186 protein-coding genes, 1 tRNA gene and 1 pseudogene are annotated in these 192,137 nt (G+C 56.4%); 98 read left to right on the top strand and 90 right to left on the bottom strand.

Features of this window, described 5'->3' with window-relative positions; all coding sequences use genetic code 11:
- Together ACEWL3_RS09210 and trpB are read left to right on the top strand one after the other, a co-directional pair.
- Positions 1–1,845 (top strand): AsmA family protein (locus ACEWL3_RS09210; RefSeq protein WP_435000775.1); only part of this gene is annotated, 1,845 nt, incomplete at its 5' end.
- A 106-nt stretch (positions 1,846–1,951) separates the two neighbouring features.
- Positions 1,952–3,184 (top strand): tryptophan synthase subunit beta, encoded by a 1,233-nt coding sequence (trpB, locus tag ACEWL3_RS09205; protein ID WP_386180864.1) that lies wholly within the window; start codon positions 1,952–1,954, stop codon positions 3,182–3,184.
- Positions 3,185–3,193: 9 nt separating this feature from the next.
- Here trpB and ACEWL3_RS09200 read toward each other — a convergent pair whose 3' ends face one another.
- The 8 genes from ACEWL3_RS09200 to ACEWL3_RS09165 all read right to left on the bottom strand — a co-directional run bounded on the left by ACEWL3_RS09200 (position 3,194) and on the right by ACEWL3_RS09165 (position 10,977).
- Positions 3,194–3,775, bottom strand: a complete 582-nt coding sequence (locus ACEWL3_RS09200) for a DUF4893 domain-containing protein (RefSeq protein ID WP_386180867.1) — start codon at positions 3,773–3,775, stop codon at positions 3,194–3,196.
- Positions 3,776–3,823: 48 nt separating this feature from the next.
- Entirely contained in the window at positions 3,824–4,030 is a 207-nt protein-coding gene (locus tag ACEWL3_RS09195; RefSeq protein WP_386180870.1) for a hypothetical protein, read from the bottom strand.
- Positions 4,031–4,041: 11 nt separating this feature from the next.
- Positions 4,042–4,428 (bottom strand): DUF2237 family protein, encoded by a 387-nt coding sequence (locus ACEWL3_RS09190; RefSeq protein WP_386180873.1) that lies wholly within the window; start codon positions 4,426–4,428, stop codon positions 4,042–4,044.
- Between the two features lie 7 nt (positions 4,429–4,435).
- Positions 4,436–5,599 (bottom strand): serine hydrolase domain-containing protein, encoded by a 1,164-nt coding sequence (locus ACEWL3_RS09185; protein ID WP_386180876.1) that lies wholly within the window; start codon positions 5,597–5,599, stop codon positions 4,436–4,438.
- Positions 5,600–5,713: 114 nt separating this feature from the next.
- Positions 5,714–6,754, bottom strand: a complete 1,041-nt coding sequence (locus ACEWL3_RS09180; RefSeq protein WP_386180879.1) for a DUF2332 domain-containing protein — start codon at positions 6,752–6,754, stop codon at positions 5,714–5,716.
- Complete coding sequence (pth, locus tag ACEWL3_RS09175) at positions 6,751–7,425, bottom strand: aminoacyl-tRNA hydrolase (protein ID WP_386180882.1); 675 nt, start codon at positions 7,423–7,425, stop codon at positions 6,751–6,753. The genes ACEWL3_RS09180 and pth overlap by 4 nt, the downstream gene beginning before the upstream one ends.
- 164 nt (positions 7,426–7,589) lie before the next feature.
- Positions 7,590–8,864 (bottom strand): L-rhamnose catabolism isomerase, encoded by a 1,275-nt coding sequence (rhaI, locus tag ACEWL3_RS09170; protein WP_386180886.1) that lies wholly within the window; start codon positions 8,862–8,864, stop codon positions 7,590–7,592.
- A gap of 10 nt (positions 8,865–8,874) precedes the next feature.
- Positions 8,875–10,977 (bottom strand): bifunctional rhamnulose-1-phosphate aldolase/short-chain dehydrogenase, encoded by a 2,103-nt coding sequence (locus ACEWL3_RS09165; protein WP_386180889.1) that lies wholly within the window; start codon positions 10,975–10,977, stop codon positions 8,875–8,877.
- A gap of 188 nt (positions 10,978–11,165) precedes the next feature.
- On the opposite strand from ACEWL3_RS09165, the gene ACEWL3_RS09160 reads away from it, so the two are divergent.
- The 8 genes from ACEWL3_RS09160 to ACEWL3_RS09125 all read left to right on the top strand — a co-directional run bounded on the left by ACEWL3_RS09160 (position 11,166) and on the right by ACEWL3_RS09125 (position 19,039).
- Positions 11,166–11,969: a DeoR/GlpR family DNA-binding transcription regulator gene (locus ACEWL3_RS09160; RefSeq protein ID WP_386180892.1), complete on the top strand. Its 804-nt coding sequence runs from the start codon at positions 11,166–11,168 to the stop codon at positions 11,967–11,969.
- Between the two features lie 34 nt (positions 11,970–12,003).
- Positions 12,004–12,999, top strand: coding sequence for a rhamnose ABC transporter substrate-binding protein (gene rhaS / locus ACEWL3_RS09155; RefSeq protein WP_386180895.1), 996 nt, complete (start codon positions 12,004–12,006; stop codon positions 12,997–12,999).
- Between the two features lie 88 nt (positions 13,000–13,087).
- Positions 13,088–14,623 (top strand): sugar ABC transporter ATP-binding protein, encoded by a 1,536-nt coding sequence (locus ACEWL3_RS09150; RefSeq protein WP_386180899.1) that lies wholly within the window; start codon positions 13,088–13,090, stop codon positions 14,621–14,623.
- Positions 14,624–14,626: 3 nt separating this feature from the next.
- On the top strand, positions 14,627–15,607 hold the full coding sequence (locus ACEWL3_RS09145; protein ID WP_386180902.1) for an ABC transporter permease: 981 nt from the start codon (positions 14,627–14,629) through the stop codon (positions 15,605–15,607).
- A complete protein-coding gene (locus ACEWL3_RS09140; protein WP_386180905.1) occupies positions 15,604–16,608 on the top strand; it encodes an ABC transporter permease in 1,005 nt (334 codons plus the stop codon). Before ACEWL3_RS09145 ends, ACEWL3_RS09140 begins: the two co-directional genes overlap by 4 nt.
- Positions 16,605–16,922, top strand: coding sequence for an L-rhamnose mutarotase (locus tag ACEWL3_RS09135; protein WP_386180908.1), 318 nt, complete (start codon positions 16,605–16,607; stop codon positions 16,920–16,922). Before ACEWL3_RS09140 ends, ACEWL3_RS09135 begins: the two co-directional genes overlap by 4 nt.
- The gene (locus ACEWL3_RS09130) at positions 16,919–18,295 is read left to right on the top strand and encodes an FGGY-family carbohydrate kinase (protein WP_386180911.1); all 1,377 of its coding nucleotides are present in this window, start codon (positions 16,919–16,921) and stop codon (positions 18,293–18,295) included. The genes ACEWL3_RS09135 and ACEWL3_RS09130 overlap by 4 nt, the downstream gene beginning before the upstream one ends.
- Before the next feature lie 207 nt (positions 18,296–18,502).
- Complete coding sequence (locus ACEWL3_RS09125; RefSeq protein ID WP_386180914.1) at positions 18,503–19,039, top strand: putative glycolipid-binding domain-containing protein; 537 nt, start codon at positions 18,503–18,505, stop codon at positions 19,037–19,039.
- Between the two features lie 63 nt (positions 19,040–19,102).
- Here ACEWL3_RS09125 and ACEWL3_RS09120 read toward each other — a convergent pair whose 3' ends face one another.
- Entirely contained in the window at positions 19,103–19,531 is a 429-nt protein-coding gene (locus tag ACEWL3_RS09120) for a YqaA family protein (RefSeq protein WP_386180917.1), read from the bottom strand.
- Between the two features lie 517 nt (positions 19,532–20,048).
- Here ACEWL3_RS09120 and ACEWL3_RS09115 point away from each other — a divergent pair.
- The 6 genes from ACEWL3_RS09115 to ACEWL3_RS09090 all read left to right on the top strand — a co-directional run bounded on the left by ACEWL3_RS09115 (position 20,049) and on the right by ACEWL3_RS09090 (position 28,055).
- Positions 20,049–20,567 (top strand): hypothetical protein, encoded by a 519-nt coding sequence (locus ACEWL3_RS09115; protein WP_435000772.1) that lies wholly within the window; start codon positions 20,049–20,051, stop codon positions 20,565–20,567.
- Between the two features lie 284 nt (positions 20,568–20,851).
- Positions 20,852–21,784 (top strand): sulfotransferase family protein, encoded by a 933-nt coding sequence (locus tag ACEWL3_RS09110; RefSeq protein WP_386180923.1) that lies wholly within the window; start codon positions 20,852–20,854, stop codon positions 21,782–21,784.
- 199 nt (positions 21,785–21,983) lie between these two features.
- Positions 21,984–22,739 (top strand): family 16 glycosylhydrolase, encoded by a 756-nt coding sequence (locus ACEWL3_RS09105; RefSeq protein WP_435000771.1) that lies wholly within the window; start codon positions 21,984–21,986, stop codon positions 22,737–22,739.
- A 370-nt stretch (positions 22,740–23,109) separates the two neighbouring features.
- Positions 23,110–24,411: an O-antigen ligase family protein gene (locus ACEWL3_RS09100; RefSeq protein ID WP_386180929.1), complete on the top strand. Its 1,302-nt coding sequence runs from the start codon at positions 23,110–23,112 to the stop codon at positions 24,409–24,411.
- 28 nt (positions 24,412–24,439) lie between these two features.
- Complete coding sequence (locus tag ACEWL3_RS09095) at positions 24,440–26,650, top strand: GumC family protein (protein ID WP_386180932.1); 2,211 nt, start codon at positions 24,440–24,442, stop codon at positions 26,648–26,650.
- Positions 26,651–26,678: 28 nt separating this feature from the next.
- Complete coding sequence (locus ACEWL3_RS09090) at positions 26,679–28,055, top strand: polysaccharide biosynthesis/export family protein (protein ID WP_386180935.1); 1,377 nt, start codon at positions 26,679–26,681, stop codon at positions 28,053–28,055.
- Between the two features lie 13 nt (positions 28,056–28,068).
- Here ACEWL3_RS09090 and ACEWL3_RS09085 read toward each other — a convergent pair whose 3' ends face one another.
- Entirely contained in the window at positions 28,069–29,184 is a 1,116-nt protein-coding gene (locus tag ACEWL3_RS09085) for a glycosyltransferase (RefSeq protein WP_386180938.1), read from the bottom strand.
- A 578-nt stretch (positions 29,185–29,762) separates the two neighbouring features.
- On the opposite strand from ACEWL3_RS09085, the gene ACEWL3_RS09080 reads away from it, so the two are divergent.
- Together ACEWL3_RS09080 and ACEWL3_RS09075 are read left to right on the top strand one after the other, a co-directional pair.
- On the top strand, positions 29,763–30,479 hold the full coding sequence (locus tag ACEWL3_RS09080; protein ID WP_386180941.1) for a sugar transferase: 717 nt from the start codon (positions 29,763–29,765) through the stop codon (positions 30,477–30,479).
- Between the two features lie 72 nt (positions 30,480–30,551).
- Positions 30,552–31,874: a glycosyltransferase family 2 protein gene (locus tag ACEWL3_RS09075; RefSeq protein ID WP_386180944.1), complete on the top strand. Its 1,323-nt coding sequence runs from the start codon at positions 30,552–30,554 to the stop codon at positions 31,872–31,874.
- Here the strand turns inward: ACEWL3_RS09075 and ACEWL3_RS09070 are convergent, their stop codons facing one another.
- The 3 genes from ACEWL3_RS09070 to ACEWL3_RS09060 all read right to left on the bottom strand — a co-directional run bounded on the left by ACEWL3_RS09070 (position 31,875) and on the right by ACEWL3_RS09060 (position 36,697).
- Entirely contained in the window at positions 31,875–32,972 is a 1,098-nt protein-coding gene (locus ACEWL3_RS09070) for a glycosyltransferase family 2 protein (RefSeq protein ID WP_386180946.1), read from the bottom strand. It lies immediately after the preceding gene.
- Positions 32,973–33,082: 110 nt separating this feature from the next.
- A complete protein-coding gene (locus ACEWL3_RS09065) occupies positions 33,083–33,331 on the bottom strand; it encodes a hypothetical protein (RefSeq protein WP_386180949.1) in 249 nt (82 codons plus the stop codon).
- A gap of 231 nt (positions 33,332–33,562) precedes the next feature.
- On the bottom strand, positions 33,563–36,697 hold the full coding sequence (locus tag ACEWL3_RS09060) for a glycosyltransferase (protein WP_386180952.1): 3,135 nt from the start codon (positions 36,695–36,697) through the stop codon (positions 33,563–33,565).
- Positions 36,698–37,116: 419 nt separating this feature from the next.
- On the opposite strand from ACEWL3_RS09060, the gene ACEWL3_RS09055 reads away from it, so the two are divergent.
- Positions 37,117–38,637, top strand: a complete 1,521-nt coding sequence (locus tag ACEWL3_RS09055; protein ID WP_386180955.1) for a lipopolysaccharide biosynthesis protein — start codon at positions 37,117–37,119, stop codon at positions 38,635–38,637.
- A gap of 76 nt (positions 38,638–38,713) precedes the next feature.
- Positions 38,714–39,445 carry a sulfotransferase family 2 domain-containing protein gene (locus tag ACEWL3_RS09050; protein ID WP_386180958.1) on the top strand — a complete coding sequence of 244 codons (732 nt, stop codon included), beginning with the start codon at positions 38,714–38,716 and terminating at the stop codon, positions 39,443–39,445.
- 73 nt (positions 39,446–39,518) lie between these two features.
- Here ACEWL3_RS09050 and ACEWL3_RS09045 read toward each other — a convergent pair whose 3' ends face one another.
- Positions 39,519–39,734 (bottom strand): hypothetical protein, encoded by a 216-nt coding sequence (locus ACEWL3_RS09045; protein ID WP_386180960.1) that lies wholly within the window; start codon positions 39,732–39,734, stop codon positions 39,519–39,521.
- A 91-nt stretch (positions 39,735–39,825) separates the two neighbouring features.
- On the opposite strand from ACEWL3_RS09045, the gene ACEWL3_RS09040 reads away from it, so the two are divergent.
- The 5 genes from ACEWL3_RS09040 to ACEWL3_RS09020 all read left to right on the top strand — a co-directional run bounded on the left by ACEWL3_RS09040 (position 39,826) and on the right by ACEWL3_RS09020 (position 42,561).
- A tRNA-Arg gene (locus ACEWL3_RS09040) sits at positions 39,826–39,953 on the top strand.
- A gap of 60 nt (positions 39,954–40,013) precedes the next feature.
- Positions 40,014–40,613, top strand: coding sequence for a glycosyltransferase (locus tag ACEWL3_RS09035; RefSeq protein ID WP_386180963.1), 600 nt, complete (start codon positions 40,014–40,016; stop codon positions 40,611–40,613).
- 33 nt (positions 40,614–40,646) lie between these two features.
- Positions 40,647–41,807 (top strand): glycosyltransferase, encoded by a 1,161-nt coding sequence (locus ACEWL3_RS09030; protein ID WP_386180966.1) that lies wholly within the window; start codon positions 40,647–40,649, stop codon positions 41,805–41,807.
- 272 nt (positions 41,808–42,079) lie between these two features.
- Positions 42,080–42,319: a DUF1127 domain-containing protein gene (locus ACEWL3_RS09025; protein WP_386180969.1), complete on the top strand. Its 240-nt coding sequence runs from the start codon at positions 42,080–42,082 to the stop codon at positions 42,317–42,319.
- Complete coding sequence (locus tag ACEWL3_RS09020; RefSeq protein WP_386180971.1) at positions 42,316–42,561, top strand: hypothetical protein; 246 nt, start codon at positions 42,316–42,318, stop codon at positions 42,559–42,561. The genes ACEWL3_RS09025 and ACEWL3_RS09020 overlap by 4 nt, the downstream gene beginning before the upstream one ends.
- A gap of 246 nt (positions 42,562–42,807) precedes the next feature.
- Here the strand turns inward: ACEWL3_RS09020 and ACEWL3_RS09015 are convergent, their stop codons facing one another.
- Genes ACEWL3_RS09015 through ACEWL3_RS09005 form a run of 3 tightly spaced genes read right to left on the bottom strand, consistent with a single transcriptional unit; the run spans position 42,808 to position 45,920 of the window.
- Positions 42,808–43,971 (bottom strand): Gfo/Idh/MocA family protein, encoded by a 1,164-nt coding sequence (locus tag ACEWL3_RS09015; RefSeq protein ID WP_386180974.1) that lies wholly within the window; start codon positions 43,969–43,971, stop codon positions 42,808–42,810.
- Entirely contained in the window at positions 43,971–45,026 is a 1,056-nt protein-coding gene (locus tag ACEWL3_RS09010) for a sugar phosphate isomerase/epimerase family protein (RefSeq protein ID WP_386180977.1), read from the bottom strand. Before ACEWL3_RS09010 ends, ACEWL3_RS09015 begins: the two co-directional genes overlap by 1 nt.
- A gap of 51 nt (positions 45,027–45,077) precedes the next feature.
- Positions 45,078–45,920, bottom strand: coding sequence for a sugar phosphate isomerase/epimerase family protein (locus tag ACEWL3_RS09005; RefSeq protein ID WP_386180980.1), 843 nt, complete (start codon positions 45,918–45,920; stop codon positions 45,078–45,080).
- 301 nt (positions 45,921–46,221) lie between these two features.
- Here ACEWL3_RS09005 and ACEWL3_RS09000 point away from each other — a divergent pair, with 301 nt between their 5' ends.
- The 4 genes from ACEWL3_RS09000 to ACEWL3_RS08985 are packed head-to-tail and all read left to right on the top strand — an operon-like array spanning position 46,222 to position 50,036.
- Positions 46,222–47,109 carry a sugar phosphate isomerase/epimerase family protein gene (locus tag ACEWL3_RS09000; RefSeq protein WP_386180983.1) on the top strand — a complete coding sequence of 296 codons (888 nt, stop codon included), beginning with the start codon at positions 46,222–46,224 and terminating at the stop codon, positions 47,107–47,109.
- A 60-nt stretch (positions 47,110–47,169) separates the two neighbouring features.
- On the top strand, positions 47,170–48,339 hold the full coding sequence (locus ACEWL3_RS08995; RefSeq protein ID WP_386180986.1) for a mandelate racemase/muconate lactonizing enzyme family protein: 1,170 nt from the start codon (positions 47,170–47,172) through the stop codon (positions 48,337–48,339).
- A gap of 1 nt (position 48,340) precedes the next feature.
- Complete coding sequence (locus ACEWL3_RS08990; RefSeq protein ID WP_386180989.1) at positions 48,341–49,039, top strand: FadR/GntR family transcriptional regulator; 699 nt, start codon at positions 48,341–48,343, stop codon at positions 49,037–49,039.
- Positions 49,040–49,049: 10 nt separating this feature from the next.
- Positions 49,050–50,036: a hydroxyacid dehydrogenase gene (locus tag ACEWL3_RS08985; protein WP_386180992.1), complete on the top strand. Its 987-nt coding sequence runs from the start codon at positions 49,050–49,052 to the stop codon at positions 50,034–50,036.
- Here ACEWL3_RS08985 and ACEWL3_RS08980 read toward each other — a convergent pair.
- The 6 genes from ACEWL3_RS08980 to ACEWL3_RS08955 form a co-directional block, all read right to left on the bottom strand.
- Positions 50,033–51,103, bottom strand: a complete 1,071-nt coding sequence (locus tag ACEWL3_RS08980; RefSeq protein ID WP_386180995.1) for an ABC transporter ATP-binding protein — start codon at positions 51,101–51,103, stop codon at positions 50,033–50,035. The genes ACEWL3_RS08985 and ACEWL3_RS08980 overlap by 4 nt on opposite strands.
- On the bottom strand, positions 51,103–52,191 hold the full coding sequence (locus tag ACEWL3_RS08975; RefSeq protein ID WP_386180998.1) for an ABC transporter ATP-binding protein: 1,089 nt from the start codon (positions 52,189–52,191) through the stop codon (positions 51,103–51,105). Before ACEWL3_RS08975 ends, ACEWL3_RS08980 begins: the two co-directional genes overlap by 1 nt.
- Entirely contained in the window at positions 52,191–52,478 is a 288-nt protein-coding gene (locus tag ACEWL3_RS08970) for a hypothetical protein (RefSeq protein WP_386181000.1), read from the bottom strand. Before ACEWL3_RS08970 ends, ACEWL3_RS08975 begins: the two co-directional genes overlap by 1 nt.
- Positions 52,475–53,437, bottom strand: a complete 963-nt coding sequence (locus ACEWL3_RS08965; protein ID WP_386181003.1) for a carbohydrate ABC transporter permease — start codon at positions 53,435–53,437, stop codon at positions 52,475–52,477. The genes ACEWL3_RS08970 and ACEWL3_RS08965 overlap by 4 nt, the downstream gene beginning before the upstream one ends.
- 1 nt (position 53,438) lies before the next feature.
- Complete coding sequence (locus ACEWL3_RS08960) at positions 53,439–54,344, bottom strand: carbohydrate ABC transporter permease (protein ID WP_386181006.1); 906 nt, start codon at positions 54,342–54,344, stop codon at positions 53,439–53,441.
- An 84-nt stretch (positions 54,345–54,428) separates the two neighbouring features.
- Positions 54,429–55,739 (bottom strand): ABC transporter substrate-binding protein, encoded by a 1,311-nt coding sequence (locus ACEWL3_RS08955; protein WP_386181009.1) that lies wholly within the window; start codon positions 55,737–55,739, stop codon positions 54,429–54,431.
- Positions 55,740–56,071: 332 nt separating this feature from the next.
- On the opposite strand from ACEWL3_RS08955, the gene ACEWL3_RS08950 reads away from it, so the two are divergent.
- The 5 genes from ACEWL3_RS08950 (at position 56,072) to ACEWL3_RS08930 (ending at position 61,228) form a co-directional block, all read left to right on the top strand.
- Positions 56,072–57,262 (top strand): Tm-1-like ATP-binding domain-containing protein, encoded by a 1,191-nt coding sequence (locus ACEWL3_RS08950; RefSeq protein ID WP_386181012.1) that lies wholly within the window; start codon positions 56,072–56,074, stop codon positions 57,260–57,262.
- Positions 57,263–57,270: 8 nt separating this feature from the next.
- Positions 57,271–58,131, top strand: a complete 861-nt coding sequence (locus tag ACEWL3_RS08945; protein ID WP_386181015.1) for a phosphoenolpyruvate hydrolase family protein — start codon at positions 57,271–57,273, stop codon at positions 58,129–58,131.
- Positions 58,124–58,552, top strand: a complete 429-nt coding sequence (locus ACEWL3_RS08940; protein WP_386181018.1) for a cupin domain-containing protein — start codon at positions 58,124–58,126, stop codon at positions 58,550–58,552. The genes ACEWL3_RS08945 and ACEWL3_RS08940 overlap by 8 nt, the downstream gene beginning before the upstream one ends.
- Position 58,553: 1 nt before the next feature.
- Entirely contained in the window at positions 58,554–59,717 is a 1,164-nt protein-coding gene (locus ACEWL3_RS08935) for a M24 family metallopeptidase (RefSeq protein WP_386181021.1), read from the top strand.
- A gap of 230 nt (positions 59,718–59,947) precedes the next feature.
- A complete protein-coding gene (locus tag ACEWL3_RS08930; RefSeq protein ID WP_386181024.1) occupies positions 59,948–61,228 on the top strand; it encodes a glycerate kinase type-2 family protein in 1,281 nt (426 codons plus the stop codon).
- A 27-nt stretch (positions 61,229–61,255) separates the two neighbouring features.
- Here ACEWL3_RS08930 and ACEWL3_RS08925 read toward each other — a convergent pair whose 3' ends face one another.
- From ACEWL3_RS08925 to ACEWL3_RS08905, 5 genes are all read right to left on the bottom strand, one after another.
- Entirely contained in the window at positions 61,256–62,098 is an 843-nt protein-coding gene (locus ACEWL3_RS08925) for an NAD-dependent epimerase/dehydratase family protein (protein ID WP_386181027.1), read from the bottom strand.
- 24 nt (positions 62,099–62,122) lie between these two features.
- Positions 62,123–62,896 carry an HpcH/HpaI aldolase family protein gene (locus ACEWL3_RS08920; protein ID WP_386181029.1) on the bottom strand — a complete coding sequence of 258 codons (774 nt, stop codon included), beginning with the start codon at positions 62,894–62,896 and terminating at the stop codon, positions 62,123–62,125.
- Positions 62,893–64,095, bottom strand: a complete 1,203-nt coding sequence (locus tag ACEWL3_RS08915; RefSeq protein ID WP_386181032.1) for an NAD(P)/FAD-dependent oxidoreductase — start codon at positions 64,093–64,095, stop codon at positions 62,893–62,895. Before ACEWL3_RS08915 ends, ACEWL3_RS08920 begins: the two co-directional genes overlap by 4 nt.
- Positions 64,096–64,157: 62 nt before the next feature.
- Positions 64,158–64,769: a 2-hydroxychromene-2-carboxylate isomerase gene (locus ACEWL3_RS08910; protein ID WP_386181035.1), complete on the bottom strand. Its 612-nt coding sequence runs from the start codon at positions 64,767–64,769 to the stop codon at positions 64,158–64,160.
- Positions 64,762–65,778, bottom strand: a complete 1,017-nt coding sequence (locus tag ACEWL3_RS08905) for a phosphotransferase family protein (RefSeq protein ID WP_386181038.1) — start codon at positions 65,776–65,778, stop codon at positions 64,762–64,764. Before ACEWL3_RS08905 ends, ACEWL3_RS08910 begins: the two co-directional genes overlap by 8 nt.
- A 101-nt stretch (positions 65,779–65,879) precedes the next feature.
- Between ACEWL3_RS08905 and ACEWL3_RS08900 the strand changes: the two genes are divergently transcribed.
- The 4 genes from ACEWL3_RS08900 to ACEWL3_RS08885 all read left to right on the top strand — a co-directional run bounded on the left by ACEWL3_RS08900 (position 65,880) and on the right by ACEWL3_RS08885 (position 70,380).
- Positions 65,880–67,109 carry an acyl-CoA dehydrogenase family protein gene (locus ACEWL3_RS08900; protein WP_386181041.1) on the top strand — a complete coding sequence of 410 codons (1,230 nt, stop codon included), beginning with the start codon at positions 65,880–65,882 and terminating at the stop codon, positions 67,107–67,109.
- Positions 67,110–67,195: 86 nt separating this feature from the next.
- The gene (locus ACEWL3_RS08895) at positions 67,196–68,179 is read left to right on the top strand and encodes a membrane dipeptidase (protein ID WP_386181044.1); all 984 of its coding nucleotides are present in this window, start codon (positions 67,196–67,198) and stop codon (positions 68,177–68,179) included.
- A gap of 54 nt (positions 68,180–68,233) precedes the next feature.
- Positions 68,234–69,886: a hypothetical protein gene (locus ACEWL3_RS08890; protein ID WP_386181047.1), complete on the top strand. Its 1,653-nt coding sequence runs from the start codon at positions 68,234–68,236 to the stop codon at positions 69,884–69,886.
- Positions 69,883–70,380: a hypothetical protein gene (locus ACEWL3_RS08885; protein WP_386181050.1), complete on the top strand. Its 498-nt coding sequence runs from the start codon at positions 69,883–69,885 to the stop codon at positions 70,378–70,380. Before ACEWL3_RS08890 ends, ACEWL3_RS08885 begins: the two co-directional genes overlap by 4 nt.
- 35 nt (positions 70,381–70,415) lie before the next feature.
- Here ACEWL3_RS08885 and hrpB read toward each other — a convergent pair whose 3' ends face one another.
- A complete protein-coding gene (gene hrpB / locus ACEWL3_RS08880) occupies positions 70,416–72,830 on the bottom strand; it encodes an ATP-dependent helicase HrpB (protein ID WP_386181053.1) in 2,415 nt (804 codons plus the stop codon).
- A gap of 81 nt (positions 72,831–72,911) precedes the next feature.
- Between hrpB and meaB the strand changes: the two genes are divergently transcribed.
- Positions 72,912–73,883, top strand: a complete 972-nt coding sequence (gene meaB / locus ACEWL3_RS08875) for a methylmalonyl Co-A mutase-associated GTPase MeaB (protein WP_386181056.1) — start codon at positions 72,912–72,914, stop codon at positions 73,881–73,883.
- A 44-nt stretch (positions 73,884–73,927) separates the two neighbouring features.
- Here the strand turns inward: meaB and ACEWL3_RS08870 are convergent, their stop codons facing one another.
- The 3 genes from ACEWL3_RS08870 to fsa all read right to left on the bottom strand — a co-directional run bounded on the left by ACEWL3_RS08870 (position 73,928) and on the right by fsa (position 76,428).
- Positions 73,928–74,881: a tyrosine recombinase XerC gene (locus tag ACEWL3_RS08870; RefSeq protein WP_386181059.1), complete on the bottom strand. Its 954-nt coding sequence runs from the start codon at positions 74,879–74,881 to the stop codon at positions 73,928–73,930.
- Entirely contained in the window at positions 74,878–75,585 is a 708-nt protein-coding gene (locus ACEWL3_RS08865; protein ID WP_386181062.1) for a DUF484 family protein, read from the bottom strand. Before ACEWL3_RS08865 ends, ACEWL3_RS08870 begins: the two co-directional genes overlap by 4 nt.
- Before the next feature lie 189 nt (positions 75,586–75,774).
- On the bottom strand, positions 75,775–76,428 hold the full coding sequence (gene fsa, locus ACEWL3_RS08860; RefSeq protein WP_386181065.1) for a fructose-6-phosphate aldolase: 654 nt from the start codon (positions 76,426–76,428) through the stop codon (positions 75,775–75,777).
- Between the two features lie 104 nt (positions 76,429–76,532).
- Here fsa and ACEWL3_RS08855 point away from each other — a divergent pair, with 104 nt between their 5' ends.
- From ACEWL3_RS08855 to ACEWL3_RS08825, 7 genes are all read left to right on the top strand, one after another.
- Positions 76,533–78,728, top strand: coding sequence for a primosomal protein N' (locus ACEWL3_RS08855; RefSeq protein WP_386181068.1), 2,196 nt, complete (start codon positions 76,533–76,535; stop codon positions 78,726–78,728).
- A 118-nt stretch (positions 78,729–78,846) separates the two neighbouring features.
- On the top strand, positions 78,847–80,079 hold the full coding sequence (locus ACEWL3_RS08850; protein WP_386181071.1) for an MFS transporter: 1,233 nt from the start codon (positions 78,847–78,849) through the stop codon (positions 80,077–80,079).
- 104 nt (positions 80,080–80,183) lie between these two features.
- Entirely contained in the window at positions 80,184–80,741 is a 558-nt protein-coding gene (locus tag ACEWL3_RS08845) for an MATE family efflux transporter (protein ID WP_435000763.1), read from the top strand.
- Positions 80,662–81,117, top strand: coding sequence for an MATE family efflux transporter (locus ACEWL3_RS08840; protein ID WP_435000762.1), 456 nt, complete (start codon positions 80,662–80,664; stop codon positions 81,115–81,117). The genes ACEWL3_RS08845 and ACEWL3_RS08840 overlap by 80 nt, the downstream gene beginning before the upstream one ends.
- A gap of 21 nt (positions 81,118–81,138) precedes the next feature.
- Positions 81,139–81,480: a hypothetical protein gene (locus ACEWL3_RS08835; RefSeq protein ID WP_386181080.1), complete on the top strand. Its 342-nt coding sequence runs from the start codon at positions 81,139–81,141 to the stop codon at positions 81,478–81,480.
- On the top strand, positions 81,480–82,352 hold the full coding sequence (locus tag ACEWL3_RS08830; protein WP_386181083.1) for a 50S ribosomal protein L11 methyltransferase: 873 nt from the start codon (positions 81,480–81,482) through the stop codon (positions 82,350–82,352). Before ACEWL3_RS08835 ends, ACEWL3_RS08830 begins: the two co-directional genes overlap by 1 nt.
- A gap of 115 nt (positions 82,353–82,467) precedes the next feature.
- The gene (locus ACEWL3_RS08825) at positions 82,468–82,812 is read left to right on the top strand and encodes a hypothetical protein (protein WP_386181086.1); all 345 of its coding nucleotides are present in this window, start codon (positions 82,468–82,470) and stop codon (positions 82,810–82,812) included.
- Positions 82,813–82,979: 167 nt separating this feature from the next.
- Here the strand turns inward: ACEWL3_RS08825 and ACEWL3_RS08820 are convergent, their stop codons facing one another.
- On the bottom strand, positions 82,980–83,198 hold the full coding sequence (locus ACEWL3_RS08820) for a DUF1127 domain-containing protein (RefSeq protein ID WP_386181089.1): 219 nt from the start codon (positions 83,196–83,198) through the stop codon (positions 82,980–82,982).
- 333 nt (positions 83,199–83,531) lie between these two features.
- On the opposite strand from ACEWL3_RS08820, the gene ruvC reads away from it, so the two are divergent.
- From ruvC to folD, 16 genes are all read left to right on the top strand, one after another.
- A complete protein-coding gene (gene ruvC, locus ACEWL3_RS08815) occupies positions 83,532–84,038 on the top strand; it encodes a crossover junction endodeoxyribonuclease RuvC (protein WP_386181091.1) in 507 nt (168 codons plus the stop codon).
- On the top strand, positions 84,035–84,697 hold the full coding sequence (ruvA, locus tag ACEWL3_RS08810) for a Holliday junction branch migration protein RuvA (RefSeq protein WP_386181094.1): 663 nt from the start codon (positions 84,035–84,037) through the stop codon (positions 84,695–84,697). Before ruvC ends, ruvA begins: the two co-directional genes overlap by 4 nt.
- A gap of 46 nt (positions 84,698–84,743) precedes the next feature.
- The gene (gene ruvB, locus ACEWL3_RS08805; RefSeq protein ID WP_386181097.1) at positions 84,744–85,763 is read left to right on the top strand and encodes a Holliday junction branch migration DNA helicase RuvB; all 1,020 of its coding nucleotides are present in this window, start codon (positions 84,744–84,746) and stop codon (positions 85,761–85,763) included.
- A gap of 10 nt (positions 85,764–85,773) precedes the next feature.
- Positions 85,774–86,421 carry a hypothetical protein gene (locus ACEWL3_RS08800; RefSeq protein WP_386181100.1) on the top strand — a complete coding sequence of 216 codons (648 nt, stop codon included), beginning with the start codon at positions 85,774–85,776 and terminating at the stop codon, positions 86,419–86,421.
- Positions 86,418–86,804, top strand: a complete 387-nt coding sequence (gene ybgC, locus ACEWL3_RS08795; protein ID WP_386181102.1) for a tol-pal system-associated acyl-CoA thioesterase — start codon at positions 86,418–86,420, stop codon at positions 86,802–86,804. Before ACEWL3_RS08800 ends, ybgC begins: the two co-directional genes overlap by 4 nt.
- A 129-nt stretch (positions 86,805–86,933) precedes the next feature.
- A complete protein-coding gene (gene tolQ, locus ACEWL3_RS08790) occupies positions 86,934–87,629 on the top strand; it encodes a protein TolQ (protein WP_386181105.1) in 696 nt (231 codons plus the stop codon).
- A gap of 3 nt (positions 87,630–87,632) precedes the next feature.
- Complete coding sequence (gene tolR, locus ACEWL3_RS08785) at positions 87,633–88,109, top strand: protein TolR (protein WP_386181108.1); 477 nt, start codon at positions 87,633–87,635, stop codon at positions 88,107–88,109.
- A 2-nt stretch (positions 88,110–88,111) separates the two neighbouring features.
- Positions 88,112–89,245 (top strand): energy transducer TonB, encoded by a 1,134-nt coding sequence (locus ACEWL3_RS08780; protein ID WP_386181111.1) that lies wholly within the window; start codon positions 88,112–88,114, stop codon positions 89,243–89,245.
- A 163-nt stretch (positions 89,246–89,408) separates the two neighbouring features.
- Positions 89,409–90,734 carry a Tol-Pal system beta propeller repeat protein TolB gene (gene tolB, locus ACEWL3_RS08775; protein WP_386181113.1) on the top strand — a complete coding sequence of 442 codons (1,326 nt, stop codon included), beginning with the start codon at positions 89,409–89,411 and terminating at the stop codon, positions 90,732–90,734.
- Between the two features lie 93 nt (positions 90,735–90,827).
- Positions 90,828–91,349, top strand: a complete 522-nt coding sequence (pal, locus tag ACEWL3_RS08770; protein ID WP_114877798.1) for a peptidoglycan-associated lipoprotein Pal — start codon at positions 90,828–90,830, stop codon at positions 91,347–91,349.
- A 16-nt stretch (positions 91,350–91,365) separates the two neighbouring features.
- The gene (gene ybgF, locus ACEWL3_RS08765; RefSeq protein ID WP_386181405.1) at positions 91,366–92,190 is read left to right on the top strand and encodes a tol-pal system protein YbgF; all 825 of its coding nucleotides are present in this window, start codon (positions 91,366–91,368) and stop codon (positions 92,188–92,190) included.
- Between the two features lie 4 nt (positions 92,191–92,194).
- Complete coding sequence (gene tilS / locus ACEWL3_RS08760) at positions 92,195–93,451, top strand: tRNA lysidine(34) synthetase TilS (protein WP_386181117.1); 1,257 nt, start codon at positions 92,195–92,197, stop codon at positions 93,449–93,451.
- Positions 93,452–93,556: 105 nt separating this feature from the next.
- Positions 93,557–95,485, top strand: coding sequence for an ATP-dependent zinc metalloprotease FtsH (gene ftsH, locus ACEWL3_RS08755; RefSeq protein ID WP_386181120.1), 1,929 nt, complete (start codon positions 93,557–93,559; stop codon positions 95,483–95,485).
- Between the two features lie 118 nt (positions 95,486–95,603).
- Positions 95,604–96,185 (top strand): MOSC domain-containing protein, encoded by a 582-nt coding sequence (locus ACEWL3_RS08750; RefSeq protein ID WP_386181123.1) that lies wholly within the window; start codon positions 95,604–95,606, stop codon positions 96,183–96,185.
- 145 nt (positions 96,186–96,330) lie between these two features.
- A complete protein-coding gene (locus ACEWL3_RS08745) occupies positions 96,331–98,007 on the top strand; it encodes a formate--tetrahydrofolate ligase (protein ID WP_386181126.1) in 1,677 nt (558 codons plus the stop codon).
- Positions 98,008–98,092: 85 nt separating this feature from the next.
- Positions 98,093–98,995 carry a bifunctional methylenetetrahydrofolate dehydrogenase/methenyltetrahydrofolate cyclohydrolase FolD gene (gene folD, locus ACEWL3_RS08740; RefSeq protein ID WP_386181129.1) on the top strand — a complete coding sequence of 301 codons (903 nt, stop codon included), beginning with the start codon at positions 98,093–98,095 and terminating at the stop codon, positions 98,993–98,995.
- Here the strand turns inward: folD and ACEWL3_RS08735 are convergent.
- The 16 genes from ACEWL3_RS08735 to ACEWL3_RS08660 form a co-directional block, all read right to left on the bottom strand.
- Positions 98,992–99,360 (bottom strand): PaaI family thioesterase, encoded by a 369-nt coding sequence (locus tag ACEWL3_RS08735; protein ID WP_386181408.1) that lies wholly within the window; start codon positions 99,358–99,360, stop codon positions 98,992–98,994. The two genes, folD and ACEWL3_RS08735, sit on opposite strands and share 4 nt — an antisense overlap.
- Before the next feature lie 57 nt (positions 99,361–99,417).
- Complete coding sequence (gene pdeM, locus ACEWL3_RS08730) at positions 99,418–100,080, bottom strand: ligase-associated DNA damage response endonuclease PdeM (RefSeq protein ID WP_386181132.1); 663 nt, start codon at positions 100,078–100,080, stop codon at positions 99,418–99,420.
- 293 nt (positions 100,081–100,373) lie between these two features.
- On the bottom strand, positions 100,374–102,827 hold the full coding sequence (locus ACEWL3_RS08725) for a ligase-associated DNA damage response DEXH box helicase (RefSeq protein ID WP_386181135.1): 2,454 nt from the start codon (positions 102,825–102,827) through the stop codon (positions 100,374–100,376).
- Between the two features lie 37 nt (positions 102,828–102,864).
- Positions 102,865–104,172, bottom strand: coding sequence for a DUF8689 domain-containing protein (locus tag ACEWL3_RS08720; protein ID WP_386181140.1), 1,308 nt, complete (start codon positions 104,170–104,172; stop codon positions 102,865–102,867).
- Between the two features lie 69 nt (positions 104,173–104,241).
- Positions 104,242–104,736, bottom strand: a complete 495-nt coding sequence (locus tag ACEWL3_RS08715; RefSeq protein ID WP_386181143.1) for a prepilin peptidase — start codon at positions 104,734–104,736, stop codon at positions 104,242–104,244.
- A gap of 4 nt (positions 104,737–104,740) precedes the next feature.
- Positions 104,741–105,595, bottom strand: a complete 855-nt coding sequence (locus ACEWL3_RS08710; protein WP_386181146.1) for a tetratricopeptide repeat protein — start codon at positions 105,593–105,595, stop codon at positions 104,741–104,743.
- Between the two features lie 42 nt (positions 105,596–105,637).
- Positions 105,638–106,195 carry a tetratricopeptide repeat protein gene (locus ACEWL3_RS08705; RefSeq protein ID WP_386181149.1) on the bottom strand — a complete coding sequence of 186 codons (558 nt, stop codon included), beginning with the start codon at positions 106,193–106,195 and terminating at the stop codon, positions 105,638–105,640.
- 38 nt (positions 106,196–106,233) lie between these two features.
- Positions 106,234–107,208 carry a type II secretion system F family protein gene (locus tag ACEWL3_RS08700; protein ID WP_386181152.1) on the bottom strand — a complete coding sequence of 325 codons (975 nt, stop codon included), beginning with the start codon at positions 107,206–107,208 and terminating at the stop codon, positions 106,234–106,236.
- 12 nt (positions 107,209–107,220) lie between these two features.
- Positions 107,221–108,183, bottom strand: a complete 963-nt coding sequence (locus ACEWL3_RS08695) for a type II secretion system F family protein (RefSeq protein ID WP_386181155.1) — start codon at positions 108,181–108,183, stop codon at positions 107,221–107,223.
- A 12-nt stretch (positions 108,184–108,195) separates the two neighbouring features.
- A complete protein-coding gene (locus tag ACEWL3_RS08690) occupies positions 108,196–109,626 on the bottom strand; it encodes a TadA family conjugal transfer-associated ATPase (RefSeq protein ID WP_386181156.1) in 1,431 nt (476 codons plus the stop codon).
- Between the two features lie 23 nt (positions 109,627–109,649).
- Positions 109,650–110,885, bottom strand: coding sequence for a CpaE/TadZ family protein (locus ACEWL3_RS08685; protein ID WP_386181159.1), 1,236 nt, complete (start codon positions 110,883–110,885; stop codon positions 109,650–109,652).
- A 285-nt stretch (positions 110,886–111,170) separates the two neighbouring features.
- Positions 111,171–111,851: an OmpA family protein gene (locus ACEWL3_RS08680; protein ID WP_386181162.1), complete on the bottom strand. Its 681-nt coding sequence runs from the start codon at positions 111,849–111,851 to the stop codon at positions 111,171–111,173.
- 4 nt (positions 111,852–111,855) lie between these two features.
- Positions 111,856–113,280: a type II and III secretion system protein family protein gene (locus ACEWL3_RS08675; RefSeq protein WP_386181164.1), complete on the bottom strand. Its 1,425-nt coding sequence runs from the start codon at positions 113,278–113,280 to the stop codon at positions 111,856–111,858.
- 205 nt (positions 113,281–113,485) lie between these two features.
- Positions 113,486–114,343: a Flp pilus assembly protein CpaB gene (cpaB, locus tag ACEWL3_RS08670; RefSeq protein WP_386181167.1), complete on the bottom strand. Its 858-nt coding sequence runs from the start codon at positions 114,341–114,343 to the stop codon at positions 113,486–113,488.
- Positions 114,344–114,824: 481 nt separating this feature from the next.
- Positions 114,825–115,004, bottom strand: a complete 180-nt coding sequence (locus ACEWL3_RS08665; RefSeq protein ID WP_386181169.1) for a hypothetical protein — start codon at positions 115,002–115,004, stop codon at positions 114,825–114,827.
- Between the two features lie 118 nt (positions 115,005–115,122).
- A complete protein-coding gene (locus ACEWL3_RS08660; protein WP_386181171.1) occupies positions 115,123–115,308 on the bottom strand; it encodes a Flp family type IVb pilin in 186 nt (61 codons plus the stop codon).
- A 363-nt stretch (positions 115,309–115,671) separates the two neighbouring features.
- Between ACEWL3_RS08660 and ACEWL3_RS08655 the strand changes: the two genes are divergently transcribed.
- Entirely contained in the window at positions 115,672–116,481 is an 810-nt protein-coding gene (locus tag ACEWL3_RS08655; RefSeq protein WP_386181174.1) for a lytic transglycosylase domain-containing protein, read from the top strand.
- 157 nt (positions 116,482–116,638) lie between these two features.
- On the opposite strand, the gene ACEWL3_RS08650 is transcribed toward ACEWL3_RS08655, so the two are convergent.
- From ACEWL3_RS08650 to tldD, 6 genes are all read right to left on the bottom strand, one after another.
- Complete coding sequence (locus ACEWL3_RS08650) at positions 116,639–117,262, bottom strand: 3-oxoacid CoA-transferase subunit B (protein WP_386181177.1); 624 nt, start codon at positions 117,260–117,262, stop codon at positions 116,639–116,641.
- Position 117,263: 1 nt separating this feature from the next.
- Positions 117,264–117,959: a CoA transferase subunit A gene (locus ACEWL3_RS08645; protein WP_386181180.1), complete on the bottom strand. Its 696-nt coding sequence runs from the start codon at positions 117,957–117,959 to the stop codon at positions 117,264–117,266.
- A 98-nt stretch (positions 117,960–118,057) separates the two neighbouring features.
- Entirely contained in the window at positions 118,058–118,621 is a 564-nt protein-coding gene (locus tag ACEWL3_RS08640) for a L,D-transpeptidase (protein ID WP_386181183.1), read from the bottom strand.
- A gap of 107 nt (positions 118,622–118,728) precedes the next feature.
- Entirely contained in the window at positions 118,729–121,344 is a 2,616-nt protein-coding gene (gene topA / locus ACEWL3_RS08635) for a type I DNA topoisomerase (RefSeq protein ID WP_386181186.1), read from the bottom strand.
- 210 nt (positions 121,345–121,554) lie between these two features.
- The gene (gene dprA / locus ACEWL3_RS08630; protein WP_386181189.1) at positions 121,555–122,706 is read right to left on the bottom strand and encodes a DNA-processing protein DprA; all 1,152 of its coding nucleotides are present in this window, start codon (positions 122,704–122,706) and stop codon (positions 121,555–121,557) included.
- Positions 122,707–122,867: 161 nt separating this feature from the next.
- Positions 122,868–124,289 carry a metalloprotease TldD gene (tldD, locus tag ACEWL3_RS08625; protein WP_386181192.1) on the bottom strand — a complete coding sequence of 474 codons (1,422 nt, stop codon included), beginning with the start codon at positions 124,287–124,289 and terminating at the stop codon, positions 122,868–122,870.
- Between the two features lie 178 nt (positions 124,290–124,467).
- On the opposite strand from tldD, the gene coxB reads away from it, so the two are divergent.
- The 9 genes from coxB to ACEWL3_RS08580 all read left to right on the top strand — a co-directional run bounded on the left by coxB (position 124,468) and on the right by ACEWL3_RS08580 (position 132,019).
- Entirely contained in the window at positions 124,468–125,391 is a 924-nt protein-coding gene (gene coxB, locus ACEWL3_RS08620) for a cytochrome c oxidase subunit II (RefSeq protein WP_386181195.1), read from the top strand.
- A gap of 90 nt (positions 125,392–125,481) precedes the next feature.
- Entirely contained in the window at positions 125,482–126,420 is a 939-nt protein-coding gene (gene cyoE / locus ACEWL3_RS08615; protein WP_386181198.1) for a heme o synthase, read from the top strand.
- Positions 126,417–126,599: a cytochrome c oxidase system small membrane protein gene (locus ACEWL3_RS08610; RefSeq protein ID WP_386181201.1), complete on the top strand. Its 183-nt coding sequence runs from the start codon at positions 126,417–126,419 to the stop codon at positions 126,597–126,599. The genes cyoE and ACEWL3_RS08610 overlap by 4 nt, the downstream gene beginning before the upstream one ends.
- Positions 126,599–127,174, top strand: coding sequence for a cytochrome c oxidase assembly protein (locus ACEWL3_RS08605; RefSeq protein WP_386181203.1), 576 nt, complete (start codon positions 126,599–126,601; stop codon positions 127,172–127,174). The genes ACEWL3_RS08610 and ACEWL3_RS08605 overlap by 1 nt, the downstream gene beginning before the upstream one ends.
- 22 nt (positions 127,175–127,196) lie before the next feature.
- The gene (locus ACEWL3_RS08600; RefSeq protein ID WP_386181206.1) at positions 127,197–128,009 is read left to right on the top strand and encodes a cytochrome c oxidase subunit 3; all 813 of its coding nucleotides are present in this window, start codon (positions 127,197–127,199) and stop codon (positions 128,007–128,009) included.
- A 100-nt stretch (positions 128,010–128,109) separates the two neighbouring features.
- Complete coding sequence (locus tag ACEWL3_RS08595) at positions 128,110–128,784, top strand: SURF1 family protein (protein ID WP_386181209.1); 675 nt, start codon at positions 128,110–128,112, stop codon at positions 128,782–128,784.
- A gap of 3 nt (positions 128,785–128,787) precedes the next feature.
- Complete coding sequence (thrC, locus tag ACEWL3_RS08590; RefSeq protein WP_386181212.1) at positions 128,788–130,176, top strand: threonine synthase; 1,389 nt, start codon at positions 128,788–128,790, stop codon at positions 130,174–130,176.
- Positions 130,173–131,435, top strand: a complete 1,263-nt coding sequence (locus ACEWL3_RS08585; RefSeq protein ID WP_386181215.1) for a M16 family metallopeptidase — start codon at positions 130,173–130,175, stop codon at positions 131,433–131,435. The genes thrC and ACEWL3_RS08585 overlap by 4 nt, the downstream gene beginning before the upstream one ends.
- A complete protein-coding gene (locus ACEWL3_RS08580) occupies positions 131,435–132,019 on the top strand; it encodes a GNAT family N-acetyltransferase (protein WP_386181218.1) in 585 nt (194 codons plus the stop codon). Before ACEWL3_RS08585 ends, ACEWL3_RS08580 begins: the two co-directional genes overlap by 1 nt.
- Before the next feature lie 261 nt (positions 132,020–132,280).
- Here the strand turns inward: ACEWL3_RS08580 and ACEWL3_RS08575 are convergent, their stop codons facing one another.
- The gene (locus ACEWL3_RS08575) at positions 132,281–132,472 is read right to left on the bottom strand and encodes a YMGG-like glycine zipper-containing protein (protein ID WP_386181221.1); all 192 of its coding nucleotides are present in this window, start codon (positions 132,470–132,472) and stop codon (positions 132,281–132,283) included.
- A gap of 178 nt (positions 132,473–132,650) precedes the next feature.
- On the bottom strand, positions 132,651–133,964 hold the full coding sequence (gene glyA, locus ACEWL3_RS08570; protein WP_386181224.1) for a serine hydroxymethyltransferase: 1,314 nt from the start codon (positions 133,962–133,964) through the stop codon (positions 132,651–132,653).
- Positions 133,965–134,101: 137 nt separating this feature from the next.
- Here glyA and ACEWL3_RS08565 point away from each other — a divergent pair, with 137 nt between their 5' ends.
- Together ACEWL3_RS08565 and ACEWL3_RS08560 are read left to right on the top strand one after the other, a co-directional pair.
- The gene (locus tag ACEWL3_RS08565) at positions 134,102–134,923 is read left to right on the top strand and encodes an MBL fold metallo-hydrolase (protein ID WP_386181227.1); all 822 of its coding nucleotides are present in this window, start codon (positions 134,102–134,104) and stop codon (positions 134,921–134,923) included.
- A 39-nt stretch (positions 134,924–134,962) separates the two neighbouring features.
- Complete coding sequence (locus tag ACEWL3_RS08560; protein WP_386181230.1) at positions 134,963–136,402, top strand: FAD-binding oxidoreductase; 1,440 nt, start codon at positions 134,963–134,965, stop codon at positions 136,400–136,402.
- A 242-nt stretch (positions 136,403–136,644) separates the two neighbouring features.
- On the opposite strand, the gene ACEWL3_RS08555 is transcribed toward ACEWL3_RS08560, so the two are convergent.
- The 7 genes from ACEWL3_RS08555 to ACEWL3_RS08525 form a co-directional block, all read right to left on the bottom strand.
- On the bottom strand, positions 136,645–138,126 hold the full coding sequence (locus ACEWL3_RS08555) for a M81 family metallopeptidase (RefSeq protein ID WP_386181233.1): 1,482 nt from the start codon (positions 138,124–138,126) through the stop codon (positions 136,645–136,647).
- 10 nt (positions 138,127–138,136) lie between these two features.
- The gene (locus tag ACEWL3_RS08550; RefSeq protein WP_386181236.1) at positions 138,137–139,090 is read right to left on the bottom strand and encodes an ABC transporter ATP-binding protein; all 954 of its coding nucleotides are present in this window, start codon (positions 139,088–139,090) and stop codon (positions 138,137–138,139) included.
- Positions 139,087–140,037 (bottom strand): ABC transporter ATP-binding protein, encoded by a 951-nt coding sequence (locus tag ACEWL3_RS08545; RefSeq protein WP_386181239.1) that lies wholly within the window; start codon positions 140,035–140,037, stop codon positions 139,087–139,089. Before ACEWL3_RS08545 ends, ACEWL3_RS08550 begins: the two co-directional genes overlap by 4 nt.
- Positions 140,038–140,039: 2 nt before the next feature.
- Positions 140,040–140,924, bottom strand: a complete 885-nt coding sequence (locus ACEWL3_RS08540; protein WP_386181242.1) for an ABC transporter permease — start codon at positions 140,922–140,924, stop codon at positions 140,040–140,042.
- A complete protein-coding gene (locus tag ACEWL3_RS08535) occupies positions 140,921–141,850 on the bottom strand; it encodes an ABC transporter permease (RefSeq protein WP_386181245.1) in 930 nt (309 codons plus the stop codon). Before ACEWL3_RS08535 ends, ACEWL3_RS08540 begins: the two co-directional genes overlap by 4 nt.
- Before the next feature lie 68 nt (positions 141,851–141,918).
- Positions 141,919–143,496, bottom strand: a complete 1,578-nt coding sequence (locus tag ACEWL3_RS08530) for an ABC transporter substrate-binding protein (protein ID WP_386181248.1) — start codon at positions 143,494–143,496, stop codon at positions 141,919–141,921.
- A 33-nt stretch (positions 143,497–143,529) separates the two neighbouring features.
- Positions 143,530–144,426 carry a MurR/RpiR family transcriptional regulator gene (locus ACEWL3_RS08525; RefSeq protein WP_386181251.1) on the bottom strand — a complete coding sequence of 299 codons (897 nt, stop codon included), beginning with the start codon at positions 144,424–144,426 and terminating at the stop codon, positions 143,530–143,532.
- A 151-nt stretch (positions 144,427–144,577) separates the two neighbouring features.
- On the opposite strand from ACEWL3_RS08525, the gene ACEWL3_RS08520 reads away from it, so the two are divergent.
- The 7 genes from ACEWL3_RS08520 to ACEWL3_RS08490 all read left to right on the top strand — a co-directional run bounded on the left by ACEWL3_RS08520 (position 144,578) and on the right by ACEWL3_RS08490 (position 151,169).
- Entirely contained in the window at positions 144,578–145,717 is a 1,140-nt protein-coding gene (locus tag ACEWL3_RS08520) for an NAD(P)/FAD-dependent oxidoreductase (RefSeq protein WP_386181254.1), read from the top strand.
- 526 nt (positions 145,718–146,243) lie between these two features.
- Complete coding sequence (locus ACEWL3_RS08515) at positions 146,244–147,161, top strand: DMT family transporter (RefSeq protein WP_386181257.1); 918 nt, start codon at positions 146,244–146,246, stop codon at positions 147,159–147,161.
- Positions 147,162–147,726: 565 nt separating this feature from the next.
- On the top strand, positions 147,727–148,908 hold the full coding sequence (locus ACEWL3_RS08510; RefSeq protein ID WP_386181260.1) for a pyridoxal-phosphate-dependent aminotransferase family protein: 1,182 nt from the start codon (positions 147,727–147,729) through the stop codon (positions 148,906–148,908).
- Positions 148,905–149,672: a CDP-alcohol phosphatidyltransferase family protein gene (locus ACEWL3_RS08505; protein WP_386181263.1), complete on the top strand. Its 768-nt coding sequence runs from the start codon at positions 148,905–148,907 to the stop codon at positions 149,670–149,672. Before ACEWL3_RS08510 ends, ACEWL3_RS08505 begins: the two co-directional genes overlap by 4 nt.
- 36 nt (positions 149,673–149,708) lie before the next feature.
- Entirely contained in the window at positions 149,709–150,536 is an 828-nt protein-coding gene (locus ACEWL3_RS08500; RefSeq protein ID WP_386181266.1) for a phosphocholine cytidylyltransferase family protein, read from the top strand.
- A 100-nt stretch (positions 150,537–150,636) separates the two neighbouring features.
- Positions 150,637–150,774 (top strand): hypothetical protein, encoded by a 138-nt coding sequence (locus ACEWL3_RS08495; RefSeq protein WP_386181269.1) that lies wholly within the window; start codon positions 150,637–150,639, stop codon positions 150,772–150,774.
- A gap of 119 nt (positions 150,775–150,893) precedes the next feature.
- Complete coding sequence (locus tag ACEWL3_RS08490; protein WP_386181273.1) at positions 150,894–151,169, top strand: hypothetical protein; 276 nt, start codon at positions 150,894–150,896, stop codon at positions 151,167–151,169.
- 444 nt (positions 151,170–151,613) lie between these two features.
- Here ACEWL3_RS08490 and ACEWL3_RS08485 read toward each other — a convergent pair whose 3' ends face one another.
- From ACEWL3_RS08485 to ACEWL3_RS08425, 13 genes and pseudogenes are all read right to left on the bottom strand, one after another.
- Positions 151,614–151,808, bottom strand: a complete 195-nt coding sequence (locus ACEWL3_RS08485) for a hypothetical protein (protein WP_435000737.1) — start codon at positions 151,806–151,808, stop codon at positions 151,614–151,616.
- A 180-nt stretch (positions 151,809–151,988) separates the two neighbouring features.
- A pseudogene (gene rpsU / locus ACEWL3_RS08480) lies at positions 151,989–152,209 on the bottom strand (30S ribosomal protein S21).
- A gap of 93 nt (positions 152,210–152,302) precedes the next feature.
- Entirely contained in the window at positions 152,303–153,403 is a 1,101-nt protein-coding gene (locus ACEWL3_RS08475; RefSeq protein ID WP_386181279.1) for an MFS transporter, read from the bottom strand.
- A 27-nt stretch (positions 153,404–153,430) separates the two neighbouring features.
- Positions 153,431–153,715 carry a hypothetical protein gene (locus ACEWL3_RS08470; protein ID WP_435000735.1) on the bottom strand — a complete coding sequence of 95 codons (285 nt, stop codon included), beginning with the start codon at positions 153,713–153,715 and terminating at the stop codon, positions 153,431–153,433.
- 918 nt (positions 153,716–154,633) lie between these two features.
- Entirely contained in the window at positions 154,634–155,620 is a 987-nt protein-coding gene (locus ACEWL3_RS08465; protein WP_386181282.1) for a type II secretion system F family protein, read from the bottom strand.
- A 15-nt stretch (positions 155,621–155,635) separates the two neighbouring features.
- The gene (locus tag ACEWL3_RS08460) at positions 155,636–156,604 is read right to left on the bottom strand and encodes a type II secretion system F family protein (protein ID WP_386181285.1); all 969 of its coding nucleotides are present in this window, start codon (positions 156,602–156,604) and stop codon (positions 155,636–155,638) included.
- The gene (locus tag ACEWL3_RS08455; protein WP_386181288.1) at positions 156,601–157,998 is read right to left on the bottom strand and encodes a TadA family conjugal transfer-associated ATPase; all 1,398 of its coding nucleotides are present in this window, start codon (positions 157,996–157,998) and stop codon (positions 156,601–156,603) included. The genes ACEWL3_RS08460 and ACEWL3_RS08455 overlap by 4 nt, the downstream gene beginning before the upstream one ends.
- The gene (locus tag ACEWL3_RS08450; RefSeq protein ID WP_386181291.1) at positions 157,991–159,070 is read right to left on the bottom strand and encodes a CpaE/TadZ family protein; all 1,080 of its coding nucleotides are present in this window, start codon (positions 159,068–159,070) and stop codon (positions 157,991–157,993) included. Before ACEWL3_RS08450 ends, ACEWL3_RS08455 begins: the two co-directional genes overlap by 8 nt.
- A 164-nt stretch (positions 159,071–159,234) precedes the next feature.
- Complete coding sequence (locus tag ACEWL3_RS08445) at positions 159,235–159,858, bottom strand: TadE/TadG family type IV pilus assembly protein (protein ID WP_386181294.1); 624 nt, start codon at positions 159,856–159,858, stop codon at positions 159,235–159,237.
- Positions 159,859–159,875: 17 nt separating this feature from the next.
- Positions 159,876–160,373 carry a TadE/TadG family type IV pilus assembly protein gene (locus ACEWL3_RS08440; RefSeq protein ID WP_386181297.1) on the bottom strand — a complete coding sequence of 166 codons (498 nt, stop codon included), beginning with the start codon at positions 160,371–160,373 and terminating at the stop codon, positions 159,876–159,878.
- 14 nt (positions 160,374–160,387) lie between these two features.
- On the bottom strand, positions 160,388–161,923 hold the full coding sequence (locus ACEWL3_RS08435) for a pilus assembly protein TadG-related protein (RefSeq protein WP_386181300.1): 1,536 nt from the start codon (positions 161,921–161,923) through the stop codon (positions 160,388–160,390).
- Between the two features lie 8 nt (positions 161,924–161,931).
- Entirely contained in the window at positions 161,932–162,957 is a 1,026-nt protein-coding gene (gene cpaB, locus ACEWL3_RS08430; protein WP_386181303.1) for a Flp pilus assembly protein CpaB, read from the bottom strand.
- A 155-nt stretch (positions 162,958–163,112) separates the two neighbouring features.
- Positions 163,113–163,289: a Flp family type IVb pilin gene (locus ACEWL3_RS08425; RefSeq protein ID WP_114879629.1), complete on the bottom strand. Its 177-nt coding sequence runs from the start codon at positions 163,287–163,289 to the stop codon at positions 163,113–163,115.
- A gap of 531 nt (positions 163,290–163,820) precedes the next feature.
- On the opposite strand from ACEWL3_RS08425, the gene ACEWL3_RS08420 reads away from it, so the two are divergent.
- Positions 163,821–164,633: a helix-turn-helix transcriptional regulator gene (locus ACEWL3_RS08420; protein ID WP_386181306.1), complete on the top strand. Its 813-nt coding sequence runs from the start codon at positions 163,821–163,823 to the stop codon at positions 164,631–164,633.
- Between the two features lie 255 nt (positions 164,634–164,888).
- Here the strand turns inward: ACEWL3_RS08420 and ACEWL3_RS08415 are convergent, their stop codons facing one another.
- From ACEWL3_RS08415 to ACEWL3_RS08405, 3 genes are all read right to left on the bottom strand, one after another.
- On the bottom strand, positions 164,889–165,419 hold the full coding sequence (locus ACEWL3_RS08415; RefSeq protein ID WP_386181309.1) for an adenine phosphoribosyltransferase: 531 nt from the start codon (positions 165,417–165,419) through the stop codon (positions 164,889–164,891).
- Entirely contained in the window at positions 165,416–166,045 is a 630-nt protein-coding gene (locus ACEWL3_RS08410) for a LysE family translocator (protein ID WP_386181311.1), read from the bottom strand. The genes ACEWL3_RS08415 and ACEWL3_RS08410 overlap by 4 nt, the downstream gene beginning before the upstream one ends.
- Positions 166,046–166,177: 132 nt before the next feature.
- Positions 166,178–167,050 (bottom strand): S-methyl-5'-thioadenosine phosphorylase, encoded by an 873-nt coding sequence (locus ACEWL3_RS08405; RefSeq protein WP_386181314.1) that lies wholly within the window; start codon positions 167,048–167,050, stop codon positions 166,178–166,180.
- A 315-nt stretch (positions 167,051–167,365) separates the two neighbouring features.
- Between ACEWL3_RS08405 and ACEWL3_RS08400 the strand changes: the two genes are divergently transcribed.
- Entirely contained in the window at positions 167,366–169,033 is a 1,668-nt protein-coding gene (locus ACEWL3_RS08400) for a SulP family inorganic anion transporter (protein ID WP_386181317.1), read from the top strand.
- Positions 169,034–169,148: 115 nt separating this feature from the next.
- Here ACEWL3_RS08400 and ACEWL3_RS08395 read toward each other — a convergent pair whose 3' ends face one another.
- Together ACEWL3_RS08395 and ACEWL3_RS08390 are read right to left on the bottom strand one after the other, a co-directional pair.
- On the bottom strand, positions 169,149–169,595 hold the full coding sequence (locus tag ACEWL3_RS08395) for a group III truncated hemoglobin (RefSeq protein ID WP_386181320.1): 447 nt from the start codon (positions 169,593–169,595) through the stop codon (positions 169,149–169,151).
- Positions 169,592–169,747 carry a hypothetical protein gene (locus ACEWL3_RS08390; RefSeq protein ID WP_386181322.1) on the bottom strand — a complete coding sequence of 52 codons (156 nt, stop codon included), beginning with the start codon at positions 169,745–169,747 and terminating at the stop codon, positions 169,592–169,594. The genes ACEWL3_RS08395 and ACEWL3_RS08390 overlap by 4 nt, the downstream gene beginning before the upstream one ends.
- Before the next feature lie 79 nt (positions 169,748–169,826).
- Here ACEWL3_RS08390 and ACEWL3_RS08385 point away from each other — a divergent pair, with 79 nt between their 5' ends.
- Positions 169,827–170,255 carry an RrF2 family transcriptional regulator gene (locus ACEWL3_RS08385; RefSeq protein ID WP_386181325.1) on the top strand — a complete coding sequence of 143 codons (429 nt, stop codon included), beginning with the start codon at positions 169,827–169,829 and terminating at the stop codon, positions 170,253–170,255.
- Positions 170,256–170,303: 48 nt separating this feature from the next.
- Here ACEWL3_RS08385 and ACEWL3_RS08380 read toward each other — a convergent pair whose 3' ends face one another.
- Positions 170,304–170,909 (bottom strand): flavin reductase family protein, encoded by a 606-nt coding sequence (locus tag ACEWL3_RS08380; protein ID WP_386181328.1) that lies wholly within the window; start codon positions 170,907–170,909, stop codon positions 170,304–170,306.
- A gap of 74 nt (positions 170,910–170,983) precedes the next feature.
- On the opposite strand from ACEWL3_RS08380, the gene ACEWL3_RS08375 reads away from it, so the two are divergent.
- Positions 170,984–171,508 (top strand): GNAT family N-acetyltransferase, encoded by a 525-nt coding sequence (locus ACEWL3_RS08375; RefSeq protein WP_386181411.1) that lies wholly within the window; start codon positions 170,984–170,986, stop codon positions 171,506–171,508.
- 43 nt (positions 171,509–171,551) lie between these two features.
- Entirely contained in the window at positions 171,552–172,319 is a 768-nt protein-coding gene (locus ACEWL3_RS08370; RefSeq protein WP_386181331.1) for an EcsC family protein, read from the top strand.
- A 6-nt stretch (positions 172,320–172,325) separates the two neighbouring features.
- On the opposite strand, the gene modC is transcribed toward ACEWL3_RS08370, so the two are convergent.
- The 3 genes from modC to modA are packed head-to-tail and all read right to left on the bottom strand — an operon-like array spanning position 172,326 to position 174,825.
- Complete coding sequence (gene modC / locus ACEWL3_RS08365) at positions 172,326–173,414, bottom strand: molybdenum ABC transporter ATP-binding protein (RefSeq protein ID WP_386181334.1); 1,089 nt, start codon at positions 173,412–173,414, stop codon at positions 172,326–172,328.
- Positions 173,411–174,100 (bottom strand): molybdate ABC transporter permease subunit, encoded by a 690-nt coding sequence (gene modB, locus ACEWL3_RS08360; RefSeq protein ID WP_386181337.1) that lies wholly within the window; start codon positions 174,098–174,100, stop codon positions 173,411–173,413. The genes modC and modB overlap by 4 nt, the downstream gene beginning before the upstream one ends.
- Positions 174,097–174,825 (bottom strand): molybdate ABC transporter substrate-binding protein, encoded by a 729-nt coding sequence (gene modA / locus ACEWL3_RS08355; protein ID WP_386181340.1) that lies wholly within the window; start codon positions 174,823–174,825, stop codon positions 174,097–174,099. Before modA ends, modB begins: the two co-directional genes overlap by 4 nt.
- A gap of 109 nt (positions 174,826–174,934) precedes the next feature.
- Between modA and ACEWL3_RS08350 the strand changes: the two genes are divergently transcribed.
- The 5 genes from ACEWL3_RS08350 to ptsP all read left to right on the top strand — a co-directional run bounded on the left by ACEWL3_RS08350 (position 174,935) and on the right by ptsP (position 180,366).
- On the top strand, positions 174,935–175,429 hold the full coding sequence (locus ACEWL3_RS08350) for an NUDIX hydrolase (protein WP_435000727.1): 495 nt from the start codon (positions 174,935–174,937) through the stop codon (positions 175,427–175,429).
- A gap of 60 nt (positions 175,430–175,489) precedes the next feature.
- Complete coding sequence (locus tag ACEWL3_RS08345) at positions 175,490–175,942, top strand: DUF1178 family protein (protein WP_386181414.1); 453 nt, start codon at positions 175,490–175,492, stop codon at positions 175,940–175,942.
- A gap of 19 nt (positions 175,943–175,961) precedes the next feature.
- Complete coding sequence (locus ACEWL3_RS08340; RefSeq protein ID WP_386181346.1) at positions 175,962–176,606, top strand: SDR family oxidoreductase; 645 nt, start codon at positions 175,962–175,964, stop codon at positions 176,604–176,606.
- Between the two features lie 170 nt (positions 176,607–176,776).
- Positions 176,777–178,015 (top strand): aspartate kinase, encoded by a 1,239-nt coding sequence (locus tag ACEWL3_RS08335; protein ID WP_386181349.1) that lies wholly within the window; start codon positions 176,777–176,779, stop codon positions 178,013–178,015.
- Positions 178,016–178,116: 101 nt separating this feature from the next.
- The gene (ptsP, locus tag ACEWL3_RS08330) at positions 178,117–180,366 is read left to right on the top strand and encodes a phosphoenolpyruvate--protein phosphotransferase (RefSeq protein ID WP_386181352.1); all 2,250 of its coding nucleotides are present in this window, start codon (positions 178,117–178,119) and stop codon (positions 180,364–180,366) included.
- Positions 180,367–180,375: 9 nt separating this feature from the next.
- On the opposite strand, the gene ACEWL3_RS08325 is transcribed toward ptsP, so the two are convergent.
- The gene (locus tag ACEWL3_RS08325; protein ID WP_386181355.1) at positions 180,376–181,017 is read right to left on the bottom strand and encodes a GntR family transcriptional regulator; all 642 of its coding nucleotides are present in this window, start codon (positions 181,015–181,017) and stop codon (positions 180,376–180,378) included.
- Between the two features lie 4 nt (positions 181,018–181,021).
- Positions 181,022–182,371, bottom strand: a complete 1,350-nt coding sequence (locus ACEWL3_RS08320; RefSeq protein WP_386181358.1) for a formimidoylglutamate deiminase — start codon at positions 182,369–182,371, stop codon at positions 181,022–181,024.
- Between the two features lie 82 nt (positions 182,372–182,453).
- On the opposite strand from ACEWL3_RS08320, the gene hutI reads away from it, so the two are divergent.
- From hutI to ACEWL3_RS08290, 6 genes are all read left to right on the top strand, one after another.
- Positions 182,454–183,644, top strand: a complete 1,191-nt coding sequence (hutI, locus tag ACEWL3_RS08315) for an imidazolonepropionase (protein ID WP_386181361.1) — start codon at positions 182,454–182,456, stop codon at positions 183,642–183,644.
- A complete protein-coding gene (gene hutH, locus ACEWL3_RS08310) occupies positions 183,641–185,146 on the top strand; it encodes a histidine ammonia-lyase (RefSeq protein ID WP_386181364.1) in 1,506 nt (501 codons plus the stop codon). The genes hutI and hutH overlap by 4 nt, the downstream gene beginning before the upstream one ends.
- Positions 185,143–185,937: an N-formylglutamate deformylase gene (gene hutG, locus ACEWL3_RS08305; protein WP_386181367.1), complete on the top strand. Its 795-nt coding sequence runs from the start codon at positions 185,143–185,145 to the stop codon at positions 185,935–185,937. The genes hutH and hutG overlap by 4 nt, the downstream gene beginning before the upstream one ends.
- Positions 185,934–187,616: a urocanate hydratase gene (gene hutU, locus ACEWL3_RS08300; protein ID WP_386181370.1), complete on the top strand. Its 1,683-nt coding sequence runs from the start codon at positions 185,934–185,936 to the stop codon at positions 187,614–187,616. Before hutG ends, hutU begins: the two co-directional genes overlap by 4 nt.
- A gap of 4 nt (positions 187,617–187,620) precedes the next feature.
- Positions 187,621–188,658 carry an aromatic ring-hydroxylating dioxygenase subunit alpha gene (locus ACEWL3_RS08295; RefSeq protein WP_386181373.1) on the top strand — a complete coding sequence of 346 codons (1,038 nt, stop codon included), beginning with the start codon at positions 187,621–187,623 and terminating at the stop codon, positions 188,656–188,658.
- Positions 188,659–189,207: 549 nt separating this feature from the next.
- Positions 189,208–189,948, top strand: a complete 741-nt coding sequence (locus ACEWL3_RS08290; protein ID WP_386181376.1) for a transglutaminase-like cysteine peptidase — start codon at positions 189,208–189,210, stop codon at positions 189,946–189,948.
- A gap of 212 nt (positions 189,949–190,160) precedes the next feature.
- Here the strand turns inward: ACEWL3_RS08290 and ACEWL3_RS08285 are convergent, their stop codons facing one another.
- Positions 190,161–190,658, bottom strand: a complete 498-nt coding sequence (locus ACEWL3_RS08285; protein ID WP_386181379.1) for a hypothetical protein — start codon at positions 190,656–190,658, stop codon at positions 190,161–190,163.
- 698 nt (positions 190,659–191,356) lie between these two features.
- On the bottom strand, positions 191,357–191,770 hold the full coding sequence (locus ACEWL3_RS08280) for a hypothetical protein (RefSeq protein WP_386181382.1): 414 nt from the start codon (positions 191,768–191,770) through the stop codon (positions 191,357–191,359).
- A 163-nt stretch (positions 191,771–191,933) separates the two neighbouring features.
- Here ACEWL3_RS08280 and ACEWL3_RS08275 point away from each other — a divergent pair.
- On the top strand, positions 191,934–192,137 hold a 204-nt coding region (locus ACEWL3_RS08275), incomplete at its 3' end, for a transposase (RefSeq protein WP_386181417.1).

Below are 192,137 nucleotides of genomic sequence, written 5' to 3'. Positions count from 1 at the left end.
CGCAAGGTGACCGGGCGCGAGGTGTCGATCAGTGGCGATGTGTCGATGACGTTCTGGCCTGTGTTGGGCGTGACCGCCGGGCAATTGGAAGTTGGCAACGCCGATTGGGCCAAAGACGGAGCGATGCTCAGCACCTCGAATGCGTCGATTGGGGTGGATGCCTGGTCTTTGCTGGGGGGCGAGATCAAGATCACCAATATTGAAGCGCAAAGCCCGACAATCCGGCTGGAGCAGCGCCGCGACGGTCGTGCCTCATGGCAGTTTACAGATGGCACGGGTGAGGCGCAGATTGAGACCGAGACATCGCCCGCCCGCAAGGCCAAGGCCGTCACAATTCAACAGCTGAAAATCACTGATGCGACTTTGATCTATGACGCCGAAGGCGCTGATCTGGTGTCCTATCAAGGGGTCGATCTGTCCCTGGATTGGCCCGAAAGCACCGGCCCTGCGGATATCGTCGCGTCGTTGCGTCCGGCGCGCGACAAGGTGACGGTTGAGGCGACAATAGATGGCTTTGCCAGTTTCCTGACAGGCGCAGTGCAGCCGATCCGTGCCCGGCTGAGTGCAAAGGGCGGCGGCGTCACGCTGACCGGGCGGGGATCGCTTAACGGGGCTGTGGCGGGCGATATGTGGTTGAAAACCAGCGACACCGGCGCGTTTCTGGGCGAGCTGGGATTGGGCGATGTGACTTTGCCCGCGAATTTGGGCCGCAAGGCGGATGTCAAGGCGCAGGTGACGCTGACGCCTGACAGGCGGCTGGCGCTGCGCGAACTTGTCGCGGATCTGGGCGGCAATACCCTGCGCGGCGCGGCGGATGTGACCCTCAATGGCGTGCCGCAAGTCAATGCAACGCTGAGCGCAGGCACCCTTGATCTGACGTCGCTGAGCGGGGACAGCAATGCGCAATCCAGCGCAGGCGGCAGCAGTGCCGACGGAAGCAGCGGCAGCATCGACGGCTGGTCAAAAGCACCGATTGATGCCGGAGGTCTTGCCAGCTTCAACGGTGCGATAGCATTGCAGGCCGACAGCATTGATCTGGGCGCGCTCAAGCTGGGAGCCACCCGCAGTTTGCTGACCAATGACCGGTCGCGGATGGTGTTCGAACTGCGGGATGTGGCGGCCTATGGCGGCAAATTTGCCGGCGAATTTGTGATGAACAACCGCAATGGATTGTCCGTCGGTGGCACCTTGAAAGCATTGGACGTCGAGATGCAGGCCCTGCTGAGAGATACAGCCGATCTGACCCGGTTCAGCGGCAAAGGTGATGCCGAGGTTTCGTTCCTGGGCGTCGGCGGCACTGTGGATGCGATCATGCGCTCGCTCAGGGGGAATGGCGCGATCAAGGTGGGGCGTGGCGCGATTGAAGGGATCGACCTTGATAAGCTGCTTGGATCATTCGATGTCGAAGGCGGCACCACGGTATTTGATTCTCTGGATGCGAATTTCGTGATTGAGGCAGGTGTCCTGCGCAATGATGACCTGCTGATGTTGCTGCCCAACTTTAATGCCACGGGTGCGGGTCAGATCAATATTGGCGCGCAGACTTTGGATTATACGGTCGTGCCCAAGGCTTTGCGCGTGAACGGCGCTCGCGGGCTGGCGGTGCCGGTGCGGATATCTGGGCCGTGGGCGGATCCGACGATCAGACCGGATTTGAAAGCGGCCATTGACCTGAATTTCAACGCTGAAAAAAAAGAGGCCGAAGAACGGGTCAAACAAAAGTTGCAAGAGAAACTGCAAGACGAACTGGGCACCATACAGCAGGACGGGCAATCGGTTGAGGATGCAGTCAAAGACCAGCTTGAGGACAAGCTCAAGCGCGAGTTGCTCAAGATATTTGACTGACAGCACCTCTGGGCGATTGGGCGCGAGCCTTTCGCAAAATTCTTGGCTTTCGCAGGCTGTGATGCTGGGGTAAACGAGGCAGGAACCCGTGACAGGAGCGTGCCCAATGGCCAACGATCTTTTTAACACTTTCATGAATGGTCCCGATGAAAATGGTCGTTTTGGCGATTTCGGCGGGCGGTTTGTCTCTGAGACGCTGATGCCGCTGATCCTTGAGCTTGAGCAGGAATACGAAAAGGCCAAGACCGACGATAGTTTCTGGGCCGAGATGAACCATCTTTGGACCCATTATGTGGGTCGACCCAGCCCGCTTTATTTCGCCGAACGTCTGACCGATCACCTGGGCGGGGCGAAGGTCTATATGAAGCGTGACGAATTGAACCACACCGGTGCGCACAAGATCAACAATGTGCTGGGTCAGATCATTCTGGCGCAGCGCATGGGCAAAAAGCGGATCATTGCGGAAACCGGCGCGGGCCAGCATGGGGTGGCAACGGCCACGGTCTGTGCCAAGTTTGGTTTGAAATGCGTCGTCTATATGGGCGCGCATGATGTGGAGCGGCAGGCACCGAACGTGTTCCGCATGCGGTTGCTGGGGGCCGAGGTTGTGCCGGTCACATCCGGACGCGGTACCCTCAAGGACGCGATGAACGATGCGCTGCGTGACTGGGTCACCAATGTGCGTGATACGTTTTACTGCATCGGTACGGTCGCAGGTCCACATCCCTATCCGGCAATGGTGCGCGATTTCCAAAGCATCATTGGCAAGGAAGTGCGCGAACAGATGACCGAAGCCGAGGGGCGTTTCCCCGATACCTTGATTGCCGCGATTGGCGGCGGGTCCAATGCGATGGGGCTGTTCTTTCCGTTTCTGGACGACAAAGAGGTGAACATCATCGGTGTTGAGGCGGGCGGCAAGGGCGTGAATGCCAAGATGGAGCATTGTGCCTCTTTGACAGGCGGGCGACCCGGCGTGCTGCACGGCAACCGGACCTATCTGCTGCAGGACGATGACGGGCAAATCCTTGAGGGGTTCTCGATCTCAGCCGGTCTCGATTATCCCGGTATCGGGCCAGAGCATGCGTGGTTGCACGAAATTGGCCGGGCCAAATATGTGTCGATCACCGATGTAGAGGCGCTGGAGGCATTTCAGCTGTCCTGTGAGTTGGAGGGAATCATCCCCGCGCTGGAACCGTCCCATGCGTTGGCGCATGTGATGAAGATTGCCCCCGATTTGCCAAAGGACCATATCATCTGCATGAACATGTGCGGGCGTGGCGACAAAGACATCTTTACCGTGGCAAAGGCGCTTGGCTTTGAGATGGGCGCGTTTGCCTGAAGCCCAGGTTTAGCGGGTCAGTTCGAGGATATCGAAATCGCTTTCCATCGCGGGTGAGGGAAACATCAGCCGCGCGCGTGTGGGGCTGATCCGTTCAAGAATGGCCACGTCGGTTTGCACGCTGCCGTCCGACGTGAAATCGGGCGGCAGATCTGCATATGCGGGCGGGGTCACCCCGGCCACAAAGCCGACGCCCACATACACAGCGCGGCCATCCCGAAAGGTGACCTTGCCTTTTGTGCGTTGCGATCCGGTGAGTTTTTCAAAGGTAAAACCATCGTTCTCGATGCCAAACCGACATTTGAAAGGGCTATAGATCACCAGTGGCGATAGCCCCCCAAGCTTCATCGTGCGGCAGCTCCAGTCACCGTTGAGTGTTTCGTCAAAAGCGATTTGGGGCGTGCCAGAAAGGGCTTGGGTCAGAGCGCTGACATCAGCCGGCGCGCCACTTGAAAGAGCCTGCAAAATCGCGCCGCCAGCGGCTGTGGCAAAATAGTCAAGCCGCGCAGCGTCTTCGGGGCGCAGCGTTGTCTGGGCTGTAGCTGCGGTGCCAAGGACAGCGAATAGGGCGAAGATTATTCTTGGGAGCATGCGCAATTCCTATCCATTGAGCCGCAGCATTTGCAGGAGCATGCGCGCTCAAGGGCGGCCCCATGCGGGACCAAGCGCATGCAGGAATATCGACCCGATAAGCAGTCCCACAAAAGTCAGGTCGCACATAAGTCCCGTGCTGCCACCACTGAAAGAGACAAAGATGAGGGCCAGCGAGATGATGGAGCCACCGACCTGAACCGGGATGCCAAAAGGTCTGGAGAACTGAAAAATGGGCGTGCCGTTACTCAACATGTCTCGGCTCTTTATGCAGCGGGATCAGCGTCAGTTGCATGGGCACGCAAAACCTCAAGTGGGATCACATCAAGCGCGCGCAAATGAGTCGCGGCCAGATGGACTTGGGGGCCGCACCCTTCGTCTGCGGCCTGCAGAAACCGGCTGGCGCACAGGCACCAGGGATCGCCGGGATTGAGACCCACAAAGCCAAATTCAGGGCGCGGGGTGCTCAGGTCGTTGCCGACATATTTCGAATAGGCAAGGAATTCTGCCGTCATCACAGCACAGACAGTATGGCTGCCCTGATCCTGAGTGCAGGTGTTGCAATGGCCGTCGCGAAAGAACCCGGTGACAGGGTCCGTACCGCAAAGTGCCAAGGGTTTGTTCAGAACATTCAGGCTTGGATCAGGTGTCATGGGGTTCTCACAGGTTGGATGCAATGAGGCGAAAGATATCCTCGTTCTGCTGGGACACGCCAGTATCGCGGAACTGGCGGTCGGCGGCGTTGGTGGCGATCACGACATTGCGGGTGGTGTCGATGTAAATGTACTGCCCATAAATGCCGCGCGCCATAAACACGCCGGGCTCTGCGCCACTTGGGATCCACCATTGCAGGCCGTATCCGGTTTGATCCGGGGCCGTAGGCGCGCTGGGCCTGGTGGATGCTGCCACCCAATCCGCCGGCACGATCCGTTTGCCCTGCCAGACGCCGCCCTGCGCGAACATCTGGCCAAAACGGGCGTAGTCGCGCGTCGTCATATTCAGGCCGCCCAGTACAAAGGCGGTGCCGACGCCATCGGTCAGGTAATATGGCGCGGTCTCAAGACCCAGGGGTTTTATCACCTTTTCGCTCAGCAGGTCGCTGATGCCGCGCCCGGTGGCACCGCGCACCACCATGCCGACGACATGGGTATCGATGGAAACGTATTGCCATTGTTGGCCCGGCTCGGCGAAACGCGCCTTAAGCGCTGCGGTGAAATCATCCATTTTCCCCCCCAGTGCCAGCACCCGCCCCATGCGGTTGATGTCAGAATTGAAGTCGAGGTAATCCTCATCAAAAACGACACCACTGGCCATCTGCAGGACATTGCGCAGGCTTGCCCCGTCATAGGCACCGCCCGCGAGCATGGGCGCATATTTCGTGACCGGGTCATCAAGCGAGGCGATTTTGCCTTCTGCCATCAAGATGCCGACCAGTGCGGAAAGATAGCTTTTTGCCATCGACCAGCCGATCCTGCGGTCGTCGGCACTGGTGCCGTGAAAGTAGTTTTCATAGACGATCTGACCGTCTTTGAGCACCAGCAGTGCGGTCACCGTGCGGTCCTTGATCCATGCATCAACAGCCGCTGGCAGGTTGGTTTCAGGACCATAGAACAGCTCACTTGTCGGGCCATCCCCGCGTGGCACGGGTACCGATAGGAAAGCCGCGTCCATATGGCTGAAGTTCTGGACGATCTTTTCTTCCGAAAATAGCGAATTCACGGCCAGCAGGCGGGTGATCTGTTCGCGCTTCCATAGGCCGACAACCACGATGGCCACAACCAAAGCCAGCAAGATGCGGCCAAGCCATTTTCCGAATGTACGCATGGTTCTGCCCTGCTGATTATGCCTGTTCTCTCGGTGCCATCCAATCACATGCCCTGACAAGGTGCCAGAGCAAGATCGCAGGCAAGATCGCAGGCGAGAAAGATGCAGGTCCGGTCAGACCGCGTAGTTCCAGTTGATCCAGCGTCCGTGGAAATCCGCACGCCCCAAATCAATGCGCAGGTCGCCAGGCCAGAGGCGCAAGGTCAGCGCCGCACCCAGCTTGCCCGTCGTGTCGCCGTCACTTTCCATCGAGAGCCACGCAAGGGGGCGATTTGGGGTGGCGCTTGCGCCTGCGGCCTCGATCACAGCCCGTCCGCGCGCCTGTACCTCTTTGGGGAAATACTGCCATGCAACGGTATGTTGGATCAGGTGCAACTGTCCTTGGGGGGTACTGTGAAGACGGGGGGTCAACCAGTCAATTGCATCGGCCTTTGCGATTGGCGCGTCCACGACTGAGGCGGCAGACCGGGTCATGGCCAACCGATCAGGCTGATCCGCCCACAGATACGCGGTGAGCCGCAACAGATGATCCGCACGCTTTGGATCAAGCGGGTTCAAGTCAACACCGGCGCGCTGGGCAATGAGCGCTGGCACGTCGGGCGGCAGGGGACCTTGCCATTTGGGGGTGAGAATGACCGCTGGCATTGGCGAGCCAATGCGCCGCCCCTCAAGTTCAATCGCATAATGGTCCCACATCATGTTCAGCCCGCCGCTGGCACCCAGTTCACTGAGGCAGACCGGCAAATTGAAATGCTGCACCGCCACGCGTGCCCCTGCGATCAATGCAGCAGAGCGGCGCACCTCGTTGGTTTGGGGCGGGCTGTCGCACCATGAAATCAAGAACGCTTCGTGGGTTTTGAGCGCGTCCAGCACCGCGCTGCGCAAGGCCTTGTCGGTGGTCTGGGCGGGGGGATAGACGGCTTTGAGGTCTGCCGACGCATTGTTCAGTACCAGCGCATGCAGCCCGCCCGCGATGCGCAACGGCAAGGAATGGCCACTGGGGCCGATATCGCCGGTGAAGGCTGCAAATTTCTGGCCCAACGCGCTTTCAGCGGGCCAGTCCTGTGCCAATATCCCAAGCAATTGCCCCATAAAGGGCGAGTCCAAGCGTATGCAGGCCTCCGCCTGCGCCATAAACGCGTCTTGTAGGGTCATTTGAAGCGATCCATCAATTTTTGCACCGCGTTGCGGGTGTCTTGCGCGGGCTCTGGCGGGGCCGGTTTCGCAGGCGGGGGTTTTGTCCCGGTGCTGGGGCGTGGCGGTGAGATCCGCAGGCCAACCGCATTCATGAATTTTGCCAGATCGCCCGCCACGAGATAGGGTGCACCATCGCTGACGCCGCGCAGCACATCATCAAGCCATGCCTCATCGGCCTTGCGAAAATCACGCAGCACATATCCCGGCACCGCGTCCTTGTGACCGGGATGGCCAACGCCGAGCCGCACGCGGGCATAGTCCGGCCCGATATGGGCATGGATGGACCGCAAGCCGTTGTGGCCCGCGTGACCGCCGCCGACCTTGCACTTGACCTTACCGGGGGCCAGATCAATTTCATCGTGTAACACGATCACGTCGCCGGGTTCGACCTTGTAAAAGCGCATCGCGGCCTGCACCGATTGGCCAGAGTTGTTCATGAATGTCTCGGGCTTCAGCAGCACGGCCCGGTCCGACCCAAAACGGCCCTCGCTGATGCTGCCCTGATGTTTGCCCTTCCACGGCCCGAACCCATGATCCGCCGCAATCCGGTCCACCGCCATGAACCCGATATTATGGCGGTTACGGGCATATTTCGCGCCCGGATTTCCAAGGCCTACAATCAATTTCACTCAAGGTTGCTCCTGCTTTCTTGGGAACCTTAGCAGGTGGAGTCAGGGAGGGAAATGGAATGGATATCGCTAAGGTCGCATACGCCGATTTCTGTGGGCTAGAATATGCTTTGGGACTCTTGGGGCATTGGCGGCACCTGTATGGTTTTGCGCAGGCCCGGATCCTAGACGATGCCGCCCCCTGCGCCACCGACGGCCGGGCGTTCTGAGGCAACTTTTGTGCGGTAACCGGATGCGCGGTAGGTGGCGACGGGGTCAATTGCGCCTCCGGCTTCAAGGCGCGCCATTGCCAGAATTGGCTCAACATCGGTGCGGAAACCGTCTTTGAGCATGGTTGTCGCCATCAGCGCATCGTTGTCCTCTTGATACCCGGCAAGTTTGGGACGGTCGACAAGAAGCGCCTGTGCATAGGCACGCTGAACTTCTGTTGCCGACACCATCAGACTTTCAATCGGATCGGTGACGTTGTGGCTTTGATCCAGCATGTGCATCGGGTTGAAATCGGGGTTGGTTTCGGCCTCGACCAGTTCGTTGAAGACAAGGAACAGGCGGTAGGGATCAATGCTGCCGGTGTCTAGATCGTCGTCCCCATATTTGCTGTCGTTAAAGTGGAACCCCCCGAGTTTGCCAAACTGGGTCAGGCGCGCGACGATCATTTCGATGTTCACATTTGGCGCATGGTGGCCAAGATCAACGAGGCATTTGGCTTTGTCGCCCATCTGCTGCGCGATCAATAGGCTGGTACCCCAGTCCTGCACCACCGTCGAATAGAACGCAGGTTCGTACATCTTGTGTTCCGTGAGCAGCGTCCAGTCGTCGGGCAGAGCCTGATAGACCTGTTTGGCCGCGTCGAGATAGCGTTCGAACTGGCGGGTGAAATTGGTCTGGCCGGGAAAGTTCGACCCATCGCCGACCCAGATGGTTAGCGCTTTTGATCCAATCTGCTGACCCAACTCAATACAGGCGATGTTGTGGTCAACGGCTTGCTGCCGGGTCGCGGCGTCGGTGTGCGCGAGCGAGCCGAATTTATAGCTGTGCGTCTGTTCCGGCTGGTCCTGAAAGGTGTTGGAGTTCATCGCGTCAAAGACCAGCCCAACTTCCTCGGCCTTGCTGTTCAGATCGGCGGCAGGCTGCGCATCCCATGGAATGTGGAGCGATACGGAAGGAGTTGCGCGGGTGAGTTGATGGATCAATCCGCAATCTGACAGTTTATCAAAGATGTCCCGAGGCTCGCCCGTGCCGGGGAACCGTGCAAACCGCGTGCCCCCGGTGCCGACGCCCCAGCTTGGGACTGCCAAACCGTATGTGGCTACCTTTGCCTTGATCTGTTCGATGTCGATACCGCGTCGATCCAGATGCGCGCCCAACGCGTCGTAGTCAGCGTGCATCCTTGCTGCGGCCATTTCGTTGCACTGTGCGATGATGTCAGAATGGATCATGGTCTGTTCCTTAGCGGGTGAACGCTTGGACATTGCCTGCGTCTACGTTGATGATGTTGCCGGTCGATTTGGCCGACAGATCAGAGGCCAGAAAATAAGCCGCCTCGGCAATGTCTTCGGGCAGAACGGAAAGCTTGAGCATGGAACGGTCGCGGTACATCGCCTCAAGCCCGTCCTTGTCGGTGCCATAGGTGCCGGCCCGTTGTTGCAGCCAATCGCCCTGCCATATTTTGGACCCCTTAAGAACCGCGTCCGGGTTGACCACATTCACACGCACGCCCATTGGCGCACCTTCAAGTGCAAGGCACCGGGCGAGGTGGATCTCTGACGCCTTGGCTGTGCAATAGGCCGATGCATTGGGTGAGGCAGCGAGGCCGTTTTTAGAGGCGACAAAGACCACGGCCCCCCCGATGTCCTGAACCTTGAAAAGCTTGAAGGCTTCGCGACTGACAAGGAAATATCCCGTGGACAGGATCGCCATGTTTTTGTTCCACATCTCCAGCGTCGTTTCCTCAATCGGGGCCGAACTGGCGATGCCTGCATTCGACACCAGAATATCCACGCCGCCAAACTCGACGGCGATCTCGGAATAAGCGGCTGCAACGGCATTTTCATCCGTCACGTTCATGTTGACCGTGCGCACCACATCTGCCGAATAACGCGCGCTGAGGGTAGCCGCCGTCTCGGCCAGCGCCTGAACGTCGATATCGGCCAGCATCACGCAGGCCCCTTCACGCAAATAGCGTTCAGCGGTTGCGGTTCCGATGCCGCCCCCCCCCCCCGTTACCAACGCCACGCGGCCCGCCAGCGATTTAGGGGCTGGCATGCGCTGCAGCTTGGCCTCTTCCAGAAGCCAGTATTCGATATCGAATGCCTCTTGTTCGGGCAGCCCGTGATATTCTGAGACCGCATCTGCGCCACGCATGACGTTGATGGCATTGACATAGAATTCGCCGGAAATGCGCGCGGTGGCCTTGTCCTTGGCAAAAGTGATCATGCCAACGCCGGGCACCAGATATACCACGGCGTTTGGATCGCGGATTGCTGGGCTATCGGCGCGCTTGCAGCGGTCGTAGTAGCCCTTGTATCCATCGCGGTATGCCGCAACAGCGGCGTCCAAACCTGCAAGGGTCGCGTCTATGTCAGGCCGTCCTGGGTCGAAATCGACGACAAGCGGACAGATCTTGGTCCGCAAGAAATGGTCGGGGCAGGAGGTGCCGAGTGCGGCAAGTCGCCTCATATCTATGGCGTTCACAAACTCCAGCACCGCGTCGCTGTCGGTGAAATGTCCAACCATATGGTGCTGGCCTGACACCATGCCGCGGATCGCGGGCATCAGGCGTGCTGCGGTGGCGCGGCGCTGATCGGCCGGCAGGCTTTTGTGGATCGCACCGCCAAATGCGGTTTTGTCGGCGGTCTGAGTGTCGAACCAGTCCATCGCGGTCTGGATCACCTCAAGGGTCAAGGCGTAACACTCCTGCGCATCGTCGGCCCATGTAAACAAACCATGGCTTTCCAGCACAACGCCTTTTGCCTGCCGGTTCTCTTCGCAGAAATCTGACAGCCACAAGCCCAACTCGTAGCCCGGCTTTTTCCAGGGCAACCAGCCGATGCTGTCGCCAAAAATCTGCTGTGTCAGCGCCTTGCTGTCCTTGGCAGCGGCAATGGCGATGATGGCGTCAGGATGCATGTGGTCCACATGTCTGGCGGGGACATAAGCGTGCAAGGGTGTGTCGATGCTGGCCGCACGGGGGTTCAGATTGAAGGTGCAATGGGGCAGGTAGCCCACCATTTCGTCTTCGAATTCGACACCACGGTACAGACCACGCAGCGCGTTCAGCTTGTCCATATAGAGGCTCGAAAACCCGTCCATCTTGATCGAACCGACATCCCCGCCTGATCCTTTGACCCAAAGGACATCGACCATCTCGCCGGTCAGCGGATCTTGTTGCAAGACTTTGGCTGAGGTGTTGCCGCCGCCGTAATTGGTGATTCTCTTGTCAGACCCCAAAAGATTGGACCGATAAAGCAACTTTTCCGGCTCGCTCATCGTCTGGGCCTTTTTGGTTTCCCATTTGTTTTCAAGGCGTTTGGCGACTGCGGCTTTGGTCATTTGAAGCTCCATAAAGGACGGAAAGTAGCGATCTGGTTCCTTGCAAACTGACCGTAGGCTTAAAATATGTCAATCATTTTCAATCATAATCAGTCATGCCGCACTGCAGAATGACTGATTATGAGAAAATATGATTGACAATGAAGGCCGACTCACCCCACGTTGACGCAATCCAAGAGGGGCTGACCATGCACGAGAAAGACCGCCATCGCGTTATTCTATCCGCCGTTCAGAACCGTTCTTTGGTCACGGTCGTTGATCTTTGCGCGCTGACCGGTGCATCCGAGGCGACTGTGCGCCGTGACATCAACACGCTTGACGAGCAAAAACGCCTGCGCAGGGTGCGCGGTGGGGCAGAGGCGCTGACCACGGTGCCCTTTGTCGGACTGGCGGGGCGTCCGTTTTCGGTGAACCAGACGATGAACATTGCCGCAAAGCAGGCAATTGCAGCGGCGGCTGTTGAGCTTTGCGAGGATGGAGAGCCGGTCATCATCAACGGCGGAACAACGACATTTCAGATGGTGCATCCATTGGCCTCGCGCCGGATGCAGGTCTTTACCAACTCATTCCCGATCGCCGAGCATCTGCTCAAAAACACCCGCAACACGGTGCTGTTGTCCGGTGGCATTATCTACCGCGAGCAGAACATCATCCTGTCGCCTTTCGACAATGATGTGACACGCAACTTTTATGCCAAACGGATGTTCATGGGTGCTCAAGGCATCGGTCCGCTGGGCCTGATGGAGCAGGACCCGCTACTTATTCAGGCCGAACAAAAGCTGATTGGACAGGCAGAAGAGCTGATCGTGCTCGTGGACAGTTCAAAATTTGCAAACCGCTCAAGCCTCATTCTGTGCCCATTGCAGCGGATCGATACAATCATCACCGACGATGGCATCGACGACCGCACTGCGGCGATGCTTGATGCGGCAGATGTCACACTGATCGTGGTGCCAACCGGCGCTGCGCAGAAAGAAGGGTTGGTGTCTTGACCAATCTAAACAACCACACTTCAGGGAGGAAACCATGAGTGTATTCACGAAAGTCCTAGCCAGCGCCGCGATGGCCACGGCAATGTTCATTACCCCAGCATTCGCGCAGGACAATGTGCGGATTGCACTTGTCGTCAAGGCCCTTGGTATCGGCTTTTTCGAGGCTGCCGCCAAAGGTGCTGAAGAAGCAGCCGCTGAATTGGGCAATGTTGAGGTCATCTATACCGGTCCCACTGACACCACCGCCGAAGGCCAGATTGAAGTGATCAATGCACTGATCGCGCAAAACGTTGATGCGATCGCAATCTCTGCGAACGATACGGATGCATTGGTTCCCGCCCTGAAACGCGCCATGCAGCGTGGCATCACGGTCATCAGTTGGGACAGTGGTGTGGCCGCAGAAGGTCGCCAGTTGCACCTGAACCCGTCGTCAAACGCGCTGATCGGCAACATGATTGTCAAGCTGGCCGCAGATCACTTGCCCGATGGCGGTGATGTGGCGCTGCTCTCGGCCACGACCACATCGACCAACCAAAACATCTGGATGGAAGAGATGAACAAGGTGATGGGCAATTATCCCGGCATCAATGTTGTTGCCACGGTTTATGGCGACGACCTTGCCGATAAATCCTACCGCGAGGCGACGGGCCTTATGCAGTCCTATCCCGAACTGGATGCAATCATCGCGCCAACGTCCGTGGGCATTGTGGCCGCTGCACAGGCCGTGGTGGATGCGGGCAAGGTGGGCCAGGTGAATGTCACGGGCCTTGGGCTGCCCTCAGAAATGGCGGGTGCCATCGAGAGCGGCGCATCAAAGTCATTTGCAATCTGGAACCCGATCGATCTGGGCTATTCCGCAACCATGCTGGCCTATGAGCTGAGCAAGAACGGTGTCGAAGCCGCCCCCGGCGCCGAAATCCCGATGGGCCGCATGGGCAGCCTCACGCTGGATGAAAACAGCGAAGGTGCGATGGCAGATCCCTTTGTCTACGACGCCAGCAACATCGAAGAGTTCAAGTCGATCTTCTGAGGTCATCCCGTCTGGCCCGGCGCAGAATTGCAGTTTCGGACCAGACGCGGCTCCACCCCCGAAATTTCTTACTGGATGGAATGTCGACATGACGACGCATGCAGCGCCTGACAATTCGCCCGTTGTGTCCATGGATGCAATCACCAAGGCGTTCCCCGGCGTTAAGGCTTTGGACGAGGTGCGGCTTGATCTTTACCCCGGTCAGGTGACGGCCCTTGTCGGCGAAAACGGGGCAGGCAAATCCACCACGGTCAAAATCCTTACCGGCATCTATCATCCTGACGGCGGCACGATACGCATCAATGGCACGCCGATAGTGCTGACAACACCGAACGATGCCGCCGCTGCAGGCATCACCGCAATCCATCAGGAAACGGTTTTGTTTGATGAATTATCCGTCGCCGAGAATATCTTTATCGGCCATGCGCCGCGCAGTGCGTTCGGCCTGATTGACAAGGGTGAAATGCACCGCGCCGCGCGCAAACTGCTTGATGATATCGGCGCGCCGTTCAGCACCCACACTCAATTGCGCGATCTGGGGATTGCGAACAAACACCTTGTCGCCATTGCGCGTGCATTGTCTGTGGATGCACAGGTCGTGATCATGGATGAGCCAACAGCGGCCCTCTCGCACAAAGAGATCGAAGAGCTTTATGAACTGGTCGACACGCTTAAGTCCCAAGGCAAGGCGATCTTGTTTATCAGCCACAAGTTCGACGAAATTTTCCGCATCGCGGACCGCTATACGGTGTTTCGCGATGGCGCATTTGTCGCGGAGGGTCTGATCTCGGACATTGATGAAGACGCATTGGTCACCATGATGGTTGGCCGGTCGGTCGATCAGATTTTTCCGGCGCGCGCCCATGATGTGGGTGAAGAGGTTTTGCAGGTGGTTGGCTATGACCATCCAACCGAATTTTCCGACATCGGGTTTACTCTGAAGCGGGGCGAGATCCTTGGTTTTTATGGTCTTGTCGGTGCGGGGCGCTCAGAATTTATGCAGGCCCTGTTTGGGATCACCAAGCCCAGCAAAGGCGTGTGCAAGATCAACGGCAAAATCAGCGTAATCCGTTCGCCCGCGGATGCTGTTGCCAATGGTATCGTCTATGTACCCGAAGATCGTGGCAAGCAGGGCGCGATCTTCGGTTTGCCGATCTTTCAGAACATTACGCTGCCATCCCTGGCGCGGACCTCGCACCGCGGATTTCTCAGATTGGCCGAGGAATTCAAACTGGCCCGCGAATTTTCACAGCGGCTTGACCTGCGGGCGGCGTCCCTTGATCAGGACGTTGGGAACCTGTCGGGTGGCAATCAGCAAAAGGTCGTGATTGCCAAGTGGCTGGCAACGCAGCCGCAAGTGATTATTCTGGACGAGCCGACCAAGGGCATCGACATCGGATCAAAGGCCGCGGTGCATGAATTCATGGCGGAACTTGCAGCCCAAGGTCTGTCGGTGATCATGGTCAGTTCAGAGATTCCCGAAGTGATCGGCATGTCTGACCGGGTCATCGTCATGCGCGACGGTCGCATTGCCGCCGAGCTTGCGGGCGACGACCTGCGCCCCGAAGCGCTGGTGCGTCATGCTGCGGGCATCAGCACCACTCCCCAACAGCAGGAAGCCTGAGCAATGATGCGCATGATCCCCATCCGCGAGACGATCCTTGGTGGTGCTATTTTGGTGCTCCTGCTGCTGATTGCCTCGCGCTTTTCTGGTTTTGTGGCCCCGGCCAACCTGGCCAATGTGTTCAACGACACTGCGCCACTGATCATTCTGGCGCTCGGGCAGATGGTGGTGATCCTCACGCGCTGCATTGATCTGTCGGTCGCGGCCAATCTTGCGCTGACGGGTATGGCTGTGGCAATGATCAATGTCGCGATGCCAACGCTGCCGATCCCGGTGATCATCGCCATTGCGGTGATCCTGGGCGCGCTCATGGGGGCGGTTAACGGTATTTTGGTGTGGAAACTCGCCATTCCGCCGATCGTTGTGACCCTGGGCACCATGACGATTTTCCGCGGCATCATATTTCTGATTTCTGATGGAAAATGGGTCAACTCTCACGAAATGAGCGCGGCATTCACCGGCATTCCACGCGTTGCGATGCTTGGGTTGCCGGTGCTGTCATGGACGGCAATCGCAACCGTTTTTGTATTCGGATTGATGATGGCCCGCACGCCGCTGGGCCGGTCCATTTTTGCGGTAGGGGGCAACCCGCATGCTGCTGTGTACACGGGCATCAACGTCGGGAAGACGCAATTTCTGGCCTTTGTGATCTCAGGGGCATTGGCGGGCCTTACCGGCTATCTTTGGGTGGCGCGCTATGCAGTGGCTTATGTCGATATCGCCGGAGGGTTCGAGCTTGAGGTGGTTGCCGCCTGCGTCATCGGCGGTATTTCCATTGCGGGTGGGGTCGGGTCCGTCGGCGGGGCGGTCTTGGGGGCCATCTTTTTGGGCGTGGTCAAAAATGCGCTGCCAGTCGTCAACATCTCTCCGTTCTGGCAGTTGGCAATTTCCGGCAGCGCAATTTTGATCGCGGTTGCCTTCAATGCGCGCTCAGGCCGCGCCAAGGGACGGATTATTCTCAAATCAGCCGAGGTGGCATCATGAGCGATATGACAAGCCAAACCCGCCTTGTTCCTGATCGCCTGAACAGCCGCGCGTACCGTCTGCTGCGAAGCTGGGAAACCTTGCTGCTGGCCGTCGCGATTGCAATCTTTGTGGTCAACAGCTTTGCCTCGCCCTACTTTCTGAATGCCTGGAACCTCAGCGATGCCACCTTCAACTTTACCGAAAAGGCGATGATCGCATTTGCCATGGCGCTGCTGATCATCTCGGGCGAGATTGATCTGTCCGTTGCCTCTATCATCGCGCTTGTCAGCACGGCCATGGGGCTGGCGGTGCAATATGGGGCAGGGACACCGGAACTGGTGCTGATCGGCCTGACGGTCGGGTTGCTCTGCGGTGCGTTCAATGCGGTCTTTGTCACCATTCTGGGCCTGCCCTCGATTGTCGTGACCATTGGCACCATGAGCCTGTTTCGCGGCATCAGCTATATCATTCTTGGTGACGACGCTTTTCGCGGTTACCCGGCCAATTTTGCCTGGTTCGGACAGGGCTATATCTGGTGGGTCTTTACGGTCGAGATGCTGCTTTTTGTCATCATCGCAGTGATCTATGCCGTGCTGCTGCATAAAACAAACTTTGGCCGCACGGTCTATGCCATCGGCAACAACCCCACGGGCGCGTTGTTCAGCGGTATCCGGGTGCAACGGGTGAAGTTCATTCTGTTCCTGCTGACCGGCCTGATGTCTGGTGTCGCGGCGATTTGTCTGACGTCGCGGCTTGGCTCTACCCGCCCCAGTATCGCACAGGGGATGGAGCTTGAGGTGGTCACCATGGTGGTCCTCGGTGGGGTTAACATCCTTGGCGGCTCTGGCTCAATCCCGGGGGTCGTGATCGCGGCCTTTGTCATGGGGCTTGTAACCTTTGGTCTGGGTCTTTTGAATGTGCCGGGCATCGTCATGTCGATCTTTATCGGCCTGTTGCTGATCGGTGTCATCGCCTTGCCCCGCCTGTGGACGATGCTGGCACAGCGGAGGGCGCGATGAGTGAACGGTATGTCTTTCGGATGCGCCTGAACGAGGGCATGGCGCAAGAGTATCAGCGCCGTCATGATACCATCTGGCCTGAACTGGTGGCGCTGTTGCGCAATGCCGGGGTCAGCGACTATTCCATCCATCTGGACGATGAAACCGGAGTTCTGATCGGTGTGCTGATGCGTAAAGAGGGGCACGGAATGGGTGATTTACCCCAACATCCGGTGATGCAAAAATGGTGGGCACATATGGCTGACATCATGGAAACAGGACCCAATAACGAACCTGTTGCGGTGCCATTGCCGCGCGTCTTTCATATGCCATGACCCAGCCACGCCATATCGCGGTGATCGACATTGGCAAGACCAACGCAAAACTGGCGCTGGTTGATTTGACGACACTCAGTGAAATCGCGGTTGTAACCCGTCCCAATACGGTGTGCCCCGGCCCGCCATGGCCGCATTTTGATGTCGAGGGACACTGGGATTTTTTGCTGGACGCCTTGGGTCAGTTTCATCGCGGCCATGGCGTCGACGCCATCTCGGTCACCACGCATGGGGCCTGTGTGGCATTGCTGGCTGCGGACGGAAGCCTTGCCGCTCCGATATTGGACTACGAGCATCGTTTCCCAGCCGAAATTGTCGCGGCCTATGATGCGATAAGGCCGCCGTTCTCACAAACCGGGTCACCCCGCCTTGCGGGTGGATTGAACATCGGCGCACAACTCCATTGGCAGTTTCTGACCGATCCGTACCTGCGAGAACGCACAGCGCGGATCGTGACCTATCCTCAATACTGGGGGCATCGGCTGACCGGGAATGCCGCCAGCGACGTGGCATCAATCGGGTGTCACACCGATCTCTGGCTGCCGGAAAAGCACCGGTTCTCGGATCTGGTTGAGACACTCGGCATAGCCGATAAGATTGCGGCCGTTGCCAAGTCGACCGAATTGCTCGGCCACATTACCCCTCAGATTGCCAAGGCCACCGGCCTGTCGCCTGCAACACCTGTGGCGGTTGGCATTCACGATTCCAACGCGTCGCTTTATCCTCATATGCTCACGCAGGCGGGACCATTTTCTGTTGTTTCGACAGGAACCTGGGTGGTCGTGATGTCCATGGGGGCGCGTGCCCAATCCTTGGACCGTGATCGCGATACGCTGATGAACGTGAATGCAGAAGGCGCGCCTGTGCCATCAGCACGCTTCATGGGCGGGCGCGAGTATGAGGCCGTCCAGCGTGGTCAACCCGCACAACCGACCAAACAGGATGTGGCGGCAATTCTGCGAGATAAGGTGATGTTAATGCCAGCCGTCGAACCCGCAACCGGACCGTTCAGGAGCCGCCAGATGCAGTGGGTTGGCAGCGCGCCGAAGGTCGGAACGGGCCGTCGTTCTGCGGCCTTGAGTTTCTATCTTGCGATGATGACGGATACCTGCCTGTGGCTGACGGGTGCCTGTGGTCCCACCATTGTTGAAGGCCCATTTGCGCGCAATCAAGAGTATCTGTCCATGCTGGCTGTGGCCACTGGTCGACCTGTGCTTCAAAGCCAATCAGAGACCGGCACCAGCATTGGGGCCGCACTTCTCTTTGGATCCAGCAAGGCGCTGGCACCCGCGATTTCCTTGGATGTTGCGAAGACTGGACCAGATTGGCGCGCGTATGCACTGCAGTGGCGTCAGCATGTGGGCGAAACCTGAAGATCACAGCAGTAGAATGGTCGGGTGGACCCATGTGCGTCCCTATCTGGTCCTGGCCGGGCTAACGATTGGTGGTTTGCTGATCGGCATCATCTCGGACGGGATGCAAACGGTCCAAATGCACAGTTCCCCCTAGAGAAAAGCGTTTACAACCGCACAGAGGGTGCATTCTGTGGTATAACAGCTCAAAATCAGGGAGACAGACAAATGATTGCGGGTGCTCACGCGGTGCTTTGGGTCCGGCAGGGCAATCTGGGCAATGACGCGTGTCGTTTTGCCGAGGCCCAGGGCGGATACCTCATTGACGGTTCGGCGACGGACGCCGACTGGAATGTTCTGCGATACCGTGTCCGCGCCCGTAAAGACGGGACAACACGGCGTGTGCGCATTGGCACAAAATCCCGCATCTTCGTGCGCCGCGCTGTCGATAATACATGGACGCTGAATGGAACTGCTGTGCCTGAAGTTGCCGGTGCTCAGGACGTCGACTTTGGGTTCACACCTGCGACCATGACATTACCCATCCGGCGTCTGAAGCTTGGCATCGGGGAAGAGGCCCAAGTCCTTGTGGCGCGGCTTGATCTGGAAAGCCAACAGCTTACGCCGCTGCGCCTTGTCTACCGCCGGACGGATGTAAACAAATACGAATGCGAGAACATGAAGACAGGCACCACTGCGCTTCTGAAAGTGGACAGCGAGGGCATTGTAAAGGACTACAAGGGACATTGGAAAGCGCAGACCTGAAGCGGTCAGGGACGACGACAGCATTCAGGATGGTCGCGGGTTGATGCGCGGTTTTTGCGGCCCTTAGAGCCAAGCCAATGCCAGTGCCGCCAGCACAAGGTATCTGGTTCCCTTTGCAATCGTGACAAGGATCAGAAAGGGGACGAGTGGCTCTTTCATAAGGCCTGCAACGACGGTCAGCGGATCACCAACAACAGGAAGCCAACTGCCCAAAAGGGACCACCGGCCATAGTGCCGATACCAGCCTTGCGCGCGCTCAAGCTGGTGCTCCGAACTTGGAAACCAGCGTTTGTGTTGAAACCGAAGCAGGTATCGACCGAGATACCAATTTATGACAGATCCCAAGACGTTTCCCGCTGTGGCGACAAGGATCAGGATCGATACCGGGTGCGCTGCGGCCAACAACAGCCCGACCAGCACCGCTTCGGACTGCATTGGAAAGATCGTCGCCGCCACCAAGGCTGAACTGAAAAGGCCGATATATGCGATCATGTTTCAGTCACTGCCCACTGCCGGCATTGTAAAATGCGTCGAATTTTTTGAAATGAGAGACGGGATTTCCCCGGATATTGTGAATGCCGAACGCGCTATTTATTCGGAGTGATAGACAGACAGCACCCTCATCCGGCTTCCATTCTCAGTTCAATAGCATCAGCAGGCCCGAAGTCTCAATCAGCAAAACAGGACATGCGTCACATGGTGTTTGGCACCGAACAGAAATGGCTGGGGTGCCCGCAGATGCCACAATCGGGTGTCTCACTGGCTTGCGATCCCTCTGAACAAAGTGGAAATCGCCCCCAGCAGTAAACGGCTGTCGCCTTTTTTGCCGATCAAAAGCGCTACAACAGCAAACAATTGCCGATTTCAGTGTGATTTTGATTGGCGGACGGAATTCTCGGAACTTCACTGCATTTGCTTTGGTTTGCCAACACCTGCGTGAAACAGGCGGAAAATCTGCTTGCCCGAAACGCAGCTGAAAAACCGAAGGAACATTGATATGTTTACGAAAATGAAAAAGTCGGCTCTCGCAGCCAGTGTCAGCCTGATCGCTCTGGGCAGCACAGCCTTTGCCATGGACGCAACGTACAAAGTATCTGTGATTGACGTTGAAGCATCCATGTCAGCGGCTGAGGGCAGCAATGCGATGGCGCTTTACCCCGATATCACAACCGACATTCAGGCAGCAGTCGCCAGCCGCGTGACAACCAGCGATGACGCGGGCGATCCTGAAATTCGCATCGACATTCGCAAAATCGCGCTGAACGGTGCTGCGATCTTGCCCGATACGAAAGAGTTCAATGAGCTGGAAGGCGTGGTTAACATCACGGGTCCTCAAGGGGCAGACGGCGGGTATACGTTCCCCATCAATATCGCCGCCTATACCGGAGACCAGATTGTTCCCGAAGGCTATATTGCCGTGCTTCCCTCCGAAATGGACTTTTATGAGGCGATGGTAAATTCTTTTGCGGACTCGGTTGCAGAAGGCCTGGATAAACTCAATCCAAGCGGCACGGACACCAAAGGCTGAACTCACAAGAGTTTGGCATCGAAGGGGGCCGTTCGGTCTGACAGCTTCGATACCAATACGTGACGATAAGCTGAGAATGGTTCGGGTTGCTTCGACAGTACCAACGGTTTTGCGTAATCGCAAAAGGCGATCTGCCGCCTATACCCTCTCGTGAGGGTTGCAAGTCGCTTTGTATTATAGACTATTATCGGTTGGTGGCCATAAAATCTATGGATCCTCCAACCGGTCCTGACGCAGACGCAAATTTGGCGAAAATTCGATTGGTAAGAAGATGGGAACTATTCTTGGCACCTGATTTTATCATCGGAGGGGCCCCGAAATGCGGTACAACTTCACTGCATCAAATGCTGGACCAGCATCCGGACATCTGGGTCGCCAGAAACGAATTGTACTTTTTTGACATGGATGACCCGATCGCGCATGGCGACTTTCTTGAGGTCCAGGGAAATGATTTGTCATGGCGCGATCCCGAAGACCCGACATTTCAGGATTGGTACCGAAGCCGATTTGCAGAAGCACCGGACGGAAGTCTGATCGGTGAAGATACAACGACCTATCTGATGTCCGATGTTTCAGCCCATCGCATCAAAGCGGCGGATCAGAACGTAAAGATAATCTTTATGCTGCGCGATCCGGTAAAGCGTGCTTTTTCGCAATATTGGCATCTTTTGCGCAGTGGGCGAACGCATTTGACATTCGAAAGGGCGCTGAGCCAGGAGCCGTCTATCATCCTTGGATCAACCTATGCGCCTGCCTTGCGGGAATTCCGCGACGCGCTTGGTGCGGCGCGTGTTCACGTCGTCTTGTTTGAGGAATTCAAAACAAACCAGCAGAAAGTGATGGACGGCGTGACTGACTTTCTCGGGCTCGCGCCCGTTTCAGTTGGGGCCATCGATACATGGCACAACAAAACAAAGTATCCCGCAAAGATGAAAACGCTACTGCGCCTGAATCGTGTGGGGCGACTTCTGGTTAGATACCGGTACAAGCGACACTTTGGCGGGGAAGTACGGCTTTGGACGCGGATTGCGCATAAGGCGTACCGGCACTGGTTCCGCTTCGTGGCGCGCCGCATTTTGACCCAGGATCATCCGCCATCCGAAATGCAGGCAAGAACACGCGCATACCTGACCCGACATCTTTCGGACCGCAATGCCGGTCTTTCGGCGCTGCTGGGGAAAGATTTGAGCCAGCACTGGCCGGGTTTTTCGCAATGACGCATGGGGTCGGAAATTCAGCTTGGCTGGGCGCTGCACCCGCAACTGATGGCCCGCTTGTGACGCCTCGGCGAATTGCCGCGTAGGCTTTGCTTGCTGTTTGTCTGATACCCCGCGCGGACATAGTTTCGCCCAGGGCAAAGTGCCTCTGTAGAACAGGACCATCCGCGATATGAAAAGCCATTCAGGACGCCTAATTTTGATTGCACTCGCCCTTGCGGTGTCGCTGAGCGGGCAGTCACATGCGCAGGCGGGGTCGTCGTTCTTTGAGCCGTTTGATCGCTTGTCCAAAACCCGATGGTTCACGTCGAGCGGTTGGGCCAATGGCAAGCACCAAAGCTGTTTATGGCACAAGGATCGCGTTGAGATTGCGAACGGAAAGCTTCTTTTGTCGCTCACTGCCGATGCCAAGGAAGATCGGTCCCTTAGCTGCGGCGAAATACAGACGAAGGCGCGCTATGGATACGGAACATACGAGGCACGCATGAAAGTGCCCTTTGCCCGCGGGATGAACGCGAACCTGTTCACCTTCATTGGCGCACCGCAGGATCGCCCGCATAACGAGATCGATTTTGAATTTATCGCGCCGCAAGGCCCGAAACTTCAGACCAATTTTCACACGGCAAAGAATGGCGAGAACACGGAATTTCTGGCAATGCAGAACGATGGCGAGTTTCGCAATTACGCCTTCATCTGGGAACGGGACCGCATTCGCTGGTTCATTGATGGCAAGTTGATCCGCGACGTGCGAGCAGGCACGCTGCCCAATGAGCCGCAAAAGATCTACCTCAGTTTATGGTCGACCGACACACTTGTCGATTGGATGGGATCGTTCGATCAGGGATCAGCGCCACAGACCCTTGCGGTAGACTGGCTGGCCTATACCGAACAGGGTGCTGAGTGTGGGTTTGAGCAATCGGTGCTGTGTCTGGACGGGGTAGATGTGGCGCAATGACGGCTCTGAACATCTACGGGGCATCGACGCAGACCGCGCTGGATCGGGGCGTAAGACGCCTGCGGACAGATGAAGACCGCCGGTCGCGCCCCTGTTCAAGATTTCTGATGAACGGGATGGCGAGGGCGCAATTTCGCCTACTGATTGAACATCACAAAAGGCCACAGGTCCCAAATCGCTGGTTCTTCTTGATTTTACTGGTTAAACTGAGGGTACTTGAAAGATATGGCAGAGCCAGCCGAGGCCGACCATCCAGCAGTTCAAAAAGCGTTGGATGTGTCGCATTTGCTGTCAGTAGGCAGCCGAAGTGGACCCGAGGCATCTGGATCTGGCAGCCTTTGAAGACAGTAGGGTATGGACTGTAGATCAGATGAATATGCGTCAGGCCACGATCGTCGACCCAAATCAGAACACGGCATACACCGTGCCAGCAATTGCGCTTTCCATGATCGTCTTTGCCTATTCGGTCAATTTTGGCCCGCTTTCAATTCTGGCCTTCTATGCATGCTGGTTGTTGCCCTTTCTGATCGCACCACGGGTGCTGATCGGCAGGTTTGGGCCGGTCCTGCTGCTTTTGACGGTGCCGTTCTTTTTTGCGCTGTCGCTGTTGTGGAGTGATGTGCCTGCCACCACTCTGCGTTCCGCGATCCAATATGGTATTACATTCTTTGCCGGACTGGTTGCTGCGCGGATCACATCCATGGCGAACCTTGCGCTTGGCGGCACGATTGGTGGGCTTCTTGTGCTGCTCTATTCGGCAGTGAATGGGGGGTATTCCTACGACTATATCGACGGTGATTTTGCCTTTAACGGCGCATTTTCGTCGAAGAACCAGCTGGGTTATTTTGCGACGCTTTCGATCCTGTTCTCCTTGTCACTGGTCTGGATCTTCCAAAGCCAAAGGGCGTTACAACCCTTGGCCTTCCTTACTGCCGGGGCTGGCCTGATCATGTTGTGGATGTCAGATTCGGCGACATCGCTGCTGTCTGCTTTTGCAGCCTTCGCCGCGATCCTGTTCATGGGCGTTGTGTTGATGCTGGCACCGTGGCTTCGGCGGGCCGCTGTTTTTCTGGTGCTGATGGGCAGCGTTGCGATGGGGTTTGCCAGCTATCGCTTGGGCGCATTCGACGCGGTGCTCGCCGCTTTTGGCAAGGATTCAAGCCTGACGGGGCGCACCTATCTGTGGAGCGAGGCGCTTGAGTTCGGCGCGCAGCAGCCAGTTCTGGGTCTTGGATACAACGCCTTCTGGAGCCACGGACGCCCCGCGGCAGAGCTGCTTTGGGAAGAGTTCTATATTACGGCCCGGACCGGGTTTCATTTTCACAACCTGCTTATCGAAACCTATGTTGGGACCGGGCTGATCGGATTGGCGCTGGTCGGGGGGCTTTGTCTCTTGTTGTTTGTCATGCCGCTGAGCGCGGCGCTCGGGCGCGGAAGGGCTGGATCGCTGATATTGCTGTCAGGGCTGGCGATCCTGTTTCTTGTAAGATCCGCAGCGGAGGTCGATTTCATCACGCCGCACACGGCTGGCACATTCCTGGTGGCCTTCGTGCTTTTGCGGCTGTTTGACCACAATCACAACCACAGCATTCGTCACGTGACGGATACGTCCAAGCCCATGCAGCGGCTTCGGCATCCGTCACTGGGCACCTTGAGCGGGGTCGTTCAATGACCACCTGCAAGCTTACGGAGTTTATGCAATGACAAGACCGGTTCAGGAAAGGCGCATTACATGGACGAAGGACAACGTGCATCCCCTCGGTGGGTACCGCGATGAACTGCGGGTGGACGTGGGCAGCATGGTGCGCGCCATGCGGCGGCAGTTCCGTCTGGTGATGATCTTTGCAGCGATCGGTCTGGTTATTGCGGTTCTGATGATACTAGGTTCCGTACCTCGGTACACAGCCGCTGAAACGGTGCTGCTGGACGAACAGCGCGCAGATTTGCTTAACGAAGTGTCGCCCCTGCCAAATGCCGTGCGTTCCGATACTGCGGTCCAGAGCGAGATTGAAATAATCAGATCACGTGCGCTTGCCTATCAGGTTGTTGATCTTCTGAACCTTGATGAGGATGCCGACTTTCTGTCACCCCCGGTGGGTGCCACACAACGGGTGATCGGTGCGGTGTCTTCGCTGACCGACCCGCTGGCCCGGCTTCTCACACCCGCGCCTACGGTGTCTGGGACGACAACCGACGGGGACAGCGCCGAGCGCACGATACCGATGCTGGGCTCTGATCTGGTGGTGACTGACCGGGACCGCGCGGCAAACATCTTGCGTGATCGTTTGAATGTCTCGCGTCTGGGCCGCAGCCTTGTCATCGAAATCAAATTTGCAGATTTTGAACCAAGGCGGGCGGCCCTCATCGCGCGCGGGTATGGATCGGCTTACGAGAGCTTTCAGCTTGGGACCACGGATGAGATAGCGGCCAAGGCAGAAAACTGGCTTCGCGAGCGTCTTGACGTGCTGGAACGGAAAAGCACCGAAGCGGCGTCGGCCGTGTATGAGTTTCGCGCCGCCAACAATCTAGTGCAGGTGCGCGGAAACCTGCTGACCGAACAACAACAGTCTGAACTGGCCAGTAAGTTGATGACCGCAGCTGCCGATGCCGCCGAAGCCGAAGCGCGGCTTGAAAGCGTGGAGTCGCTGCTGGCCCGTTCCAAAAACGGAGAAGAGATCATCGTGGTGCCGGTCGTTGGCGGGCAAATCGGGGCAGACACCGACGCGCTGCGCCGCGATTATCTGGATGCGCGCCTGCGCTATCGTCGTCTGGTCGATCAGTTTGGAGCAGAGCATCCGCAGGCCCAACAACTCAGCGGCAGCATGGCTCTGCTCAAGGAGGCCATCGAGGTTGAGCTGGAACAGGCAACCGAAGCATCGCGTGTGGCCTACAACATTTCGCGCAGCCGAGAGGAATCACTGCGCACCGATCTTCAGGCAATCACCGGTACATCCGACGAAAACCTTGCCCTGCGCGGCAGGTTGCAACAGCTTGAAGCGATTTCGGAAACCTATGCTCAGGTCTATCGCGACTACCTCGCACGGCTTGAGGTAACAATGCAGCAGCAAGGGTTCCCCATCGCTGCAATCAAGATCATTTCACCCGCAGAAGTGCCAAAAAGCGCGTCCAGCCCGCGCAAAAAGGCGATGCTTCTTGCGGGCCTATTGCTGGGCGGCATGCTGGGTGTTCTGATCGGAACGGCACGGGAATTGCTGCCGAAACCGGTCCGCAAGATTTCTACCTTGCGTCAGGAGGTTGGCATAAATTGTGCAGGACTGCTGCCAGGTGAAAAGAGCCGTGACGACGCAGGGTGGAAGCCCACGCGTTTGCGCACCATCGAACGGCTGGCGCAGGCATGCGAGGCAAACCGCCAGAAGCCGGGTGGCTTGCTGGTCGCAATCGCGCCACTGTCACCGGGGTTGGAAGATCACCATGCTCTGCCTGCAGCACTGGCAGCGCACCTGTCCCACAACGGTACCCGACGCGTATTGCTTATTCATGAAGAGAAGTTGCCACCGGAGGCCATTCCGGGGCCGAACGCGAAGGGTCCGGAAACCGTGCTCCTGCAGAAGGTGCTGGAAAGCTGGTCCGAGCAAGCGGGCACAGAGGCCAGCGATGTCGACTTGAACATGATGGCCAAGTTTCTGCGCGATGAATTCAGCTTTGTCCTTGTCGCCCTGCGGCCTCTTAGTCTGGCAGAGCAGTCAGACCCCCATTCATGGAGCTATGACAGCACAATCCTGCGCGTGCCCTGGGGGCAGGTATTGCCGGGTTTCGTCACAGATGCGCTGATGGATCATCCCAGGTTCCACAGCTCTCTGGCGACCACCGTTCTTGAAGATGCAGAGCTGGCGACAGCGCGGCGGTACATCAGCGCTGGGAGTTACGAAGAGCTTGAGATCAATGCATAAGGCCGGGTTTACAGCGCAATTGTCAAAGATGGCTACAGGCATTGGCGTTGTACTGGCGCTTGGCTTGCACCCGGTCTTTCCCACGCAGGCCCTTGCGCAGTCTTCGACCGAAAACGAGATTGCTGCCGTTGAGATCCTCGCGCCACAGCAGACCATTGATATTCGGGTTGGACGCTGGGATCCGATTCAGGAAACCTATACCGCGTGGGAGGCGGTTGGAGGGGCATTCCTGATCAGCAGTTCGGGCACGGTGACGCTGCCATTGATAGGGAACATGCCCGCCGCGGGCATGACACCGGATGAACTGGGCGCAGGCATAGCGCAGCGCGTACAGGAGCGCATGGGATTGAATGACGAAATTCAGGCCATTGTGACCATTACAGAGTTTGCGCCAATCTATGTGATGGGGGATGTGCGGTCGCCGGGTGCCTATCCTTATGCGCCACAAATGACCGTGCTTCAGGCCCTCAGCCTTGCAGGGGGGATTGACCGGGCCAGCCCGGCATTGGTGCGCGGTGAACGCAGTGCACTGAATTCTCTTGGCACCTACCGCGTGATGGAGCTTGAATTGTTGCGACGTCTTGCAACGCTGGCGCGGTTGGAGGCCGAGGAAGCCGGTTCAGAAATGATGCCGCCCAAAGAACTTTTGTCAGCACCGCTTGGCGCTGAATTGATCGCCCAGGAGCAGCGGATTTTGCAGTCGCAGAAATCTGCCTTTGCATCCAGCCTCGCGCAGATAGATGAGCTTGAATCCTTGCTGCAGGAACGGATCAACAGCTTGAGGGTGCAGGCCGATCTGCGTCAACAGCAACTCAAATTGCTGGAGGAAGAACTGGAAAATGCCGCCGGCCTTGTGGAACGCGGCCTGACCACCGTTGCGCGTCAGAGCACCCTGCAACGCGACGTCGCCGATCAGCAGGTCCGGCTTCTTGAAGTCGATACGGCCCGACTGAATGCCGAACAACGGCTAAACGAGACGCGCCGCGACCGATTGAAATTGACGAACGAACGCAGCCGTGAACGGGTGCAGGGGTTGCAGGATCAGCGCGCAGCGATAGGAGAATTGCGTATAAGGATGGAGACCGAGGCCGCCCTTTTTGCAGAAGCGATGCGCACCGGAAACGGGTTGGTTGAGCTTTCGGTCATGTCGCCGCCCCAGTTGCAGGTCACGAGAATGCGTTCTGAAGGACCGACAACCTTTGCCGTGGGTCGGAATGATTTGTTGGAAGGCCGAGATGTCCTTGAAGTTGTGCTGGATGCTCCCAGTCCCAACGACAGCATTCCGGTGCGCAGACTGTCACCTGCGCAAAGCGGCGTCTTAGAGCAGGGAAGCCTGCCGGGGTCGTTGTCGGGCGCTGACAAGACGGACCCAGCCGCAGCCATCGCTGATATCCCGCCGACCTGAAGACATCAACGGATCAGTTGGATGATGGGGCGACCGGAGATCGCAGAATGTCCACAAGTCTGTCGATCTGCCAGTCTGGGACCATTTCTGGCCGTTCAGCATGTGCCAAAGCGGCGCGCGAGGCGGCGGCATATGCCAGTTCATCGTGCCAGAGCGTCCGCACGGCGCTTGCCCAGGCATCCACAGAGGCGTCTCTGTCCAACAGCACCCCGCCGGACCCTACCGCCTCCGGCAATCCGCCGATATTCGAGGCCACCACCGGAATGCCGCTGATCTGCGCTTCGGCAGCGACCCGCCCAAAGGCCTCTTCCCACTGGCTTGGCACCAGAACGAGACGCGCCTGATCATAGACCGTCCGCATGTCGTTTGTAGAGGGCCGCAAAGTGACGTTTGGCAGCGCCGCGATGCTGGCGATCAGATGCGCATCCTGATCCGGGGACAGGTCCCATCCGCGTACGAATACAAAAGGGATGTCAGGACATGCCGCTGCAATCTTTAGCGCGATATCGACACCCTTGTTGGGATGCGGATTGATGAATGTCACATTTTCGCGCGAGGAACTGACACGATATTTTTCGGCCTCGACCATTGGATGGATCACGACCGCTGATATACCATCGGTCTCGGCGAACTTCCGCGCCGTGAAATGCGAGTTCGCAATGAAACCGGTCTTTGTCAGCCCCGCCAGCGATCCACCAAGATCCTGGGTCTCGACGTTGCGCAGATAGATGAAAGTGCGGGTGTCATCGCGGTTAATCGCCTTTGCCAACGGCACCGGAAGGCGGGATTGGAACACAGCCACGTCTGGCTGAAATTCTTGGACGACCCGCGCCGCAACGGTTTCGGCGAACCAGGCGCGGAAGACGGGGTATCCCAGACTGTCATCGCGTACATATCCGCGCCGTGTCAGCTTGAGCAGAAGCCGCCCGCGTATGCCCAGCCAGCCTTCGCCAGTCAGACCGGCCAGCACCGCGACGGTATGACCCCGCGCCCTCAACCGTTTGGCCAATTCATGAGTGCTGGCCTGTGCGCCCCCGTACATCTGCGGCAGATAGGGGTGGGCGCTTCCAAAAAGGATGCGCATCTTCTGGTCTGGGTTGGGGGTGGGCGTGTCTGTCGCCAAACTCATAATATGCCATTCATAAAATAGGTTTCGTGGTCAGGGTCAGACCCAGTGTTCTGCGTACCCGTCCCACCGCACGTCTGCAATGAGCCGTTGCCAAGACCACCGCGCGTGGTGTTGCGCGACGACAAAACCGTAGGATCAAAAAATTGTGCGGATGGTTAATGCTGATAAGCGACAGACACCTTTCTTGAACGGACGCGAATCACCAACAGCGTCAATCTTGCGCCGTCCCAATGCGCTAACGGACTGCGCGAATCTTAACAATCAATCGGCTGATATGTGCATCAATTGGGTTTGAAAACAAAGAAATGCGCGGATTTTGAGCATTGATGTGCGGAATCTAACCGAAAGCCGACCCCTGCATCGGCGGAGCATTGCCTGCCGTAATAATGGCATTTGCATCAGAACCCATTGTCGTACCCTTATTACGGGAACTAATTTGCGATGAAACTGGATGGGGGTTCGGGTGCAATCGCGTGGGGCGTTTTAATCACGCTTCTGCTGCGATGGTCATTGCATTTTTGTACGGTGAGTTCGCGGGCCTGCGATGCCACCTACATGCGAATTGAGGATGGAGTCTGATGAAAACGATACAAACAGAACCCCCCCACGCTAAGGGCACACTGGCGTCAATTGCCCGCCCGCGTCATCTTGTTTGGGCCAATCCGACACATGCAGGTGCCCCTCTGGGCGGTTGGACCAAACGAAGTCTGGACGTTGCGGTCGCATTGATCATGCTTGTCATCTTCTCACCGCTCATCCTGGGGCTGGCGCTTTTGGTCTATCTCACGTCACCGGGTTCAATTTTTTACCGTCATCGCCGTGTAGGATATATGAATCGTTCGTTTTCTTGCGTGAAGTTGCGGACCATGGTGATGAACAGCGAAGAAGTCCTGCAAAGGCATTTGCAGAGATTCCCGGAAGCCCAACGGGAATGGGAAGAGACCTTTAAACTGCGCGAAGATCCTCGGGTCACGCCGGTTGGTCACGTTCTTCGCAAATTCAGTCTTGATGAATTGCCGCAACTCATCAACGTCCTGCGGGGCGATATGAGCCTTGTCGGTCCACGTCCCGTGCCCAACGAAGAATTGCAGCGCTATGGCCGGTCAAGCCGGTTCTATGTCAGGGCGCGGCCCGGCATTACAGGATTGTGGCAGGTGAGCGGTCGCAACAACACGACCTACAACCGCCGCATTGCGTATGATCGGGCGTATGTCACACGGTTCAGCACAGCCGCTGATATCGCCATTCTGGCGCAAACTCTTCCGGCGGCGATGCGCTCCGACGAAACCTCTTAATGCACCCAAAACCTGCACCGCACGTCCGTGCAGTATTTGTAAACGCCGCGAGGCACTTGAATGCACGGTAACATGGAAACCCTCCTCAGTGGCGCAAGGACCGCGCCACCGCCACACCCGGAGCGCATTCAAAGCCCGCCGCTGGTGTCTGTCATCATGTCGAATTTCAATGGCTCAGCCTTTCTTGAGGCCGCCGTTTCCTCGGTCTTGGGGCAGTCACACCAACGGCTCGAACTGATCGTTGTGGACGATGCATCTGAGGATCAAAGTCTGGAAATTCTGCAGCGGTTGGCGGCGTCCGATCCCAGGCTGATCCTGATCGCGCTTGATGCCAACGCAGGTCCTGCAAGAGCCCGAAATGCCGCGCTGAATGCTGCGCAAGGGGAATGGATTGCGATAGTAGATGCGGACGATCTCATTCATCCCCGGCGGATTGAGCGTTTGCTAGCCGCCGCTCAGATGGCGGGCGTCGATATGATTGCGGATGATCTGGTAAGTTTTGGATCCGTTACCGCAGCAGGCCAGACCCTGCTGAAGAATGTGCGGGCTGAGAAGCCGATGCGCATCACCTCTGCTGATTTGATCTACAGTGATACCGTGGGGGCCGGGGAGGGCTCCTTCGGATACCTCAAGCCAATGATAAGTAGCGATGTTCTGGGGCGGCTGCGCTATGACGAAACGCTTCGGATCGGAGAGGACTTTGACCTTTACGCCCGTCTTCTTTTCAGCGGTGCAAACTTTCTGATGCTGACCGATCCGACCTACCTTTACCGGCGACATTCCGGATCAATTTCACATCGGTTATCGGTGCCCACGGTCGAAAGCCTCATTAACGCGCATGACGAAATGGCAAAGCGTGAGCGCGTCAAACGCGCCGATGATACTGATTTGACAGACGCTCTTGCGTATCGCCGCACGCATCTTGTACGGGCGTTGCGCTATCAGCATTTGGTAAAAGCTATAAAGTCACGCAAAGCATTGAAGGCGGCGCTGCAGATCACGCGTCATCCATTCCTGTTGTTCGATCTGGCGGCAAGTCTTGCCGATCGGCTGAGCCGCAGAAGATCCAAAGCGAACCATCGCCCATTGCCTCTGGCACGCACCGTAGTGCTGGCGTCACCGGACCGGATGGCCCTGATCGATGCCCCGCTGGATGCTATTTTGATCCCGGTAGGTCTCGAAAGTGGCACTTCACACCGCGCACTGGCTTCCCGGCTTGCCAAGTTGGCGAGCCAGTCGCCGCTCAGCATCGTTGCAGAAGGCCCGGATGGATTGGACAGTCTGGGGTATGTGCCGGGCTGGCACACGGCACATCTTTTGCTGGATGCAAGCGCAGCCCGCGATGCAATCGTGCCCCCGGATGTCACACTAGAGGTCTTGCCGGACAGGCACTGATCAAGCGTGGTCCATGGGCAAAAGCAGCCTGATCCCTTGTTTCGGTGCTGCCTCACCTGCCATCGCGCTGAGTTTGAGTTTGTCACGCGCAATCTGATGCGCAATTGGCCAAAGCCGGTCGCGGTCCGCAAAGAGATACCTGATTGCGGCCAAGGACCCTTGCGCGCGGCGTAGGTCCAGAAACATCCGATGATCGCGCTTTCGGCGCACCTCGTCCAGATGCGCCTGCATGGCTCGGGCCAGGTCGGGGGGGTGGGTCCCCATTTCAAGATGTGAGTTGAGCTTGGCAGACAGATGTGCCAATTCCTGTGCCCCGTGTTGCGCGCTGAGCGACGTCTGGCGCACGACTGCGGCATATCCCGGACTGCGCGTGAGGGTCAGCCGCGCACCCGCAAGCAGCATTCTGACATAGAGGTCATAATCCTCACCAAGACGCAGCGACGGGTCATAGTGCAGATTATGGTGATTCAGAAACGCGCGGGACATGATGGGTTTCATAAACCCCAACTCGCCGCGGGCGACCCCAGTTTTGCGCAAATTTCCAAGCACAAATTCTGTCGCACTGAGCGGCGCAAAGGTTGGCCGATTTGCTGACCATTTCTGATGCAGGACCTCGTTGAGGTTTTCAGGCGCAACAAAGGCGATGTTATCTGCAACCATTTCGCCCCTGTCGGCGCAAAGCAATCGCCCAAGACGCCCCGGAAGGAACAAATCATCGGAATCCAGAACCGCCACAAAGTCAGAACTCGCGGCCTCGATGGCGCGATTGCGCGCCGCGCCGGGCCCCTGATTTTTATCGAACTGGATCACCCGCACGCGCGGGTCGCGCTGCCCCTCATCTTTGGCGACAGCGGACGTCTTATCGCGCGACGCATCATCCACAACAATGACCTCAGCCGTTTCAGGCTCCGACAGCGCAGACCGAATGGCCCGCGCAAGAGTGTCCTGCGCGTTATACGCTACAATGATGACTGTGACGCTTGGGGTCATAGGTGTCCCGATTGTGAAGCGGGCAAAGGACCCCGCATCCGTGTTCTGGGTAAGGCTAGAGGATGGCGTCGAATTGACCAAGGCTGCAGCGTGGGTCGGACCAAGCATGGGCGTGCTCCCGCCTGCGCGGCGCTGAAATTGCGCGTCCTGCGCCCAGCGGACCTACAGCTAATCCTGATTGGACTGGCGCAACTGCACGGTTGCGATTGTTCGGGGGTTCAGACGTCGTTTTCAGGTGATACCTTGGTCGAGTGCGGCTTGGGTTTGATCCCTTTGCGACGTTGAGTTGATCGTTTTCGATGAAAGGCAAGTATCGCAACAAGAGCCACATAGGCCAGTTGCACGACGATCACGACACCCAAGACAAAGACCAACAGCTTGCCCGTATCAAAACCGGCTGCGAGGCCAAAGACCACCGACGCCACAACAGCAATAATAAAACCAATAACAAAAAACGGAAATCGCATTGCTTCCTCAGTTCCTTTAGCGAGGTCGTAATACCCCCGCATATTCCAACGTTTATAGCGGAGATACTGGCAGCGACCATTGAAATTTGATCACAATTGGGTCTGAATTGCTGACAGCACAGTCCATATTGCGGTGAAGATGCGCGGGATACGGTGAATTCTTTATCTATTCTAAGGCACTACATAGATAATACGTTTTTCGAATGTTTTTGATGTGGCATCAAATGGGCCTTATGCGGATGTCGCGTGATCTGCAGTGCCGGCACCCTGACCGTAGATAATCACGTGCCGAAAGCCGATCAGCGACGCGATTGTGCCAAGATGAAGGGCCCCGCGCAGCAGATTTGCATTGCGCAGCGCGGGAAATGGCGATGCGAGTAGGGCAAATAAGGCGCAATAAACAACCTTGGCGCATGCGATAGGCAGGCGCACCAATCGCCCACACGAACCGTTTTGCCAGCGCAAGAGGCTGCCGTGGGTCTGACCCATTCTGAACCGCCGCTTGAGCAGCCAGGAAAAACGGGCACGAGACTGCGTAACCGGCTCATTAAGCCATGCGTTTGGCGCAAATGCCAATAAGGCCCCGTCCGCAACGGCCTCTTTGAAAAACGCAGTATCTTCACCACCCGAGACGCCGCGGTCCAAATCGAACCTGCGTCCTTTGAGAGGGGCGCTGGCCAGATCCATGATGACGTTGCAGCTGTGTCCGGCGATGGGTCGGCCATTCCGCCCGAGTTCAGGGATCGTATCGTGAATGCGCAGACGTTGCATCCATCCCGGCGTGCCGGGGGGATAGATCGCGCGGACAGGTCCCACCACAACATCCGCATCTCCCTGCGCCAGTCGCGTGACAAGCAAGTTTAGCCAATTGGCGGGCGCAAGCTCGTCGTCATCCATGTACGCAAAAATTGGCAGTTTCTGGCGGTTTGCCTCTTTCAACGCGGCGTTTCGTGCAATCGAAATATTCGCGGCAGGCGCATGGCGATAGACAACCTTATGGCGCGACTGCGCGGCGAACTTGTCCACGATGTCGCGCGCACTGGGCGTTGTGTCATTATCAACCACGATGATCGACAGGCGCAGGCCGTCGGGAAGCACCTGATTTTCAAGGCTGCGCAGCGTGTCGATCAGGGCAGGGCGCTGATATGTACAAACCCCGACCGCCACGTGTTCGGTAAAGTCGGTGACTGGCCTCTGCGTGGAAGGCGATAAGGCAACCGGTGTGGAGGCATTTGGTTTCACAAATAGTTGCCGCCAGAATCCGGCAGACCAGGCAAGATGCATCGCGGCAGCAATTGGTGCGGCGCTCAGCGCAAGCGGATCGCCCCGCGTCAGACTGAGCCTTACTGCGGCAATCAGGCAGGCCGTCAGCCAGATTGCGGCAGGGATACCAAAGACCGGTGACACCGGTGTCAGGGCAACCAGTCCCGCCAGCGGCGCAACTGAGATCATCACGATTTGGCGCAGCCGTGGCATGATGCGGTGTTTTAGGGTTGTCCGGGCCCGTCCGCGACCAAACTGGAAATACTGCCGGACTAGGGCGGCGATGGTTTTGCGCGGGACATAGTCAAGATGGGTTTCGGATGTCAGCCAGATCCGGCAACCGGCCCGTGCCAACCGCAGGTCAAGCTCCGCATCTTCGTTATGTGAAAAACTGCTGTCATAGCCCCCCACGGATCGGAAGGCATCCAGGCGCATCAGCGCGTGATGGCCATGGTCAACGAACCTTCCTGCCGTTCCAGAGCGATGGGCCGATCCGCCGTTGCCCAGACGCGAATTCTGCGTCAGAGCGATGGCGCGCTGCATCGGTGTTGATCCGACCGCGGTCATTGCAACAACGACACTTCCTGCGCCTGTTCGACCGGCTTCTGTGAGCAAAACATCCACGTAATCTTTGGGATAGTCTGAATGGGCATCCATACGAACCAGCCATTCAAAGCCGGCGCCAAAGGTGGTGACGGCAAGGTTGATGCCCGCACTTTGAAGGCGAGCCGGGTTGTTCAGCAGCAAGATATCAAATTGCGAGAGCGCGCTGATCCGTTCTTTGACGATATCGGGTGTGCCGTCGCTCGAACCACCGTCTACCACCACCATGCGCGTTGGTGCTGCGTCTTTCTGCCTCCGCGCCAGAAAGGGGGCAAGGCCAGTAATAACCTGCCCGATATGGGCCGCCTCGTTCAGCGTTGGCACCACAATCAGAATGCCGTTTTGATCCAGTTGATGATGGTGCTGCTGTCTGTTCGGTGCGATGCGGTTGACCAGCGCCTGTGCGTCCTGTTTGCTGACCACCCAAGTCTGTGGCGCAATGGCGATCTGAGCCTGCCGCAGGCGATTTATGGCAAGGGGATCAATCACGTCCAGCGCATCTAGAACGGTCGCCACGTTTGCTTTCTCAAGTATGAGTCCAATCCCAAGTTCGCGCAGACGTGTTGCGATTTCAGTGCCGTCAAGCGCGATCGGGGGCACCTGGTTCATCCCGCTTTCGTACAGCCGATTTGGCAAAAGCCAGTTGGAATTGCTGCCAGTGTCGTATTGATCAACGAGCCAGGCAAGATCGACCTCACCGTACATCCCGGCCAGATCGTTGGGATAGGTATAGGCCCCCCCAAATGACATATCGGGATTGGCGTCGATGATCGTGTGGAAGTCTGGCAACGCGTCGAGCGCTGGTCGGCCGCGCAGCGTGATCCGGTATCGGCCCGGGCGCGCACGTGTCAGCCGGTCAAGGCAATCGAGCGAAAAGGGGCATCTTAGAATACCGAACCAGCCAATGCGCAACGGCCTCGATGGCGCGAAGTCGCTTGGCTTGTGTCCTGTCTCGGCACTTGACGCGCTTGTCAGCAATACCTTGTTTTCAACAAGCAGAGCGGAGGCAGTGCATTGCCCATACGCTTCGAAATACGCCCGCAGAAAAGCAGGGGAAGACACGATGAGATGATCAATCCGCTCACACAGGCGACGCTCGATCCAGCGCAGGCTGCGGGCTTTCCACGTCTGCCCGATCAACAGCCGGTGTATATCAAGGACCTCATAGACCAGCGAAATTCGTGTGTTGTTTTGCAGGCGGCGGTGCAGCGGCACGGCCAGTGCAAGCATCTCAAGGTTCCGGCAAAGGATGACATCAGGACGCGGCAGATCCGCGAAGGTCGCATGCAGCCTTAGTCGTTGTCGCAGGATCGCCAGGACGCGCTGCCCCATTCTGGCATTGTGGGTCTGTCCCAACACCTGCGCAGGTTCGGGCAGGGCACCGGACCCGCGCCGGAAACCGGCAAGTGTGACCTCAGCCCCGCCGAGCCGCAGCATTTCAACTCGGCGCCAGATGGCAGGGTCATCAAGATCGTGCGCCAGATAAAGGATACGCATCATCGATGCCGCAAGCCTGCTTTGCGCCTGACAATCGAACTGACTATTTCTTCATTGTATGTCTTCATTGACCAAACCATTCTTTCGTAGCCAGAATTGTGTGTCGGCCAATGCCAAATCTTGAGCTTTGGGAGTGCGTAAGTCAGCCGATTTTGTCCATAGAATGAGCAAGAATCCCTCCATCAGGTTGATATAACCGTAGGTTGCAATATAATGCTGCAAAACTATACCCTCGATCTGCTTTGCGTGGATTCGCTGGCGGACTTTCGCTGTGCAATTTTGTCTCAGCTGTTCGTTTGGTGGATGCCACGTTGGCGGGAAATTGCTGAAAAAGATGCTGCGTGTGCAAAGGGCGGGCGTACAGCTGTGCGTTGTGTTCATGTCCTTCCATCGGCACAAGGCCGGAACAACGCAGAGAACGCATGAACCAGCGCGAACCCCAAGAGATCGTCGAAACCGTCGCCCACGAGAGCTATGGCAGCACCGTTGTGCGGGGCAGCCTGTTTACCGCCATTAGTCAGGGGGTGATGGTTGGCTGTCAGATCGGATCGGTCATCATCCTGTCGCGGCTGTTGACGGCAACCGATTTTGGTCTGATCGCGATGATTGGGCCGGTCATCGCGTTTCTGTCGATGTTCAAGGAAATGGGCCTGCTGCAGGCTGTCATACAGAAAAAAACGCTGACCTACGGACAACTTAACGCGTTGTTCTGGATCAACATCGGTCTTAGCCTCGCCTTGACGGTCCTTCTGATCATGATGGCACCCCTGATTGCGCGGTTCTATGACGAGCCGGATTTGACTTGGCTTATCCGTATCATGGCCCTGAACATGACCATCACAGCGCTGGGCGCACAGCATTTTGCGCTTCTTAACCGCCAGATGGTTTTTGGACGGATCGCGATAAATGCAAGCGTTGTGGCCATTTGTACGCTTTCGGTGTCAATCCTGTGGGCACTGGTATCGCCGACGCCTTGGGCCCTTGTTGCGGGTACCGTTGCGGGCGGCGTAATTGGCACGGCGATGGTCTGGGTCTGGGTGCCGTGGGTGCCGTCACGCCCCGCAATGGCACCCGGCACCGCCGATCTGGTCGGCTTCGGCGCAGGCGTTACAGGTTTCAAGCTGGCGAATTTCTTTTCACGAAATCTCGACAATGTTCTGATTGGCCGGGTCTGGGGCAGCTCGGCACTGGGGTTTTACGACCGCGCCTATAAACTGCTGCTTTTTCCGCTGAATCGTGTGGCACAACCGCTGTCGCAGGTGATGGTGCCGGTCCTGTCGCGGATGCAGGACGAACCGCATCGGTACGCCCATGCTTTTTTCCGCGTCTTCGGGCTGATGCAGCTTGCAATCCTGCCGGGTGTTGCCGCGATGACCGGACTGGCAGACACCGCTGTTCCTTTTCTGTTGGGCGCACAATGGGCGGACAGCGCACCGATTTTCGCGGCACTTGGGATTGCAGGTCTGGCACAACCTCTGGCGAACCCGACGGGTTGGCTTTTTGTCAGCCAAGGACGCACAACCGAAATGGCCTGGTGGGGCCTCGCTTCTGCGGTGGTCACCTGCGCGGCCTTTGGCTGGGGCGTGCAGTTCGGCGTTCTGGAGCTTGCGATGGCCTATGCAGCGGTCACGATAGTGAAGCTCGTTCCGCTTTGGCTTCTTGTTACCAGAAAAGGACCAATCAGGCAGGGCAGCATCCGCAAACGCATCCTGCCCGTTTTTTGTGCAGGGCTTGTTGCCTACGCGTCCATTCTGTTCCTGCGGGACAGTCTGCCCGACCCAGCTTTGCTGAAACTACTGGGTGGAGTCCTGCTTTGTTATGCCGTTTTTGCGGGCTGTCTGACGCTGAGCCCGTTTGGCCGCGAAATCCTAATAGATGTGAAGATGCTCCTCATTAAGGCAGTTAGAAAAATCCGCCAACGCACAACAAAGAGCGTCATATGATCCGTTACGCAAAATACAGAGCCGCGCGCCCGCGCACGCATGCCTGCTGCGGAAATCCCGAGGTGGAGGCATGCGAATGGGCCGTTTGAGAGACATCAAAACCATGCTTGGCTGGCAATTTGCGCCCGCCAGAATGATTGAGGCGTCACACCCCAAGGCCGATCCGGCGCTTGACGATGTTTACATGAAACGCGGTCTTATTCTGATCCACATACCAAAGAACGCTGGTACCTCAGTTGAGGATGCGCTTTTTGATTACCGCGTGCGCCATCGGACCTGGCAGGAGATCAGGGACAACTGCCCGATGGCGTGGGCAGCGCTTCCCAAACTCGCAATCTTGCGTGATCCGGTGGACCGGTTTCTATCGGCCTATGATTTTTTGAACTCAGGTGGTCGCAATGAGATGGACCGCAGTTTTGGTGCGCGCATGATTGGACAAAAACCAATCGAGATCTTTCTTGAAAAGTTTTCGTCGAATAATAGATTTCGGAACACGACCATGGGGTATTTTCATTTCCGCAGGCAGTCTGATTTCATCTGTGACGGAGAGGATGTTATGGTTGATCATCTGATCCCGTTTCATTTGATGGCCGAAGGTCTGGTCAGAATAGCCGGAATACGGCCGCAAGCTTTGGCGCATGCGAATAAGACAACGGGTAAGCGCACGCAGAGATCTGATCTGCCGCAGGCATCTATCGACCAGATCAATCGATTTTACGCGGCAGATGTGGCTCTGTTCGCGAAAGCCTGCGACGTCTGGGATACCGTGGACGGGTTGCACACCAGAGACCGCGGGGCCCTCGGATAATGAAATTGTTTACCAATCTGAGCATCACCAACACGTCACATCGCGCAGTCAGACTGCGCCAATTTCCAAGGGTCTAAACATGCGTATTCTTTTTGCAGGTGGAAATGGCTGGTTGCCCGAAGCCAGCGGAGGCACCCAGAACAGCACGGATCACCTGATCCGCCAGAGCATTGCGCAGGGTCACGATTGCGCCGTCTATTGCGGGTTTTCCGGTCGTGGGATGTTTGGTTTTCGGATGCGTGCGCAGCGCAAGATGACGGGCCGGCTGTTCAGTGTGGACCGCACTCAAGGCTATGAGGTCATGCGCACGTGGGAACCCCTTGACGAAGTGCGGATCGCTTCGGCGGTACAGCGCTTCCAACCCGATGTTGTGGTCATCCAGACCCGTGGCTCAGCTGGTTTGGGGCACAAGTTTGCGAAACTTGGTGTGCCGGTCGTGCTGTATTTGCGCAATGTCGAATTTGAAGAGAACGAAGGGGATGTCAGCACAATTCCGGGCGCGCGTTTTATCGCCAATTCCGATTTTACGGCCCAAACCTATCATAAGACCTATGGCATTGATTGTACGGTGATCACGCCGACAATCGACTTCGATAAATACAGGTGCGAAACCACAAAAGAGTTTGCGACGCTTATCAATATTCATCCCAAAAAGGGCTATGCGGTGGCGCGCGACATGGCGCGTGCCTGTCCGGACATTCCGTTCCTTTTTGTGGAGGCCTGGACCCTGTGGGAAGGCCTGTTCAAAGAGGTCATGGCTGAATTGGACACCTTGCCAAATGTGACCTTCATGCGCCGTACATCGGATATGTCGACGATCTATGGGCGCACGAAAATTTTGCTGGCACCGAGCCAATGGGAAGAAGCCTGGGGGCGCGTCGCCTCAGAGGCGCATTGCAGTGGTATTCCGGTGATTGGCTCTGACCGGGGCGGGCTGGGACAGGCGATCGGGCCGGGCGGCATCGTTCTTGCCCATGACGCGCCGATTGAAGAATGGGTTGCAGCCCTCAGGACGCTGTGGTCCGACAATGCCGCCTATGAAGAGCTGTCGGAACGCGCAGTTGCCTATGCTAAACGTCCCGAGCTTGATTTCCATCGGCAACATGAGACGTTCATGTCCGTACTTCAAAGAGCTGTGCAACAACCGGACGTGCGCAGCCGTGCGTGATGCCTGTGTCCGAGGTCAGCACGGAGGCGGCTTTTGAAAATATGTTTTAGCGTCTCAAGCTTTCCGGCCATCTCGCAAACTTTTGTCACCTCGCAAGTCCTTTATGCCGTGCGGATGGGATATGAAGTGACGGTTGCCTGCAAGGTCTTTGATCCAGACACCCCTCTGTCACCCGACGCGCGCGACCTGCTTGACCGGGTGCGTATTGTTGTCTGGCCGCCGCAAAAACCATCCATTCTGCGGACGTTGCCAACCGCCCTTTTTGACCGCCTGGTCGCACGGCTGGATCGTTTGGCCTGGCGACGGCAGATCGACAGCGAAGTGGTCATTGCGCATTTCGGCTATCGCGGTGCGGCGGTGGCGCGGGCGCAACGCGGATGGGCCAACCGCCCGCTTTTGGTGACCGTTTTCCATGGCCGTGATGTCAGCGTGGAATACCAGCGAAATAAAATGGCGCGGTACCGTGATCTGTTTGCCGACGGGGATCTGCATCTGACGGTCAATGCGCCCTTCGCCAGGCACCTGATCGACTGCGGAGCACCAGCAGACAGGGTCGACACGCACCACCTTGGTATCCCGGTCGAGCACTATGACTTTGCACCGCCCGCGACAGGTAAATCGCTGCTTCTCTTGAGTGTCAGCAGGCTGGTCGAAAAGAAGGGGATCAATGTGGCCATCGACGCGCTTGCATTGCTTCGCGACAGCCATCCCGAAATCGACTGGCGTTATGATATCGGGGGTGACGGCCCGCTGGAAACGGAACTGCGGGAGCAGGTGGAGCAAGCGGGGCTTCAGGACCGTATCCGTTTCTTGGGGGTTTTGTCGCATGAAGATACCCTCAACCGGATATCACGTGCTGATTTGCTGCTTGTGCCCAGCGTCATCGCGCATGACGGAGATAAAGAGGGTATTCCCGTCACGTTGATGGAGGCGATGGCACTTGGCACGCCGGTATGTACTACGCGCCATTCTGGCATACCGGAGCTTGTGACCCATGGCGAAACCGGATTGCTGACAGAGGAGCATGACGCAAAGGGATTGCGTGACAATATTTTGGCGCTTGCACTTGATACCGATAAAGCGATGGTGTTGGCGACAGCGGCGCGACGCAAGATTGAACGCGATTTCAACGAAGAACGTCAAAACGCGCAGTTGCTGGAGCGCTGTCAGATGCTGAGCAAAGCCATATTGTAATGTTATCGCTTTTATCCGAGTCATAATTAATACTCGGGTTCCGTTTGTATGGCATTCGCCCGCTTCCTACTTCGCAAATCCATTGACTTGTGTTGGCACTCTACGCACCCGGCAATCGCTGCGCCGCAGTGTGGGGCGATATTTCCGTTTCTGCCTTTCCGTTACGACATAGCCCCTATGCATTTTTTGCGGGTTGGAAGCTGATGTTGTTAGCGCTATCTCTGCAGTGCGGCATAAATACTGCGCCGCAGCAACAAGAAAGGAAATACACCATGTCAATGGTAGCTTCCCAGAACAGAATGTGGTCAAAGACCACCCCCGGCAGCCTAAAAGCGTATTTTGCTGACCTGATAACTGGGGCCAAAGTCGCGAAAGCACGCCGCGCCAGATACCGTGAAACCTATTCCGAGTTGAGCGCGCTGTCCGACCGGGACCTTGCCGACATCGGAATTGCCCGGTCGTTCATCAGGCGCCTTGCTATCGAAGAAAGCATGAAGGTTACAAGCGCATGACCGACACCGTCAACATCTTGCCCCGATCCGCCCGGCGGACCGCATTATTGCCGAGCACACTTGTGCAGAGCATCGCGGGTTTGACGATCAGGATCGGCAAAAGCGTTGGCCGGTTTGGAAAAGTCCTGCAGGTCAGCAGAATGGAGTCCGTTTTGCGCGCGATGAGTGACAGTGAGCTTGACGCCATCGGCGTTGAACGCCGCGATATCACGCAACATGCGCACTATTTAATCGGCTGCTGATCGGGCAAATTTGAATCTGGGGCGAGAAACAAAAGAAGGTTCTGCCCCACTCGAAACTCAGTGTCCAACCCAACGCGGACTTGCGCTGACAGGCCCCGGGTCCTCGCTCCTCCCAGAGTGTTCCGGGTGCTAAAAATTAACGGTCATTCCTCTCAGGAACCCGATATGATCAGGGCTGGCATCCTCACCTCCCCCCAAGGATGCCGGCCCCTTTTCCAATCAAAAATTATGCTGTCAGATCAGGGGTTAGTCCGCGACCTTGACCCAAGCCGCATTACGCGCACTTGAGCGTTGGCAGGCGTCGATAAAGGCTACCCCCCTAAGTCCGTCCTGCACCGTTGGAAAGAGTACGTCAGCCGGCACATCATTGCCTTCCCGGTGTGCGGTAATGGCATTTGCAGCCTCGGTATAGATGTTCGCGAACCCTTCAAGATACCCTTCGGGATGGCCCGGCGGCACGCGGGTTACACGGCCCGCCGCACCGTCCGACCCGGCACCACCGCGCGTGATCAGGCGTCTGGGGGCACCGAACGGCGTGTGCCAAAGTTGATTGGGGTTTTCCTGGGCCCATTCAAGCCCACCCTTGGAGCCGTAAATCCGTAACTTGAGCGCATTTTCATTGCCGGGGGCGACCTGCGAAGACCACAACATGCCCTTTGCGCCCCCGTTCCAACGCAGCATGACATGGCAATTGTCATCAACGCGGCGGCCCTCTACAAATGTGTGCATATCAGCGGCCAGTTCAGTCACATCCAGACCTGAGACAAAACAGGCGAGGTTATAGGCGTGTACGCCAATGTCGCCGATGCAACCCGCCCCTGACTGATCCGGGTCCGTGCGCCACTGCGCTTGTTTGTTCTGTTCGTCTTCGGTCAGCCAATCCTGAGCATATTCGGCCTGAACCATGCGAATGTTGCCCAGATCGCCATTCGCCACCATCTCGCGGGCCTGACGGGCCATGGGATAGCCGGTGTAATTATGCGTCAGAACGAACAACGCCTCAGACTTTTCCGCCGCTTTCACCAGCTTGCGGGCATCGGCAAGGGTTGAGGTCAGTGGTTTGTCACAGATCACGTGAATGCCGCGTTTCAGAAACTCGCGGGCCGCCGGGTAATGCAGGTGATTTGGCGTGACGATGGCCACCGCGTCGATCCCGTTTTTCAGGCGGGCCTCACGTTTGGCCATCTCGATATAATCCCCGTAGGCACGATCATCCGCAATGCCCAGATCAGCGGCACTGGCACGTGATTTTTCGGGGGTCGAGCTGAATGCGCCCGCGACCAATTCGAAACGGTCGTCGATGCGGCTGGCGATGCGGTGTACCCCGCCGATAAAGGCATCGCGCCCGCCGCCCACCATGCCAAGCCGGATGCGGCCCGTGTTTTGATCGGATTTTCCAGTGATCGCCATCAGCCCAGCCCCAGCATTTTACGGTTTGCCCCTGCATCTGCACCGTCTTGGGTGAAGTCGTCAAACGCCTTTTCAGTCACCCGGATGATGTGATCCTTGACAAATTCCGCGCCTTCGATTGCGCCATCTTCGGGATGTTTGATCGCGCATTCCCATTCGACCACGGCCCAGCCATCAAAATTGTTGGTGGCCATTTTGGAGAAAATTGAGGCGAAATCAACCTGACCATCGCCCAGTGACCGGAACCGCCCGGCGCGGTTTTCCCAGGATTGAAAGCCGCCGTACACACCTTTGCGGCCCGTTGGATTGAATTCTGCATCCTTGACATGGAACATGCGGATGCGGTCCTTGTAGATGTCGATGTTGTCAAGGTAATCAAGGCATTGCAGCACAAAGTGCGACGGATCATACAACATATTGCACCGCGCGTGCCCGTTCAGACGCTCAAGAAACATCTCAAACGTGTCGCCATCATGCAGGTCTTCACCGGGATGAATTTCATAACAGACATCGACGCCGTGTTCTTCAGCGTGCTCCATGATCGGCCGCCAGCGGTTGGCCAGTTCATCAAAGGCTTCGTCAACCAGCCCCGCAGGGCGCTGTGGCCAGGGGTACATATAGGGCCAGCACAAAGCGCCCGAAAACGTGACCGTCCGATCAATCCCAAGGTTGCGCGAGGCGGTGATGGATTTCATCACCTGATCCACGGCCCATTCCTGACGGGCCTTGGGATTGCCGCGCACCTCTGGGGCTGCAAAGTTGTCAAATGCGGTGTCATAGGCGGGGTGCACCGCCACCAGTTGGCCTTGCAGATGCGTCGACAGATCGGTGATCTCAACACCGTTTTCACGGGCCTGGCCCGCCACCGTGTCACAGTAATCCTTGCTTTCCGCCGCCTTGGTCAGGTCAAAGATGCGCCCATCCCATGATGGAATTTCGACGCCTTTGTAGCCCCAGTCAGCAGCCTGTTTGGTGATGCTTTCCCAGCTGTTGAATGGTGCCTCATCGCCCGCGAACTGTGCCAGAAACAGGCCTGGCCCTTTGATGGTTTTCATGATGTTCCTCCCAGTTAGACTTGTCTGTTGATGTCGAAATCAGTTGGGCGCTTAACACCCGGCGGCAGCCAGACAAGCGCGGATGTGGGCATGGCCGTCGCGGTAAACGGCCTCGGGGCTTTCGGCAAAATCGCGCCAGACCTTCGTTGCAGCAGCAAGATCCGGCAGGCCCCGCCCGAATGCCTCAATTGTCAGCCATTCGTCATAGCCTGTCTGTTTGATCGCCTCAAAGGTGCCTGCCCACGGAATGTTGCCGCGTCCCGGCACGCCGCGGTCATTTTCAGAGATGTGGATATGCTGGACGACGTCGCTGTTGCGGATCAATGCCCCGATGGGGTCGGCCTCTTCTATGTTGGCGTGAAAAGTGTCGTACATGGCCCGGATATTTGGGTGATCAATGGTCCTGACGTGTTGGGCCAAAGCGTCCATTGTGTTTAGCAGATAACATTCGAACCTGTTCAGCGCCTCAAGGCAGATCGTGACGCCATGATCCGCGGCAATCGCACCGATCTTGCGCTGACAGTCGATCGAATGGCCTATTTCGGCTTCAGTTGGCCCAGCCCCCGAAAAATGACCAAGCGTGGAATGCAGCGGGCCACTCACCCGATCCGCACCCAGCGCCTGCGTACACTCGAGAACCCATTTCATGTGATCAATCCCAGCGGTCCGCGTCGCCTGATCCGGGGCAATCAGGTTTTGCGCAGGATCACCGATGGCGGCCACGGCCGTGCGGTCCAACCCAAGATCATCCAGCATGCGCCCGATGGCGGCAAAATCGGCAGGTGACCCTTCAAAAACGGGGATCTCGACGCCGTCAAACCCGGTTCTGCGTATATCAGACAAAAGATCTGCATGTTCCGGACCGATATGTGTCGTCCACAGAAACATACACATTCCGATTCTCACCGCACATCCCCCTTCAGTTTCAAACATTCTAAATCTGGTCGTACCAAATTATTCCAATTTCCTGACTTCGCAGCGATGTATTGATGGGCAAGGTCAGGTTAAGAAATCAATAATACACTTCAGGATATAGAAATAATCAATATTTGAAACGAAAAAATCTTGAAAGCGCCCACTTGACCAAATTTTATCCAAAGTGCTAACTGGTCGAACCACATTGGCCGGTTCAGGTCTTTTGCGGACGCATGAAGGCCAAAGGCCTGCAGACACATTCCACTGGGAGGGGAACCAAATGCATCTTTCGACACACAACTGGATGCGGGCAGAGCCGTTGGAAACGACAGTGCGCCGGATTAAACAGTATGGCTATGAAAGTATTGAGATTTCTGGAGAGCCCGAACAATACGACACCAAAGAAACGCTGGCGATGCTGAAGGAAAACGGCATGCGATGCTGGGGCGCTGTGACATTGACGCTGGGCGAACGGAACCTGGCGGCAAAGGATCAAGGCCAGCGTGAGCGGTCGGTCGATTATGTCAAAAGTGTTTTGACCATGGTGAGTGAGCTGGAAGGCGAGATTGTCACACTTGTTCCGGCGACCGTGGGCAAGGTGGTGCCAGACGGAACACCCGAAGAAGAATGGAGCTGGGTGGTGGACGCGACCATAGAGTGTTTTCACCACGCCCAGAAGGTCGGTGTTAAGATTGCCGTCGAACCATTGAACAGATTTGAAACCTATCTCTTCAACCGCTGCGCTCAGGCGCTGGCGCTGGCCGATGCGGTCAGCCCGGAAGTTGGTGTCTGTCTTGACGCCTTTCACCTCAACATTGAGGAAGACAACATTTACGACGCCATCCGGCTTGCAGGGGATCGACTGTTTGATTTTCACGTCGCGGACAACAACCGATTTGCAGCAGGGCTGGGCCATTTGGATTGGGCCAAAATCATCGGCACGCTCAAAGAGATCGGCTATGACGGGGCGGTGACGAACGAGTTTGTGGCCCCCGTTGATCGGACGCCGGCTGCACCCTATCCGGACATGGTCGACACCAACCCTGTCGACATCTCGCCCGAACAGCTCAAGTTCATTCAGGATCACGGGTCGAGCGTTCTGACCGAAAGTTTCTATGCCCGGCAGATGGAGATCACTGCAGAAACCATTTTGCCGCTGATCAGATAGATGTCGACATTCCCTTGGGTGCAGGTACTCCCACTGCGCCTGAGGGAACGAGGAGTTGCGATGAAGATTACTTCGGCTCAGGCGTGGTGGGTGCAAATCCCGATCGAAGCGGACAAGCAGCATGTCAGCGATTTTGGCAGGTTGCGCACCTTCGACTCCGCGATCCTGCGGCTTGAAACGGACGATGGACTGGTGGGGTGGGGCGAAGGCAAGAATGCCGCAGGCTCCGCTGGCGACTACGGCACGTTGGTGCATTTGCTGAACACTGAATTCGGGCAAAGATTGATCGGCAGGGATCCCGCCGATGTGACTTATATTTGGGAAGATTTCTATAATGGCGTGCGCGCGGGCAAAGCACGTAAAGCCGGTCATGTGATGCCTGACCTGGCGCGGCGCGGGCTGACGGTTGCCGCAATCAGCGCTATCGACATTGCGCTGTGGGACATTCTGGGCAAGGCAGATGGCAAGCCGGTCTGGCGGTTGCTGGGCGGGGCTAAATCGGACCGCCTTCGGGCTTACGCATCCGGTGGTTGGGCGGACAAAGACAACATTGGTGCGCAATTGCAAAGCTATGTCGACACTGGCGGGTTTAACGGCGTGAAGATGCGCGTGGGGGCGATGGACGGCACGCCGCACAGGTCTGCAGAACGGGTGATCGCCGCCCGCAATGCCCTGGGGCCGGACGTGGAACTGATGGTGGATGCGCACGGCACCTATACCGTCTCGGATGCAAAGCGATTTGCCTATCTCGTGCGCGATTGTGATCTGGCATGGTTTGAGGAACCAGTGACCGGCGATGACAAGATTGGCATGGCAGAAGTGCGCGCCGCCAGTCACATGCCAATCTCAGCTGGCGAATCCGAGGCAACGCGCTTTGACTTTCGCGATCTGATCGTGGGGCGATGCGTTGATATCCTGCAACCTGACCCGGCCTGTTGCGGCGGCATCACCGAGGCGATGCGCATCGGTACACTTGCCTCAAGCTTTAATTTGCGTCTGGCACCACATTTATGGGCCGGGGCACCGTGCTTCTTTGCCGGTCTGCACGTCTGTGCCGCATCCCCCGCCAGCTTTATGGTTGAATTTTCACTGGGGGCCAATCCGATGATCCATAATCTGTCCAACGACCCGGTCACGGTTGTGGACGGTATGGTTGCAATCCCGCAGACGCCCGGTATAGGGCTGGATATGAATGAGGCCGTGATCGAGAAATTTGCCAAAAAAGGATAACATGCAGGAAAAAGAATTCCTCCCGACGCTGGCCTCGCATCTGATCGCAGTGGCCGAGGCCAATTCGGGTAAAGCACCGTCAGAGCGCGAACTGGCCGAGCATTTTACCGTAAGCCGGGGGCAGGTGCGCGAGGCGCTGGCGATCCTTGAGGCAATGCAAGTGATTGAGCGGCGTGCGAAATCCGGAATTTACCTGTGTAAGGAACGGCGTGGCATCGAACAGCTTGCGTTTTTTGCACGTGCGGGTTTGCCGCTTGATCCGCGCCAGATTTACGAAGCCGTCGAGGTCCGCAAAATTCACGAGATCAAAGCCGCTGAACTGGCGGCGGAGCGGGCAACGGAAGAAAACTTTGCCCGACTGGAGGTTATACTGGACGCGTCAGAAAAACGAATTGCCGCAGGCGAGGGCCTGTCTCAGCTTGATCATGATTTCCACCTTGAGATTGTGCGCGCGACACAAAACGAAGTATTCTATAATCTGTGCACGACCTTTTATGTCCTGAGCGAAAACCGCCTGCCGATCTATTTTCAGAACGCTAATCGCAACCGCCAGTCCCACGGCGAACACCAACAGATTTATGAGGCCCTGCGCCGTCGCGACGGGGCTTTGTCGATGGCCCTGATGAACTCGCATCTGCGTGGTGCGATGAGCTATTGGTCCGAGCTTCTTGAAGCCAACGATGGGGAAACGTTGCAGTAACGGAGGCGCTATGAACCTGCCAAAGGTTATCTTTTCAACCCATAAGCTGCATCCTGATGTCACACGTGATCTGACGACCCTTGGTGATTACCGCGTTGCATCTGCGCCTACACCCGAAGCGATCCTGAACGAAAGTGCCGGTGCCGAAATTATCGTCGTCCGCGCCAGGATCGCGCCCGAAATCATTGAACGCGAGGCCGGTCTGATGGCTTGCGTACGCCACGGGGCGGGCCTTGATATGATCCCGGTCGAGGTGGCGACCAAGGCAGGCGTTCTGGTAGCCAATGTACCGGGGGCCAATGCAACGACTGTGGCCGAACATGCAATCTGGTCTGCGCTAGCGCTGCTGAGGAAATATCCGGTGGTGAATGCGGATCTGCGCAAACAAGGCTGGGAAGCGGGACGCGCCCATTCCGACCACGGGCGCGAATTGTCCGGGCGATGTATTGGCATTTTGGGTGTGGGCAACATCGGCGCGTCAGTGGCGCGGATCGCGCAGCACGGATTTGGCTGCAAGGTGATCGCAATGACGCGCACACCCGACAATCTGCCTGATGATATAGAAGCGGTGTCGTTTGATGCGTTGTTGGCCCGGTCCGACGTTCTGATGCTCTGCTGCCCGCTCACCGACGAAACGCGGGGCATCGTCAGTGCTGATGCCATCGCAAAGATGAAACCCGGCGCAGTTCTGATTAACGTGTCACGCGGCCCGGTCACCGATGAGGCTGCGTTGATAGTAGCCCTATCATCTGGCCATCTGGGTGGGGCTGCTGTGGATGTATTTGGGACCCACCCGCTGCCGCAGGATCACCCGTTCTTTGAACTGCCAAATGTGGTGCTGACCCCGCATATGGCTGGAATCACTCAAGAAAGTATGTTGCGCATGGGGCAGGGCGTGGTGGTCGAAATCCGGCGGATATTGGCAGGACAGCGGCCCGAGAACTTCTGTAATCCAGAAGTCTGGAACACATATTGCAAGCGGTTTGACCGGACTTAGTCGAGCGCGAGGTTGCGCCCGGACATATGGTCGAAATACAGAACTTTCTCTGGCCTCCAGCCAAATGCAATTGGATCATCAATGCCGACCTTCATCTGAGCCGACACAGTGGCACGGATATGCGCGCCATCTGTCGCGATGGTCAAGATTTTGATCACCCCGTGATTCTCCACATCAAAGACGCGCCCCTTGGCTGGGGCATCCGCGGTGATCACAACGTCCTCTGGTCGAACACCAAAGCGCATTTTCTGCCCCTCTGTCCCCAAAGGTTGTCTCAGGGGCAATCGATGGCCACCCGCGTCTAGAACCGCAGCGCCCCCTTCCAATGCCCCACTCAGAAGGTTCATTGGCGGTGTGCCAACCGAGCGGGCCACAAAGGTGTTAATCGGCCTGCTGTAGATATCGTCAGGGGTGCCGACCTGAACCAATTTGCCTTTATTCAACACACCGATCTTGTCGCCCATCGACATCGCCTCAACCTGATCATGGGTGACGAAGACGAACGTGGCCCCCAGGTCGTTATGCAGCTTCTTTAGCTCGACCCGCAGCACATCGCGCAAATTCGCATCCAGCGCGCTCAATGGTTCGTCCATCAAGAAAACGCGCGGTTCGCGCACGATGGCACGGCCGATGGAAACGCGCTGCATCTCGCCCCCTGAAAGGCGTTCAACCTTGCGGTCCAAAAGTGGGGTGATCTGAAGGGTTTCGGCGGCGCGTTCAACCCGTTCCTTGATCTGTGCCGTTGACAGATTCTGTGTCCGTGACTTCAGAGGAAATTCCAGATTGCCGCGCACTGTCAGGCGCGGATATAGCGAATACTGCTGCAACACCAGCGCCACATCGCGCTGCGCTGCGTTCCAGGCTGTCGCGTCTTGCCCGTCGATCATCACGTTGCCCGCATCGGGTCTCTCCAACCCGGCAATCACCCGCAACATCGTTGTCTTACCGGCACCGGTTTGCCCCAAAAGTACAAAGAATTCACCATCTTTGATGTCAATATCGACGCCCCGCAGGGCGGTGTTGGGGCCGAATTTCTTGGTAATGCCGTGCAGCGCAATATCAGCCATCAGGACGCCTCAGCCAAGTTCAGCTCGTTTTGTTTGTCAAAGAAATGCGCTTGGGACGGATCAAGACTGACCCAGACTTTTTGACCCTCACCCCTTACAAAACCGCTTGTGGTGCGGGCGCGCAATATGGTGTCGCCCAGACGCACATCGACAATGTCATGGCTGCCAAGAGGCTCAATATTGGTGGTCAGAGCCTCGACATAGCCTTTTGCCTTGGCGTGTCGTAGCAGCACCGCCTCTGGTCGTATGCCAAGCGATATCCCGCCGCCGGTATTCCGCAGTCGTGCCAGCCTGGCCTCATCAAACGCAAAACCGGTATCGGCCCCAGTAAGGCGCACTACCGCGCCATCAAGCTCCACATCAGAAACATTCATCATCGGAGAGCCCACGAATTTAGCCACAAATAGATTGGTAGGATGCAGATAAACCTCATCTGGCGCACCGATCTGTTGCAGCACCCCGTCGTGCAGGATCACGATGCGGTCAGCGAGGCTCATAGCTTCAATCTGATCGTGGGTTACGTAAACAGACGTTGATCCGCGCGCGATGTGCAGTCGTTTGAGTTCGGTGCGCATCTGTTCACGCAGTTTGGCATCGAGCACGCCCAGCGGTTCATCCATCAGCAGGGCTTGCGGGTGTCGCACCAAAGCACGGCCAATCGCCACCCGTTGCATGTCGCCCCCCGAAAGGGCTGATGGTTTGCGGTCAAGATGTTCGGTAATCTGCAGCGTGTCAGCGACCTCTTTGATCGCCCGGTCACGCCCGGCCGCGTCCATTCTCACGGCACGCAGTGGAAAGGCGATGTTTTCGCGCACAGTCATATGCGGGTAAAGCGAGAAGGACTGAAACACAAATGCGATGTCACGGTCTGCGGCCTTTCGATCTTGCACTTCGACGCCGTCGATCAGGATTTTACCATCTGTTACCGTCTCAAGCCCAGCAATCGCGCGCAATGCTGTTGTCTTGCCGCCCCCCGACTGACCCAGCATGACGACAAATTCACCATCCTCAATCGTCAGGTTCAGGTCCTTGAGCACTTGGTTCGCACCAAAGAACTTTTGCACATTCCGAACTTCAATCTGGGCCATCAGACGATGCCCCCGTCTTTGTATGTGCCCTTTTCTTGCACGTCTTCAGGATGTTCACCGTGCAACTCCAGCACATCTGCGGCTTCGTCGAAAAAATCCTCCTCGGCTTCTGGATCAGGTGCAATTTTCGAGGTGACCAGAAACGCAATGAGCCCAATCAAGGTCAGCGTTACACCGTATTGATGCAAGAACAGGCTCCACGGTTGGCACAGAGCGACGATGCCAAAGATCATCAGGGTTTGTGCGCCGGGGGCCAAAAAGCGTTGGTTGAGGGAACGAAAGGTCATTTGCGGATCGCTCCAAAGGACATGCCGCGCAGAAGGTGATTGCGCAGCAAGAATGTGAAGATGGCGACCGGGATCAGGAACAGCAATGTGCCCGCCGCAATCACCGTCCAGTCAGGCAGGCCCGAACCGACCTGTGACGGGATGTAGGGTGGCGCAGTTTGTGCGTTACGGTTGGTCATGATCAGCGCAAAGGCATATTCGTTCCACGCGGTGATGAAACAGAATACCGCTGTGGCAGCCATGCCCGTCAGTGCCTCGGGCAGAACAACCTTGAAGAACGCCTGCATCCGGGTGTAGCCATCGACCAGCGCGGCTTCCTCGTATTCTTTTGGGATCTCGTCGATGAACCCTTTCATGATCCAGACCGCAAAGCTGAGGTTGAAGGCGGTATAAAGGATGATAAGTCCCAGATGTGTGTCATTGAGCCCGACGACCCGGTACATCAGAAACATCGGGATCGCGACAACCACGGGGGGCAACATGCGAGTGGACAGGATGAAGAACAGCCAATCGTCCTCGCCTGCGACCCTAAAGCGGCTGAAACCATACGCTGTGAGCGTCCCCATTGACACCGCCAGCACCGTTGAGATGATCGAAATGATCAGCGAATTCATAAAGCGATCACCATAGCCTGATGAACGCACCTCACCGGTCTTACGATTGCGCACGACTTTCTCGCCACCGTCGAACACCATCTGTTCCCACCATGGGGCGGCATCGTATTCTTCCTGCGATGGTTGGTCGCGCAGTTGACTGCGTTTGGTGAAGAGTTTGACAAATGGCGACACTTCGGGCGTGAAAACAACTGTCGGCGGGATCGTGGTGGCAAGGTTGCGGGGCTTGAACGCCGTTGCAGTGATCCAATAGATCGGCGTCAACATGATGATCAGCGCGATAAATACAGCAAAAATCGCGGTGCGGTTTATCCATTTTTCGCGGGGGGTTCGGACACCGGCCATATCAGCGTGCCTTCACTTTATTGAGGTATTTCACATAGATATTGGTGATCGCCACCACCATGATCAGCACGATGTAGGCAAACGCCGATGACATCCCTGTCTGCCATTCCTGAAACGCCATTTTGTAAAGGCGGATCGCGATAAGTTCGGTTGTGGGCTGCGATGACAGGACATAGGCGAGATCGAAAGTCTTGAACGCCTCCATCGTACGGAAAATGATTGCGATCATCACGATGGGCGCGACCAAAGGCAGGGTGATGCGAAAGAACGTGTAGAAACTGCCGGCGCGGTCAATTTCGGCTGCTTCGTACAGGTGCTTGGGCACGGCGGACAGCCCCGCAAGCGACAGCAACATCACGAACGGTGACCACATCCAGATGTCTACAATCGCAATCGCCCAAAGCGCCATGTCCGGATCGGCCAGCCATTCGAATTTACCAAGGCCAAGGAAATAGTTGATGATGCCAAAGTTGGGATCATAAAGCAGCTTCCAGAACAGCCCCACAACGGCCATCGACAGCATCATGGGCAGCAACAATAGAGTGGTGATCAACCCTTTGGCCGGGATCGCGCGGTTCAGCAGCATCGCGAGGCTGAAACCCACGATGACCTGACCGGTGACCGAAATCAGCACGTATTTCGCGGTGATCGAAAAGTTCTTCCAGATGAACGGATCGCTAAGCAGATCACGGTAATTCTGCAGACCGACGAAGTTGGCGGGCGCACGGGTCGAGGCGCGGAAATCGGTAAACGAATAGCCCAGTGAATAGAGAAGCGGGAAAATGTTGAAAATAATCAGAAACGCAATGGTCGGTATGATGAACAGGTTTCGGATCGTCAGATCACTCAGCCCCTTCACTGCCGCGCGGGAGTTCGGGTCCAATCTGGTCATGACTTCATTCGCCATTGGGATGCGTCCTTGCGTCTCAAAGGTAGTAGGGAAAGGGAGGGGCGCCGCAGCGCCCCATGTTTTGACCTATGGCGGCTCGGATTATTGCCCGCGGCCGTATTTTTCGAATGTTGCTTTCCAATCGGCAGCCAGGGCATCAAGCGTTTCCTGCGCTGTGCCTTCGTCGCCTACGATGAATGGATAAAGCCGTTGGTTGGCTGCGGTCAAAAGCTCCGCAAATTCAGGGACCGCCCAGAAATCCTTGACCTTGAACATGGTCTGATAAAACGCCTCGTTATAAGGTGTCGCCTGACGGAATTCTTCCGACTCGAGCACGGCGGCACTTGCCGTGTATCCGCCCAATTCAGCCCAACGTTTCTGGGTTTCGTCCTTGATGAACCACTCAAGGAACTTCATCGATTCCTCTTGATTGTCGGAATAGCTGACCACTGAGATACCTTGTCCCCCAAGAGCGGCAAATTGATCGCCATCCGGACCCGCCGGGTTGGCAAAAAAGCCGGTGTGGGCGGCATGGGGGTTTGTCGCTTCGTTCAGTAGCGCCGGGAAAAAGGCAAAGTAATTCATCGACATGGCCACAAGGCCCTCAGTGATCGCCTGATTGTTCTCTACAAAGAACGACTTGGCCCAGCCCGGAGGCGTGTAGCTGTAAAGCTTTTTGTAGTTCTCTAGCGCCGCGACCGCCTTGGCCGAATTCACGTAGCCATCGACCTCGTAGGTCTCAAAATTACCGAGCTCAGCGCCATAGGAGAAGATCGCGTTTTCTACGCCCATGACCATCGCGTCATAGCTGTTGTCGGTATAGATCGCGATGCCATAGCGGTTCTCGTCGGGCCGGTGAAAGAATTCAGCAATATCAGTCATCTGCGCCCAGGTTGCGGGTGGCGCGAGGTCATAGCCGTATTTTTCCTTGAACGCAGCCATTTCTGCCGGATCTTCGAACCAGTCCTTGCGATAGGACCAGCCCACCGCGTCCCCTTCGGCAGGGATCGCCCAATAGGTGCCGGAGTTGCCGGGATATTCCGCGTAATATTTCACCGTCGCGGGAGCCATGATGTTGCCCACGTTGTTCTTGTTAAAAAACTCCGTCAGATCCACATAATGGCCGCCCTCAGAAGCCGCACCCAGCCATTGGCTATCGCCAACGATCATGTCATAGGCACTGCCACGGGCATTGAATTCGGTGAATGCCTTGGTCTGAAAATCCGACCACGGCGTGGTTTCAACCGTCACGGAAATGCCGGTCTCTTCCTCATACTCGTTTACGAGTTCTTGCAGATAGTTTGCAGGGTCCCATTCGGCCCAGAAAATCACCAGATCTTCGGCCCAGGTCGCTGTTGCTGAAAGTGCGCCAAACGCGACCCCTGCAAGCATCCCATTTATCGTTCTCTTCATTTTTCCAATCCTCCCAGCTTTGGTTTAAAATCGCCTTTGCAGCGTCTTATTGGTTGCGGCTTCTCTCATATTGGCAGCGGGCCGCGACATCGTCTGATCTTGTCTATTTTGGTAATACCAGATGAAAGGCTCTGTCAAGACATTGTTGGCTTGCATATTCATCGGTTATTATGCCGGAATCGTGGAGAAAACTGGAACATATGCGAATATTTCAGTATGAATTGCAAAATATATTTGTCTGGCACGCATGAGGTGTTGTTGCATTATATCCCAATATTACCCAAACTGGCCAGACCAGTTTAGACTTTCGGGCGGACTAGAAGTGGACGCGCATGATTTTTTTAGTTGGGACATCTGACACCAAGGCAGTTGAACTTGGCTATTTGCGTGATCTGATCGCGCAGGGCGGCCAGGACGTTTGCGTCGTCGATGTCGGGATACGCGCTCCCGGCGTCGCGGTGGATGTTTCAGCACCTGAGGTCGCCCGACATCATCCAGATGGTCAGGCGGCCGTTTTGAAAGGCGATGACCGTGGCCATGCAGTGGCTGCAATGGCACTGGCCTTTGCACGGTTCTGCACGGCCCGCACAGATCAGATTGAGGCGATGATTGGCATCGGCGGGGGCGGTGGGACATCTATCATCACGCAAGGCATGCGTGCGCTGCCCTATGGCGTGCCAAAGGTCATGGTATCCACGCTGGCTTCGGGCGATGTGGCCCCCTATGTCGGCACGAGCGACATCATCATGATGCCGTCGGTGACTGATCTGGCGGGGCTGAACCGGCTCAGCCGTCAGATTCTGTACAACGCGGCGCAATCGATTCTGGGAATGGCGACACACCCTTATTCAGCGCCTGAATTGGGCAAACCTTCCATTGGTCTGAGCATGTTTGGCGTGACAACACCCAGCGTCACACAGATTATTGCCCTGCTCGAAGATCAATTTGACTGCGTGGTTTTTCACGCCACCGGCACCGGGGGGCGATGTATGGAACAGCTGCTAAGCCAATCCATGCTGGATGGCCTGATCGACATCACGACGACCGAGATTGCGGATGAAATTGTCGGTGGTGTCCTGTCCGCGGGGGCCACGCGGCTGGATGCGGTGATCAGCAGTGGCAAACCCTATGTGTGCTCTGTGGGGGCGCTCGACATGGTCAACTTTTGGGCCCCGGACACTGTGCCCCCTGATTTCAAGGACCGGTTGTTTAATCGCCACAATGCAAATGTGACCCTCATGCGCACCACGGCTGATGAATGCATGCGCATCGGTCACTGGATCGCGACCAAGCTTAACAAGGCAGAGGGGCCGATCTGTTTGCTCTTGCCTGAACACGGCATTTCGGCCCTTGATATTGAAGGCGGCTCGTTTTGGGATCCGGTCGCAGATGCCGCTCTTTTTTCTGCCATTGAAATGACCCTGATCCAGACGGACATTCGCAAGATCAAACGCGTCCCGCATCACATCAACGATCCCGCATTCTCTGCCGCTGCGGCGGATGCATTTCAGCAGATCATTTAGGAAAACATATGCCCGCAATCCCCCGCGCCGAGATACTCAAGAAATTTACCGCACTCATTGCCGCTGGCCAACCGATTATTGGCGGCGGCGCAGGGACAGGCCTGTCGGCCAAGTCCGAGGAAGCGGGCGGCATTGATCTGATCGTGATCTACAATTCCGGACGCTACCGGATGGCAGGGCGTGGATCATCAGCGGGTTTGCTGGCCTATGGCAATGCCAATGAGATCGTCAAAGAAATGGCGGTTGAGGTGCTGCCGGTGGTCAAACACACGCCTGTGTTGGCCGGGGTAAACGGCACCGATCCGTTCATCCTGATGCCACAATTCTTAGCCGAATTAAAAGCGATGGGTTTCTCTGGCGTTCAGAATTTTCCGACGATTGGGCTTTTTGATGGCACCATGCGGCAAAGCTTTGAGGAAACCGGCATGGGATATGGGCTTGAGGTTGATATGATCGCAGCCTCCCATGACCTTGACCTGCTTACCACCCCATATGTGTTCAACCAGGACGAGGCGGTGGCAATGACGCGCGCAGGTGCAGATATCGTGGTGGCGCATATGGGCGTGACAACCGGGGGCAGCATCGGGGCAACTTCGGCCAAAAGCCTTGACGACTGCGTGGCCGAGATTGACGCGATCGCTGCCGCCGCGCGCAGCGTGCGTAAAGATGTGATCGTGATTTGTCATGGCGGGCCAATTGCCATGCCGGATGATGCTGCCTTTGTACTGCGGCACTGTGAACGCTGCCACGGATTTTACGGGGCCAGCAGCGCCGAACGTCTGCCCACCGAAATTGCGATCCGCGATCAGATCAAGAGGTTCAAAAGTATTGATCTTGCAGTGGCAAAAAGGACAAGGGGCAATGAGTGAAATGGAAAAGTTCTTTGTCTTTCCTAATGATGTCGATAATTTTGGGTTTGATTGGGGGCGGCTGGCGCTCACCTGCGCGCCAGAGGTAAGCGGCGCAACACGGATCTCAGCCGGGGTGGTATTTGTCCCAGCGGGGCAAGGGCATACCCGCCATAATCATCACGGCGCAGAAGAGATCATATTTATCATCAAAGGCACTGGAGAGCAGATGGTAGAGGACCAAAACGGCGTCCCAGAGACCCGGCAAGTTGGGCCGGGATGCACCATCTTCATTCCTGAAAGCCGGTTTCATGCGACACAGAACACAGATGCCCAACAGATGGAACTATTCGTGGTTTATTCGCCCACGGGTCCAGAGAAGGTCTTGCGGGACGCGCCCGATTTTCATCTGATCCCAGCCAAGACAGACAAAGGACGCTAACATGGGCACGCTGAACTACACCTTTGATCATCTGGATAGCCTGATGGAGAACGCGGGGCTTGATGCGTTGATGATCACCTCCAAGCATAACGTTCAATATCTGTTGGGCGGGCACAAGTTCATCTTCTTTTCTGCCATGGATGCCATCGGCCACGGGCGGTACCTGCCTATTCTGATCTATCTGCGGGGGGATAAGGAAAAGACTGCCTATGTCGCCAACACAATGGAAAAAGGCGAACATGACAACGACCCGTTCTGGGTCCCACATTTCTATCCGATGGCCTGGGGCAGTGTGGACAGTGTCAAACAGGCCATCGCCCATCTGAACAAAGTTGGCTTTACGACCGGCCGGATCGGCGTCGAACCATCGTTTCTGCCATCGGATTCTCATGCGGTTCTGACAGACGCTTTGCCGAACACTGCATTGTTGGATGCCACAGCGGTGATGGAGAACCTGCGCGCGGTCAAATCCCCCGCAGAGCTTGCGATGCTGCGCGAGGCGTCTGAGAGGATCACCGATGCGATGCGGGCGACCATCGCCGCATCTGGCACGGGCAGCACCAAACACCAGATCATCGAACGCCTGCGCTGCGAAGAAACCAATCGGGGTCTGCAGTTCGACTATTGCCTGTTGACCCTGGGGGCCAGCCACAACCGCGCCGGATCGGATCAGGCATGGGCAAAAGGAGAGGTGCTGTCGATTGATTCAGGGGGCAATCTGGACGGATATATTGGTGACATTTGCCGGATGGGCGTTTTAGGCGATCCAGACGCTGAACTCATCGATCTGCTGGGTGAGATTGAGGAAATTCAACAGGCGGCCTTTGCCGAAGTGAAAGCAGGGGCACCCGGTGCCGCCCTGATTGCCGCAGGGCAGGCGGCTCTGGCGCGACAACCGCATAAAGATATTACAGACTTCTTTGGGCATGGCATGGGTCTGGTCAGCCACGAAGCCCCGTTCTTGTTGACCAATCATCCGGTCGCTTACGAAGGGCGCGATGCAGATAAGCCCCTGAAGACGGGGATGGTGTTGTCGGTTGAGACCCATATGCTACATCCGAAACGCGGATTTATCAAACTTGAAGACACATTGACCGTGACAGAGACCGGATACGAAATGTTCGGCACGCAAGGTCGCGGATGGAATGTGGGAGGCACGGCATAACGGGGCTTGCTGGGCACTGCTCATCGCGCAACAATGGCGGCCAGCAAAAGGAGTGCGCCATGATCCTCCATCATATTTATGTGAATTCAAACGGTCATTTGGACCGACTTTCAGGATGCAGAGGCATGCGATGCCTATTTGTTGCATTCCCTTCATCTCGACGTTGGGGCGCATCTGGTGGCGCAAATTAAGGGCGGTGCTGAGGGCGTCTTTCTCTGTGATGTCGAAATATGACGTTTAAGCAAAGTAAGACACTTCTCTCAAAGCTGTTTGATGCGGCAATTCTTGCTGCGGCCCCGCACGGCGCATTGCAAGGGAACTTGCCCGCAAAACCCAAGGGCCGTTTGGTGGTTGTTGGCGCTGGCAAAGGCGTCGCACAATTGGCCGCAGCACTTGAGGATATGTGGGATGGCCCGATCAGCGGTGTGGTGGTCACAAGGTATGGGTACGCCGCCCCATGCAAGGTCATTCGCGTGCTCGAAGCGTCGCATCCGGTGCCCGATCAGGCTGGGGTTGGTGCCGCATCTGAAATCCTCAAGGCGGTGTCGGGTCTTGGCAAAGATGATCTGGTGATTGCGCTGATCTGCGGTGGCGGCTCTGCCTTGTTGCCCGCGCCACCCGAGGGGTTCACGCTGGAGGATGAACAGGCGCTCAACAAATCCCTGCTTGCCTCAGGCGCGCCCATTGGCGTGATGAACGCGATCCGCAAACATTTCAGTCGGATCAAAGGCGGGCGACTGGCGCAGGCGGCCTATCCTGCAAAGGTGGTCAGTTTGGTGGTGTCTGACGTTCCGGGCGATGATCCTGCCCAGGTTGCTTCTGGCCCGACCGTGCCGGATGCAATTGACGGGCTGGCCGCAGCTGCGTTGGTCAAGAGCTACAGCATTGATTTGCCGTCACGGATTGCTGCGTTTATCAGCACCCCGTCGGCGCGCGCACCACGGCCCGATGACGCCTGTTTTGCACACAATGAGGTGAAAGTGATCGCGTCCGCAGCGTTGTCGCTGAAAGCGGCAGCACATGTTGCTGCCAAAGCAGGCTATGCCCCTGTTATTCTATCAGACGCTATAGAAGGCGAAGCACGTGATATTGGCCTGATGCACGCCGCCATTGCGCGGCATGTGGTGCAGAAGGATGCGCCATTTGCCAAACCTGTGGCGATCCTGTCAGGGGGCGAAACCACGGTGACGTTACACGGTACGGGCAAGGGGGGGCGCAACACCGAATTTCTGCTCGCATTTGCGCGTGGCATCGCGGGGCTATCAGGAGTGGTGGCCATGGCCGCAGATACCGACGGCATAGACGGGTCCGAAGACAACGCCGGGGCCTTTGCCGACGGCACCACAGCGCCGCGTCTGTTGGCCGCTGGGATGGACCCGATGGCAATACTGTCGGCCAATGATGCATGGAGCGCGTTTGATGCATTGGGCGATTTGTTTGTCCCGGGACCGACCGGGACAAACGTCAATGATTTTCGCGCCATCCTGATATCAAGAGATCCTGGCACCTGACGACTCCCAAAGGCCGCCCCCGGCTGATCAGGTTTCTTTTTTATCGTTCACAATGGTCATCTGCGCCAATCCGCTTTGGCCCAGATCGACCTTGGCAAACGGCCCGCCATGACACATCTGGCCGGGGTCGGTGACGTCGACAGGACCGTCTTCGGCCAACACATCATTCGCAAATTGTTCGGCGTTGTCTTTGGGCCGATACCCCAGAAACGATGCCTTGGCGTTGTCCACCGGGCAGCGGTCATTGTTGGACACACCGTAAATGATGCTGAACCCAACCGAGGGTGTATCAACCGCCCGCGTCACAAGCTGGATCAGATCATCATACGACAACCACGATCCCAAGGCGCGGGAATTGTTCACCTGTGCAGCCGACAGGATGCGCAGATGCACTGATTCCATCTGGCGCTTGTCCCAGTACATGCTGCCCAGATCCTCGGTAAAGCATTTCGCCAAACCATAAAACGTATCCGGGCGATGGGGCGCGTCGATGCCAATGAAATCGGCCTTTTTGTGCATACCAACCGCGTGGATCGACGATGCATAAACGATGCGGCGCACACCGTGTTGATATCCTGCTTCCCAAATGTTGTAGGAGCCGATGAAATTTGGCCCAAGCAATTCCTCAAAGGGTTTTTCGTCCACAATGGCCCCAAAATGCACAACCATATCCGCGCCTTCCAGCAGCGGCTTGATCTGATCCATCTCGGCCAGGTCAGCTTTTTCATAGCGCTCACCGTGATAGAGTTTGCCAATATCATCGGCAATATCAGTGCTGAGCAGTTCGTCGCACATCGCAGCCAAAGGTTCGCGCAAGTATGACCCCAATCGTCCCGCAGCCCCGGTCAAAACCAGTTTCTTCAGTTTCATATCGCTATTCCGTCCATTGCAATTTCAAATCAATTTACCGCGCACATGGGACAACAAGGTATCGGCCCCCCGCGCCAACAGCCCGGCATCCGATCCGCAGGCGACAAAGCTGAACCCGTCGTTGAGCAACTCAACGGCAAAATCCGGATTGGACACCAAGGTGCCCACTGGCATGCCCCGTTCCATCAGCTTGCGCGCCGCAGGTCGGATCAGCGCCCAGATATCGGCGTGCATCGGATTGCCCAGTATGCCCATGTCCGCGCCGATGTCGGCAGGACCAAAGAATATCCCGTCCACGCCATCAACACTCGCAAAATCTACCGCTTTTTCCACCGCCTGTTTTGTTTCAAGCTGAATCAAGATCGCCGTCTGGTTTTCGACTTCGGTACAATAGTTCGTCACCCGGCCAAATTTATTGCCGCGCATGGTACCCGCGACGCCGCGCACGCCGCGTGGCGGATAGCGGCACGCAGCAACAGCAGCACGTGCTTCCTCGACCGACTGAACCATCGGAAACAACAGTCCCGGCACCCCCAGATCAAGCAGGCGCTTGACCTTGACCGCATCGTTCCAGTCGGGCCGCACTATTGCCGTCGTGTCGCTTGCCGCAAAGGCCTGAAGTTGGCCCAAGAGTGACCCCAGTTCATTTGGACTGTGTTCCATATCCAGCAGCGCCCAGTCATATCCGGCGGGTGCAACCGCTTCGGCAGCATACCCGTGGCTGAGCGAAATCCACAGCCCGACCTGTTGTTGACCTTTCTTGATCGCCTCCAGAAAACGATTTGTTGCAAGCTTCATATCACCGCCTTCTCCACAAGCATTTCGCCCTTTTCAATTCGTTCATAATTGAAAGGACTCAGGTCAAGCGCGCGGTATTCCCCATACGCAATCAGCTCGGCCATGCCGCGCCCGATGGCCGGGGATTGCTGTAACCCATGGCCGGAAAACCCGTTGAGAAAAGCAAAGTTGTTGACCGACGTATGCATGCCCAAAATCGCATTCTGATCCAGAGTGTTGTAGGCATAATGGCCGACCCACTCATTGATGACTTTGACCTGTTCAAAGGCAGGCACGCGGGTCGCAATGATCGGCCATACCTTTTCCTGCCATAGCGCATGGTCAAATTCAAAGTCGTCATAGGCCACATCCGGGTCAATGTCGGGCGGGCATCCGGCGAGGTAGTACTTACCTTCTGATCGCATGTGCACCCCGGAGGGATCAATTGTCAGCGGCAAGACACCGTCGAGCGCATGGGTCGCATCAAAGAGATAACTGTACCTTTTGCGCGCCACCACGGGCAGGGTGATGCCCGCCATCTGCGCCGTGGCCGCAGCACGCGGGCCAGAGCAGTTGGCAACCACGCCGCAGCCGATCACCATGCCAGACTTCAACGTGACCGCGTCCACTGCAGATTTGGCCGCATTCAGTGTCATTCCGATGACCTCATCATGGATGTATTCAACGCCATTTCGACGCGCCATGCGTTTGAACCAGTCAAACATCGTCCCGCCATCAAAATAGCCCTCGTCCACTGTGTTGTGATTGGCGGCGATGATGTCATCAAGCTGATAAAACGGATAGGCGGTGGCAATTTCATCGCGGCTCATATGCCGGGTATGGGCACCAAGGGAGGTTTGGATTTTCTGGGCGTCGCGCAATGTCGCTGCAAACGCGGGTGTGTCGGCCAGATACAGATAACCAAAGCTTTGCAGCGCCAAATGTGGCACATCCGGATCGCCGCCCATTTGGGTGCGGAAATCCTTGATAAAGGCTGCCCCGAATTGCGAGATTTGGATGTTTGTACGGTTGCTGAACTGCTGGCGGATGCAAGAATTTGTGTGGCTGGTTGAGGCAAAGGTGTAACTTGGGTCACGTTCCACCACCAATACGGACCCGTCAAAACCCGCTGTGTTGGTCAGCCACCACGCCAGCGACGAGCCATAAATCGCCCCGCCGACAATTACGACATCATAGGTTTTGGCTGATGGTTCGCTCATTTTGATCTCTTTTTAACAATCGGCCCATTGGCGCGTTCGGCCATTGGACTGTCAACCGAAACTTAGACGGCAAAAGGCGTGGTGATCGCGCGTTCAACCATTTGCAAACGGTCCTGACCGTAAAACATATCGCCCCGGATAAAATAGGTCGGTGACCCGAACACACCTCGCGCAATGGCTTCGTCCGTATTGATGCGATGCCGTGTCTGAACGGCCTCCGAGATCGCCGAATCTAAAAGAGCCGTCCCATCCAGTCCTGATCCATCAGCCAATGCCCGCAGCGTTTCCTTGTCGGCAATGTCAGCGTCATCGCGCCAATGGGCCTGTAAAATGGCCTGGCTCAGAACATCCGCATCTGCACCGCCGGCGATAATCATCCCATTGGCCAATGCCAGCGGGTGGTCATGATAGGTGGGCCGATGCCCGATCATCGGCAGATCGCGCCACTCGGCCCACCGCACCAACTCGCGGCCAAAGAAATAGTTGATATGCGCGGGTGTTCGCGTTCGAAACGCCTTGCCACCCGCCGCCGCCATGACGGGTGCAAAATCAAAGGGGCGATGTTGAACAGTCCAACCGGTCTGCTTGGCAATCCGCGCTAATTCCCACGCGCCCAGATAGGCATAAGCCGAATGGGCGGCATAGAAATATTCGATGATGCCATCCTTAGCCATGGGCCAGTTTCCTTGCGTCATGCGCCATCAACGCAATCACCTGCCGCATCATATCGCTATTCTTGGGATTTGATGCATTGCCATCCAGCCCCCGTTTCAAGACGCCCTGAAGGATCGCGAGCAGACGAAAATATGAAAACACAACGTAGAATTTCCAATTCTGAGGTCGCGCAATACCGCGCCTTTCGCAATATTGATCGACGTACGCGTCCTCAGACGGCAATCCGATCTCGGCCCTGTCTACCCCCGCCAACCCGCAAAAATGCCCCGCATGGGGCAGGCGCCAATGCATGCATTGATAGGCCAGATCGGCCAGCGGATGCCCCAGTGTGGACAATTCCCAATCCAACAGGGCCGCGACGTTCTCGGCGTCTGGCGCAAAGATCATATTGTCGATGCGATAATCCCCATGCACGATGGCGCTGGTACCATCATCGGCCACCATATTGGCGGCCAGCCAATCCATAACCCAATCTGCGTCTGGCAATCTGTCCGTTTCGGCATCGCGGTACTGCCCGGACCATCGGCCCACCTGACGTTCAAAGTAATTGCCGGGTTTGCCAAAGTCGCCAAGACCCACCTGAACCGGATCAACCGAATGCAGGGCCGCCAGCGTCGCATTCATCGCATCATAGATTCGCGCCCGCGCAGGCCTGTCCAGTTCCGGCAGGGCGGGATCCCAGAAAATACGCCCCTGCACCATGTCCATCAAAAAGAACTGCGTGCCCATCGGGCTGTCATCGCCGGAAAGATGCAGCACCTCTGGCACCGCAACATCTGTAGCTGCCAATGCCTGCATGACACGGTATTCCCGATCCACCGCATGGGCCGATTTCAACAATTTGCCAGGCGGTTTGGCCCGCAGCACGAATTGGCGCGTCCCGGACGTGATCTTGTAGGTTGGGTTTGATTGCCCATCCGAAAACTTTTCAATGGCATCCAGCGCACCAAACCCCGGCACATGCGCCTCCAGATAGCGCTCCAACGTACCGTGGTCGTAGTTATGCACTTCACGTTCCCCTCAATGCCCATGGACAAGCTGCTGCAATCTAAGCAAGTCTGCGCAGGAGGGGAAAGCCCCGTATTGCGCCAACCCAGAGGAAGACAGAGATGAATTTCGAAATGCGCCCCGAAAATCGCGAACTGCTTGACCGGGTCGCTGCGATGATACGCGACGAGGTGATGCCGCTGGAAGAGGCGTACCACGCCGAAATCAACAAGGGTGATCGTTGGACCTATACGGACATGCAGGCGGAAATCCTTGAGAGCCTAAAGGCCAAAGCCAAGGCCGCTGGTCTGTGGAATTTTTGGCTTACCGACAGCGACAAAGGGTTTGGGCTCAGCACTGTTGAATATGCGCTCTTTGCCGAGGAAATGGGCAAGACGCCGCTTGGGGCCGAAGTGTTTAATTGCTCCGCGCCCGACACCGGCAACATGGAGGTGTTTGAGCGCTACGGGACCAAAGCCATGAAAGACAAATGGTTGTCTCAACTGCTCGACGGGCACATCCGCTCTGCCTATCTGATGACGGAACCCGATGTGGCAAGCTCTGATGCGACCAACATTCGCATGTCCTGCGTGCGTGATGGTGACGACTATGTCTTGAATGGCGAAAAATGGTGGGCATCCGGCGCGGGCGATCCGCGATGCAAGGTCTATATCGTTATGGTTAAAACGGGCTCTGACGACCTGCCCAAACACGACCGTCAGTCGATGATCGTGGTCGATGCGGCAACGCCAGGCATCGAAATCCTGCGTCCGATGCAGGTCTATGGCCATGACGACGCGCCGCACGGGCATATGCACATCCGCTTTAGCAATGTGCGGGTGCCTGCCGAAAATCTGCTGCTGGGCGAAGGGCGCGGATTTGAAATCGCCCAAGGCCGACTTGGCCCCGGGCGTATTCATCATTGCATGCGTGCCATCGGTCAGGCGGAAGCAGCGCTGGAATTGATGTGCCGCCGCTCACTGGACCGCGAGGCCTTTGGCAAACCATTGGCAAGTCTGGGGGCGAATTATGACATCATTGCAGAATGCAGGATGGAGATCGAAATGGCCCGGCTTTTGTGCCTCAAGGCCGCGTGGTTCATGGATCAGGGCGACAAACGCGCTGCTGCCCCCTGGATCAGCCAGATCAAGGTGATTGCCCCGCGCATGGCGCTAAAGGTGATAGACGAGGCAGTGCAAATGCACGGGGCGCAAGGGATATCTCAAGACACACCGCTGGCACATGGCTGGACCCATGTGCGCACGCTGCGTCTGGCCGACGGCCCCGACGCTGTGCACCGCCGTCAGGTCGCGCGGGCGGAACTGAGACGTTATACCCAGCAAAAGGTCTGACATGCCCGAACAGGTGGTCATTTGGCCCGGCGGTACGTCGTTTTTAGCAATTGAGCATTTGCCTGTTTCACCGCATGCTCGTCCCCATGAAAAGCCCTTTGATAGACAACCTGCAATACGCCAACTTCTCTCCCAAAATATTTGCTCAGATGCGGGCAGGCGGGGTGGATGCGGTGCATGTCACCATCGCCTATCACGAAAGCTTTCGGGAAATGGTGCTCAACCTGGAACGCTGGAACCGCTGGTTCGAGGATCACCCTGATCTGATCTTCAAAGGCACAACAGCAGCAGATGTGATCCGGGCCCAGCAAACCAATCGCACGGCCATCTTCTTTGGCTTTCAGAACCCAAGTCCAATTGAGGGCGACATTGGTTTGGTCGAAATCTGCCATCAGCTTGGCATTCGGTTCATGCAACTGACCTACAACAATCAATCATTGCTCGCGACGGGTTGCTACGAGGAGGACGATACCGGCCTCACCCGCATGGGACGCGCGGTTGTGACAGAGATGAACCGGGTTGGGATGGTGGTGGATATGTCCCATTCTGCGGACCGCTCGACCTTGGAAGCCATTGATCATTCCACCCGCCCCATTGCCATCACGCACGCCAATCCACATTGGTGGCACGCTGCACTACGCAATAAATCCGATGCGGTCCTAAAGGCGTTGACCGGGGCCGGGGGCATGTTGGGGTTTTCGGTCTATCCGCATCATCTTGCAGGTGGATCGGATTGTACCTTGGATGGATTCTGTCAGATGATCGCAGAAGCAGCCACACGTTATGGTGCTGAAAACCTGGGCATCGGGACGGACCTTTGTCAGGACCACCCAGATGAGATTGTCACGTGGATGCGTGTCGGGCGCTGGACCAAGGGCATTGACTATGGTGAAGGATCGGCCAGCAATGCGGGCTTTCCGACGATGCCCACGTGGTTCAATGACAACCGCGACTTTGGAAATATTCGGGGCGGCCTGACTAATGTTGGCATGTCGCGTGCCGAAATTGACGGGATCATGGGCGGCAACTGGCTTCGGTTTTATGAACATAGCTTTGAAGCAAAATCATGACGCCCTATGTCGCTAGATGGGCCTGCAACCACGATTGCTCTTGGGAGGTGACCGATGCTTGATAAACCACCGCCGCCGCAAAAACCTCTGCGTGATCCGGACGACGTGATGCGATTGGCCCGCATGGGGTCAATGTTTCCCACCCGGTTGTCTTTCTTGCGCAGCCTGATGCGTCGTCTGGCAGAGGACAAAGTCAAAATTAGCCGCCCAATTTGGAATATGGACGCCGAAGGGTTTGGTCACGCGGTCTATTGCCTGCATCTTGGCGGGTATGATTATTCGCTGGTCGCGGTGTCAACCGATCTGCCGCCCGAGATGCGAACCGACAGGGTGATCGCAACAGCCTGGGACACCGCCTATGTGCTTTATGATGGCATCCCGGACACGTCCGAGATTTCCCGGATCGTCGCCGCTGCCCCCAAACAGGAAGCCGCCAGATTCACCGAGCGCGACCTGGTTCTAAGCCGCGCCAATAAATCTGTGCGTCTGTTTGCCCATGTGACCCAATCATTGCGTGCGGGTCGTCAACCGAACCCCGATATGATCCGCGATGTGGGATACCTGATGCGCACCACAGCGGTATATGGAAACGGCAAATTCGGCATCGCGGATCGCGATATTATTGAAACGCGCCCCGCACTTGAAGGGCCGTTTGCCGCCGAAATGCTGACCGTCTGGCTGATCCGGCATTTTACCCATGAATTGGCAGAACACGTCGGGCGCGGCACCTTGGAGACCACTCTCAAGCGGCACCTTGGGATCGGCAATTCAACCGGCCTTGGTATGGCACCTTTTCTGGTCAACCACCCGGTTTTGCTGAACAATTGGATGCTTGTCCGCGAAACCGCTCTAGCACGTGTTCGCGCGATTGAGGCACTGGATGACGCGAAAGTGGCGTGCCTGTCCAATCTGGCAGAACGCGCGGCACGACATCTGCAAGAATGGAACGTGCCGGACCCAAACCATCAGGCCCGCATCGTCACGTTGCGCGCGGGTTGGGAAATTGCAAAGGGTCTTCTGACACCGGATGCGCTTCGTGGTCACGAACCTCTTGATGGTGTGATGAACGCCGTTGCGCGCCAAAGCTGCGACGTGCAGGAATTAATGGTCGCGCTGATCATCGAACCGTTTGGCGATCTGGTGGATGGACTGGCCGAGTGTATGGGCGACCCTTTTGGCGGGTTCTATGCGCCCATCGGTAACACTGCAGCCTTACGAACAGAGATTGAAGAACATTTTGCATGGGCGCTGACCCCAGACTACAATGACCCCGAAGGCTGCGGCCAGTTCTGGTATGTCTCAGAAGCAAAGCAGGAGCCACGTCTTGGGCTGCGATTTGACGAACCCGGTGCCGATCTGGAAAGCCCGCTCGACATTGGTCGGCGCGTCAAGGCGCTCCATACAGCGCTTGAGGAGGTCAACATCGCGCTTTCTGATTTTTTGGCAGATCATCCTGACCACGGGTTGGCCATTTCACGGGTGCAGCTTGGTGCGCAATATCCTTACGCTGAAATCCGCGACAATCTGATTGCAACATCTTGCCTGCCCATTGACATGCTGCGGTGCAAGCTATCGTTCTTTGGCGCGTCGAAATTCGATCCCAAATCAGACCGCTGGACCCGCATCACCCTTTGCCAGGGCGCGCCCTTGGCGGATGATCTTTGCACCAATCCGGATGACTGGTGGCTGCCGGTCTTTGCCGCATGACTTGCTCTTCCAACGAAGTGATGGTGCTGGCGGGCAAAGCTGCCCGTGGTGCCGGCGCACCGCCCGCACAAGCCAGCGAATTTGGCCGCGCCGTCGTGCACCATATCTGTGCCGGGCGCGACATGCGCTATGTTTCAGAAGCGCTTGATGCCCTGCCAAAAGGGCCGATCATGGATTTTCCAGTCGCGTTCACGCGTGTGTTGGAAAAAGGCGGCGCGTCGCCGCGCGGGCAGGTAGAGGCAAGCGCGTGGTTGCCGCTCGCCCAGAGTTATGCCGACGCGTTGCCTTTTGCGGCCCGCGTAACAGTGATTGGTGAGGTCTTGGATATCATCGCTGACGTGCAGCGCCCCGCCGCCAAGGTAGCCCTTGGGCGGCTCACCTTGCCAAATGCGTTGTTTGATAAAATGAACGCCCTTGCCGCACGCATTCTGGTCCCTGAAAGCGACGCCTCGCGGCGCGCTGGTGCCGGTGCGGGTCTGACGGACAACGACTGAACTTCACCCTTTTTATAAATACCGCGGCACTGCCCTCACGTTCCGCGGCGCTTGGCCCGTAAGGTGGGATCAGCCTGCGTCGGGTCCTCAGGCCAGGGGTGCCGGGGATAGCGCCCGCGCATGTCTTTGCGCACATCTGCATAAGAGCTGGCCCAGAAGCCCGGCAAATCCGTTGTCACCTGAACCGGGCGTTGGGCGGGCGACAACAACGTTATCTGCAATGGCTTGCCTGCGATCATCGGATGTTGCGTGACGCCAAATACTTCTTGCAGGCGCAAAGCGATCTGTGGTTGGACGCCGGAATAGTCAATCGGGACATTGCGCCCCAATGGCGTCTCAAAATGCGCCGGCGCAGCGCGGTCCAGCGCTTGTGTCTGATCCCAATTCAACCGCGCCTTGAGCGCGGGCAGAACATCAAAACGCTTCCAATCGGCGCTGGAGCGCACACCATTCAGGTGCGGCAATAGCCATGTTTCCAGTGTTTCCATCAGATGAGCCTGTGAAAAATCGGGAAAGCCATCGCCCATTAGCCGGACCCTCGACAAGAACCGTTCGGCTGCCGCACTCGGCATCACGCCAAGTTGGCGCACGCCATCCAGCATCGCGATTGCCACCTTGTCTGCTGGCGCTTGCGCCCAAATGCGGTCGTCCAGAACGAGCGCGCCCAACCGTTCTTGTTTCCGGGTCAGGACGCGGCTTCCGCGGCGCGACCAGGAACAGACATCCTGCCATATGATCTGTGCTCCAAAAGCCTCGCGCAGTTCTGCCTCTGATATCCGTGCGGCCTGCCTGATCTTTGCTTCTCGTGGATCGCCGTCCAAATCGGTTGTCACGATAAGCCGTTCACCCGCCATTGGATCATGGTCTGGCATCACGGCACCCTTGCCCCCCGACAGGATGAACCGAGGCGCATCGCCATTGCGGCGCAACCCGATCCGGTCAGGATACGCCAGCGCGGCCAGCATGCCGATGCCATCAGGCCCGGTCCCCTGCTGCCCGCGTGTAAGGCGCTTCGCCTCTTGCCGGATGCGGGCAAGGGTGGGGGCATGAGCCTCCGCAGATGATTTCTTGCCAGTTACCGCGTCCATCCGAAGTGCCAGATCAACCGATCCCCCGCGCAGCGGATCACGTTCTGCTAAAAGCGCTGCCAACATCGGCGCGGTTTTGCCCCCGCGTGCCACCATATGCGCCAGCCGGGGATGCAGCGGCAGCCGTGCTAAGGCGCGTCCGTGTTCGGTAATGCGCCCCTCTGCATCCAGCGCCTCCAGCATCTGCAAAACCGCCTGTGCTTCACCCAAGCGGCCCTCATGCGGAGGCGTGACAAAAGCCAGATCATCCGCCTGCGCGCCCCATAATGCCAGTTCCAGTGCGAATCCGGTCAGGTCACCCACTTCAATTTCGGCGGGCGGATAGGCCGCAAGCGCGCCTTCTTCGCCCTTGGTCCACAATTTATAAGCGGCCCCTGCAGTCATCCGCCCCGCGCGGCCCGCCCTCTGGGTTGCTTCGGCCCGCGTTACCCGTTCTGTCACCAGCCGCGACATGCCCGAGGATGCATCAAACCGCGCGCGGCGCGCCAGTCCACCGTCCACAACAATCGTGATGCCTTCGATGGTGAGCGAGGTTTCGGCAATAGAGCTTGCCAGCACAATCTTGCGGCCCTTTTTGGCCGGGGCAATGGCCGCACGCTGGGCCTTGAAATCCATCGCGCCAAAAAGCGGTGCCAAAGTGCAATCTGCCGGCAGATGGCCCCCCAAAATACTTTCCACCCGCCTGATTTCGCCCTCACCCGGCAGGAAAACCAACGCGGAACCCTCCGCCTCTGACAGCGCCTTGAGCACCAGATCAGCAACCGCCTGATCAAAGCGCTGCTTGCCTGTCGGACGGTCCAGCCAGTGCTGCGCAACCGGAAAACTGCGGCCTTTTGAGGTCACAACTGGCGCGTCCATCAATGTGGCCACGGGCGCTGCGTCCAATGTCGCCGACATTGCCACCAACATCAGGTCATCGCGCAATGCGCCCGCCACCTCAAGACACAAGGCCAGCCCCAGATCCGCGTTCAACGAGCGTTCGTGAAATTCGTCAAAGATCACCGCTCCGATGCCGGGCAGATCCGGGTCTTGTTGCAACATTCGGGTCAAAATGCCTTCGGTCACAACTTCAATCCGCGTATCTCTGCTGATCGCCGAGGCCCCACGCACCCGGTATCCGACTGTTTTTCCCACGTCCTCGTCCAGGGTTGCCGCCATGCGTTCCGCCGCCGCGCGCGCAGCAAGGCGGCGTGGCTCAAGCATGATGATCTTTTGCGTTGTAAGACCGGCATCCAGCATCGCCAGCGGAACCCGTGTTGTCTTGCCCGCACCGGGCGGGGCCTGCAACACCACGCGACCGCGGCTTGCAAGCGCCGCAATAACCTCGGGCAGCACAGCATCAATGGGAAGGGTGAACGACATGAGGTCTTTATCTGGCAAAGACCGGCGCGCGCCAAGGGGCAAGGGATGGACATTTCAAGGCGACCCCGCAAAAGATGCGTCATGGATATGGATGACCTTGCAGAACGTGTGGTGGCGGGCGAACGGCGCGCGTTGGCGCAGGCGATCACGCTGGTTGAATCGGGCCGCGCGGATCACCGCGAAAGCGCCGCGCGACTGTTGGCAGCCTTGCCGCAAGACAGCCAAGCCTTGCGCATCGGGCTTTCCGGCACACCCGGTGTGGGCAAATCCACATTTATCGAAAGCTTTGGGATGATGCTTACCGGTCAGGGAAAGCGGGTTGCGGTACTTGCTGTTGATCCGTCTTCATCGCGCTCGGGGGGCTCCATCCTTGGCGACAAAACCCGGATGGATTTGCTCAGTCGGGATCCCAACGCCTTTATCAGGCCCTCGCCCAGCCAGACCCATCTGGGCGGTGTGGCGCGTCGCACCCGCGAGGCTGTGCGGCTTTGTGAGGCGGCAGGATACGACGTGGTGTTGATTGAGACAGTGGGCGTCGGCCAATCTGAAACGGTTGTGGCCGAGATGTCGGACGTTTTCCTGCTGCTCCTTGCCCCGGCGGGGGGCGATGAATTGCAGGGCGTCAAACGCGGGATCATGGAAATGGCAGATGTGATTGTCGTCAACAAGGCTGATGGCGATCTCAAAGCGGCCGCGAGCCGCACCTGTGCGGATTATGCGGGCGCACTGCGGTTGCTGCGCAAAAGGGAACAGGACCCAGCAGGATTTCCCAAGGCAATGATGGTGTCGGCGTTGCAGGAGCAGGGGCTTGATGAAACATGGGAAGCCCTGCTTGAGCTTGTCAATTGGCGGCGCGAAAATGGGTACTGGGACCAAACAAGGGCGACGCAGGCGCGGTACTGGTTCCTTGAGGATGTGAAACAACGCCTGTTGGCGCAGTTGGAAACGACCCAGGCGCGCAAGGCATTGCGGGACTTAAGCGATCAGGTCGCAGAGGGCACCGTTGACCCCGCGGTCGCCGCTCAGACATTTGTGGAAAAACTGGGTCATTAGCGCGTCCAGGCAGAATTCTTAAAAGTATAGATGGGGTTTGGAAATCAACCTACCGCCTTCGGATGCGCCCGGTTGTACACCTCCATCAGCCGCGCTGTGTCAACGGCGGTATAGGCTTGCGTTGTGGACAGTGATGCATGGCCCAAAAGCTCTTGAATTGCCCGCAAATCACCGCCCGCATCCAGCAAATGGGTCGCAAAGCTGTGGCGCATGGCGTGTGGTGTCGCAGTGGCGGGCAGGCCAAGCTGCATCCGCGCATTCGCCATCACCTGCGCAATGGCGCGCGCCCCAAGCCCGCCGCCGCGAATGGCCCGAAACAGCGGTTCGCGTGGTTCCTGCGGATGAGGGCATTCGCGCAGATAGGCGTCAATCGCGGTCCGCGCGGCAGGCAGAACCGGCACCACACGTTCCTTGCCGCCCTTACCGACAATGCGCAAAACATCAGGCAGCGGTGCATCCGCACCTTTAAGCCCCAGCGCCTCTGAAATTCGCAGCCCGCAGCCCCATAGGAGGGTCAGAACCGCCACATCGCGTGCCGCCACCCAAGGTCTGTCTGTTTGTACCTCCACACAGTCGATCAGCGCCTTGGCAGCATCAATTGCCAAGGGGCGCGGCAGTTTTTTCTGAAATTTCGGCGACCGGGTGGACAGCACCGCGGTGGGTTCAAACCCTTCGCGTTCTGCCAGCCAGCGATAGAACGCCTTTACCGCAGACAGTTTGCGGGCCATCGACCGCGGCCCGACATCGCTGCCGCGCGTGCGCGCCATCCAGCTGCGCATATCTGAAATGGTGATCCGCGCCAGCGCACCCAAGCCTTGGCTGTCGCCCTTGTGGACCGTCATGAATGCCAGAAAATCCGCCACGTCGCCTTGATACGCGGTGAGCGTGTTGTCCGCCGACCCCTTAAGGGCGCGCTGTTGGTCAAGCCATGTTTGCAGCGCATTGCGTGCGGCGGGGCTGATCAGCCCGGTGTCGGCGGCATGTTGCGCCCGGTTCAAGACAACCAGCGGCGCATCGCGCGCTCAAATACCCCGGTGAAAAATGTCAGCAGGTCGGTTCCCTGCTGGGGCCCGAACATATGCGGGTCCTCGGCACCCATCACCAACAGGCCGGGCAGTCGGCCCGCCCCAAAATCCAGTTTCAGACACGCCTCGGACCGGATCCATTCCGCCTTGCCGCCGTAGATGTGTTCGTCAGCACCCTGCACGCCACGCAATGTCACTTGCCGGGGCGCGCCGCCGCGTCCCTGGGTCAGGTATTCGTCAATAAATCCGGGTTCAGCGACGCTGAGAACATCACCAAGGCGCTGCACGGCGGGATCGCTGTCGTTCTGAACTGATTCCAAAACCAGCTTGACCGCGTCAACGCGCAGGATCTCGGCCACTTCACCACCCAGATCGCGCAGAAAGGCTTCAAATTCGACCGGGTCGAGCATCCGCAGGATGGCGCGGTGTATCTGGTTGGTGCCTGCAAGGTTTTCGTAAGCCGCGGCAATCACGCTGCGGTGGGTGTCTTCCAGCCGGTCCAGACGTGTTTCCAGACGTTCCATCGCAATGCCGCGCAGATCGACGATGTTGCCACCCATCGATTTTTCATTGGCCGCAATCAACGCCTGCATGACGTCGGTATCGTCCAGTATCACATCGGGTTTCGAAATGATCGCCTCGCGCAGGGCGTCATCAATCTTGGGGCTGCTGCTCATGTACGTCTCTTGATTATTTTGGGTGGTATAGCATGAGGTTTTGAATAAATCTGCCCCCTTGTTGTTAACTGGGAATGCAGGGTGGATCGTGTTGCCAAACCGCTTCATCCGCAGCGTCAGATGGAGAGACCCCTCCATGTGACGCCGCACTGAATGCCTGAAAGATGGGCGCGCGGCCCATCCCATTTGTCAGACGATTTTGATATTGCCCTCGGCGGCATCTTTCATGAATTGATCAAGCCCTTTGTCGGTCAGAACATGGCTGGCCAGTTTCTTGATCACCTCTGGCGGGGCCGTCATCACGTCAGCACCAATCAATGCGCAATCCTGCACGTGGTTCACGCTGCGGATAGAAGCCGCCAGGATCTGGGTTTCAAAGCCATAGTTGTCATAGACGGTGCGGATGTCCTGAATAAGGTCAAGACCATCAAGGTTGATGTCATCCAGACGCCCGATGAAAGGGGAAATGAACGTGGCCCCCGCCTTGGCCGCCAGCAATGCCTGATTGGCCGAGAAACACAAAGTGACGTTGACCATCTTGCCTTCGCCAGACAAAACTTTGCATGCTTTCAGGCCCGCCCATGTCAGCGGCACTTTGACGGCGATGTTGTCGGCGATCTTGGCCAGTTTGCGGCCTTGGGCGATCATCTCATCGGCTTCGAGGGCGACGACTTCGGCGCTGACCGGGCCGTCAACGAGATCACAAATTTCTTTAGTGACTTCCAGAATATCCCGGCCTGATTTCAGGATCAGCGACGGGTTGGTTGTGACCCCATCGACCATGCCCAAATCATTAAGCTCGGCGATGGCGTCAATCTCGGCGGTATCTACGAAAAATTTCATGTCTTGTCCTTGCGTATGAGGAACGGAGCGTTGATGTTGGCTTTACCGCATGATCGGCCCTGCTGAAACCCTCAAATCCCGAAATTGTTCAATCGGAGCTTTTGGTGACGTCCCAAGAATTCTTTGACCACGGCGCTTTGGTGTCCGTGCTGACGACGCAGCCTTTGGGACGTGCTTTGGACTATAAAGCGCCTGAAGGCGGCTGTCATTTGGGTGCCTTCGTTGAGGTACCCTTGGGGCCGCGCAAGGTGCTTGGGGTTGTTTGGGGTGCGGGTAAGGGCGACTATGACATTGCCAAAATACGCTCTGTCATCAGAGTATTAGATGCGGCACCGATGCGGGCGGAAATGCGCGAGTTTTTGATGCGCGCGGCGGCCTATACGCTCACACCGATGCCCGCCATGCTGCGGCTGGCCACCCGCGCACCGGGTTTGGGCGACCCGCCGTCGATGCGCAAAGTATATCGTCGTGGTGTGAAAGAGCCTGAGCGGATGACAGACGCGCGGTCGCGTGTGCTTGCGACATTGTCAGAATATGGCGATCTGTCATTCACGCTCAAAGAACTCGCTGAAATGGCGGGGGTGACGCCTTCTGTTGTGAAGGGGCTGGTTGGTCAGGGGGCCGTGTTTGAAGAAGACAGCCCACGAGATGTGCCGTTCGCGCCGATGGACCCGGACTTGCCAAGCAAAGAACTGACGCAAGATCAGGCGGCGGGCGCACGTGCGCTGGCTGAGGGTGTGGCTGGGCAGGCATATGGCACCACGTTGCTGCGCGGCGTGACCGGATCGGGCAAAACCGAAGTTTACCTCGAAGCGATCGCCGCTGCACTGAGGGCCGGCCGTCAGGCCTTGGTATTGCTGCCCGAGATTGCCTTGACTGAACAGTTTTTCACCCGCGTTCAGGAACGATTTGGGGCAAAGCCTGCGGAATGGCATTCAGGGGCCACCATGACCGAACGCCGTCGCATCTGGCGCATGGTCGGACACGGACAGGCGCAATTGGTCATCGGCGCGCGGTCGGCCTTGTTCCTCCCGTTTCAGAACCTTGGCCTGATTGTCGTCGATGAAGAACACGATACCTCCTACAAGCAGGAAGAAGGCGTTCTGTACAATGCCCGCGATATGGCCGTGCTGCGTGCAGCAATCTGCGGGGCGCAGGTGGTATTGGCTTCGGCTACCCCGTCGCTGGAAAGCTGGGCCAACGTAGAGGCAGGCAAATACCGGCGGCTGGAATTGACCTCAAGGTTCGGCCCGGCAGTCTTGCCGACGATGGGCGCAATCGACATGCGCGCAGAAGCTTTGCCAAGCGACAAGTGGGTGTCACCGACCTTGCAAATCGAAGTCAGCAAACGGTTGGAAAAGGGCGAGCAGGCGATGCTTTTTATCAACCGCCGCGGCTATGCTCCGATCACGCTCTGCCGCGCCTGCGGCCATCAAATTGGCTGTGATCATTGCGACGCGCGGATGGTGGAACACCGGTTTTTGAAACGCCTCGTCTGTCACCAATGTGGTGAAAGCAAACCGATGCCAGAGGTATGCCCGTCGTGCGAAGCAGTGGGGCGGCTGGCCCCGGTGGGACCAGGTGTGGAACGTTTGGGCGAAGAGGCCGCCGCATTGTGGCCAGATGCCCGCATCGCCACCTTAAGTTCAGACATGTACGGATCAGCGCGCGCGCTCAAGGCCGAGATCGCAGCAATCAGTGACGGGGCCGCCGACATCATAATCGGGACCCAACTTGTCGCCAAAGGACACAATTTCCCAAATCTGACGCTTGTCGGTGTGATCGATGCCGATCTGGGCCTGATGGGGTCCGATCTGCGCGCAGCAGAACGGACGTTTCAGCTGATGCGGCAGGTGGCGGGGCGGGCGGGCCGGGCAGAGGCACCGGGCACCGCCCTGTTGCAGACTTATCAACCCGAGCATCCGGTGATCCGGGCAATTTTGGCAGGCGACGAAGACGCGTTTTGGGCCGCAGAGGCCAAGGAACGGCAACAGGCCGGTGTGCCGCCTTATGGCCGAATGGCCGGGATCATCCTGAGCGGGCCCGACATCGCACAGGTGTTTGATGCGGGCAACTTGCTGGCGCGTCAGGACGGGCCGTTGCGCGCGGTTGGCGCTCAGGTCTTTGGGCCTGCACCGGCCCCTATTGCACGGGTCCGCGGTCGCCACCGGGTGCGCCTCTTGGTCAAGGCGGACAAGTCTGCGCCCTTGCAGGAAGCGCTGGCACGCTGGGTCGCACAGGTGCGCCTCAAGGGTGATTTGCGACTGGCCGTTGATATAGATCCGCAGAGTTTTTACTAGGGTGAGGCCACTGGGGGTTTCACACCCCCAGACCCCCGTGCGGTATTTTCGAAAAGGGTGAAGGGGCGGGTGCATTTGCATCTCGCCATTGCGGCGTCTGGGGCGTATTGGGTTTGGTATGGCTCAGTATATCACCCTCGAAGACGCCAAACGGCTGCCATTTTGGTGCCGCCCCGTGGCGTTGTTGTTTCTGATGGCACTGGCCATGCCGATTGCGTTCAACACGTGGGCGGCGCTGCTGAACAATTTTGTCATCGAGGTCGCTGATTTTGATGGGGCCGATATTGGTCTGTTGCACACAGTGCGCGAAATTCCCGGTTTTCTGGCTGTTGGCGTGATTGCGATCATCATTTTCGTGCGCGAGCAGGTGCTGGGGCTGGTGGCGCTGATCTTGCTTGGCGTGGCGACGATGCTTACCGCTTTGTTTCCCACGATGGGCGGCATTCTGACCCTCACAATGCTCAGCTCCATTGGCTTTCACTATTACGAAACGGTCAATCAATCGCTGCAATTGCAATGGCTTAAGATCGAAGACGCGCCGCGGATGCTTGGGTGGCTGATGGCCGCAGGGTCATTTGCCACGTTGATTGCCTATCTGGCGATCATGGCACTTTGGGAGACACTGAATCTCTCGTATAACATCGTCTATATGGTTGGTGGTGGCATCACGGTGCTGATCGTGATTTTCGCGATTGTCGCCTATCCGCAATTTGAGGCACCGACACCGCAGATCAAAAAGATGGTCCTGCGCAAGCGTTACTGGCTTTATTATGCGCTGCAGTTCATGTCCGGTGCGCGGCGGCAGATCTTCATGGTTTTTGCAGGATTTATGATGGTCGAACGCTTTGGATTTGAAGTGCACGAAATCACCACGCTTTATCTGATCAATCTGGTTGCCAACATGATCTTTGCCCCGTTGATGGGCCGCGCCGTTGGTTTCTTTGGAGAGCGGCGCGCGCTGGGGTTTGAATACATCGGGCTGATACTGGTGTTCCTCTCTTACGGCGGTGTCTATTTCATGGGCTGGGGCGTGATCGTTGCGGCGGTGCTTTATGTGCTGGACCATATGTTCTTTGCCCTCGCACTGGCGCTCAAAACTTACTTCCAAAAGATCGCGTCACCCGCTGACATAGCGCCCACAGCAGCAGTGGCCTTTACCATCAACCATATTGCAGCGGTGTTCTTGCCCGTGCTGCTTGGGCTCTTGTGGCTGGTGTCACCAGCGGCGGTGTTCTTTCTGGCGGCGGGCATGGCGTGTGTGTCTTTTTGCCTTGCAATGCTGATCCCGCGCCATCCTGCACCGGGGAACGAAACCATACTTGCAAGTAGGCTGCCGCAGGCCGCAGAGTAGCACGCAGGTGGCGCAGGGGCGGTTCCTGACCGGGTCCGCAATGGGTCACGTGATGCGGATGACAGCAACCGTCGCGATGGGCATTACCTTTGTTTTGCCGGTCGATGCGGCGGAGCTTTTGTGGATATCTCAACGCGGTGATCCGACATTGGTGGCCACCATCGGGTTTGCCTTTGCAATCCAGTTTCTATTCGGTTTCCATCGCCGTTGGTTTCATGATTGCGGCAACAGCGATGATCTCGCGCAGTATCGGCAGGTGGGCTGTGACGCTGGCTCGCCGGCAGGCGGGGGCCGCGACCGTGATTGCTGCGGGGGTCCAAACCTGCGTGGCGCTGTTGGTCATCATGGAACGGCACGATCTGGTTGCACTGGCTGGGGCCGAGGGCGAAACCGCACGGCTTGCGGCGCGCTATCTGGCAATCACCATGCCTTCGCTCATCCTGATGGCCGTGGCACCGACCTGCTCGGGGGCGCTGCGTGCTGAAGGGTTCGGGGCACAGGCGATGTATGTCACCCTGTTTTCCGGTGTGCTTTTGATGGTGCTCGACCCGATCCTGATTGTCTGGCTCGGGCTGGGGCTGGATGGCGCTGCGATCGGGCTTTTTTGCATTTCGCATCTGTATTGTAGCGCTTGCGATCTATTTTGCGGCGCGTCGCAATGACCTTATTGCATGGCCTGCAGTTGCGGATGGGCGCGCGTTTTTCAAACCCTATATGGTGATCGTCCTGCCAGCGATTGCCACGCAAATGTCCACGCCGGTCGCGAATTATCTGCTGACCATCGTCATGGCCCCTTTTGGCGATGATGCGGTGGCGGCTTGGGCTGTGGTCGGGCGGCTGACCGTTGTGGTTTTTGGCGGGGTGTTTGCCCTGTCGGGGGCCATTGGCGGCATTTTTGGCCAGAATTTTGGCGAGAGTCAGATGGCGCGCGTGCGCAGTACCTATTGCAACGCGCGGATCTTTTGCCTGATTTATGCGCTGGTGGCGTGGCTTTTGCTGTACCTGACAACGCCCTATGTGATCTGGGCCTTTGCCTAGCAAGGGCAGGGGGCTGCGATTTTGGCGGCGTTTACCACGGTGGGTGTGGGCGCGTTCATCTTCATCGGTGCGCTCATTGTCTCCAATGCGGCCTTTAACAGTCTGGGCAGGCCTGGCCGATCCACGCTGGTGAACTGGCTGAAAGACGGTGCGCTGTCCTGGCCACTGGCGTCTTGGCTCAGCCTTTATCTTGGAACGATCGGGGTCATCTTTGGCCAGGCACTGGCCGGTGTGTTGATGGGCGTGGTCGCGGCACTCTGGGGCTGGGCCTTTGTCGCGCGACTTCAGGCTGAGGACACGCCGCCCCTTGACCGCCCGTCCTTGCGCCCCTACCCGAACCCGGACAGATATCGGAGAAGATGATGCCAACGTTTACCGCACTGACCACCCTGATGGGCCGCGACCCCGCTTACGCGCTGGGCGACGCGATGGAGGGCCTGACGCCAGAACCGACAGGGGTTGGTGTCTTCGAGGTTGAAGACGGCTCAGGCCTGTGGGAAGTGGGCGGTTATTTCGAAGCCGCCCCGGATGAGACCGCGTTGATGGTTCTTGCGGTGGCAATGGGGGCCAAGCCTTTTGTCGTTTCAGAAGTGCCAGAGACCGATTGGGTCGCCCATGTGCGCCGCGAGCTCGCTCCGGTCGAGGCCGGTCGGTTCTTTGTTTATGGCAGCCATGACGCTGACAAGGTCCCCCAGGACTGCGAACCTTTGCTGATTGAGGCGGCAATGGCGTTTGGTACCGGTCATCACGGCACTACCTTGGGATGTCTGCGGGCGCTGGACCGCTTGGCGGGTGACGGGTTTGAAGGAGAAAACGTTGTCGATATCGGCTGTGGCACAGCCGTTCTGGCCATGGCCGCCGCCCGTATCTGGCCGAAAAACGTGCTGGCCAGCGATATAGATGAAGTTGCGGTTGAAGTTGCCGCGGCAAATGTAATGGCCAACGGTTTGGACGGGCGCGTCAATTGCGTTGAGGCGGCTGGCTTTGACCACCCTGTTCTGGCCGAGGCAGCCCCGTTTGATCTGGTATTTGCCAATATCCTCAAAGGCCCCCTTGTCGCACTTGCCCCCGATATGGCGCACGCCATGCAGCCCGGCGGCTATGCGATCCTGTCAGGAATCTTGAACGAACAGGCCGACGATGTGATCGACGTTTATGCACGATCCGGCATCAATCTTGTCCATAGGGAAAGCATTGTCGATTGGACAACCCTGACACTTCGCAAAATGACCTAAATTGACCCCCATTTAAGGGGAATTTGAGGCACTTGCCCAGAAAATGCCACATTTCAGGCCTAATGTCTTTCGGAACTGATCCGGTGGGGGCCGTTGATCTGAGAAGGCTATTGCCATGGCTGAGACACATGACCAATTTAACAAGCGCCTGAGCCTGCTTGGCCACAAACATGCGAAGATGACGCATGGGTTTTCTACCCAAGTGGGGCCAGACGGGCTGATCCAGGTCACTCCGAAAGCCAAACGAAATGGATTTCCCTTCAAAGGGCTGTTCTTGCTTGTTTTCGGCTTCGTTGCATTTAAGGCATTTATGTTGGCATCTGTTGGTCCCGCAACTTATGCAGAACGGCTTTCCAAGCTTGAGAACAGTTCAGTGGTTGAGGCCGCAGGTGCCAAGCTGTTGGGTATTGATCCACTCACGGCGATGATGGCGGATCTTGTTGTACCGCTATTGCGGTAAGGGTTGGCATCATTGCCTGAAACGGGCATTTGGCTTTTCGGACGACACCGGTCACTTCGCCTGCGCACTCAGGGCATTATATAGCAAAAGCCACGCGCTGTTCTCACAGGCGTGGCTTATTGCGTCGGAGTGACAAGGCGTGCGCTGATCAGCGCGCCCATCGCCATTTAACGAATGAAATCTGTCTGGGCGACAACATCGATGTCGCCGCGGATCAGGCCGATATCGTCCAGTTCGCGATCAGACAAAGCTGCCAATGCGTTACGTGTTACGCGTGCATCATTCCAGGCAACAACATTGCCAAAAATGTTCGCGATAAACGAAGAAATGCGAGAAACGGCCAATACTGAGCCATAAGCGGTGCGGGTTGTGTCGAAAGCTGCCATTTGAGCCATCCTTTATATCTGAATTTTTATGCCGGTTTGCCCGACTGTCTGAGGGGCAGATAGGCGGGTTTATTGGATAGCACAATTGACAGAAACGCATGTGTGATCTGCACCCATTGCATAGGTTCGAAAGGTGGTTAACGCGCCGTAAAGTAAGGCAAAATTGTGTTTACCGGAGTGTCGCTTTTGATCTTGAGAAAGGCGATTTCAGCCGCTCTGGCGTAAAAGCGACACCTCAGAGGTCGCAATCACACGCTGATGGGAAAAGCTTGGCCAATGTTCGCCTTTCGTGCTAGTGAAACAAAAAAGCAACAATTTGAGGCAACTGGACATATGGTACGGGTAATCGGCATTGATCCGGGGCTGCGCAATCTTGGTTGGGGCGTCATTGACGTGGCAGGCAGCCGCATCACGCATGTTGCAAATGGGGTTTGTGTGTCCGTTGGCGAAGATCTGGCACAACGGCTGTTATCGTTGCACGGGCAACTGACCCGGGTCTTTGCCACCTACCGCCCCGAAGCCGCCGCAGTTGAGCAGACGTTTGTGAACAAGGACGGTGCAGGCACTCTCAAACTGGGACAGGCGCGCGGTATTGCGATGCTGGTGCCTGCCCAAGCAGGCCTGACGGTTGGTGAGTATGCGCCCAACACGGTCAAAAAAACGGTCGTGGGGGTCGGACATGCGGATAAGGGCCAGGTCGCGCATATGGTGCGCATGCAACTGCCCGGTGTCGAGATTGCTGGCCCGGATGCAGCGGATGCGCTCGCCATCGCAATATGTCATGCGCACCACGGTGGGGCGAGCACCTTTGCCGCAGCCGTTGCAAAGGCCACTGCATGATTGGAAAAATAACAGGTCGCATTGAATACCGCGCGGCAGATCATTTGCTGATCGACGTGCGCGGTGTTGGGTATCTGATTTATTGTTCCGAGCGCACATTGGCCGCTTTGCCGGGGGTGGGCGAGGTTGTCGCCCTTTTTACCGATCTGGTGGTGCGCGAAGACCTTATGCAACTGTTCGGCTTTCAAACATTGGTTGAAAAAGAATGGCATCGCCTGCTGACTTCCGTTCAAGGGGTCGGGGCCAAGGCATCGCTGGCGATTCTTGGGGCGTTGGGGCCGGATGGGGTCAGCCGCGCCATTGCGTTGGGCGACTGGAATGCGGTCAAGGCGGCCAAAGGTGTGGGGCCAAAGATTGCACAACGCGTGGTGTTGGACCTCAAGGACAAGGCACCGGGTGTCATGGCAATGAGTGGCACACTGGCCCAAGCCCAAGGCGATGTGCCTGCAGAGGTCATTGAAGCTCCCATAGCCCGCAAACCCATAGCGTCCGCCCCCAATGCGTCCGCACAATCGGAGGCGCTTTCTGCCTTGAGTAATCTTGGCTATAGCCCCGGTGATGCCGCAGGCGCTGTGGCGCAGGCGGCAGGTGAGATACCGGATGCAGAGACGCCCGCACTGATCCGCGCGGCGTTGAAACTATTGGCCCCAAAGGGCTAGGGTATATGCATCACCCCGATGGGCCTTTTTTTGTCTTGGATAACACATGAACGACAGCGACCCGACATTGCGGCCCGAACCGCTGCCCGAGGATTTTGACCGCGCGTTGCGTCCGCAGTTGCTGGATGAATTTGTCGGTCAGGCTGAGGCACGGTCGAACCTGCGGGTGTTTATCCAATCAGCCAAGCAACGCGGCGAGGCGATGGACCACACGTTGTTTCACGGCCCGCCTGGTTTGGGCAAGACGACGCTGGCACAGATCATGGCGCGTGAGTTGGGTGTTGGTTTTCGCATGACCTCCGGACCGGTGTTGGTCAAGGCGGGCGATCTGGCGGCGATCCTGACCAATCTCGAACCCCGCGATGTGCTGTTTATTGACGAGATACACCGGCTCAACCCGGCGGTTGAAGAGGTGCTTTACCCCGCGCTTGAGGATTTTGAGTTGGATCTGGTGATCGGCGAAGGCCCTGCGGCGCGCACCGTGCGCATCGAATTGCAGCCCTTTACCCTTGTTGGGGCCACAACGCGCATGGGGCTTTTGACCACGCCGCTGCGCGACCGCTTTGGCATCCCGACGCGGTTGCAGTTTTATACCGAGGACGAACTGTTCATCATCGTGGATCGCAATGCCCGTAAACTGGGTGCGCCGGCCGATGAGGGCGGCGCGCGCGAGATCGCCAAGCGGGCGCGGGGGACACCTCGGATTGCGGGTCGGTTATTGCGCCGTGTGGTGGATTTTGCGGTGGTTGAGGGCGATGGCACGGTAACGCGGGCGCTGGCAGACATGGCGCTTACACGGCTTGGTGTTGATCATCTGGGTCTGGATGGGGCGGACCGGCGATATCTGCGGCTAATTGCCGAAAATTATCAAGGCGGCCCGGTTGGGATTGAAACGTTGTCGGCGGCCCTGTCGGAGAGCCGTGATGCGTTGGAAGAAGTGATTGAGCCTTTCTTGCTGCAACAGGGATTGATCCAGCGGACACCGCGCGGGCGGATGCTGGCGCGAAAAGCGTGGGTGCATCTGGGGATGACGCCGCCCAAACCGCAAAGTGATCTGTTTGGCTGAGGGGGTGGGATTGAGTATTTTGGGCGAAAAGAAACTGGAGGCGGCGCAGATCGAAGCGTTGTTCACCCGCGGCGACGGCTGCTTTGCCTTTGCGCGCTGGGGCAGGGCGATTTGCCCCGTGGTATTTGGAGTTGAAGATGCGACATTGGCGGTGGTCAAAGGTGCGTTGGAAGCGGTGGTCAGCCTTGCCGGACATGAGATGGGCGAGATGGATGCCGAACTTGGCAGCAATCTGATGATTTTCTTTTTTTCGGAGTGGTCCGAGTTGCCGGAAGTCAAAGGTATGGACCGGCTGGTGCCTGATTTGGCACCGTTGGTGGCGCGGCTGGAGGCAGTGGATGCAAATCAGTACCGGATTTTCAGGTTCGATGCGACGGGCGCAATCAAGGCGTGCTTTGTATTCCTGCGAATGGATGAACATCTGAGTGCGGTGCCAGCGCACACTCTTGCCCTGTCTCAAATCGTGCAGTCGATGCTGCTGTGGTCCGACACCGCATTCCAAGACCGCTCACCCTTGGCCGCAAACGGCGAGACAACCGTCTTGCGCCCCGACATCGCCGATGTTTTGCGTGCGGCCTATGATCCTGTTTTACCGGCGATGGCACAGGATCCGTCACATGCGTTGCGGATTGCGGCTCGGGTGGTGAACCCGCAGTGATCCATCATTTCTCATTGCGTGTCTATTACGAAGACACCGACATGGCGGGCATCGTCTATTACGCAAATTACCTGCGGTTCATTGAACGCGCGCGCAGCGACTGGGTGCGCGAGATGGGCATTGACCAACTGGCGATGAAAGCGGATGGGCTGGTTTTTGCGGTGCGACGGATCGAAGCGGATTATCTGGCCCCGGCACAGTTTGAAGATGTGTTGGAGGTGCGCACAACCTTGGACGCGCTCACGCCCGCGCGTATGGTGATGGGCCAAGAGGTCTGGCGCGATCAGACCTGCTTGTTTCGCGCCGTTGTCACAATCGTGTGCATCGGGGCGGGCGGAAAGCCAGCGCGTTTGCCAGCGAAACTTCGCTCAATGGCCCTCTGACAAGCGGCGCTTTGCCAAGACCCTAGCTTTCCCAATTGTGCTGGGTTAGTTTCGTGCCAAATGGAGCCTTGGAAAACCGAGGCCTGAGGCAGTAGGCCGCATCAGCGGTGGGTAAAAAGAGCAGGACACATGCAGACAGCATTATTAGCAGCCAACGTTGGGGGCAGCATTTCGGTATGGTCGATGTTTGCTGAGGCAACCGTGACCGTGAAACTGGTGATGATCTCACTGATTGTCGCGTCGTTTTGGTCGTGGTCGATCATCGTTCAGAAAATCATCCAATACCGCAAGGCCCGCGCCCAGGCAGAGCAGTTTGATCAGGCGTTTTGGTCAGGTGAGCCATTGGATGGGTTGTTTGACAGCGTTGGTGGGGACCCGGATGGATCGGCAGAGAAAATCTTTGCCTCCGGCATGACCGAATGGCGCCGCTCGCACCGTGATGACGGTGGATTGATCCCCGGTGCCACTGCGCGCATCGACCGGAGCATGGACGTGGCGATAGCAAAGGAAGCGGAGCGGTTGCAAAAAGGGTTGCCTGTGTTGGCGACCGTCGGCTCAACGGCCCCGTTTGTGGGGTTGTTCGGGACGGTATTTGGCATCATGAATGCCTTTATCGAAATCGCAGAACAGCAAAATACCAATTTGGCCGTCGTCGCCCCCGGTATCGCTGAGGCGCTGTTGGCGACAGGCATGGGCCTGATGGCGGCGATCCCGGCGGTGGTTTTCTATAACAAACTGAGCGCCGACAGTGACCGTATTCTTGGTGGATATGAAGCGTTTTCAGACGAATTTGCCACCATCCTCAGCCGCCAGCTGGACAGCTAGGTCATGGGGGCAGGAGTTGTAAAAAAGCAAGGCGGCGGGCGCGGACGGCGGCGCGGGCGCAGCCAGCCGATGGCAGAGATCAATGTCACACCTTTTGTAGATGTGATGTTGGTGCTGTTGATCATCTTTATGGTCGCTGCACCGTTGTTGACTGTAGGTGTGCCTGTTGAGTTGCCCAAAACGGCTGCCGGTGCCTTGCCGTCAGAACAAGAAGAGCCGTTGACAGTGACAATCACAGCGGATGGCGGCGTGCAGATCCAGACCACGGAAACACCGCGAAATGATCTCGTGAACAAGCTGCGAGCGATCGCGGCTGAACGGGCAAGCGACCGGGTGTTTCTGCGCGCTGATGGCAAAGTGCCCTATAGCGCCGTGATGGAGATCATGGGCGCGCTGAATGCGGGTGGCTTTTCAAACATCGGTCTGGTCACAGACATCGGTGGTCCGGCGCTGGATGGCAGCGACGCATCGGGTGGCTAGGCGTGCATACCGGGCATTATATTTCTGGGGCGGGGCATCTGATTTTCATCGGCTGGCTGCTTTTTGGCAGCGTGTTCGACCCCGATCCGCCGCCATTTGAGATGACAGAGGTATCCGTGATCAGCGGTGCCGATTTTGACGCACTGGTCGCGGCCGGGCAATCGCCTGACACAGCGACTGACGTGGCGCAACCTGCCGAGCCAGAGGTGTCAACGGATATACCGGAGGTGTCCGCAACGCCGGATGCGGCCATTGAACAACCCGCACCCATTCAGGCCGAAACTCCGCCACCCGACGATACACTCCCTGAGGTGACGGAACTGACTTTGCCGCCCGAGGCTCAGGTCGATGATGCCCCGCCAGAACTGGACCAGCCGGTGGGCGATATTGCCGTGCTGGTGCCAGAGGTCGCCCCGGAGGCGGCACCACGCCCGGTGGAGCGGGTGGCACCAGACCCTGTGGCGGAACCTGATCCAGATGCAACGCCGGACCCGGTTGAGCAACAGGCGGTCGCACCGGACGCCGCCGGTGAAACCGTCGAAGAACCACAAGAGGCTCAGGCACCACCTGAGGCCACAACCGAGATTGTGACCGAAGTCACCGCAGCCCCCGCTGCATCGCCGCGCCCGCCCGGCCAACGTCCTGCTGCACCGCAGCCACAAGCAACCGAGACACCGACGTCCACACCTGCCGAGCCGTCGACGTCATCCGAAACCGACGCGGTGACTGCAGCACTGGAAGAAGCGCTCAGCGGTGCTGAAACACCAGCGCCCGCAACACCAGCGCCCGCATCACCAGCTGCCCCGAGTGGCCCGCCCTTGTCGGCAGGAGATAAAGAATCGCTGCGCGTTGCGGTATCGGCCTGCTGGAATGTCGGCTCGCTGTCTTCGGCCGCGCTGCAGACAACTGTTGTTGTCAGCGTGAATATGAATCAAAATGGTACGCCTGTGATTGAAACAATCCGACAGGTTGGTGCATCTGGTGGGTCTGACGCGGATGCAAAACGTGTGTTCGACTCAGCACGCCGTGCGATTATCCTTTGTGGGTCAAAGGGTTATAATCTGCCCAGCGACAAATTCAGCCAATGGCAGACCATAGAGATGACCTTTGATCCAAAAAAGATGGGGAACAGATGACCCTTTGCACTTTCAATTTTACCGCCCCTCTGGCGAAAATCGGCGCGGCATTGTGTCATATGTTTGCCTGCGTGGGTCTCAAAGCCCATAAACTTCCCCTCGAAAAGCACGCCGCTCGGCGCGACACTGCCATCATGTTTGATCCTGAAAGGATTTGCCTCAGATGAAATCACGTTTTCTCAGCATTTGTTTGGCATTGCTCAGCGCGATAGCCGTCCCCGTCACGGTTCTGGCGCAAGAACCGCTCAAGATCATCATTGATGAGGGGATCATCGAACCTTTGCCCTTCGCGGTGCCGACCTTTCAGCCTGAAAGCGCCGAGGCCGGACAGCTCGCCAACGATCTTGCCCGTGTCATCGCGGAAGATCTGATTGGCACCGGGCTGTTCCGCGAAATCCCTGCAAGCGCATTTATCTCAACCGTCAGTGATTTTAATGCCAGCGTGCAATACGCCGATTGGAAGGCGATCAACGCACAAGCCTTGGTCACAGGGGCCGTCAATGTTCAGGGCGGTTCGGTCAATGTGAAATTTCGCCTTTATGATGTGTTTTCGGGTGCTGAAATGGGCAACGGACTGCAGTTTTCCGGCACCACCGGCGGGTGGCGGCGGATGGCGCACAAGGTGGCCGATGAGGTGTATAGCAGGATCACCGGAGAAGGCGGTTATTTCGATAGCCGCGTTGCCTATGTTTCTGAGACAGGCCCAAAAGATGACCGCAAAAAACGACTGGCGATCATGGATTATGATGGTGCGAATGTGCAGTACCTGACCGATTCAGGATCCATCGTTCTGGCACCGCGTTTTTCACCGAGCGGCGACAGAGTTCTTTATACCAGCTACGAAAGCGGATTTCCGCGCATCTATGTGCTTGATATCGGCAGTGTCTCGCGCCGCGTTCTGGAAAGTTCAGAGGGCACAATGAGCTTTGCGCCGCGATTTTCGCCCTCCGGACAGACGGTGGTTTTCTCGCTCACCCAAGGCGGTAATACTGACATCTATACCATGGACATCGCCAGCGGATCATCCGTTCGCCTGACCAACACCCCCGCGATTGAAACCGCACCCAGCTTTTCACCAGATGGCCAACGCATTGTTTTTGAAAGCGACCGGTCCGGCACGCAGCAACTTTATATCATGCCTGCAACTGGCGGCGAAGCCACGCGAATCTCCTTTGGTGAAGGGCGTTACGGCACACCTGTGTGGTCGCCGCGCGGCGATCTGGTGGCGTTCACGAAACAGAACAAAGGCCGCTTTCATATTGGTGTGATGCGGTTGGACGGTTCAGAAGAACGTCTGCTGACCGCATCGTTTCTGGACGAAGGCCCAACATGGGCACCCAATGGTCGTGTGGTGATGTTTGCCCGCGAAACCCAAGGCGCAGGGGGATCATCAACGCTCTATTCAGTGGACATTTCAGGGCGTAACCTGAGGCCAGTGCGTACGCCCGAAGGGGGGTCTGACCCATCATGGTCGCCCTTGCAAAAGTGATCACCAAAGATGCGCGGAATATTTCCAATGCGCGCGCGCCTGTGATAAACAACAGATCAATTGGCACAAAGCCATCACACGAGAGGCAGTAGCATGAAACGTTTCCTGACCAGCACCATCTTGATCGCAGCTTTGGCCGTTTCGGCCTGTACCAACCCCAATCGCTTTGGTGCGGACGGGTCGGGCGGGGCAAACGCCAACGCAGGGATAAACGGCAGCGTTTTGCCGGGCAGCGCAAGCGACCCTTCCTCAACCGCTTATTTCCAGCAGGCCATCGGTGACCGGGTTCTGTTCGAGGTAGATCAGTCAAACCTGACCGCAGTTGGCCGCGCCACATTGGATGGCCAAGCTGGCTGGCTTTTGGCGAACACCGACTATCAGGCGGTGATTGAAGGTCACGCAGACGAACAGGGCACGCGCGAATACAACCTTGCCTTGGGCGCACGCCGTGCCAATTCGGCGCAGGAATATCTGGTGTCCAAAGGTGTGCCAGCCTCCCGCTTGCGGGTTGTGAGCTATGGCAAGGAACGCCCGATTGAAATTTGTTCAGAAGAAGCCTGCTATGCCAAGAACCGCCGCGCGGTGACGGTTCTGGCCGGTGGACTGACCAGCTAAGGTATAATTGACCATGATGAAACGCGTTATTCTGGCGATGGCTTTGGGGCTGCTGGTCAGTCCCTTTGCCCTGCATGCACAGGACACACAAACCCTTGCGGATGTGCGTCAGGAACTGACGGTCCTGAATGTCGAAGTGCAAAAGCTTAAGCGCGAGCTGTCAACCACCGGCGGCGTTTCGGTGGACACAGGCGGTGGGTCCGTGCTTGAGCGTGTGAACGCCATGGAAAGCGAATTGCAGCGCCTGACATCCAAAAGCGAAGAGTTGGAAAACCGCATCAACCGGATTGTCGCGGACGGCACAAGCCGCATTGGCGATCTGGAATTCCGTCTGGTTGAACTGGAGGGTGGCGATATTTCCACCTTGGGTGAAACATCGACTTTGGGCGGTGCGGACCAAACTTCCAGTCAGGCCCCATTGACGGCCCCGGCAACGCCCACGGACACCGCATCTTTGGCTGTGGGGGAGGCAGCAGACTTTGAGCGGGCGCAGGCGGCGCTCGCCTCCGGTGACTTTCGCGGCGCCGCAGATCAGTTTGCGACCTTCAATCAAACCTATCCGGGTGGACCGCTAGCCGCCGAGGCCGATTTGCGCCGAGGCGAGGCACTCAACAGCCTTGGTGACGCCCGCGAAGCAGCACGTGCATTCTTGGCCAGCTTTACCGCAGATCCGGTTGGCCCTGTTGCACCTGTATCCTTGTTTGAACTGGGCCGCGCATTGGGCTTTTTGGGCCAGACCCAGGAAGCATGTGTGACGCTGAGCGAGATCGCTGTGCGGTTCCCAGACAGTCCCGCCGTGGCGCAGGCTGAGGGGGAGCGTGCCAAGATGGGATGCTCTTGATCCCATGCCAGCGCGCTTAACCCAACAGGTCGCTGAGGCGTTTTTGCCCAATCCCCCTGAGGTGTTAGGTGTTGCAGTGTCGGGTGGTGGCGATTCAATGGCATTGCTGCATCTGCTACATGGCCTCTGCACCCTTCATGGAACAAAGCTGCGGGCGGTGACCGTAAATCATGGTCTGCGTGCTGAAGCGGCGTCCGAGGCCCAAATGGTGCATCAGTTTTGTGCAACCTTCGGCATTTTGCATGACACCCTGCTTTGGGATGCGTGGGACGGCACGGGAAATCTGCAGAGTGCAGCCCGCGATGCCCGCTTTGCGTTGATGTCTGCGTGGGCAGCCGAACATGGGATCGATACATTTGCATTGGGCCACACAGCGGATGATCAGGCTGAGACGTTTTTGATGCGTCTGGCCCGGCGTTCTGGTGTGAATGGTCTGGCGGGCATGTCGCCGCGGATTATTCGTGAAGGCGTGACATGGGTGCGCCCGCTGCTCAAGGCCAGCCGCGCGGAATTGCGCTGCTATCTGCAATCCCAAAGCGTCCCTTGGACCGAAGACCCCAGCAACGACGATACCGCTTTCGAGCGCGTCAAGGCCCGCCAGATAATGGAGGTGCTCGCGCCATTGGGAATTGATGCCCAGGGTCTGTCAGCGGTGGCCGAACACATGGCACAGGCCCGCACGGCATTGGATTGGCAGACCTATCTGGCTGCACGTGACATCGCCAAGGTGGATGCGGGTGCAGTCGTCATTTGTGAGCGCAAGTTGCGCATTCTTCCGCATGAAATCCAGCGTCGGTTGTTTGTGAGCGCCGTGAACTGGATCAGCAACGAAACCTATCCGGCGCGTCACGCAGCGATCACATCGCTGATGCAGGCACTGCGCAAAGGTCAGGCCGCCACCTTGGAGGGATGTCATGCGTGCAGGGTTGGCGGCCAAATCTGGGTGTTTCGCGAACATAACGCCGTAAAATACGTACAAACGCCCCCGGATGAGCTTTGGGACGCCCGCTGGCATTTGACCACCGCTGACACATCCGACAATTGGCGGAACGTGACGGTGCGGGCGTTGGGCAAAGAGGGACTTGAACAATGCGTCGATTGGCGCGCTTCCGGGCGCCCCCATGCGGTGCTTTTGTCCACACCAGCCGTCTGGCGAGGTGACGTTGTTGTCGCGGCCCCCCTTGCCGGATGGAGCCAGAAATGGCATGCGGACGTTATCGGTGGTGAAGAGACTTTCTTTGCCGCGCTTTTAACGCATTGAACATGCGCGCATCATCTCTATCTTAAAGAGGTGGCCGTGTCATAAAGATGTGTCCTCTGGGCCGCAGCACCCGCGCGCGCCTTGTTGATAATTAGGAGAATTTCCTTGGGCAATGTTCGTAATCTCGCCTTCTGGGTTGTGTTGATGCTGTTGGTTCTGGCGTTGTTCAATTTGTTCAACGGCTCAGGCAACAATCTGCAAAGCACTGAGATCACCTATTCTGAATTTGTAAACTCGGTCAAAGGCGGTGATGTCCGGAATGTGACATTGGACGGTGAACAGGTTCGTTTTCGCAAGGCTGATGGCGGTGATTATATCGTGATCAAGCCAGAAGACGCTGAAATCACCACACTGTTGATCGACAACAATGTACCCATTCAGGCCAAACCGCAGGAACAATCTGGATTTTCCACGTTCTTGATGTCCTTGCTGCCCATTCTGTTGCTGATCGGTGTGTGGATCTATTTCATGAACCGGATGCAGGGCGGTGGCAAAGGTGGTGCCATGGGCTTTGGCAAATCAAAGGCCAAGATGCTGACCGAAAAGCATGGTCGCGTGACGTTTGATGATGTCGCGGGCATTGATGAAGCCAAGGAAGAGCTTGAAGAGATCGTAGAATTCCTGCGCAATCCGCAGAAATTCTCGCGTCTTGGTGGTAAAATCCCCAAAGGCGCACTGCTGGAGGGCCCTCCCGGTACAGGTAAAACACTGCTTGCGCGGGCCATCGCGGGTGAGGCCGGCGTGCCGTTCTTTACCATTTCTGGTTCTGACTTTGTCGAGATGTTCGTTGGTGTTGGTGCAAGCCGTGTCCGCGATATGTTCGAACAGGCCAAGAAAAACGCCCCTTGTATCGTGTTTATTGACGAAATTGACGCAGTTGGTCGCCACCGTGGTGCCGGCTATGGCGGTGGCAACGATGAACGCGAACAGACATTGAACCAGTTGCTGGTTGAAATGGATGGCTTTGAGGCGAATGAGGGCGTGATTATCATCGCGGCCACCAACCGTAAGGACGTTCTGGACCCGGCCCTGCTGCGACCGGGTCGTTTTGACCGTCAGGTCAGTGTTGGCAATCCCGACATCAAGGGTCGTGAGAAGATTCTGCATGTGCATGCACGCAAAACACCGCTCGGACCTGATGTTGATTTGCGCATCATTGCCCGCGGTACACCGGGTTTCTCGGGCGCGGATCTGGCCAACCTCGTGAATGAAGCAGCACTGACTGCCGCACGTCTGGGGCGTCGTTTTGTGGCGATGATGGATTTCGAATCCGCTAAGGACAAAATCATGATGGGGGCCGAAAGGCGCTCCATGGTGCTGACGCAGGAACAAAAGGAAAAGACCGCGTACCACGAAGCTGGCCACGCCATTGTGGGCATATCCCTGCCTAAATGTGACCCGGTTTATAAGGCGACGATCATTCCGCGTGGCGGCGCATTGGGCATGGTGATGAGCCTGCCGGAAATGGACAAGCTGCAAATGTTCAAGAATGAGGCCGAACAGCGCATTGCGATGACCATGGCAGGCAAAGCCGCCGAAATCATGAAATATGGCCCTGACGAAGTGTCCTCCGGTCCGGTAGGTGACATCATGCAGGCCAGCGCGCTCGCCCGTGCAATGGTGATGCGCTATGGCATGTCCGACAAGGTTGGCAACATTGACTATCAAGAAGCGGCGGCTGGCTATCAGGCCAATGGCGGGGCCGGCGGGTTTTCTGTTTCTGCGGCCACTAAAGAGCTGATCGAAAGCGAAGTGAAACGCATCATCGACGAAGGTTATGATCTTGCTTCAAAAATTCTCAAGGAAAAGAAAGAGGAATTTGAGCTTCTTGCGCAGGGTTTGCTTGAATATGAAACGCTGACGGGTGACGAAATTAAGCGTGTCATCGCGGGCCTGCCGCCCACGCCAGACCCCGACGTAGACGAAGGTCCATCCGACGAAGGCAGCGCGCCAAGCGTGACAACAATCCCCAAGGCCAAAGCAAAGAAATCACCGCCGTCTTCTGGTAAGTTGAAACCGGAGCCATCGACCTGATCCATCTGATCTGGTGATGGGAACATCATAAGAAATCATAAGGTCCGGCCCGTGCCGGGCCTTTTCTTTTGCCCGGGCAACGCGCACTTTGATCAGGCAATTCGAAAAAGGATCACCCATGGCAGAGCTTCGTCCAACCGACTTCATCGCAACCGTCAAGTGGCTGGGCAGGGTACCACAAAAGCGCACCAACATCCGGTCAGAACCTATTGAACAGGCATTTTTCAGCTATGCCGGAATCGAGGGCGATTTTCACAGTGGTCTCACACGATCTTCATGTGTGCGGGTCACCGAACAGCATCCCAAAGGCACCGAAATCCGCAACACCCGACAGTTGTCCATCCTGTCGGTTGAGGAACTGGATGCCATCGCGCGCCAGATTGGTATCGAGGCCATGGACCCGACCACATTGGGGGCGTCGATTATCTTAAAAGGCATTCCCGATTTCACCTACGTGCCACCTGGGTCGCGGCTTCAGACCGCAAGCGGAACGACGATCGTCATCGACGTCGAAAACGGCCCCTGCAATTTTCCCGCCCGCGAGATCGAAAAGGATATGCCCGGGCATGGAAAAGCATTCAAAACAGCCGCACGTGGCAAACGCGGCGTGACCGCATGGGTCGAGCGCGAAGGCATGATCGCCATTGGTGACACTTTGCGCCTGCATGTTCCTGATCAACCTCACTGGCCCCATCTTTAAGGCCCCATGTTTCCAAAAAGAAACACCGCTGCGGCCTCTCGCCGCATCACGGGGTGGAAATGTCGGAAATGCGCCCTCTCCAAGACAAGGGCACCTGTAAGAGGGGCACAGCAACACCGCCGACATGGCAACAGGGGATTCTCAGATGGCTTTCAAGACCGACATCCAAATCGCACGCGAAGCGAATAAGAAACCGATTCAGGAAATCGGCAAGAAACTGGGCATCGGCACGGATGACCTGCTGCCCTACGGCCACGACAAAGCAAAGGTCAGCCAGAAATTCATCAACTCGGTTCAGGACCGCAAAGACGGCAAGTTGATCCTTGTGACCGCGATCAACCCGACGCCAGCGGGCGAAGGTAAGACCACGACAACTGTTGGGTTGGGTGACGGTCTGAACCGCATTGGCAAAAACGCCTGCGTGTGTATCCGTGAGGCATCGCTTGGCCCGAACTTTGGCATGAAGGGTGGTGCCGCGGGCGGTGGCTATGCCCAAATCATCCCAATGGAAGAAATGAACCTGCATTTCACCGGCGACTTCCACGCGATCACCTCTGCCCATTCTTTGTTGTCGGCGATGATCGACAACCACATATATTGGGGCAATGAGCTTGAGATCGACACCCGCCGCGTTGTGTGGCGCCGTGTCGTCGACATGAACGATCGCGCGTTGCGCCAGATCAACGTATCGCTTGGCGGTGTCGCAAATGGCTTCCCCCGTGAAGGCGGATTTGACATCACCGTGGCATCCGAAGTGATGGCCATCCTCTGCCTCGCAAAGAACTTGACCGATCTGCAGGAACGTCTGGGCAATATGATTGTGGCCTATCGCCGCGACCGCACACCTGTATTTGCCCGCGACATCAAAGCGGACGGTGCAATGACTGTTCTGCTGAAGGACGCGATGCAGCCAAATATCGTTCAGACCTTGGAAAACAACCCGGCGTTTGTACACGGCGGCCCGTTCGCGAACATCGCACACGGCTGTAACTCAGTTATCGCAACAACAACGGCGCTGAAATTGGCGGACTACGTTGTAACCGAAGCGGGCTTTGGTGCTGACCTTGGTGCTGAGAAATTCATGAACATCAAATGCCGCAAGGCAGGCCTCTCACCCTCCGTTGTCGTGGTCGTGGCCACAGTGCGTGCGATGAAAATGAACGGCGGCGTTGCAAAGGCTGATCTGGGCGCTGAAAACGTTGATGCGGTTAAAAAGGGCTGTGCCAACCTGGGCCGTCACATCGAAAACATGAAATCCTTTGGGGTGCCTGTTGTCGTTGCGATCAACCACTTTGTCACTGACACCGACGTCGAGGTGCAGGCAGTCAAAGACTATGTGGCGTCGCAAGGCTCCGAGGCGATCCTGTCGCGTCACTGGGAGTTGGGTTCAGAAGGGTCTGCAGACCTTGCCACCCGCGTCGCCGAGATTGCCGATGGCGAGTCCGCCAACTTTTCGCCCATCTACCCCGACGACATGCCGCTGATGCAAAAGATCGAGACCATCGCCAAGCGCATCTATCGCGCCGACGAGGTGCTGGCCGATCAGAAAATCCGCAACCAGCTGAAAGAATGGGAAGCACAAGGTTACGGCAACCTGCCCGTATGTATGGCCAAAACCCAGTACAGCTTTACCACCGATCCTGACCGCCGCGGCGCGCCAACCGGCTTCTCCGTCCCGGTACGCGAGGTGCGTCTGTCCGCAGGGGCCGGATTTGTTGTGGTGATCTGTGGTGAGATCATGACCATGCCGGGTCTGCCCCGGGCACCTTCGGCCGAAACAATCAGGTTGAACGCTGACGGCGACGTCGAAGGATTGTTCTGATACCCCGATAGGGCCAAAACCTTGGTTAGAGCATAAGGGGTAGGGCGGGGTGTACCCCCGCCTTACGCATGAAAAGGGAAAGTAAATGACAGCAACAGTGATCGACGGCAAGGCTTTTGCAGCAAAAGTGCGTGGCAAGGTGGCCGAACATGTGACTCGCCTGAAGACCGACCATGGCATCACACCGGGATTGGCTGTGGTTCTGGTGGGCGAAGACCCGGCATCGCAGGTCTATGTTCGTTCCAAAGGCAAGATGACCGTCGAAGTGGGCATGAAATCCGTTGAACACAAACTGGATGTTGAGACGCCCGAGGCTGAATTGTTGGCGCTTATTGATCAGTTGAACAACGATCCCGACATTCATGGCATTCTGGTGCAATTGCCACTGCCCAAACACCTGGACGAAGATCTGGTGATCAATTCGATTTCACCTGCCAAGGACGTGGATGGCTTCCATATCTCTAATGTGGGTTTGTTGGGGACAGGCCAGAAATCCATGGTGCCCTGCACACCGCTGGGCTGTTTGATGATGCTGCGCGACCATCATGGGTCACTTTCGGGAATGGATGCAGTGGTCATCGGGCGGTCAAATATTGTTGGCAAACCGATGGCGCAACTGCTGCTGGGTGACAGTTGTACGGTTACCATCGCGCATTCCCGTACCAAGGATTTGCCGGACGTAGTGCGCCGCGCCGACATCGTTGTGGCCGCCGTGGGCCGCCCTGAAATGGTGCCGGGGGATTGGATCAAAAAAGGTGCGACGGTGATTGACGTTGGCATCAACCGCCTTGACGCGCCTGAAAAAGGCGAAGGCAAGACCAAGCTGGTGGGGGACGTTGATTATGAAAGCTGCGCGGCTGTTGCAGGGGCAATCACACCTGTGCCGGGCGGCGTGGGTCCGATGACCATCGCCTGCCTGCTGGCAAACACCGTTACGGCCTGTTGCCGCGCAAATGGGTTGGCAGAACCCGAAGGCCTGACCGCCTAGGCACGGACGGGCACCATCGTGCCCTGTAAGACGGCAATCAAATTGCGCACCCCGTCTTGTTCGGCGTGGACCTCTGCGCTGACCACACAAAGCCGCTTGCCGGGTTTGATCACCCGGCCCGTGGCAATCAAGATGTCCCCGCGTGCAGGCGCAAGCAGGTTCACTTTGATCTCTGCTGTGACCACCTCCATGTCCAATGGAAGCATGGTCAAAGCCGCATATCCGGCCGCAGAATCCCCGATGGAAAATGTCAGCCCCGCATGACCAAACCCTTGTTGTTGCAGGGCCAGCGGCAATATCGGTGCCGTGATGCAGATATGGCCCTCGCGCACGTCACTGAGTGTTGCACCAAAGGTGGACATCATACTTTGCGCGGCAAAGCTTGTGTGGATGCGTTCAATGGCAGTCTGGTCCACTTAAAGTTACCTCGGCATTGGAATGGCAATGGGGTTCTTGCCGGTCAGGATCGCGCAGGCCTCTGGGCGCATAAGATCACAGAGTACATCCGAACGGCTGCGCAGCCCACCGGTGTAGGTGCCGTAAGCTGGCAGGATTATCCGATCGGTGTCAAAGAGGAACGCAGGTCGCGAAATACTTCGGCCTGAGGCGTGCAATGACGCTTTGGGGTGATAGTGGCCTGATACCTCACCACTCGCGTCAATCTGGGCGATGTGACGAAAGGTCAGCGGGGCAACTGGCAATTCGGCCAGATGACTGCCGCCCAGATCGACAGGGCCGGGGTCATGGTTGCCCTCAATCCAGACCCACCGACGCCCGGCCTGAAGCTTGGTAATCCACAGGCGCTCTTCATTGGGCAGGGCCAGTGCTGCGCTCAGATCGTCAAAACTGTCACCCAGACAAATCACCACCTGCGCATTGCAGCGCGTCAGATCGGCGGCAAGCCGGGTCAGGGTATCGCGGGTGTCATATGGGGGCAAGGTACTACCGCCCCGCCGGGCAATCCGCTCAGACTTGCCCAAATGCAGATCGCTGACACAGAGCAGCCGCTGATCTGCCCACCAAAGCGCGCCACTGCCAAGTGCCGTCATCTGTGCACCGGCAAGAGTGAAATTGTATCCGTTCATCCTTTGTTCATGTTTGAATTGGTTCAGTTTGGCAAGCAGACAATCATATTACGTGCGGTTGGAATGGATGGTGTGCCTCGGTATCTAAAAAAGGGTGAAATGGAAGACGCGCCAACATTTGAGTTGGAACCCCTAAAGACATGGCGCGCCTCCACCCTTTACGGTCATCGGCTCAGCAGCCTGTACCGCGCTTCATTTTGAGCGATACGTCGTTAAAAAATGGTGAGCTTCAATTTCACCCTTTTCCAAATACCGATGCGCTGAAACCAAATCAAAAGAGGACCGGCCCGAGGTTAAAACCCCCCGCGCCAACGCGGCTTGTCAGACGGGGCAGGGGTGATTCTGGCGAGGCCGGATTGCTCCAACAAACGCTCAGCCTCCTGTGCGAGCAGCCGTTCTTCAGCCTCGCCCTTGACCGGGACGCGGCCCATTTCCAAAAACAACGGTGCTGCCAAGGGTGAAACGCGTGGCAAGCGCAGATGATCAATCCGACTCGCGACACGGCCAATCATTTCCTCGATGCGGCCAAAATCGACCAAACCGCGCAGGGCCTCTTCGCGGGTGATCTGCAGCATGAGGTGTTCAGGGTCATACCGGTACAATGTGTCATACAGGATGTCAGAGCTGAAGGTTGCTTGCCGGCCCGATTTACGCGCTTCGGGTAGATTTCGTTCAATCAGCCCGGCAATTGTCGCACTTGCGCGAAAGGTGCGTTTCATCACCGCGTTTCCGGCCAGCCAAGTGTCCAGCCCGTCCTGCAGCGCGTCGAGATCAAACAGCGGGGCAGGGTCTTCAACCGCGTCTAACCCCCAGATCAGGGTCGCATAATCGGTGGCCACAAATCCAAGCGGGTGCAAGCCCAGCTCTTCCATCCGTTTTGTCAGCAACAAGCCCAGCGTTTGCATCCCGTTGCGTCCGGCAAAGCCGTAAACAACGGTTTGTTCGCGGCCATCATGGGCGAAGCTTTCGATCAGCAATCTGCCGGGCTGTGGCAATTGGCTGACTTCGCGCTGCAGGTGCAGCCATTGGGCTGTGTGTTCAGGCAGATCAGGCCAACTGCTTTGGGTAAGCATCCGCTGAATACGTGCAGAGAGCTGCGTTGATGTGGCAAATTTCGTGCCCATGAATGTCGCTATTTTCGGCTTTTTCGCGGCATCCCGACTGACTTCGACAGTCATCTCACGCAGGCCTTCGTATTTTACGATCTGCCCGCCGATCAAAAATGTATCGCCCGGGGTCAGGGACGCGGCAAAGCCTTCTTCAATTTCCCCTAAAGGTTTGCCACCACGATTGCGCCGCATCCGGACTTTGAGCGTGTCAGTGTCCTGAATGGTGCCGATGTTCATGCGGATGCGCTGTGCACTGCGCGGGTCGCGCAATTGCCAGCGTCCGTCGGGGAGTTGGATCAACCGCTGCCAACGGTCATAGGCGCGCAGCGCATAGCCGCCTGTCGCGCAAAATGCGAGGCAGTCGTCGAACGCGGCGCGCGTGAGATCGCTGTAGGCACCCGCAGAGGTGAACTCGGCATAAAGATCATCCGCATGGAACGGCCCGGCACAGGCGGCAATCAGAATATGTTGGCACATCACATCGCGCGGGCCGGAGCCGCGCGGCTCGCCGTCCAGCTCGCCCGCCAGAACGGCCTCAAGTGCGGCAACGCATTCGACCACTTCAAACCGATTGGCAGGCACCAAAAGCGCCTTTGAGGGGGCATTATACTGGTGGTTGGCGCGGCCAATACGTTGCACCAGGCGTTTGACATTTTTAGGGGCACCAATCTGGATCACCAGATCCACATCCCCCCAATCAATGCCCAGATCAAGCGAGCCGGTACAAACGATGGCACGCAATTCGCCCCTTACCATCGCGCCCTCAACGCGCGCCCGTTGTACGCGGTCAAGACTGCCGTGGTGGATGCCAATCGCCAGACCTTCGTCATTGGCAAGCCAGAGGTTATGAAAGAATATTTCCGCCTGCGCACGGGTGTTGTGAAAGATCAACGTGGTGTTGTGTTGTTTGATCTGTTCCAGCACCGCCGGGATGGCATAGGCCGCGCCGCCACCCGACCATGGCGGCGCTTCTTCGGTGCGCAGCATCTGGATATCGGGTGCGGGGCCAGGATCGGCCAGCAGAATTTCACACGGGTCCGGATGTCGGGCCATCAGATGCGCGATGGCTGCAGGGTCATCCACAGTTGCTGAGAGCCCCACACGTTTGAGATCGGGACAGATCGTTTGCAGTCGCGCCAGCGCCAGCATCATCTGATCACCACGTTTGCTTTCCGCAAGGGCGTGGATTTCGTCAATCACCACCCGTTTCAGCCCTTTGAACATGCGCGGGGCGTCGTCATAGCTGACCAGCAGGGCAAGGCTTTCTGGTGTGGTTAAGAAAATATGGGGCGGGTCAGCGCGTTGCCGTTTGCGTCTGCTTTGCGGCGTATCGCCAGTGCGTTCGTCAATTGTAATGGGCAAGTTCATTTCCTGAACCGGCGTGGTCAGGTTGCGTTTGATATCCGCAGCCAGTGCTTTGAGCGGGGAGATATAAAGCGTGTGCATGCCTGCATGCTCGCGCTGAGCCAGATCAATAAGCGTAGGCAGGAAACCAGACAAGGTTTTGCCCCCGCCCGTTGGCGCAATGAGCAAAAGCGACGGCACATCCGCGCGTTCGAGCATCGCCAGTTGATGGGCGTGGATGGACCAGCCTTTGGAGGCGAACCAAGTTTGAAACAAAGCGGGGAGTTGCGTCATCTGGGCAATTTAGAGCGCCCCGCGCCGGAAGGGAACGCTACTTAATGATCACTTCGTCCTTGACGAACATGTTGGCCCACGCCCGGTCGATGAGGTCAGGCGACATCTGATAGGGGATGCCCTCAAAATCGCAGATCGCGATCATCTGATCGATCAGAAAGATCGGTTGATAGTTTGCATATACATTGTCGATTGTGGGGTATTTGACCTTGAGCAGATGCACCAAAGTCGCCTCATCAAGCCCCATGCCGCGTTTGCGCGCCACCATGGCAAAAATCTTGAGGAAGTTTTCCTGATTGGGGCCATCAATCTTGATCTTAAAGAAGATACGACGCAGGGCGGCGGTATCAAAAATCTCATTCGGGTGGAAGTTGGTTGAAAAGATCACCAGCGTGTCGAACGGCACCTCGAATTTTTCACCCGACTGCAGCGCCAGGATGTCCTTACTTTCTTCCAGTGGCACGATCCAGCGGTTGACGATGCTTTGCGGTGGTTCTTTTTGACGGCCAAGGTCATCCACAATGAAAATGCCGCCCGTTGATTTCAACTGCAACGGGGCCTGATAAGTGCGCGCCGTTGGGTTATAAACCAGATCGAGCATATCTAGCGACAGTTCGCCGCCGGTGATAACGGTTGGCCGCTCGCAGCAGACATAGCGCGCATCATAGCGGGTAACACGGCGCAGGGATGTGGGATCCTGGACCTCATCCTCGGCGGCGGAATGGACGATAGGGTCATAGACGGTAATCACCTGCGAGGCGTATTCGATCGCCCGTGGGACATAGACCCGGTCGCCCAAAGCGTCACGGATCCCGTTGGAAATACTGGATTTACCGTTGCCCGGCGGGCCGTACATCAGAATTGAGCGTCCTGCAGATACCGCAGGGCCCAGATGATCCAGAAGGCTGTCGGGCAGGACCAGATGGCCCATCGCGCCGACCAGTTGTTCGCGGGTAATCTGCAGATTTCGCACCGACTGGCGTTTGACCTGTTCGCTGTAGACCTCCAGCGGCACAGGCATCGGACCGAAGTATTCTGACTGTGCCAAGGCGTCCAGCGCGCGGGCCTTGCCGGCATCGGTCAGCTGATATCCCATTTCGTTGCCATTTTGGGCATTCAGGGTGCCGGTAGCTTCCAACAGGCGCTGGTCGCGGGCCATATCGACCAATTCTTGTGTGACCGGAATGGGCAGGCTGACCGCACGGGCCAGTTCGCTTACCAAATCGACGTTTTTTCGAAAGATCGTTTTCAGCAGAATGTCCCGCATCATAACGATGGGCAGCCGCATATCTTCTAACCGTTTGGGGGGCGGCGGGGCCACTACGCTGGACGCTTGGACGTTCATGACAACACTCCTGACGAATGGGGGCAGGGAATGTGAAACCTGCACCAAAAGGGCTGAATATGGCGTGAATCACGCACCATATTTTGCTCCAAGAATAAGATACACGGCCAAAGTCGCGCCAAGGGCAAGACCCATCGGGAATTTTTTTGCTTGTGACCAGCTGGCCCAATCGGGGGCCAGTCTACGCAATGGCGTATGTTTTGCCAGCCGGTGCGTTGCGACAGAGGCCAAGACGACCGCCATAAAAAGCGCCATCAGCATTCGCAAATCGCCCAGAGCCACAAAAGGGGCACCTGCAGCCAGGAATTTGGAATCTCCCGCCCCCATCACACCTGCGGCATTCAGTACAACACCAATTATCAACACAGTAACAAGGCCCAGCAAGCGCCAGAGATAGGTGTTGAACGGCAAGACAAACAATCCCACCACGACAAAGACCAAGGCCAAAGCGACAACTGCCTGATTGGTTATGCGCATCTGTGCCATGTCGGTGAACATGACGTAAAAACAGATCGGCAACACAAAGGGCAGAAACCACAGAGCAGATGTGGCGGTGATCGCCATCGCGCTAGCCGTTGTCTTCGAGCGCGCGCAGGGACCGTACTGCTGCTTCGAAGTGCTGTGGATGTGTATCAATTGCTTCGCGCAGCAGGCCTTTGCCCGTTTCAACGTCGCCTTGCTTGATCGCGGAAAGGCCCATTGTGTGCAGCAATAGCGCACGTTCTGTCTGATCCATCGGGATCACCGGTAATGAATAGTCGCGTTGCGCCGAACGTGCGAGGACGAGATTGTTTTTGGCGGTAAACAAGCTGGTATCCTGACGCACGGCGTCCGAAAACAGCCGTTCGGCATCTTTGTAGTCACCGCGCGTCAGTTTGGAATAGCCCCAGTTGTTCATAACGGAACCGGGCGTCGTGGTCAGCCCGACCGCAGTTTCATAGAAACTGTCGGCCTTCGTCCATTCCTTCTTACTGTCTGCGATGAGTGCAGCAAGCCGGTATCGTTTAAATGTCTCGTGTGTTGGAGGGACACTGTTGAGAACTGTTTCGGCTTTGGCCCAATCACCGCTGCGAATCAGCGCATCGGCGTATTCAACGCTGTCATCGTTTGTCGCCTCTGGCATCTTTGTCACTTTGGACCATTCAATGGCACCCTCGGTCACCCGCTTTGCACGGATCAGGGAAAGTGCAAGACCGCGTTGATGATCGATCCTTGTGGGGTCTTCCTTGATGGAACGCGAGAAATAACTGACCGCCTCGTTCGGGTCAGCCACTGTCAGCATCACATCTGAAAGATTTGTTGCGTCGACAACATTGACGTCCTTGAAGGCCCGCTCAACGGTGGCGTTCGCGTCTTTTTCACCGCAGCCTGCAACAACGGCGACACCTGCAATGCAGGTGGCAATTAGAATAGGTTGGCGCATTTTTGCGTCCTTTTTACTGCTCTGCCTCGGGCTTGGTGTCGGTCATATGCCGGGACGGATCAAATAGTCACCCGCACCGCGCCGCACCAATTTATAATTATCATCGTCAAGATCATTAATAACAGAATTTTCTGATTTTGCGAGCGCTAAGCGCAGATTGTCACGGATTGCGTCACTTTCGCCATTGTCCAGCGCATAAGCCTTGCGAAATATCTGTACTGCCTCGGGTGTCTTGCCCCTTTCCATCAGCACCACACCCAGATTATTCCAATCTTCAGGCTCGGTTTCGTTCTCTTTGACGGCGCGCCGCAACAGATCTTCGGCTTGTCCCAGACGGCCCAAGCCAAGGTTTGCACTGCCCAGGCCTGACAGGATTTCTGCATCAACGCCTTGCGCAAGTGCAGCGCGGTTAAAGGATTTGATCGCCAACTCATACTGCCCGGCCGCCATCAGGCGATGACCAACTTCGACACCGTCTTCGGCGTCTTTGCGTTGATTGACGCCGGGGGCATAGGGGTTTTCGGTTTTTTTCTGGAACAGCGGCGCAGAAAAGCCGCCCGGTGAACAGGCGGCCATTCCAAGGCTTGATATAAGTGCCATGGCGCAGGTTGCCCTGCGCCAGCGTTTTGATGTCATTATTAGCCCGGCCCGCTTATCTTACCCAGTTGTGTAATGCCATGTACCGACGGGCCAACCAGAATGATCAGCAATGGCGGTACAGTCAGCATCATTGTGGCAAGGGTCATCTTGGTTGGCAACTTGTTTGCGGCCTCTTCGGCGCGCATCACCCGCTTGTCGCGCATTTCAGCCGCATAAACCCGAAGCGCGTCTGAGATTGACGTACCAAAAGCGGCCGATTGCACCAGAACGGTGACAAATGACGACACATCCTGCACGCCACAGCGTTCGCCCATATCGTTCAGCACGGTCACCTTGTCCTTGCCGGCCTTCATTTCATAAGCAACAACTTCAAACTCGTCAGCGAGTGCCTTGTAGGACGCGCGCAATTCACGTGCAACACGGACGATACATTGATCCAATGACTGGCCGGCCTCGACGCAGACCAGCATCATATCAAGCGCATCGGGAAAACCGCGTTCGATTTCCTGTTTGCGCATGCCAACCCGGCGCGTCACCCAGTACTTGGGCAAGTAATACCCGATGCCACCGGGCCCCACTGTATACATCATCATCTTCTGGGTACTCATGCCTTCGCCCCCGCCCAGAAAGTTGACATACACGATGCCTGCAAACATACCGAACAGGCCCAAAGCCATCTGGGCAAAGTAAAACATCCGCACTGCATCACGGGACTGATACCCCGCTTGGCGCAGCATCAACTGTTTCGCGCTCAGTTCCGCGACGTCCTCGGGTTCGAGAAATTTGGCAAACTTTTGTAGCTGTTGGTTCCCGTCAGCCTGCCGCAACTTTTTGGTTGGGTCATCGGATTTTGCTGCTGGATTTGAGGCCCGCTTGAGTTTGTTCAACGGGTCTTCTGGCTGTTTGACCATCAGGACAACAGTGATCGCAACAAGGACCAGACCCAGCACGCCGACGATAATGATCAATCCAATTGGGCCTAGGATCGCTTCGATCTGATTTAGGAAATCCATCGCAAATGCTCCTTACACTTTGATGTCTGTGAGGACGCGCATCACCATCAGGTTAGCCGCGAGGAAGATGCCCACAATAAAGCAGGCCGGGATGAAAAAGGCATGGTCGCGCACTTCGTCATAGTAGTTCGGGTCTAGAACGTTGATCACGATCAGCGCAACAATCGGAAAGGCGGAGAGAAACTTTCCTGACCATTTCGCCTCAGCCGTGATCGCTTTTACGCGGCGAAACAGGCGGAAACGGGCGCGGATCACCTTTGCCAGACCGGCGAGGATTTCGGCGAGGTTACCACCAGATTGCTGTTGGATCGTCACGGCAACAGCCAGAAACCGCAAATCCTGCATGTCCAGCCGCTCGGCCATGTCTTTCAACGCTTCACCGACGTCGCGACCATAGGCGGCCTCGTCAGAGATCACGCCGAACTCAGACGCCAGCGGATCCTGAATTTCCTTGGATACAATGGTAATGGCACTGGTGAACGGATGACCGACCCGCAAAGACCGCACCATTAATTCGACGGCATCGGGCAGTTGTTCTTCGATCATGCTCATGCGCTTGTTGGCTTTGGATGAAACCCAGAAATAAACACCACCCACGCCGATGCCCACGGCAAGCAGGGCGCGAACAGGTGGTTCGGTATCCGTGCCAACAGTCAGCGCCAAAAAGGCGAAAACAGCGACGCCGGCCATGATCATCAAAAGCTGCTTGGGCGAAAACGCGATTGCGGCTTTTTGCGCCTTTTCCGAAAGCAGCGAATACAATGGAATAGACTTTGAATTCATGTGCTGCTGCATTTCCTTGCGCAGCTTTTCCAACACCTCTTCGCGGCGTGTGCCTTTTTCGAGCATTTCGAGGCGGCGGTTTACACGGCTGTTCAGGCTGATGGATTTACCAAAAGCCACCAGATACAGACCTTCGACGAGCACCAGCACGCCAATGAAAATCAGGCCATAGATAATTGGTTCGGCACTCATGACTTGTTTTCCTTACTGCGCTGCGATGGGTTCATAAATGGAGGATGGCAGGTCATAGCCCCACATGCGGAAGCGTTCGGCATAGTGGCTGCGCACCCCGGTTGCGGTGAAATGACCGATGATCTTGTTTTCGGGGGTCAGACCGACGCGCTGATACCGAAAGATTTCCTGCATGGAAATGACGTCACCTTCCATGCCGGTGATTTCCGTGATGGATGTCATACGGCGCGACCCATCCTGCAGACGTGATGCCTGCACGATCAAATTCACAGCCGATGAGATCTGGCTGCGCACGGCCTTGAGCGGCATTTCGATACCGGCCATCGCAATCATGTTTTCCAGTCGCGACACACCATCGCGCGCCGAGTTGGCGTGGATCGTCGTCATAGACCCGTCGTGGCCGGTGTTCATGGCCTGCAGCATGTCGATGACTTCTTCGCCACGCGTTTCGCCCACGATGATCCGGTCTGGACGCATCCGCAGGGCGTTTTTCAGACAATCGCGCGGGGACACTTCGCCTTTGCCTTCGACGTTTGGTGGGCGGCTTTCCATTCGGCCCACGTGGGTCTGTTGCAGTTGAAGTTCCGCCGTGTCTTCGATGGTCAGAATGCGTTCGGCGTTGTCGATGAACGAAGACAGCGCGTTGAGGGTGGTTGTTTTACCTGAACCCGTACCACCAGAAACGATGATGTTCAGGCGGGTGGCAACGGCAGCTTGTAGATATGCTGCCATTTCCTCGGTAAAGGCACCGAAGTTGACCAGATCGTCGATGCCGAGTTTGTCTTTTTTGAATTTCCGAATGGACACAAGCGACCCATCGACCGCAACGGGCGGCACCATGGCGTTGAAACGTGAACCATCTTTGAGGCGCGCGTCGACATACGGGTTGCTTTCGTCCACGCGACGACCCACCGCCGACACGATCTTGTCGATGATGCGCAAGAGATGGCGTTCATCTTTGAATGTCACCTCAGTGAGTTCGAGCTTGCCGTCGCGTTCCACAAAAATCTGTTGTGGCCCGTTGACCAGAATATCGTTGACCGTTTCATCCTTAAGCAAGGTTTCCAACGGACCAAGGCCCGTCACCTCATCATAAAGCTCGGAATTCAGTGTCATCCGATCTTCGCGGTTCAGAACGATGCTTTTCTGCTCAAGAATCTCAATGGCAATCTCATTGATTTCCTGACGCAGATCCTGCTCCGTCGCATGCTCAAGGGCGGCCAGGTTCAGGTTGTCCAACAGCGCACGGTGCAGTTCGAGTTTGATATCACTCATCCGCTGCTTGCGTTTCAGCTCTTTGTCTTCCGGGGCGGCCGCGGCAGGCTTCAACGCCTTGCGCATTGATGCAGGTGCGGGGGTTTCCAAGATGGGTGTCACATTTGTAGGCGCATCAGATTTTGCAGCTGGCGTTGCTTGCCCTGACTTTTTGTATTTCGAAAACATGTCTGCGCTCTTTCTATATGGGATCAGGCTGCTTGAGCCTGATCACCTTTCAGGTCATGGATGGACGTCGCCAGTTTGGCGATCTCACGCCGCAGTGGGCTTTTGGGAGCAGAATTCGCCAGCGGCGTACCATGGTCGTTGGCCTGCGTGATCGGCTTGCCGCCGTCGGGCAACTGCACGTCAATGGAAATGCTCAGCGATTCCGCCATGCGTTTCACGCGGCCCTTGCCACTCAGATCGGTGAATTTGGGCGCACGGTTCATCACATAGCGCAGCTTTTCGACTGGCAGTTCCTCTGATTGCAACGCACGCTTAAAGCGCAGCGTGTTCTGTGCCGACCGCATATCCAGCTCCAACATCGCGAAATAGACATGCGCGTTGCTCAGCACGGCTTCGGACCATTGCACCAAGGTCGACGGCATATCGACAATCACATAGTCAAACTGATTGCGCGCGATCGTCAGGATACGGTTCACATCCTCGGAAGTGATCAGATCAAGCGGCAACATGTCGGTCGGTGCGGTCAGCACCTGCAATTTATCGCCAAAGGTCAACAAAGCCTGGCCAAAGATTTCTTCGTCCATGTTTTCTGTGTCGGACAGCATGTCATAAACGACCTCGCGCCGCGGCAAGTCAAGAAATGTGGCGACAGCACCAAACTGCAAATCCAAATCCAGCAAACAAACGGACGGGGATTCGTTTTTACCAACACAGGCCAGTTCCCACGCAAGATTGACGGCAAGTGTGGTTGAGCCAGTGCCACCGGCTAATCCGTGCACCACAATCAGTGCGCCATCTTTTGAGGCACCGGCCTTGAGCTGCGGAGCGTTTGCGGCGGGGGCAGGGGCCTCTTCTATCGCGCGGACGCGGGCAATGGCCTGGGCCAATTCACCTTCTGGCAATGGATAGGGGACAAATTCATCGGCACCTTGGCGCAACAGCGAATGCAATGCGGCGGGTGTTACGTCTTCGGCGATCAAGATCACCTTGATATTGCGGGATTTGGCTTGGGTGATGATCTCGGTCATTAAAACCAGATTGTCTTCATCTGTTTCATCTATCGCCAAGGCAACGAATTCCATGTTGTTCGCTTCTGGTTGCCCGAAAAATGCCAATGCTTCAGCAAACCCTAAATCACCCCAGCTTTCACCAAGTGCATCTTCCATATCCTCGATCAATAGATCAAAGTTTTGCACATCGCGGCTGATGGTACAGGCCACGATGGGTGCTGTTTCTGGTTGTGGCATACTGCTGCTCATGACCTAATCCTTTACTATCAAGGGTTTGGCAGAGCGTCCCTTTGCGTCTTACGCGCAATTGAACCATCTCCGCGACCACCCATGCCCAGACCATTGCCCAGACACATCTGTCCTATTGCTGGGAATATCACAGGCAACTTGGGCAGGATTGGGGCCAAAAAGGTCTGATTGTTGGGTATCTTGAAACGATCACGCTGAAAGTTGGTGATTGATCAGAGGTATTTCGCGACGCGAAACGAAAAACACCGCCCCCAAAGAGGGCGGCGTCGCATCATCTACACCAAATTATTCGGCGGATATTTCGCCCACCGCGGCACCGGTCAGCTGTGTCGGCGGGACTGCGCTGGCAATATAGTCTCGGTAAATGATCTGTGCATATTTGCCGTCCAGAACTGTTGGATGACCTTTCACGAAACCGCTCACTTCGGTCACCGTACGCCTGTTGCGCCGTTCGCGACCTTGTGTAACGACCAATGGCTGCGTTTCGCCAAAGGAAACAACGGCTTCAAGGCGGCTGCGGCTGATGCCCAATGTGGACAAATACGCAACAACGGCGTTTGCCCGTTTCAGGCCCAATACCTTGTTATATCTGTTCGATCCAACAGCGTCAGTGTGACCGAAGACCCGGAACCGGATTTCCGGAAACTGTCTGATCCACCCGGCTTGTTGACGCAACACGGCTTGTGCATTTCCGTCCAACTGTGCAGAATTAAAGGCAAATGTGACGGTTGAGTTCACGTCTTCTGCAAAGCGGTTTGCCAGATTAAAGGTATGTTGGCGTTCGCCAGTCATTACCAGGCGGTTGTTCAGGGTTGCGTTCCCAAAGCTGCCAGTATCGGCGATCGCCCCTGCCTCTCGGTAGAACTGGGTGTAAACCGGATCCGGGCTCGGTACGCAGCCCATCACTGTTGCGACCGCGGCTGTCAGACCGATAATGCTAAATTTGTTGGCCTTCACGCTTTTCATTGTTTTAGTCCAATACATAGCCATAAGACCCGCCAAAGTCCTGCTTGGCAACCTCACCAGCGGCACCTCTTTTCGGTGTGCGGGTGCCATCAGCTGTGCGGCCAAAGAGGAAGAGGTCTTTTTCAGTGGGTGGTTTGATCCGATCCGTTGGCAGGGCCAAAGCCTCACCCCGGGTCGGGGTTACCAGATGCGCAGTGACAATGATGACCAATTCGGTCTGGTTGCGCTGATAGTCCGCAGAACGGAACAGCGCGCCCAGAATAGGCACGTCACCGATCCATGGCAGTTGGCTTGAGTTGTCGGTAAAGTCGTCCGTTAGCAATCCGGCAATCGCAAAGCTCTCGCCATCGCGCATTTCGACCGTCGAAGAGGTCTCGCGCCGGGTAAAGGCCGCGATTTCGATACCATTGCCCAATGCAAGGCTGTTTGTCGGATCGATCGCTGACACAGCGGCCTTGAGTTCAAGGTTGATCAGATCTTTGTCCACAACACGCGGGATAAAGGACAGCTCAACGCCGAACGGCTTGAATTCAATTGTAATTCGGTCGCCTGTTTGTGCAACAGGAACCGGGTATTCGCCACCCGCAAGGAACTTTGCCTCTTGGCCCGACAAGGCCACAAGGTTTGGCTCTGCGAGGAAGCGGACTACGCCTTTTTGTTCAAGTGCCTCAAGCAACAGCCCCACCTGAGTGGAGCCTGCATTAAAGCCAAACAGGACAGCACCTGCATTTTGATTTGTGACCGGAATGGACCCGCCCAATGATCCGAGAACGCTGCCCGCCGTGTTGGTTGTGCCGGTCCCCGCGTTAAGGTCCGAGCCACCAATAGCCAGCGATGAACTCAGGGATTTGGATACGTTGCGCTGCATTTCAGCAAAGCGAACCTTCAGCATCACTTGCTGAATGCCACCAACACTCATGAGGTTGGACACCCGTTCAGGGGCGTAGCGTTCGGCCAGATCAAGCGCGCGCTGCAGGCGCTGGGTGGAGGAAACGATGCCAGACAGCACAATACCGTCATTGGCGGTGCGGACTTCAATCCGCTCGCCGGGCAGAATCTGCCGCAGGCGTTCCTTGAATTCGGTGACGTCCGCTGCGACACGCACATTGACGTTGGTAATCAGTTGTCCGCTCGCATCCAGTAAGGTCAGAGTGGTTGTTCCGGGCGATTTGCCCAGTACATAGATGGTGCGATCCGACAAGGAAGAGATATCGGCAATGCCTGGGTTGGCGATGCTGAGTTCCGCGAAAGGAATGTCACTTTCGACAACCACCGCGCGGTTCATCGGCACATGCAAGTCCGAGTTTGTACCCTTCTTCACAACACGCAATGTCTCGGCTGAAACCGAGGTTGGTGTCGTCAATGCCATAGGTGCGGCACTCAATGTCAGCCCCACGAGAGCTGCTTTTAGAAATCTATCGATTTTCATGTGACCTGCCTTTTTGATCACGCCTCAATGTAGGGTCTTGGTGCCCGTCGTTTGAAACACTCTGCGGCAGTTTCATTTTTATTGCAAGAATCAATGAGTTCAGGGGGAAAGCTTATGTGGATAAATGGCAACATAACATGGAATGCAATGACGCCGCACAATGTGCGGCGTCATGTTAACCATTTGATTTTTCTCGCGAGTTAGATCAGTTTGTGCAGGGAATGGGCAGTTCCACAACCTCGGCCCCGCGGCGGGTCCGAATGGTGCACACCTTCTCTTGTTCGACTTCTGCTTTCACTTCTTGGCTGGCAATCCCGAGCAAAGACCGCTGATCGACCTCAATTGCTGAGGCGATGGTATCGTCTCCTGCGCCGACCAATGACAACGACAGGTTGCCCGTTGATTGCGCCTGCGCCAAAGACGCAACTTGCTGGGGGCTGATTGCAACAGTCACTGTGCGGGCGATGGTGGTTTCATTCAACTCGCCACCGGCACTTTGGTCGATGGCAATCAGTTGAACGCCGGCTTCGATCAATTTTGTCACATCACCTTTGTCTGCACCACGGTCGATGTTCACGCGGCCGGTCCAATAGATATCTACGCGATCACCGGGACGCAAAAAGCCCGATACGCCGCTGGATACATCGACTTTGATGGTAAACGCGCGTGTCCCGCGCGCCAGACGTGATGTCAATCCTGTGTCTTCGCCAGGTTCGGTCACTTTGAGCGCCATGATCGCTTCATCTTTTTCTATTTGCCGCAATACCACCCGCAGTTCGTCAGTGTTTTCGGGGAAGAGGGTGGCCATATCCAGGAAAGCCCCTTCTGGAATTGCATTTTCCGGCCAGGCAACTTCGCGCACATCCTCTTTGGTCAATTTCTGACCGTACTTAAGGGGGCCTTGGGCGACAAAGACCGTTTTTGTTGGAACAACTTGAGCCAGAGCAGCCTGCGCTTGTGCATTGGCCATCTGATATTGTGCGATCCGATCCTTGGCCAGATACACGGCACCACCGGCAAGCGCGATGCCCACCAAAAGTACCAGTCCAAATACCATTCGCATTTCAGTCACCTCATCTTCATTTGTTTACCGGAAAGTTTCCCGGACCTGCTATGGGAAACAATCTCAGGCAATTATGGTTTTTGTTTGCCATTGGTCAGGCAAAAACACGATCAATGCTGCAAAATATTGTAGATGCAAAAGAAAAGGCCGGCCAAATAAATAGCCGGCACGTTCTTCAGATTTGGGTGCGATTAAGGACCAACAGTGCGGTTCGTGAGAAATGTACTTACGCCAGAACTTACGTTTCCGGAGCTGCCGTTAATTGATAGCATGACGGCACCAGCCAAACCAACAACAGCGGCGGTCAGAACAACCCAGTCGACTGTTACAGCGCCGTCCTCAGACGCACGAAAATTCTTAAGTATACTCCACATGGTATGTTCCTTAAAATGTGAATAGCCGAAAATGTTTGCAACCGCATAAAAAGGCGCAGCGCACAGATTTCAGCGAACAGCCCCCATGCCAGTCGCTCAGTCCTAAATCAGTTGGGATCCTGCGCTTCGATGTAGGCAGACGTAGCGTTCGTCAGAGCAGTCGCGCTGTCCTCAATGGTTTGATAGGCAGCAACGGCCAGACCAACAACAGCAGCGGTAAGAACGACCCAATCGACTGTTACCGCCCCATCTTCGTCTTTACGAAAGTTTGCGATAAATTTCATCATTGTGTGCCCTTTCATACTAAAGGTTGGTTCGGGTATCTACCAAGCCGACCGATCGACACAGTCACATTAGCGAAAGTGCCCGCCGGCTTGGTAGAAGGACCTAAGTCAGGTACCTAACTTATGGAAGATTAGGGTCCTGAGCCGAGATGAAGGTAGATGTAGTGCCGGTCAGTGCAGTTGTGCCTGTTTCGATTGAGGTATAGGCAGCAACGGCCAAACCAACAACAGCAGCGGTCAGAACGACCCAGTCAACTGTTACAGCGCCGTCTTCGTCTTTGCGGAAGTTTGCAATAAATTTCATCATGGTATGTCCCTCCAAGGATCATTAGATTTGAGTATTACCTCGCCGTCCGTTTGGCACTGTCACTCTCAATCAAGTGCCTGTCCGACTTGGTGTGAAACTATATAGACCTCTGATTGGGGCATGAATTTGACGGTTAATGTGCCAATTGCACTTATACGCAAAATACCCGGCATTTCCAATCTAAGATATTGTTTTTAAACGAGAATAAAAATCACAAAAGGTGTAAATCATTCAAAATTGAATGGTTTTTGGGCCAAATAAGGCAAAACCGCCTTGTTCTAAGCCCTGATTTGCTGGTCTGAGAGGGTTTTTTGTGGAATATTCCCAACCATTCGAGCCAATAAAGCAAAAAAGCAGGCAGGCATGTATCGTATTTTCGGAATTTCGCTTCTGGCGGGCACTTTGGCTGTCGCACCCTGCCTTGCCGAAGGTCCAGCGCCGTTTCCTGAATTCAGCGCCAAACGTATCAAACCACCCAAATCTGGCAGCAGCAATCGTATCAACATTCAGATTGACCCCGCAGCCCCGTTAAAAGCAGTCCCTGCCGCCGTTGCGCAACCTTCCGGTGCGATAGCACCCAAAGCGCCGGGTCAGTATGACTGGTTCTGGGCCAAGGTATCGCCTGATGCTGCCGAATCCGGCCCCGGTCGTTTGCAGACCGCCATGTCCACATTGGCCGGCGCAGGCGACAAAGTGACCGCACCGCGCTTGCAGCAAATGCAGGACATCGCAAAAGTGAATGGCATCGACATTCTGCGCTCTACCATCGGTACGCAGGTGTCACCCGCATTGGTGCTGGCAGTCATTACAGTTGAATCAGCGGGCAGGCCGGATGCGATCAGCGGGGCCGGGGCGCAAGGGTTGATGCAGCTGATGCCGGATACAGCGTCGCGGTTTGGTGTCTCCGATAGTCTCATGCCGACGCAGAATATTCTGGGCGGGGTGAAATACCTCAATTGGTTGATGGATGAGTTTGATCGCGATCCCATTCTGGTGCTCGCTGGATATAATGCAGGCGAGGGGTCGGTGCGAAAACACGCAGGCGTGCCCCCTTTTGCCGAGACCCGCGATTATGTGCCCAAGGTGCTGGCGGCGTTTCAGGTGGCAAAGGGTCTGTGCAAAACACCACCAGAGTTGATTAGCGACGGATGCGTCTTTGCTGCGATGAACTAGGACGGGCGTTCGCGTCCGACCAATGGGGGGCGCGCGGAACTATTAAAACCCGCGTTTCCACCCCCTCACAAATCTGGATGAACCGAACATCGGGGCGACCGTCGCGTCCGCTTTGCGCTCGCGGCGGCAAGGTGGGCACATAACCCACCTTTGTTGTTCAGACGATGGTTGCCTCGGTCGCGGCGCGCAATTCGTCTTCCGTTACGCCATCCGCGCATTCGACAATCCGCAAACCACCTTCAACCACATCCAGCACACCCAAATTGGTGATGATCCGGTCGACAACGGCCTTTCCCGTGAGCGGCAGGCTACATTCCTTCAGAACTTTGCTATCGCCATGTTTGTTGGTGTGATCCATCACCACAACCACACGGCCCACACCTGCGACCAGATCCATCGCGCCGCCCATGCCTTTGACCAGCTTGCCAGGAATCATCCAGTTCGCCAGATCGCCGTTTTCAGCGACCTCCATCGCGCCCAGGATCGCCATTGCAATCTTGCCGCCCCGGATCATGCCAAAGCTTGTGGCTGAATCGAAATACGCCGTGCGCGCCAGTTCGGTGATCGTCTGTTTGCCCGCGTTGATCAGATCGGCGTCAATCTCATCCTCAGTTGGAAAGGGGCCCATGCCCAACATGCCGTTTTCCGATTGCAGGGTCACATCCATGCCATCAGGGATATAGTTTGACACCAGCGTCGGAATGCCGATGCCAAGGTTCACATACCAGCCGTCTTGCAGTTCCTGTGCGGCGCGTGCCGCCATTTGATTGCGATCCCACATCTTATGCTGTCCTCACTGTACGCTGCTCAATCCGCTTTTCATGATCACCCTGAACGATCCGGTGCACATAGATGCCCGGCAGGTGGATCATGTCAGGGTCCAGCGACCCGCGCGGGACAATCTCTTCGACCTCGGCGATGCAGATTTTGCCACACATCGCCGCCGGCGGGTTAAAGTTGCGCGCCGTCTTGCGGAACACCAGATTACCGGTGTCATCAGCCCGCCACGCCTTCACGATCGACAAATCCGCAAAGATGCCTTCCTCAAGAATATATTCCTGACCATTGAACATCTTGCTTTCTTTGCCATCGGCAATCACCGTGCCCACACCCGTTTTGGTGTAAAACCCCGGAATGCCACAGCCACCTGCGCGCATGCGCTCGGCCAGCGTGCCTTGAGGGTTAAACTCCAATTCCAACTCACCCGACAGATACTGACGCATAAACTCAGCATTCTCGCCGACATAAGAGCTGATCATCTTTTTGACCTGTTTGGTCTGCAGCAAGATGCCGATCCCGAAATCATCAACGCCCGCATTATTGGACGCAAACGTCAGGTTCTTGGTGCCTGCATCGCGGATCGCGGCCAGCAGCAATTCAGGGATGCCACACAGGCCAAAGCCACCTGCCGCGATCAACATGCCGTCTGACAAGACGCCATCCAACGCCTCCGCAGCTGATCCATAGACCTTATTCATGGCGTAACGCTCCCCCTTGTCGGTGCCTGTCAAATGTTTGGGGAGTCTTGCCGCCGCAGCGCGGCAAAGTCAATTGATCCGCAGGAACTTGCGTGATGTCAAAGGATGCGGACTTGGGTGCCAATGGGGCAAAGTGCAAACAGCTCTTCAATCTTTTCATTATAAAGACCAATGCACCCATCAGATGACCGCCGCCCGATCTTGCGGGTGTCATGGGTGCCGTGAATGATGTAATTGGGCCAATCAAGATACATCGCATGCGTGCCAAGCGGATTATCTGGGCCGGGTGGCATATACTTATAGTCGGGAAAGCGCTCCATCATTGACGCGGTTGGCGTCCAATCGGGACCAACTTTCTTGCGGGTGATTTTGGTGTAGCCGCGTTTCGTCAATTCTTCGGTGGCGGGTACGGATGTGGGATAGACGCGGTAATCAGTGCCATCCGCGTTCCAATAATGCAGCGCACGTGATGTTGTATCCGCCACAATGGCCGCCTTGCCCAGATCGTCAAAATGATCCTGCCAGTGTTGGCTGATAAAGCTGGTAGCGTTGCGGCGCACACCATTCAGATCAGTTGACTGCGCACGCACCAAGCTCGGTGCACAAAGCGCGACACCGGCCCCGATCATCAGTTTACGCCGTGAAATATTCTGCTCTGCCATGTCCATGCCTTTCGCATTGTTGATTGCGCATGGATTTGGCATGCGCGCAGGACGCGGGCAAATCACAGATTCATGATGTGCGAAATGTGGTCGCGGCTATGAGCGGGTCATTCTTTTTCAGCGGCTACTTTTTTGGCGGCAGGTTTCTTTTTCGCCACGGGTTTCTTTGTCGGCGCAGCTTTCTTTTTTGGCGCGGCTTTGCGCTTGGCCGGGGACTTGGCCAGCTTCTCCTCTATCAACTCGACCGCGCGTTCCATGGTCAAATCAGCAGGCTCAACCTCATTGGGGATTGTCGCATTGACCTTTTCCCATTTCACATAAGGCCCGTATTTGCCTTCCATGATATTCACAGCCCCGCCCAAATCAGGGTGATCGCCCATCTCGCGGATCGGTTTGGCGGCTTTGCCCCGTCCGCCACGGCTTGCGACTTTTTCGGCAAGTAATTGGACAGCGCGGTTCATGCCAACTGTAAAGACCTCATCGAGGCTTTCCAGATTTGCGTTGGTGCCGCCGCGTTCCGATGTATTTTCCGCGTGTTTTAGATACGGCCCATAGCGCCCGATGTTCGACCAGACCATGATCCCGTCCTCAGGATGCGGGCCAATTTCGCGTGGCAACGACAGCAGCATCAACGCGCGCTCCAACTCCAGCTCTTCGGCAGGCCAGTCCTTGGGCACCGACTGGCGCGCGGGTTTTTTATTTTCTTCGGTGACTGCACCACGCTGCACGTAGGGGCCGAAACGTCCCTTGAACACTCGAATCTCGTCGCCCCCATCCTCGCCCAGCAACTTGCCGTCCGGCGGGATGGCTGATGCCTCGGCTTCTGGGTCTGGCGGGCCAAAGGGGCGGGTATAGCGACACTCAGGGTAATTGGAACAGCCGATGAACGCACCACCGGAGCGGGCGGTGCGCATCGACAAGCGCCCCACTTCGCAGTTTGGGCACAGCCTCGGATCGCCGCCATCTTCAAGCGGTGGAAACAGATGCGGTTCCAGAACTTCGTTTATCTTTTCCAGAACCTCGGTAATGCGCAGATCGGCGGTTTCGGCAATCGCGGCGGAAAAATCGCGCCAGAACCGCTTGAGCACATCTTTATAGTCTGCATCTGCTGCGCTGACCTTATCAAGCTGATCCTCGAGATCGGCGGTAAAGCCATAACCCACATATTTGCGGAAATAATTCTCCAGAAACGCCGTCACCAACCGGCCCTTGTCCTCAGGGATCAGGCGGTTGCCATCTTTGCGGACATATTCGCGGTCCTGGATTGTCGTGACAATACTGGCGTAGGTTGAGGGGCGGCCAATGCCCAACTCTTCCATGCGCTTGACCAATGTCGCCTCTGTGTACCGGGGTGGCGGCTGGGTGAAATGTTGCTCTGGCGTGACTGACCTTTTGTCCATCGCGTCGCCTTGGGTGATCTGTGGCAGGCGATTGTCATCGTCATCGGCAACCACGTCATCGCGGCCTTCTTCGTAAACGCGCAGAAAACCATCGAACAGCACAACCTGACCGGTGGCGCGCAGACCAACTTGTTCGTCTTTGCTGCCTATCTCGACGGTGGTGCGCTCCAATCGTGCGCTTTCCATCTGGCAGGCCAGCGTGCGTTTCCAGATCAGGTCATAGAGCTTGGCCTGATCGCTCTCCAACTTGAGGCTCGGCGCGTCTTTGGTCATGTCGGTGGGGCGGACACATTCGTGGGCCTCTTGGGCATTCTTGGCTTTGTTCTTATAGATGCGCGGCGCATCGGGCACATATTCCGCCCCATAACGGTCTTTGATCGCGTCGCGCGCCATGGTCACGGCCTCTGGTGCCATGTCGATACCATCGGTCCGCATATAAGTAATGTGGCCGGCCTCATAAAGCCGTTGTGCCGTGCTCATGGTTTGCCGCGCGCCCATGCCAAATTTGCGGCTGGCCTCTTGTTGCAGGGTCGAGGTCATGAAGGGGGCGGATGGATTGCGGCTGGCCGGCTTTGCCTCGACGCTTGTCACGGTTAGGGCGCGGCTGGTGATCGCTTGCACGGCCATTTCAGCCTGCGTGGCGTTGCTCAGATCAAAGCGGTCCAGCTTTTTACCTGCCAACGTCACCAGTCGGGCTTCAAATTCTTGCCCACGGGGTGTCGCCATCAAAGCTTTGACGCTCCAATATTCTCGGTTGCGGAACGCTTCGATTTCCATCTCGCGCTCTACGATGATCCGCAGCGTGACCGATTGCACCCGGCCTGCTGATTTCGCGCCGGGCAGTTTGCGCCACAGAACTGGGGACAGATTAAAACCTACCAGATAGTCCAACGCACGGCGGGCCAGATAGGCTTCAACCAAAGGCATATCCACCTGACGTGGGTTTGCCATCGCATCTGTCACTGCTTTTTTGGTGATCTGGTTGAACACCACCCGGCTGACCGGCGTGTCTTTCTTGATTGATTTGCGCTTGGTCAATGCCTCTTGCAAATGCCAACTGATCGCCTCGCCCTCACGGTCGGGGTCGGTTGCGAGGATCAGTTCGTTGTCCTTTGCCAGGGCGTCGGCAATCGCTTTGACGTGTTTTTTGCTGTCGCTGGCGATTTCCCATTTCATGTCGAATTCGTTTTCGGTGTCGACGGATCCGTCTTTGGCGGGCAGGTCGCGCACGTGGCCGTAAGACGCCAGAACGGTGAAATTATCGCCCAGATACTTGTTGATCGTTTTGGCCTTGGCAGGGGATTCGACAACAACGACTGGCATAAAATAAAGCACCTTAAATCAAAATGGCGGGTGGTCTCTCGCGCTGCCACATGTGGGAGGTAAGGGGGGATTGTCAATGCAACTGCTGTGCAAAGTGCGGCAATAACACCACCGGCACAGTGGCAGTGCTCACTCAAAAGGATGGTTTTGCCGGGGCGATGCACCCCTCACACAGACCATTCAATCAGTTGCGGGAAACCGACCGCCCTATCACACCACCCGCGCCAGCAAACCACCGGGACGGCGTGCAATTTGGCCGTCAAGCTCCAGATCGACCAGAATGGGGGCGACATCTGCGGGTGCGGCCTGCAGATCACGGATCAACTGGTCCTCTGCGACCGGTGATGGACCCAGACGCGACAGGATTTGCAGATGAAGTGCGGCAGTTTCACGCAGGCTGCGCTTGGGTTTGTCCGGCTTGGCAGGGGTCAGTGCAAGTTCCGGCGTGGTCTGCTGACCAGATATGGGTCCCAACGCCTCAAGCACATCGGCCGCAGAGCGGACCAGCGTCGCACCATCGCGGATCAAGATATTGCACCCCGCTGCGCGCGCATCAAATGGGTGTCCCGGCACAGCAAGCACATCACGCCCCTGGTCCAAGGCATCACGCGCCGTGATAAGGCTGCCGGATTTCGCAGCCGCCTCAACCACGATGGTCGCACGGCTGAGGCCTGAAATGATGCGATTGCGGCTGGGAAAATGTCGCGCCATGGGTTGCAGGCCCATTGGCTGCTCTGAAAGGCGCAGGCCCGATTTGGCAATGTTGAGCGCAAGTTCAGTATTTTCAGCCGGATACATGACATCAACGCCGCCTGCCTGCACCGCGATGGTGCCAGTCGTCATTGCGGCCAGATGGGTAGCAGCATCAATGCCTCGCGCCAACCCAGACACCACGACATATCCGGCAGCCCCCAGATCACGGGCCAAAGCCTGCGCCATGCGAGTCCCCAGCGATGAGGCATTGCGGGCACCCACAATCGAAATCATCGGGCGCGCCAAAAGGGAGGTATCGCCGATGCACCACAAGAATGGCGGGGCATCTGCAAGATCGTTCAATAGTGTTGGGTAGGGGTCTTGCCCTTGCAAAACCAATTGCGCCCCGGCAGCACGGGCGGCCTTGAGTTCAGCCCAGATCACACCCTCGGGACAAATCTGATATTCGGAGACACCCGCGGCGCGCGCCACCTGAGGCAGCGCGGCCAGCGCGTTTTGCGCAGTGCCATGTTCAATCAGCAGACGTTTATACGTCGAAATGCCAACCCGGCGCGAGCGCAACAGACGGAGACGCGCAAACTGTTCATCTTCCTGGGTGGGTGGGATTGGGGGGTGAGTGGAAGAAGGATTTAGGTCCTTGTCAGTCATCCCGCGTCTCCATCCGTTGCTGGAATCAGTATTAGAGCGAACTGGTTAACACAGGATGAATCGTTCCGGGTCGATTTCAGACAAATTCAGCAAGGCAGATGGGCCAAGCGTACACCATGCATTTGCCAGCCCGTTCTACAGACATCTAATCTACATGCACGTTAGGCCGCTGCACCACCCACCGTCAGGCCGCCGATCATCAATGTTGGCTGACCCACGCCCACTGGCACCCATTGACCCTGCTTTCCGCAATTGCCCATGCCCGGATCAAGGGCCGGATCATTCCCAATAGCGCGGATCTGTTTCAGGGCCGTGGCCCCGTCCCCGATCAGCGTGGCCCCTTTTACCGGCGCGCCGACCACCCCGTTTTCGACGCGGTACGCTTCGGTGCACGAAAAAACAAACTTGCCATTGGTGATGTCCACCTGACCGCCGCCAAACCCCACGGCATAGATACCGTCCTTAAGATCGGCCACGATGTCGCCCGGCGTCACATCGCCGCCCAGCATATAGGTGTTGGTCATCCGGGGCATGGGGATATGCGCATATGACTGTCGGCGCCCATTGCCCGTGGATTTGACCCCCATCAGCCGGGCATTCTGGCGGTCCTGCATATAGCCGGTGAGCACGCCGTCTTCGATCAATACATTCTTGGCGCTGGGCGTGCCTTCATCATCAACCGTGATCGAACCGCGCCTGTCGGGGATTGTGCCATCGTCCAAAACCGTCACGCCTTTTGCGGCTATCTGTTGGCCCATCAACCCGGCAAAGGCCGAACTTCCCTTGCGGTTAAAGTCGCCTTCCAACCCATGACCGATGGCTTCATGCAGCAGAATACCGGGCCAGCCAGGGCCAAGGACGACGTCCATTACCCCTGCAGGGGCAGGCACAGCATCAAGGTTCACCACCGCTATCCTTAACGCTTCACGGGCCTTGGCCTGCCAATCGTCGGCGTTCAGCAGCCCGTCTAGACCCGCGCGCCCCCCACCACCTGCAGACCCGCTTTCGCGGCGGCCATTTTGTTCAACGATCACCGACACGTTTACGCGGGTCATGGGGCGCACATCACGCACGGAGATGCCTTCGGGGCGCAATATCTCAATCTCTTGCAGGCTGGCGGCAATGGTCGCGCTGACCTGAATGACCCGTTTGTCCAGCCCACGGGCAAATGCGTCAATCTCACGCAGGGTTTCGATTTTGACCGGGAACGTGGCCCCTTCAATCGGATCGGCGTCTGTATAGAGACGTTTGTTAGTCCCCTCGGGCGCATCGGACCATGTGCCGCCGCCGGCACCGACTGCCAGACGGGCGGTTTCGGCGGCACGCTTTAGCGCACTCACCGAAATGTCGGTTGAATGGGCATATCCCGCGACCTCAGAACGCACGGCGCGCAATCCAAATCCCTCTGAGGCGTCATAACTTGCGGTTTTCAGGTGACCATCGTCGAACACCAAGGCCTCGGATCGGCGGCGTTCCAAAAACAATTCCCCATCATCGGCCCCAGCGACGGCATCCCGCAGCACTTGAAGTGCGATTTCGCGATCTACATTGGTCTCAAACGGCTTGAATGGGGTGTTGGTCATCGGGGTCTGTCCTCAATTCTCGCCACAAAAACACATTTCGCGTCTGTTTGACGCAATCGGGTGGCTTTATCTTGCACTCAGAATATGATTGTAAGCAGTAGGATTACAACGGCCGGGCTGCTCCGATAGGCTAGCCACATAAGATTCGCACTTAATGGTCACAAGATCAGGACGACATATGAAACATCTTCTCTCTCTTTCGGGTCTTTTGGCCAGCTTTGCAGCCCTGCCGGCATTTGCGCAGGAATCGCTTCGGATTGACGGCCTGGAGATCATCGGCAAACCCATTGACGGCGAAATGGGTTTTCAACCCGGTGTCACCCGGCTGGCCACTGACATTCATGATCTGGACTATCTGATTCTGGTGATCATCACTTTGATCACTGTTTTCGTGACCGGTCTGATCCTCTGGGTCGCCGTGCGTTACAACAAAAAGCGCAATCCAACGCCTGCGTCGTTCACGCACAACACCCCGATTGAGATTGCATGGACCATTGTGCCAATCGTTATTCTGGTGCTGATCGGTGCCTATTCCCTGCCAATCTTGTTCCGGCAGCAGGAAATCCCGGTCGCTGACATCACCATCAAGGCGGTAGGCAATCAGTGGTACTGGTCCTACGAATACGTCGATGAAGAGTTTGGCTTTGACAGCTATATGATTGGTGCACCTGCCACATTGTCCGCCGAAGATGAACAAGCTGGTGCCGTGGCCAACGTTCTGAACCCCGCGATGGAGGCGAAGCTGGCAGCAGCGGGCTATGGCCGCGATGAATGGCTTTTGGCGACGGACACATCCGTTGTTGTGCCGATTGGCAAGACGATCGTCATGCAGGTCACGGGGTCTGATGTGATCCACGCCTGGGCAATCCCTGCATTTGGGGTAAAGCAAGATGCGGTGCCGGGTCGCTTGGCCGAATTGTGGTTTAGCGCTGACAAGGAAGGCGTCTATTTCGGCCAGTGTTCAGAACTTTGTGGTCAGGCGCATGCCTATATGCCGATCACGGTCAAAGTGGTGTCAGAGGCTGCTTACGCCGAATGGCTGGGAAAGGCCAAAGCGGAATATGCCGGGATCGCGCAGCCAGTGACCGTTGCGTCAAACTAAACTACCTGCGGGCTGGGCGGTACGCCCAGCTTGCGACATGACAGATAAAGTGGGCGCGCTGCCCACCTTGTTTATAAGGTAAAAGCCGGAATGACGGACGTCACGAACACACCAGCATCAGAATACGAGGCGCAGCTGGGCGATTATTTCGCCCTGCTCAAGCCACGCGTGATGCAACTGGTCGTTTTCACCGCGCTGGTTGGCATGTTGGCCGCACCGGTATCTGTGCATCCGGTCATCGGCTTTGCGTCGATCTTGTTCGTGGCCATTGGCGCGGGGGCGTCTGGTGCGCTGAACATGTGGTGGGACGCGGACATCGACGCGGTCATGCACCGGACGCGGTCCCGTCCAATTCCGTCTGGCCGCGTACAACCGAGCGAAGCGCTGGCGCTGGGCGTGGCTTTGTCGGGCATGGCGGTGATGATGCTTGGGCTTGCAGCAAACCTGCTGGCGGCAGGGATGTTGCTGTTCACGATCCTCTTTTATGCTGTGTTCTATACCATGTGGCTCAAACGTGTGACGCCGCAGAACATCGTGATTGGCGGTGCCGCGGGTGCGTTTCCCCCGGTGATTGGCTGGATCATTGCTACGGGCAGCTTTTCGATCGAAGCATGGCTGATGTTCGCGTTGATCTTTATGTGGACCCCACCACACTTCTGGGCGCTGGCACTGTTCATGCGGTCGGATTATGACGACGCCAAAGTGCCGATGCTGACGGTGACGCATGGGCGTCCAACCACCCGGCGGCACATCCTTATCTATACGGTGCTGCTGGCGGTGCTGGCGATCGGGACGGCGTTCACCGCGATCGGCGGGCCGATCTATCTGGCCACAGCAGTCATCTTGAATGCGATGTTCCTGCTTGGTGCCTGGCGCATCTGGAACCGGGATGAAGATGATTCAGAAGGTGACAATTACGCCGTCGAACGCAAATTCTTCCGGCTTTCGCTGTTTTACCTTTTCCTGCATTTCGGCGCGATCCTGATTGAGGCCACGTTGCGACCCTGGGGTCTGGGAGGCTGGTCATGAGCTTTCGCGCAGAACATGAAATTCACAGCCGGCGGAAGGGCCGCAATGTCGGTGTGGGCCTGATGCTTGGCGCTTTTGTCATTCTGGTGATGGTGCTGACCTTCGTCAAAATCACCCAAACTGATTTCACCAAAGCTGCCGGAGCCGCGGCCGCAGCGCAAAACGAGGCCAACAACTGATGGCTCTTTCCGGTCCTCAGAAAACCGTGATGCAGACCGTATCGCTTGTTGTGTTGATGGGCGGTCTGGCATGGGCATCGGTGCCGTTTTACGACTGGTTTTGCCGGGTCACGGGATTTGGCGGTGTGCCGGGTCAGGTGGATACCGCATCAGAGGAAATTCTGGATCAGACCATAAAAGTCCGATTTGATGGTTCGATCAACGCTGGGCTCGCTTGGGAATTCAAACCGGTCGTGCGTGAAATGGAATTGCGTATCGGCGAAACCGGCCTTGCCTTTTATGAGGCCTATAACCCGACCAGCCGACCCATTGCAGGCCAGGCCAGCTATAATGTGACGCCGTACACGGCTGGCGCGTTCTTCGAAAAGATCGACTGCTTTTGTTTCACCGAACAGGTGCTGGCACCGGGCGAACGCGTCCAGATGCCGGTTAGCTTTTACGTTGATCCGGAAATTGTCAAAGACCGTGACGGGAAGTTTGTACATACCATCACACTGTCCTATACATTCTATCAAATTGACCTGCCCGAAGGCTATGCCGCCTTGGAGCAGGGCACAACAACAGACCTGAATTAACAAAGGTGAGGGACCCCGCATCATGGCCCATGCAAAGAACCACGATTATCATATTCTAGCCCCATCCAGCTGGCCGTTGCTTGGTGGCCTTGGCGGCTTTGCCATGCTCTTTGGTGCCGTTTTGTGGATACACGGTATCACACCCTTCCTGTTTTTGGGCGGATTTGTTGCGGTCCTTTATGTGATGTTCGGATGGTGGCGCGAAATGGTGATCGAAAGCCACGTTGGCGATCACACCGGCGTCGTGCGCATCGGCCTGCGTTATGGTTTTATCCTGTTTATCATGTCCGAAGTGATGTTCTTTGTGGCTTGGTTCTGGACCTTCTTCAAACAAGCCATGTACCCGATGAACGAATACTTAGGCTCAGAATATGTGCCGCCGGTGTTCGATCCCGTAAACGCCTTTAATCTGCCGCTGATCAATACATTGGTTTTGTTGTTGTCAGGCTGTGCCGTAACATGGGCGCACCACGCCCTTGTGCATGAGAATAACCGCAAAGACCTTATTTCAGGTCTGGCCATTTCCATCGTGCTGGGCATCGCCTTTACCGCGTTGCAGGCCTATGAATACGGTGAATTGCTGTTGCACCATGACTGGAAATTCGGCGAAGACGCATTCTTCTCTGCATTCTTTATGGCCACAGGTTTTCACGGCCTTCACGTGATCATTGGTACGATCTTTTTGACAGTGTGCCTGATCCGCGCAATGAAGGGGGATTTCACCCCGCAACAACACGTTGGTTTTGAGACGGCGGCTTGGTACTGGCACTTTGTCGACGTAGTATGGTTGTTCCTGTTCTTTGCCGTTTATGTCTTTGGTGTGCCAGCCCAATAGCCCCATGATTTTGCAGGGTTGCAATCGCGCCCCTGCAGCGTAAAACCCAAATCGCGCGAAGCACCTGCCTCGCGCGATTTTTCTTGAGGTCAGAGCCTTTATGAACCGCGCGCTGTTCTTTGTTTTAATTGGTATGGGAGGGGCTGCCATTCTGGTAAGCCTTGGCATCTGGCAAATGCAGCGACTGGCCTGGAAGCAGGGCGTTATCTCTGACATCAACGGGCGGATCGTGGCCGCTCCTGTTGCCTTACCGAATAATCCCAACCCTGATGCGGACGCATATCTGCCGGTGACGGTCACCGGTACATTTGAAATGCAGGTGTTGCGGGTTCTGGTCTCACAAAAGGATGTAGGGCCGGGATATCGGATCATTTCGGCGCTCAACACACCTGACACGAAAGTTCTGGTGGATCGCGGGTTCGTGCCAGTTGACGCAGGCAGACAAGCCTTTGTAAGTGGGCCAGTGAGCCTCACCGGCAACCTGCAATGGCCCGACGAAACCGACGATTTCACGCCTGTGCCAAACCGGGAAAACAACATCTGGTTTGCCCGCGATGTGGAGGCAATGGCGACCGAACTTGGGACCAAACCGATCCTGATTGTGGCGCGTGATGTATCGCCCCAGGACGTCGATATCACACCGCTACCCGTCGATACCGCCCGCATTCCGAATGACCACTTGCAATATGCGATCACGTGGTTTTCCCTCGCTGCGATCTGGCTTGCCATGTCTGTCTATTTTTTGCGCCGCCGTGCGCCAATCACTGAAAGCTAACCCATGCGCTATGTCTCTACCCGTGGCTCTGCCCCTGTCCTCACCTTCGAAGAGGCGATGCTGACCGGGCTTGCACGTGATGGCGGGCTGTATGTACCCGAGACGATCCCGACATTGACCAAGGATCAGATTGCTGCAATGTCCGGGCAATCCTACGAAGACGTGGCCTATACAGTGATGCGCCCGTTTATTGGCGACACCTTTACCGACGACGAATTTCGCACGTTGATTTCCAATGCCTATGCTGGCTTTGGCCACTCCGCCCGCGCCCCATTGGTGCAACTTGCCCCCAATCATTTCCTGTTGGAACTGTTCCACGGTCCAACACTGGCGTTCAAAGATTTCGCAATGCAATTGATTGGCCAGATGTTCCAAAAGGCACTGGGCCGCAAAGGCACCCGTGTCACCATCGTCGGGGCCACTTCAGGCGATACCGGATCCGCTGCGATAGAAGCGTTTCGAGGATTGGACAATGTCGACGTCTTTATCCTCTACCCGCATGGCCGCGTCAGCGATGTGCAACGCCGTCAGATGACCACACCGTCTGAAGCGAATGTCCATGCCCTCGCCGTGGATGGGGATTTTGATGATTGCCAGGCCCGTCTCAAGGATATGTTCAATGATTTTGAATTTCGCGACGGTGTGAAGCTCGCTGGAGTCAATTCAATCAACTGGGGCCGGGTGCTTGCGCAGGTGGTCTATTACTTTACCTCTGCAGTGTCGCTGGGCGCGCCCGGGCGCAAGGTCAGCTTTACCGTACCGACAGGTAACTTTGGTGACATCTTTGCAGGCTACATCGCCAAGAAGATGGGCCTGCCGATTGCCGATCTGGTGATTGCCACCAATCAAAACGATATTCTGGACCGCTGCCTGAAAGGGCAGGGGTATCACAAGGGCGGCGTGCATCCCTCAATCAGTCCGTCAATGGACATTCAGGTATCGTCCAACTTTGAACGGGCTTTGTTTGATGCCTATGACCGTGATGGCAATGCGGTAGCGCAGTTGATGACGGAATTGGGTCAGGGCGGGTTTGACGTATCGCAAGGCGCGATGCAGGCGTTGCAGGACATCTATCGCTCTGGCAGGGCGTCCGAGGCGGAAACCTCTGCAACCATCAAAGATATGATCAATTCGACAGGCGAGCTTTTGTGTCCGCATTCTGCGGTCGGCGTCAAAGTCGCCAATGAACAACGTGATGCGGCGACCCCGATGATCACGCTGGCCACGGCGCACCCCGCCAAGTTCCCTGACGCGGTCGAGGCAGCAACTGGGATAAGACCGGGCCTGCCCCCGCGCATGGCAGACCTATTTGACCGCAACGAACGTTTCACCCGCGTGGCCAACGATCTGGACGCGCTCAAGACCTACATCAAAGGGACGCTAAACGCATGAGCCTGAATCAGCACCGCCTGTCGAACGGCTTTCGCATCGTCACAGAACATATGCCGGGATTGGCTTCAGCCTCCATCGGGATATGGGTCACGGCGGGCGGGCGTCACGAGACGCCGCAACAAAATGGCATCGCGCATTTCCTTGAGCACATGGCGTTCAAAGGCACGTCAAAACGCAGTTCCTTGCAAATTGCCGAGGCGATCGAGGATGTGGGTGGCTATATCAACGCCTACACCAGCCGCGAAGTGACGGCCTATTACGTGCGCGTTTTGGAAAACGACGTGGCGCTGGGGCTGGATGTGATTGCGGACATTCTGCGTGATCCCATCCTTGACCCAAGCGAAATCGAGGTTGAGCGCGGCGTGATTTTGCAGGAAATCGGTCAGGCGCTGGACACTCCCGATGATGTGATATTCGACTGGCTGCAAGAAGAGGCATACCCGGATCAGCCGATGGGCCGCACCATTCTGGGTCTGTCCGAGCGTGTTTCGAACTTTAACCGCGAAGACCTGCGGTCGTTTATCGGCGATCACTATGGCCCCGAACAAATGATCCTGTCGGCGGCGGGTGCTGTGAACCATGATGAGATCGTGAAACTGGCCGAGACGCTGTTTGGCGACATGACGCCCAAGCCGATGTTCCAGGTGGATGCAGCCCGTTTTCAAGGCGGCGAGACGCGCCATATCAAACCGTTGGAACAGGCCCATTTTGCGCTTGGCTTTGAATCCCCCGGTTACCGCGCTGACGATATTTATGTGGCTCAGATTTACGCCTCAGCACTTGGCGGCGGCATGTCATCGCGGCTGTTTCAGGAAATCCGCGAGAACAGGGGCCTGTGTTATACGATCTTTGCGTCTGCCGGCGCTTATGCGGACACTGGGATGACCACAATCTACGCCGGAACCAGCGCTGAACAATTGCCGGAACTTGCGACCATCACCGTAGACGAGATGAAGCGCGCAGCATCCGATATGTCGCCCGCAGAAGTCGCGCGCGCCCGCGCTCAGATGAAAGCAGGGTTGCTAATGGGGCTGGAAAGCCCATCCAATCGGGCTGAACGTCTGGCACGTCTGATCCAGATATGGGACCGCATCCCGCCATTGGAAGAAACCGTGGCTCAGATCGACGCTGTGACCACCGGGGATGTGCGTGATTTTGCTGAAACCATGGCACTCGCTGCCCCGGCAGCACTGGCGCTTTATGGCCCTGTGGAAGCGGCACCAACGCTTGCCGCCTTGCAGGAGCGGCGCGCGGCCTGATGCTGTTGATTAGGCGCAAAATCAAGATCGAAACTGAGCGGCTGACACTGCGCACGCCGATCCATTCTGATTTTCGGGCCTGGACGGCATTGCGGGTCAAAAGCCAGAGCTATCTTGTTCCGTGGGAACCAACCTGGGCGGATGATCATCTGACCCGCAAGGCGTTCACCAACCGGGTCTATTGGGCATCGCGTTCGATCAGTAGTGGCACTGCGATGCCGCTGTTTTTGATCCGCCGCGAGGATCAATCACTGATCGGCGCGATTACCCTCGACAACATCCGGCGTGGGCCGTCACAGGCGGCGACTCTGGGCTATTGGACCGGCGAACCATTCGCACGGCAAGGGTATATGCGCGAGGCGATCGGCGCGGTTGTGCATCAGGCGTTCACCCGGCTAGATCTTAGCCGGGTTGAGGCCGCCTGTTTGCCCGAAAACGCCGCTTCACGCGGATTGTTGGAAAAAACCGGGTTCAAATACGAGGGCGTCGCGCAAAGCTATCTGCAGATTGAGGGCCGCTGGCGAACCCATGTTCTTTACGCAGCGTTGCGCAGCGATCGGCGCGGCAAGACGGAGGCAGGGTAGCAGGAAGCACCATTCTGTGTGCAGACAAAGCGGTGTTTCGAGTTGATCGAAGATAAATCCGCGAACGCCGCAACAATGCCCAAGTCGAGCAGAAATAATCATCGACAGGTGCCAACTGGAAGCTTGATCCAGCTCGACACCGTCGCCCGTGGCAGAGAGTTAACTTCGCTAAGTGGCACGCGCCCATCCGCTGTTGAACTCGCCTTCAAAGAGCTTGCCCTTAATATAGCATCCGACGACCACAGAGGCCGTTACCGCGTTCTAGTTGGTCAAGACGCCAACACCTGCACCAACAACGGCACCTTCGACGCAGCGCCCGTTTGCAAGAACCTCTCCGGCGGCGCAGCCGATTGCACCGCCCACCACCGCACGCTCCAAATCCGAGTTTAATTCGTTACACGCAGAAAGCCCCAAAGTGGAAACAACTGTCGTGACAATGAAAAATCTATGCATGGAAGACTCCTTGGTTTCTGTTGCCTAGGTCGAAATATACAAACACGCATGTCGCTGCACATTGATTAGTATCAATCATCTTATCGCGCGGTCAATTGCACCTTGTGTCCTGCCCTGACAAGGTCGCTGCATCTGTCATGAAGGTCGTTGTTCTTACAGCCGTCCTTGCCCGACCGTATCATCCCACAAAATGCAACATTCCATACCGCCCGCGCAGGCTGCGCACGTCATCTGCCAAGCCCGCCGGGTCGTCTGATCGCAGCGCCCGCGCTACCAGTGCGGCGATTTCCGGCACATCCTTGACGCCCACACCCCAGCGTACCAGTTCCGGTGTCCCGATGCGCAGGCCGTTCATGTCCCCCGGCACCTCATCTATCGGCAGACCGATGCCACAGGCCAGGAACCCCGCTTTGCGCAGCTTTTTTGACGCCGCCTGACCGCCCCCAAACTCCGCAGCCTCAACCGCGAATTGGTGCGATGTGGTAAAACCCTGATCCTTGGCAAAAACCCGCAGTCCCGCCGCATCCAGTTCCCGCGCAAAGGCTCGCGACACTGCGATCATTTCAGCTGCATATTCCGGGCCATAATCGATCCAGTCCAGCATTGTCAGCGCCAGAGCAGCCGATTTTGCCGCGTCAAAGTTCGCTGTCATGCCGGGAAAGGCGATGGCATCAAGCCGTTCGGCCAATGCGGCATCGTTGCTGACAATCAGACCGCCTGCAGGCCCGCCAAGGCTTTTGTAAGTGCTCATTGTCATCATGTGCGCGCCTTCGGCCAGCGGGTTGCGCCACGCGCGCCCTGCAATGATCCCACATTGATGGGCCGCGTCAAAGAGCACCTTTGCCCCCACATCATCTGCAATTTCACGCACCTCAGCCACCGGGTGTTCAAAGAGGTTCAGCGAAGACCCAACCGTGATCAGTTTTGGTTTCACCTGATGCGCCAAAGCGCGCAGCCCTTCGATGTCGAGTGTGTAGCCGTCCGCGTCGATTGGCGCGGGCACAGTATTGAGTCCGTAGAGCCCGGCACATCCCGCCGCGTGATGCGTCACATGGCCGCCAATTGACGCAGGCGGTGCAATGATAGTGTCGCCAGGTTTGCAGGTCGCCATAAACCCATAGAGATTGGCAATCGCCCCCGATGGCACCCGGATTTCGGCAAACTGCGCATCAAATACCCGCGCACAAAGCTCCGCCGCGATCACCTCGATCTCTTCGATCGCTTCCAGCCCCATTTCGTATTTATCGCCGGGATATCCAAGAGAGGGACGGCTGCCAATGCCAGACGCCAAGATCGCCTCGGCGCGTGGTGACATGACATTGGTTGCGGGATTGAGGTTAAAACACTCCTGTTCATGAATATCGCGGTTCTCTTTGGCCAATGCGGCAATGCGGTCGGCAATCTCAGCGCTGCTGGCAGCCGCCGATTGGGTTGCGATGGTGTTCACCCGCGCCTCACAGGCCGCCGGTACCCATTTTCTTGTCGCTAACATTTTGATCACTCCCCTCATTTTTCATCAACATCGCGCGCTTTCGCGTCCCTTGGCAAACCTGATTTCCCCCTGCGTGTAGAAATTTGGTCGCAATATGCCATCGATGCTCTAGGATGAATGCCAAAGGGGAGGATGCTGTGATTTTCCGTTTTTCTTTTTTACTGATGCTCTGTTTGCCGGCATTTGCTGAGGCACAGGCCCGAACGCCAAGTCACTGTGTGGCTTTGGCCAATGCGGCACCCGAATTGGAATATGTCACCCTTGCAACATTACCTGAGGTGACGGCTGAAACGGTATACCTCCATTATATCGCCCATGCGTCGTTTTTGATCCGCACCCACGGTGCGCTCAACATTGTCACAGACTACACAGGATTTACCGGAACGCTGCCGTTTGTCCCGGATGTGATCACCATGAACCATGCCCATGACAGCCATTGGACCAACTTTGTGGATCCCGATATTCCCCATCCGCTGAAAGGGTGGGGGCCATTCGGGGAAGGCATTGATCACAAGCTGGAATTGGACGAGGTGCTGATCCGCAATGTCTCGACCGACATCCGGTCGCCTTATGGCGGAGTCGAACCGAAAGGAAATTCGATATTTGTTTTTGAAATGGCGGGCCTGTGCATCGGCCATCTGGGCCATTTGCATCATGAACCAGATGCGGGGCAATACGCCGCTTTGGGGCGGGTGGACGTTGTGATGGCCCCAGTGGATGGCGGTTATACCCTTGATCAGCCAACAATGATTGCAATTCTCAAACGGTTGAAGTCGTCAATTGTCATTCCCATGCATTGGTTTTCCGAAGCCGCGCTGCGGGATTTCCTGCGCGGCATGGCGGATGAGTTTTCAATCGTTGAGGTGGGCGGCCCATCGTTAACTGTGGCGATGGACAAGCTGCCGTCACGGCCCACCATCATGGTGCTGCGCCCGGCCTATATCAACGTTGCGCGATAGGGACTTGCATCTGAGCGTCCCAGGCCTGATCAAGTTTGCATGACATTGAATCCTGCTGATACGGCATTTGAAACCCGCCTGCGTGCTGATCTGCCGGACGCTGTGTTTCGCCCCGCCGATGACCGCTATCTCGAAGAACCGCGCGGTCGTTATGCCGGTCAGGCGGCGCTTTTGGCGCTGCCGCGCAATGTCCAAGAGGTCGCGATCCTGATCCGTCACGCCAATGCGGCGCGTGTTGGCGTGGTGCCCTATGGCGGCGGTACAGGTCTGGTCGGGGGACAGGTCTTACCCGATGGGCCCGCGCCGATGATCCTGTCACTTGAACGGTTGAACAAGGTGCGCGCGATCTACCCGGACGAGAATGTCCTGGTGGCTGAGGCCGGGGTGATTCTGGCCGATGTACAAACCGCCGCGCAGGATGTGGACCGCCTTTTTCCCCTGTCACTCGCCGCCGAAGGCTCGGCGCGGATCGGTGGCAATCTGGCCACCAACGCGGGCGGCACCGGTGTGCTGCGCTATGGCAATGCCCGCGATCTGTGTCTGGGGCTTGAGGCGGTTTTGCCCGATGGCCAAATCTGGCAGGGGCTGACACGCTTGCGGAAAAACAACACCGGCTATGACCTTCGGCACTTGTTGATCGGGGCAGAGGGGACATTGGGTGTGATCACCGCGGCCGCACTGAAGCTCTTTGCGCAACCCGCGCGGTCTGGCACCGCCCTGTTGGCCGTCCAAAGCCCTGCCGCCGCCCTTCAACTGCTGTCCATGGCGCGGGTGCAACTGGGTGAAATGGTCAGCGCGTTTGAATTGATCCACCGCCAGGGCTTTGATTTTCTGACTGAAGTTCTGCCCGACGTGCGCCAACCGTTTGCGTCGTCACCGGAATGGTCGGTGTTGATTGAACTGGGCCTGAGCGGCGGTATCGATCCTGCTGGGGCGCTCGAAACGCTATTTGCGACCGCAATGAACGCGGGTCTTGTGACGGACGGTCTGATCGCCCAGAACCAGCAGCAAACGGCCGATTTCTGGCGCATCCGCGAAATGATCCCAGAGGCAAACCGTCTCATTGGATCGGTATCAAGCCATGACATTTCGGTACCTTTGGGCGCGATCCCTGACTTCATCGCCCAAGCAGAGAGCAAGATTGCCGCACTGGGCGATTTCCGTATCAACTGCTTTGGCCATGTGGGCGACGGCAACCTGCATTACAATGTCTTTCCGGTGCCCGGAAAAACCCGCACTGATTACGAACACCTGCGCGATGGTATCAAACGGGCGGTGCATGATCTGGTGCATGAAATGGGCGGGTCAATCAGTGCCGAACACGGGATCGGAAGGCTTAAGGTTGGTGATCTGGAACGCTATGGCAATCCTGCGAAACTGTCAGCGATGCGGGCGATAAAGGCAGCAGTTGATCCCAATGGGATTATGAACCCGGGGGCGGTGTTGCGAGAAATTGGCTGTCATGAAATGGAGTGCTGAAGTTTGAAGGAAAGTCCGCTGTGCGGACAAAACGGCCATTTGCAGCCACTGCCGATACCGTAAGTCATCAAACGTTCTCGCGGCTGTGGTAAGAGTCTTCGGGCCACCAGGGCATACTTGCATACCGACCATAATCGCATTTTCCAGTTGCGAAATGATTGAAGATCAAATCAGAGAATGGCGGAGCCTCAGTCGGACCGGTGGAGAACAGGACTACCGAACACTTGTCACGCAGAAATCGTTTACGGCATGCGATCAAGCGGGTGGATCGGACGCGGGACATGATGATAGTCGAGCGCGGCATAATTGACAGTGCAAAGGGCACCGCTGTCACAGACCTCAATCCGCCCGGCGATCTGCGTGAAAGCTGCCCTGAAATGCTGCATCGACTTCAGCGCAACAACGCGTTTCTCGCTTGGGTATATGCCGAAAGTCTCAAATTGGCGCAAGTCGAGGATTTGCTGGGCGACAGTGGTGACAAGGATATCAATACCCTGAACCCGCAAGACCGCAGTGGCCCCGAAACTGCGCCGCTGGCCGCCAAGAATCGGCCCGCTTCCGACGAATTCGCCGTCGCCGCGCCACAAGATCGTTCCCGTAACCTCAATTGGCGCGCCGCCAAACTCGGGTGCTGTTTTACCTCCCAAGAACAGGGTAACAGTTTCTCCGACATCTTTTGACTGAAGTGACAATGCGGCTTGAGGATCAATCATTGGTCCGAAGCAGGCATTTTCGATATCGACAGCCAACAAAGCTGACAACAGCGCGGTGGAATCTCCGTAGGCACCTGCACCAGGGTTATCGGCATAATCTGCGATCACTATAGGTCCAGCACCTGCTTTCCAAGCTACCGCCAGCGCTGCGGCCTCATCAACGCTCAAATAGTGGTTCAGGGCGTCATCGCGCTTGTTCCAGATATCATCCGCAATTTCTTCGGCTATCGATTGCGCTCCGGCAAGGCCAACTTCGCAAGTGATTAAAACAGTTGGACCAACCTCAGCGATATCCGCGCAGGGAAATGCCCCATTTATGCTGATAGCGTAGATACCCTTGCGGGCTTCAAACGCGCGCGCCATTGCGTGACGGTCAATCATCGGGCCGATATCCGTGCGCCCGCCGTTCGCTTCCTCAAGCATGGGGCGATGGGCGCGCAGGGTCACAGGGTTTATTTCACGCGTTGCTGCGCGATGCAGTAATTCTGCCGTGCGCTGAGCGGTCGCGCGCATATCTACATGCGGATAGGTTGTGAAAGATACCAATATTTGCGCGAGGTCACACATTGCCGCGCTGACATTTGCGTGTGGATCCAGCGTGGCCGCAATCGGAACCTCGGGCCCGACGACTGCACGTAGACGGCGCAGGATTTCTGCTTCCCCGTCATCGTGCAATGCTGTGACCATGGCACCGTGCAGAATCAAGAAAATCCCATCCCACACCCCTGAGGCTGCGGCGTCCAGAAGTGGAGCACACAGGTGGTCTAGCGCCGCATCTGTGACGCGCCCGCCGGGACCGGCAGCGGCACTGATCGTGTGCGTCACCTTCCAGTCATAGCGTCGCGCAACATCAAGGAACCCGGCCAGTTCGGTGTTATTATCGCCGCGCGCTGCCATTGCGGTGGGACCGTCCAGTAGGTACCGATCCTGAAAGTCCTGAATGTCGGTTGGGTAAATGTTAAATGTGTTGGTTTCGTGCGAAATTTCGGCTGACAGAATACGGAGGGTCACGTGTTTGTCCTTATAAAGGGTTATGGCAGGCCACTGCATGGCCACCGCGTGCTGAAAGGACTGGTGTTTCAGTCTTACAGATGGCGGTCGTATGCGGGCAGCGGTCAGCAAAGGCGCAACCGGGCGGCAAATCAAACGGGCTCGGAACCTCGCCTTCCAATGGTGCGATGACGCGACGCTGCTTGGGGTCGGGCGCAAAGGTGCTGTCCATCAACGTCTTGGTGTAAGGGTGACGCGCCGGTCGGTCCGTATCGGGCAAGGCTTCGACAACGCGGCCCAGATACATCACCAAAATCTCGTCGCAGAAATACCGCACAAGACTGAGGTCATGGCTGATGAACAAATAGGTCAACCCCAGATCGTCGCGCAGTTTTTCCAGCAGGCTGATGATCTGCGCTTGCACCGATACATCCAGCGATGCGGTCGGTTCATCCAAAACCAGCAGCGAGGGGCGAAGTGCTAAGGCGCGTGCAATCCCAACGCGTTGTTTTTGACCGCCAGAAATCTGGTGCGGAAAACTCCCTGCGAGGCCTGCATTCAGCCCGACCATCTCAAGCAATTCCGCGACAACTTGTTCACGCGTTCCGTCATGTCTACGCTTTTGGACATCAAACGATTCCATCACGGCGCGCGCAACGTTGTAACGCGGGTCTATTGCCGAATACGGGTCTTGAAACACCATTTGCATGTCGGCGCGTAGACGGCGCATTTCGGAAGCCGATTTTGCCAAAAGGTCATCACCGTCAAACCGCAACCCCCCTGAACTCGGCTCGATCAGTCGCAGAATGAGACGCGCCAAAGTGGACTTGCCGCAGCCGCTTTCACCGACAACACCAATCACGCGCCCCTTGGGCAAATCGAACGACACGTCGTTCACCGCATGCATGGCGCGCGCCTTGCTGAACGGTCCACCGGGGCTTGTGAAAATTTTGGACAGGTTGCGCACTTCAAGAAGATTGCTCATGTGGGTCCCCCCGCAAAGTGGCAGGCGGCAGCGCTGCCATCGTGGGCGACAAAGGCAGGCCGATCTGTTGTGCAAATGTGCTTTGCCAGCCCGCATCGTGGATGAAACGGACACCCTTTGGGGTAATTCAGAACGGTGGGAACAGTGCCCGGAATTCCAGTCAGTTGCTGGTTGTCGCCAAGCCCCTTGGGAATACAATCAATCAAGGCCTGCGTATAGGGGTGCTGCGGCGCATCGAAAATGGCGGTCACTGGCCCGTGTTCGATCACGCGACCAGCATACATCACAACGACCTTGTCACAGGTCTGCGCAACAACGCTCATGTCGTGGGTGATCAGCACCAAAGCGAGATCGCGTTCCTTAACCAGATCATCAAGCAGTCGGATTATTTGCGCCTGCACAGTCACGTCCAGCGCCGTGGTCGGCTCATCGGCGACCAGAACGTCAGGGTCAGCAGCCAAAGCCATGGCGATCACGATCCGCTGTTTCATACCGCCCGACATCTGATGCGGATAGCGGTCACAGATCAGTACCGGTTCGGGAATGCGCAATGTGCCAAGGATTTCGACAGTGCGCGCGCGGGCCTGCGTGCGCGTCATGCCCAAATGTAGAACGGCAACGGCATCAACCTGCGGCCCAATCTTTTGGAGCGGGTCAAGCGACGTCATCGGGTTTTGGGTAATCAGGCCAATGCGCCCACCACGCAGCTTGCGATACGTGGGCTCCGTCAGCTTGGTCAGTTCCTGACCATCGAACATGATGGATCCCGCAGTAATCCGCCCGCCTGACAAAGGCAGCAGGCCCATCACGCTCATCGCGGTGAGGGATTTGCCAGAACCGCTTTCGCCCACAATGCCCAGCGTCTCGCCCTTGGCGAGTGAAAAACTGACGCCCGACAAAGGGGCGACTGGTCCGAAAGCCACTTCAAGATCGCGTACTTCCAGCATGCTCAAGCTCCCCTGATCCGGTCACGGATATCAAGTGCGCGTATCAATTCATCGCCGAACAGGTTTATGGCAACGACCGTGATTGCGACGACCACGCCGGGAAAGATAATGACCCAAGGTGACAGAAACAGTTGCGCTGTGCCGCTAGACATCATCGCACCCCAGCTTGGGGTTGGTGGTTGTGCACCTAGGCCAAAAAAGCCGAGCGTCGCTTCAAGCACGATACCATCGCCGATGGCCAGCATGCCAACGACGATGACAGGTGCGATGGCGTTTGGCAGCAGATGCTTGAGCAAGATATGGTGCGGTTTAGCACCAAGATTGATAGTCGCCTCAATGAACGTCTCACGCTTGAGCCGGACAATCTGCGCGCGGGTCAGTCGCGTGAACTGCGCCAGATAAGCTATGGCGATGGCGAAGGTGGTTGATGTCAGGCCGGGGCCGATGATGGCAACAAAGATCAAGGCAATCAGGATATCGGGGAAAGACCACGTAAGATCGACCACAGTCATCACCGCGCGTTCGAAGAACCCGCCAAAATATCCGGCAGCGGCCCCCAATGTCATGCCAGCCGTTATTGAAATGGCAATCGCCGTGGCGCTTACCGATAGCGATGTGCGCGCGCCATATATTACGCGGCTAAGCACATCGCGGCCAAATTGATCTGTGCCCAGCAGGTGTGGCCAGCTTGGCGGGGCGTTCCCATTCGTCAAATCCTGAGCTGCGTAATCAAACGGCGTGATCCAGGGCGCAAAGATCGCCGTGAAAACCAGAAGAACCAGAAAGCCGCCCGCGATCTTGCCCAGCCACGACCCAAAGGCGCGGCCGACGGAAGTGTTACCGAAACCGGCCATCATACGGGCCGCAGTGCCTGTCATACTTGTCATTTTTTCGCCTCTCGGATGCGGGGGTCCATCGCAGCCTGCGCCACATCACCGATCAGCGTTCCCAGCATGACGGCAAGGGCGAGCATCAGCAAACACCCCTGAACTACAGGATAATCTCTCTGCCCCAAGGCGCGGATCAGCAACGATCCAAGCCCGGGACGGCCAAATACAAATTCAACGGTGACAGCACCGCCCAAGATCCATCCGATCCGCAGGGCCAGAATGGTCACAACGGGCAGCATCGCGTGCGGCATCAAATGTTGGAACAGAATGGTCCGCGACGATAGCCCTTTGGCGTGAAGTAACGTTACGAAATCCTCACGGCGCACATCTAATAGGGCCACACGCGTTACTCGGGCAACAAGGGCGACACCACCAAAGCCGATGGTCAGAACCGGTAGGACCAATGATTCCCACCCGCGCGCGCCTGAAACCGGGAACCACTGCAATTGCACGGCAAAGAACAGGATCATCAGCAGCGCGAGCCAGAACCCCGGTACGGTTGAACCCAGCAAGATAAACCCACGCACGAACTGTTCGACAATCGCCGACCGCGTCGTGGCGGAAATCGTACCGAGGATAATGCCGACGACGCTGGAAAATAGAAAGGCGAGCGCACCAAGGCGCAGGCTATACGGCAGGTTTTGCCCGATCAAATCGGCGACGGGGCGGCGCAGCACGATAGCCTCGCCAAAGTCGCCTTGAAACATGGCACCGATCCAGCGGAAATATTGGATAAAGAGTGGCTGATCCAGCCCGTATTTGACGACCAGCGCGGCGCGGTCTTCGGGGGATGATCCCACGCGGATCAAGTTGTCTATCGGATCACCGGGCAGCAAGTGAACGATCATAAAGATCACCACCGAGATCGAGATCGATACCGGGATCAGCATCAATGCACGAAAGAAAGTGTATCGCAGCAGCATGTCAAACGTCTCCGGTTGCGCGGTGGTTGCCCACCCCTGTCATAGGGATGGGCCGTGTCGCTGGACGTTTATTCGACGACTGTCATGTCCTGCACCGTTTGCGAACGGAACCGCGTCCCGCGCACTGGATCAGGTACATTCACACGGTCTGAATTGTAGGCGATGTTTTTGGTCGGCTGATAAATCGGCACAAACAGATGCTGTGACAGGACATACTCGTGGTACGCCTTGAAATTAGCGATCCGCTGGTCCGAATTAAGGCTCTCTTTCATCGCGACGTCATTCAGGCGCTGGCCCTCAACGTCACTCCACATGGACACGTTAGGATAGCCCAGACGTTCACCCGAAAAGAACCAATCCAGAATGTCGGAGTTGTTCCAGTCATACCCACGCACAGCAAGCTGGTGACGGTTTTCCTTGTACTCGTCACGGATGGTCGAGCTGTCGAAGACAGTGATCAAGGCTTCCATCCCGATCTCGGCCAATTGCGCCTGCACCACTTGGGTCAGCGATGTGAATTCGGTGCCGTTTTGCGTGAACAGTTTCACTGAAAGCGGCTCTCCGTCTTTCATGCGCACGCCACCGTCGCCCATCATCCAGCCCGCTTCATCCAAAAGCGCATTTGCGCGATCAGGATCGTAGTTTACGTTCAGTTCGGGATCAACTTGCGCTTCGGGCAAAGACGAAATCAAGAAGTTATGCGCAGGCGCGCCGACGCCGTTATAGATTGACGCAACGATTGCTTCTTGGTTGATCGCAAGACCTGTCGCTTCGCGAACAAGAATATCGTCGAAGGGGGGCACGGTCACGTTGATCGGCATGTAGTTGATGCCAGTACCGGGCATCTGAATGACTGCCACGTTGGATTCAGCCTTGAGAATTTCAAGAAAATCAGTTGGTACGCCCAACAAGAGGTCAATGCCGCCTGTCTTCAATTCAAGAAACGCAGTCGATTGATCGGGGACTTCGCGGAACGTAATCTGCCCAATATGTGCAGCGCCTTGATTTTCCGAGAGGTCAGATGCCCAAGCGTAATCGTCGTTGCGCGTCAGGACAGTTTCAAGACCGATTGCAAAGCTATCGAGCATGAAAGGCCCGGTGCCAATCGCGCCGGTCACACCAAAGTCATCACCCAACTCGTCGAACGCTGCTTGTCCCGGGACTCCCATAAAAGTGGAGGACAGGTTGTAAAGAAAGTTCGGCTCGGGGCGCGACATCACGAACTTTACAGTGAGATCGTCAATCACTTCGACAGATGCGACAGCACCGACTAGATAGGCATTCTCGGTTTCCGCAAAATCAGGAATCCAGTCCGCGACAGATTGCGCGTTGAATGCGGTCCCGTCATGGAATGTCACACCGTCCTTAAGCTTGAAGGTCCATGACATGCCATCAGCGGCTTCTTCCCACGATGTTGCCAAATGGGGGTGATAGGACTGATCCGCGTCCTGTTCGACCAAACGGTCATAGATCAGCGATGCCGCCGAATTCAGGTTGCTTGACGTCACCGGGTTATACGAAGTGGACCCCAGTTCATCCGCAGAAAAGGCAATGGTAATATCTTGCGCCATTGTGGCGTTGGCAAAGAAACTGGCTGCGATAAGCGCCGTCCCTGAAAGTAGTTTCGTCTTGGTCGCATAGCGCATTGGTTTCGTCCTTATATGTGAAAATGTATCGTTTCAGCTTCGTTTCTTAGTCTCCGTCTTGCGATTGGGCGCACTGCCAACATGACCTGTAAATTGGCCATACAGCGCTGCAATCCGGTTCATCCGGTCCTCGACGTCTGGACCCAGTTCCATAAACACACCGCCCACAAGCAAATTGGCGAGGCTGGCCATCTGGGCCGTGGATTCCCAAAACAAGTTGAATTCTGTCGGGACCACAAACATCTCGGTGGCAACGTCGCGGCCCCAATCGCAATAGGGGTCCGTGATCAACGTTACGGGAATTCCTGCCGCCTCCGCCGCTACTGCCAAATCACGCGCCAGACGCGAATAGCGCCGCGCCTCAAATATCACGAGGGCCGCGTCCGTATTGTCGCGCGCCAGAACTTGCGCAAAATTCCCACCCGCAAGGTCAAGCAATTCAACACCGTCGCGCAGGTATTGCAGTTGGTTAACGAACACCTGAGCCATGCCACGTTCCGTCTGGAACCCCGTTGCGAATACCGTCCCGACCGTCGCCAGCCGTTTCACAACGGCGGCCCATTCATCGGACTGCGCCAGTTCATACACGGCGACCAACGCCGCCATCTCTAGTTCCATCCCGCGCACCAGTTGGTCTTCACCCGCGCGGTTTCGCGCTTGTAATTCCCGCAATCGGTCCCCGATAAGCCACGGTTGATCGCCCATGTCCTGACGCAAATGCGCCTTCAGGTCTTTGAAACTGCTGTATCCTAACGTACGGCAAAACCGCCCCACAGTCGGCTCGCTTACCGCGACTTTTTCCGCAAGGCTGGCCGCCGTCTCGAACGGGATCGTTGCAAGCTGCGCCAACATGTAACCGGCCAACGCACGGTCGGCTTTGGATGCAGATTGGCTTGCCTCTGTCAGGCGCGTTCGCAATGGATCTGACACGAGCCCCTCCCAGCTGCTGTTAGGGAATGATGTAAGAAAACTTTCATCCTGTCAAATTTTTATTGTGAACTTGCAAATTCGGCCAGTTCTGCGTTGTGTGTCAGGGACAAACCGCGCATCATGCGTGGCAAAACACAAAAGGCGTCACACGATGGTTTATGATTTTATCGTGATGGGTGCCGGAATGGCGGGCGCGTCCGCTGCCTATGAACTTTCGCAAAACGCCACCGTCTTGGTGATCGAAGCAGAAAGACAGCCCGGCTATCACAGCAGCGGGCGATCAGCAGCGTTGTTCACCCGCAACTACGGAACTGCGCTTGTTCGCAAAATCAATGCGTTAAGCGAACCGTTCTTCAAAAGCCCGTTCGAAGACTTCGTTGAAGGCCCATTGCTGCGCCCAAGAGGGGCGCTGGCGGTCGCAGGGCCCGGCCACGAGGGCAAGCTTGATGCCGTCCTTGCAGCAGCCACACCCGAAGATCCGGTTTTTGAGATTACGCCAGCCGAGGCGCTCAAGATGATCCCGTTCTTGCGTGCCGAAAACGTCACCCGCGCGGCGTTCGAACCCGGTGTCACAGACATTGAAGTTGCAACATTGCTGGGTGCCTATCTGAAAGGCTTTAAGCGGCGTGGAGGTCAGATCAAGACAGGAGAACCCGTCACCGCCCTCACTCAATCCTCAGGAACCTGGGAGGTCACGACATCGAAAGAAACCTATCGCGCCAAGAAGATCATCAACGCATGTGGCGCATGGGCCGATGAAATCGGGGAGCTGGCAGGTGCTGCGCGGATCGGACTGGTCGCCAAGCGACGCACCGCGATCATCGTAGAGGCAACGCCCGGTTATGACGTCAGTGCGTTGCCTTGTGTCGATTTCGCGGCAAATGATGCCTACATCAAGCCTGACGCTGGCAAGCTGATGGTGTCCCCTGGCGATGCTACCCCGACACCGCCGCAAGATGTGCAACCTGACGAAATGGATGTGGCGGTGCTGGCTGACTGGTTAGAACGAGAAACACTGATTCCTGTACGACGTATCGCGCACAGCTGGGCGGGCCTACGTTCGTTCGTATCTGACGAAAGCCCTGTTGTCGGTCTTGACCCTTTGGTGCCCGGATTCATCTGGCACGCCGGACAAGGCGGTTATGGCATCATGATGGCACCAGCCCTTGCGCGGGCCGTCGCGTCGCTCGCTCAGGACAACAAATTGCCAACAGATTTTAGCGCGATAACAATAACTGCCGATGACATCGGACCTGCGAGGCTGGCAATCAAAATCCACGAGAGGAATTGAGCAAGATTCGCGACATGAAATACTTTTCGTGAAGGTCAGGAAGGGCAACGACGGACACCCTTTGTAATGATCGGTGCGCTACGAGCCCCAAGTTTTGGCCACCGTGGACTTTGCAGATCTCTTTTTCAGAGAGCGTACGAAGGTCAGTTGTGGGCTCGTTCCTGCCGTTGGCTGCACTCAGCATCAAAGTCGGTTATGCGGGACCAAGTTAGCATTCGCTGCGCATGTTCCAAGGGCAGCTTTGGTGCGCTTTGCTGACCTTCACCTTGGATTGCACACGAGTAGCACAGCTCCAGAGGCTACGACCTTGATTCAGAAAGACACTCTGCCCACTCCTCCATCGGTTGCCTACCACTAAACCCTTAGGCATGTTTGTACTTGTCCGTAGTGGCGTTAGCCGCAAATGCTTGGTCTGAGGCCATTCCCTGGCATCTATGTGCCACGAACAGTTTCGGTGTCGCAAACGGAAGGCTAATGCGACAGCCATATCGCTAGCAATGAGACAGAAAAGTCTTACGGAGCACAAATGACTGTCATGAGCCAGCCGTCAAACAGCACGGACGGGCATCGGTTTGGTGTCCTGTTTGTCTTTGCCGCTGGCGTGCTTTGGTCGACCGTCGGGCTTGGAATACGGCTGATCGAAGACGCGGTTGTGTGGCAGATATTGCTTTATCGTTCGGTCAGCCTGTCACTTCTACTTTACGTGTTCATTCGCATGCGGTCCGGAGAAAGCCCCTTTGCCCAGATACGCCGCACCGGGTTTCCAGCAGTGATTGCGGGGCTGTCCCTGGTTGCTGCCTATTCAGGCGGGATATATGCGATCCAGTCGACATCCGTGGCAAACGCCATGCTTTTGTTTGCAACAGCACCCTTCATGGCGGCAGTTCTGGGGTGGATCGTCTTGCGCGAACCTGTACGCCCTGCCACCTGGGTGGCCATCGCCTTTGCCATTGCCGGTATCGCGATCATGGTCGCAGATAAATCCGGTGGCGTTGCCGTGGAGGGCAGCCTGGCGGCTTTAGGGTCCGCCTTTGGATTTGCGGTCTTCACTGTAGCGCTGCGGTGGGGGAAATCGGATGAAATGCTGCCGTCGGTGTTTCTGTCCGGATTATTCGGCATCATCGTGACGTCCGGCATATGTCTGTATTTGGAATTGTCCCTTGTGCTTTCGGTCCGGGATGGCGGAATTGCAATGGGCATGGGAGTGTTTCAGGTCGGCGCAGGATTGATCCTGTATACTCTGGGGTCTCGCAGCCTTCCTGCTGCGGAACTTGCGCTGTTATCACTGGCTGAGGTTCTGCTTGGCCCGTTATGGGTCTGGTTGTTTATCGGCGAAACGGCCACGCTGAACACTTTGACAGGAGGCGCAGTTTTGCTTGCGGCCATTGCTGGAAACGCTCTGTCAGGCAAGCGACGCAAGCCGCCGCCGATCCGGTCACCTTAGGGGGATTGGGGGCAACCTATTTCTGATGGAACTGCCGTGGGTGGGTACGGTGCATGTGTGATCCGATCCACCTGCGCATGATGAGTGTTGCACTTGGGGTTCCGATATATGTGTTGCTATCGTGCGGCTTTAGCCCTAGGGCTTTATTTCTTGGAGCGCTAACACGCCGTGCGACAGTATTTTTTCGGCCAATCTTGATCGCCCACCTTACCTTCCTGCGTTGACCCAAGCATTTGCATTAGGGCGACGCTGGTCAGATGACGATCAATTGGCCGCATAGCTAACGACCATTTCCGTTCGACCCTACGATACCGTTGCCAAGATGCTGCCAAGCAGCATCTGAAGCGCTCCTAATCCGCTCACATTGGCAGGGTCAGGTATTCCATAGTTTTTCCATACCCGTCCAATTTTCGGACGACACAACAACGGCCCCTAATTGGGCTGTGTTTTCGAACTCGATTTATGCCCTCTCGACGTCTCTGCGTGGTTCGCGCTCAGGGGCAAATCATGGGCGTACCGGCGTTAGAACCAAGGGGTTGCAGCGTCGTTGGAGCATGACCTGAATTTGGACAAACATCTTCTTTTCACCCCCGGCCCTGTGAATGTGGCCGAGAGCCTGCGTACTGCGATTTGCAAAGAGGATATCTGCCATCGGGAAACGGAATTTGATGCCCTGCTTGCGGGTATTGAGCACAAAATACTCTCCCTTTTTCAGATAAGAAAAAGAGAACGCTACCGAGCGGTAGTGATCACCGGCTCCGGGACGGCGGCGAATGAGGCGGTACTGTCCTCAGTTGTAGGAGATGGTGCTGTTCTGATCCTGTCGAACGGAGAGTTTGGCGGGCGGCTGCACAAGACATCGGTGATCCACAACAAGAAGACCCATCTGATCGAAATGCCCTGGGGCATCGCCTTCGACCTACCGCAGATCGCAGCTTACCTTGCGACACACAAGATCGATGTGGTGGCCATGGTTCACCACGAGACGTGTTCTGGCATGCTGAATCCGCTGGCCCAGATTGGAGCCCTGGTAAAAACCAGCGGCGCACTCTTTGTAGTGGATGGGGTTAGCTCGGTTGGTGCGGAGGTGATCGACATGGAGGCGTGCAACATCGCGTTTGTGTCCAGTTCCAGTTCCAAGGCCTTGGGTTCATATCCGGGGCTGTCTTTTGTCGTGGGTCGCAAGAAACAGTTCAAACGTCTCAAACACCACGCAGCCAAGACCACTTACCTGAACCTCGCAACGTTCTACGCATTCCTCAAGACCCACAGTCAGACGCCAAACACACCCGCCGTACCGTTGTTTTTTGCACTGGATCAAGCGCTAACGGACATTCTGCGCGAGGGCGTCCTAAAGCGCTATGCCCGCATCAAGGCGCGGGCTGATCTGCTGCGGAACGGCATGCGCAGGCTCAACCTCGACTTCCTGGTCGATGAGGCGGACATGTGTTCGGTTCTGACTACGGTGCAGGTTCCGGCATCAGTATCAGTGCATGATCTGCGTGCGCGTCTACGTGATAATTCCATCATCATCTATGAAGGAAAGGGATGCTTTGCAGGTAAGGTTTTTCAGGTCGGTAATATCGGGGAGCTCTCGGATGACGACATACGGTACTTCCTGTCCACCCTTAAGGACGTGTTGCTGACGCTTCAGGCAGATGCGGCAGACCTTGTAACTCCTGTCAGGCCAAAGCAAAAGCCCCCCGCCGTGTTGCCTGTGCCCGCAGATTTGCGGGTGGTGTCATGAACGATAAGCTGAAACGCCTTTGGGCGACCAAGACCCGCGATGACGAATGGTGGTCGTCCTTTGTCACTGCACCGCTGGCTATCGTTGCCAACTATGGCGCTGTCGACATTCCTTGGATTACACCCAATCGACTCACAGCGGCTTCGTTCCTTGTGGCTATCGTGGCAACCTTTGCAATTCTGATCGGAGGGACTGCGTGTTTCATCGCGGCGGCAATCCTGATCCATATCAGCCATATCCTGGATTGCATGGACGGTCAGTTGGCGCGCTATAGAAAGGTTTCGTCACCCGTCGGCAGTTATTACGACCGTATCACCGATCAAGTGCAGGTCACGTTATGGTTCGGGGCGGCAGGCTTTGCTGCATTTGCGCAGACGAACAGCGTCATGCCGATTTTTCTGTCGCTACTCGGTATCGCGTTCTATGGATTGCGCGGCTACGCCAAATACGTGGCGTTAGAGATCGAAACGGGACGCAACCCGGATTATCCTGCTCAGATCGCGGAAATGAAACAGGTACAGATCACCGCAGGTCTGGGATTTGGTCTGAAGGCAAATCTAGCATGTTTCGGGCGTGAACAAAGCAAGGTGCTCGCCTTCGATGAAGGCGTCTTCATCTTCATGCTCTCTGCGGCACTCATCTTTGACCAACTCATACCTATGCTTTGGGTATTTGCGTCAAGCCAAGTGTTCTGGGGCCTCTACAAATCGTGGCTGCGCGGAAAAAACATCGACGAAAATCTGAAGGCTCCAACGCAAAAATAGCCTGCTCCAATACGGCTCATTTAGGATTCAAGTATCATGAAAAACGAAAAACACCGTGCACCCGTTGCCGTCATTCTGGCCGCTGGCATTGGCTCCCGCCTCAGCCCCCTGACCGACAATTGCCCAAAAAGCCTTCTGTCGGTGGGCGGGTCTGTCATTCTGGAACGCATGATCCGAAATTGCCTGAGCTGCGGAATGTCGCAAGTCGTTGTGGTTCTGGGTCACCGGGCCGACGAGATAAAGAAATTTGTAGACAAGACGTTTCGCGGCATCCGTGTCACCTATGTAATCAATGATAGATACCGCGAGACGAACACAGGTTACTCCCTGATGCTGGCCTCCGAAGCGATTGGCACTGCTGAGTTTGTGAAATTCGATGCGGACGTCGTGTTTGATGTCAAAATCCTGCGCCAACTTTTGGACAGCGACCACGCAAACGTCTTGTGTATCGACCGCAACATCGAACTTGAGGACGAAGAAGTTAAGGTCATCGCAGACGATCAGATGCAGGTCCTTGAAGTTGGCAAGTCCGTTGATCCGAAGCGCGCGTTGGGTGAATCTATCGGCGTCGAAAAGATCAGCGCCGGAACGGGTTCACTGCTGTTCGCAGAGCTTTCAGAAATGATGGAGAGCCGTGGAAACCTTCAGGCGTATTACGAGGCGGCTTACGCGCAATTGGTCGACAAAGGTACGCAGTTCCATGCTCTTGATATCAGCGGTCTGGACTGGACTGAGATCGACACAGCCAAAGATTTTGCCGCTGCAAATGCGATGTTTAGTAGCCCTGTCACCACGATATCCCGTGGCCAGCAAAAGGTGCTGGACGAAGCTGCGGCAGACGCGGCCATACAGACGCACGTCTGATGCATCTACTGCCCTGCGCCGCAATTCTGGCGCGCGGTGTACAGCGCAGTGATGCCCTTGCCATCCCGGCACGGGATCGCTGCATTTGAAAGGACCTCTCATGGCCAAAGGTAACAACAGCAAGCGTGGCAACAAAGAAGCCAAAAAACCCAAGCAAGAGAAACCAAAGGTTTCTGCGACGGCTAATTCGCTGGATGGAAAACCTGCGCTCGCAATTGGCGGCAAAAAGGCAAAGTAGCCAGAACGTTTCGGATTTCGTCCGTCTGAGGTATTCAGCTTAACTTAGTTGCGCACCTTGGCACGGGCGGCGTCCGAGACTTGTCCCAAAACGCCTATGACTTAGATTGGGAAGACCCGATGAGCGAAAAAGAAGAAACTGGAACAAAGATTCACTATGTCTGCCAGACATACATTGCAAAGACGACTGCGCGCGGGCAGCAAGGCAACCTTCAAATTTACAAGCAGCTGCAGTATTCTACACCTCATGAAGCTCAAGAGCGGGCAGAACGGGAATTTCGCGCGGACAGTTGCGTCGGTGCTGACGCCTTTATGGTGATAGAAGACAGCAGTAGCGGCGAAGTCGGAGACCCTACATTTTTAGTGAGACTTGGGTCTGTTCCTGAGCAGGAGTGACTTCAAAATCTCAATGATCGGTTCTTCGCTTAAACGGCTTCTCTTCATCGTCTGTCTCCTCAGTTGGAGAACAGGCTAACCCCAAACACCGATCTTTTCAGCGGAGCTTGTCACCGCTCAAAACGCAGCGTGCCGCTCTAGATTTAAGTCGTATTCCCGCGGCTTGGTCGAAAATAGATCAGCATGACGTGCAGTACGGCCCGCAGTATCGAGTACAATCTTGGAAAAGGACCTTAGCAGGTAAACGTACATTCTATTGTTGATGGGTTCACCCCAGCCGAATGCAATACAAACCTCAACGCCGTGGCGTCAGCTCCTGCGAGAGACGTTTTGCTGGTTGGTCACAACCGGGATCATAATCTGCGCCGTGCAGAGCTGGTTTGGCTGGATGAGGTCGACGGCATGGGATGGGTCATGGAGCGGCGTATCGATGTTGTCCGAACCTCAAATCGAAATTGGTTCGATTTTGATCTCAGAGAATTTGCGGAGAGCCCGCAGGTTGCCAGCTACGATGCGTCGGATTCCGGTCATTTTACGTGGCATTCCGATATTGGTGATGGCCCAACGGCCAGTAAACGAAAACTGACCTTGGTCGCGCAGCTTTGCAAACCAGTCAGCTATGATGGTGGTGATCTGCAAGTTATGCCGGGCGCGCACATTATTGCGGCAAACCGGACGCAGGGCTCTATCACTATGTTTCCCAAGTTTTCATCTGCATCAAGTGACGCCACTGACACGAGGGACCCGCCATTCGCTGACAGTCTGGGCACACGGTCCCAGGTTTCGATAGATAGAAACTGCGACGGGGTGCTGTCTCGATTAACAAACTAAGGACGTATGGCTACCCTTCGCGTTCCGTTTTTTTCGAGCAAGTTTGCGGGCAAGGCGGATTGCTTCACCTTTTTCCCGTGCCTTTTTCTCGGAGGGTTTCTCGAAATGTTGCTTAAGCTTCATTTCTTGAAATACGCCTTCGCGTTACAGCTTGTTCTTCAAGACCCGAAGAGTTTCATCGACGTGTTGTCGCGCGCACTAACCTGCATTTGGCTTTCACTACCTTGGAAGTTTTACCTGAATGAGAGTTCCTAGAACCCCTGCCTTGTCATGGTGATTTTGGTGTAGACCACATTCCAGCATCAAGCGTTCTGCCGCCCACTCTGCTCTTGGACCCGACATCTTAAGTCGAAGGGTGCGATCACTCTGGTACTGGCGATCAAATACGCGCGGGAGACCAACGCATAGGCCATCGTGTCCTTACACCGGTACGGGGAATAGGGGTCAGTTGGTGACTGACCTCTGGTCTCGGGAAAAGGTACCTGCCGCTCTACTTGCAATGGTGGAACAGGCTGCAAACGATTTTCGCCCAGACTCGGATGCAGCAGCCAGGCAATTCCCCAGGCCAACAGGCTTGCCGCCCCGGCGGCGGCAAATATGCCGGATATCGGTGCCACCAACAGGATCAGCCAGGCCACACCCGGTGTCAGGATGCCGGACACATCCCGATAGGATGAGTAGACTGCTGACATTTCGGTGCGTTCCGATGGCTTGACGGCCATCAGGAACGGCAATCCGGCGCAAATATCCAAAAGGATCAGAAAGAAACTGCCGACAAAGAGAACGAATACTGTTGCAGACGGGGCTGCTGAAACCAAGCTGGCGGTACAGAACAGACATGCGAAAGCCATGAAGCCGGTTTGAACCGATCTGCGCACGGAGTGTTTCTGCATCCATCTCAGCATCACCGGCGACAATAACAATCCAGCATTTGTGATAGACAAGAGCGTCCCGCCCAGTGTTTCTCCAAGGCCATTCTCAACAGCGAATATGGGCAGATAATCAACATAGACCCACCAACCGCAGGAGCGGATAACCGCAAAGAGCAAACCTGCGATCAGGCGGGGTTGCTGTAAGAAACGCCCCAGAAATGCCAACGGATTAATTGGTGCACGCTGCGCACAGTTGATCAGTTTGCCATTCCCCAGCCGTAGAAAGATGAACACACCGAGCATGGTTGCAGCGGCCACGCCCGAAATCAAGAACGGAGCGGGCCGCCACCATTCCCACAAAAGTACGCCCAGCATCGGACCAACTGTCCATCCCAGGGCCGAGCAGAACATGCGTGGCGTTTCGCATTTTCCGAGATCAATCCGGGAGATGAAATCTAGCACATAGGCGTTGAAACACACAAAGGTGACGACAGTGGCCAGCGAGGTCAAGACAAGCCCCAGAACGATCATCTCCGGGGACTCCAGAGTTGCGAGGCCCTATCCTACAATGAATCCCGTCGCCCCGATGCTGTACGTCCAGCGCCTCAGTATCCAACGATTGAGAAAGGGAACGAGAAGCCCAGTCAGCAATGAGATGATGCCGATCATTAAATAAATCGAACCGATCAGAGCCGCATCTTGGAGCGCGTCGTACATCGCAACCGGAAAGACGGAAATCAGGATGCCGCGTGCGACTGCCTCAAACGCGGCCAAGGTTGCAAAACCCTGCACAGATGGTGCGAGTGCGTGTCGTAGCCATTCGGGGAGTCGACGCTCAAACATCTCTTAAGGGGCCCAAAAATATGACTCCGAGCATGCGAGTGCTCTTAGCACGTCAGTTCGAAAAGCGGCACCTACGATGGTTCACGACCCATTTTTCGAGTTTGAGGTTCATTTCTTTGTGTCTCGGCCATCGAAGGCGACACCACCTGCTGAGCTGGGAAAAACAAACAATCGCCAAAACCTTGATCACTACGCCTCGGGGCAAATTGCTTTGACCCACTACAAGCCTCGCACAGCCCTTCCATCACGGTGGATCCGATGCTCTTCAAATCTCACAATTTGCATGACCACTAAACACCCGACAGAGCGCGCCAGAAGGCGATTTCATGCTGCACACACAGTGCACACGGCGCAAATTAAGCTATTGAATCTATAAATAAATCAGTCCAATCCATCATCGATTAGACGCAAGAAGAATCTTCGAACGACCGCTTCGAGACTGTTTTCAGACCTTGGTGCACATTGCGGCATCCTGTAATTTGGGCTCACACCCGACATAAGCTGCGCAGCGCATGGATGGCCGGTTCGGGATTAGCCGCCATTCGCGGCGAGGTCAGCTAATTCACACAAGGCGAACTTTTGGGACATTCGCTCCTTTGGCACCAATGGCCGGTGTTGGCGCTTCGCGATGTTAATCATTGGCATGTGCGTTTCGTCGCTGGTAACCGGACTAGCTGAATACGCCGGGATGCAGCTGGCAAAGCGGTCGTTCAGGTCGGAGCGCAGCAAAAACTTGAGGCTAGAGATCTGAGTTGCGGGACCAAGCTGACATTTTCTCCATTCAGCATCAACGATCGCTCACTGCGGTTCGCGACCGCGACGAAAAACAAGCCGGAAGGATATGATGCATCCGCTGCTGGGATATAGAATTCATTGACGGATTGAAGGGCGGACATCGGACCGAGAAACTACCGGCCGTTATCCGAACATATTTATCCAGCGGATAACCATTGGGGATAGACAGATCAATAACAGCACGGGCATCATGCAAAGTGCCATGACAGCGGACATTTGGACTGGCAGACGGTTTGCTTTTTCCTGAGCGCGCAGTTCGCGATCAAGGCGCATGTCAGCTGAAAATTGGTTCAATGCGGTTGAAACACTGGTGCCGAATTGATTGGACTGCAATATCACATTGGCAAAAGAAGTGAGTTCTTCTACATCGACATGTTCAGCCATGTCCAACAAGGCGGCCTGGCGTTCTTTGCCGGCCTGGACTTCGAGTTGTAGGATCATAAATTCCTGTGAAATTTCAGGGGCAGCATGCGCCAATTCGTGGGATACCCGCGTCATGGCGGCATCAAATCCTAGCCCCGCCTCAATGGCGACCTGCAACAGATCAAGTGCGTTTGGCAGGCTGAATTCGATTTCTTGGCGTCGTTTCTTGATCCGCGAGCGCAACCATATTGCTGGAGCATAGAAGCCAACAACCATCAAGGCCGTCACGATTTGCACTGCATTGAGCCAGGTCACCTCCTGCAGTAAATCAGCGACCTTCAGCTTGTACTGAAGTTCTGCAGGCAGGGCCATGACAATCAGGAAGAGCGCGGGCAGGATAACGCCCATAATTGTGCGAAACGCATAGAAGGTACGCACAGCGTGCTTGCGCCGGATCCCGGCGCGACGCAATTGCTTGCCTATTTTGGAACGCTCTTTTCGGGAGGATGGGACAAAGGCCTTCAATAGCCCGTGGGGATCGCTGTCGTCGCCCTGAAGAAGATCAAAGTCAGTCCCATGCGCTGGTTTGATGGAGCCGGCATGCATGCGGCGGGTTGCCGGTGCTTCCCCAGCCAACATACCCGAAAGGCCCTGAACAATGAAAAAGACGCTGATCGCGACAGCAGCCAGAGTTAAATATTCGGGATTGGCGAGTAGAATGTTCAGTTTTTCAGCAATAGTGTCCATTTCACCGCTCTCCAATTAGAATTTGAAACTGACTAGTTTATGAAGAATGAGCCCTTGTACTAGAATCAGTCCAAATACGGCGGAGGCAAAGTACACAAACCTGGGGTCATTTCGCACATCGCCGTAGAAGGAGGGTGAAGAAAGCTCAATCGTCATGTAGATAAACAAGGGCAGCGCCGTCAGGATCATCGCACTCAGGCGACCTTCTGCAGAAATGGCTTTGATCTTTTTGCGCATTGTACGGCGGTCTCGTATTACCTTCGAAAGAACAGTCAGGATCCGGGATAGATTGCCACCGGTGCCATGTTGAATGCCGATGCTGACGGCTAGGTAATTCGCGTCTTCGGTTTTTACCCGTTTGGCAAAATCGTGAAATGCTGTGGCGACGTCCTCACCATAGTTGATCTGGTCCTGAATAATGCCAAATTCTGTCCCGATCGGGTCTGGCATGTCTGCAGCCACGTTGCCGACAGTCACTGCAATCGGATGACCAACTTTGAGGCCACGTGCCATCAGATCAAGGGAATCCGGCAACTGACTGGTGAGTTTTTTCAGCCGTGCCTCTTTCATGGCAAGGAGAACCACCAACGGGGTTATCAATCCAACGACCACACCGCCCGACAGGGCCAGGTCTTGATGAACAAACTGCTGTGCGAAGACAAATACCAGAGCGGCCAATACAAAAACAGCAACCAACATCCAAGCCGGATTAAATGTCAGCCCCGCCTGAACCATAAGGCGCCGAACCCAAGTGATGGGGCCCACTCTACCTTCACCCCCCACCATGACCGGATCACGCAGAAGTTTCAGCACATCACCCGTCGTTGCGCCATTTTGTATCATTTTCATGCGCCTATTCCGCGCCTCGCCTTGTGTCTCTCGACGAAACAGAAGTTGCACCAGCCCCTCGTAGGCCACGAGGACGCCAATGAAGATGACAACATATAGACCCAGAGTAGGGTCAATCGTTTGCAGGTCGCTCATGGTCTGACCTCCTTGCGCATGAACATCTTCGGATCAATATCGATGCCAGCCACGACCAATTGATCAAAGCATTTCGGGCGAATACCCGTTGGCAGAAAGTCTCCGAGAATAGTGCCGTCGGAAGATTTGCCGCGGCGCTTGTAGACAAAAATGTCCTGAAGCGTAATTGTGTCGTCTTCCATTCCCGTGATTTCTGAGACACTGATCACGCGACGCGAGCCATCGCTGAGGCGGCTCAGTTGAAGGACAATATGAATGGCAGAGGAAATCTGAGACCGAATGGTTTTGATTGGCAGATCGACACCAAGCATCGTCACCATCTGTTCAACCCGACTCAGCGCATCGCGTGCCGTATTGGCGTGCACGGTTGTCATCGATCCATCATGGCCTGTGTTCATGGCCTGCAACATGTCGAAACACTCCGCTCCCCTGACTTCACCCACGATGATGCGGTCAGGCCGCATCCGCAACGCATTGCGCACGAGGTCACGTTGCGAAATGACGCCTTGGCCTTCAGCGTTAGGGGGTCTGGTTTCCAGCCGGACAACATGTTCCTGTTGCAGCTGCAGTTCTGCGGCATCCTCAATTGTTACGATGCGCTGGCTTTCGTCGATAAAGGAGGACACCGCGTTCAGCATCGTGGTTTTGCCAGAACCCGTGCCGCCAGAAATCAAGATGTTCAGCCGTGCTTCGACAAGCGCCTTTAAAAGTGAGGCCGCTTGTTCATCCAGTGCGTTTTGATCGACAAGCCGCTTCATTGTCAAAGGGTTGCGGGAAAACTTCCGGATCGACAGGGCAGGCCCGTCGACCGAACATGGCCGAATGATTGCATTCACACGGCTGCCATCTTCGAGCCGCGCGTCTACCCATGGTTGGGATTCATCAATGCGCCGACCGACTTTAGTGACGATCTTGTCGATTATGCGTAGCAGATGCCGCTCATCGCGAAAGCGGGCCTTGGTGCGTTCCAGCAGTCCAAATCGTTCGACAAAGACCTGATCGTAGGAATTGACAAGAATATCGCTGATGGTGGGGTCCGCCAGAAGGGGTTCCAATGGCCCCAATCCCATAACTTCGTCCATCAATTCCTCAACCAGGGTGGAAAAGGCATCGGATCTCATATGGACGCCTTCAACCTCAACCAGGTTAGATGCAAGAGCGGCAATCTGGCGTTTAAGTTCCAAGCGCTCCACCTTGTCAATAACGGAGAGGTTAAGCCGATCCAGAAGTTCCCCGTGGATGCGGCTTTTGAGTTCCAGGTACGCCTGCAAATCGACATCGATCGGGTCTGTCTGCGCCTCGGCAACTTTTGACGGTTCCACCTGGGAATGCAGCTCCAGCTTGAGAACATTTGAATGTTTTTTCGCTTGGCGCGATTTGTATTCGTTAAACACGGCGATCCCCCTGGATTTCTTTTCTTTGGGACAGTTGGTCTGCAACCGACAGTGATGAGGCCAATTTCGATAGAGCTTTGCCCAAATCCGACCTTGGCTTGGCCCGTACAATGGGCTGCCCCAAATCCACGGCATTGCGGGCCAATTTTGGATTGTCAGGCAACCAATGTGCCAATTTGGTTTTGAGAATTTTTTCCGCCTCGCGAATATGTTCCGACTTGAGTAGGGGCTTGCTCTCGCGATTGATCACGATTTCGATCGGCAGGCCCATGTTTCCCTCTTGGTAAAGGTCGATCAGGCGGCGTGCCTGCCGCACGCAAGGCACGCTGGTATCTGTCGCCAAGACAAGGTGAGAGGCGCGTTTGATAACTGGTTCGATCCAGTCAACAACCGCCCGGGGCAAATCGACGATGATATAATCGTACTGCCGCTGTAAAATGTTGAGCATGTTCTCAACCAAATCAGGACGAACAGATTGCAAAGGAAGCACCGGCGCAGGTGCGCAAAGGACATCAAAACCCAACGCGTGGCTTTGCAGTGCTGATGCAACAAAGCGGTCATCTGGCTGTTCAACTGCTTCAATAAGCTGCAGAAAACCGCCGTTGTCCTCGAGATCAAGAAACACGTTGGCGTCGCCAAACTGAAGATCGAAGTCCAGGAGGACAACACGGCTATTGGCGGCTTTGCGAAACATCGTCTTTTGCCCGCCGGCAAGGGAGCTGGCGAGGTTTGCAGCAATGGTTGTCGCACCCGCCCCGCCACGGGCCTGCGTGACGGAGATCAATTTTCCCAGCGCCGCCGGGCCATCATGCAAGATTTTCTCAGGTGTACGTCTGGCAATAATTTTTTCGTCGACAACCGATTTCATGCTTTCGCCATCAATAGAAAGCGGCAAGACATCGTCAATTCCGATCTGCCGAAGCTGCCGGGCTTTTCCGATTGAAACGTCATTGCCTGTCAACGCCAGAAAAATCGTGTCTCCCTTGCCCTTCTTCAGTAATTCTTCCAGCGCGTGCACTTCGTTTACGTCATCCGGATCAGTCTCGAAAATGACCACGTCATGATCAAACACAAGGCTGCTTGCGCGGCCATTCATGGATGTGAACGTCTCATTTTCGAGGGTGACCGTGTTGTGGTCATCTGGCGCGAATACATCGCTGATTACTTGCGAAAAGGAGTCCCGATCCGACACGATCATGATTGATCGGGAGTGCTGGGTGATGTGATGGCTGTTCATTATCCTGAGTCTCCTGCTGCAAGGTCTTCTGCCGGAAGCGAGACGCTGAAGTTGGAATAGCTGGCAGTTGAGGGTAGTGTGCTGTTTGTTGCGCCAGCAGCGTTGGCAAGGGCAGCCAGCGGCGAGGCGAACTGAAAATTATTCAAGGTCAACTCAATAGTGACCATGGGCGTATAGGGTCCACCAAGAAACCCGAGATTTGAATCAAAGCTGTAGGAAAACTGAAGCATGTCGATGGTCGCGTTCGGCGGCAAAAGCGGGTTGACGCGGCCCCAGATTTCTGACGCTGTGGCATTTGATGCGACACCCGAACACGACACCGTGGCGACACTGGCACAGGTACCTCCCACTGCGCTGCAAGATGTGCCAAAACTAGGTAGCGTATTGCCCCCCCTCTGATGGGTCTTGGGAACGCCAGTGCAAGCCGGTGGCCGCACGATGGCGGTCCGTGCCGCCAACTGAGCGGCGCTTTGCGCCATCACGCCGCTGTAAGACAACCGACCGAAGTCCAAGAGTGCGGCAAACAGGAACATGAACAGGGACACAACAATCGCAAATTCCACCAAAACTCCGCCTGTTTCGTCGTGCAGAAACCTACGACAGATCCCCACAGGGGTGCGCATATGATGCTGCTCCGCCGTCACTGGCCAAATATCCGCGAATTGTCAGCAACATCCGTCGTCACCGACGACAGGCCATTGCCGAACAAAGCCATCACACCGCCCAATGGCAGTTGAATGGTGACATTGGCACTGACATTTGCCACCGCTGCCGGGCTCACCCGGTAGGTGCCAGAGACGCAAGAATAGCTTGGGGTGACGCTGTTGACAGTCACGCTTGAAGGGAACAAAGCGTTCCCGCCGATGTCTTCTTCCACGATTTTGCGCAGCTTTGTGCCAAGGTGCGCGACGCTCGCTCCGCTGCTACAAATTGACGAAGGGGTGACGCGCGCCATGTACCGTCCGGCGTCGCGGACACCGGCAATCACAGACTGATAAGACCACATCAAACGCGCGGCTTCGACGGTAAGCGCCAAAAGCAGCAGCATGATTGGCAGGACAATGCCAAACTCGACAATGATCGCGCCATCCTGATCATCGGCAAAGCGTCTGGCTGAATTGAACGGAAAGAGCTGCATGAGTCTGTCCTTCTTCATCGGTACAACTGAACGACATCACGGAAGATGCCGCCAAAGCCGCCCACACCGCCGCCCGCAACGTCAGGAAATCCCACAACTTCGCCGTAAATGTCGAAGCTGGGAGGTGAAGATGTGTCTGACCCGACCGGCTCCGTCAAGAAGATCGAAACGAACTTCGTAACAGGGACATTGCTGGTGGATCCCTTGATTGTGGTGGTTGAGCAATCAACACCCGCGGCATTGACCACACGACGCGCAGGATTGGTCGACATCTGGGAGGAGCACATCGGCCGCCCTGTTTCAGGCAGTGACGGATCCAGAATTGCGTCAGAGTTTGGTGGGGAAAACGGGCTGGTGTTGCCGTAAGCAATCTCACGCAGGTACATGCCATATCGTGTGCCCGCATATAGAATATTTGATCCAGTCAATGCGGGAAGATGCGCATCAGTGCCGATGCCATCAGCGATACCGTCGGCCAGATCATGATTTGTGTCGAGGTACCCGAGCCGGTCCCAGACGCCATTGCCAAACCGATTGCTTCCGCCGCAGGTGCCAGCGTCGATGCAAAGGTCGCGGCCAAGTGCCATTGTGACAACGGTCGGTTCTTCGCTGCCCTGAATGCAGGCACTGCCTCCCGTAGCTTTGATCCCTTTGATCACATTGGGGGCCGGAGCAAAATCCGGGTTATTCTTCTCGCCATTCAGAACGGCGCGGAATATGTCGAACCGCACGTTGAACGCCGCATTGGTAATACCGACCTTTTGGCCTGGCTCTGTGGTTAGTCCGTTGGTCAGGACGCATTGGGTGATATTGCTTTGCGCGGCGATCAGACAAGCGAGCTTGTTACCGCCTTCGTCCGCGCAGACACCGGACGTATCCTGAAACGTAGCAAGATCGATGAACCCAAAGTTCCCTGGACCCCATGCAGTCGAACCACCGCCACCACTACGTAGCAGAATCTGATCGCCGACACCCAGCGTGTTTTCCCAATTTGGGGGCAGGCAAAACATAAGTGGAGATATATCGCAGGCCGCTTGAGTGTACCCGGCTGTGGCCTCGGCGCGCACATCAGTGGTGCCGAACCCATTGCCGCCCAACATCTTATTGAACGCTGATGCGAGGCTCATGTTCAGTGACTTCGGTGTAAGAACAACCTGAACAAACCTAGCTCTGTTGCTCGCGGTGGTCACATCAGCGCCAAGGGCTGCCAGATCGGAGGCAGGAAGCGCTGAGTGAAATATGAGCGAATAGTCCGTCGATCCCGAAAGCGTGCTCGAACCATTGGCGAATGTCTGGCTGTCGCTGATCATACTGGCGGCCGCATTGGTCGCACGGATGATTGCGTCATTCTTTCCGTCAAGTTCCCCTGCCGCGGCCAGTGCGACGTTGTCAGCGAATGCCTGAAGTTCGGACTGGGTGGAGCTTAGTCGCCCAACATCTAACGTAATGGCAAGAAAACCCAAAAGAACAGCCATGGACGAGCCCCAGAGGATGGCAACGGTGCCAGCCTCTTCTTTGCGGAACTGCGTCATGTAGGACCTGATGCGCATATCTGCCCCTATTGTTCGATGGTTTGAGTGACGGTGATCGGCCGGATCGAAGGCACAGGCCGTGGCCGGGCGAGCGGCTTGAGATTGATCTGCACTTGGCGGGTGATCCCTTCCGCTGCGGGTTTGACTTGTTCTGTCAGTGCTGGCCAAGCCGAGCGATCTGGGTTTGTAAGCGGTTGATCGTCGGCCAATGTTTCTGGCAAAAGCACTGGGTCAATATCTGGAACTGTCCGTCTTATGCTAACCACTTCGGAGGCCGTTCCACGGCGAACTGTTATCGTGGGCTGAACCAAAACTTTTTCAACTGGCCCCTCCTCCTGCAGCAAATCGCGCAGGCGCACCATTTCCATTGGCTTGTCCTCAACCCCTTCAAGCGTCCTTAGGGTTAGGCTTAGGATTCCGGCTCTTTGGGCAAGCGCCAGGCGCTGACCTTGATCAGCAGAGATTTCAACCGTAATTGTGCGGGCGACCTCGGGCTCGTCTGTCAGTTCTTCAGATTGCTGATCGACGCCAATGACACGAATGTTCTGCAAGATAGTGACTGCGCGCAAATCGAGAGACGCACCTTGCGTGAGCACAATATCAACGTAGTCACCCGGCGTCACGAAACCGCCAACAGCAGTGACCGCATCAACTTTGATCGACATGGCGCGGGTGTTCTCACCCAATCTTTGCACCAGTGTAACTTTCTCACCGAATTGAGAAACTTTTGATGCAATCATAACCTCACCCGGAAAAAAGCGTCCTTTGGCCCTGCGGCGATCCACTTCTTGGGTCGGCACAAGTTGGGCGATGGTGGTGAACGCGCCAGGCGGAAGCGCATCGCGTGGCCACGCGTGCTTGGTAACGTGATGGGGCTCGATTACCTGACCAAACGCAATTTCGGTATGCGCGAGATAGATATCCACAAGGTCCGTTTTTGCCCCTTGGGCGGCAGAATTTGGTGCGTCCAGAAGATATTCTTTTATGAAGAACACGGAACCAGCAGCAATCGCAATTCCGAAAACCGTTGTAATGATCGGCTTAACGCGCATCTCAGTCTCCAATGGTCGTTGTTCAAATATGAGTGCCCCGTTGGCACCTTATCGGCGGCAAAAATGTCAGCGGCAAAAATGCGGGGCGGGATTTCCTGCGCCGTGTGTATGGATCGCGGCGCAGGATTAGTTCGAAAAGGCCAAAGCCAACTGCATTAGCAGGTTGCGCTACCCAAAGCAGTGCAGGCGCTGGTTACGTTGGAGTTTGTCGTTGTGCCAAGGTAGGTGAACGCACCCACCGCGATCGACGCAACAACCAGCAGCGCGAGGCCGTATTCAACAATGGCCGCACCGCTTTCGTCCTTCGCGAACATTTTCAAGAAATTTGTCATAAATTTTACTCCCTTAAGGATTTGTTTACATATTTTGCGTTGGATCGGTTCCGCAGCTTGAGTCTGACGATCCTACGTCTGAGCTCGCAAATAAGGTTAAGGCACTGCACCGCACTCACACATCCGTCAGATGTAGCGAACTTTCACCTTTAGATTGATTTCGGAGAACTATTTATTAGTATTTCGGGAATATTTTGAGAAATTCAAATAGAAATGGTCTATAAAACGAATCGCTTTATCAGATGAATTTTGTCTTATTTGTGTCGTTACTGAGATAAAATTGAGATTTTTCCTAATTTTTGAATTCTTTAGTCCGAAATCACTTAATGAGTTCGAAACCTCAATAAACGCGCAAAATAGTTTCCACTTGGGATAGAAATTCACGCAGCGGCGTAGACTCTTATTCTCCGTAACTGCCACAATTTGGAAAAAAAAGTTGCAAACTCAGATTTGTCCACAGACAGTTACTGTCACGGCGGGGGCTGTACCTTTGGCTATTATTTAAGAGCCAGAGTAGTGAAAGAGTTTGTTATGAGTACCAGTTTGTTAAGGAATCAGATTGATTCCAATAGTTTTTCGATTATCGCAGACTGGGCGTATGCCTTGAATGAAAATGGCGAACTTACAGATGTTCTCGGCCGCATCGCAATGTTGGTTCATGCAGAAGCGGTGATGATTGTTCGCATTTCCAACGTTGATCAAAGAGCACGGATCGTTGGGCATTTTGGAATGCAAACCGGAAAAATTTGGCCGCCCACGCCCCGAACATTCGCTGGTTTGGTTATTGGCGCGTTTATCAAGACTGCCAAAGTTGGATCGATCTGGAAACTGACAGAGTCCAATCCGTTCGAATTGGCGGGAACTTCCGCTGACGCTGTGGACATTCCTGCTGGGATTGCCGAGGTCATCGCAAGCCCGCTAGAATCGGTGCGCGGGCATATTGATCTCATCGAATTTCATTTCAAGCATCGCCCTGCTGAGCATAATCTAAATCTGCTCATCCTGCTATTGGGCACGCTTGCTGTTGCTTGGGGCAGGCGGACACCTGCCTTGGTGGCAAAGAAACTCTCGCAAAGCAAGAGGGCTTCAATTAGCAGAATTACGGATGACAGCCGATGCACTATCCTTGATTGTGATAACCCAGCACGGCTTAGCAGATCTGAATTTCGGGTATGTTCATTGCTGAAAGAGGGGATGACGGTCAGCGTGATATCTGAATCACTCTCAGTCAGACCTGCAACCGTACGCTCCCACCTCAGTTCCGTTTTTTCAAAAACCGGCATGTCTGGCCAGGTTGAGCTGTTGCATGAGTTGAACAGAACGCCTAAGCGGGCCATGAATTAGGCTGATAGCTGCTGCCGCCCTGATCAAGGTCGAAGTTCGGCTTGCACCGTGCTTCTGACCTTGCTCATGTATCATGCGGCACCGTAGATGTATGGCCGCTTTGAAGAAGCTGCGCTGTGGAGACGGGTGCAACGGTGGATGTCTCATTTTGGCGAATTTTCAACAATCCAATTTCCGGTATGCGCAGTTAGCGGTCACCCGTGCGTCGTGAATCATAGTGCAGATTTGGGCTCAAACCAGACGTTGGCTCTCTAATTACATCCCCTCAAACGCGCAAAGCGCATGCACCTCCATGCCCATCGCCTCCAGCTTCTTGCGCCCGCCCAATTCTGGCAGATCAATGATGAACACGCAGGACACGATCTTGCCACCCAGCCTTTCAATCAACTTGATCCCGGCCTCGGCGGTGCCGCCTGTGGCCAGCAAATCATCGACCACCAATACCTTTTCTCCGGCCTGAATGGCGTCATCATGGATTTCGACAATCGCTTTGCCGTACTCCAGCGTATAATCTTGGCTGATGGTCCGCCCCGGCAGCTTGCCTTTCTTTCGGATTGGCACAAAACCCACGGACAACTGGTGTGCAATCGCACCGCCAAGGATAAACCCGCGCGCCTCAAGACCCACCACCTTGTCGATGTCGATGCCTGCATAGGGGTGCAACATCTGGTCGATTGCCATGCGAAACCCGCGCGGGTCCGCAAAAAGCGTCGTCACATCGCGAAACATGATGCCTTCATGGGGGAAATCGACAATCGTGCGAATGTAATCCTCAACCTTTTTCATACCGCACTCCTGCGCAAAGTTGCTGTTAGGACACCCATGCCAATCAGTGCGGCACCACCCGCGCGCGTGATCCACGTGATGATCGAGGGGTGCCCGATGACCCTGCGTAAGCGATCCGCCAACAGCGCATAGGCAAGAGCGTTCAGGGCAGCAAGGCCCACAAAGGTCAAGATCAGGATGCTGAGCTGCGGCAAAAGGGGTGCGTCCGCCCGGATAAATTGTGGGACGAAGGCGATAAAGAACGCAATGGATTTTGGGTTCAAAGCGGTTACTGCCGTTGCATGTCCAAAGACATGTCTGGCGCTGACATCCGAAGATGCACTGACAAACAGGCCGTCAGATGGCGCGGAGCGGATCAGCTTGATCCCCAACCAGACAAGATACAAAGCGCCTGCCCACTTCAGCGCCACAAACAACGTTGCAGAAGCAAGGACCAACGCGCCCAGTCCAACCAACGACGCTGTCATCGCGACCAAATCACCCAAAGCCACACCGACAGCCGAAGCCACGGCAACAGATCTGCCTTTCGACAACGCATAACTCAGCACCAGCAAGACCGTAGGGCCGGGGATTAACAGCAGCGCCGCGGAGGCCGCGACAAACGTCAGCCAGAGTTCAAGTGACATGGGGCAGCCTCCTGTGGTTTAATTCCAATCAAAGACAGCATCGCGGCCCCAGCGCAACAGGGAATGCGGCACGCTTTACACTTCAATTTCACCCTTTCTCAAATACCGTCTGCTCTCACATCCTCACGGCCGTCAGATGACGCGCCCCGCCACCGCATCAAGTTTGGCCATCACTGCAGGGTCACGCGCGCCAGGTTGCGTCAGGATCGCATGGTCCAACGCTCGGTCACAGTGGTGCGGGCATGCATCCCGCATTGCACCCAGAAGGGTGGGCAGCCGACTGACAAGGGCGCGGCCCGTGTCCGCATTGCCCATAAGCGTCGCGATGATTTGTGTCACGTTGACTTCACCATGATCCGGATGCCAGCTGTCATAATCGGTGATCATCGCCACGGATGCGTAACAAAGCTCTGCTTCGCGGGCCAGTTTCGCCTCTGGCATGTTGGTCATGCCGATGACATCCGCCCCCCAGCTTTCGCGGTACATCCTGGATTCAGCAAGCGTACTGAACTGCGGGCCCTCCATGGCCAGATACGTCCCCCCCCGATGCACCATGATACCAGCGTCCTTGCCGGCCTGTTCACAGGCATCGCCCAACCGCGGACAGGTCGGGTTGGCGACGCTCACGTGGGCCACACAGCCGGTGCTAAAAAACGACTTTTCCCGCGCAAAGGTCCGGTCGATGAACTGATCGACAATCACGAAATGCCCCGGTGCCATTTCATCCCGAAATGATCCGCAGGCAGAGACCGATATCACATCAGTACAGCCCAATCGTTTAAGCACATCAATGTTGGCACGATAGGGCACAGTTGTTGGCGAATGTACGTGGCCACGCCCATGGCGCGGCAGAAAAGCCATTTCAACGCCGTCCAAAGTGCCACATAAGATCGCGTCCGATGGAACCCCCCAAGGGCTTTCGACCGTAATCCAGTCGGCACCCTCAAGCCCGTCAATATCGTAAATTCCCGACCCGCCAATCACAGCAATTTTTGTCTGTGTCATGCGACACTCCCTTGTGGTTTGGTATGCTATTTAAGCCCACAAAGTCAGACGATCCCCTCAATATCAAGTCCCTGCGGGTCACGAATTTGCCTCGCCACCTTAGAAAGGGAAAATTTGATGGTCGCGTTTGGCGGGGCGCGGATAAGGTAGCGCAGGGCGTCAGCACAAAGAGAAACAGCGGATTTTGCGGGCTGCGTGCGTGGGCTTGCGCCGAAGGGTTTTAATCCCCACCGTTCTGGTCTAGTCAGCGCTAACAAAATCGCCCGCTTCCATATGGGCCATTTACTGACGAAATTCCGACAAAGGATACCCCTCATGCCGCGCGCTACGCTGCACAGCTTTACCAAGAACCTCAATGTGACCGACCTGCGCTGGATGCCGGAGGATGGGTTCAGCATTGGTCGTTTGCGGATCGAATTGCTATCAGGGCTGACGGTGGCGCTGGCGCTGGTGCCCGAAGCAGTTGCATTTGCTTTTGTCGCAGGTGTCAATCCGCTGGTTGGGCTTTATGCGGCGTTTTTGGTGGGCCTCATCACGGCATTGATCGGCGGGCGGCCCGGTATGATATCGGGGGCAACTGGTGCCTTGGCCGTGGTGATGGTGGCCCTTGTTGCACAACACGGTGTCGAATACCTTTTTGCCACAGTAGTGCTGATGGGTCTGATCCAGATATTTGCAGGCGTGATGCAATGGGGCAAGTTTATCCGGCTGGTTCCTCATCCGGTTATGCTTGGGTTTGTGAACGGCCTCGCCATTGTAATTTTCCTCGCGCAGATGAGCCAATTCAAGGTGCCCGGCACTATGGTCGACACCGGGCATGGCATGTCGGGGGGGGAATGGCTCTCTGGCCCGCCGCTCTATCTCATGCTGGCGCTGGTGGCGGCAACGATGGCGATCATCTGGATCATGCCGCGTATCACCCGGTTCATCCCGGCACCCTTGGCAGGCATCGGAATTGTAGCGGCGGTGGTGATCTTTACCGGCATGGATGTGCCACGGGTAGGCGATCTGGCGTCAATCAGCGGTGGCTTTCCAGCATTCCACATCCCCTTTGGTGAAGGGGTGGGGATCTATGGCACTGCGCTTGCGCCCTTCACGCTCGAAACTCTTTGGATCGTGCTGCCTTTCGCCGTGATCCTTGCCGCAATTGGCCTGATTGAATCGCTGCTGACGCTGAACCTTGTTGGTGACATGACCAATGCCCGTGGCGGAGCATCGCAGGAATGCATTGCGCAGGGCGTCGCAAACACCGTCACCGGTTTCTTCGGTGGCATGGGCGGCTGTGCGATGATTGGTCAGTCAATGATCAACGTCAAATCCGGCGGTCGCACCCGTGTGGCAGGCATTGCGGCGGCAGTGTTCTTACTGCTCTTTATCCTCGTTGGATCATCGGTGATCGAGCTTATTCCATTGGCGGCATTGGTGGGCGTGATGTTCATGGTGGTGATTGGCACCTTTGCATGGAACAGTTTGACCATCTTGCGCAAAGTGCCTTTGATGGATGCGTTTGTGATCCTGCTGGTCACAGTTGTAACCGTATACAAGGATTTGGCTGTCGCTGTCGTGGTCGGCGTAATCGTGTCTGCGCTGGCCTATGCGTGGAACAATGCGCGCCGCATCCACGCCACCACACGGGAATCGCAACGTGAAAAGGGGGCCAAGGTATACGAGATCCACGGGCCGCTGTTCTTTGGCTCATCCGATGGGTTTTCAGAGCTTTTTACCATCGACGCGGACCCCGATGTGGTGATCGTTGATTTTGCCGACAGCCGGGTGGTGGATCAATCCGCCTTGCAGGCGATTGAGGCGATCGCGGGCAAGTATGAAGAGGCCGGCAAACGTATTCAACTGCGCCATCTGAGCCGCGATTGCCACCGTTTGCTGACCAAGGCGGGTCACCTTATGGTCGATAGTGACGATGACCCGGATTACGAACTGGCCGTGGACTATGATGTGCGCACAGGGGTTCTGGGCGGGCATTAATACGCGCCTCATGGGCTTGCGCTAACGCCAGTCGCGGTGGGACGTCGGACTGCGTTGGTTGCGGTTAAGGTCGTGGTGCCAAACCTGATCGGGCAGGGTGCCCGTGACAGCAATTTTATTCCGTCTCGCCTGTTTGAAGAGGGTCCTTTTTGGCCCAGTTTCCACCCAGAAAAGGCATGGGCGGCTGATCGTTTTCGTGAGGCAAACCATAACTCAGACCGCGTCCGATCCGGTGGGCCAGCGCGGACCAGGATTTTGCCAGCGGGGGCGGCAACTCTTGCATCAGCACCGTGTCGAACAAAGACAGCCAAATGGGGAAATGCGCGGGCTTGACGTTTCCAGCAGCCATATGAACCTGCATCGGATTGCCATCATAACACCGTTGCAAAAGCAAAGCGTTGCGCCAGAACTGACCAATCTTTTCCTCATGCGGGGACCAGTCTTTCACATGGGCGGCAAAGATCGGCCCAAGTGCGGGATGGGCGCGAACGCGGGCATAGAACTGCGAAACCACCCGGTCAATCTGTTCCTCTGTGACAGGGATGCGCGGCGGCATATTCATACTACGATGACCCAGACAAAGATTAGGCTGATTACCAGATAGACCAGAGTATTGATTAACCAGCGGATCAGGCCGGCGTCCGCCTTTGGATCCAGACCCAGACGCTCGCAGACTTTTGTTCCGGGCCAGAGAATAGCATCAGAGAGGGTCATGGTTCGGTCCTTAATTGGTATTTGAGATGCGGATTATCTAGTTCTTTTAAATGCGTATTGCAAATGCTAAATATTCACCATGCAATTGGACAAATTCACAGATTACGCCCTGCGCGTTTTGATGATGTTGGCGGTTCGCGCACCGGCGCGGGTTGCGACATCACACATTGCGGCAACTTATAAGTTGTCAGAAAACCACCTGTCCAAAGTCGCGACCCAGCTTGCCCGTGAGGGGTTTGTCGTTTCCGAGCGTGGGCGCAACGGGGGGCTGACGCTGGCGCGTCCGGCATCCCAGATCAGCATCGGTGCCGTAGTCCGTGCCATGAAACGTGACACCCCGGTGGTGGAATGTTTTGGGACAGATCAATCCTGCCTGATACTGCCAGCCTGCGGACTGCGCGCACCTTTGGTGCAGGCTCAGGAGGCATTTTATGCCGCGCTGGACCCTTATTCCCTTGCGGATGTGGCGGGCGCGCGAAAGCCGCTTGATGATCTGCTCAGCTCGTGACGGACATTGCGAAAAAATAGCACCGTTGCGCCACACCACCTTTAGCCGTCAATCATCCGGTCTGACCATCTCAAAGACATCGCGCACCGCCGTATAGTCGCGGTACCCCATCCGCGACAGGGGCGTGAACCGGGTCACGTCAAACCGCCCGTTCACCACACAATCATCGCGCAGGTGGACGCCCACGACCTCGCCAAACACAACAAAATTGCTGTCGCCTTCAATTTTGATGATCTGCGTCATGCGGCATTCCAGTGAAGCCGGTGCGCCGGCAACACGGGCGCAATCAATCTGCTCACATGCCGCTTTTTCCACACCGGCGCTGGCAAACTCGTCCTCGCCGCGGGGGAGGCTGGCCGAGGTCACATTCATTGCTTCGCGCGCCGCATATTCCACCACATTCACACAAAACACGCCAGTTTCGCGGATATTTGCCACGTTGTCCTTGGTGTCGCCTGCGTCTGGTTTTCTTCCTGTTGACGCGAACATGACCTGCGGCGGCGTATAGGCGACCCCGTTGAAAAACGAATAGGGTGACAGGTTATCTCGCCCCTGCGCATCGCGCGTTGAGATCCATCCGATGGGACGCGGCGTGATGATGGCATTAAACGGGTTATGCGGCAGGCCGTGGCCATCAGAGGGACGGTAAAACATTGACTGTGATCTCCTATCTCGTTTGCCCCATGGCTAACGGCATGTTAGGGGCATTGCCACCGCAAACCCGCCATATGCGCCATAACAACCTGAGGCCCGGAACAGATGCCTTGTACCACCTGACCCCCGAAACCCCCGCAGATCACTGGGAAGTTGAGGCGCTCTATGACACCTGCTTTGCGCCGGGGCGCGAGGCATTGTCGTCGTACAGACTGCGGGACGACGTGCCGCCCGTTCAAGGGCTTAGCCATGTTGCGCGTGATGATGCGGGTATTCTGGCAGGGGCCATCCGGTATTGGCCGGTGCGGATCGGATCCGATACGGCGTTGCTGCTTGGGCCAGTTGCCGTGCACCCGACGAGGCAGGGCGAAGGGATAGGCCGCGCCCTGATCGAGCAGAGCCTTGATCGCGCACCCCCGATGGTCTGGGCGCGGGTATTGCTGGTGGGCGACGCACCGTATTACAGCCGCTTTGGATTTGAGCTTTTGAAGGACGTGATCATGCCGCCCCCCACGAACCCCGAGAGGGTTTTGGGTCGGGCGCTGATCCCCGGCGCATGGGATGGCGTAGCCGGAGAGGTACGGCGGTGGGCGGATTGAAAATGCCCATCTGGACCCCACATTAAGAAAAAGAGGGCCAAAAATGCAGATCGAAAGCAATCTTCCTGCCACAATCGATGTCGATGTACGACTGACCGAAATCGCCAAACGCTATGAACAGGCGGGGGGTGTTGGGATCAACGTATTGAACCTGATCGGTGGCGGTGCGGACAACCTGATTGAACGGTTGCCCGGTCCCGTGCGGCGCAACCTTGAGGCGGCAACCGTCAAAGCGTTGAACCATGCGATGAAGGCTGCCCACTCAAGCCGCAGCTATGTGCCGGATCAAAAAAGCTGGCTTAATCAGGCTGCGAGTGCCGCGATGGGCGCGGCGGGTGGTGCGGGTGGATTGCCCACGGCATTGGCAGAATTGCCGGTCACAACGACGCTCTTGCTGCGCGTTATTCAAGGGGTCGCTGTCGAACATGGCTTCGACCCCGATGCCGAAAACGTACAATTTGACTGTGTGCAGGTGTTTTCGGCGGCTGGGCCTTTGTCGGGCGATAACGGTGCCGATCTGGGATTTTTGTCCGCGCGTATGGCCCTTTCGGGACGCGCGATGCAGGCGGTGATTGCCAAGGTTGCCCCGCGTCTCGCGGTTGTGCTGGGTCAAAAGCTTGCTGCACAAGCGGTGCCCGTCTTGGGGGCCGTTGCAGGGGCCGCGACGAATTACGCGTATACCAGCTATTATGAGGATATGGCGCATGTGCATTTTGGCCTGCGCCGTCTGGCAATTGATGGCGATGTGCCGCCCGACGAACTGCTCAACCGATTGCGGGAAAAAATGGGCCGCGCCCCGGTGGTGGGCTAAGCTGCATTATCGTCCGATGCTGCCCGGTGCCACCGTCGTCGCCTTGAGAATTGCATAGCAGCGCATGCCTTTGTGCAGTCGCAGATCACGGATTGCGCGACCTGTCACCCGCGCCAGCAACCGATCCTCTCCGGCCCGAAGCGCAATCGCGGCCCCCGGTCCGTCACCGGGATGAATGTCCTCTACGACGACAGGTAGGACATTGACGGATGACAATCCATCTGGGCGATCAAGTGACAAAATAACGTCTTGCGCCAGCACGCGCAGGCGCACCCGCGCGCCGACCTCTGCCTGTACCCCGGGGAGTTCAAGCTTGCCTGCGCTGATCGACAGGGTCGAAATGCCGTCGTCTGCATGGCTTTCGATATCCGCCTCAAGCACAGCACCCGCTTCACGCACCCCCAAAAGAGGCACGGCAGCAAGATCCGCCATGACCTCAAAAAGCGGGCCATGTGTGCGAACCTGACCGTCCTGGATCAACACCAATGTGTCGGCAAGCCGTGCGACTTCGTCCACGGCGTGGCTGACATAGAGAATGGGCAACCCAAGAGGGCCATCGCGCAGACGTTCCAGATAGGGAATGATTTCAAGCTTGCGCGGACCATCAAGGTTCGCCAGTGGCTCGTCCATCAGCAACATACGCGGACGGCTGAGCAACGCGCGGCCCAAGGCGACACGCTGCTTTTCACCGCCAGAAAGGGTGTTTGGGGCGCGGTTCAAATGGGTTTCCAACCCCAGAAGCATCACCACTTCTTTCAGGTCAGCACCTTTGCTGTCTGCCGCGGCATAACGGGCACCAAAGGTAAGATTTCGCTCAACGCTGAGATGCGGAAAAAGCCGGGCGTCCTGAAAGACATATCCCAGATGACGCTGCGCAGGTGGCACAAACACTTGGCTGCTCGCATCAAACAGCGTTGAGCCATCCAAATGGACATACCCCGCATCAGGCCGCAAAAGCCCTGCAACGGCGTTGATCACGGTGGTTTTTCCAGCGCCCGACCGGCCAAAAAGAGCGGTGATGCCCGGCCCGGCCTCAAACGCCACATCCAGTGCGAATTCACCAAACCGGTGCCGGATTTGTACATCCAACGTCATGTGCCCGCGATCTTTGCCGCCACGCGCCGGGCCAATGCCTCGGACAACACCACAGCCCCGATTGCCACGACACAGGCCAGCAGCACCATCATCACCACCTGACCTTCGGCACCGGGAATTTGCAGCGCGGTCCAAATGGCGCTGGGCAATGTCTGGGTCTGGCCGGGTATGTTGGCGACAAAGGTGATCGTTGCCCCGAATTCTCCCATTGCTTTGGCAAATCCCATTACCGCACCTGCAAGGATCCCCGGCGCAATCAGTGGCAGGGTGACACGCACAAATACGGCACTGTGTGGCGCGCCCAACGTTGCTGCGGCCTCTTCCAGCTTGGGGTCCACCGCCTCAATCGCGAGGCGCATGGCCCGCACCATCAAGGGAAACCCCATTACAATTGCAGCCAAAACTGCACCCGTCCAGTGAAAGGCAAGCCGCAAGCCCACCGCTTCAAGCGCCTGTCCTAAGGGGGCGGTGCGGCCAAACAGGAGCAGCAGAACATAGCCAGTGACGACGGGGGGCAAAACCAGCGGCAAATGCACCAGAGCATTGAGCGCGGATTTGCCCCAGAATGTTTTACGCGCCAGTACCCATGCGACCCAAAGCGCAAGGGGAACCGCCAGAACTGTCGCCCAGCATGCGACCCATAGCGACAGGCGCAGCGCCTCCCAGGCGTCAGCATCGACGTTCATTCGGACACCGCGCCAAAACCATGCGCAACAAAGATCGCTTTTGATGCAGCCGTACCAAGATGATTCAGAAACAACTGGCCCTCCGGAGTCAGTGCCGCTGCGGGATAGACGATGGGGCTATGGGTGTGTGCCGGGATAGACGCCAAGACAACAACCGATCCGTTCGTCGCTACATCGCTGGCATAGACAACGCCAACAGGAGCCTGACCGCGCGCCACCAAGGCAAGGGCTGCGCGCACATTGTCGGTTTCCGCCAATCTGTCCACGATACCGTCCCATTGCCCGGTATTTTGCAACCACTCGCGTGCGTAAATGCCAGCAGGCACCGCATCACGTTGTCCCATCGCCAAACGGCCGTTTGGCCCCAACAACGCCAGAACGTCTGACCCGGAGGCCGTCGTGCCAACCGGGCCGATCAGCACAAGTTCGTTGGTCGCAACCGTGTGCCGCGATACAGGCCACAGCTTTGCGTTTTTCTCAAGCCAGTCCATCCAATCGGCATGTGCCAAAATCACTGTATCCGCTGGTGCACCCGCAGCAATCTGCCGTGCCATGGTGCCAGACCCTCCATAGGACAAATACACCGGTCCATCATAGGTTTCACTGACCTCATCCAGCGCATCGCGCAGGCTGGCAGCGGCAAATACTGTGACAGGTGCGGGTTCTGCCCAAAGGCAAGTGGTCATCGCCGAAAACGCGAGCAGGAGTTGGGTAAGAAATCTCATCTCGGGCAGTATCCGTTAAGGTTTGGGCCGCTACAAGAGTAATGCACGGGTTGGAGCGATGATCTGGCGTTCGCAAGACAGACGCAGTATGGTTATATGAACAAGGGCAATGACCCCCAAGAGCAGACGGCAGATGATCAAACAATTACCAATTTCGTTGCATGGGGCCCGAAAAGGCGATGTGCGCACCCAATTCGCGGCACTGTGTTACCGTGTCAAACGCGATGAAGTTCAGATATTGCTGGTCACGTCGCGTGGCTCCAAACGTTGGATCGTCCCAAAAGGCTGGCCGATGGAAGGCAAAACACCGGCGGAATCCGCAAGGCAAGAAGCATGGGAAGAGGCGGGCGTGACGGGCCAGCCGGATGGCAACTGTCTGGGCGTCTATTCCTATGCCAAGGATGTAGGCAGCATGGATGATCTGCCCTGCCTTGCCATGTTGTACCCGATTGCCGTCAAATCACTGGCAAAAAAGTACCCTGAATGCGGCGAACGCCGTCGCCGCTGGGTGTCTCGAAAACGTGCAGCCAAATTGGTGTCAGAGCGCGAACTGGCCCGTCTGATCCTCGATTTTGATCCCAGACCAGCCAAACCGATAGCTTGACCTAAACCCAAATACACCCCATTTCAGGAGTATGCACATGAAATGGAGAGTGCCACGCCAATGATCCACTATGCGCTCAAATGTGATCAGGGCCATGATTTTGACAGCTGGTTTCAATCCGCCGCTGCCTTTGATGCCTTGGCACATGCGGGGCATTTGGCATGTAGCGTATGCGGGTCAGCCGAGGTCAAAAAAGCCATCATGGCACCGCGCGTGGTGGCAAAGTCTGCGGCGGACAGTCCCGATGAGACCGCCCCGGAGGCCCCTGTGCCACTGCTTAAAGCACCGCAAGGTGATATTGAACTGGCGGTTGCTGAGCTGCGCAAGAAAGTCGAAGAAACGTCAGACTATGTCGGCACTGATTTTACGCGCCAAGCCCGGGCAATGCATTTGGGCGATGTCCCTGAGCGCGCGATCTATGGAGAGGCACGGCCTGATCAGGCCCGCAGTCTGATTGAAGACGGCGTTCCCCTGTTGCCATTGCCGTTCCGACCCCGACAAAAGCTGAGCTGACGGATTTAAAGGAATTGATATGACGATCCTGATCACGGGTGCCTCTCGCGGCATCGGGGCGGGCCTTGCTGCCCATTATGCGTCTGTTGGCGAAGAGGTGATTGGCACGGGGCGATCCGCGTCAGCACTGCTTCAATTGGATGTGACCCGCCCGGCCAGCCATGCTGCGATGGCCAGAAAGCTGGGTGACCGCGCCATTGATCTGCTGGTCTGCAATGCGGGGGTCTATCTGGATAAAGGCAATGATCTGGAAACCGGGTTTGGCGCAGATCTGTGGGCGCAGAGTTTTGCCACCAATGTCACCGGCGTGTTTCTGAGCATTCAGGCACTGCTGCCGCATTTGCGGCGGGCAAAAAATGCCAGGATCGCCATCATATCATCGCAAATGGGGTCTTCGAGACATGCGCCGGGAGGCAGCTATATCTACCGCGCCTCCAAGGCGGCGGCGTTGAACCTGGGGCGCAACCTTGCCAGTGATCTTAAGCCGGAAGGGATAGCGGTCGGCATTTATCATCCCGGCTGGGTACAAACCGACATGGGCGGTACATCTGCGGCGATCACCATTGACGAGGCGGTGCGCGGATTGGTCGTTCGATTTGCGGCGCTGAACATTGAGACCACGGGCTGTTTTGAAACTTGGGATGGCCGGGCACATGATTTCTAAATGAGGGGCGGTTGAGCAGAATGAGGCGGGCAAACCCGCCGCATGGTTTAATTCAATTGTGTCCCCCAATTGGTTTTTTCGGTATTTGAAAAAGGGTGAATGGGAAGGCTGGCCTTGCCCTTGGGGAGCCTTGCGCGTAAACCGCGCCGGAGTTGGTATCTGAGGGACCTATGCCTGTTCTGGTGATGAAATTTGGTGGCACGTCGGTGGCCACATTGGACCGCATCCGGCGCGCGGCAAAACGCGTGGGCGTTGAGGTGTCAAAAGGATACGATGTGATTGTCATTGTGTCAGCCATGTCGGGCAAGACCAATGAACTGGTCGGGTGGGTAAATGAGACCTCGCCGATGTATGACGCACGCGAATATGACGCGGTCGTGTCCAGTGGCGAGAATGTCACCGCAGGGTTGATGGCGCTCACGTTGCAGGAAATGGATATACCGGCGCGCTCATGGCAAGGCTGGCAGGTGCCGGTTCAGACCACCTCGGCACATTCGGCGGCGCGCATCGAAGACATCCCTCCGCAAAATATCCGGGCCAAGTTTGCCGAAGGCATGAAAGTAGCCGTGGTTGCGGGTTTTCAGGGGGTCAGCCCGGAGGGCCGGATCACCACATTGGGGCGCGGAGGGTCAGATACAACTGCCGTGGCTTTTGCCGCTGCCTTTGAGGCCGACCGTTGCGACATCTATACGGACGTGGATGGGGTTTATACCACCGATCCGCGGGTCGAATCCAAGGCGCGCAAGCTGGACAGGATCGCTTTTGAAGAGATGCTGGAACTGGCGTCGTTGGGGGCCAAAGTCTTGCAGACACGCTCGGTCGAGCTGGCGATGCGGTACAAGGTCAAGCTGCGGGTGCTGAGCAGTTTTGAAGAACAATCGGACGATGCCGGCACGCTCGTCTGTGATGAGGAGGAAATCGTGGAAAGCAATGTCGTCGCAGGGGTCGCGTTTAGCCGCGATGAAGCCAAAATGACGCTGGTGTCGGTTGCTGACCGTCCTGGCATTGCCGCCAGCATTTTTACCAGCCTCAGTGATGGCGGCGTGAACGTCGATATGATCGTGCAGAACATCGCCGAAGAAGGCCGCACCGATATGACCTGGTCCTGCCCTGTGGATCAGGTGCTGCGTGCCGAAAAAGCGATGGAAAAGGCCAAGTCGGACGGGGTGATCAACTATCACGAGCTGATTGCGGATACTGACGTTGCCAAAGTCAGCGTTGTCGGCATCGGCATGCGCAGTCACACAGGTGTTGCCGCCAAGATGTTCAAAGTGCTTTCGGATGAGGGGATCAACATCAAAGTGATCACAACGTCAGAGATCAAGATCAGTGTGCTCATTGACCGCAAGTACATGGAATTGGCCGTTCAGGCGTTGCATGATGCCTTTGAACTGGACAAAGCGGTATAATTTGCCATCCAATCGCGGGCCTGATGCGTTTCCCGTTTCGCTTGTGGCGCGTCTGTGGTCTAAGCTGACCTTGACGTTCATACGGGGGAGCGCGCGCGGACATGGCTGAGCGTTTTGAAACTGAAAGCCGCAAATTGCTGGGCCGTCTGCGTGATGCAATGGCCAGTGACGAAGCAGGTCAGGCACGTCTGGACAAGATCACCCATCTGATCGCGACCTCAATGGGGTGCGAGGTCTGCTCGATTTATCTGTTTCGCGATGAAGACACGCTGGAATTATGCGCGACAGAAGGTTTGAACAAAGCTTCTGTCCACCAGACGCGCATGAAATTGGGCGAAGGGCTGGTGGGCCGGGTGGCCAAACGCAAGGCGGTTATCAACACCCCGGATGCGCCTCAGGCACCGGGTTTCCGCTTTATGCCTGAGACCGGTGAAGAGATTTATTCAAGTTTCTTGGGTGTTCCTGTTCAGCGGATTGGGGCCGTATTGGGCGTGCTCGTGGTGCAGTCGAGAACCGCACGAGAATTTTCGGCCGATGAGGTCTATGCCCTCGAAGTGGTTGCTATGGTGCTTGCTGAAATGACCGAACTTGGCGCGTTTGTCGGTGACGGGGCCGCGATGTCGGCGCGCCATTCGCAACCCGTCTTGTTACGCGGCACGGTAGGACAAGAGGGGGTTGCGGAAGGCCATGTGTGGCTGCACGAGCCGCGTGTCGTCGTGTCCAACCCCATTGCAGATGATCCCGAGACCGAGGCGATCCGGCTTGAATCAGCTGTTGGTTTGCTGCGCATCAGTGTTGATCAGATGTTATCGATGGCAGGGGGTGACAAAGACCAGCAGCAGGTCATCGAAGCCTACCGGATGTTTGCAAATTCCAAAGGCTGGATGCGCCGGATGCTTGAGAGCATTTCAAGCGGATTGAGCGCCGAAGCCGCAGTTGAAAAGGAACAATCAACCGCCCGCGCACGTATGGGGCAGGTGCCGGATGCGTATTTGCGCGAACGGCTGAGCGATCTGGATGACCTGTCGAACCGGCTTTTGCGTATTCTGACCGGTCAGGGCAGTGATACCGGTGCAGAGATGCCCAAGAACCCCATCCTGGTGGCCCGCAATATTGGTCCGGCCGAATTGCTTGATTATGGCCGCAAACTGCGGGGAATTGTGCTTGAGGGTGGCTCGGTTGGGTCGCACGCCGCGATTGTTGCACGGGCACTTGCCATCCCTTTGCTGGTGCATGTCGGGCGGATCACTGACGATGCGCTCAATGGTGATCACATCATGCTTGATGGCGAACAGGGCATCGTGCACCTGCGCCCGGACGATTCCGTGGCTTCGGCCTTTCGCGACAAGATCGCCATGCAGGCCGCGGCACAGGAACGCTATGCCTCGATCCGTGACGAACCTGCACAGGCGAAATGCGGGTCGATTGTGCAGCTTCATATGAATGCGGGCCTGATGGCCGATCTGCCATCCCTTCAAAGCTCCGGTGCCGAAGGGGTTGGTTTGTTCCGCACAGAATTGCAGTTTCTGGTGCGCAATCAGATGCCCAAACGAACGGAGCTGGCAGCCCTTTATGCGCGGGTACTGGATGCGGCGCAGGGCAAACGCGTGGTGTTTCGGACGCTCGACATAGGGTCGGACAAAGTGCTGCCCTATATGAAACCCAATGATGAGCCGAACCCGGCTTTGGGTTGGCGGGCCATTCGCGTGGGCCTTGATAAACCGGGCATCATGCGTATGCAGCTGCAAGCCTTGATCAGGGCGGCAAATGGGCGGCCGTTGACGGTGATGTTCCCCTTTGTGGCCCAATTTGAAGAATACCGCGATGCGCGTGCGGAGATGGACAAGACAATGGCCCGCGAGGAACGCCTGGGCCATATCCTGCCTTCTAAGATTGAGGTTGGGGCGATGCTGGAGACCCCCAGCCTTGCATTTGCGCCCAGAAAATTCTTTGAAGAAGTTGAATTTCTGTCCGTTGGTGGCAACGATTTGAAACAGTTTTTCTTTGCCGCGGACCGTGAAAACGAACGCGTACGGCGGCGCTATGACACGCTTAATGTCAGCTACCTCAGCTTTCTTGAAGGCATCGTTGAGCGGTGCCGCGACACGGGCACATCACTGTCGTTCTGTGGAGAGGACGCGGGCCGCCCGGTTGAAGCCCTGTGTTTTGCGGCAATCGGATTTCGCGTCCTATCCATGCGCCCGGCGTCCATTGGCCCTGTGAAAAGCCTGTTGCGGCGCTGCAACCTGGATGATGTGCGTCGCGTAATACACGATGCACGCGATCGGGGTGAGATGTCCGTAAGGGCGGATGTGATGGAGTATGTGCGGGCGCAATCGGTGGCACAGTGACACAGGGTTTCAGATATTAAGCCGCACTGCGCGTCCCGGTGCATAGGCCATGCGCAGCCTCGTGATCAGACCCACTTCGCTGAACGTCTCGCGCCTCAGGATCATCAGGGGCGTGGCAGGGGCGCAGCCCAGGTGCTGCACTTCGAAATCGCTTGCCGCTTCGGCCAGATACTCCATCGTGCCCCTGTCAAAAGGGGCATTTTGCACCAGCCATTCATTGGCGCTCAGCACCGCAAAATCAGCGTCTTTGGCGGCGGGCAGGGTGGTCAGGTTGATCTCTCGGTCCTCGACGGCATAGGGCATTGCGTCTGCCAGATGCAGCGTCTGGATCGACAGGTATGCATTATCGACCTTTCGGGACAGCACGCGGTGGCTATAGATTTTGCCCAAGGCCTCGACCTCTTGGCGGATCACCGGTACGGACATCTGTGCGCGCCGTTGGGGGGACAGGGTTACGCGGGTGCCTGCACGACGGCGGCGCTCCAGCCAGCCGTCTTCGGCCAGCGCGCGCAGGGCACGGTTCACAGTGGCCCGTGCGCAACCCAACTCGATTGCCAGCTCTGCTTCATTCGGGATCAATCCGCCCGGCGGCCATGCGCGGCTTTGAATGCGGCGCAGTGCTTCGGCCTGAACGTCCTGCCAACCTAGCATCGGGTCACATCACATCGCGCAGGCGCATCATCGCGGCACGATATTTCTCGGTTATCTCAGGGCGCGCAATGTGCTGCCCATGCTTTACTACATGGCGTCCGGCAGCCCAGACATCGCTGACTTTGGCGTCTGTCCCCGCAAAAATCCAGGTGTCTAGAATGCTGTCACATTGCCGCCCGATAAAATCTGTTGCGTCGCCGTTCAATGCCATGAGGTCGGCCCATTGTCCCACCTTGATTTCACCACTTTCGCGCTCTGCCGCCTGTGCACCACCCTGACATGCCCCGTCATAAAGAGCCCGGCCGGTAGATTTGTTCGCAGTGGCCATAACGGCCCGATTATGCGTCATCAACCGTTGGGAATATTCCAACGTTCGCAACTCTTCTTTCAGTGAAATCAAGATGTTACTGTCAGAACCGATGCCCCATTTTCCCGCTGCTTCGCCCCAGATCACGCCGTTGAAAATGCCATCCCCCAGCGAGTTCTCAGTGATTGGACAAAGTCCCGCGACCGCCCCGGTTTGCGCCAGACTGCGCGTTTCCTTGTCGGACATTTGGGTGCAATGGATCAGGCACCAGCGGGCATCGATATCCAAATTCTCCAGCGCCCAAGTGACAGGTCGTGCGCCATAGGCCGCCTCAACCTCATCGACCTCTGCTATCTGTTCGGCCAAATGCATGTGGATTGGCCCCTGAAAAGCCTGAAGATGCTTTAATGCGTCCGGCGTCACAGCACGTAAAGAATGCGGGGCAACGCCCAAACGCGCGTCCGCTGGCATGTTGCCAATCAGGTGCCCGGCGGCCTGCATCACGGTCATATAGCTGTCTATGTCGTTGCCAAACCTGATCTGGCCTGCCCCCAATGCGCGCCCATCAACCCCGCCCTGTTGATACAGAACCGGCAACAAGGTCAGGCCAATACCGGTCTGATCCGCTGCCGCACAGATGCGCGCAGACATTTCGGCCGGGTCGTCGTAGGCCGCGCCGCCGGGTTGGTGATGCAAATAATGGAATTCGACCGATGCCGCATAGCCCGCTTCGAGCATTTCCATTTGAACCTGTGCGGTGATCGCCAGCACATCCTCGGGCGTCAATTGATCCAGAAATCGAAACATGAGTTGTCGCCAACTCCAAAAACTGTCTGTCTTGTCTGCCCCGCGGCGTTCGGTCAGCCCCGCCATCGCGCGTTGAAAGGCATGGCTGTGCAGGTTGGTGGGGGCCGGCAGCAGAATGTCGACACTCAGATCCGCAGCTTCGCCCGTGAGCGACATAATCCGGCCATCCGACAAGGTCAAAGTGACGTCATCTGCCCAGCCATCCGGGAGCAGCACGTGTTTGGCATGTAATGTGGTCATGGATTCCTCTTGACGTAATGGCAGGGATTCTGAATATGTATAGACATAATCAGAATCTACCGACCAAATAAAGGAAAAATTGATGCCGCAGATCCTGAGCAATGCGACGCTGGCCACGATGGTCGGGGCAGATTACGGTTTGATCGCACAGGGTTCAGTGGTGATGGATCAAGGTCAAATCATCTGGGCGGGGGCCGACATGCCCGCGCAATATGCCGATATGCCTGTTGATGACATGCAGGGTCGCTTGATCACCCCGGCACTGATTGATTGTCACACCCATCTGGTCTACGGCGGCAATCGCGCGCGTGAATTTGAAATGCGCTTGCAAGGGGCAAGCTATGCCGACGTGGCGCGCGCGGGGGGTGGCATTGTGGCGACCGTGACTGCCACAAGGCAGGCGGATGAACAGGCGTTGATTGCCAGCGCCTTGCCCCGATTGGACGCGCTCATGGCTGAAGGGGTGACCACGGTTGAGGTGAAATCTGGCTATGGGCTGGACCTTGAAACAGAGCTGCGGATGCTGCGTGCCGCACGCGCACTCGCCAGACTGCGCCCGGTTCGCATCGTGACCAGCTTTCTCGGCGCGCACGCGGTGCCGAAGGGGTTTGAGGGCAATGCGGATGATTACATCGATGCCATTTGCATCCCAACAATGCACGCCGCACATGCAGAAGGACTGGTTGATGCAGTCGATGGGTTTTGTGAAGGCATTGCGTTTGATATCAAACAGATAGAGCGTATATTTGAAGCATCACATGAACTTAATTTACCCGTCAAACTGCATGCCGAGCAGCTTTCCAATACGGGCGGTACACAGCTTGCTGCGCGCCATGGTGCACTGTCTGTTGATCATGTTGAATATGCAGATGAACAAGACGCGCGCGCTCTGGCCAAGGCTGGAACCGTCGCGGTTCTTCTGCCCGGCGCTTACTATACGCTGCACGAGACCCAAGCGCCGCCGGTGGATGCATTCCGTGCGGCAGGTGTGGATATGGCGCTGGCCACAGACTGCAATCCCGGCTCATCGCCGATGGCTTCTGTGCTCTTGGCGATGAACATGGGCTGCACCTTGTTTCGTCTGACCCCCGAAGAGGCGTTGCGTGGGGTCACCCAACATGCAGCCAAGGCGCTGGGATTGAAAGATTGCGGACAAATCGCCGCGGGCCTGCGTGCGGATTTATGCGTCTGGGATGTAGCTCACCCGGCTGAACTGGCTTATCGCATTGGGTTTAACCCCCTGCACAAACGTTATTTTGGAGGGCTGTCATGATCTTGACACCGGGGGCCGTGCACCTTGATGCACTTGAGAAAATCTGGCGCGGCAGCGATCCCATTGAATTGGACCGTGCTGCAAAACCCGCTGTTGAAAAAGCCGCTGCACTTGTGGCCCGTGCGTCCGCAGGTACAGATGCCGTCTATGGTGTGAACACCGGATTTGGCAAACTGGCGAGCCGCAAGATCGCACCGCAAGACACCGAAACCCTGCAACGCAACCTGATTTTGTCGCACTGTTGCGGCGTCGGGGATGCGCTGTCGGGGCCGCTGACGCGGCTGATGATGGTGCTCAAGCTCATGTCGCTGGGGCGCGGCGCGTCTGGCGTGCGGTGGGAAATATGTGCGCTGATCCAAGACATGTTGAACGCAGATTGCTTGCCGGTGATCCCGGCGCAGGGGTCTGTGGGCGCGTCCGGTGATCTGGCACCGTTGGCCCATATGGCAGCTGCAATGATCGGGGCTGGCCGGGCGGTTTATGGCGGCGCAGAAATGGACGGCGCTGCGGCATTGGCCAAGGCCGGTCTGACGCCAGTGGTATTGGGTCCAAAAGAGGGGCTTGCGCTGATCAACGGGACGCAGTTTTCGACCGCAAACGCGCTGGCTGGGTTTTTTGAAGCGCAAAACGCTGTCGAAAATTCGATGGTTATTGCGGCGCTGAGCACAGATGCAATCATGGGGTCCACCGCGCCGCTGGTGGCCGACATCCATGCCTTTCGCGGGCATGCAGGTCAGATCGACGTGGCGGCCGAGATGCGTGCGCTGATGGACGGGTCGCAGATACGCGAAAGCCACATGGAGGGCGACACGCGTGTGCAGGATCCCTATTGCATCCGCTGTCAGCCACAGGTCGTGGGGGCCGCGTGGGATGTGATCCGGCAAGCAGGCCGCACATTGGAGATTGAAGCAAACGCCGTGACGGACAACCCGCTGGTCCTGGTGGACGAGGGGCTGATCGTTTCAGGGGGCAACTTTCACGCAGAACCGGTTGGATTTGCCGCAGATATGATTGGCCTTGCGATTGCAGAGATTGGTGCGATCGGCCAGCGTCGCGTGGCATTGATGGTGGATCCAACGTTGAGCCACGATTTACCACCATTTCTGACACCTGATCCGGGTCTGAATTCGGGCTTCATGATTGCCGAGGTGACAACCGCCGCGCTGATGAGCGAAAACAAGCATCTGGCGAACCCTTGCGTGACCGACAGCACACCCACCTCCGCCAATCAGGAAGATCATGTCAGCATGGCGGCACATGGGGCGTTTCGCCTTGCCCGGATGAATCGCAATCTGGCGGTCATTCAAGCCGTCGAGGCGATGTGCGCGGCCCAGGGCATCGAGACGCGCGCGCCCCTGACGACATCACCGCGACTGCAAGCGGTGATTGATCGGTTGCGCAAGGAAATCGCCACATTGGGCGAAGATCGCTATCTCGCGCCGGATATCGAGCGTGCGACGCTGCTGGTGAGGTCCGGCGCATTGGTGGAGGCGGCACAATGATCGAAGTCGTGCAGGGCGGCGGCCCAATTGTTCTGGGCCTGCCGCATACCGGCACCGATGTGCCGGAGGATATCTGGGAAAAGCTCAACGAAACGGGTCGCGCGCTTGCCGATACGGACTGGCATATCGACCGTCTTTACAACGGCCTGGGTCACGATGTTACGACCGTGCGCACGCCGATCCATCGCTATGTCATCGACGTCAATCGGGGCCCGGATGATGCAAGTCTTTATCCCGGCCAGAATACCACGGGCCTATGCCCGCTCACCGATTTTGACGGAGAAGCGATTTACTCCGAGGGTCAGGAGCCTGACGCAGCCGAAGTTGCACGGCGCAAAGAGGTCTTTCACACCCCATATCACACTGCCTTATCCACAGAACTGGCGCGCGTGAAGGCGAAACACGGGATGGCGATCCTGTATGATTGCCACTCAATTCGGTCAGTTATCCCCTATTTGTTTGACGATACCCTACCAGATTTCAACATTGGTACGAATGCGTCCACAAGTTGTTCACTTTCGGTGGAAAGATCCGTGACTACCCGGTGCAGGGCCGCACAGGCCTATTCTTCCGTCTTGAATGGCCGGTTCAAGGGCGGATGGACAACGCGCCACTACGGTCAACCCACTGAAAATATTCACGCAATTCAGATGGAGCTGGCACAATCCACCTATATGGATGAAAGCCCCCCCTGGCGATGGCGCAGTGACAAAGCTGAGCGGCTCAGACCGATTTTATACAAGATTCTCAATGACCTGACCGACCTCGTTCATGAAAGGCAAATCCGATGACCAATCCCCGCCACAACACCCGCGACATCTTTCCCGCGACCGGTAACAAGCTCGTTGCGAAAAGTTGGATGACCGAAGCCCCAATGCGGATGCTGATGAACAATCTGCACCCGGATGTCGCTGAAAACCCTCACGAATTGGTGGTTTATGGCGGCATTGGCCGTGCTGCGCGCACGTGGAAGGATTTCGACCAGATTGTCGCCGCTCTGACCGATCTGGAGGGCGATGAGACGCTGTTGGTGCAGTCAGGTAAGCCTGTGGGCGTGTTCAAAACCCATGAAAATGCACCTAGGGTTTTGATTGCAAATAGCAATCTGGTGCCGCACTGGGCCAATTGGGATCACTTTAACGAACTCGATAAACGCGGGCTTGCGATGTACGGCCAGATGACTGCGGGATCATGGATTTACATTGGAACTCAAGGCATTGTGCAGGGAACTTATGAGACTTTTGTCGAGGCTGGGCGGCAGCATTACGATGGCGATTTGACCGGGAAATGGATCCTGACCGGGGGTCTTGGCGGCATGGGCGGCGCACAGCCTTTGGCGGCCGTCATGGCCGGTGCCTGTTGTCTGGCGGTGGAATGTAATCCTGATTCAATCGACTTTCGGCTGCGGACGAAATACCTTGATGAAAAGGCCGAGACGCTGGATGAAGCACTTGCGATGATCGAAAAATGGACTGCGGCGGGCGAGGCTAAATCGGTTGGCTTGCTGGGCAACGCCGCGGATATTTTTCCTGAATTGGCGGAACGCATGGGAAATGGCGGCATCCGCCCCGACATGGTCACAGACCAGACATCGGCCCATGATCCGTTGAACGGTTACCTGCCCCAAGGCTGGACGATGGGCCAGTGGCGCGCCAAGCGTGAGAGCGATCCCAAAGCGGTGGAAAAGGCGGCCCGCGCTTCGATGAAAACCCACGTCGCTGCAATGGTCGAGTTTTGGAACGCAGGTGTGCCGACGTTGGATTATGGCAACAACATCCGACAGGTGGCATTGGATGAGGGTCTCGAAAACGCTTTCGCGTTCCCCGGATTTGTACCGGCCTATATCCGTCCGCTCTTTTGCCGGGGCATTGGGCCGTTCCGCTGGGCTGCACTGTCTGGCGACCCAGAGGATATTTACAAGACCGACCAAAAGGTCAAAGAATTGATCCCCGATGACACGCATCTGCACAAATGGCTCGATATGGCGCGCGAAAGGATCAGTTTTCAGGGGCTGCCCGCGCGGATTTGCTGGGTCGGTCTGGGCCTGCGCGACAAACTGGGGCTGGCCTTTAACGAAATGGTCCGCACCGGCGAACTTAGCGCGCCCATCGTTATTGGTCGGGACCATCTGGATTCCGGTTCCGTGGCCAGCCCGAACCGCGAAACCGAAGCCATGCAAGACGGCAGCGATGCGGTCAGCGACTGGCCGCTGCTGAATGCACTGTTGAACACCGCGTCGGGGGCCACTTGGGTCTCGCTGCACCATGGTGGCGGGGTTGGCATGGGGTTCAGCCAGCATTCGGGCATGGTGATCTGTTGTGATGGGACCGAAGAAGCCGACAAACGGATCGCACGGGTGCTGTGGAATGATCCGGCAACCGGCGTGATGCGGCACGCGGACGCGGGGTACGATATCGCTCTTGATTGTGCGCGTGAAAACGGGCTGAATTTGCCGGGTATTCTGGGGTAGTTGCATGTTTCTGAACAATGCGTGGTATGTGGCGGCGTGGGATCACGAAATTGGCCGTGACCTGACACAAATCACCGTTTTGGGCCGAAACGTCTGCATCTTCCGCACCCAAGGCGGCGATATTGTTGCCCTTGATGACGCCTGTCCGCACCGCAAGCTGCCGCTCAGCATGGGTCGGATCAAGGGTGACACCGTCGAATGCGGTTATCATGGGCTGACGTTTGATTGCGTTGGCCAATGTGTCTGGGCACCCGGCGGACGGATCCCGTCAGAAGCGCGTGTGCATGCCTATCCCACCCATGAGAAATACGGGCTGGTCTGGATATGGATGGGCAATCCGGTGCTGGCTGATCCAGAGGAAATCTTTGAGATCGCCAACTGGGGTGATCCGACCTGGGGCATCAATCGCGGTGAAGCGATGGAGCTGGACTGCAACTATCTGCTGATGTGTGACAACCTGTTGGACCCAACCCATGTGGCTTGGGTCCATGGCAGCAGCTTTGGTCAGGCAGCAACCAAAGACACGCCGCTGCGGGTGAAAAAGACCGATCAGGGCGTCATCGTGCATCGGTGGATGCTGGATGTGGAACCGGCCCCGTTTTATAAGAAGGTCATTGCGTTCAAGGGCAATTGCGACCGCTTGCAGCATTACGAGGTGCGCTATCCCAGTCATGCATTGATCCGCGCTGTGTTCACCCCGGCGGGTACCGGCGGGCCGGATGGGCCGCTGGATGCCAATACCTTTATCATGGACAGCTATAATTTCATGACACCGACCACGGCCGGAAAAACCCGCTATTATTGGTTCCAGCTGCGCAATATTCGGCCCAATGACGCAGCACTCAGCCAGATGATGAGCGAAGATGTGCAACACGCATTTGAAGAGGACCGCGCGGTGTTGAATGCCGTGCAAAAAGGCATGAGCACCAAGACCAGCCCGCACATCGACCTGCCAATCGACGGTGGCCAATTGCGGTTTCGACGCCAACTGGAGGCGATGATCGCCGAAGAAGCTGCCGTCGATGCGGCGATGGCCAGGTGAACGGCACTGTCGCGCGGTAAAAACTTGGTCAGATTTCGGGCCGGTTCAAAGGTTCTTTACTTTCCAGGTCCCCGATCGAGATCTGATTGAGATCAGAAAAATCCTGCCGCGTTTTGCAGACAAAGATCGCCAGAATCCTATGATTTCTTTAACGGAATCAGTCTAACTTGGTCCCTTGCCGCTCATCTTGGGGAACCTAAATTTTGAGTGTCTGATGATCAGGAGGCAAGTTTCCGCCAACGCGGGTGCCATCAATTGCGCAAATTCAAGCCGCAACCTATGATTTTTATAATAAAAATGTGACGCCGAGGGATCTCGGTGCGGGTATGGTAAATGGGGTTCAGGAATTTCTTGGTAAAGCAGCGTCTTGGCCGTGCCAGGCGCATGGTCCTTGCATCGTCAGGGCCTTTTTCATGATTTTCCAAACCATAGATTAACGAGTGGACGGTTACAGCATAAAGCCTCTTGGGCTCCACACTATCGACACATCTTGGCCTAAGTTCCATGGGAATTTCAGAACGTAATCTGAAACGAGACAGAGGAAGACAAATGATCGGCGATGTCTGCAAAACCCACGGCCATCAAAGTCTTTGGCCGTTCGGCCGCCTTGCGCGCCAGACGTCGAACTCTGTCAGCCCAGAAAAGTCCGGTGCATTTTCGTCATTGATCCGTGGGCTCAAAAAGAGTGTTGCACGGGTAATTTTCGGTTTGGCTTCTTCGATTTGCCTCATCAGTTTTTCACCTGCTTATGCGGCCGGAAGCAACAGCCCGTTTCTTGTCCCGCAAAGTTCAATTTCTGCACCGGCCGGATTTTCGGGCCTGTGTTCAAAGTACAGCTGGGTCTGTGCCTCTACTGGCCAAGCGCGGATGAGCGACGGGGCATTGCTTCGTTTGGCCAAGGACGTCAACGACAAGGTAAACCGGCAAACCCCTACGATCGAAGACCGCGTGCAATACGGACGAGACGAACACTGGGCTTTACCGACTGCGCGTGGCGGTGATTGCGAGGACTTTGTCCTGCTCAAGAAGAAAACCCTGATCGAGCACGGCGTACCCTCATCAAACCTATTGATCGCGACAGTTCTCGATCGTCGCCTGCAAAGCCATGCAGTACTGGTCTTGCGCACGTCGAAGGGCGATTTGGTACTGGACAATCTGAACAAGCAAATCCGTCCGTGGAAGAAAACTGGCTACACTTTTCTGAAGTTGCAAAACCCCGCATCCCTTGGAAGGTGGCATGCAGTGCTGGCAGGCGGGGTCATCAATGAGAGCCCCACGGCGTCAAAGTAGCTGCCTGACGATTTTGCGTCGATTTGTAATTCAAAAGGAGGAAGCCATAGGTGGCTCCCTCCTATTTTCTTGGCATCTGTCAAAGACGCGGTCCGGAATGTATCTCAATCCACACAGGCCATCGTTCCTGACTTGAGAAAGCGCTGTGACTTAGCAGTTGGATTGACAATCATGGCCTCCGAACAAGGGTAAGGTGTCAGGTATTGCAGCGGTTAGTCGCGATCGTCCCGTTCTTCGCCCCCGCGCTCTTTACCACCGTGCTTCTTTTGACCATGTTCTTTACCGTCGCGCTCCTTTTCACCGCGCTCTTCACCGTCACGCTCTTTTTCATCACGTTCTTCGCCGCCTTCGTCGCCACCGCCTTCATTGTTGTCGCCACCGCCGTTGTTGCCACCGCCGCCGCTATTGTTGCCGCCGCCATCGTCACCTTTCGGTCCGGCGTCATCATTCCGAATTGATGCTGTGTCGGTTGATGCTGTGGGGGCGTCGGTCAATGCCAAAGCAGCTTCAGGGCAGGCCACGAACATACGCTTCAAAATGTCTGCGAAATCAGGCCGCGATTTAACGCGCTGAATAAAACCGGCAGGAAGCTGATCAAGCTCACACATATTGTGCCGCTGTTGCGCCTGAGAGGCGTTCGGTGCGCTGCTGGTGAAGGCGACCAAACTTGCAATAGCGACTGTTGTTTTGAAAAATACTGAGTATTTCATGAATAGTTACTCCTTAAACTGTTTACTAAAAACCGTTCTTAGATTTGGAACAACAACTCCAAACACTGCGAGCGAGGGTGAACCATTGTATTTTAAAGTCAAGAAACGAGCTCAATTGCGCCTCATTTTTGACACAATGCCGATTTGGTAGCGCCATTTATTCCGTATTGAGTATGATCAAACTGATACCGGCAATTCAAAGTAGAGTGCCCAACTTAAGTTAAACTTTGAGTTGGTAAGCTCATTTTCAGCAGACGAATCAGCAATCAGTACTCTTAAGGTCTGCAAATATATTGTGACCCTAAGCTTTGCTATCGTTCGTTCAACATGGCTTGGAACTCGGCGGCACAGCCGGAATTCACTCGGCGTATCAGCCTTCTTACAGCAACCCGAAGATAGGCATAAGGCTCTGTAATAAATATGAATATTACTGATTTGTGCCAACCATTGCGCAACAGACAACAGCGCATTTCTTCAGTTTTTTCTCCGTCTGATCAAAGGTCTTTTCGGATCACTGCTGTAATACAGCGACCCTCTTGATGTCTGAAACTAATCCGCCGCAACGGTCAGCCTTGGGCAGCACTGCACCATCGATCGCTTGCGATATCCAAACCGCCTGAAAGGGATGGTCGTTAGATTGTATTTGGTTAGTCAACAAATTGTTTCTAACAAATTCGTCGACATAATTTTGCCACAAGTTAATCTTTACCGTGAAGCAACGTGACCGCATGGAAATCCCCTGTTTCAAAAATCATGGTGGCCTTCACGTGCGCGCGTTGCCTCACGAGACACAAAGGAGCCAAGATAGGGCGGCCAATGGGTCCAAACTGTCTAGGTTCCAGGCGCATCGTAACCTCCCCAATTTGAGGCATCGCACCGCCGCGAACCAGATGTGAAGCAGCACTCAATGTGGCAAACTGCCACTTGATCTTTTCCTGACCGCTGATAGGAAACCACCCGGCGATCGTTAACCAGCGGCGCACATGGTCGAAGAATTTAAGGATAATGAAGGCGCTCGAAACTACGAAACCCACGACAGGAGAAATGACGCCGTCTGACAGAGTATGGACACGGGTTGCCACGATGAACAGCTTGCCGCCAACAACGCTCAACCGCCCGCATTGTACAAAGATCGTTCGAAATGAGATCTGAGCCAAACCGGAGCGGCAAATGCGAACACGACAAAATCGTAACGATTAGATTTTGCCTTTGATCTGTGACCTTAAAACTACTCTACTTTTGAGTAGGATCCTTCCCAAGCATTGGAGATGGAATATTAAGAAGTCACGGTTCTCAGAAGAACAGATCATCGGGATGATTAAGGAGCAGGAGGGCGGCGTGCCAACGGCTGAGGTTTGCCGGAAGCACGGCATCAGCACAGCGTCGTTCTACAAGTACAAATTGGACCTGTCGCGCTTTCGTGCCGCCCCAAGTGCTCGTTTAAGCCACTTTCCGTTCGAAGGCGACCGGGCTTTGCCA

The sequence above is a fragment of the Sulfitobacter sediminivivens genome (genome assembly GCF_042611115.2).
Taxonomy (GTDB): domain Bacteria; phylum Pseudomonadota; class Alphaproteobacteria; order Rhodobacterales; family Rhodobacteraceae; genus Sulfitobacter; species Sulfitobacter sediminivivens.
The sequence above is the reverse complement of the archived record's forward strand: the minus strand, read 5'-3'. Positions and strand labels throughout refer to the sequence as shown.

Excerpts from the sequence above, each read along its gene's own strand:
- trpB (WP_386180864.1), top strand. The coding sequence starts at position 1,952 with ATGGCCAACGATCTTTTTAACACTTTCATGAATGGTCCCGATGAAAAT.
- ACEWL3_RS09200 (WP_386180867.1), bottom strand. The coding sequence starts at position 3,775 with ATGCTCCCAAGAATAATCTTCGCCCTATTCGCTGTCCTTGGCACCGCA.
- ACEWL3_RS09195 (WP_386180870.1), bottom strand. The coding sequence starts at position 4,030 with ATGTTGAGTAACGGCACGCCCATTTTTCAGTTCTCCAGACCTTTTGGC.
- ACEWL3_RS09190 (WP_386180873.1), bottom strand. The coding sequence starts at position 4,428 with ATGACACCTGATCCAAGCCTGAATGTTCTGAACAAACCCTTGGCACTT.
- ACEWL3_RS09185 (WP_386180876.1), bottom strand. The coding sequence starts at position 5,599 with ATGCGTACATTCGGAAAATGGCTTGGCCGCATCTTGCTGGCTTTGGTT.
- ACEWL3_RS09180 (WP_386180879.1), bottom strand. The coding sequence starts at position 6,754 with ATGACCCTACAAGACGCGTTTATGGCGCAGGCGGAGGCCTGCATACGC.
- rhaI (WP_386180886.1), bottom strand. The coding sequence starts at position 8,864 with ATGATCCATTCTGACATCATCGCACAGTGCAACGAAATGGCCGCAGCA.
- ACEWL3_RS09165 (WP_386180889.1), bottom strand. The coding sequence starts at position 10,977 with ATGACCAAAGCCGCAGTCGCCAAACGCCTTGAAAACAAATGGGAAACC.
- ACEWL3_RS09160 (WP_386180892.1), top strand. The coding sequence starts at position 11,166 with ATGCACGAGAAAGACCGCCATCGCGTTATTCTATCCGCCGTTCAGAAC.
- rhaS (WP_386180895.1), top strand. The coding sequence starts at position 12,004 with ATGAGTGTATTCACGAAAGTCCTAGCCAGCGCCGCGATGGCCACGGCA.
- ACEWL3_RS09150 (WP_386180899.1), top strand. The coding sequence starts at position 13,088 with ATGACGACGCATGCAGCGCCTGACAATTCGCCCGTTGTGTCCATGGAT.
- ACEWL3_RS09145 (WP_386180902.1), top strand. The coding sequence starts at position 14,627 with ATGATGCGCATGATCCCCATCCGCGAGACGATCCTTGGTGGTGCTATT.
- ACEWL3_RS09140 (WP_386180905.1), top strand. The coding sequence starts at position 15,604 with ATGAGCGATATGACAAGCCAAACCCGCCTTGTTCCTGATCGCCTGAAC.
- ACEWL3_RS09135 (WP_386180908.1), top strand. The coding sequence starts at position 16,605 with ATGAGTGAACGGTATGTCTTTCGGATGCGCCTGAACGAGGGCATGGCG.
- ACEWL3_RS09130 (WP_386180911.1), top strand. The coding sequence starts at position 16,919 with ATGACCCAGCCACGCCATATCGCGGTGATCGACATTGGCAAGACCAAC.
- ACEWL3_RS09125 (WP_386180914.1), top strand. The coding sequence starts at position 18,503 with ATGATTGCGGGTGCTCACGCGGTGCTTTGGGTCCGGCAGGGCAATCTG.
- ACEWL3_RS09120 (WP_386180917.1), bottom strand. The coding sequence starts at position 19,531 with ATGATCGCATATATCGGCCTTTTCAGTTCAGCCTTGGTGGCGGCGACG.
- ACEWL3_RS09115 (WP_435000772.1), top strand. The coding sequence starts at position 20,049 with ATGAAAAAGTCGGCTCTCGCAGCCAGTGTCAGCCTGATCGCTCTGGGC.
- ACEWL3_RS09100 (WP_386180929.1), top strand. The coding sequence starts at position 23,110 with ATGAATATGCGTCAGGCCACGATCGTCGACCCAAATCAGAACACGGCA.
- ACEWL3_RS09095 (WP_386180932.1), top strand. The coding sequence starts at position 24,440 with ATGACAAGACCGGTTCAGGAAAGGCGCATTACATGGACGAAGGACAAC.
- ACEWL3_RS09090 (WP_386180935.1), top strand. The coding sequence starts at position 26,679 with ATGGCTACAGGCATTGGCGTTGTACTGGCGCTTGGCTTGCACCCGGTC.
- ACEWL3_RS09085 (WP_386180938.1), bottom strand. The coding sequence starts at position 29,184 with ATGAGTTTGGCGACAGACACGCCCACCCCCAACCCAGACCAGAAGATG.
- ACEWL3_RS09080 (WP_386180941.1), top strand. The coding sequence starts at position 29,763 with ATGAAAACGATACAAACAGAACCCCCCCACGCTAAGGGCACACTGGCG.
- ACEWL3_RS09075 (WP_386180944.1), top strand. The coding sequence starts at position 30,552 with ATGGAAACCCTCCTCAGTGGCGCAAGGACCGCGCCACCGCCACACCCG.
- ACEWL3_RS09070 (WP_386180946.1), bottom strand. The coding sequence starts at position 32,972 with ATGCTTGGTCCGACCCACGCTGCAGCCTTGGTCAATTCGACGCCATCC.
- ACEWL3_RS09065 (WP_386180949.1), bottom strand. The coding sequence starts at position 33,331 with ATGCGATTTCCGTTTTTTGTTATTGGTTTTATTATTGCTGTTGTGGCG.
- ACEWL3_RS09060 (WP_386180952.1), bottom strand. The coding sequence starts at position 36,697 with ATGATGCGTATCCTTTATCTGGCGCACGATCTTGATGACCCTGCCATC.
- ACEWL3_RS09055 (WP_386180955.1), top strand. The coding sequence starts at position 37,117 with ATGAACCAGCGCGAACCCCAAGAGATCGTCGAAACCGTCGCCCACGAG.
- ACEWL3_RS09050 (WP_386180958.1), top strand. The coding sequence starts at position 38,714 with ATGGGCCGTTTGAGAGACATCAAAACCATGCTTGGCTGGCAATTTGCG.
- ACEWL3_RS09025 (WP_386180969.1), top strand. The coding sequence starts at position 42,080 with ATGTCAATGGTAGCTTCCCAGAACAGAATGTGGTCAAAGACCACCCCC.
- ACEWL3_RS09020 (WP_386180971.1), top strand. The coding sequence starts at position 42,316 with ATGACCGACACCGTCAACATCTTGCCCCGATCCGCCCGGCGGACCGCA.
- ACEWL3_RS09015 (WP_386180974.1), bottom strand. The coding sequence starts at position 43,971 with ATGGCGATCACTGGAAAATCCGATCAAAACACGGGCCGCATCCGGCTT.
- ACEWL3_RS09010 (WP_386180977.1), bottom strand. The coding sequence starts at position 45,026 with ATGAAAACCATCAAAGGGCCAGGCCTGTTTCTGGCACAGTTCGCGGGC.
- ACEWL3_RS09005 (WP_386180980.1), bottom strand. The coding sequence starts at position 45,920 with ATGTGTATGTTTCTGTGGACGACACATATCGGTCCGGAACATGCAGAT.
- ACEWL3_RS09000 (WP_386180983.1), top strand. The coding sequence starts at position 46,222 with ATGCATCTTTCGACACACAACTGGATGCGGGCAGAGCCGTTGGAAACG.
- ACEWL3_RS08995 (WP_386180986.1), top strand. The coding sequence starts at position 47,170 with ATGAAGATTACTTCGGCTCAGGCGTGGTGGGTGCAAATCCCGATCGAA.
- ACEWL3_RS08990 (WP_386180989.1), top strand. The coding sequence starts at position 48,341 with ATGCAGGAAAAAGAATTCCTCCCGACGCTGGCCTCGCATCTGATCGCA.
- ACEWL3_RS08985 (WP_386180992.1), top strand. The coding sequence starts at position 49,050 with ATGAACCTGCCAAAGGTTATCTTTTCAACCCATAAGCTGCATCCTGAT.
- ACEWL3_RS08980 (WP_386180995.1), bottom strand. The coding sequence starts at position 51,103 with ATGGCTGATATTGCGCTGCACGGCATTACCAAGAAATTCGGCCCCAAC.
- ACEWL3_RS08975 (WP_386180998.1), bottom strand. The coding sequence starts at position 52,191 with ATGGCCCAGATTGAAGTTCGGAATGTGCAAAAGTTCTTTGGTGCGAAC.
- ACEWL3_RS08970 (WP_386181000.1), bottom strand. The coding sequence starts at position 52,478 with ATGACCTTTCGTTCCCTCAACCAACGCTTTTTGGCCCCCGGCGCACAA.
- ACEWL3_RS08965 (WP_386181003.1), bottom strand. The coding sequence starts at position 53,437 with ATGGCCGGTGTCCGAACCCCCCGCGAAAAATGGATAAACCGCACCGCG.
- ACEWL3_RS08960 (WP_386181006.1), bottom strand. The coding sequence starts at position 54,344 with ATGGCGAATGAAGTCATGACCAGATTGGACCCGAACTCCCGCGCGGCA.
- ACEWL3_RS08955 (WP_386181009.1), bottom strand. The coding sequence starts at position 55,739 with ATGAAGAGAACGATAAATGGGATGCTTGCAGGGGTCGCGTTTGGCGCA.
- ACEWL3_RS08950 (WP_386181012.1), top strand. The coding sequence starts at position 56,072 with ATGATTTTTTTAGTTGGGACATCTGACACCAAGGCAGTTGAACTTGGC.
- ACEWL3_RS08945 (WP_386181015.1), top strand. The coding sequence starts at position 57,271 with ATGCCCGCAATCCCCCGCGCCGAGATACTCAAGAAATTTACCGCACTC.
- ACEWL3_RS08940 (WP_386181018.1), top strand. The coding sequence starts at position 58,124 with ATGAGTGAAATGGAAAAGTTCTTTGTCTTTCCTAATGATGTCGATAAT.
- ACEWL3_RS08935 (WP_386181021.1), top strand. The coding sequence starts at position 58,554 with ATGGGCACGCTGAACTACACCTTTGATCATCTGGATAGCCTGATGGAG.
- ACEWL3_RS08930 (WP_386181024.1), top strand. The coding sequence starts at position 59,948 with ATGACGTTTAAGCAAAGTAAGACACTTCTCTCAAAGCTGTTTGATGCG.
- ACEWL3_RS08925 (WP_386181027.1), bottom strand. The coding sequence starts at position 62,098 with ATGAAACTGAAGAAACTGGTTTTGACCGGGGCTGCGGGACGATTGGGG.
- ACEWL3_RS08920 (WP_386181029.1), bottom strand. The coding sequence starts at position 62,896 with ATGAAGCTTGCAACAAATCGTTTTCTGGAGGCGATCAAGAAAGGTCAA.
- ACEWL3_RS08915 (WP_386181032.1), bottom strand. The coding sequence starts at position 64,095 with ATGAGCGAACCATCAGCCAAAACCTATGATGTCGTAATTGTCGGCGGG.
- ACEWL3_RS08910 (WP_386181035.1), bottom strand. The coding sequence starts at position 64,769 with ATGGCTAAGGATGGCATCATCGAATATTTCTATGCCGCCCATTCGGCT.
- ACEWL3_RS08900 (WP_386181041.1), top strand. The coding sequence starts at position 65,880 with ATGAATTTCGAAATGCGCCCCGAAAATCGCGAACTGCTTGACCGGGTC.
- ACEWL3_RS08895 (WP_386181044.1), top strand. The coding sequence starts at position 67,196 with ATGAAAAGCCCTTTGATAGACAACCTGCAATACGCCAACTTCTCTCCC.
- ACEWL3_RS08890 (WP_386181047.1), top strand. The coding sequence starts at position 68,234 with ATGCTTGATAAACCACCGCCGCCGCAAAAACCTCTGCGTGATCCGGAC.
- ACEWL3_RS08885 (WP_386181050.1), top strand. The coding sequence starts at position 69,883 with ATGACTTGCTCTTCCAACGAAGTGATGGTGCTGGCGGGCAAAGCTGCC.
- hrpB (WP_386181053.1), bottom strand. The coding sequence starts at position 72,830 with ATGTCGTTCACCCTTCCCATTGATGCTGTGCTGCCCGAGGTTATTGCG.
- meaB (WP_386181056.1), top strand. The coding sequence starts at position 72,912 with ATGGATATGGATGACCTTGCAGAACGTGTGGTGGCGGGCGAACGGCGC.
- ACEWL3_RS08865 (WP_386181062.1), bottom strand. The coding sequence starts at position 75,585 with ATGAGCAGCAGCCCCAAGATTGATGACGCCCTGCGCGAGGCGATCATT.
- fsa (WP_386181065.1), bottom strand. The coding sequence starts at position 76,428 with ATGAAATTTTTCGTAGATACCGCCGAGATTGACGCCATCGCCGAGCTT.
- ACEWL3_RS08850 (WP_386181071.1), top strand. The coding sequence starts at position 78,847 with ATGGCTCAGTATATCACCCTCGAAGACGCCAAACGGCTGCCATTTTGG.
- ACEWL3_RS08845 (WP_435000763.1), top strand. The coding sequence starts at position 80,184 with ATGCGGCGGAGCTTTTGTGGATATCTCAACGCGGTGATCCGACATTGG.
- ACEWL3_RS08840 (WP_435000762.1), top strand. The coding sequence starts at position 80,662 with ATGGCGCTGCGATCGGGCTTTTTTGCATTTCGCATCTGTATTGTAGCG.
- ACEWL3_RS08830 (WP_386181083.1), top strand. The coding sequence starts at position 81,480 with ATGCCAACGTTTACCGCACTGACCACCCTGATGGGCCGCGACCCCGCT.
- ACEWL3_RS08825 (WP_386181086.1), top strand. The coding sequence starts at position 82,468 with ATGGCTGAGACACATGACCAATTTAACAAGCGCCTGAGCCTGCTTGGC.
- ACEWL3_RS08820 (WP_386181089.1), bottom strand. The coding sequence starts at position 83,198 with ATGGCAGCTTTCGACACAACCCGCACCGCTTATGGCTCAGTATTGGCC.
- ruvC (WP_386181091.1), top strand. The coding sequence starts at position 83,532 with ATGGTACGGGTAATCGGCATTGATCCGGGGCTGCGCAATCTTGGTTGG.
- ruvA (WP_386181094.1), top strand. The coding sequence starts at position 84,035 with ATGATTGGAAAAATAACAGGTCGCATTGAATACCGCGCGGCAGATCAT.
- ruvB (WP_386181097.1), top strand. The coding sequence starts at position 84,744 with ATGAACGACAGCGACCCGACATTGCGGCCCGAACCGCTGCCCGAGGAT.
- tolQ (WP_386181105.1), top strand. The coding sequence starts at position 86,934 with ATGCAGACAGCATTATTAGCAGCCAACGTTGGGGGCAGCATTTCGGTA.
- tolR (WP_386181108.1), top strand. The coding sequence starts at position 87,633 with ATGGGGGCAGGAGTTGTAAAAAAGCAAGGCGGCGGGCGCGGACGGCGG.
- tolB (WP_386181113.1), top strand. The coding sequence starts at position 89,409 with ATGAAATCACGTTTTCTCAGCATTTGTTTGGCATTGCTCAGCGCGATA.
- pal (WP_114877798.1), top strand. The coding sequence starts at position 90,828 with ATGAAACGTTTCCTGACCAGCACCATCTTGATCGCAGCTTTGGCCGTT.
- ybgF (WP_386181405.1), top strand. The coding sequence starts at position 91,366 with ATGAAACGCGTTATTCTGGCGATGGCTTTGGGGCTGCTGGTCAGTCCC.
- tilS (WP_386181117.1), top strand. The coding sequence starts at position 92,195 with ATGCCAGCGCGCTTAACCCAACAGGTCGCTGAGGCGTTTTTGCCCAAT.
- ACEWL3_RS08750 (WP_386181123.1), top strand. The coding sequence starts at position 95,604 with ATGGCAGAGCTTCGTCCAACCGACTTCATCGCAACCGTCAAGTGGCTG.
- ACEWL3_RS08745 (WP_386181126.1), top strand. The coding sequence starts at position 96,331 with ATGGCTTTCAAGACCGACATCCAAATCGCACGCGAAGCGAATAAGAAA.
- folD (WP_386181129.1), top strand. The coding sequence starts at position 98,093 with ATGACAGCAACAGTGATCGACGGCAAGGCTTTTGCAGCAAAAGTGCGT.
- ACEWL3_RS08735 (WP_386181408.1), bottom strand. The coding sequence starts at position 99,360 with ATGATGTCCACCTTTGGTGCAACACTCAGTGACGTGCGCGAGGGCCAT.
- pdeM (WP_386181132.1), bottom strand. The coding sequence starts at position 100,080 with ATGAACGGATACAATTTCACTCTTGCCGGTGCACAGATGACGGCACTT.
- ACEWL3_RS08725 (WP_386181135.1), bottom strand. The coding sequence starts at position 102,827 with ATGACGCAACTCCCCGCTTTGTTTCAAACTTGGTTCGCCTCCAAAGGC.
- ACEWL3_RS08720 (WP_386181140.1), bottom strand. The coding sequence starts at position 104,172 with ATGAACGTCCAAGCGTCCAGCGTAGTGGCCCCGCCGCCCCCCAAACGG.
- ACEWL3_RS08715 (WP_386181143.1), bottom strand. The coding sequence starts at position 104,736 with ATGGCGATCACCGCCACATCTGCTCTGTGGTTTCTGCCCTTTGTGTTG.
- ACEWL3_RS08710 (WP_386181146.1), bottom strand. The coding sequence starts at position 105,595 with ATGCGCCAACCTATTCTAATTGCCACCTGCATTGCAGGTGTCGCCGTT.
- ACEWL3_RS08705 (WP_386181149.1), bottom strand. The coding sequence starts at position 106,195 with ATGGCACTTATATCAAGCCTTGGAATGGCCGCCTGTTCACCGGGCGGC.
- ACEWL3_RS08700 (WP_386181152.1), bottom strand. The coding sequence starts at position 107,208 with ATGGATTTCCTAAATCAGATCGAAGCGATCCTAGGCCCAATTGGATTG.
- ACEWL3_RS08695 (WP_386181155.1), bottom strand. The coding sequence starts at position 108,183 with ATGAGTGCCGAACCAATTATCTATGGCCTGATTTTCATTGGCGTGCTG.
- ACEWL3_RS08690 (WP_386181156.1), bottom strand. The coding sequence starts at position 109,626 with ATGTTTTCGAAATACAAAAAGTCAGGGCAAGCAACGCCAGCTGCAAAA.
- ACEWL3_RS08685 (WP_386181159.1), bottom strand. The coding sequence starts at position 110,885 with ATGAGCAGCAGTATGCCACAACCAGAAACAGCACCCATCGTGGCCTGT.
- ACEWL3_RS08680 (WP_386181162.1), bottom strand. The coding sequence starts at position 111,851 with ATGAAAAGCGTGAAGGCCAACAAATTTAGCATTATCGGTCTGACAGCC.
- ACEWL3_RS08675 (WP_386181164.1), bottom strand. The coding sequence starts at position 113,280 with ATGAAAATCGATAGATTTCTAAAAGCAGCTCTCGTGGGGCTGACATTG.
- cpaB (WP_386181167.1), bottom strand. The coding sequence starts at position 114,343 with ATGCGAATGGTATTTGGACTGGTACTTTTGGTGGGCATCGCGCTTGCC.
- ACEWL3_RS08665 (WP_386181169.1), bottom strand. The coding sequence starts at position 115,004 with ATGATGAAATTTATCGCAAACTTTCGTAAAGACGAAGATGGGGCGGTA.
- ACEWL3_RS08660 (WP_386181171.1), bottom strand. The coding sequence starts at position 115,308 with ATGATGAAATTTATTGCAAACTTCCGCAAAGACGAAGACGGCGCTGTA.
- ACEWL3_RS08655 (WP_386181174.1), top strand. The coding sequence starts at position 115,672 with ATGTATCGTATTTTCGGAATTTCGCTTCTGGCGGGCACTTTGGCTGTC.
- ACEWL3_RS08650 (WP_386181177.1), bottom strand. The coding sequence starts at position 117,262 with ATGTGGGATCGCAATCAAATGGCGGCACGCGCCGCACAGGAACTGCAA.
- ACEWL3_RS08645 (WP_386181180.1), bottom strand. The coding sequence starts at position 117,959 with ATGAATAAGGTCTATGGATCAGCTGCGGAGGCGTTGGATGGCGTCTTG.
- ACEWL3_RS08640 (WP_386181183.1), bottom strand. The coding sequence starts at position 118,621 with ATGGCAGAGCAGAATATTTCACGGCGTAAACTGATGATCGGGGCCGGT.
- topA (WP_386181186.1), bottom strand. The coding sequence starts at position 121,344 with ATGCCAGTCGTTGTTGTCGAATCCCCTGCCAAGGCCAAAACGATCAAC.
- dprA (WP_386181189.1), bottom strand. The coding sequence starts at position 122,706 with ATGACTGACAAGGACCTAAATCCTTCTTCCACTCACCCCCCAATCCCA.
- tldD (WP_386181192.1), bottom strand. The coding sequence starts at position 124,289 with ATGACCAACACCCCATTCAAGCCGTTTGAGACCAATGTAGATCGCGAA.
- coxB (WP_386181195.1), top strand. The coding sequence starts at position 124,468 with ATGAAACATCTTCTCTCTCTTTCGGGTCTTTTGGCCAGCTTTGCAGCC.
- cyoE (WP_386181198.1), top strand. The coding sequence starts at position 125,482 with ATGACGGACGTCACGAACACACCAGCATCAGAATACGAGGCGCAGCTG.
- ACEWL3_RS08610 (WP_386181201.1), top strand. The coding sequence starts at position 126,417 with ATGAGCTTTCGCGCAGAACATGAAATTCACAGCCGGCGGAAGGGCCGC.
- ACEWL3_RS08605 (WP_386181203.1), top strand. The coding sequence starts at position 126,599 with ATGGCTCTTTCCGGTCCTCAGAAAACCGTGATGCAGACCGTATCGCTT.
- ACEWL3_RS08600 (WP_386181206.1), top strand. The coding sequence starts at position 127,197 with ATGGCCCATGCAAAGAACCACGATTATCATATTCTAGCCCCATCCAGC.
- ACEWL3_RS08595 (WP_386181209.1), top strand. The coding sequence starts at position 128,110 with ATGAACCGCGCGCTGTTCTTTGTTTTAATTGGTATGGGAGGGGCTGCC.
- thrC (WP_386181212.1), top strand. The coding sequence starts at position 128,788 with ATGCGCTATGTCTCTACCCGTGGCTCTGCCCCTGTCCTCACCTTCGAA.
- ACEWL3_RS08585 (WP_386181215.1), top strand. The coding sequence starts at position 130,173 with ATGAGCCTGAATCAGCACCGCCTGTCGAACGGCTTTCGCATCGTCACA.
- ACEWL3_RS08580 (WP_386181218.1), top strand. The coding sequence starts at position 131,435 with ATGCTGTTGATTAGGCGCAAAATCAAGATCGAAACTGAGCGGCTGACA.
- ACEWL3_RS08575 (WP_386181221.1), bottom strand. The coding sequence starts at position 132,472 with ATGCATAGATTTTTCATTGTCACGACAGTTGTTTCCACTTTGGGGCTT.
- glyA (WP_386181224.1), bottom strand. The coding sequence starts at position 133,964 with ATGTTAGCGACAAGAAAATGGGTACCGGCGGCCTGTGAGGCGCGGGTG.
- ACEWL3_RS08560 (WP_386181230.1), top strand. The coding sequence starts at position 134,963 with ATGACATTGAATCCTGCTGATACGGCATTTGAAACCCGCCTGCGTGCT.
- ACEWL3_RS08550 (WP_386181236.1), bottom strand. The coding sequence starts at position 139,090 with ATGAGCAATCTTCTTGAAGTGCGCAACCTGTCCAAAATTTTCACAAGC.
- ACEWL3_RS08545 (WP_386181239.1), bottom strand. The coding sequence starts at position 140,037 with ATGCTGGAAGTACGCGATCTTGAAGTGGCTTTCGGACCAGTCGCCCCT.
- ACEWL3_RS08540 (WP_386181242.1), bottom strand. The coding sequence starts at position 140,924 with ATGACAAGTATGACAGGCACTGCGGCCCGTATGATGGCCGGTTTCGGT.
- ACEWL3_RS08535 (WP_386181245.1), bottom strand. The coding sequence starts at position 141,850 with ATGCTGCTGCGATACACTTTCTTTCGTGCATTGATGCTGATCCCGGTA.
- ACEWL3_RS08530 (WP_386181248.1), bottom strand. The coding sequence starts at position 143,496 with ATGCGCTATGCGACCAAGACGAAACTACTTTCAGGGACGGCGCTTATC.
- ACEWL3_RS08520 (WP_386181254.1), top strand. The coding sequence starts at position 144,578 with ATGGTTTATGATTTTATCGTGATGGGTGCCGGAATGGCGGGCGCGTCC.
- ACEWL3_RS08515 (WP_386181257.1), top strand. The coding sequence starts at position 146,244 with ATGACTGTCATGAGCCAGCCGTCAAACAGCACGGACGGGCATCGGTTT.
- ACEWL3_RS08505 (WP_386181263.1), top strand. The coding sequence starts at position 148,905 with ATGAACGATAAGCTGAAACGCCTTTGGGCGACCAAGACCCGCGATGAC.
- ACEWL3_RS08500 (WP_386181266.1), top strand. The coding sequence starts at position 149,709 with ATGAAAAACGAAAAACACCGTGCACCCGTTGCCGTCATTCTGGCCGCT.
- ACEWL3_RS08495 (WP_386181269.1), top strand. The coding sequence starts at position 150,637 with ATGGCCAAAGGTAACAACAGCAAGCGTGGCAACAAAGAAGCCAAAAAA.
- ACEWL3_RS08490 (WP_386181273.1), top strand. The coding sequence starts at position 150,894 with ATGAGCGAAAAAGAAGAAACTGGAACAAAGATTCACTATGTCTGCCAG.
- ACEWL3_RS08475 (WP_386181279.1), bottom strand. The coding sequence starts at position 153,403 with ATGATCGTTCTGGGGCTTGTCTTGACCTCGCTGGCCACTGTCGTCACC.
- ACEWL3_RS08470 (WP_435000735.1), bottom strand. The coding sequence starts at position 153,715 with ATGTTTGAGCGTCGACTCCCCGAATGGCTACGACACGCACTCGCACCA.
- ACEWL3_RS08465 (WP_386181282.1), bottom strand. The coding sequence starts at position 155,620 with ATGGACACTATTGCTGAAAAACTGAACATTCTACTCGCCAATCCCGAA.
- ACEWL3_RS08460 (WP_386181285.1), bottom strand. The coding sequence starts at position 156,604 with ATGAGCGACCTGCAAACGATTGACCCTACTCTGGGTCTATATGTTGTC.
- ACEWL3_RS08445 (WP_386181294.1), bottom strand. The coding sequence starts at position 159,858 with ATGCGCACCCCTGTGGGGATCTGTCGTAGGTTTCTGCACGACGAAACA.
- ACEWL3_RS08440 (WP_386181297.1), bottom strand. The coding sequence starts at position 160,373 with ATGCAGCTCTTTCCGTTCAATTCAGCCAGACGCTTTGCCGATGATCAG.
- ACEWL3_RS08435 (WP_386181300.1), bottom strand. The coding sequence starts at position 161,923 with ATGCGCATCAGGTCCTACATGACGCAGTTCCGCAAAGAAGAGGCTGGC.
- cpaB (WP_386181303.1), bottom strand. The coding sequence starts at position 162,957 with ATGCGCGTTAAGCCGATCATTACAACGGTTTTCGGAATTGCGATTGCT.
- ACEWL3_RS08425 (WP_114879629.1), bottom strand. The coding sequence starts at position 163,289 with ATGACAAATTTCTTGAAAATGTTCGCGAAGGACGAAAGCGGTGCGGCC.
- ACEWL3_RS08420 (WP_386181306.1), top strand. The coding sequence starts at position 163,821 with ATGAGTACCAGTTTGTTAAGGAATCAGATTGATTCCAATAGTTTTTCG.
- ACEWL3_RS08415 (WP_386181309.1), bottom strand. The coding sequence starts at position 165,419 with ATGAAAAAGGTTGAGGATTACATTCGCACGATTGTCGATTTCCCCCAT.
- ACEWL3_RS08410 (WP_386181311.1), bottom strand. The coding sequence starts at position 166,045 with ATGTCACTTGAACTCTGGCTGACGTTTGTCGCGGCCTCCGCGGCGCTG.
- ACEWL3_RS08405 (WP_386181314.1), bottom strand. The coding sequence starts at position 167,050 with ATGACACAGACAAAAATTGCTGTGATTGGCGGGTCGGGAATTTACGAT.
- ACEWL3_RS08400 (WP_386181317.1), top strand. The coding sequence starts at position 167,366 with ATGCCGCGCGCTACGCTGCACAGCTTTACCAAGAACCTCAATGTGACC.
- ACEWL3_RS08395 (WP_386181320.1), bottom strand. The coding sequence starts at position 169,595 with ATGAATATGCCGCCGCGCATCCCTGTCACAGAGGAACAGATTGACCGG.
- ACEWL3_RS08390 (WP_386181322.1), bottom strand. The coding sequence starts at position 169,747 with ATGACCCTCTCTGATGCTATTCTCTGGCCCGGAACAAAAGTCTGCGAG.
- ACEWL3_RS08385 (WP_386181325.1), top strand. The coding sequence starts at position 169,827 with ATGCAATTGGACAAATTCACAGATTACGCCCTGCGCGTTTTGATGATG.
- ACEWL3_RS08380 (WP_386181328.1), bottom strand. The coding sequence starts at position 170,909 with ATGTTTTACCGTCCCTCTGATGGCCACGGCCTGCCGCATAACCCGTTT.
- ACEWL3_RS08375 (WP_386181411.1), top strand. The coding sequence starts at position 170,984 with ATGCGCCATAACAACCTGAGGCCCGGAACAGATGCCTTGTACCACCTG.
- ACEWL3_RS08370 (WP_386181331.1), top strand. The coding sequence starts at position 171,552 with ATGCAGATCGAAAGCAATCTTCCTGCCACAATCGATGTCGATGTACGA.
- modC (WP_386181334.1), bottom strand. The coding sequence starts at position 173,414 with ATGACGTTGGATGTACAAATCCGGCACCGGTTTGGTGAATTCGCACTG.
- modB (WP_386181337.1), bottom strand. The coding sequence starts at position 174,100 with ATGAACGTCGATGCTGACGCCTGGGAGGCGCTGCGCCTGTCGCTATGG.
- modA (WP_386181340.1), bottom strand. The coding sequence starts at position 174,825 with ATGAGATTTCTTACCCAACTCCTGCTCGCGTTTTCGGCGATGACCACT.
- ACEWL3_RS08350 (WP_435000727.1), top strand. The coding sequence starts at position 174,935 with ATGACCCCCAAGAGCAGACGGCAGATGATCAAACAATTACCAATTTCG.
- ACEWL3_RS08345 (WP_386181414.1), top strand. The coding sequence starts at position 175,490 with ATGATCCACTATGCGCTCAAATGTGATCAGGGCCATGATTTTGACAGC.
- ACEWL3_RS08340 (WP_386181346.1), top strand. The coding sequence starts at position 175,962 with ATGACGATCCTGATCACGGGTGCCTCTCGCGGCATCGGGGCGGGCCTT.
- ACEWL3_RS08335 (WP_386181349.1), top strand. The coding sequence starts at position 176,777 with ATGCCTGTTCTGGTGATGAAATTTGGTGGCACGTCGGTGGCCACATTG.
- ptsP (WP_386181352.1), top strand. The coding sequence starts at position 178,117 with ATGGCTGAGCGTTTTGAAACTGAAAGCCGCAAATTGCTGGGCCGTCTG.
- ACEWL3_RS08325 (WP_386181355.1), bottom strand. The coding sequence starts at position 181,017 with ATGCTAGGTTGGCAGGACGTTCAGGCCGAAGCACTGCGCCGCATTCAA.
- ACEWL3_RS08320 (WP_386181358.1), bottom strand. The coding sequence starts at position 182,371 with ATGACCACATTACATGCCAAACACGTGCTGCTCCCGGATGGCTGGGCA.
- hutI (WP_386181361.1), top strand. The coding sequence starts at position 182,454 with ATGCCGCAGATCCTGAGCAATGCGACGCTGGCCACGATGGTCGGGGCA.
- hutH (WP_386181364.1), top strand. The coding sequence starts at position 183,641 with ATGATCTTGACACCGGGGGCCGTGCACCTTGATGCACTTGAGAAAATC.
- hutG (WP_386181367.1), top strand. The coding sequence starts at position 185,143 with ATGATCGAAGTCGTGCAGGGCGGCGGCCCAATTGTTCTGGGCCTGCCG.
- hutU (WP_386181370.1), top strand. The coding sequence starts at position 185,934 with ATGACCAATCCCCGCCACAACACCCGCGACATCTTTCCCGCGACCGGT.
- ACEWL3_RS08295 (WP_386181373.1), top strand. The coding sequence starts at position 187,621 with ATGTTTCTGAACAATGCGTGGTATGTGGCGGCGTGGGATCACGAAATT.
- ACEWL3_RS08290 (WP_386181376.1), top strand. The coding sequence starts at position 189,208 with ATGATCGGCGATGTCTGCAAAACCCACGGCCATCAAAGTCTTTGGCCG.
- ACEWL3_RS08285 (WP_386181379.1), bottom strand. The coding sequence starts at position 190,658 with ATGAAATACTCAGTATTTTTCAAAACAACAGTCGCTATTGCAAGTTTG.